The 201,190-nt window shown below is 60.2% G+C and carries 180 protein-coding genes and 2 pseudogenes (1 of these 182 cut by a window edge); 97 read left to right on the forward strand and 85 right to left on the reverse strand.

Features of this window, described 5'->3' with window-relative positions; all coding sequences use genetic code 11:
• From CAG25_RS15790 to CAG25_RS15810, 5 genes are all read left to right on the forward strand, one after another.
• Positions 1–137: the final stretch of a DUF2059 domain-containing protein gene (locus tag CAG25_RS15790; RefSeq protein WP_007950895.1), read on the forward strand. The gene continues 382 nt to the left of window position 1, outside the view; the window shows 137 of its 519 coding nt (coding positions 383–519); its start codon lies beyond the left edge, outside the window; it ends in the stop codon at positions 135–137.
• Between the two features lie 12 nt (positions 138–149).
• Complete coding sequence (locus tag CAG25_RS15795; protein ID WP_007950896.1) at positions 150–449, forward strand: BolA family transcriptional regulator; 300 nt, start codon at positions 150–152, stop codon at positions 447–449.
• Positions 450–566: 117 nt separating this feature from the next.
• A complete protein-coding gene (locus CAG25_RS15800) occupies positions 567–1,508 on the forward strand; it encodes a rhodanese-related sulfurtransferase (protein ID WP_064383409.1) in 942 nt (313 codons plus the stop codon).
• Between the two features lie 35 nt (positions 1,509–1,543).
• Complete coding sequence (locus CAG25_RS15805) at positions 1,544–2,146, forward strand: DsbA family protein (protein ID WP_176504858.1); 603 nt, start codon at positions 1,544–1,546, stop codon at positions 2,144–2,146.
• Complete coding sequence (locus tag CAG25_RS15810; RefSeq protein ID WP_085612161.1) at positions 2,139–3,956, forward strand: ABC transporter ATP-binding protein; 1,818 nt, start codon at positions 2,139–2,141, stop codon at positions 3,954–3,956. The genes CAG25_RS15805 and CAG25_RS15810 overlap by 8 nt, the downstream gene beginning before the upstream one ends.
• A gap of 1 nt (position 3,957) precedes the next feature.
• On the opposite strand, the gene CAG25_RS15815 is transcribed toward CAG25_RS15810, so the two are convergent.
• Complete coding sequence (locus CAG25_RS15815) at positions 3,958–8,430, reverse strand: hypothetical protein (protein ID WP_085612162.1); 4,473 nt, start codon at positions 8,428–8,430, stop codon at positions 3,958–3,960.
• A 219-nt stretch (positions 8,431–8,649) separates the two neighbouring features.
• Between CAG25_RS15815 and CAG25_RS15820 the strand changes: the two genes are divergently transcribed.
• The gene (locus CAG25_RS15820) at positions 8,650–11,112 is read left to right on the forward strand and encodes an EAL domain-containing protein (protein ID WP_085612163.1); all 2,463 of its coding nucleotides are present in this window, start codon (positions 8,650–8,652) and stop codon (positions 11,110–11,112) included.
• A 46-nt stretch (positions 11,113–11,158) separates the two neighbouring features.
• Positions 11,159–11,953 (forward strand): TenA family transcriptional regulator, encoded by a 795-nt coding sequence (locus CAG25_RS15825; protein ID WP_085612164.1) that lies wholly within the window; start codon positions 11,159–11,161, stop codon positions 11,951–11,953.
• Between the two features lie 62 nt (positions 11,954–12,015).
• Here CAG25_RS15825 and CAG25_RS15830 read toward each other — a convergent pair.
• The 5 genes and pseudogenes from CAG25_RS15830 to CAG25_RS15850 all read right to left on the reverse strand — a co-directional run bounded on the left by CAG25_RS15830 (position 12,016) and on the right by CAG25_RS15850 (position 16,886).
• Positions 12,016–12,941: pseudogene (locus CAG25_RS15830) on the reverse strand (GGDEF domain-containing protein).
• A gap of 362 nt (positions 12,942–13,303) precedes the next feature.
• Positions 13,304–14,044, reverse strand: a complete 741-nt coding sequence (locus tag CAG25_RS15835; RefSeq protein ID WP_039770568.1) for a YciK family oxidoreductase — start codon at positions 14,042–14,044, stop codon at positions 13,304–13,306.
• A gap of 75 nt (positions 14,045–14,119) precedes the next feature.
• Complete coding sequence (gene mupP / locus CAG25_RS15840) at positions 14,120–14,791, reverse strand: N-acetylmuramic acid 6-phosphate phosphatase MupP (RefSeq protein ID WP_074688036.1); 672 nt, start codon at positions 14,789–14,791, stop codon at positions 14,120–14,122.
• Between the two features lie 4 nt (positions 14,792–14,795).
• A complete protein-coding gene (gene ubiG / locus CAG25_RS15845) occupies positions 14,796–15,494 on the reverse strand; it encodes a bifunctional 2-polyprenyl-6-hydroxyphenol methylase/3-demethylubiquinol 3-O-methyltransferase UbiG (protein WP_039770564.1) in 699 nt (232 codons plus the stop codon).
• Between the two features lie 57 nt (positions 15,495–15,551).
• Positions 15,552–16,886 carry a TRZ/ATZ family hydrolase gene (locus CAG25_RS15850; RefSeq protein ID WP_085612165.1) on the reverse strand — a complete coding sequence of 445 codons (1,335 nt, stop codon included), beginning with the start codon at positions 16,884–16,886 and terminating at the stop codon, positions 15,552–15,554.
• 108 nt (positions 16,887–16,994) lie between these two features.
• Here CAG25_RS15850 and mtnA point away from each other — a divergent pair, with 108 nt between their 5' ends.
• From mtnA to CAG25_RS15960, 22 genes are all read left to right on the forward strand, one after another.
• A complete protein-coding gene (gene mtnA / locus CAG25_RS15855; RefSeq protein WP_039770560.1) occupies positions 16,995–18,071 on the forward strand; it encodes an S-methyl-5-thioribose-1-phosphate isomerase in 1,077 nt (358 codons plus the stop codon).
• Positions 18,072–18,495: 424 nt separating this feature from the next.
• Positions 18,496–21,159 carry a DNA gyrase subunit A gene (gene gyrA, locus CAG25_RS15860; protein WP_085612166.1) on the forward strand — a complete coding sequence of 888 codons (2,664 nt, stop codon included), beginning with the start codon at positions 18,496–18,498 and terminating at the stop codon, positions 21,157–21,159.
• A 64-nt stretch (positions 21,160–21,223) separates the two neighbouring features.
• Positions 21,224–22,309: a 3-phosphoserine/phosphohydroxythreonine transaminase gene (gene serC / locus CAG25_RS15865; RefSeq protein WP_085612167.1), complete on the forward strand. Its 1,086-nt coding sequence runs from the start codon at positions 21,224–21,226 to the stop codon at positions 22,307–22,309.
• Positions 22,309–23,403, forward strand: a complete 1,095-nt coding sequence (gene pheA, locus CAG25_RS15870) for a prephenate dehydratase (RefSeq protein WP_007950913.1) — start codon at positions 22,309–22,311, stop codon at positions 23,401–23,403. The genes serC and pheA overlap by 1 nt, the downstream gene beginning before the upstream one ends.
• Positions 23,404–23,415: 12 nt before the next feature.
• Positions 23,416–24,528, forward strand: a complete 1,113-nt coding sequence (hisC, locus tag CAG25_RS15875; RefSeq protein WP_007950914.1) for a histidinol-phosphate transaminase — start codon at positions 23,416–23,418, stop codon at positions 24,526–24,528.
• 28 nt (positions 24,529–24,556) lie between these two features.
• Positions 24,557–26,764 carry a bifunctional prephenate dehydrogenase/3-phosphoshikimate 1-carboxyvinyltransferase gene (locus CAG25_RS15880; RefSeq protein ID WP_256575372.1) on the forward strand — a complete coding sequence of 736 codons (2,208 nt, stop codon included), beginning with the start codon at positions 24,557–24,559 and terminating at the stop codon, positions 26,762–26,764.
• Positions 26,761–27,450: a (d)CMP kinase gene (gene cmk, locus CAG25_RS15885; protein WP_064598429.1), complete on the forward strand. Its 690-nt coding sequence runs from the start codon at positions 26,761–26,763 to the stop codon at positions 27,448–27,450. The genes CAG25_RS15880 and cmk overlap by 4 nt, the downstream gene beginning before the upstream one ends.
• Positions 27,451–27,569: 119 nt before the next feature.
• Positions 27,570–29,255: a 30S ribosomal protein S1 gene (gene rpsA / locus CAG25_RS15890; protein WP_039770554.1), complete on the forward strand. Its 1,686-nt coding sequence runs from the start codon at positions 27,570–27,572 to the stop codon at positions 29,253–29,255.
• A 203-nt stretch (positions 29,256–29,458) separates the two neighbouring features.
• Positions 29,459–29,737, forward strand: coding sequence for a hypothetical protein (locus CAG25_RS15895; protein WP_085612169.1), 279 nt, complete (start codon positions 29,459–29,461; stop codon positions 29,735–29,737).
• A 147-nt stretch (positions 29,738–29,884) separates the two neighbouring features.
• Complete coding sequence (ihfB, locus tag CAG25_RS15900) at positions 29,885–30,181, forward strand: integration host factor subunit beta (RefSeq protein ID WP_007950920.1); 297 nt, start codon at positions 29,885–29,887, stop codon at positions 30,179–30,181.
• Between the two features lie 27 nt (positions 30,182–30,208).
• Positions 30,209–30,448, forward strand: coding sequence for a LapA family protein (locus CAG25_RS15905; protein ID WP_085612170.1), 240 nt, complete (start codon positions 30,209–30,211; stop codon positions 30,446–30,448).
• Between the two features lie 231 nt (positions 30,449–30,679).
• A complete protein-coding gene (gene rfbB / locus CAG25_RS15910) occupies positions 30,680–31,756 on the forward strand; it encodes a dTDP-glucose 4,6-dehydratase (RefSeq protein WP_007950922.1) in 1,077 nt (358 codons plus the stop codon).
• Positions 31,753–32,646, forward strand: coding sequence for a dTDP-4-dehydrorhamnose reductase (rfbD, locus tag CAG25_RS15915; RefSeq protein ID WP_085612171.1), 894 nt, complete (start codon positions 31,753–31,755; stop codon positions 32,644–32,646). The genes rfbB and rfbD overlap by 4 nt, the downstream gene beginning before the upstream one ends.
• Positions 32,643–33,533 (forward strand): glucose-1-phosphate thymidylyltransferase RfbA, encoded by an 891-nt coding sequence (gene rfbA, locus CAG25_RS15920; protein WP_085612172.1) that lies wholly within the window; start codon positions 32,643–32,645, stop codon positions 33,531–33,533. Before rfbD ends, rfbA begins: the two co-directional genes overlap by 4 nt.
• Positions 33,534–33,591: 58 nt before the next feature.
• Positions 33,592–34,515, forward strand: a complete 924-nt coding sequence (locus CAG25_RS15925; RefSeq protein WP_085612173.1) for a glycosyltransferase — start codon at positions 33,592–33,594, stop codon at positions 34,513–34,515.
• Positions 34,512–35,474: an SDR family oxidoreductase gene (locus CAG25_RS15930; RefSeq protein WP_085612174.1), complete on the forward strand. Its 963-nt coding sequence runs from the start codon at positions 34,512–34,514 to the stop codon at positions 35,472–35,474. Before CAG25_RS15925 ends, CAG25_RS15930 begins: the two co-directional genes overlap by 4 nt.
• Positions 35,475–35,830: 356 nt before the next feature.
• Entirely contained in the window at positions 35,831–36,838 is a 1,008-nt protein-coding gene (locus CAG25_RS15935) for a glycosyltransferase family 2 protein (RefSeq protein ID WP_085612175.1), read from the forward strand.
• Between the two features lie 117 nt (positions 36,839–36,955).
• The gene (locus CAG25_RS15940; protein ID WP_085612176.1) at positions 36,956–37,774 is read left to right on the forward strand and encodes an ABC transporter permease; all 819 of its coding nucleotides are present in this window, start codon (positions 36,956–36,958) and stop codon (positions 37,772–37,774) included.
• On the forward strand, positions 37,764–39,131 hold the full coding sequence (locus CAG25_RS15945; protein WP_085612177.1) for an ABC transporter ATP-binding protein: 1,368 nt from the start codon (positions 37,764–37,766) through the stop codon (positions 39,129–39,131). Before CAG25_RS15940 ends, CAG25_RS15945 begins: the two co-directional genes overlap by 11 nt.
• A 4-nt stretch (positions 39,132–39,135) precedes the next feature.
• Entirely contained in the window at positions 39,136–44,013 is a 4,878-nt protein-coding gene (locus tag CAG25_RS15950) for a glycoside hydrolase family 99-like domain-containing protein (RefSeq protein ID WP_085612178.1), read from the forward strand.
• A 60-nt stretch (positions 44,014–44,073) separates the two neighbouring features.
• A complete protein-coding gene (cysC, locus tag CAG25_RS15955; protein WP_065257146.1) occupies positions 44,074–44,667 on the forward strand; it encodes an adenylyl-sulfate kinase in 594 nt (197 codons plus the stop codon).
• Positions 44,664–46,049, forward strand: coding sequence for an FAD/NAD(P)-binding protein (locus CAG25_RS15960; protein WP_085612179.1), 1,386 nt, complete (start codon positions 44,664–44,666; stop codon positions 46,047–46,049). Before cysC ends, CAG25_RS15960 begins: the two co-directional genes overlap by 4 nt.
• A gap of 118 nt (positions 46,050–46,167) precedes the next feature.
• On the opposite strand, the gene CAG25_RS15965 is transcribed toward CAG25_RS15960, so the two are convergent.
• From CAG25_RS15965 to CAG25_RS15990, 7 genes are read right to left on the reverse strand one after another with little or no spacing between them, the layout of a single operon-like run.
• Positions 46,168–47,427, reverse strand: a complete 1,260-nt coding sequence (locus CAG25_RS15965; RefSeq protein WP_085612180.1) for a hypothetical protein — start codon at positions 47,425–47,427, stop codon at positions 46,168–46,170.
• Positions 47,408–47,902, reverse strand: a complete 495-nt coding sequence (locus CAG25_RS28410; RefSeq protein WP_143492943.1) for a hypothetical protein — start codon at positions 47,900–47,902, stop codon at positions 47,408–47,410. The genes CAG25_RS15965 and CAG25_RS28410 overlap by 20 nt, the downstream gene beginning before the upstream one ends.
• 27 nt (positions 47,903–47,929) lie before the next feature.
• Positions 47,930–48,310: a GtrA family protein gene (locus CAG25_RS15970; RefSeq protein WP_085612181.1), complete on the reverse strand. Its 381-nt coding sequence runs from the start codon at positions 48,308–48,310 to the stop codon at positions 47,930–47,932.
• Positions 48,311–48,325: 15 nt separating this feature from the next.
• Positions 48,326–49,273, reverse strand: coding sequence for an aldo/keto reductase (locus tag CAG25_RS15975; protein ID WP_085612182.1), 948 nt, complete (start codon positions 49,271–49,273; stop codon positions 48,326–48,328).
• On the reverse strand, positions 49,270–50,007 hold the full coding sequence (locus CAG25_RS15980; protein ID WP_085612183.1) for a glycosyltransferase: 738 nt from the start codon (positions 50,005–50,007) through the stop codon (positions 49,270–49,272). Before CAG25_RS15980 ends, CAG25_RS15975 begins: the two co-directional genes overlap by 4 nt.
• Complete coding sequence (locus CAG25_RS15985; RefSeq protein ID WP_085612184.1) at positions 50,004–51,161, reverse strand: FAD-binding oxidoreductase; 1,158 nt, start codon at positions 51,159–51,161, stop codon at positions 50,004–50,006. The genes CAG25_RS15980 and CAG25_RS15985 overlap by 4 nt, the downstream gene beginning before the upstream one ends.
• Positions 51,161–52,180, reverse strand: coding sequence for a glycosyltransferase (locus CAG25_RS15990; RefSeq protein ID WP_085612185.1), 1,020 nt, complete (start codon positions 52,178–52,180; stop codon positions 51,161–51,163). The genes CAG25_RS15985 and CAG25_RS15990 overlap by 1 nt, the downstream gene beginning before the upstream one ends.
• A 321-nt stretch (positions 52,181–52,501) precedes the next feature.
• Between CAG25_RS15990 and CAG25_RS15995 the strand changes: the two genes are divergently transcribed.
• The 5 genes from CAG25_RS15995 (at position 52,502) to fabF (ending at position 58,370) form a co-directional block, all read left to right on the forward strand.
• Entirely contained in the window at positions 52,502–53,539 is a 1,038-nt protein-coding gene (locus CAG25_RS15995) for a glycosyltransferase family 4 protein (RefSeq protein WP_085612259.1), read from the forward strand.
• Positions 53,540–53,619: 80 nt separating this feature from the next.
• Positions 53,620–55,614, forward strand: a complete 1,995-nt coding sequence (locus tag CAG25_RS16000; RefSeq protein ID WP_085612186.1) for a nucleoside-diphosphate sugar epimerase/dehydratase — start codon at positions 53,620–53,622, stop codon at positions 55,612–55,614.
• 110 nt (positions 55,615–55,724) lie between these two features.
• Positions 55,725–56,060 (forward strand): ComEA family DNA-binding protein, encoded by a 336-nt coding sequence (locus tag CAG25_RS16005; protein ID WP_085612187.1) that lies wholly within the window; start codon positions 55,725–55,727, stop codon positions 56,058–56,060.
• A 214-nt stretch (positions 56,061–56,274) separates the two neighbouring features.
• A complete protein-coding gene (locus tag CAG25_RS16010) occupies positions 56,275–57,069 on the forward strand; it encodes an SDR family oxidoreductase (protein WP_085612188.1) in 795 nt (264 codons plus the stop codon).
• A gap of 26 nt (positions 57,070–57,095) precedes the next feature.
• On the forward strand, positions 57,096–58,370 hold the full coding sequence (gene fabF / locus CAG25_RS16015; protein WP_085612189.1) for a beta-ketoacyl-ACP synthase II: 1,275 nt from the start codon (positions 57,096–57,098) through the stop codon (positions 58,368–58,370).
• Here fabF and CAG25_RS16020 read toward each other — a convergent pair.
• Positions 58,367–58,924 (reverse strand): TetR/AcrR family transcriptional regulator, encoded by a 558-nt coding sequence (locus CAG25_RS16020; RefSeq protein ID WP_085612190.1) that lies wholly within the window; start codon positions 58,922–58,924, stop codon positions 58,367–58,369. The two genes, fabF and CAG25_RS16020, sit on opposite strands and share 4 nt — an antisense overlap.
• A 175-nt stretch (positions 58,925–59,099) precedes the next feature.
• On the opposite strand from CAG25_RS16020, the gene CAG25_RS16025 reads away from it, so the two are divergent.
• Positions 59,100–59,951, forward strand: a complete 852-nt coding sequence (locus tag CAG25_RS16025) for a DUF1989 domain-containing protein (RefSeq protein WP_085612191.1) — start codon at positions 59,100–59,102, stop codon at positions 59,949–59,951.
• A 44-nt stretch (positions 59,952–59,995) separates the two neighbouring features.
• Here the strand turns inward: CAG25_RS16025 and CAG25_RS16030 are convergent, their stop codons facing one another.
• Positions 59,996–60,163 (reverse strand): DUF2897 family protein, encoded by a 168-nt coding sequence (locus tag CAG25_RS16030; RefSeq protein WP_007950938.1) that lies wholly within the window; start codon positions 60,161–60,163, stop codon positions 59,996–59,998.
• 119 nt (positions 60,164–60,282) lie between these two features.
• Positions 60,283–61,647 carry an ethanolamine permease gene (gene eat, locus CAG25_RS16035; protein ID WP_039770512.1) on the reverse strand — a complete coding sequence of 455 codons (1,365 nt, stop codon included), beginning with the start codon at positions 61,645–61,647 and terminating at the stop codon, positions 60,283–60,285.
• Positions 61,648–62,078: 431 nt separating this feature from the next.
• Between eat and kdpF the strand changes: the two genes are divergently transcribed.
• The 6 genes from kdpF (at position 62,079) to CAG25_RS16065 (ending at position 70,069) form a co-directional block, all read left to right on the forward strand.
• Positions 62,079–62,168: a K(+)-transporting ATPase subunit F gene (gene kdpF, locus CAG25_RS16040; RefSeq protein ID WP_007950940.1), complete on the forward strand. Its 90-nt coding sequence runs from the start codon at positions 62,079–62,081 to the stop codon at positions 62,166–62,168.
• Positions 62,169–62,176: 8 nt separating this feature from the next.
• On the forward strand, positions 62,177–63,871 hold the full coding sequence (gene kdpA, locus CAG25_RS16045) for a potassium-transporting ATPase subunit KdpA (RefSeq protein WP_085612192.1): 1,695 nt from the start codon (positions 62,177–62,179) through the stop codon (positions 63,869–63,871).
• A gap of 10 nt (positions 63,872–63,881) precedes the next feature.
• Positions 63,882–65,939: a potassium-transporting ATPase subunit KdpB gene (gene kdpB / locus CAG25_RS16050; RefSeq protein WP_085612193.1), complete on the forward strand. Its 2,058-nt coding sequence runs from the start codon at positions 63,882–63,884 to the stop codon at positions 65,937–65,939.
• Positions 65,940–65,996: 57 nt separating this feature from the next.
• Positions 65,997–66,542 carry a potassium-transporting ATPase subunit KdpC gene (kdpC, locus tag CAG25_RS16055; RefSeq protein ID WP_085612260.1) on the forward strand — a complete coding sequence of 182 codons (546 nt, stop codon included), beginning with the start codon at positions 65,997–65,999 and terminating at the stop codon, positions 66,540–66,542.
• A gap of 128 nt (positions 66,543–66,670) precedes the next feature.
• A complete protein-coding gene (locus CAG25_RS16060; protein ID WP_085612194.1) occupies positions 66,671–69,322 on the forward strand; it encodes a sensor histidine kinase KdpD in 2,652 nt (883 codons plus the stop codon).
• Positions 69,323–69,370: 48 nt separating this feature from the next.
• The gene (locus CAG25_RS16065) at positions 69,371–70,069 is read left to right on the forward strand and encodes a response regulator (RefSeq protein WP_039770498.1); all 699 of its coding nucleotides are present in this window, start codon (positions 69,371–69,373) and stop codon (positions 70,067–70,069) included.
• Here CAG25_RS16065 and CAG25_RS16070 read toward each other — a convergent pair.
• Positions 70,066–71,103 carry a patatin-like phospholipase family protein gene (locus CAG25_RS16070; protein WP_085612195.1) on the reverse strand — a complete coding sequence of 346 codons (1,038 nt, stop codon included), beginning with the start codon at positions 71,101–71,103 and terminating at the stop codon, positions 70,066–70,068. The two genes, CAG25_RS16065 and CAG25_RS16070, sit on opposite strands and share 4 nt — an antisense overlap.
• Before the next feature lie 216 nt (positions 71,104–71,319).
• Here CAG25_RS16070 and CAG25_RS16075 point away from each other — a divergent pair, with 216 nt between their 5' ends.
• The 3 genes from CAG25_RS16075 to CAG25_RS16085 all read left to right on the forward strand — a co-directional run bounded on the left by CAG25_RS16075 (position 71,320) and on the right by CAG25_RS16085 (position 73,359).
• Positions 71,320–71,598 carry a hypothetical protein gene (locus CAG25_RS16075; RefSeq protein ID WP_007950948.1) on the forward strand — a complete coding sequence of 93 codons (279 nt, stop codon included), beginning with the start codon at positions 71,320–71,322 and terminating at the stop codon, positions 71,596–71,598.
• 77 nt (positions 71,599–71,675) lie between these two features.
• Positions 71,676–72,443: a CHAD domain-containing protein gene (locus CAG25_RS16080; RefSeq protein WP_085612196.1), complete on the forward strand. Its 768-nt coding sequence runs from the start codon at positions 71,676–71,678 to the stop codon at positions 72,441–72,443.
• 121 nt (positions 72,444–72,564) lie between these two features.
• Positions 72,565–73,359: an acyl-CoA thioesterase II gene (locus tag CAG25_RS16085; protein ID WP_085612197.1), complete on the forward strand. Its 795-nt coding sequence runs from the start codon at positions 72,565–72,567 to the stop codon at positions 73,357–73,359.
• Between the two features lies 1 nt (position 73,360).
• Here CAG25_RS16085 and CAG25_RS16090 read toward each other — a convergent pair whose 3' ends face one another.
• From CAG25_RS16090 to CAG25_RS16100, 3 genes are all read right to left on the reverse strand, one after another.
• Positions 73,361–73,726, reverse strand: coding sequence for an Mpo1-like protein (locus CAG25_RS16090; protein ID WP_085612198.1), 366 nt, complete (start codon positions 73,724–73,726; stop codon positions 73,361–73,363).
• Positions 73,727–73,939: 213 nt separating this feature from the next.
• Entirely contained in the window at positions 73,940–75,421 is a 1,482-nt protein-coding gene (locus CAG25_RS16095) for a methyl-accepting chemotaxis protein (protein WP_064598362.1), read from the reverse strand.
• 108 nt (positions 75,422–75,529) lie between these two features.
• Positions 75,530–76,336, reverse strand: a complete 807-nt coding sequence (locus CAG25_RS16100; RefSeq protein ID WP_064598360.1) for a TatD family hydrolase — start codon at positions 76,334–76,336, stop codon at positions 75,530–75,532.
• Between the two features lie 236 nt (positions 76,337–76,572).
• On the opposite strand from CAG25_RS16100, the gene CAG25_RS16105 reads away from it, so the two are divergent.
• From CAG25_RS16105 to CAG25_RS16115, 3 genes are all read left to right on the forward strand, one after another.
• The gene (locus CAG25_RS16105) at positions 76,573–77,994 is read left to right on the forward strand and encodes a transglycosylase SLT domain-containing protein (RefSeq protein WP_085612199.1); all 1,422 of its coding nucleotides are present in this window, start codon (positions 76,573–76,575) and stop codon (positions 77,992–77,994) included.
• A gap of 107 nt (positions 77,995–78,101) precedes the next feature.
• Positions 78,102–78,536 (forward strand): DoxX family protein, encoded by a 435-nt coding sequence (locus CAG25_RS16110; RefSeq protein WP_007950955.1) that lies wholly within the window; start codon positions 78,102–78,104, stop codon positions 78,534–78,536.
• Between the two features lie 250 nt (positions 78,537–78,786).
• Positions 78,787–79,095 carry a hypothetical protein gene (locus tag CAG25_RS16115; protein ID WP_011335317.1) on the forward strand — a complete coding sequence of 103 codons (309 nt, stop codon included), beginning with the start codon at positions 78,787–78,789 and terminating at the stop codon, positions 79,093–79,095.
• Between the two features lie 3 nt (positions 79,096–79,098).
• On the opposite strand, the gene greB is transcribed toward CAG25_RS16115, so the two are convergent.
• From greB to CAG25_RS16130, 3 genes are read right to left on the reverse strand one after another with little or no spacing between them, the layout of a single operon-like run.
• Entirely contained in the window at positions 79,099–79,596 is a 498-nt protein-coding gene (greB, locus tag CAG25_RS16120; protein ID WP_085612200.1) for a transcription elongation factor GreB, read from the reverse strand.
• A 34-nt stretch (positions 79,597–79,630) separates the two neighbouring features.
• Positions 79,631–82,135, reverse strand: a complete 2,505-nt coding sequence (locus CAG25_RS16125; RefSeq protein WP_085612201.1) for an ABC transporter permease — start codon at positions 82,133–82,135, stop codon at positions 79,631–79,633.
• A complete protein-coding gene (locus CAG25_RS16130) occupies positions 82,135–82,818 on the reverse strand; it encodes an ABC transporter ATP-binding protein (RefSeq protein ID WP_007955651.1) in 684 nt (227 codons plus the stop codon). The genes CAG25_RS16125 and CAG25_RS16130 overlap by 1 nt, the downstream gene beginning before the upstream one ends.
• Before the next feature lie 10 nt (positions 82,819–82,828).
• On the opposite strand from CAG25_RS16130, the gene CAG25_RS16135 reads away from it, so the two are divergent.
• From CAG25_RS16135 to CAG25_RS16145, 3 genes are all read left to right on the forward strand, one after another.
• Positions 82,829–83,434 (forward strand): arylesterase, encoded by a 606-nt coding sequence (locus tag CAG25_RS16135; protein WP_085612202.1) that lies wholly within the window; start codon positions 82,829–82,831, stop codon positions 83,432–83,434.
• 57 nt (positions 83,435–83,491) lie between these two features.
• Positions 83,492–83,785, forward strand: a complete 294-nt coding sequence (locus tag CAG25_RS16140; protein WP_003226812.1) for a hypothetical protein — start codon at positions 83,492–83,494, stop codon at positions 83,783–83,785.
• 109 nt (positions 83,786–83,894) lie between these two features.
• Positions 83,895–84,866 (forward strand): L,D-transpeptidase family protein, encoded by a 972-nt coding sequence (locus tag CAG25_RS16145; protein ID WP_039770479.1) that lies wholly within the window; start codon positions 83,895–83,897, stop codon positions 84,864–84,866.
• A gap of 123 nt (positions 84,867–84,989) precedes the next feature.
• Here the strand turns inward: CAG25_RS16145 and oprI are convergent, their stop codons facing one another.
• Positions 84,990–85,241: an outer membrane lipoprotei OprI gene (oprI, locus tag CAG25_RS16150; RefSeq protein ID WP_025113130.1), complete on the reverse strand. Its 252-nt coding sequence runs from the start codon at positions 85,239–85,241 to the stop codon at positions 84,990–84,992.
• Positions 85,242–85,878: 637 nt separating this feature from the next.
• Here oprI and CAG25_RS16155 point away from each other — a divergent pair.
• Positions 85,879–86,160, forward strand: a complete 282-nt coding sequence (locus tag CAG25_RS16155) for a GNAT family N-acetyltransferase (RefSeq protein ID WP_007955658.1) — start codon at positions 85,879–85,881, stop codon at positions 86,158–86,160.
• 68 nt (positions 86,161–86,228) lie between these two features.
• Here the strand turns inward: CAG25_RS16155 and CAG25_RS16160 are convergent, their stop codons facing one another.
• Both CAG25_RS16160 and CAG25_RS16165 read right to left on the reverse strand, forming a co-directional pair.
• Entirely contained in the window at positions 86,229–87,305 is a 1,077-nt protein-coding gene (locus CAG25_RS16160; RefSeq protein WP_007908583.1) for a 3-deoxy-7-phosphoheptulonate synthase, read from the reverse strand.
• A gap of 130 nt (positions 87,306–87,435) precedes the next feature.
• Positions 87,436–87,879 (reverse strand): PilZ domain-containing protein, encoded by a 444-nt coding sequence (locus CAG25_RS16165; RefSeq protein WP_011335308.1) that lies wholly within the window; start codon positions 87,877–87,879, stop codon positions 87,436–87,438.
• Here CAG25_RS16165 and CAG25_RS16170 point away from each other — a divergent pair.
• The 5 genes from CAG25_RS16170 (at position 87,878) to cysB (ending at position 91,836) form a co-directional block, all read left to right on the forward strand.
• Positions 87,878–88,264, forward strand: a complete 387-nt coding sequence (locus tag CAG25_RS16170) for a co-chaperone YbbN (RefSeq protein ID WP_085612203.1) — start codon at positions 87,878–87,880, stop codon at positions 88,262–88,264. The genes CAG25_RS16165 and CAG25_RS16170 overlap by 2 nt on opposite strands.
• Positions 88,261–89,217, forward strand: coding sequence for a putative 2-dehydropantoate 2-reductase (locus CAG25_RS16175; RefSeq protein ID WP_178076476.1), 957 nt, complete (start codon positions 88,261–88,263; stop codon positions 89,215–89,217). Before CAG25_RS16170 ends, CAG25_RS16175 begins: the two co-directional genes overlap by 4 nt.
• Before the next feature lie 23 nt (positions 89,218–89,240).
• Entirely contained in the window at positions 89,241–90,146 is a 906-nt protein-coding gene (locus CAG25_RS16180) for a 5'-nucleotidase (RefSeq protein ID WP_085612205.1), read from the forward strand.
• 98 nt (positions 90,147–90,244) lie between these two features.
• Positions 90,245–90,748, forward strand: a complete 504-nt coding sequence (locus CAG25_RS16185) for a universal stress protein (RefSeq protein ID WP_007955683.1) — start codon at positions 90,245–90,247, stop codon at positions 90,746–90,748.
• Between the two features lie 113 nt (positions 90,749–90,861).
• Complete coding sequence (cysB, locus tag CAG25_RS16190) at positions 90,862–91,836, forward strand: HTH-type transcriptional regulator CysB (RefSeq protein ID WP_003183769.1); 975 nt, start codon at positions 90,862–90,864, stop codon at positions 91,834–91,836.
• 22 nt (positions 91,837–91,858) lie between these two features.
• Here the strand turns inward: cysB and CAG25_RS16195 are convergent, their stop codons facing one another.
• Together CAG25_RS16195 and CAG25_RS16200 are read right to left on the reverse strand one after the other, a co-directional pair.
• Positions 91,859–92,341 (reverse strand): GreA/GreB family elongation factor, encoded by a 483-nt coding sequence (locus tag CAG25_RS16195; protein ID WP_085612206.1) that lies wholly within the window; start codon positions 92,339–92,341, stop codon positions 91,859–91,861.
• Positions 92,342–92,343: 2 nt separating this feature from the next.
• Positions 92,344–92,751, reverse strand: a complete 408-nt coding sequence (locus tag CAG25_RS16200) for a hypothetical protein (RefSeq protein WP_085612207.1) — start codon at positions 92,749–92,751, stop codon at positions 92,344–92,346.
• 124 nt (positions 92,752–92,875) lie between these two features.
• On the opposite strand from CAG25_RS16200, the gene earP reads away from it, so the two are divergent.
• Both earP and CAG25_RS16210 read left to right on the forward strand, forming a co-directional pair.
• Positions 92,876–94,018: an elongation factor P maturation arginine rhamnosyltransferase EarP gene (gene earP, locus CAG25_RS16205; protein WP_085612208.1), complete on the forward strand. Its 1,143-nt coding sequence runs from the start codon at positions 92,876–92,878 to the stop codon at positions 94,016–94,018.
• A 48-nt stretch (positions 94,019–94,066) separates the two neighbouring features.
• The gene (locus CAG25_RS16210) at positions 94,067–94,636 is read left to right on the forward strand and encodes an elongation factor P (RefSeq protein WP_007955690.1); all 570 of its coding nucleotides are present in this window, start codon (positions 94,067–94,069) and stop codon (positions 94,634–94,636) included.
• Positions 94,637–94,698: 62 nt separating this feature from the next.
• Here the strand turns inward: CAG25_RS16210 and CAG25_RS16215 are convergent, their stop codons facing one another.
• The 4 genes from CAG25_RS16215 to CAG25_RS16230 form a co-directional block, all read right to left on the reverse strand.
• Entirely contained in the window at positions 94,699–95,712 is a 1,014-nt protein-coding gene (locus CAG25_RS16215; RefSeq protein WP_085612209.1) for an alpha/beta hydrolase, read from the reverse strand.
• Between the two features lie 33 nt (positions 95,713–95,745).
• Positions 95,746–96,165, reverse strand: a complete 420-nt coding sequence (locus CAG25_RS16220) for an organic hydroperoxide resistance protein (protein WP_034155242.1) — start codon at positions 96,163–96,165, stop codon at positions 95,746–95,748.
• 274 nt (positions 96,166–96,439) lie between these two features.
• The gene (locus tag CAG25_RS16225; protein WP_085612210.1) at positions 96,440–96,904 is read right to left on the reverse strand and encodes a MarR family winged helix-turn-helix transcriptional regulator; all 465 of its coding nucleotides are present in this window, start codon (positions 96,902–96,904) and stop codon (positions 96,440–96,442) included.
• A gap of 83 nt (positions 96,905–96,987) precedes the next feature.
• Positions 96,988–97,944 (reverse strand): LysR family transcriptional regulator, encoded by a 957-nt coding sequence (locus CAG25_RS16230; RefSeq protein WP_085612211.1) that lies wholly within the window; start codon positions 97,942–97,944, stop codon positions 96,988–96,990.
• Positions 97,945–98,071: 127 nt separating this feature from the next.
• On the opposite strand from CAG25_RS16230, the gene CAG25_RS16235 reads away from it, so the two are divergent.
• Positions 98,072–98,806, forward strand: coding sequence for a sulfite exporter TauE/SafE family protein (locus CAG25_RS16235; RefSeq protein ID WP_085612261.1), 735 nt, complete (start codon positions 98,072–98,074; stop codon positions 98,804–98,806).
• Here the strand turns inward: CAG25_RS16235 and CAG25_RS16240 are convergent.
• A complete protein-coding gene (locus CAG25_RS16240) occupies positions 98,796–99,650 on the reverse strand; it encodes a LysR substrate-binding domain-containing protein (RefSeq protein ID WP_007908606.1) in 855 nt (284 codons plus the stop codon). The genes CAG25_RS16235 and CAG25_RS16240 overlap by 11 nt on opposite strands.
• A gap of 97 nt (positions 99,651–99,747) precedes the next feature.
• Here CAG25_RS16240 and CAG25_RS16245 point away from each other — a divergent pair, with 97 nt between their 5' ends.
• Positions 99,748–99,963: a DUF1127 domain-containing protein gene (locus tag CAG25_RS16245; protein WP_039770454.1), complete on the forward strand. Its 216-nt coding sequence runs from the start codon at positions 99,748–99,750 to the stop codon at positions 99,961–99,963.
• A gap of 64 nt (positions 99,964–100,027) precedes the next feature.
• Complete coding sequence (locus CAG25_RS16250) at positions 100,028–101,254, forward strand: winged helix-turn-helix domain-containing protein (protein WP_085612212.1); 1,227 nt, start codon at positions 100,028–100,030, stop codon at positions 101,252–101,254.
• Positions 101,255–101,385: 131 nt separating this feature from the next.
• Here CAG25_RS16250 and CAG25_RS16255 read toward each other — a convergent pair whose 3' ends face one another.
• Positions 101,386–102,732 carry a class II 3-deoxy-7-phosphoheptulonate synthase gene (locus tag CAG25_RS16255; protein ID WP_085612213.1) on the reverse strand — a complete coding sequence of 449 codons (1,347 nt, stop codon included), beginning with the start codon at positions 102,730–102,732 and terminating at the stop codon, positions 101,386–101,388.
• Positions 102,733–102,882: 150 nt separating this feature from the next.
• Here CAG25_RS16255 and CAG25_RS16260 point away from each other — a divergent pair, with 150 nt between their 5' ends.
• Positions 102,883–103,638, forward strand: a complete 756-nt coding sequence (locus CAG25_RS16260; protein ID WP_085612214.1) for a spermidine synthase — start codon at positions 102,883–102,885, stop codon at positions 103,636–103,638.
• 3 nt (positions 103,639–103,641) lie between these two features.
• Here CAG25_RS16260 and CAG25_RS16265 read toward each other — a convergent pair whose 3' ends face one another.
• Positions 103,642–104,433, reverse strand: a complete 792-nt coding sequence (locus CAG25_RS16265) for a crotonase/enoyl-CoA hydratase family protein (RefSeq protein ID WP_085612215.1) — start codon at positions 104,431–104,433, stop codon at positions 103,642–103,644.
• Between the two features lie 422 nt (positions 104,434–104,855).
• On the opposite strand from CAG25_RS16265, the gene CAG25_RS16275 reads away from it, so the two are divergent.
• Positions 104,856–106,529 (forward strand): DEAD/DEAH box helicase, encoded by a 1,674-nt coding sequence (locus CAG25_RS16275; RefSeq protein WP_007955707.1) that lies wholly within the window; start codon positions 104,856–104,858, stop codon positions 106,527–106,529.
• Positions 106,530–106,606: 77 nt separating this feature from the next.
• Here the strand turns inward: CAG25_RS16275 and CAG25_RS16280 are convergent, their stop codons facing one another.
• Positions 106,607–107,374 carry a class III extradiol ring-cleavage dioxygenase gene (locus CAG25_RS16280; RefSeq protein WP_085612216.1) on the reverse strand — a complete coding sequence of 256 codons (768 nt, stop codon included), beginning with the start codon at positions 107,372–107,374 and terminating at the stop codon, positions 106,607–106,609.
• A gap of 102 nt (positions 107,375–107,476) precedes the next feature.
• On the opposite strand from CAG25_RS16280, the gene CAG25_RS16285 reads away from it, so the two are divergent.
• Complete coding sequence (locus tag CAG25_RS16285) at positions 107,477–108,130, forward strand: thiopurine S-methyltransferase (protein ID WP_085612217.1); 654 nt, start codon at positions 107,477–107,479, stop codon at positions 108,128–108,130.
• Positions 108,131–108,189: 59 nt separating this feature from the next.
• Here CAG25_RS16285 and htpX read toward each other — a convergent pair whose 3' ends face one another.
• Together htpX and CAG25_RS16295 are read right to left on the reverse strand one after the other, a co-directional pair.
• Complete coding sequence (htpX, locus tag CAG25_RS16290) at positions 108,190–109,077, reverse strand: protease HtpX (RefSeq protein ID WP_064598312.1); 888 nt, start codon at positions 109,075–109,077, stop codon at positions 108,190–108,192.
• Positions 109,078–109,381: 304 nt separating this feature from the next.
• Positions 109,382–110,593 (reverse strand): pyridoxal phosphate-dependent aminotransferase, encoded by a 1,212-nt coding sequence (locus tag CAG25_RS16295; protein WP_007955711.1) that lies wholly within the window; start codon positions 110,591–110,593, stop codon positions 109,382–109,384.
• 225 nt (positions 110,594–110,818) lie between these two features.
• On the opposite strand from CAG25_RS16295, the gene msrB reads away from it, so the two are divergent.
• The 3 genes from msrB to CAG25_RS16310 all read left to right on the forward strand — a co-directional run bounded on the left by msrB (position 110,819) and on the right by CAG25_RS16310 (position 112,258).
• Entirely contained in the window at positions 110,819–111,214 is a 396-nt protein-coding gene (gene msrB, locus CAG25_RS16300) for a peptide-methionine (R)-S-oxide reductase MsrB (RefSeq protein WP_064598308.1), read from the forward strand.
• Positions 111,215–111,314: 100 nt separating this feature from the next.
• Entirely contained in the window at positions 111,315–111,800 is a 486-nt protein-coding gene (locus CAG25_RS16305; protein ID WP_011335290.1) for a glutathione peroxidase, read from the forward strand.
• Positions 111,797–112,258, forward strand: a complete 462-nt coding sequence (locus CAG25_RS16310) for a MarR family winged helix-turn-helix transcriptional regulator (protein WP_085612218.1) — start codon at positions 111,797–111,799, stop codon at positions 112,256–112,258. The genes CAG25_RS16305 and CAG25_RS16310 overlap by 4 nt, the downstream gene beginning before the upstream one ends.
• On the opposite strand, the gene CAG25_RS16315 is transcribed toward CAG25_RS16310, so the two are convergent.
• A complete protein-coding gene (locus CAG25_RS16315; RefSeq protein ID WP_371857727.1) occupies positions 112,242–114,605 on the reverse strand; it encodes a response regulator in 2,364 nt (787 codons plus the stop codon). The two genes, CAG25_RS16310 and CAG25_RS16315, sit on opposite strands and share 17 nt — an antisense overlap.
• Positions 114,606–114,729: 124 nt before the next feature.
• On the opposite strand from CAG25_RS16315, the gene CAG25_RS16320 reads away from it, so the two are divergent.
• Together CAG25_RS16320 and CAG25_RS16325 are read left to right on the forward strand one after the other, a co-directional pair.
• Positions 114,730–115,620, forward strand: coding sequence for an ATP-binding protein (locus tag CAG25_RS16320; protein WP_007955716.1), 891 nt, complete (start codon positions 114,730–114,732; stop codon positions 115,618–115,620).
• A complete protein-coding gene (locus CAG25_RS16325) occupies positions 115,617–116,099 on the forward strand; it encodes a GAF domain-containing protein (protein ID WP_039770434.1) in 483 nt (160 codons plus the stop codon). Before CAG25_RS16320 ends, CAG25_RS16325 begins: the two co-directional genes overlap by 4 nt.
• Here CAG25_RS16325 and CAG25_RS16330 read toward each other — a convergent pair whose 3' ends face one another.
• The 8 genes from CAG25_RS16330 to CAG25_RS16365 all read right to left on the reverse strand — a co-directional run bounded on the left by CAG25_RS16330 (position 116,100) and on the right by CAG25_RS16365 (position 127,442).
• Positions 116,100–119,042 carry an HD domain-containing phosphohydrolase gene (locus tag CAG25_RS16330; protein WP_085612220.1) on the reverse strand — a complete coding sequence of 981 codons (2,943 nt, stop codon included), beginning with the start codon at positions 119,040–119,042 and terminating at the stop codon, positions 116,100–116,102.
• A gap of 49 nt (positions 119,043–119,091) precedes the next feature.
• Complete coding sequence (locus tag CAG25_RS16335) at positions 119,092–122,736, reverse strand: transporter substrate-binding domain-containing protein (protein ID WP_085612221.1); 3,645 nt, start codon at positions 122,734–122,736, stop codon at positions 119,092–119,094.
• An 8-nt stretch (positions 122,737–122,744) separates the two neighbouring features.
• Entirely contained in the window at positions 122,745–123,371 is a 627-nt protein-coding gene (locus tag CAG25_RS16340; RefSeq protein ID WP_039770429.1) for a response regulator transcription factor, read from the reverse strand.
• A gap of 347 nt (positions 123,372–123,718) precedes the next feature.
• Complete coding sequence (locus CAG25_RS16345) at positions 123,719–125,047, reverse strand: deoxyguanosinetriphosphate triphosphohydrolase (RefSeq protein WP_085612222.1); 1,329 nt, start codon at positions 125,045–125,047, stop codon at positions 123,719–123,721.
• A gap of 68 nt (positions 125,048–125,115) precedes the next feature.
• Positions 125,116–126,279 carry an EAL domain-containing protein gene (locus CAG25_RS16350; RefSeq protein ID WP_039770425.1) on the reverse strand — a complete coding sequence of 388 codons (1,164 nt, stop codon included), beginning with the start codon at positions 126,277–126,279 and terminating at the stop codon, positions 125,116–125,118.
• A 124-nt stretch (positions 126,280–126,403) separates the two neighbouring features.
• Positions 126,404–126,742 carry a hypothetical protein gene (locus CAG25_RS16355; protein ID WP_064598290.1) on the reverse strand — a complete coding sequence of 113 codons (339 nt, stop codon included), beginning with the start codon at positions 126,740–126,742 and terminating at the stop codon, positions 126,404–126,406.
• A complete protein-coding gene (locus tag CAG25_RS16360) occupies positions 126,739–127,125 on the reverse strand; it encodes a phage holin family protein (protein ID WP_011335280.1) in 387 nt (128 codons plus the stop codon). The genes CAG25_RS16355 and CAG25_RS16360 overlap by 4 nt, the downstream gene beginning before the upstream one ends.
• A 2-nt stretch (positions 127,126–127,127) precedes the next feature.
• Positions 127,128–127,442, reverse strand: coding sequence for a YqjD family protein (locus CAG25_RS16365; RefSeq protein WP_007955729.1), 315 nt, complete (start codon positions 127,440–127,442; stop codon positions 127,128–127,130).
• Between the two features lie 318 nt (positions 127,443–127,760).
• Between CAG25_RS16365 and CAG25_RS16370 the strand changes: the two genes are divergently transcribed.
• Positions 127,761–128,969, forward strand: coding sequence for an ammonium transporter (locus CAG25_RS16370; RefSeq protein WP_085612223.1), 1,209 nt, complete (start codon positions 127,761–127,763; stop codon positions 128,967–128,969).
• Here the strand turns inward: CAG25_RS16370 and CAG25_RS16375 are convergent.
• Positions 128,966–130,678 (reverse strand): monovalent cation:proton antiporter-2 (CPA2) family protein, encoded by a 1,713-nt coding sequence (locus CAG25_RS16375; RefSeq protein WP_085612224.1) that lies wholly within the window; start codon positions 130,676–130,678, stop codon positions 128,966–128,968. The genes CAG25_RS16370 and CAG25_RS16375 overlap by 4 nt on opposite strands.
• Positions 130,679–130,868: 190 nt before the next feature.
• On the opposite strand from CAG25_RS16375, the gene CAG25_RS16380 reads away from it, so the two are divergent.
• The 3 genes from CAG25_RS16380 to CAG25_RS16390 all read left to right on the forward strand — a co-directional run bounded on the left by CAG25_RS16380 (position 130,869) and on the right by CAG25_RS16390 (position 132,551).
• The gene (locus tag CAG25_RS16380) at positions 130,869–131,105 is read left to right on the forward strand and encodes a glutaredoxin family protein (RefSeq protein ID WP_064598283.1); all 237 of its coding nucleotides are present in this window, start codon (positions 130,869–130,871) and stop codon (positions 131,103–131,105) included.
• Between the two features lie 165 nt (positions 131,106–131,270).
• Positions 131,271–131,588 carry a hypothetical protein gene (locus CAG25_RS16385; RefSeq protein ID WP_064598282.1) on the forward strand — a complete coding sequence of 106 codons (318 nt, stop codon included), beginning with the start codon at positions 131,271–131,273 and terminating at the stop codon, positions 131,586–131,588.
• 69 nt (positions 131,589–131,657) lie between these two features.
• Positions 131,658–132,551, forward strand: coding sequence for a pseudouridine synthase (locus tag CAG25_RS16390; protein WP_085612225.1), 894 nt, complete (start codon positions 131,658–131,660; stop codon positions 132,549–132,551).
• Positions 132,552–132,633: 82 nt separating this feature from the next.
• Here CAG25_RS16390 and CAG25_RS16395 read toward each other — a convergent pair whose 3' ends face one another.
• Both CAG25_RS16395 and mobA read right to left on the reverse strand, forming a co-directional pair.
• The gene (locus tag CAG25_RS16395) at positions 132,634–132,855 is read right to left on the reverse strand and encodes a YgdI/YgdR family lipoprotein (protein WP_039770418.1); all 222 of its coding nucleotides are present in this window, start codon (positions 132,853–132,855) and stop codon (positions 132,634–132,636) included.
• Positions 132,856–132,933: 78 nt separating this feature from the next.
• Entirely contained in the window at positions 132,934–133,536 is a 603-nt protein-coding gene (mobA, locus tag CAG25_RS16400) for a molybdenum cofactor guanylyltransferase MobA (protein ID WP_085612226.1), read from the reverse strand.
• Between the two features lie 81 nt (positions 133,537–133,617).
• Here mobA and moaB point away from each other — a divergent pair, with 81 nt between their 5' ends.
• A complete protein-coding gene (moaB, locus tag CAG25_RS16405) occupies positions 133,618–134,157 on the forward strand; it encodes a molybdenum cofactor biosynthesis protein B (protein ID WP_085612227.1) in 540 nt (179 codons plus the stop codon).
• A complete protein-coding gene (glp, locus tag CAG25_RS16410; RefSeq protein ID WP_085612228.1) occupies positions 134,141–135,367 on the forward strand; it encodes a gephyrin-like molybdotransferase Glp in 1,227 nt (408 codons plus the stop codon). The genes moaB and glp overlap by 17 nt, the downstream gene beginning before the upstream one ends.
• 56 nt (positions 135,368–135,423) lie before the next feature.
• Here the strand turns inward: glp and CAG25_RS28665 are convergent, their stop codons facing one another.
• Positions 135,424–135,732, reverse strand: coding sequence for a hypothetical protein (locus CAG25_RS28665; protein WP_172829499.1), 309 nt, complete (start codon positions 135,730–135,732; stop codon positions 135,424–135,426).
• Positions 135,733–136,046: 314 nt separating this feature from the next.
• Between CAG25_RS28665 and yegS the strand changes: the two genes are divergently transcribed.
• A complete protein-coding gene (gene yegS / locus CAG25_RS16420) occupies positions 136,047–136,964 on the forward strand; it encodes a lipid kinase YegS (RefSeq protein ID WP_064598268.1) in 918 nt (305 codons plus the stop codon).
• On the opposite strand, the gene CAG25_RS16425 is transcribed toward yegS, so the two are convergent.
• The 3 genes from CAG25_RS16425 to CAG25_RS16435 all read right to left on the reverse strand — a co-directional run bounded on the left by CAG25_RS16425 (position 136,948) and on the right by CAG25_RS16435 (position 139,447).
• On the reverse strand, positions 136,948–137,607 hold the full coding sequence (locus tag CAG25_RS16425; RefSeq protein ID WP_064598266.1) for a response regulator transcription factor: 660 nt from the start codon (positions 137,605–137,607) through the stop codon (positions 136,948–136,950). The genes yegS and CAG25_RS16425 overlap by 17 nt on opposite strands.
• Positions 137,604–138,497, reverse strand: coding sequence for a sensor histidine kinase (locus tag CAG25_RS16430; RefSeq protein ID WP_085612229.1), 894 nt, complete (start codon positions 138,495–138,497; stop codon positions 137,604–137,606). The genes CAG25_RS16425 and CAG25_RS16430 overlap by 4 nt, the downstream gene beginning before the upstream one ends.
• 479 nt (positions 138,498–138,976) lie before the next feature.
• Positions 138,977–139,447 (reverse strand): hypothetical protein, encoded by a 471-nt coding sequence (locus CAG25_RS16435; RefSeq protein WP_085612230.1) that lies wholly within the window; start codon positions 139,445–139,447, stop codon positions 138,977–138,979.
• A gap of 453 nt (positions 139,448–139,900) precedes the next feature.
• Here CAG25_RS16435 and CAG25_RS16440 point away from each other — a divergent pair, with 453 nt between their 5' ends.
• The gene (locus tag CAG25_RS16440) at positions 139,901–140,836 is read left to right on the forward strand and encodes a chemotaxis protein CheV (RefSeq protein ID WP_003226705.1); all 936 of its coding nucleotides are present in this window, start codon (positions 139,901–139,903) and stop codon (positions 140,834–140,836) included.
• A gap of 90 nt (positions 140,837–140,926) precedes the next feature.
• Positions 140,927–141,733 (forward strand): MOSC domain-containing protein, encoded by an 807-nt coding sequence (locus CAG25_RS16445; protein ID WP_085612231.1) that lies wholly within the window; start codon positions 140,927–140,929, stop codon positions 141,731–141,733.
• 70 nt (positions 141,734–141,803) lie between these two features.
• Here CAG25_RS16445 and CAG25_RS16450 read toward each other — a convergent pair whose 3' ends face one another.
• From CAG25_RS16450 to CAG25_RS16485, 8 genes are all read right to left on the reverse strand, one after another.
• Positions 141,804–142,088, reverse strand: a complete 285-nt coding sequence (locus CAG25_RS16450; RefSeq protein ID WP_007940055.1) for a pyrimidine/purine nucleoside phosphorylase — start codon at positions 142,086–142,088, stop codon at positions 141,804–141,806.
• Between the two features lie 82 nt (positions 142,089–142,170).
• Positions 142,171–142,713 (reverse strand): exonuclease domain-containing protein, encoded by a 543-nt coding sequence (locus CAG25_RS16455; RefSeq protein ID WP_039770400.1) that lies wholly within the window; start codon positions 142,711–142,713, stop codon positions 142,171–142,173.
• A 69-nt stretch (positions 142,714–142,782) separates the two neighbouring features.
• Entirely contained in the window at positions 142,783–144,744 is a 1,962-nt protein-coding gene (locus CAG25_RS16460; RefSeq protein WP_085612232.1) for an acetyl/propionyl/methylcrotonyl-CoA carboxylase subunit alpha, read from the reverse strand.
• Between the two features lie 116 nt (positions 144,745–144,860).
• On the reverse strand, positions 144,861–145,658 hold the full coding sequence (locus tag CAG25_RS16465; protein ID WP_085612233.1) for an enoyl-CoA hydratase/isomerase family protein: 798 nt from the start codon (positions 145,656–145,658) through the stop codon (positions 144,861–144,863).
• Positions 145,655–146,812 (reverse strand): citronellyl-CoA dehydrogenase, encoded by a 1,158-nt coding sequence (atuD, locus tag CAG25_RS16470; RefSeq protein WP_007908685.1) that lies wholly within the window; start codon positions 146,810–146,812, stop codon positions 145,655–145,657. The genes CAG25_RS16465 and atuD overlap by 4 nt, the downstream gene beginning before the upstream one ends.
• A gap of 29 nt (positions 146,813–146,841) precedes the next feature.
• Positions 146,842–148,458 (reverse strand): geranyl-CoA carboxylase subunit beta, encoded by a 1,617-nt coding sequence (gene atuC / locus CAG25_RS16475; protein WP_085612234.1) that lies wholly within the window; start codon positions 148,456–148,458, stop codon positions 146,842–146,844.
• Positions 148,459–148,461: 3 nt separating this feature from the next.
• On the reverse strand, positions 148,462–149,331 hold the full coding sequence (locus tag CAG25_RS16480; protein ID WP_085612235.1) for an SDR family oxidoreductase: 870 nt from the start codon (positions 149,329–149,331) through the stop codon (positions 148,462–148,464).
• Positions 149,332–149,343: 12 nt separating this feature from the next.
• Entirely contained in the window at positions 149,344–151,134 is a 1,791-nt protein-coding gene (locus CAG25_RS16485) for an acyclic terpene utilization AtuA family protein (RefSeq protein WP_085612236.1), read from the reverse strand.
• A gap of 194 nt (positions 151,135–151,328) precedes the next feature.
• Here CAG25_RS16485 and CAG25_RS16490 point away from each other — a divergent pair, with 194 nt between their 5' ends.
• From CAG25_RS16490 to CAG25_RS16500, 3 genes are all read left to right on the forward strand, one after another.
• A complete protein-coding gene (locus CAG25_RS16490) occupies positions 151,329–151,952 on the forward strand; it encodes a TetR/AcrR family transcriptional regulator (RefSeq protein WP_085612237.1) in 624 nt (207 codons plus the stop codon).
• Positions 151,953–152,043: 91 nt separating this feature from the next.
• Positions 152,044–152,841 (forward strand): ABC transporter substrate-binding protein, encoded by a 798-nt coding sequence (locus tag CAG25_RS16495; RefSeq protein WP_064598245.1) that lies wholly within the window; start codon positions 152,044–152,046, stop codon positions 152,839–152,841.
• A gap of 87 nt (positions 152,842–152,928) precedes the next feature.
• Positions 152,929–153,942: a GNAT family N-acetyltransferase gene (locus CAG25_RS16500; protein WP_064598244.1), complete on the forward strand. Its 1,014-nt coding sequence runs from the start codon at positions 152,929–152,931 to the stop codon at positions 153,940–153,942.
• 73 nt (positions 153,943–154,015) lie between these two features.
• Here the strand turns inward: CAG25_RS16500 and CAG25_RS16505 are convergent, their stop codons facing one another.
• Positions 154,016–154,570, reverse strand: coding sequence for an RNA polymerase factor sigma-70 (locus tag CAG25_RS16505; protein WP_011335256.1), 555 nt, complete (start codon positions 154,568–154,570; stop codon positions 154,016–154,018).
• A gap of 347 nt (positions 154,571–154,917) precedes the next feature.
• Between CAG25_RS16505 and CAG25_RS16510 the strand changes: the two genes are divergently transcribed.
• A complete protein-coding gene (locus CAG25_RS16510) occupies positions 154,918–167,919 on the forward strand; it encodes a non-ribosomal peptide synthetase (RefSeq protein WP_085612238.1) in 13,002 nt (4,333 codons plus the stop codon).
• Between the two features lie 148 nt (positions 167,920–168,067).
• The gene (locus CAG25_RS16515) at positions 168,068–168,880 is read left to right on the forward strand and encodes an alpha/beta fold hydrolase (protein WP_085612239.1); all 813 of its coding nucleotides are present in this window, start codon (positions 168,068–168,070) and stop codon (positions 168,878–168,880) included.
• A gap of 31 nt (positions 168,881–168,911) precedes the next feature.
• Here the strand turns inward: CAG25_RS16515 and dsbG are convergent, their stop codons facing one another.
• From dsbG to dsbD, 3 genes are read right to left on the reverse strand one after another with little or no spacing between them, the layout of a single operon-like run.
• Complete coding sequence (dsbG, locus tag CAG25_RS16520; protein ID WP_041475380.1) at positions 168,912–169,682, reverse strand: thiol:disulfide interchange protein DsbG; 771 nt, start codon at positions 169,680–169,682, stop codon at positions 168,912–168,914.
• Positions 169,658–170,530: a TlpA disulfide reductase family protein gene (locus CAG25_RS16525; protein ID WP_085612240.1), complete on the reverse strand. Its 873-nt coding sequence runs from the start codon at positions 170,528–170,530 to the stop codon at positions 169,658–169,660. Before CAG25_RS16525 ends, dsbG begins: the two co-directional genes overlap by 25 nt.
• Positions 170,530–172,263 (reverse strand): protein-disulfide reductase DsbD, encoded by a 1,734-nt coding sequence (gene dsbD / locus CAG25_RS16530; protein ID WP_064598231.1) that lies wholly within the window; start codon positions 172,261–172,263, stop codon positions 170,530–170,532. Before dsbD ends, CAG25_RS16525 begins: the two co-directional genes overlap by 1 nt.
• A 153-nt stretch (positions 172,264–172,416) precedes the next feature.
• On the opposite strand from dsbD, the gene CAG25_RS16535 reads away from it, so the two are divergent.
• The 5 genes from CAG25_RS16535 to CAG25_RS16555 all read left to right on the forward strand — a co-directional run bounded on the left by CAG25_RS16535 (position 172,417) and on the right by CAG25_RS16555 (position 176,874).
• Positions 172,417–173,097, forward strand: a complete 681-nt coding sequence (locus CAG25_RS16535; RefSeq protein WP_011335250.1) for a response regulator — start codon at positions 172,417–172,419, stop codon at positions 173,095–173,097.
• Positions 173,097–174,419, forward strand: a complete 1,323-nt coding sequence (locus CAG25_RS16540; protein ID WP_085612241.1) for an ATP-binding protein — start codon at positions 173,097–173,099, stop codon at positions 174,417–174,419. Before CAG25_RS16535 ends, CAG25_RS16540 begins: the two co-directional genes overlap by 1 nt.
• Before the next feature lie 107 nt (positions 174,420–174,526).
• Complete coding sequence (locus tag CAG25_RS16545) at positions 174,527–175,012, forward strand: GNAT family N-acetyltransferase (protein ID WP_085612242.1); 486 nt, start codon at positions 174,527–174,529, stop codon at positions 175,010–175,012.
• A gap of 142 nt (positions 175,013–175,154) precedes the next feature.
• Positions 175,155–176,567: an aspartate aminotransferase family protein gene (locus tag CAG25_RS16550; protein WP_085612243.1), complete on the forward strand. Its 1,413-nt coding sequence runs from the start codon at positions 175,155–175,157 to the stop codon at positions 176,565–176,567.
• Positions 176,568–176,649: 82 nt separating this feature from the next.
• Complete coding sequence (locus CAG25_RS16555) at positions 176,650–176,874, forward strand: MbtH family protein (RefSeq protein ID WP_007917715.1); 225 nt, start codon at positions 176,650–176,652, stop codon at positions 176,872–176,874.
• Between the two features lie 130 nt (positions 176,875–177,004).
• Here the strand turns inward: CAG25_RS16555 and CAG25_RS16560 are convergent, their stop codons facing one another.
• The 10 genes from CAG25_RS16560 to CAG25_RS16605 form a co-directional block, all read right to left on the reverse strand.
• Complete coding sequence (locus CAG25_RS16560) at positions 177,005–177,904, reverse strand: metal ABC transporter solute-binding protein, Zn/Mn family (RefSeq protein ID WP_085612244.1); 900 nt, start codon at positions 177,902–177,904, stop codon at positions 177,005–177,007.
• Positions 177,905–178,804 (reverse strand): metal ABC transporter permease, encoded by a 900-nt coding sequence (locus CAG25_RS16565; RefSeq protein WP_085612245.1) that lies wholly within the window; start codon positions 178,802–178,804, stop codon positions 177,905–177,907. It lies immediately after the preceding gene.
• A complete protein-coding gene (locus tag CAG25_RS16570) occupies positions 178,804–179,547 on the reverse strand; it encodes a metal ABC transporter ATP-binding protein (protein ID WP_064598222.1) in 744 nt (247 codons plus the stop codon). Before CAG25_RS16570 ends, CAG25_RS16565 begins: the two co-directional genes overlap by 1 nt.
• On the reverse strand, positions 179,544–180,473 hold the full coding sequence (locus CAG25_RS16575; RefSeq protein WP_085612246.1) for a metal ABC transporter substrate-binding protein: 930 nt from the start codon (positions 180,471–180,473) through the stop codon (positions 179,544–179,546). The genes CAG25_RS16570 and CAG25_RS16575 overlap by 4 nt, the downstream gene beginning before the upstream one ends.
• Before the next feature lie 35 nt (positions 180,474–180,508).
• The gene (locus CAG25_RS16580; protein ID WP_085612247.1) at positions 180,509–181,075 is read right to left on the reverse strand and encodes a DUF6162 family protein; all 567 of its coding nucleotides are present in this window, start codon (positions 181,073–181,075) and stop codon (positions 180,509–180,511) included.
• Positions 181,072–181,413 (reverse strand): hypothetical protein, encoded by a 342-nt coding sequence (locus tag CAG25_RS16585; RefSeq protein WP_085612248.1) that lies wholly within the window; start codon positions 181,411–181,413, stop codon positions 181,072–181,074. Before CAG25_RS16585 ends, CAG25_RS16580 begins: the two co-directional genes overlap by 4 nt.
• Entirely contained in the window at positions 181,410–181,952 is a 543-nt protein-coding gene (locus CAG25_RS16590; protein ID WP_064598215.1) for a hypothetical protein, read from the reverse strand. The genes CAG25_RS16585 and CAG25_RS16590 overlap by 4 nt, the downstream gene beginning before the upstream one ends.
• Positions 181,949–183,148, reverse strand: coding sequence for a PepSY domain-containing protein (locus CAG25_RS16595; RefSeq protein ID WP_064598213.1), 1,200 nt, complete (start codon positions 183,146–183,148; stop codon positions 181,949–181,951). Before CAG25_RS16595 ends, CAG25_RS16590 begins: the two co-directional genes overlap by 4 nt.
• 252 nt (positions 183,149–183,400) lie before the next feature.
• Entirely contained in the window at positions 183,401–184,276 is an 876-nt protein-coding gene (locus CAG25_RS16600; RefSeq protein ID WP_085612249.1) for an alpha/beta fold hydrolase, read from the reverse strand.
• 141 nt (positions 184,277–184,417) lie between these two features.
• On the reverse strand, positions 184,418–184,876 hold the full coding sequence (locus CAG25_RS16605) for a VOC family protein (protein ID WP_064598209.1): 459 nt from the start codon (positions 184,874–184,876) through the stop codon (positions 184,418–184,420).
• A 282-nt stretch (positions 184,877–185,158) separates the two neighbouring features.
• On the opposite strand from CAG25_RS16605, the pseudogene CAG25_RS16610 reads away from it, so the two are divergent.
• From CAG25_RS16610 to CAG25_RS16620, 3 genes and pseudogenes are all read left to right on the forward strand, one after another.
• Positions 185,159–186,386: pseudogene (locus tag CAG25_RS16610) on the forward strand (SfnB family sulfur acquisition oxidoreductase).
• Positions 186,387–186,388: 2 nt separating this feature from the next.
• Positions 186,389–187,054, forward strand: coding sequence for a methionine ABC transporter permease (locus tag CAG25_RS16615; protein WP_007955819.1), 666 nt, complete (start codon positions 186,389–186,391; stop codon positions 187,052–187,054).
• 73 nt (positions 187,055–187,127) lie between these two features.
• Positions 187,128–187,898: a MetQ/NlpA family ABC transporter substrate-binding protein gene (locus CAG25_RS16620; RefSeq protein WP_039770347.1), complete on the forward strand. Its 771-nt coding sequence runs from the start codon at positions 187,128–187,130 to the stop codon at positions 187,896–187,898.
• Between the two features lie 36 nt (positions 187,899–187,934).
• On the opposite strand, the gene soxR is transcribed toward CAG25_RS16620, so the two are convergent.
• Positions 187,935–188,393 carry a redox-sensitive transcriptional activator SoxR gene (soxR, locus tag CAG25_RS16625; RefSeq protein ID WP_007955822.1) on the reverse strand — a complete coding sequence of 153 codons (459 nt, stop codon included), beginning with the start codon at positions 188,391–188,393 and terminating at the stop codon, positions 187,935–187,937.
• A gap of 90 nt (positions 188,394–188,483) precedes the next feature.
• Between soxR and CAG25_RS16630 the strand changes: the two genes are divergently transcribed.
• Positions 188,484–188,849, forward strand: coding sequence for an antibiotic biosynthesis monooxygenase (locus tag CAG25_RS16630; protein ID WP_007955823.1), 366 nt, complete (start codon positions 188,484–188,486; stop codon positions 188,847–188,849).
• Here CAG25_RS16630 and CAG25_RS16635 read toward each other — a convergent pair.
• The 4 genes from CAG25_RS16635 to msuE are packed head-to-tail and all read right to left on the reverse strand — an operon-like array spanning position 188,846 to position 192,891.
• Positions 188,846–189,949, reverse strand: a complete 1,104-nt coding sequence (locus CAG25_RS16635; RefSeq protein WP_085612250.1) for a sigma-54-dependent Fis family transcriptional regulator — start codon at positions 189,947–189,949, stop codon at positions 188,846–188,848. The two genes, CAG25_RS16630 and CAG25_RS16635, sit on opposite strands and share 4 nt — an antisense overlap.
• Before the next feature lie 24 nt (positions 189,950–189,973).
• On the reverse strand, positions 189,974–191,161 hold the full coding sequence (locus CAG25_RS16640; protein WP_085612251.1) for an acyl-CoA dehydrogenase family protein: 1,188 nt from the start codon (positions 191,159–191,161) through the stop codon (positions 189,974–189,976).
• A gap of 10 nt (positions 191,162–191,171) precedes the next feature.
• Complete coding sequence (gene ssuD, locus CAG25_RS16645) at positions 191,172–192,317, reverse strand: FMNH2-dependent alkanesulfonate monooxygenase (protein ID WP_085612252.1); 1,146 nt, start codon at positions 192,315–192,317, stop codon at positions 191,172–191,174.
• Between the two features lie 10 nt (positions 192,318–192,327).
• The gene (gene msuE / locus CAG25_RS16650) at positions 192,328–192,891 is read right to left on the reverse strand and encodes an FMN reductase (protein ID WP_085612262.1); all 564 of its coding nucleotides are present in this window, start codon (positions 192,889–192,891) and stop codon (positions 192,328–192,330) included.
• 388 nt (positions 192,892–193,279) lie between these two features.
• On the opposite strand from msuE, the gene CAG25_RS16655 reads away from it, so the two are divergent.
• The 4 genes from CAG25_RS16655 to CAG25_RS16670 all read left to right on the forward strand — a co-directional run bounded on the left by CAG25_RS16655 (position 193,280) and on the right by CAG25_RS16670 (position 197,502).
• On the forward strand, positions 193,280–193,549 hold the full coding sequence (locus CAG25_RS16655; protein WP_064598197.1) for a hypothetical protein: 270 nt from the start codon (positions 193,280–193,282) through the stop codon (positions 193,547–193,549).
• Between the two features lie 101 nt (positions 193,550–193,650).
• Positions 193,651–194,265: a LysE family translocator gene (locus tag CAG25_RS16660; protein ID WP_039770336.1), complete on the forward strand. Its 615-nt coding sequence runs from the start codon at positions 193,651–193,653 to the stop codon at positions 194,263–194,265.
• A 206-nt stretch (positions 194,266–194,471) separates the two neighbouring features.
• The gene (locus CAG25_RS16665) at positions 194,472–195,638 is read left to right on the forward strand and encodes an aminotransferase class V-fold PLP-dependent enzyme (RefSeq protein WP_085612253.1); all 1,167 of its coding nucleotides are present in this window, start codon (positions 194,472–194,474) and stop codon (positions 195,636–195,638) included.
• Between the two features lie 55 nt (positions 195,639–195,693).
• A complete protein-coding gene (locus tag CAG25_RS16670) occupies positions 195,694–197,502 on the forward strand; it encodes an aminopeptidase P family protein (RefSeq protein WP_085612254.1) in 1,809 nt (602 codons plus the stop codon).
• Positions 197,503–197,591: 89 nt separating this feature from the next.
• Here the strand turns inward: CAG25_RS16670 and CAG25_RS16675 are convergent, their stop codons facing one another.
• Entirely contained in the window at positions 197,592–198,182 is a 591-nt protein-coding gene (locus CAG25_RS16675) for a 2-hydroxychromene-2-carboxylate isomerase (RefSeq protein ID WP_085612255.1), read from the reverse strand.
• 33 nt (positions 198,183–198,215) lie between these two features.
• On the reverse strand, positions 198,216–198,944 hold the full coding sequence (locus CAG25_RS16680; RefSeq protein WP_085612256.1) for an SDR family oxidoreductase: 729 nt from the start codon (positions 198,942–198,944) through the stop codon (positions 198,216–198,218).
• Positions 198,945–199,034: 90 nt separating this feature from the next.
• Between CAG25_RS16680 and CAG25_RS16685 the strand changes: the two genes are divergently transcribed.
• On the forward strand, positions 199,035–199,604 hold the full coding sequence (locus CAG25_RS16685) for a TetR/AcrR family transcriptional regulator (RefSeq protein ID WP_064598187.1): 570 nt from the start codon (positions 199,035–199,037) through the stop codon (positions 199,602–199,604).
• Positions 199,605–199,614: 10 nt separating this feature from the next.
• Here the strand turns inward: CAG25_RS16685 and CAG25_RS16690 are convergent, their stop codons facing one another.
• Both CAG25_RS16690 and rhtA read right to left on the reverse strand, forming a co-directional pair.
• On the reverse strand, positions 199,615–199,896 hold the full coding sequence (locus CAG25_RS16690) for a hypothetical protein (RefSeq protein ID WP_064598185.1): 282 nt from the start codon (positions 199,894–199,896) through the stop codon (positions 199,615–199,617).
• Positions 199,897–200,064: 168 nt separating this feature from the next.
• Complete coding sequence (gene rhtA / locus CAG25_RS16695) at positions 200,065–200,952, reverse strand: threonine/homoserine exporter RhtA (RefSeq protein WP_064598184.1); 888 nt, start codon at positions 200,950–200,952, stop codon at positions 200,065–200,067.
• Positions 200,953–201,190: the final 238 nt, after the last annotated feature.

Raw genomic sequence — 201,190 nt, forward strand, 5'->3', positions numbered from 1 at the left:
TGCCGCAGCTGACCCAGCAATCGGCCCAGATGACCCAGGCCAAACTGGAAAGCGCCGTACCGGTGGTCAACAAGCTGCTGGACGACATGACCAACGAGCTGGCACCGAAAGGCGCCGCTCCGGCCAAGAAGAAGTAAGCGGAGTTCGTGATGACCATGCAACAACGCATCGAATCGACGCTGGCGCTGCTTCAGCCTGAGCATCTGCAAGTGCTGGACGAAAGCCACATGCACAGTCGCGGGTTGCAGACCCACTTCAAGGCAGTGGTGGTCAGTGCGCAGTTCGAAGGCCTGAACCGGGTCAAGCGCCACCAGAAAGTCTACGGCACGCTCGGCGAGCTGATGGGCGAGTTCCATGCGTTGGCGCTGCACACCTACACCCCGCAGGAATGGGCAGAGACAGGCGTCGCTCCGGCGTCGCCGACCTGTGCCGGCGGCAGCAAGCATTGAGCCTTGCAGCAATGAACTGAGGTTTTTTGCTAGAATCCGCAACGCGCCGCTCACCCGGCGCGTTTTTTTTCGCATCCGGTTCACCCTTTACGAGGGTAGCCACCTGGAGAAATACCCATGACACAACCGATTGTCGTGGCGGCACTGTACAAGTTCGTCACCCTCGAAGATTACGTCAACCTGCGCGAGCCCCTGCTGCAAGCGATGGTCGACAACGGCATCAAAGGCACCCTGCTGATCGCCGAAGAAGGCATCAACGGCACGGTTTCCGGCAGCCGTGAAGGCATCGACGGCCTGCTGGCCTGGCTGCGCAACGATCCGCGCATGGTCGATATCGATCACAAGGAATCGTACTGCGACGAGCAGCCGTTCTATCGCACCAAGGTCAAGCTCAAGAAAGAGATCGTGACCCTGGGCGTCGAAGGCGTCGACCCGAACAAGAAGGTCGGCACCTACGTCGAGCCCAAGGACTGGAATGCGCTGATCAGCGACCCGGAAGTGCTGCTGATCGACACCCGCAACGATTACGAAGTCTCGATCGGCACCTTCGAAGGCGCCATCGATCCGAAGACCACCAGTTTTCGCGAATTCCCCGACTACATCAAAGAACACTTCGATCCGGCCGTGCACAAGAAGGTCGCGATGTTCTGCACCGGCGGCATTCGCTGCGAAAAAGCCTCGAGCTACATGCTCGGCGAAGGCTTCGAAGAGGTTTACCACCTCAAGGGCGGCATCCTGAAGTACCTCGAAGAGGTGCCGCAGGAAGAAACCAAATGGCAGGGCGACTGCTTCGTCTTCGACAACCGTGTGACCGTGCGCCATGACCTGAGCGAAGGCGACTACGATCAGTGCCACGCCTGCCGCACCCCGGTCAGCGTCGAGGATCGCGCCTCCGAGCATTACGTGGCCGGCATCAGCTGCCCGCACTGCTGGAACTCCCTGAGCGAGAAGACTCGCCGCAGCGCCATCGACCGCCAGAAACAGATCGAACTGGCCAAAGCGCGCAACATGCCGCACCCGATCGGCTACAACTATAAGCAAGCATCCACCGAGGCTTAATCATGTCTGCACGCCTGCTCTATGTGATGGATCCGATGTGTTCGTGGTGCTGGGGATTTGCCCCGGTAGCCAAGGCGTTGGTGGAGCAGGCGCAGGCAGCCGGGGTGGAATTGCACCTGGTGGTCGGCGGGTTACGCACCGGCAGCGGTGCGGCGCTGGAGCCGACCACTCGGCGCTACATTCTTGAACACTGGCAGGCGGTCACCGAGGCCACCGGCCAGCCGTTCAAGTTGGAAGGCGCGTTGCCGGACGGTTTTGTCTACGACACCGAACCTGCCTGCCGCGCCATCGTCACCGCGCGCAGCCTGGCGCCGGATTGCGCGTGGAAACTGGTCGGGTTGATCCAGCACGCGTTTTACGCCGAAGGTCGCGATGTCACTCAGGCCAGCGTTCTGGTGGAGCTGGCCGAGAAGGCCGGTGTCCCGCGCATTGAATTTGCTGCCCTGTTTGATCATGCCGATCAGCACAAGGCGACCCAGGCCGATTTCAGTTGGGTGCAGGATCTGGGCATCGCCGGATTCCCGACCCTGCTCGCCGAGCGCAACGGCCAACTGGCGTTGCTGACCAACGGCTACCAGCCGCTCAGTGAACTGTCACCGTTGCTCGGTCGATGGCTGGAGCGCGCGGCCTGTGTCTGACCCAGCCGATGACACGCCAGCCGTCAAGCGTGTCGACCGGCTGAGCTGGACTGAAGTCCGGCGACTGGCACTTCATCACAAAAAATCCCTGTGGATCGCCAACGGCGTGGCCGTACTGGCGACGCTGTGCAGCGTGCCGATTCCGTTGCTGCTGCCGTTGCTGGTGGACGAAGTCCTGCTCGGCCATGGCGATGCCGCATTGAAAGTCATGAACCATGTGCTGCCCTCGATGTGGCAGCAGGCGGCGGGTTACATCGGCCTGATGCTGGTGGTGACATTGACCCTGCGTTGCAGCGCTCTGTGTTTTGGCGTATTGCAGGCGCGATTGTTTGCGCGGTTGGCCAAGGACATCGTGTATCGCATCCGCGTGCGGCTGATCGAGCGTCTGAAGCGGATCTCCCTCGGCGAATACGAAAGCCTGGGCAGCGGCACCGTTACCACGCACCTGGTCACCGACCTCGACACCCTCGACAAGTTTGTCGGCGAAACCCTCAGCCGTTTTCTGGTGGCGATGCTGACCCTGGTCGGTACCGCCAGCATCCTGATGTGGATGCACTGGAAACTGGCGCTGCTGATCCTGCTGTTCAACCCGCTGGTGATCTACGCCACGGTGCAGTTGGGCAAACGGGTCAAGCACCTGAAGAAACTGGAGAACGACAGCACCTCGCGCTTCACTCAGGCGCTGAGCGAAACCCTCGATGCGATCCAGGAAGTGCGCGCCGGCAACCGCCAGGGCTTCTTCCTCGGGCGCCTCGGCCTGCGGGCTCAGGAAGTGCGCAACTACGCGGTGAATTCGCAGTGGAAGACTGACGCCTCCAACCGCGCCAGTGGCCTGCTGTTCCAGTTCGGTATCGACATCTTCCGCGCGGCGGCCATGTTGACGGTGCTGTTTTCCGACCTGTCGATCGGGCAGATGCTCGCGGTGTTCAGCTACCTGTGGTTCATGATCGGCCCGGTCGAACAACTGCTGAACCTGCAATACGCCTACTACGCGGCAGGCGGTGCGCTGTCGCGGATCAACGAACTGTTGGCCCGCGCCGACGAACCGCAATACCCCGGCGGCGTCGACCCGTTCAAGGGCCGCGATACCGTAGGGATTCAGGTGCAGGGTCTGAGCTTCGGTTACGGTGACGAACTGGTGCTGGATCAGTTGAACCTGTCCATCGCGCCGGGCGAGAAAGTGGCGATTGTCGGCGCCAGCGGCGGTGGCAAAAGCACCCTCGTGCAATTGCTGCTGGGTCTGTACACACCGCTGGCCGGCACCATTCGTTTTGGTGGATCGACCCAAGAGGAAATCGGCCTGGAAACGGTTCGGGAAAATGTCGCGGTGGTGCTGCAGCATCCGGCGCTGTTCAACGACACCGTACGCGCCAATTTGACCATGGGCCGCACACGCAGCGACGAAGCCTGCTGGCAGGCGCTGGAAGTTGCCCAGCTCGAACCCACCATCCGCGCCTTGCCGGACGGCCTGGACAGCATCGTCGGCCGCTCCGGCGTGCGGCTGTCCGGCGGCCAACGGCAACGTCTGGCCATCGCCCGGATGATCCTCGCCGAACCCAAAGTGGTGATTCTCGACGAGGCGACGTCAGCCCTCGACGCCGCCACCGAATACAACCTGCACCAGGCCATGGCGCGGTTCCTGAATGGCCGCACCACGCTGATCATCGCCCACCGCCTGTCAGCGGTGAAGCAGGCGGACCGGGTGCTGGTGTTCGACGGCGGGCAAGTGGCCGAGGATGGCGACCATCAGCAACTGATTGCCGATGGTGGTTTGTACGCCAAGCTGTATGGGCATTTGCAGCGGTTGTAGGTTATTTCCAGATGACGTTCAGCCAATCGTCAGCGCCTGTATGACCGAACGCCTTTACGATCACCGCGCAAGCTTCGCAGGGCGGCATGGTGGTTGCGATGTTGACTGAGCGGATGGCCTGTTTATCGGGATATTTCTGGTGGATGAAACTGATCAACTTGCTTTCACTGTCCAGTGAAGTGGGTACCTCTGGCAGTGCGGGATAGGTTTTCGGAATGGCCAGAAGATTCTCCTGGCTATCCATCAGAAGGCCACTTGGGGTGGGTGGACCGCTCAAGTCGACATTGAAGTAAGTCGCGTCGCCCCTCTGGACGTACTCGGCTCCCAGATAGGTTTTGAACAGAGGCAGTTTTCCTGTTATGTCCTGCGCCCCGGAAACACTGACATAGACCTCCCTGACTCCATCGGTCTTGATGACTTCTGCATACGCGATGTTTCTGGGGTTGGAACGTCGTTGTGATCTAGGCAACAGGTCATTGAGCTTTTTCATCGTGCGATCGATCCTGAACAGGCTTTCTGTGTTCTGAGGGATCGTCTGCTCCATGAACAATGTGTCGAAAATTTCGGCTGTTCGTTGGCGCAATGTTTCCGAAGCTTCATGGCTGCGTGACCATGTTGTTGCGCCTTCGGACGATTGTGTGACGATCATTCTCATCCTTTGATCGAACATCAGGGCTTCGCCGGGGCTGGTATCGAGTTTGATCCATTGCATATTGGCGGGTGGGTTTGGGGGGGTGCCCAAGGGGATGGCGATTCGCTTCATGGTTTTCATTGCACGCTCGACTGCATCTATACCGTAGACCGCCACGAGATTGTTGGCGGTCAGTGAGCCTTCATACGCTCGCAACAGCTCGGCACCCTGTTTGCCTTCCATGAGATCGGCTTGAAATAGTCGTTGCAGAGTGAGCGTCTGCAGCTCGCCCAGGTCTTTATCTGCAGGAAACGTCGCCAGGTAATATTTATCGGTATTTACGCGAGTAAAGAGGAGATTGTCGGAGGTAACGAGAGACGGTACGACAATCGCGCCTATTCGGTGCAGTTCATCACTGCCTTGATAGGTTCCCTGGATTTCTATTCGTACATAAATGCCCTTTTGAAACTGCAGGTCGGCCAGGATTGCGCTTTTGGGGACCGGCCATTTTTTGGGGAAGCCCAAGCGGGTGAAATCACCTGTCCACCTCTTCAGTTTGCCATTCAACAATTGATAGAGCAGGCCATCGCGCAGGAAGTACTCCCCCTCTGCTGAATGCCGCGCTTTTGGCGTGCACAACCGTTCACCAAACCAGGGGGCATAACCTTTGTCCGGGTCGAATGAGCGAAGCGGCGGGGTATCGGGATGGGGATCGCCAGTAATGAATTCATTAACGCAAATGTCGCTCCCTGGCGCGCGTTTGCTGCGGCAGGGAATACGTTTCATATTCGCGCTTTCATCAATCAGTTCGATACGCCGCAACCAGTCCCCATCCAGTCGATAGGGCACATCGTCGATATAAACGGTGATTCGGCCATCGATTTCCGGCAACTCGCGGATTCTGGCGTGTTCTGCTACTTCGACGACGACGTGCTGATCGGTTTTTTGAATCGGGCGATAGGCAGAGCGGCCCAGCGACAACCGGTAAAGCTTGTCGGCCAGAGGCGGTCCAAAGGGTTTGTCGGTCATCGGATCAAGCATTCGATAATCAAGCAGCGTCGCGCTGTCGACTCTGCGAACCGGAAGGTCATCGAACCCTCTGGTAGAGACCAGGTTGTCAGAAGCGGCAAGCAGCTTGTAGCTGCCCGGGCCCGTGACTTGCGGTAGTCCTTTTACGAAGTCGTATGAGCCAGTTCTCCCGGCCAGCCTGTTGATTTGCCTGATGGCGGCCCGCAGTGCCAGCCGGTTCACGGCATAAAGTCCATGCACCAGTACTTTCGCCAGAGTGGGCGCGCCATCCATTGGGTTGAAGTTGCGTAAGGATGTGATCAGTAGTTTTTGGGTCAGGCGGGAAAATTGTGGCAGTACTTGTTTGTAACCCAGGCGAACAGCGGTGGAGGCCAGTCTTGCAGAGCCGGAAACAAATTTTCCAAGGGGGAGGGCGAAGGAAAGTGTATCGGTCAACATGCCGAAGATTGCGTTAATGCTTTTTCGGGGATCATCGGAATGAAGATCGTCGAGGTTGCCAAAGAAAGGTACCCACTTCCCGATCTTGATAAGCAGGGTATGACGCTTATCTTCCGATTTCTCCAGTTCCGTCTGCTGCCGTGCGTTGGCGTAAAGCTTGTCTTCCTCTACATAAAAGTGGTCGCGTGCGATTAATATAGCGATCTCCGAGGCGCGACTGGAGGTGATGGCAGGGGGATAACCCGTCGGCGCCTGAGGGGAAAAGGCTTCGCCCAGTTGTTCGATGATAGCGACGCATGTGGCCTCTTTCTTGGGGGCTCGGCCGCTTTCGTAGGCATCCCAGTCCAGTGGTACGGGTTTGCCACGCCGCACCGTTACCCGCACCTTGCCGCGCATTCGCCATTCTTCGGTTGTAAGGCGACCGTTGAGCATGTCCGCGGTGAAGTCGGTACGCTGGCGAATGATTCCGGCGCGCGGCAGGCATTCATACCAGCAGGTCCGGTCGTTGTAGGTCATGGAAAGGATAAAGCCCATTCGCAGCCTCAACGGCATTGTGAGTGAGGGCTTCTCCTGGGAAGCTTCCAGGTCTTTGGTCGACGATCTCACGGTGTAGATTTTTGTCTCACCGTATTCGATGGCCAGACGATCATCATTGGGCAGATGGCTGAACAGGCTGATCAGTAATTGCCGGTAGGCACTTTTTGTCGTGTTGAGATAGCTGTTGTATTGACTCTCGAACAACACATTGACGTCTGGCAGTGTCCTGAGCCGGATGGCTTCCGGGATCCATTTGGCGGTCGTTTCAATGCTCCCGTCCGATCGAATGCTGAAACGGGCGGTGCTGACACTTTCGCCATCGTTTCCGGTAATGAGCCAGGTTTTGTCTTTATGTCCCTTCCACATATAGACATCGCGAAAGGACACGCTTTTCTGTCGTATATCCGGCACGAACCTTGACCCAGTGTCGGGCCCAAAATATCTGACCAGTTTTCGACCATCGCTGGTGAACACCTGTTGACCGAATACTTTCTTGATTTCCTGGTCTGCGATCTCCCAGCGTTTTGGCGGATCGATATCCAGTTGTTTCAAAGTGTTTTTCATCACCTCTGTATGCTGGTCGAGGGCCTCCATTACACGCTCCTTGGTGGACTCGCTGTACTCGGCGTATCTGTCTTCTTGCACGATGCCGTTGGCGACAGCCCAGTCCATCGCGGGAGCAATCCTGCTCCAGGCGACAATAGCCAGTTCCTGTTCAGTGGCTTCTGTGGATTCCTCCAGAGGAAAGTCAACCAGTTGCTGGAATGTCATGTGAGGCACACGGTCCGGTTCGATGGCGTCAGCCAGATGAAGTCCATGGACAAAGTTCACCCAGACCAGAGAGCTTCTATAAGGCAGGTCGACGGGAATGTCGGAGCGATGGAAGTCGATTGGAAATTCGCAGCGGTACAGGCAGGCCAGCAGGACCGCCTCGATCTCCGAAGTGACCCGGTTGCTGCTCAGAAGATGGTCTTCGAATTCGCTCCATATGGCCTGGTAGCTTTTCCCGTAGTTGGAGCGCTGATGCCAGGGATACCCTGCGATATCTCTCTCTGCATCAGTGTCACGTTGCTCCCACAAGCGGATTGCCCTGCTCAGCAGTTTGTTGCGAGCGAGCGGTGAATCGTCTTGTTCAGTGTCGCTGCCGTACCATCCCAGTTTTGTCAGCAGCGACTTCGCCAGCTGGCTGGCGTCGGCCGATTGAAGGATTTGCTCCAGGTACACTGTGGGGGTCTGGCGAACACGCGCTGCGGTGATATCGGAGGCGAGATTTTTCGCGAGATGGCCGATCAGCGATTTGACTGACGCCGGCAAGAACTGTCCGATGGCTTCACGGATTTTGCTCTCGGTCAGACGGCCCAGCAGGGTCGAGAGGGGCAAGCGTTCTTTGGGTGGTAATCTCGGGCTTTTCAGCAAAGCCTGGCGTTCCTCGAGGTTCGGAGTGCAGGCCAGCGAGTCGACGTCAATGCCGCGTTCCAATTGCAGCCCATGACGGGCGCGCTTTTCTTCCAGGGCGCGCAACGCGGCTTGGTGTTCCTCTTTATCGGCAGGATTCCAGGGGGAGATACCGTAATAAAGCGCCATCCGGGCGAGGCTGAACTGCCCGTCCGGGCGTAGAGTCAGTTTCAGTTTTCGGGCGATGGACGGGTTTTTTGCATCCAGGTCCAGAGGCGAGCCGGGATGTGGTTTGAGGTAGGTATTGGTCAAGGCACTAGCGGTTGAGGGCGTGTTTCGCAGTTTTTCCAGCAACCTGCTGTACTCTTCCAGTAAGGCCTGATGCCGCGCGGGATAAGAGGAGCCTGCGTCGAGCGGTGCGTTGGAAGTCGAAGGGGGCAGCATGTTTGATTGTCCTTTTGGTGTGGAGGGATCCGTAAGGCTTTAGCCCTCAGGGGGGGCGGTTTGCAGTAGATCGCTTCCAAAAGGCAGAAGGGCGGTACATATGTCTTGTCGCAAAGGAGTTGAAGCGCCTGTCGCTTGCCTAGATTCACAAGCCAACCTAGTCTCGTGATAGCGATTTCGTCCGGACGACGAACGGACTGTGCTCACGCAAGGAATCCCATGAAGCAAAAGCGGACTCTCGGAACGCCTCGGTTGCTGGGCATCGTCTGGCCATTTATCGCCGTCGTGTTGTTTCAAGCCTTGCTGGGAGGCGTGAGCCTCTATGTCCTGTCGGCCGTTCGTGGTTATGTGGCGGGCGAGAGTCTCTGGTCCAAGGGCCAGAAAGACGCCATCTATTACCTCAATTTGTATGCCGATAGTCGTGACGAGGCGATTTACCTCAAATATCAGAACGCAATCGCCGTGCCTCAGGGCGGTCATCAGTTGCGTCTGGCACTGGACAGACAACCGCCCGATCTGCAATCGGCGCGCGAGGGCATCCTCAAGGGCGGCAACCACCCGGACGATGTTTCCAGCCTGATCTGGCTGTACCTGAATTTTCGTCACTTCAGTTATCTGGAAATCGCCATCGACCGCTGGACGCTGGGTGACGCCTATCTGGTGGAACTCGATGATGTCGCCCGGGAGATGCATCGGTCCATCATTGCCAATGCTGCCACCGAGGCGGATATCCGGCGCTGGAAGGACCGGATCTTTGCGATCAACGACGGCGTGACGCCCGCCGCCAAGGCCTTCAGTGATGCCTTGGGTGAAGGGTCGCGGGTGATCCTGCGTCTGTTGCTGTTCACCAACCTCGCCACGGCGCTGGGCCTGATCGTGCTGGCATTGCTGCGTACCCGCAAACTGCTCAAGCAGCGACATGCCTTCGCCGAGGCCTTGCAGCTGGAAAAGGATCGGGCTCATATCACGTTGCAATCGATTGGCGACGGGGTGATCACCACCGACGTGAGCGGGGCCATCGAATACATGAACCCGGCCGCCGAAGCCCTGACCCACTGGAAAGCCGAGCAGGCGGCCGGGTTGCCACTCGCGGCACTGTTCAATCTGCTGGACGACAACGCCCAGACGGAAGGACTGACCCTGATCGAGCATATTCTCAGCGGCCAGCTCAGCGGAGGCAGTGAACACTCCAAGCTGATCCAGCGGCTCGATGGCAGTACCGTGTCGGTGACCCTGGTCGGGGCACCGATTCGCAATTCCGACAAGGTCAGCGGCACCGTGCTGGTGCTGCATGACATGACCCAGGAGCGGCAATACATCGCCAATCTGTCATGGCAGGCGACCCATGATGCACTGACCGGCCTGGCCAACCGCCGCGAGTTCGAATACCGCCTCGAACAGGCCCTGCATAACCTGACCCGGCAAGCTGGACGCCATGCGCTGATGTTCCTCGACCTCGACCAGTTCAAACTGGTCAATGACACCTGCGGGCACGCGGCCGGCGATGAATTGCTGCGGCATATCTGCGCGTTGCTGCAATCCGGCTTGCGCGAGGGCGACACCCTGGCGCGGCTGGGGGGGGACGAGTTCGGCATCCTGCTGGAGAACTGTGCCCCGGAGGCCGCCGAGAAGATCGCAGAGAGTTTGCGCCAGACCGTACAGAACCTGCATTTCGTCTGGAAGGGGCGACCGTTCCTGACCACGGTGAGCATTGGCCTGGTGCATGTGGCGCAGACGCCGACCACCCTCGAAGCCTCGCTGCGGGCTGCCGACATGGCCTGCTACATGGCCAAGGAAAAGGGCCGCAACCGGGTGCAGGTCTACCATGCCGACGACTCGGAACTGTCCCTGCGCTTCGGCGAGATGGCCTGGGTTCAACGTCTGCACATGGCCCTGGAAGAAAACCGCTTTTGTCTCTACGCCCAGGAAATCGCGCCATTGGGCTCGGTTGCCGGTGGTGCCCGCGGGCACATCGAAATTCTGCTGCGTCTGCATGACGAAGCGGGCCGGATGATTCTCCCGGACAGTTTCATACCGGCGGCCGAGCGTTACGGATTGATGACATCGCTGGATCGCTGGGTTGTGCAGAATGTATTTAAGGTTATTGCCCAATGTATTAACGATAAGTGTCAGGGGCCTCTGGCAATGTGTGCGATTAATCTTTCAGGCATTACTATCGGAGATGACGCGTTCTTGCACTTTCTGCGGGAACAGTTTGATAACTACGGCATACCGCCTGAAATGATTTGTTTTGAAATTACAGAAACCAGTGCCATTGCAAATCTGGGTAGTGCAATCAGATTTATCAATGAACTCAAAGGCTTGGGTTGTTACTTTTCTCTGGATGATTTTTGCGCCGGAATGTCTTCATTCGCTTATCTGAAACATTTGCCTGTAGACTTCCTGAAGATCGACGGGAGTTTCGTAAAGGATATGCTGGACGACCCGATTAACCGCGCTATGGTCGAAGTGATCAATCACATCGGGCATGTCATGGGTAAGCAGACAATTGCCGAGTTTGTCGAGACAGCGCAGATCGAGCAGGCATTGCTTGAAATCGGCGTGGATTACGCTCAGGGTTATGTTATTGAACGCCCGCAGTTGTTTACCTGTGACAGTTTGCAAAGTCGGCCCGCCAGACCGCAGCCGTTGTTGTTCAAGGCGCCTGGCACATTCCGTTGAAGTCTCTTGCCGATCCTTACAATCACAAATCAAAAGGAGCCGAACAGTGATCGACACATTCAACCGAACCGGACCACTCATGGAAGCTGCAAGTTATCCCGCCTGGGCGCAACAGTTGATCCAGGATTGCAGCGAGAGCAAACGCCGGGTTGTCGAACATGAACTTTATCTGCGCATGCGTGATAACAAGCTCAGCGCCAGAACCATGCGCCAGTACCTGATCGGGGGCTGGCCCGTCGTTGAGCAATTCGCGTTGTACATGGCGCAGAACCTGACCAAAACCAAATTCGCCCGCCACCCGGGCGAGGACATGGCGCGGCGCTGGCTGATGCGCAACATCCGCGTCGAACTCAACCACGCCGATTATTGGATGCATTGGAGCCGGGCCCATGGGGTGAGCCTGGAAGACCTGCAAGCGCAGCAAGTGCCACCGGAGTTGCATGCCTTGAGCCATTGGTGCTGGCACACCAGTTCGGCGGATTCGCTGATCGTGGCCATCGCGGCCACCAACTACGCCATCGAAGGCGCGACCGGGGAGTGGTCGGCGCTGGTGTGTTCGACGGGGGTCTATGCCGCCGCTTTCCCTGAAGAAGATCGCAAACGGGCCATGAAGTGGCTGAAGATGCACGCCCAGTACGATGACGCCCACCCGTGGGAAGCCCTGGAGATCATCTGCACTCTCGCCGGGCTAAACCCGAGCAAAGCCTTGCAGGCGGAACTGCGACAGGCCATCTGCAAGAGTTACGACTACATGTACCTGTTCCTTGAGCGCTGCATGCAGCTTGAGCTGTCGGAGCGGGTGTTGGTCGGGCGTGAGCGTCGGGCGCTGGTCGAGAGCTGATTTGGGCGACACCCATAAAAAAACGGGAGCCTTGGCTCCCGTTTTTTGTTGGCGGAGAAAATCTAGCCTGCCATGGTCAGGCGATTGCGGCCTTCGCGCTTGGCGACATAGAGCGCGCTGTCGGCGCGACGCAACAGGCTGTCGGCGGATTCGCCCGGCAACAGGGTCGAGCAGCCGAGGCTCACGGTCAGTTCGATCAATTGATTATTGGCGAAGTAATCCTGGGCCTGCGCCGCCTGACGCAGGCGCTCGCCGACCATGGCGGCCGCATCGCGACCGGTGTTGGACAGCAGAATCAGAAATTCTTCCCCGCCATAACGGAACACCATGTCGACATTGCGCAACTGGCCCTTGATTGACGCGGCCACGGCTTTGAGGACCTCATCGCCGGCGCTGTGACCATGAAGGTCGTTGACCTGTTTGAAGTGGTCGATATCCAGCATCAGCACCGACAGTGGTTGCAGGTGCCGGCGCGACATTTCGATTTCTCGCAGCAACGTCTGCTCCATCGCAATGCGGTTACCGGCTCCGGTCAACGGATCACGCAGGGCACTCTGAGTGGCGGCGCGGTAAAGCAATGCATTGCGCATCGGGTACAGCAGGGCCGACAGCAGTGACTCGAGATAACCCAGTTCCTGTTCGTTGAAGCGCTGGTTGCGGCGGAACACCAACTCACCCATATGCTCGCCTTCGTGGCTGAGACTATAGCTGGCCGAATGGTGCCCGCGAGCACCGAACTCCAGGCGCAAGTCGCTGCCGTCGTGCACGTAGGTCAGGGCGTCCAGCGGCACCAGGCGCTGAACTTCGCGGAAAAACAGACCGAGGATGCGTTGAGGCTCAAGGCTGGTTTGCAGTTGCAGGCTCATGTGCTGGCGCAATTGCGCCAGGCTGACAGGTCGCGCCAGCGGGGAGGCTGCTGACCAAAGCCCAGGCGTTGCAATTTGGCACTGTCGAAGTCAATTGCAGTGGTCTGGGAGGGTGATTTCATATGGCGTGAGCCCCTAAGCAGTAAGTCTGTCTTACAGGCTGGGTGAGAGCGGCTATGGGCTGCGCGTCATACTGATCCATCAGTCCCGTAGGACATTTGGGGTAAGTTTAGTCTGCCCGATGACGATTAGTCAGCTATCGCATCAGGCCCTGCCCGGCTGCCTTCACACGGCATGCTTTGAGGAGATGTAGAGCGAAAGTCATGCCATACGGTTCATATTTTTTGAAAACCGATGAGAATCAATAACTTGGATTTTTTAGAGCGGAGTAGGTGGTGGTTGTTTGACAGAGTTGGAGGTACTGAAGGCGGCAATTGCCTGCCGCGACGGGATTCCGCCACGGCAACAATTGCGACGTATGGCATTACTGGGCGTTGAAGGCCTGGCCATTGATACCCGTGCTATCCGGGCCCATCAGGTACAAATAGACCGGCATGATCTCTTCCGGTGTCGGGTTGTTCAGCGGGTTCTCACCGGGGTACGCCTGTGCGCGCATGCTCGTGCGGGTGCCGCCCGGATTGATGCTGTTTGAGCGTACCGGCGCCACGCCGTCGATTTCATCGGCCAGAGTCTGCATCAGCCCTTCAGTGGCGAACTTCGACACGCCATAGGCGCCCCAGTAAGCACGGCCCTTGCGCCCGACGCTGCTGGAGGTGAACACCACCGAAGCATCCTGTGAAAGCTTGAGCAGCGGCAGCAGGGTGCTGGTCAGCATGAACATCGCGTTGACGTTGACCTGCATGACACGCATGAAGTTTTCACCGGACAACTGCTCGATCGGCGTGCGCGGGCCAATGATCGAGGCGTTGTGCAGCAGGCCGTCGAGGTGGCCGAACTCGGTCTCGATCATCGCCGCCAGCTCATCGTATTGATGGGGCAGGGCGGTTTCGAGGTTGAACGGGATCACGGCGGGCTGTGGATGCCCGGCTGCTTCGATCTCGTCATAGACCTGGGTCAGATTGGCTTCGGTCTTGCCCAGCAGCAGCACGGTCGCGCCGTGGGCGGCGTATGTCCTGGCGGCCGCCGCACCGATGCCACGACCGGCACCGGTGACCAGAATGACCCGATCCTTGAGCAATTCGGGGCGAGCGGTGTAATCAAACATAAAAAACCTCATCAAGAGTCAGATCGTTCCCCTGCGCAGCAAAGGAATGCAGCCAACGACGCTCCGCGTCAGGTCTCAGCAGCTGCAGAGTGCGTTATCCAGCACCTTGCGCAATTCCAGCGGATGATCCACCACCACGTCCGCGCCCCAGTGCCGAGGGTTGTCGTCCGGGTGGATGTAGCCATAGGTCACGGCAGCGGTTTTGGTGCCGGCGTCACGGCCGGATTCGATATCGCGCAAATCATCGCCGATGAACAGGACGGTCGACGGATCCAGATCAAGCATCTTGCAGGCCAGGGTCAGCATCTCGGGATCCGGCTTGCTGTTCTTCACGTGATCCGGGCAGATCAGCAGGGCCGAGCGCTCGGCCAGCCCCAGCTGCTGCATGATCGGCTCGGCGAAGCGCAGCGGCTTGTTGGTGACCACGCCCCAGACCAGATTGGCTTTCTCGATGTCGGCCAGCAATTCGCCCATGCCGTCGAACAGCTTGCTGTGCACGGCGCAGCCCACCAGATAGCGCTCGAGGAACTCCAGGCGCAACTCCTCGAAGCCCGGCGACTCCGGATCCATCGAGAACGTCACCGCGACCATGGCCTTGGCGCCGCCGGAAATTTCGTCGCGGATGTGTTTGTCGTTCATAGGCGGCAAACCGCGATCCGCACGCATCGCCTGGCAAATGGCGATGAAGTCCGGCGCGGTGTCGAGCAGCGTGCCGTCCATGTCGAAAAGGACTGCTCTGATGGCCATCGGCTTATTCCTCGCGCAGGGTCTGGATCATGTAGTTGACGTCAACGTCCGCCGCCAGCTTGTAGTGCTTGGTCAGCGGGTTGTAGGTCAGACCGATGATGTCCTTGACGGTCAGGCCGGCCATGCGGCTCCAGGCGCCGAGCTCGGACGGGCGAATGAATTTCTTGAAATCGTGAGTGCCGCGCGGCAGCAGCTTCATGATGTATTCGGCACCGATGATGGCGAACAGGTAGGCCTTCGGGTTGCGGTTGATGGTGGAGAAGAACACCTGGCCGCCGGGCTTGACCATGCGGAAGCAGGCGCGGATCACCGAGGACGGGTCCGGTACGTGCTCGAGCATTTCCAGGCAGGTGACCACGTCGAACTGCTCGGGCATTTCTTCGGCCAGGGCTTCGGCGGTGATCTGCCGGTATTCGACGTTCACGCCGGATTCCAGCTGATGCAGTTGCGCGACCGCCAGCGGCGCTTCGCCCATGTCGATGCCGGTCACGGTCGCGCCGCGCTGAGCCATGGCTTCGCTGAGAATGCCGCCACCGCAACCGACGTCGAGGACCTTCTTGCCGGCCAGATTGACACGCTCGTCAATCCAGTTGACCCGCAGCGGGTTGATGTCGTGCAGCGGTTTGAACTCGCTTTCGCGGTCCCACCAGCGATGGGCCAGGGCTTCGAATTTGGCGATTTCGGCGTGGTCGACGTTGCTCATGTTTCAATCCTCTAAAACTTGAAAAAGGCTGTAGCCCCGGAGTGTGCCCCGAGGTGTTTACGATTCGGTGTGGCCGCTGATGCGTCGGCCCCAGGCCCGGGCGGTTTCGCCGAGCTGTTGTTCGTCCAGTCGGGTCAGACGCCGGTCGTCAAGCAACTGCTTGCCGGCGACCCACAGGTGTTTCACGCAGTCGCGACCGGTGGCGTATATCAGTTGCGAGACCGGGTCATAGACCGGTCGTTGCGCCAGGCCGGACAGATCGAAAGCGACGATGTCTGCGGCCTTGCCGAGCTCCAGCGAGCCGGTCTCGGCTTCGATTCCCAGGGCTCGCGCGCCGTTCAACGTGGCCATGCGCAGGGCCCGGTGGGCGTCCAGCGCGGTGGCCGAGCCGGCGACGGCTTTGGCCAGCAGGGCGGCGGTGCGGGTTTCACCCAGCAGGTCCAGGTCATTGTTGCTCGCCGCGCCATCGGTGCCGACCGCGACGTTGACCCCGGCCTGCCACAGACGCTCCACCGGGCAGAAGCCGCTGGCCAGTTTCAGGTTCGACTCCGGGCAGTGGATCACGCTGGTGTTGCTTTCTACCAGCAACGCCAGGTCGTCATCGCTGATCTGGGTCATGTGCACGGCCTGGAAGCGCGGGCCGAGCAGGCCGAGACGACCGAGGCGGGCCAGCGGGCGTTCGCCGTGCTGTTCGAGCGCTTGCTGCACTTCGAAAGCGGTTTCGTGGACGTGCATGTGGATCGAGGCGTCCAGTTCTTCGGCGATCACGCGGATTTTTTCCAGGTTCTCGTCGCCCACGGTGTAGGGGGCATGAGGGCCGAAGGTGATCTTGATGCGCTCGTGATGCTTCAGGTCGCCGAACAGTTCGACGCCTTGACGAATGGCTTCATCGGCGCTGGCGGCACCCGGAATCGGGAAGTCGAGGATCGGAATCGCGATCTGCGCACGGATTCCGCTGTTGTGCACGCGCTCGCTGGCAACCTTGGGGAAGAAGTACATGTCCGAGAAACAGGTGATGCCACCTTTTATCTGCTCGGCGATGGCCAGATCGGTGCCGTCACGCACAAAATCTTCATCGACCCATTTGCCCTCGGCCGGCCAGATGTGGTTTTCCAGCCAGGTCATCAGCGGCAAATCGTCGGCCAGACCACGGAACAGCGTCATCGCGGCGTGGCCGTGGGCGTTGATCAGGCCGGGGCTGAGCAGCACGTCCGGCAGATCGCGGACTTCGGCGGCGTTACACTTCAGCGCTTCGGCACGCGGGCCGATGAACACGATGCGGCCGTCGCGGATGCCCAGGCCGTGCTCCTTGAGCACAACGCCTGCGGGTTCGACGGGTACCAGCCAGGTCGGCAGCAATAATAAGTCGAGCGCAATGGCAGGTTTCGGCATCGAGGGTCGGTTCCAGTGCTTTTGTAAAGGATGGCGAAGTATACCCGAGCGTCTTCGCGGGGGGATCGCTATAATCGGCGGCTTTTGTTCATGAGTGCGGGGTGAGGGATGCGCGATCGACTGTTGGCTGCGGAGAAAGTAAAGGCCATCGATTGGCGTGATGGCGCGCTCCACCTGCTGGATCAGCGCGTTTTGCCGTTCGAGGAAAACTGGATCGCCTACACCAGCGCCGCCGGCGTGGCCGAAGCGATTCGTTCGATGGTGGTGCGCGGTGCGCCGGCCATCGGCATCAGTGCCGCCTACGGCATCGTACTGGCGGCCCGTGCCCGGATTGCCGAGGGGGGCGACTGGTACGCGGCGCTGGAAGAGGATTTCATGCTGCTGGCCGATTCCCGGCCGACAGCGGTCAACCTGTTCTGGGCGTTGAACCGCATGCATGACCGGCTGGACCGTTTGAAGGAAAACGCCGATCCACTGGTGGCGCTGGAAGCCGAGGCCATCGCCATTCATGAAAGCGATCGCGAGGCCAACCTGACCATGGCTCAGCTCGGCGTCGACCTGATCCGCAAGCATCAGGGCAATGCCCAGGCGATTCTGACGCACTGCAACACCGGCGCCCTGGCTACCGGCGGTTTCGGCACGGCGCTCGGGGTGATTCGCGCAGCGTTCATCGAGGGCATGGTCGAGCGCGTCTACGCCGACGAGACCCGGCCGTGGCTGCAAGGCTCGCGCCTGACCGCGTGGGAACTGGCCAACGAAGGCATTCCGGTGACCCTGAACGCCGACTCCGCCGCTGCGCACATCATGAAGACCAAAGGCGTGACCTGGGTGATCGTCGGCGCTGACCGGATCACCGCCAACGGCGACGTGGCGAACAAGATCGGCACCTATCAACTGGCGGTCAACGCCATGCACCACGGCGTGCGTTTCATGGTGGTGGCGCCGAGCTCGACCATCGACATGAATCTGGCGAGCGGTGATGACATTCCGATCGAAGAACGCGACGGCGCCGAGTTGCTGGAGGTTGGCGGCAAACGTGTCGGGGCTGACGTTGAGGCGTTCAACCCGGTGTTTGACGTCACCCCGGCGGACCTGATCGATGCGATCGTCACCGAAAAAGGCATCGTCGAGCGCCCGGACACCGCGAAAATGGCGCAGTTGATGTGCCGCAAGCGCTTGCATTGATTGGCTTGATGTCTGCGTTGTCCTCTTCGCGAGCAGGCTCGCTCCCACAGGTTTTGTGATCGCCACAGAACCTTGTGGGAGCGAGCCTGCTCGCGATGGGGCCTTGAAAGTCAATAAACATCCGCAATTTCGCCCCGAAATTTGCATTCAGGGAAGCTCTGAGCCTCTCTCGTCCCCGTTAAGCCTGTCATCGGTCATCTAACTATGCTCCATGCGCATCTGGGGGATAGGTGCGTGGCGGCTCTTGTGATAACATCCGGCGTTTTCCGAGGCGGCCCCACGGGGTTGTCTTCACTGCGCAAATCCAGGGTCAACTTGTCGATTTGTCGTAAGTCGGTGCATGGCACTCGGCCTGCATCGACGAGCTTCGTGCGTCCCCTATGGATATGGCGAAGTTTCACCAGAAAAAGGAATCAGGCTTCTCATGGGCGAACTGGCCAAAGAAATCCTCCCGGTCAATATCGAAGACGAGCTGAAACAGTCCTATCTCGACTACGCGATGAGCGTGATCGTCGGCCGTGCACTGCCGGATGCGCGCGATGGCTTGAAGCCCGTGCACCGTCGCGTGCTGTTCGCGATGAGCGAGCTGGGCAACGACTTCAACAAGCCGTACAAGAAATCTGCCCGTGTCGTCGGTGACGTGATCGGTAAGTATCACCCGCACGGTGATACCGCGGTGTACGACACCATCGTCCGCATGGCGCAGCCATTCTCCCTGCGTTACCTGCTGGTCGACGGCCAGGGCAACTTCGGTTCGGTGGACGGCGACAACGCCGCGGCCATGCGATACACCGAAGTGCGCATGACCAAGCTGGCGCACGAGCTGCTGGCCGACCTGCACAAGGAAACCGTGGACTGGGTGCCGAACTACGACGGCACCGAACTGATCCCGGCGGTCATGCCGACCCGCGTGCCGAACCTGCTGGTCAACGGTTCCAGCGGCATCGCCGTGGGCATGGCGACCAACATTCCGCCGCACAACCTCGGTGAAGTCATCGACGGTTGCCTGGCCCTCATCGACAACCCCGAGCTGACGGTCGATGAGCTGATGCAATACATCCCCGGCCCGGACTTCCCGACTGCCGCGATCATCAACGGCCGCGCCGGCATCATCGAAGCCTACCGCACCGGCCGTGGCCGCATTTACATGCGCGCCCGTTCGATCATCGAAGACATCGACAAGGTCGGTGGCCGTCAGCAGATCGTCATCACCGAACTCCCTTACCAGTTGAACAAGGCACGTCTGATCGAGAAGATCGCCGAGCTGGTAAAAGAGAAGAAACTCGAAGGCATCACTGAACTGCGCGACGAGTCCGACAAGGACGGTATGCGCGTCGTGATCGAACTGCGTCGCGGCGAAGTGCCAGAGGTGATCCTCAACAACCTCTACGCCCAGACCCAGCTGCAATCGGTATTCGGCATCAACATCGTTGCCCTGATCGACGGCCGTCCACGGATCCTCAACCTCAAGGACCTGCTGGAAGCCTTCGTCCGTCACCGCCGCGAAGTGGTTACCCGCCGTACCGTGTTCGAACTGCGCAAGGCGCGCGAGCGTGGTCACATCCTCGAAGGTCAGGCCGTTGCCCTGTCGAACATCGACCCGGTCATTGCCCTGATCAAGGCTTCGCCGACTCCGTCGGAAGCCAAGGAAGCGCTGGTCAGCACGCCGTGGGAATCCTCGGCTGTGGTCGCGATGGTTGAGCGTGCCGGTGCCGATTCGTGCCGTCCGGAAAACCTCGATCCGCAATACGGTCTGCGCGACGGCAAGTACTTCCTGTCGCCAGAGCAGGCGCAAGCCATTCTGGAACTGCGTCTGCACCGCCTGACCGGTCTGGAACACGAAAAGCTGCTGGCCGAGTATCAAGAGATCCTCAACCAGATCGGCGAGCTGATCCGCATCCTCAACAGCGCCGTGCGCCTGATGGAAGTGATCCGCGAAGAGCTGGAAGTTATCCGCGCCGAATACGGCGATGTGCGCCGCACCGAAATCCTCGATGCTCGTCTCGACCTGACCCTGGGCGACATGATCCCGGAAGAAGAGCGCGTCGTGACCATCTCCCACGGTGGCTATGCCAAGACCCAGCCGCTGGCTGCGTACCAGGCCCAGCGTCGTGGCGGTAAAGGCAAATCGGCGACCGGCGTGAAGGATGAGGACTACATCGCTCACCTGCTGGTCGCCAACAGCCACACCACGCTGCTGCTGTTCTCCAGCAAGGGCAAGGTGTACTGGCTGAAGACCTACGAAATTCCGGAAGCATCCCGCGCCGCCCGTGGTCGTCCGCTGGTCAACCTGCTGCCGCTGGATGACGGTGAATACATCACCACCATGCTGCCGGTCGAGGAATACACCGAGGGTCACTACATCTTCATGGCGACCGCCAACGGCACCGTGAAGAAGACCCCGCTGGAATCCTTCAGCCGTCAGCGCAGCGTCGGTCTGATCGCGCTGGAGCTGGATGAAGGCGACGTGCTGATCTCTGCAGCCATCACCGATGGCGAGCGAGAAGTGATGTTGTTCTCCGACGGCGGCAAGGTGACCCGCTTCAAGGAATCCGATGTTCGTGCCATGGGCCGTACCGCCCGCGGTGTGCGCGGCATGCGTCTGCCGGAAGGGCAGAAGCTGATTTCGATGCTGATCCCGGAAGAAGGCAGCCAGATCCTCACCGCTTCCGAGCGTGGCTACGGCAAGCGCACCGCGATCACCGAGTTCCCTGAGTACAAGCGTGGTGGCCAGGGCGTGATCGCCATGGTCAGCAACGAGCGTAACGGCCGTCTGGTCGGTGCGGTTCAGGTGCTCGACGGCGAGGAGATCATGCTGATTTCCGACCAGGGCACGCTGGTGCGTACCCGTGTCGATGAAGTCTCCAGTCTGGGTCGCAACACCCAGGGCGTGACCCTGATCAAGCTGGCCAAGGATGAAACCCTGGTCGGTCTGGAGCGGGTTCAGGAGCCTTCGGAAGTTGAAGGTGACGAGCTGGAAGGCGAAGAAGGTGTCGAGTTGGAAGATGGCGTGATCGGCGCCGAACCGGACGATGCGGTCGACAACCTGCAGGCGGACGCCGCAGACGAAGAAGAGTCGCAAGACTAACCAAATCGTAGCAGGGCAGAGTGTTTGCTCTGTCCGCTACCGTGATTGCATAGCGAGAGTGGATGTGAGCAAACGAGCCTATAACTTCTGCGCAGGTCCCGCTGCGCTGCCTGAAGCTGTCCTGTTGCGTGCCCAGTCCGAGATGCTCGACTGGCACGGCAAGGGTCTGTCGGTCATGGAAATGAGCCATCGCAGTGATGACTACGTAGCCATCGCCGAGAAGGCCGAACAAGACCTGCGCGACCTGCTGTCCATCCCCTCCAATTACAAAGTGCTGTTCCTGCAGGGCGGTGCGAGCCAACAGTTCGCCGAGATTCCGCTGAACCTGCTGCCCGAGAACGGCACTGCCGACTATGTCGAAACCGGCATCTGGTCGAAGAAAGCCATCGAGGAAGGGCGTCGCTTCGGCAATATCAACGTTGCTGCCAGCGCCAAGCCTTATGATTACCTGACCATCCCTGGCCAGAACGAGTGGAAGCTGACTCCGGGTGCGGCCTATCTGCACTACGCGTCCAACGAAACCATCGGCGGCCTGCAGTTCGACTGGGTTCCTGAGGCCGGTGACGTTCCGCTGGTGGTCGACATGTCCTCCGATATCCTCTCGCGTCCGATCGATGTGTCGCAGTACGGCCTGATCTACGCCGGCGCCCAGAAGAACATCGGCCCGAGCGGTCTGGTCGTGGTGATCGTCCGTGAAGACCTGCTGGGCCGCGCCCGCAGTTCGTGCCCGACCATGCTCGACTACAAGATCTCGGCCGATAACGGTTCGATGTACAACACCCCGGCCACCTATTCCTGGTACCTCTCGGGCCTGGTGTTCGAGTGGCTGAAGGAGCAGGGCGGCGTCGCCGCGATGGAGCAGCGCAACAAGGCGAAGAAAGATCGCCTGTACGGCTTCATCGACAACAGCGACTTCTATACCAACCCGATCAGCGTCAACGCCCGCTCGTGGATGAACGTGCCGTTTCGTTTGGCTGACGAGCGTCTGGACAAGGCCTTCCTGGCCGGCGCCGACGCCCGTGGCCTGCTCAACCTCAAGGGCCATCGTTCGGTTGGCGGCATGCGTGCCTCGATCTACAACGCTCTGGGTCTGGACGCCGTCGAAGCGCTGGTTGGCTACATGGCTGAATTCGAGAAGGAGCATTCCTGATGTCCGAGCAGGAGCTCAAGGCGCTGCGCGTTCGCATCGATAATCTGGACGAGAAGATCCTCCAGCTGATCAGTGATCGCGCGCGCTGCGCCGAAGAAGTTGCCCGGGTCAAGATGGCCAGTCTGGCCGAAGGCGAGCAGCCGGTGTTCTACCGTCCCGAGCGTGAGGCGCAGGTCCTCAAACGCGTGATGGAGCGCAACAAGGGCCCGCTGGGCAACGAAGAGATGGCGCGCTTGTTCCGCGAAATCATGTCTTCGTGCCTGGCCCTCGAGAATCCGCTGAAAGTGGCTTATCTCGGTCCGGAAGGCACCTTCACCCAAGCGGCGGCCATGAAACACTTTGGGCACGCAGTGATCAGCAAGCCGATGGCGGCGATCGACGAAGTGTTCCGTGAAGTGGCGGCCGGTGCGGTGAATTTTGGCGTGGTGCCGGTGGAAAACTCCACCGAAGGCGCGGTCAACCACACCCTCGACAGCTTCCTCGAGCACGACATGGTGATCTGCGGCGAAGTCGAGCTGCGGATTCACCACCACCTGCTGGTCGGTGAAAACACCAAGACCGACAGCATCAGCCGCATCTATTCCCATGCCCAGTCGTTGGCGCAGTGCCGCAAGTGGCTGGACGCCCATTACCCGAATGTCGAGCGCGTGGCGGTGTCCAGCAACGCCGAAGCGGCCAAGCGGGTCAAGGGTGAGTGGAACTCGGCAGCGATCGCCGGTGACATGGCGGCCGGGCTGTATGGGCTGACCCGTCTGGCCGAGAAGATCGAAGATCGTCCGGACAACTCCACGCGCTTCCTGATGATCGGTAACCAGGAAGTGCCGCCGACCGGCGACGACAAGACTTCGATCATCGTATCCATGAGCAACAAGCCCGGCGCGCTCCATGAGCTGCTGGTGCCGTTCCATGACAACGGGATCGACCTGACCCGGATCGAAACCCGTCCGTCGCGCAGCGGCAAATGGACCTACGTGTTCTTCATCGACTTCGTCGGTCATCACCGTGATCCGCTGATCAAAGGTGTACTGGAAAAGATCAGTCAGGAAGCAGTAGCACTCAAGGTGCTGGGTTCCTACCCGAAAGCAGTTCTTTAAGGGGTGGTAGCAATGAGTGGCAACTTCCTCGCTCTGGCACAGCCGGGCGTGCAACAACTTTCGCCATACGTACCGGGCAAACCCGTGGACGAGCTGGCTCGCGAACTGGACCTGGATCCGGCGAGCATTGTCAAACTGGCGAGCAACGAAAATCCGTTGGGCGCGAGTCCGAAAGCGCTGGCCGCAATCCGCGAAGCGCTGGACGAGCTGACCCGTTATCCGGACGGCAACGGTTTTGCCTTGAAATCCCTGCTGGCCGAGCAGTGCCGTGTCGAGCTGAACCAGGTGACTTTGGGCAATGGCTCCAACGACATTCTCGAGCTGGTGGCGCGCGCCTATCTGGCGCCGGGCCTGAATGCGGTGTTCAGCGAGCACGCGTTCGCGGTGTACCCGATCGCAACCCAGGCAGTCGGCGCTCAGGCCAAGGTCGTTCCGGCCAAGGATTGGGGGCATGATCTGCCGGCCATGCTGGCCGCGATCGACGCCAACACTCGCGTGGTGTTCATCGCCAACCCGAACAACCCGACCGGTACCTGGTTCGGCGCCGAAGCGCTGGACGAGTTCCTGCAGGATGTGCCGGAGCACGTGCTGGTGGTGCTGGATGAGGCCTACATCGAATACGCCGAAGGCAGCGATCTGCCGGACGGTCTGGATTTTCTCGCCGCTTACCCGAATCTGCTGGTCTCGCGCACGTTCTCCAAGGCTTACGGTCTGGCGGCGCTGCGCGTTGGCTATGGTCTGTCTACCCCGGTGGTGGCGGACGTGCTGAACCGGGTGCGTCAGCCATTCAACGTCAACAGCCTGGCCTTGGCGGCGGCGTGTGCGGCGCTGAAGGACGAGGAATATCTGGCGCAGAGCCGGCAGCTCAACGAGTCCGGCATGCAACAGCTGGAAGCAGGTTTTCGTGAGCTGGGTCTGAGCTGGATTCCGTCCAAGGGCAACTTTATCTGCGTCGACCTCGGTCAGGTGGCGGCTCCGGTGTTCCAGGGCCTGCTGCGCGAAGGTGTGATCGTGCGTCCGGTGGCCAACTACGGCATGCCGAACCATCTGCGGGTGACCATCGGTCTGCCGGCGGAAAACAGCCGCTTCCTCGAAGCGCTGCGCAAGGTTCTGGCTCGTGGGTGATGTCACTGCGCTGCAATCTGCTGCACCTATGATCGGGCGCCTGGTGGTGGTCGGTCTGGGGTTGATCGGTGGTTCATTTGCCAAAGGCTTGCGTGAAAGTGGCGTGTGCCGCGAAGTGGTCGGGGTCGACCTCGACCCGCAATCGCGCAAGCTGGCGGTCGAGTTGGGTGTGGTGGATCGCTGCGAAGACGACCTGGTGAAGGCTTGCCAGGGCGCGGACGTGATCCAGTTGGCGGTGCCGATCCTGGCCATGGAAAAAGTGCTGGCCCGTCTGGCCGGCATGGACCTGGGGCAGGCGATTCTCACGGATGTCGGCAGCGCCAAGGGCAATGTGGTGCGCGCGGCGACTGAGGCGTTCGGCGGCATGCCGGCGCGTTTCGTGCCGGGGCATCCGATTGCCGGCTCCGAGCAGAGCGGGGTGGAAGCCTCCAACTCAGAGCTGTTCCGCCGTCATAAAGTGATTCTGACCCCGCTGGAGCAGACCGATCCGGCTGCCCTGGCGGTGGTTGATCGTTTGTGGCGCGAGCTGGGCGCCGACGTCGAGCACATGCAGGTCGAGCGTCACGATGAAGTGCTGGCCGCAACCAGTCATCTGCCGCACCTGCTGGCCTTCGGTCTGGTCGATTCGCTGGCCAAGCGCAATGAAAACCTTGAGATCTTCCGTTACGCTGCGGGCGGTTTCCGTGATTTCACAAGAATCGCCGGAAGCGACCCGGTCATGTGGCATGACATCTTTCTCGCCAACCGCGAGGCTGTCCTGCGCACTCTCGATACATTTCGCAGCGACCTCGACGCCTTGCGCGACGCGGTCGATGCAGGGGATGGGCACCAATTGTTGGGCGTCTTCACGCGCGCCCGGGTTGCCCGCGAGCATTTCAGTAAAATCCTGGCCCGCAGGGCCTATGTGGACGCTATGAATTCCAACGATCTGATTTTCCTGGCTCAACCTGGTGGCCGCCTGTCCGGTCGGATTCGCGTACCAGGTGACAAATCGATTTCCCACCGTTCGATCATGCTCGGTTCCCTGGCTGAAGGCGTCACCGAAGTCGAAGGCTTCCTCGAGGGCGAAGATGCCCTGGCGACCTTGCAGGCGTTCCGCGACATGGGCGTGGTCATCGAAGGTCCGCATCACGGCCGCGTGACCATCCACGGTGTCGGCCTGCACGGCCTGAAGCCTGCGCCGGGCCCGATCTATCTGGGCAACTCCGGCACTTCGATGCGCCTGCTGTCCGGCCTGCTGGCCGCGCAGGACTTCGACAGCACTCTGACTGGTGATGCGTCGCTGTCCAAACGCCCGATGAACCGCGTCGCCAACCCGCTGCGGGAAATGGGCGCCGTGATCGAAACCGCTGCCGACGGTCGTCCGCCGATGACCATTCGTGGCGGTCACAAGCTTAAAGGCCTGACCTACACCATGCCGATGGCCAGTGCTCAGGTTAAATCCTGCCTGCTGCTGGCGGGTCTGTACGCCGAAGGCAAGACCACCGTGACCGAGCCGGCTCCGACTCGCGATCATACCGAGCGCATGTTGCGCGGTTTTGGTTATTCGGTGAGCGTTGACGGTGCCACGGCATCGGTTGAGTCCGGCGGCAAGCTGACCGCGACCCACATCGAAGTGCCTGGCGACATCTCGTCGTCGGCGTTCTTCCTGGTGGCCGCATCGATCGCTGAAGGCTCGGAGCTGGTGCTCGAGCACGTCGGCATCAACCCGACACGCACCGGCGTGATCGACATCCTGCGTCTGATGGGCGCCGACATCACTCTGGAAAACCAGCGTGAAGTGGGTGGCGAGCCGGTAGCTGATCTTCGCGTACGGGCAGCTAAACTCAAGGGTATCGAGATTCCGGAAGCACTGGTTCCGTTGGCCATTGACGAATTTCCGGTGCTGTTCGTGGCGGCGGCCTGTGCCGAAGGGCGCACCGTGCTGACCGGCGCCGAGGAGCTGCGGGTCAAGGAATCGGACCGTATCCAGGTCATGGCGGACGGTTTGCTGGCGCTGGGCGTCAAGTGCGAACCGACCCCGGACGGCATCATCATCGACGGCGGCCAGATCGGCGGCGGCGAAGTGCATGGTCATGGCGATCACCGCATCGCGATGGCATTTAGCGTGGCCTCACTGCGCGCCACTGCACCGATCCGCATCCATGACTGCGCCAACGTCGCGACATCGTTCCCGAACTTCCTGGCGCTGTGCGCGCAGGTCGGCATTCGTGTGGCGCAAGAGGCTCAGTCGTGAACAACATTGCACCGGTCATCACCATCGACGGGCCAAGCGGCTCGGGCAAAGGCACCGTAGCCGGGATTCTGGCCAAGCGTCTGGGCTGGAACCTGCTGGACTCCGGTGCGCTGTATCGCCTGCTGGCATTTGCTGCGCACAACCATGGTGTCGACCTGACCAATGAAGAGCTGCTGAAGAAACTGGCGGCTCATCTGGATGTGCAGTTCATCGCGGCGACCGACGGTCAGCTGCAACGCATCATTCTGGAAGGTGACGAAGTCAGCGATGTCATCCGCACTGAAAGCGTCGGATCCGGCGCTTCCCAGGTGGCAGCGTTACCCGCCGTGCGCGAGGCGCTGCTGCAGCGCCAGCGTGCTTTCCAGGAATTCCCGGGTCTGGTGGCTGACGGTCGCGACATGGGTACGGTGGTATTTCCGAACGCGCCATTGAAGATTTTCCTGACCGCCAGCGCCGAGGAGCGGGCGCGCCGCCGATATTTGCAGTTGAAGGGCAAAGTCGAGGGTGTTAGTCTGTCGAGTCTGCTAGATGAGATCCGTGCGCGCGACGAGCGTGATACCCAGCGAGCGGTGGCCCCGCTCAAGCCGGCGGCTGACGCCATACAGCTGGATTCCACGGAGTTGTCCATCGATCAGGTGCTTGAACGCATCATGAGCGAGATCGCCATTCGCGATATCGCCGGGTGACCAAGAAGGTTGCAGGGGACCAGTCATAGTCCTGTGGCGCTTCTTTTAAATGAAACTAACCCACATTGTCTGGGATGTGGAGATGGGCGTATTTTTCGCCCTAATCAACAGGAATTAAAATGAGCGAAAGCTTTGCGGAACTCTTTGAAGAAAGCCTAAAGACCCTGAACCTTCAGGCAGGCTCCATCATCACCGGTGTTATCGTTGATATCGATTACCAGGCTCGCTGGGTAACCGTTCACGCTGGCTTGAAGTCCGAAGCACTGATCCCGCTGGAGCAGTTCTACAACGACGCTGGCGAACTGAACATCAACGTCGGTGACGAAGTTCACGTTGCGCTGGACTCGGTTGAAGACGGTTTCGGTGAAACCAAGCTGTCCCGTGAAAAAGCCAAGCGCGCTGAATGCTGGATCGTTCTGGAAGCAGCCTTCGCAGCTGAGGAAGTGGTCAAGGGCGTTATCAACGGTAAGGTTAAAGGCGGCTTCACTGTCGACGTTAACGGCATCCGTGCGTTCCTGCCAGGTTCCCTGGTTGACGTCCGTCCAGTGCGCGACACCACGCACCTGGAAGGCAAAGAGCTGGAATTCAAGGTCATCAAGCTGGACCAGAAGCGCAACAACGTTGTCGTTTCCCGTCGCAGCGTCCTGGAAGCCGAGAACTCCGCCGAGCGTGAAGCTCTGCTGGAATCCCTGCAGGAAGGCCAGCAAGTCAAAGGTATCGTCAAAAACCTCACCGATTACGGCGCATTCGTCGATCTGGGTGGCGTGGACGGCCTGCTGCACATCACCGACATGGCCTGGAAGCGCATCAAGCATCCTTCCGAGATCGTCAACGTTGGTGACGAAATCGACGTCAAGGTTCTGAAATACGATCGCGAACGCAACCGTGTTTCCCTGGGCCTGAAACAACTGGGCGAAGATCCATGGGTTGCTATCAAAGCCCGTTACCCAGAAGGCACTCGCGTTACCGCTCGTGTAACCAACCTGACCGACTACGGCTGCTTCGCTGAGCTGGAAGAAGGCGTTGAAGGTCTGGTACACGTTTCGGAAATGGACTGGACCAACAAGAACATCCACCCTTCGAAAGTCGTACAAGTCGGCGACGAAGTGGAAGTCATGGTTCTGGACATCGACGAAGAGCGTCGTCGTATCTCCCTGGGCATCAAGCAGTGCAAGTCGAACCCATGGGAAGACTTCTCTGGCCAGTTCAACAAGGGCGACAAAATCTCCGGCACCATCAAGTCGATCACCGATTTCGGTATCTTCATTGGTCTGGACGGCGGCATCGACGGTCTGGTTCACCTGTCCGACATCTCCTGGAACGAAGTGGGCGAAGAAGCCGTACGTCGTTTCAAGAAGGGCGACGAGCTGGACACCGTTATCCTGTCGGTTGACCCGGAGCGTGAGCGTATCTCCCTGGGTATCAAACAACTGGAAAGCGATCCGTTCTCCGAGTACGTCTCGGTTAACGACAAAGGCGCAATTGTGACTGGCACCGTGAAAGAAGTTGACGCCAAAGGCGCCATCATCGTTCTGGCCGACGATATCGAAGCGACTCTGAAAGCCTCCGAAATCAGCCGTGACCGCGTTGAAGACGCGCGCAACGTTCTGAAAGAAGGCCAGCAAGTAGAAGCCAAGATCATCAGCGTTGATCGTAAGAGCCGCGTAATCCAGCTGTCGATCAAATCGAAAGACGATGCTGAAGAGAAAGAAGCCATCCAGAGCCTGAAAGCAGCTCCGGAAGGCGAAGCAGCTGACACCACTATGGCGGCACTGCTGCGTCAAGCAATGGCCAAACAGAACTGAGTTCTGTCTGATCATCAAAAAGGGCGACTTCGGTCGCCCTTTTTTGTGCCTGCGATTTAGTGGGGGACTGCTTTCCGGTCAATCGGTGAAACCATTCCCTTCGCCGGGAGGTCTGTTTCTTTAATCGGATCAATCGTCTATTCGCGTCTAGGCTTAGGCTGAAGATCGCAGTAGTCGGGCAGGCGCCTGGCATAAGGAAGTGAATGAACAAGCTTATAGTTCTGTTGGGTTTGCTGGTGTTGGCAGGCTGTACTACCAGCGCCAAGACCCATGCGGTGCGTGGAGTGAGTGGCATCGAGGTTGACTGCTCCGGCTTGGGTTCAGGCTGGGAAAGGTGTCAGAAGCGCGCTGCCAAGGAATGCAAGGGGGCAGGTTACAAGGTGATCACGCGTTCTGATGATGCTCGGGATGAAGATGGGTTTCCCTTCGGCTTCAATCCTGCCGGCTACGTCACTCGCACCATGTTGGTGATTTGTCGGTGAGTGTCGCTCAGGCTGCAATTCGATGCCCTGAAACCGGGCGTTGTAGCGAGTTGAAAGATATGTCAAGTCCTGGGCTGTTCAAAATCTTCCGGGCGTGCTAAAACCTTTCAAGCGCTGACCTAGCTGCTTGAAAAAGAAGGGAAAAATATGACGAAGTCGGAGTTGATCGAACGAATTGTCACCCATCAAGGGCTGCTCTCATCCAAAGATGTGGAGTTGGCCATCAAGACCATGCTTGAGCAAATGTCCCAATGCCTGGCTACTGGAGATCGTATCGAGATCCGTGGTTTTGGCAGCTTTTCCTTGCACTATCGTGCGCCGCGCGTCGGTCGTAATCCAAAGACCGGTCAGTCCGTCAGTCTGGACGGTAAATTCGTTCCGCATTTCAAGCCAGGCAAAGAGCTGCGCGATCGCGTGAATGAAGAAGAGGAGGAGGGGGCTTGACGGTCACCGTTACGCAAGGAGTTGCTCATGAGTAATCTCAAGCGCATTTTGTTTTCCGTTTTAATTCTATTGCTTGTATTGGCGATCCTTGCGTTCGTTCTCGAAAATCAGCAATCGGTTTCCCTGTTGTTTCTTGGCTGGGCGGGGCCGCAACTTCCGGTATCAGTGATCACGGTTGGTGCATTGCTGGCGGGTATGCTGATCGGGCCTGTTTTTGGCTGGTTCCTGGGACGTGCGTCCAGGGCTTCACGTAAGCGTCTTGTCTGATTGCGACATGGAACGAAAGGCGAACTAAAACTTTAGCCACAGCTTGTCTATATCCATTAGTAAAACGTTCATTAAGCTGTAAAATGCAGCGCCTGTCCGATAGTGGCATATTCCCACGTCGGTGCAGACTGGCTCTGTCAGAAGCCCCGGCTGAATTGATGGCTTTTGCATTTATGGATTAGACAGTGCTCGGTTGGCAGCCCTGTCAGCAACTCAAGGGTATGGTTTCGCGTGAAAATTCTAGTAACCGGCGGCGCCGGGTTTATCGGCTCAGCTGTTATCCGTCATATCATTTCCAACACTACCGACGCAGTGGTAAACGTCGACAAGCTGACGTATGCCGGTAACCTAGAGTCGTTGGCCGAAGTCAGCGGAAACTCGCGTTACACGTTCGAGCGCGTCGATATCTGCGATCGTGAGCAGATCGACCGTGTCCTGCGTGAGCATCAACCGGATGCGATCATGCATCTGGCCGCAGAGTCTCACGTCGATCGCTCCATCTCGGGTCCTTCCGAGTTCATTCAGACCAATATCATTGGTACTTACACGCTGTTGGAAGCGGCACGCCATTATTGGACTGCGCTGGATGATGCGCGCAAGGCCGCTTTCCGCTTTCACCATATCTCGACGGACGAAGTTTACGGCGACCTCGAAGGTCCGGAAGATCTCTTCACTGAAACGACTCCCTATCAGCCAAGTTCGCCGTATTCGGCAAGCAAGGCCAGCTCCGACCATCTGGTCCGTGCCTGGGCTCGTACTTATGGTTTGCCGACGCTTGTGACCAACTGCTCGAACAACTACGGTCCTTGCCACTTCCCTGAAAAGTTGATCCCGTTGATCATTCTCAATGCGCTGGAAGGCAAGCCGTTGCCGGTCTATGGCAAAGGAAACCAGGTACGTGACTGGCTTTATGTCGAAGATCACGCGCGTGCGCTTTACAAGGTCGTGACCGAAGGCGTCATTGGCGAGACGTATAACATTGGCGGTCACAACGAGAAGCAGAATATTGAAGTTGTGAACACTCTCTGTGCTCTTCTCGACGAATTACGTCCCGACTCTGCGCATCGTCCGCATGCGAGCTTAATCACTTACGTTCAGGATCGTCCAGGTCATGATCAGCGCTATGCCATCGATGCCAGTAAAATCCAGCGTGAACTGGGCTGGACACCGGAAGAAACCTTTGAAACCGGGATTCGCAAGACTGTCGAGTGGTACCTGAATAACACTGAATGGGTCGCTCACGTCAAAAGCGGAAGCTACCAGCAGTGGATCGATCAGAACTACGCAGATCGCTCGAACCAAGCATGAAAATTCTCTTACTGGGTAAAAATGGTCAGGTAGGGTGGGAGCTGCAACGCTCCCTCTCGCCGCTTGGTGAGTTGGTCGCGCTGGATCGTCATGCTGTCGATGGTCTGTGTGGTGACTTGTCGGATCTGGACACCTTGCGTGCGACAATCCGCACGCTCAAACCTGATGTCATTGTCAACGCAGCTGCCTACACCGCAGTCGACAAGGCCGAATCCGAAGTCGAGCTGGCTGATCGCGTCAACGGCCATGCCAGTCAAGTCATGGCTGAAGAGGCGGCTTTGCTGGATGCCTGGCTGATTCATTACTCAACCGATTACGTGTTCAGTGGTGAGGGTTCTGCGTCATGGCAGGAGACCGATGCGGTCGCACCGGTCAATCATTACGGTGCAAGCAAGCTCGCCGGTGAGCAGGCAATCGCTGCGTCGGGCTGCAAGCATCTGATCTTTCGAACCAGTTGGGTCTATGGTGCTCGCGGCAATAACTTCGCCAAGACCATGCTTCGACTGGCAAAAGATCGCGAAACACTCAGTGTGATTGCCGATCAGATAGGGGCTCCTACAGGGGCTGACCTGATCGCCGATGTCACGGCAATCGCGATTCACAAGGTGCTTCAGCAGCCGGAGCTGGCGGGTGTGTATCACCTCGCAGCGAGCGGCGAAGTATCGTGGTACGGCTATGCAAGCCATGTCATCGCGTTCGCTCGGGACAATGGCGAGCAGCTTGCAGTTACTGCGATCAATCCGATCGATACGACTGCATATCCGACACCCGCTCGTCGGCCTCTGAATTCACGTTTGAATACTCAGAAGCTGCGCGATAATTTTTCTCTACACTTGCCGGATTGGCAAAGTGGTGTAACCCGAATGCTTAGGGAAGTTCTTAATAAATGACCACGACAAATCGTAAAGGCATCATTCTCGCCGGTGGTTCGGGTACGCGCCTGCACCCGTTGACCCTTGGTGTTTCCAAGCAGATGCTGCCGATCTACGACAAGCCGATGATCTTTTATCCGCTGTCAGTGCTGATGCTTGCCGGGATGCGTGAAATTCTGATTATTTCAACCCCGGAAGATTTGCCTTGTTTCCGTAAACTATTGGGCGATGGGAGTCGTTACGGAATCAAGCTGACTTATGCCGAGCAGCCAAGTCCGGACGGTCTGGCGCAGGCCTTCATCATTGGTGAAGAATTCATCGGAAAGGATCCTTGCTGTCTGATCCTGGGCGATAACATCTTTTATGGTCAGCACTTCTCTGACAACTTGCGTTCGGCCAGCTCTCAACAGCACGGCGCGACTGTATTTGGTTATCACGTCTCTGATCCCGAGCGTTTTGGTGTTGTGGAATTTGATGCGTCCGGTCGCGCGTTGAGTATTGAAGAGAAGCCACTGAAGCCAAAATCCAGCTATGCGGTTACAGGTCTTTATTTCTATGACAATCAAGTCGTGGAGATCGCGAAGAACATCAAGCCTTCCGAGCGGGGAGAGCTGGAAATCACTGATGTGAACCGCGCCTACCTGGAGCAAAAATCCCTGAATGTCGAGATGCTCGGTCGCGGCTTTGCCTGGCTGGACACAGGTACTCACGACTCTTTGCTTGAAGCCAGTCACTTCGTTCATACCATTGAGCAGCGTCAGGGTTTGAAAGTGGCCTGCCTGGAAGAAATTGCGTACCACCATGGCTGGATCACCGCCGATCAGTTGGCTGAGCAAGCTGATGCATTGAAGAAGACGGGCTACGGTCAATACCTGCAGAAGTTGCTGGACTCGCCTTCTCACTGATTCGAATAACAAAGCGTTTTCGGGTGAGAAAGTTAAAATCGGTGCAAGCAGGAAGGCTATGCCAGTAAAACATCCCAAGGTTGCGGTTTTGCTGGCGGCCTTCAATGGAATGCAGTGGATCGAAGAGCAACTCGATTCGATTCTTCGACAGTCCGGTGTAGACCTGAGCGTCTATATCAGTGTTGATCCCTCGACTGATGGTACCGAGGCCTGGTGCCTAGCCTATGCGGCCAGGTGCCAGAGTGTTCATGTGCTCCCTGGCGTCGGTGCGTTCGGTGGTGCCGCACGCAACTTTTTCAGATTGATCCGTGATGTATCCCTCGAAGAATACGACTACATCGCGTTCTCCGATCAGGATGATGTCTGGTATCGGGACAAGCTCGAGAGGGCGATCGGCGAAATTCAGGCGCGAGGCGTGGATGCCTACTCCAGCAATGTTGTCGCGTTCTGGCCGGATGGCCGCACACAACTGCTGGACAAGGCTCAGCCCCAAACCTCTTGGGATTTCCTGTTCGAGGCCGCTGGGCCGGGATGTACATACGTCTTCACTCGTGAGCTGATGCATTCACTCAAGGCCGCCATGCTGGGCAGCTGGAGCGACTTGCAGAATGTCAGTCTCCACGATTGGTATTTTTACTCTTTCGCACGTAGCCGTGGATTTCTCTGGTTCATCGACGCGCGTCCCTCCATGGATTATCGCCAGCATGAAAGTAATCAGGTAGGCGCAAACGCCGGCATCGGTTCTCTGATCATGCGTTACAAGACCATTCATGACGGGTGGTGGTTTTCTCAGGTCAGGCAGATCGTTCGGCTGGTGGGGCTTGAGCGGAATTCATTTGTCGAGCCTTGGCTGCCTTTGGGACGCCGGCAGCTGATAAAGCTCTCGTTCAGTGCCAGAGACTGTCGGCGCAGGGCACGAGACAAGCTGTTTTTCTTTTGCATCTGTTGGGCTACAGCGCTGGTTGGAAGCAAGGCTAAATGATCGGTACTCAAGTTTTGGTGACCGGCGCGACCGGGTTTGTCGGAGAGGCACTCGTGTTTCGACTGCTGCGCGACAAGGTATTCAGCCCTGTTGCTGCTGTGCGCGGCGAAACCAGGTTGAGTGGTCTGTGCCGGGTTGTGGCATTTGACATGGGTGACAGGGCCCTGCTGCCTCCTCTGGCTGGCATTGACGTGGTTGTTCATTGTGCCGCGCGAGTGCATGTGATGAATGATTTGGCAGAGGGGGCTCTTGAGCGGTTTCGCAAAATCAATGTCGAAGGGACTGTTCGTCTGGCACGCAGTGCAGCTGAAGCTGGCGTTAAAAGATTCATTTTCGTCAGTTCGATCAAGGTCAACGGTGAAATGACCCTGCCGGGAGTTGTCTTCAAGGCGGACGATCTACCGGCGCCGCTCGATCCTTACGGCCTATCAAAACGCGAAGCAGAGGACGCCTTGCGAGCAATCAGCGTCGAAACGGGTATGGAGGTCGTCGTCATCCGGCCGCCATTGGTCTACGGCCCCGGTGTCGGGGCCAATTTCCTGAGCATGATGCGCTGGCTTGAACGAGGTACTCCGCTGCCGCTTGGGGCGATACATAACCATCGCAGCCTTGTTGCGCTTGAGAATCTGGTGGATTTGCTCAATGTCTGCATCAGTCATCCAGAGGCGGCGGGAAACACCTTTCTGGTCAGTGATGGAGAAGACTTGTCCACCACTCAATTGCTCAGACGCATGGCGAGTGCCCTGGGTGTAAAGCCTCGCTTGCTGTCGATTCCTTCCTGGGTATTGAAGACGGGCGCATCGCTGATCGGTCGTGCTGATCTCGCGCAGCGATTGTGTGGGTCATTGCAGGTCGATATCAGTAAAACCATCGATAGGCTGGGATGGTCGCCTGTCATTGGCGTCGACGATGCGTTGAAGCGAACGGCGTACCAGTATCAATCGCGGCAGCGTACTTGAGTGGAGACGTGTGACCGTTGATGGCCTTTGCCTGCTACATCGGCATTGGCAAACTGCCACCCTTTTTCTAACGATGGTGGCTTGATACCCTACGCGCCGCCACCGCGGCGCTCATCTGCAATATTCACGTTATCCATGTCTTGTCGGGGCTGACGGTCCTGCTTCCAGCGTTTGCAAAGCGATAATGTCACTGGGCTATCAAATGGCAATGTTTCGTCGTTATAATTGCAAATTTTGCGCAGCTGGAAGTGGCGCATGAGCCGTTCCGATGGCGCGCTCCTTGCCCGTCGAATGCTCGCTCGTGTTGAACGAATCGGCACAGGTGAAATTTTCTCCTTTAAGCAACGGAGTGCTCGGTGGTAGCCCCTCTTTTCCCGGATGTTCAAAACAGCAGTCCGGATCACCGCATTGTCGACCGGCTTCAGCAGGAACCAGGTGGTCCTTCCGGACGCGTCGCCGTTCTGTTGTGCACCTTCAATGGCGAGCGTTTTTTGGCACAGCAGCTGGAGTCCATTGCGCGACAAAGCTATCCCCACTGGTTTGTCGTGGTGTCAGATGATAGTTCTGACGACTCTACCCTGGAATTATTACGCGAATACGCCGAGCGCTGGGGAGAGGGCAAACTGTCGATTCGCCAGGGACCGGGACGTGGATACGCCGCCAACTTCCTTTCGCTGACCTGTGACCAATCCATCGAGTCCGATTTCTATGCCTGGGCCGATCAGGATGATATCTGGCAAGAAAACAAGCTGGAGCGTGCTCTGTGCGAGCTTCAGGGCACCTCCCCACAGGAGCCGGCTCTTTACTGTGGCAGGACCGAATTGATCGATGAGGAAGGGGCACCAATAGGTTTGTCTCCTCTGTTTGAGCGTCCCGTCGGATTTGCCAATGCGCTAGTGCAAAGCGTGGGAGGGGGCAACACAATGGTCTTCAATCAGGCTGCCCGTATGCTGTTCCTGCAGGCAGGCTCCAGTCTGGACATCGTTTCGCATGACTGGTGGGCGTATCTCCTCGTCTCAGGTGCTGGAGGGCGAGTCACTTACGACGTTTGTCCAACCATTCTCTACAGGCAGCACGGAGCAAACCTCATCGGCTCTACATCGGGCCTGATGGCGCAATTGAACAGAGTACGGATGCAGTTCCGCGGTCGTTTCCGTGGGTGGAATCAAAAGAATATTGCGGCGCTGGAGTCGACCAGATTCCAGTTGAATGAAGAAAGCCGGATGAGGCTGGATCTGTTTCAGCGGGCGCGAAATTCTCGCGGATTGGCGCGGATCATCTGGTTACGGCGATCTGGCGTCTACCGGCAATCCTTATGGGGCAACCTTGGGCTGCTTTTGGCGGCGGTATTCAATGGAATCTGATACGCAGTCGGACTTGGCCTTTTTCAGGAAGAGTGTTGTGGTAATTCAAGTGATGGCAGGACGAGAGAGTTTGCTGAGGAATTTAAACTCCCTCGGATTTATTGAGGTTTTGAGACAATGCTGAACTTTTCTGCTTCGCCAAAGGAGATGCTCAATAGCATCTGGCGCAACAAAGGTCTCATCCGGGCGCTGGTGCAGCGGGAGATCGTTGGGCGTTACCGCGGGTCGATCATGGGCATGCTGTGGTCACTGTTCAATCCGATTGTGATGCTGGTGATTTACACATTCGTATTCAGCGTCGTGTTCAAAGCCCGATGGAGCGTCGATAGCAGTTCGAAAACCGAGTTTGCGCTCATGTTGTTTGCGGGCCTGATCGTTTTCAATCTGTTTGCCGAGTGCATAAACAGAGCCCCGGGTCTGATTATCGGCAACGTCAACTACGTGAAGAAAGTGGTGTTTCCGCTGGAAATACTTCCATGGGTTACGCTGGGCGCGGCCATGTTTCACTTTCTCGTCAGCCTCAGTGTCTGGCTGATTGCTTATCTGATTTTCTTCGGAAAGCTTCAGTACACAATTCTGTTGCTCCCGGTATTTCTGGCTCCTCTGATCATTTTTGTTGTCGGCCTGGTCTGGTTTCTCGCCTCAATGGGCGTGTACCTGCGAGATGTCAGTCAGATCATCGGTGTCTGCACTTCCGTCCTGATGTTTCTTTCACCGATTTTTTATCCGATCACGGCGCTGCCTGAAGAATACCGGCATCTGCTCTTTTTGAACCCCCTGACCCCGGCAATTGAAGATACCCGGGCTCTGCTCTTCAGGGGTGAACTGCCGAGTCTGATTCACTTGGGTTTCTACTATATCGCTGCAGCTCTTGTCTTTTGGCTAGGATTTGCGTGGTTCCAAAAAACGCGTAAAGGGTTCGCCGATGTCCTCTAATACCGCCATTGCCGTCAACAACCTGAGTAAGTGTTTCCATATTTACGACAAGCCGAGAGATCGGCTGATGCAGATGTTCGCACGCGGACGCAAGCAATATTTTCGTGAATTCTGGGCCCTGCAGGATGTTTCGTTCACCATCAACCGAGGCGAGACGGTTGGTATCCTCGGGCGAAACGGTAGCGGTAAATCGACACTTTTGCAGATGATTTGCGGCACGCTCAATCAGACACACGGCGACATCATGACTCATGGTCGTGTTGCAGCCTTGCTGGAGCTGGGTTCCGGATTCAACCCTGAATTCAGTGGTCGCGAAAACGTGTACATGAATGCTGCCGTACTTGGCCTGACACGAGACGAGACTGAAGCCCGTTTTGCCGAGATCGAAGCCTTTGCGGAAATCGGCGAATTCATCGATCAGCCGGTCAAGACCTACTCCAGTGGCATGATGGTGCGCCTGGCTTTTGCCGTGGCGATCAATGTTGACCCGCAAATCCTGATTGTTGATGAAGCGCTGTCGGTCGGCGATGAATTGTTCCAGCGTAAATGCTTCGCGCGGATCGAGGCGATCAAGGCGAGTGGCGCGACCATCCTGTTTGTGTCGCATTCCGGGAGTGCCGTCATCGAACTGTGTACGCGGGCGATTCTGCTGGATAAGGGCGAGAAGCTCGCCGAAGGTGTGCCCAAGGTCATTGTCGGCCAGTACCAGAAGCTGCTGTACGCGCCTGCGGACAAAGTTGCGGAAATCCGCGAATCGATTAAGACCGGTGTGCTCGAGCGCCTTGAACTCCAGCGCGAGGCCAAGCGCACCGAGGTGGCAGTCGAGGCGTCACAGGCGAAGGACAACGGACTTGAGGAGTACTTCGATCCTCATATCGTTTCCAAAAGTGTGATGTCCTACGAATCTCACGGCGTGCTGATCAGCGAGCCGCGCATCCTCAATGCGGCCGGCAAACAGGTTAACTGTCTCAAGCGCGGTGACAGCTACCGTTATACCTATCGCGTAGCTTTTTCGACGGGGGCGGGGGCTGTTCGCTTTGGCATGATGATCAAAACGCTCGCCGGTATCGAGATCGGTGGCGCGGCGAGCGCGGCGAGCGCTCAGGACGCCATCGCCTACGTGGCAGCTGAAGCTGAAGTCGATGTTGAATTCGAGTTCGAGTGCAATTTGAACCCCGGAACGTATTTCCTCAACTCAGGAGTGGTCGGTGTCGTAGGGGAAGTGGAGACCTATCTGCATCGTTTGATCGATGCCTGCCTGTTTCGCGTTCTGCCGGAGACTGCGATCACAGCAACCGGGACAGTAGATTTCAAATGTATCCCAGCTTTTACCATTTCAAGTGTTGAGCATAATTAATCTTATGGATCATAAACAAATAGTCGTAGTTCTGGGCATGCACCGAAGCGGTACGAGTGCCATTACGCGTGGTTTGAAAGTCCTTGGTGTCGATCTGGGCGATAACCTGTTGCCTGCCGAGTCGGGCAATAACGAAAAAGGCTTTTTTGAAGACGCAACGATTACCGCTTACAACGAAGAGTTGCTGGCGGATCTGGGGCACGCCTGGGACAGTCTGCTTCCCATTCGCCGGGAAGAGCTGGACTCGCCGGTCGCGCAGAGCCACAAGGCGCGAGCAATCGAGCATCTGCGCGATAAGCTCAATGAGATCAAGTGTTTTGGTGTAAAAGACCCGCGGATGTCCCGACTGCTGCCATTTTGGCAGGAGATCTTTGCCGAACTGGGTCTGCAGGTCAGCTATGTCATTGCTTTCCGTAATCCGATAAACGTTGCGCATTCATTGGTCAAACGGAACGAGTTTGAAGTTGAGAAAGGCTACTTTCTCTGGCTTGAGCACATGCTGTTCAGCTTGAAATACAGCCAGGGAGCATCGCGCGTTTTTGTAAATTACGAGTTGATGCTTCAGGAACCCGAGAAGCAGCTGCGACGCATGTCTGAGTCGCTGGGGTTGCCGTTTGACCCGCAGGGCTCCGAGTTCCTGGAATATCAGAGCAACTTTCTCCAGCGGTCGCTGCAGCACAACAGCTTTACGCTGGACGAGCTCAAAAAGGATTCCGCAGTACCGGCCGATGTCTTGAACCTCAGCCTTCTGCTATTGGAACTCTCGCGTGATGAGCGTGCAGATGACCAGGCGGTCGTCAGCACTGTCAACAGCCTTTGCGAGGCGATGAACGAACGTTTGCCTGCCTATCGACTCATGCGTCGTTTCGATGAAAACAACGCTGATCTGAATGTGCAACTGAGGCTGAAAGAACAAAACATCACGACGCTTGCCGCCGACTACGGCGAACTTGATAAACGACACGAAGCGTTGAAGGCCGATTACTCAAACCTCGACGGACACCGTCGTTGGCTCGAGACTGAGTATGGTGTTTTCAAGACGTCTCTTTCAGACGCGGAGCTATCAATTGAGAGCCTTGAGGCTGACCTGCGTCGTTATTCTTCTGGACGCTTTTTGCTGAAATCCCTTGTCTCGCGCATTGCAGAGCGGTTCGGTCTTCGCTATCGAGATGATCATCCGGCTCAGAGCGAGCTGTTCGATGCCGCTTACTACCTCAGTACCTACAAAGATGTTCGGGCGGCGGGTGTCGACCCGTTGCAGCACTATCTTGAGCAGGGCTGGCGTGAGGGGCGTGACCCGTCGGCAGGATTTTCCACCAAGTCCTATCTCGACAACTATCCGGACGTGCGGTTACGCCGTATCAATCCGCTGATCCATTATTTGCGCCACGGGTACTACGAAGGCCGGTCGATCCACGACACCAAAGGTCGTAACTACCATCTATCCCGCAAGGTCGGCCGCCATCGCGTCGCCATACAACTGTTGAATCTGCTTGCGCAACAGCCGCAGCTGCTCAGCCGTTTTGTACGCGAAGCTCGCCGTGGCGGTTTGCGTCATGCACTGGCTATTGCAGTCCGCAAGCTCAAGCTCAGCCAGAAGCGACTGGCGTTGAATCAGGTTTCAAAACCGCTTGGCGACGCCGCATTGACTGAGTACGAAGTACTCAAAGTGGTGCCTTACTACCTGGATCCTTACCTGCCAGAGGCACCAACAACAGCGCCTGGAATGGTTGCCGTTCATCTTCATTTGAGCGGTGAGCAATTGTCGGGCCATTGGCTCAGCTACCTCAAAAATGTCCCGGTCGAATTCGATCTGTTCATTTCTCGCAGCAGCGGCGATAGCTCGAAGTTTGACGACAGAGCGTTACGTGCAGCAGTGCCTCTGTTGCGCAAGTTGGTCGTTGAGGTTGTCCCTGGGCAGGTTGGAGCGATTGCTGCGCTGATTGTCCAGTTCGGCAGTCGATTGAAAGCTTACGACGTAATAGCGCACTTCCATGACGAAGCCGGCAGCGCCGATAACGATGACGGTTCGGGGTTGAAAGAGCGCCTGGAGCTACTATGCGGTTCCCCTGCCAATGTCGGGCAGATTCTTCAATTGCTCGGTGGGGACGCGAAGGTTGTATATCCCGTCGACACCCGACCTGAGTCTGCCATCTACCACCAGGCTGGCTGGACTGATGCCGGAAACGTGATTGCCACGGCTCTGGAAAAGTACCGCGAGATCGATGCGACTACTTTCCCTAGTGCGCAATTCCCTCGAGTCGGGCTGTTCTGGGCACGGGTTGGCACTATCAGTGACCTGCTGCAGTTGCCATTGCAATTCGAGCACTTCGCGAGCAGCGAAGACGCCGTTGCCGGCGATCTGCTGAGCCGTTCGCTGGAACGCCTGATACTGGTCAATACGACCACCAGTGAGGGACGTAACTATCAGTTGGAAGCTCCGCAGATTTCGCATGAGCCTCGGGAATATTACGAGCCACAGGTTGATTACTCTGCGAGCATCACACACGACACCATCAAGGTGCTGGCGTACTACCTGCCGCAGTTTCATCCGACACCCGAGAATGATGAATGGCACGGCACCGGATTTACCGAGTGGTACAAAGTCCGTTCGGCCAATCCGTTGTTCTATGGTCATTATCAGCAACATGTCCCGCACGAGGACATCGGTTACTACCATCTTGACGGCCCGGCCAGGTTGGAACAGCAGGCTGAAATGATGAAGAAGTCAGGTGTTCACGGCCTGATTTTCTATCATTACTGGTTTACCGGCAGAATGATCCTCGAGAAGCCGGCACAGATGCTGCTGGATAATCAGCAGATCGATATGCCGTTCTGTTTCTGTTGGGCGAACGAGAACTGGACTCGCCGCTGGGATGGTAATGAGGCGGAAATTCTGCTGGGACAGGTCTATTCGAAAGAAGACGCCCGTGGTTTTATTCGCTATCTCATCCCGTTCTTCAAGGACGAGCGCTATATCAAAGTAGATGGGCGTCCGATGTTGCACGTGTATCGTCCATCCTCGATCGAGCATATCGACGAATACTTGGCTGTGTGGCGCGAAGAGTGCGAGCGCGAGGGCCTCAAGGCACCATACATGGTGGCGACGCTGACGCGCGGTGCGACAAATCCGCAAGACCATGGCATGGACTCTGCCGTCGAACGGGTACTGCATGACTGGACTGCCGACGCGGTTCAGGACACTCGCAGCCAGTTGCGCCCTTACTGGCCTCTGGAAGGTAACGTCATTAACTACAGCGAAGTTGCCGATCACTACATGGGGCAGGATCTGGGCAAGGATTTCACGCTGTTCCGGTCGCTGGTTCCAACCTGGGATAACACTGCTCGTTACGGTAACCGGGCGTACGTGCTTAACCACTTCACTACGGAAAAATTCCAGAGCTGGATGGAGTATCTGGTGGATTACTCCGAGCAGAACCTGCCGGAAGATCGCCGCTACGTAGTGGTAAACGCCTGGAACGAATGGGCTGAGGGGGCGCACCTTGAGCCCGATACCCGCTTTGGTTACGGCTACCTCAACTCCATCGGACGTGCATTGTCCGGCCAGTCGTTTTCGGCGACCACCAATTGTGTCCTGCCAGCAGAATTGAAGCTGAATGTCGTGCTGACACCTGAAGCCGTGGCACGCCTGGAGGCTGAACCTGAGTTGCGCCGCAAGTTCCTGACATGCCTTGCCAATTCAGGGGCGTTCAAGGCTTGCTCGGTTTCTGTCGAAAACGCAGAGCTTCACCAGGCGTTGCAGGGACAAGGTGTGAAAATCTCCGGTCATGTGCCTGCCGAATCTGACTTCACGCTGCGCTTCAGTGATATTTGCCTGTTCCCTGCAACGGCCGTCGAGTCGTTGCTGAAAATGGCGAAGCGGCACGAGGGTTATTCCGTGTCGGCCAGTTTGCGAAACGATCCGTCGTTCGTGCAGGGCGAAGGCACTGCCAACTTCAGTATCGAGGCTGATCAAGTTGCCTGCATGGAATTGCGCCCGAATGCTCCGGCGATCGGCTACAAGATATGCTGCGAAGCCTCATGTTTCCGACTGTTGCCGGAGGACGGTGTCCACGGTTCTGCGCTCGATACCGTATCGACAATTGTGCGCTACCACCGTCGTGGTGACCGGGCATCGCTGATCAATGCACTTTTTTCGTTGATCGCTCAGTCCGGTAGTCAGGTGTTGCCTGTTCTGGCTATCCAGGACATGGATGACGAGGAAATTGCAACACTTGAAACGCAACTCGCTCAATTGCCGTGGAGTGAACATTGTGCTCCGGTGATTCGTCGTTACTTCTCGACGGAGCAAACGCCGGACCTGCGTTCGTTGATGCTCAATGACGCGCTTAAAGCAGTCGGTAGTGGTTACGCAGCATTTCTTGATTATGACGACATGCTGTTTCCGTGGGCTTACAGCTCACAACTGGAACAGATCAAGTCGAGTGGCAAAAATGCAACCTTTGCACGTGTCTACTCCACCATGGTGGATTCGGCGACTGGTTGCATCGTCAAGCGTGAAAAGATTTTCGATTACGGCGATAACTACCGTGATTTCGTCGAACATAACCACGCGCCGCTGCACAGTTTCCTCCTCGATCTGAACAAGTGCGATCTGGAAGCCGTCACGTACTTTGATGATATGAAGTACATGGAAGACTATTATCTGACCCTGCAGTTGTTCACGCGCGACGGGACGGATTGGGCATCACTGCGTACCTGTGATTTTATCGGTGATTACATTCACCGGATCGGTTGCGATACCCATACGCTTGCGCTGACCGATGAGCAACAGCGTGCTGACTTGCTGGCTAGTGAGTCTTACCGGATCTGCGAGGCTCGCATCAAGGCCCTGCGTGATCGCCTGTTGCCCCACGCTTAGAGCAGAAGGCCCGCCAGTTGCTGGCGGGTCTTGTAGTCTGATTCGAATAAGGTTAATCGTATGAGCAAGGATCTGGTTTTTCACGCTACCGCCATCAGTGCGTCGGCAAGAGCTCAGGTAAAGGGGCAAAAACCGGCTGTTATCTGGCTGACGGGTTTGAGTGGCTCGGGCAAGTCGACGATCGCCAATGCTCTGGAGCAGGCACTCGTGGCCAAGGCCCGGCACACATTTCTGTTGGATGGCGACAACTTGCGCATGGGTTTGTGCAAGGATCTGGGTTTTACCGATGCTGATCGGGTCGAGAATATTCGACGTGTTGCAGAAGTGTCGAAGTTACTCATCGACGCCGGGTTGATCGTGATTACCGCGTTCATTTCCCCGTTTCATCGTGATCGCGCCATGGCGCGTGACGTCATCGGCAATGAAGCATTTGTCGAAGTCTTTATCGACACCTCGCTGGAAGAGTGTGAGCGACGCGATCCGAAAGGACTCTACAGCAAGGCAAGAGCGGGCCAGATCAAGAACTTCACCGGGATCGACTCTGCCTATGAGGCACCGGTCAATCCGGATATTCGCATCAACACTGTTGCCGAAGACCTGTCCGAATCCATCGCAAGAGTACTGGAATACCTGGATAAAAGGTTTGATCAATGAAAACCCTCGTCATCATTGGCGCTGGTTTCAGCGGTGCAGTAACGGCAGCACAATTCTTGCGTCGCAGCCTCTCCGATGTCCGAGTCGTACTCATCAACCGCTCCGGGACCATGGCGCGAGGATTGGCGTACGGCACCAACAGCCCGTTACACCTGCTCAATGTGCCTGCGGGGAATATGAGTGCGGACGTCGATGATCCTGAGCACTTTCTGCGCTTCTGCCAGGCGAGGGATCCTGCCTGCACGGCATCGTCATTCATTCCGCGCAAGATTTATGGAGAGTATCTGACGTCGGTTCTGGATGATGCCGAAAAGCATTGCTCGAAGAGCGTGCGGTTGGAACGACTAGTTTCCGAAGTGCATTCAATAAAGGCACAAGGTGCGCAAGGCGTTGTTGAGTTGGCCGGCGGTGAAAAAGTTATCGCGGATCGAGTGGTGCTCGCGTTTGGTAACTTTTCACCTGTTGATCTGGATTGTTTTACATCTCACGTTGAATCTGATCTTTATGAATCTGACCCTTGGGCGATCAGTAAAGCAGCCACTCCAGATGTCGACTTACCGATTCTGCTTGTGGGGGCCGGGCTAACCGCGCTCGACGTTGCGCTCGGACTGATACATGAAGGGCATCGGGGGCCAATTCATATGCTCTCGCGTCGCGGTTTGTGCCCTGCTCCTCATCGTGCAAGCCGTAACGCTGAGCTGCTGTCTACGGACATCGTTGCTAAGTTAATGAGCACTGCGTCAACCGTACGTAGTTACATGCGGGTAATTCGTACTGAAGTCGATTTGTGTGAGCAGCGGGGTGTTGACTGGCGAGATGTTCTGGGTGCATTGCGGCCCATTACTCCTACGTTGTGGAAACGTCTGCCCAACATCGAGCGTCAACGGTTTCTGCGGCACCTCCAGCCTTATTGGGATGTTCATCGCCATCGAGTGGCCCCGGAGGCGTACAGCCGCTTCGAGAGGGCTCAGTCGCGCGGGCAAATTCGCTCAATAGCGGGACGGATCAAGGCTGTAACAACTTGTGCAGAAGGCATGAATATTGATATTCAAGCAAGAGGCGAGCAATCCGTTACAAGCTTGAAAGTTGCCAAAGTCGTAAATTGTACAGGACCTAACACCAATCTTAGGCGGGTTGAGGATCGTTTGATCCGACAGCTGGAGCGCGATGGTCTTTTGAAGGTCGATGCGTTAAACCTTGGGTTGTGTGTTAGCAGTGAATTGGCCGTGCTAAGTCAGCAGGGAAAGGCGTCCGATTGGTTGTTCTATATAGGGCCTATGTTAAAGGCGGACTATTGGGAGGCTACCGCTGTACCAGAGTTGCGTCAGTATGGAAAAGTATTGGCGTTAAAACTGATTGTGGATTTTGAGCTGGGCTCTTGACTGGATGGTTTGCTTATAGATACCCATCGCCCCCTCCCCATCCCCTCCGTTTATCCCTTTATATGTACCGAACACCTGTTAATCAAGTGTTCGGTACATGAAACTCTTGATCAAGGGGTTATTTCGAAGGGGTAGGCAGCACGCAATGACTGCGCTGATCAATGAGTTCTTTAATGAGCAGGCAAATCAACATTAGGCTTATCATGTCACCTGCCAATAGAACCCTGTAGCCCGATTCATATGCTGTCGGAGAAAGACCTACCAGAGTCGTAACTGCGGTATGCAGGAGCAGGAAGAAAGTGGCGAGATAGAAGCTCGCGTCATTTTCTAACAGTTGTTTCATGATGTAGATCATGCTGACAAGGGAAAGAATACTAAGCGTGTAGGACAAAAAGTACTCCAGGCCGAGTCCTGTGCTTGCGTAGCGCAGGGAGTAATACTCATTTGTTCCTATGTTGAAGATGTTAGAAAAAATACTTCCTTGGAATACTCCGATCGCCATCAATACAAAGGCAATTTTTTTGAATTTGAATTGTTTTTGAAAGGCAAGCATCGTTATTAGTATTCCGATCGCTTTTGGGTATAGATTTCTTGTGTCGGTGTAGTGGGCGTTGAAAACATCAAAGCCAGTCGAGATTTTCTTTATTATATTGTAGTCATTGAATTCTGGCATGTAGCGCAATTCGGAGACGAGGCGCAGGTAGTTCCCTGGGGCGGTGATAAGAAACGCAAATCCAATGGCAACGATTACCAGTAGTGTGCTTCTATATGCTAATGAACTCTTTTTGTCCCATAATAAAGAAACGGTAAACAGTGCGAGTGTTGATATGCCGGCCTGCTCGGACTGTGATGCGATCAGTGCGAGAGGAATGGCGAGAAATTTCTCGGGGGTAGAGAATAACGAGGGGCGCATGAATGTTGCGCATACAAAAACTGCTGCTGAAATCGGCAGCAAGTAGTTATAAAATCCGGTCACGTAATATATGGTGGTGTCGAGGATGTTGTGGCCTGTTAACAGCATTAAAGCCATGCAGATCGGAATGCCATAGCGGAAGTCGATTGTCTTGGAAAAGAAAACTCTCCAGGTGGCGTAGATGCTAAGTAGCAATAAAGTAGGTATTGCCAGTTTCCAGAACGCAGAATAGGCGATCGTGGTGTACATGACTGCTTCAATAACGATCCTACCCGTCCAGACGTTGTAGCGCCTGGCTAAATAGTGGAGCGGTGATTCGCCTGATGTGGCAACTGATAGAAAAGTTACATCGTCGGAAAAAGGTTTAAGTTCCAGAGTTAGAAAGAAGTACAAGTAGAACAAGGCAATAAATAACACAAAGGCCAGTGTCTTTTGGGTGTTGGAATCAATTTGCTGTGCAGACATTTTCGCCTCCGTAGTGAATTAAGCCCTTCGAGTCTTCAATGAAGATTTTTACTTTTTCACCATACCGCTGGCTCAGGTTGCGCCCTATTGCTGATGCGTAAAAACCGTGCAAGTGGAAATCACTGTGAATTTTTAGAAAGTCACTGACATCTTTTCTTTGCAGGCGCCGTGTTGTCAGTTTTATAGAGCCGCCTGGCCCGGTGGCAAATAGGTGGATTTTTGTCGCGCTGTCAGGCCGGTCCAATAGTGCCCAGCCATTTACAGTTATCCAGTATTTTCCAGTTGTGCACTGATCAAAGTTAACCTTCAGAGCGGGAATATAATTTTCTTCTGGTGGGAGTGGTGCAGGGATAGTTGTGTTGTTGGCAATAAAAAAAATAACACCAACTGCCATGGAGAGCAGAAGAGCTAAGCCATAACTAAGCGGTGAGAACAAGGCGTTTGTGACGCGCTTGTTGATGGGGGTGGTCGGCACTTGTTGTGTCCTTGTGTAGTGTCTTTTTTAATCGATATCTGTTTTTTTGTTGAATACAAATTTTTTGTTCAGAGCGTAAAAGCTGATGGTGTAAGAAATCATGGCAAATACTTGCGCGATTTTCGGATCCAGGCCCGCCAGGCGATACCCGGAGATCAACACCAGCTGGTTGATTCCAAAAGCAATGCCGAAAGCAACAATGAACTTCGGTATCGTGCTTCGATCAGTGGTGGATTGGTTGAACACAAAAGTCTTGTTGAGGATGAACGCGGCTATCAAGGCAATGACATAGCCAATGGCGTTCGCATAGGAAGGGTTCATGTCCAGCAATGTGACAAGTAGCAGGAAAACGCCATAGCCGATGGCCGTATTGGCGACGCCTGCAAATATGAATTTGAGCGGTTGCATTGTCAGCGAGTCTTCCTAGTCGGACGGTAATTCTTCGAACAGTCGAGTGAAGACTTTCTGCCCTGTACTTGTGTCTGCTTGTGCTTGCAGCGATTTCCAATAGTTGAGGGTATTGTCCAATTGGTCGGTGTTTCTGGGGCCAATGACGATCCCGGACAGCGACGGGTTTACAAAGGAAGCGGCGAGGGCCAGTTCGTTGAGCGTTGTGGGTCTTGGTTCGAATGCGTGCGGCTCGTTGAGGAAGTCGACGAGCTTCTGTGTAAACGCCTGAGGAATATTGATGTTGCGCAATTCCATCGAACTGTTTGTCTTGGCCGCTTCGGTCTTCAGGCCGCCAAGATTGATACCGTAGGCCAGATACTTCGCATCGGGAAACCAGGCTTCGTAGGCTGCGCGAGCAGCATGGGTCTTGAGGTTCTCTTTGACCTGAATGGCCCACTTGCGAGAGAGCGACGGATCGGCCTTGTAATAAAGCTCGGGATGTCTGATACCCGAAAGACCGATACCGAGACCCTGCTGTTCAAGTCTGGACATGGCCTCGACGGTATCTGCAATGGTCGCGCCGTCGATGTCGTCCTCTGCGCGATTGTCCCAGTGGATCGAAACGCAGGAAAGTGCCGAACCAAATTGACTGTGCAGGGTACTCGATGCGCGATCTATATCATCCGGGCTCAGACTGACTTCAGGCGAGCCCATATTGTCCTTCGAGCCGATTTTGACAGTCAGTGCGAGTTTGGAGCTGGTGTTTTGCCTGACCCAGTCAGCAATCCAGCGAACAGCGAGACCGAAGTCCTCCTGACGCTTGTTGATAGGGTAGTTCGTCGCGGTGTCGACCATTGTTCCGCCGCTGAGCAAAAACTGCTCAAGCAACTCATATGCCTGGGCACGTTCAATACCCCAGCCCCAGAGGGCGGTACCCAATATCAACTGTTTATGGTCTGGCGAAAGACTCGAGTTCTTCATGCTTCACGCTTTGAGTTGTTCAGGCGTTGGCGCAGGGAAAACATCGCTTTGAGGTACTCGATGGTCAGTTTGAGCACTTTCACCTTCGAGTTCGGATCATCAGTCCAGGTGACCGGCAAGTCCATCACGCGGTATTTCAAGTGTTCCCCGGTGATCAGCAACTCGGTTGCAAAAAACCATCCGTCACTGTTGGCGCCTGTCTGCATCAAAGGGGCGAGAACACTGCGCTGGAGAAATTTGAACCCGCACATCCCATCGCTGAATGACGTTCGGAAAATCAGTTTGACGATGAGGTTAAAGCCAAAGCTGGTAACGTTTCTGAGGGGTTTGCGTCCGATGACCTTGGCGCCTTTGGCCAGGCGCGAGCCAGTCACAATATCTGCCTTGTTGGCTTTCAGCGCTTCGAGCGCCGGGCGCAGGTGGCTCAAGTCGGTGGCCAGGTCGAGATCCATGTAGCCGACGATGTCGGCGCTCGATTGTGTCCAGGACGCTTTTAGCGCACGACCGACTCCGCGCTGTTCAAGGCGCAGGTAGCGAACGTCGGACAGGCTTTTTTGCAGCTCCAGAGCAATTTCTTGAGTTCGGTCGGTGGATCCATTATCCGCGAGGACAATGCGGATGATGCCGATATCGCTCAGGTTGGTTTGAATATAATCGTGGGTTTTACGAACCTGTTCCGCGAGCGTTGACTCTTCGTTCAGGACCGGAATAGTAATTTCAATCAGCGAATTCATTGTGCTTGCTCGGAAGAGGTGGTTTGCGTGCCGGACAGGTTTTCAGTCTCGAGCTTTTCCAGCACGTCATAAATATTGTCAATCTTGCCACCCAGGATGGAATAACAGCCCGGGAGGGTTTCGTGTTTCTCGAACAAAATAGGTCGGCCGTCGTCGCCTTCATTTTTGCTGAGAATGGTTTTGACCTCGAAGAGTGAGTCGACGTATTCGGAGCCCAGTACTGAAGGCAAGTAGCGCCCAATATCGCGAATCATCCGATCCACGCGTGTATCCCTTTGATAGGTGTCCAGCTTTTGGTAGGGATTTGTATTAGGGTCGTCGGCCCAATGCAGGTGGGGCGTGTAGCGAACATGCGAAACCGTATGCAAGCCACGAGCTGGAAAGGGCATAACGGAAAAGAACGGTCCATCCATTACGGTGATACCCAGATCGCTGAGTGCTGGCGGCATTCGCATGAGCGCCATTTCGGTAATTTCCTGTTTCAACGCAGTGCGAGTGCCAGGAAAGTCGCCGCCAAACTGGTTCAGACCACTGTAGGTGCAGTTGAAGACGTATCGAGCGCTGATCTGTTCCCGATCTTTGCCGTCGGGGGCCAGGGTAATGTTCAGCGATTGGTTCGGGCTGTTGGCAATGGCCACGGCCTGGGTATTCAGGCGAATGCGCACACCGCTCTCCTGCAGTTCACGTATTGCCCATCTCGCCAGTTGAGTCGAGTCGAATGCGTACTCTTCAACCAGAAAAACCTCTTCGATCAGCCTTGGCTCGAATAGTGATCGAAGCGCAGGGCTGGCCAGCTCGATTTTTGCCCCAATTTCCCTGTAAAAGCGTTCGAACTGGTTGGCAGTAACCTTCGAATTGCGTCGTGCGATTGCATACAGCTTGGTGAAGTCCTGTTTTACGGCTTCAGGCCAGTCTTGAACGAATTTCGGAAGGTTGACCCGGCTGCGGTATGCCGTGGTGAAACTGCGCGGGTAGTGGTAGCCATTGTGTACGCGAGCCTGATTGTTATAAGAGGCCCGGCTCAACAGCGAAGATTCACGCTCGATAAGCATGACCTGTTTCATGCCGCGTTGTCTGGCAAGGTAAACCGCGATCGCTGCGCCGTAGAACCCCCCTCCTACAACGACCGCATCCTGCATATTAGTCGTCGACATCACGCCACTCGGCCTGAGGAGGATTGAGGCGTCTCGGGCGATGCGACCTCTTCGATATTCAGTTTTTCCCGGCGGGTTATGCGCGCGCTGGTGAACTCCTGGGCAATATGATAGAGCGGACCTTCATTGGTCAGGCTGGTCATGTGCAGGATGTATTCGCCCAGTACCAGGAGCACCAGCGAAATCAGGAAAAACATGCCGGATTGTTGTAAGGAGAGACTGATCCAGCCCGGTGCAATGTCTGTTTTGAGAAAGCCGCTGGCGACCACATAGAAGCTGTAAATGAGATTCGCGACTGCGCCAAACAGCGAAAGGGAAGTAACCAGCCGCATGGGCGCCCGAGTGGTCGACACCAACAGGAGCATGCCCCGATCAATACTTTCGCGCAGACGTTTCTTCTGTGTTACTCGAGGGCTGGAACTGTAGTTCAGATTGGCACGGGCAAAACCGCCTGTCGCCGGGAGGTGGCGATAGGTTACCGAAGGTTGAGGGTGCTGCAGGATGAAATTGATGACGCGCTTGCTGAGCACCCGATATTGCGGGGCCTCGGTGGCAAGATGTATGCCGTTGAACGATTTGTATACTTTGTTGAAGACCGAATAGGCGACTTCGTAAGCGAGACTTTGTGCGGGTTTCTGTTTGTTCTTGGCGAAAACCACGTCGGCGCCGCTGACTGCCTTGTCGAGCATCTCAGGCAAGAAAGCGATGTCATCGACTAGCGGATCGATCACTGCGACGAAATCGCCCAGAGCGTTTTCCAGGCCAGCCCACGATGCGGTATCGGCATCGACTTCTTTGGTCAGTGCATAGACTTGCAAGTTGGGCAGACCGTTTTCGCCGGTCAGGCTTTTTAGTATCGATATGCTGTCGTCATCCGAAGCGTTATCGACAACAATAAGTTCATAGTCGCTAACGAGCGTGGACATCCGTTCAACTGCGTCTGCCAGGATACTTCCAATATGGTTAGATTGGTTGCGCACTACAAAGACAACCGAAAGAAATACCGGAAAAAATACCATTTACAGTCCCTCGAGACGTCAGCCATCGGCTGTCGTCCATCATTTCGAAAAAAAGCCCGTAATCTTAATCTGCAAGGTAGGTCGCGTCATCCTTTTCATTCATGGCCTTTTGCACGAAAACTTGCAAAATACAGCCCATCCGCCACTCACGACGATTGCTGTCGGCCATCCGAGGTGCAATCCGTCGTGTATCCTTAGCCGTTTTGGTGCACCGGGCGCGGCCTGCCGCCGTCTCCCCTCATTTGCCAGCTCACTTGTTTTCTCAAAGAGAGCGTGGGGCATCACGTGTGACACGTTTTACCTTTTGGAGTGATGTACTCGATGATTTTCTGGTGGCTCATACCTGCTATCTGCGGCCTTTCGTTTGCATTGACTGCCGGCCTTCGCCGATATGCGTTGGCCCGCAGCATGCTCGACGTGCCGAATGATCGCAGCTCTCACGCCGTTCCCACTCCGCGTGGCGGTGGGGTATCGATCGTCGTGACCTTTTTGTCTGGCCTGGTGGCAATATGGTCAGCAGGGTTGATCGATTCCGGCTTTTTTCTGGGCGCTGCCGGTGCGGGCGCCTTGGTGGCTGTGATCGGATTCATGGATGATCATGGCCATATTGCGGCTCGCTGGCGTCTGCTCGGCCATTTTGCTGCGGCGACCTGGGTGTTGTGGTGGACCGGCGGACTGGCACCGGTGGAAGTGTTTGGTATGACCTTGGATCCGGGCTGGGTCAGCAATGTCTTCGCACTTTTTTATCTGGTATGGATGTTGAACCTTTACAATTTCATGGACGGAATCGACGGCCTGGCCAGCGTCGAGGCAATCAGTGTCTGTGGTTCAGCCTGCCTTCTCTATTGGATCACCGGTCATGAGGGCTTTATCTGGGCACCATTGCTGTTGGCAATGTCGGTCCTGGGGTTTCTGGTCTGGAATTTTCCACCGGCAAAAATTTTTATGGGTGATGCCGGAAGCGGATTTCTGGGAGTCATTTTGGGGGTCCTTGCATTACAGGCGGCATCGCTCAACCCGGATCTCTTGTGGGCATGGCTGATCCTGCCGGGCGTGTTTATCGTCGATGCGACGTTTACGTTGCTCAGGCGTTTGCTGCGAGGCGAGAAGGTGTATGAAGCTCATCGAAGTCATGCCTACCAGTACGCCTCGCGGGTTTATGGAAGGCATTTGCCGGTGACTATTGCCGTGGCGTTGATCAATGTGCTGTGGCTACTGCCGGTTGCCATCGCCGTGGTAGTGACGGGGCTGGATGGAGCGACAGGCCTGATAATTGCCTATGTGCCATTGCTGGTTCTGGCGGTGAAGTTTCATGCGGGTGAGTATGAAGTCAAAACTGTGCGGGGCAAGGATCGTTAGACAAAATCCGTCTGGCCTCTAATTATTACGTACAATGAAGGCGGATTAAGTAGGCCAACGTGCCTGGTCGGTTGAGGTTTATGGATAAATTACGCGCCTTTTTGTTAGGTTTGCCACGCAGGCAAAAACGACTGATTCAAGTTGCCACAGATGTGTTTCTGGTCTGGGGGTCTCTTTGGCTTGCGTTCATCGTCCGGCTCGGCATCGACGATATGTACAACCCGCTTAAAGTACATTTCTGGTTGTTCGTCAGTGCCCCGATCGTTGCAATCCCGCTTTTCATTCGCTTCGGAATGTACCGTGCAGTCATGCGTTACTTCGGTAACGATGCGCTGATCGCGATCGTCAAGGCCGTCAGTCTTTCATCGCTGATCCTGGCGCTGGTGGTTTATTGGTACAGCAACCACGAGGCCGTGGTTCCCCGCTCCATCATTTTCAACTATTGGTGGCTCAGTCTCGTCATCATAGGCGGTTTGCGCCTGTGCATGCGCCAATACTTCATGGGCGACTGGTTTACCGCAGCCCAGCACGTGCCCTTCACCAACCGCGACGACGGGCTGACCAAAGTGGCAGTGTACGGTGCCGGCGTGGCGGGCAATCAACTGGTTGCGGCACTGCGCATGGGCCGGGTGCTGCGTCCCGTGGCGTTCATCGATGATGATCCGGGTATCTCGGACCGCTCGATTTCCGGGCTGCAGGTCTACAAGCCCAAACATATCCAGCAAATGATCGACGTGACCGGTGCCCAGGAAATTCTTCTGGCACTGCCTTCCTCGACTCGTGCCCGTCGTCGGGAAATTCTCAACCTGCTGGAAGGTTTTCCGCTGCACGTTCGCAGCGTTCCCAACTTTACTGACCTGGCCAGTGGCCGGGTAAAAGTCGAAGACATTCAAGAAGTCGATATTGCCGACCTGCTGGGGCGTGACTCAGTGCCGGCTCAGCCGGATTTGCTCGAACGCTGCATCAAGGGCAAGACGGTGATGGTCACCGGCGCAGGGGGATCCATCGGTTCTGAACTGTGCCGGCAGATATTTTCGTTGCAGCCGACGACGCTTCTGCTGTTCGAACATAGCGAATTCAACCTCTACAGCATTCTCTCGGAGCTCGAGCAGCGTGGCAGTCGTGAGTCGACGCCCGTTCGTTTGCTGCCAATTCTCGGCTCGATCCGCCATCAGGACAAACTGCTGGATGTGATGAAAACCTGGAAGGTCGACACCGTTTACCACGCGGCGGCCTACAAGCATGTGCCGATGGTCGAGCACAATATCGCCGAAGGCGTGTTGAATAACGTGATCGGTACGCTCAATACGGCACAGGCGGCGTTGCAGTCGGGCGTTTCGAATTTCGTGCTGATCTCGACCGACAAGGCCGTTCGTCCGACCAACGTCATGGGCAGTACCAAGCGTCTGGCGGAGCTCACGCTTCAGGCATTGAGTCGAGAAGTTGCGCCAGTGTTGTTCGGCGACAAGGCCAACGTTTCACGCGTCAACAAAACCCGCTTCACCATGGTCCGCTTCGGCAACGTACTGGGCTCGTCCGGTTCGGTGATCCCACTGTTTCACAGTCAAATCAAGTCCGGCGGCCCTCTGACGGTCACCCACCCGAAAATCACCCGCTACTTCATGACGATCCCGGAAGCCGCCCAACTGGTGATTCAGGCGGGCTCCATGGGGCAGGGCGGCGATGTGTTCGTGCTGGATATGGGCGAGCCGGTAAGAATCGTGGAACTGGCCGAGAAAATGATTCATTTGTCCGGTTTGAGCATACGTTCCGAACGCAATCCGCAGGGCGATATTTCCATCGAGTTCACGGGGTTGCGTCCCGGTGAAAAGCTCTATGAAGAACTGCTGATTGGCGACAATGTTGCCGCGACGCCGCATCCGATGATCATGACGGCCAATGAGGACCACTTGCCTTGGGATGTTCTTAAATCCCGGTTGGGAGAGCTGCTCGCTGCTGTCGATGCAGATGATTACTCCCGAGTCCGCCAACTCCTGCGCGAAACCGTCAGTGGTTATACCCCCGACGGCGAGATCGTCGACTGGATTTATCAGCAGCGCCGTCTCGAACCCTGATTGTTTCACATCCTGTAACGGACGCATTTTTGACTTGTCCCGATCATCGCCTAAGTTTGGAGAGCAGCTTCGGAAAAGCTGCTTTCTCAATTGATGAAGGAGCGTCACTTATGCGTACCGGATATTTCTACTCCCTGATTTTTGCCCTGCTGACCAGCGCCTCTATTGCTGCCATTGCTGCGCCTCTGGGTTCTTCAGAAGCGAACAAGGCACCCGTGGTGATGGACGCGTCAGCCACTTCTGAAAATCAGAAGGTCGATCTGAACGGTGCCGACGCGGCCACTCTGCAAAAGGAATTGGCAGGCGTGGGCGAGGCCAAGGCGAAAGCGATTGTTGCTTATCGTGAAACAAACGGGCCGTTTGCGTCCGTGGATGAGCTGCTGGAAGTGAAGGGGATCGGCAAGGCGATCCTGGATCGCAATCGCGACAAGCTGGAAGTGAACTAAGCTGATTGTTCAACGCCAAGGGGCCGGTCATTGACCGGCCCTTTTTGCTTCCAGGTTGAGCACAGCACAGGAGGGCGACAGCCTTTCCGTCGGGAAATGGAAAATTATGGCTATCATATTGTCTTGAGATTATGCCTATAATAATTTCAGTCGCCACTGAAGCGTTCTGCTTTTTAGCGGTCGTTCATTCCTAACGCATCCCAGGAGTATCGTCATGAATTCACCGAAATCCCAAGGCACGGCGCTGGTCACGGGCGCTTCTTCCGGCATCGGTGCCGTGTATGCCGAGCGATTGGCGGCGCGTGGTTTCGATCTGCTGCTGGTCGCTCGTGACAAGGCGCGTCTGGAATCGGCTGCGAGCAAACTGCGAGACGTCCATGGCGTTCAGGTTGAAGTGCTCAAGGCCGATCTGACGCAGAAGGAGGAAGTGATCAAGCTTGAGCAGCGTCTGCGCAGCGATTCCAGTATCAGCCTGCTGGTCAACAATGCGGGAGTAGCGGTCAACGGATTGCTGGCCAACGCCGACCCGGACGAGCTGGAGAAACTGATTCAGTTGAACGTCACGACGCTCACCCGACTGGCCTCGGCCGCTGCCGCGGCATTCACCAACGCCGGGCGTGGCACGATCATCAACATTGCATCCGTGGTCGCCTTGTTCCCCGAGCGCTTCAACGCCACCTACAGCGCCAGCAAGGCTTACGTGTTGAGCCTCTCCCAAACGCTGAATGCGGAACTCGAAGGCACAGGTGTCAAGGTGCAAGCGGTTCTGCCTGGAGTGACGCGCACCGAAATCTGGGAGCGTTCGGGTCTGGATGCCACCAATATTCCGGCGGAAATGGTCATGGAAGCGGGCGAGATGGTCGATGCCGCGCTGTCCGGTCTGGATCAGGGCGAGCTCGTCACGATTCCTTCGCTGCCCTATGCCGGGGAATGGCAAGCCTTCGTCGCTGCCCGTCATGTGATGGCGCCCAACCTGTCCCACAGCTCGGCAGCCAGTCGTTACAAGTAAATCAAGTCGAGAGAGGTCAACCCGATATGGATCAGCGTCGAGTAGTTGTCACGGGTATGGGCCTGGTATCGCCCTTGGGAAGCGGCGTCGAAGTGGTCTGGCAGCGCTTGCTGGCCGGGCGTTCGGGATTGCGAAACTTGCCGGAAGCGGTGATTGCCGATCTACCGACCCGGGTTGGCGGTGCGGTGCCGACGATGGAGGAGGACGCCGAAGCGGGTTTCGATCCTGACCGTGCCACGCCGCCCAAAGAACAGAAGAAAATGGATCGTTTCATTCTGTTCGCGATGGAGGCTGCACGGCAGGCGCTTGAACAGGCCGGCTGGCACCCGACCGAATCCGGCGCTCAGGAACGCACCGCCACGATCATCGGCTCCGGTGTCGGCGGCTTCGGCGCTATCGCCGATGCGGTACGCACCACCGACAGCCGTGGTCCGCGACGGTTGTCGCCGTTCACCATTCCCTCGTTTCTGGTCAATCTCGCCGCAGGGCATGTCTCGATCCAGCACGGTCTCAAGGGCCCGCTCGGTGCGCCGGTCACCGCGTGTGCCGCCGGGGTGCAGGCGATCGGTGATGCGGCCCGGCTGATTCGTGCCGGTGAGGCCGACATCGCGGTGTGCGGCGGTGCGGAAGCCTGCATCGATCGCGTCAGTCTTGCCGGTTTTGCGGCAGCGCGGGCTTTGTCCAGTGGCTACAACGACACGCCTGAGCGCGCCTCGCGTCCGTTCGACAGCGGACGTGACGGTTTCGTGATGGGCGAGGGCGCCGGTCTGCTGGTGATCGAGTCGCTGGAGCACGCACTGGCGCGCGGCGCACAGCCGCTGGCCGAACTGGTCGGTTATGGCACCAGCGCCGACGCCTATCACCTGACCGCCGGGCCGGAAGACGGCAGCGGTGCACGGCGGGCGATGACAGTGGCGCTGGCCCAGGCCGGTATAGCGCCGGATCAGGTGCAGCATCTGAATGCGCATGCGACCTCGACACCGGTGGGCGACCTCGGTGAGCTGGCGGCGATCAAGTCGGTTTTTGGCGCACAAAACTCAATTGCCGTGACCTCGACCAAATCCGCGACGGGGCATTTGCTCGGTGCGGCGGGAGGTCTGGAAGCGATCTTCACGCTGTTGGCGATCCGCGATCAGATCGTTCCGCCCACCCTTAATCTGGAAAATCCCGATCCGGCAAGCGAAGGCGTAGACATCGTCCACGGTCAGGCGCGGTCGATGCCGATCGAGTATGCGTTGTCCAACGGGTTCGGTTTCGGCGGGGTCAATGCCAGCGTGCTGTTCAAGCGCTGGCAGGCTTAGTCTTCGGAGCGTTTGAGGTGTTCGCGGGTGACGTCGAGGATTTGCTGCGCAAATTCAGGATCCGCGACACTGCGTGACAGCAGGAGCGCCCCGGCCAGTGTCGCCATGATGACGATGCTGCGCTCGGCGGCGTTCTCGCCTTCAAGGGTGCCTTCGATCTGGTCCAGGCGAGCCTTGAGCACTTCATCGCTGGTCGGGCTCGGCTGGCCGCGCAATCCCAACTCCGATGAAATGGTCAGCAGCGGGCAGCCTTCATGCGGCGTGGTCTGGTGCCATTCGGACAGGTAGGTGTCGATGAACAGCTCAAGCGGGTTTTCCTGGGCGAAGATCTCCGCACACAAGCCAGCCACTTGATCTCCGGCCGCTTGCAGGGCTTTTTCAACGAGTTCGTCCTTGGACTTGAAGTGCGAGTAGAAACCGCCGTGCGTCAGGCCCAGCGCTTTCATCAATGGCTGCAGTCCGGTCGCACCGATGCCGTCCTTGCGAAAACGCTCGGAAGCTTCCTTGATAATGCGCTGATGGGTCTGGGCTTTATGATCCTGCGAGTAACGCATTTAAACTCTCCGCAACAAGATCGCCATCTTAACCAATGGGAATTGGATGGTGACTGTACTTCTACTTCTAAAAAAACGCCCGGTCACTCCGACATGTTCGTAACAGCCATCAACGGTTGGCACGGATAGTGGTTGCAGCTTGCAAAGTTGCCATCACTTGAGGAGCAGGAGAATCATGTACAAAGACTACCCGGCCGCCTATCAGGTCAGCAAAGGCTCGGCGTTGCAGGTCGATACACCTTTCTACGAACGGATTCGCGACCGCAAGGACGGGCGCACGCTGATCGAGCAATTCGAGGTGCCGATCCGCACCGGCCGCGCCTGGCACGTGCCGGCGGGGCATGTGTTTCGCGTCACCACACCGGTCGGGCCCCAGGTGGGCGATTTCAATGTGTGGAACGCACACGATCCGCGCGAACGGATGTGGGCGGCGCGCACCCGGCAATTGCAGGGCGCGCATGTCAGCACCCACGATCGCCTCTGGTCGAACCTGCCTTTCCTGCGACCTCTGGTGACCATCACCGATGACAGCCTGGCCGACTATGGCATCGACGAGCACGGCGGGCGCCTGCACGATTTGCTCGGCACGCGCTGCGATCCCTATGTGAACAAAATGCTCACCGGCGAGGATTTCCATCATCACTGCCATTCCAATCTGACTCGCGCCGTACTTCCGCATGGCCTGACCGAGTTCGATGTGCATGACGTGCTGAACATCTTCCAGTGCACCGGCCTGAATCACGATGACCTGTATTTCATGAAGGCCTGCCCGGCGCAGAAGGGCGATTACCTGGAGTTCTTCGCCGAAATCGACTTGCTGTGCGCGTTGTCGACCTGTCCGGGTGGTGACTTGTCTTTGGCGATGTGGGGGCCGGATGCGCAGGATCCGCTGACCGTGTGCCGCCCGCTCGGGGTGGAAATCTATCGTCTGGACGATGCGCTGCTCGAAGGCTGGAGCCAGCCGGAACGTGCGGCGTACAAAGGCCTGCATGGCTTGCACATCGCCAAGGCCGACTGGGAAAAATAATCGCGACAAAAAACAAACCCCGCCGATTCAGGCGGGGTTTTCGTTCAGCGGTCCTGCGCGTCCTTGATGTCCGCTTCGGCGTTGCGTTCAGCGACGCGCTTGCGTTGTTCATCGGTCAGTTCGACCTTGTTGGCGGTGTCACGCAACATCATCAGACCGCCGACGATCGAGCCGATTGCAACGACCAGAATCAACCAGGCATACCAGGGCATAACGGCTCTCCTTAAAGGCAGGTCGACGGGCGAGGGTTTCGCCGTGCAACGCTGCATACCACTTTGAGCGAAGTGCATTCGCAGTGGTTCCATTCTAGGCCGGTTATGCCCTTCGCGGTTTACAGTCCGGTGAGCATGGCGTCTGCCGGGGCGTTGGCGCGCAACTGGCCGGTCAACAGGAAGTAGCCGAAACCGACCGCCATGAAGCCGAGGAAGATCAGCCCGATCAGCGCATTGAACCAGGCCATCGCCACCAGGCACACCACGGCCAGCGCCAATGCAATCAGCGGAATCAGCGGATAGCACGGCGCACGGAAGGTGCGCTCCAGATTCGGTTCGGATTTACGCAGTTTGAACAGGCTGAGCATGCTCATGATGTACATCACGATCGCACCGAACACCGCCATGGTGATCATCGCGGCAGTGAGGGTCATGCCGCCGAGGTTGATCAGGCCGTCGCTGTAGATCGCCGCGATGCCAATCACGCCGCCGGCGATGATCGCCCGGTGCGGGGTCTGGAAGCGCGACAGTTTCGCCAGCGAGGCGGGCAGATAACCGGCGCGGGCGAGGGCGAAGAACTGCCGCGAGTAGCCAAGGATGATGCCGTGGAAACTCGCCACCAGCCCGAACAGACCGATCCACACCAGCATGTGCAGCCAGCCGGAGTTGTCGCCGACCACCGCTTTCATTGCCTGAGGCAGCGGGTCGTTGATGTTCGACAGGGTGCGCCAGTCGCCGACGCCGCCGGCAAAGAACATCACGCCCATCGCCAGCAACACCAACGTCAGAATGCCGCTGATGTAGGCCTTGGGAATCGTGCGTTTCGGGTCCTTGGCTTCTTCGGCCGCCATGGCTGCGCCTTCGATGGCGAGGAAAAACCAGATCGCAAACGGAATTGCCGCGAACATCCCGGCAATCGCCGGAGCACCGAAGATGTCCGAGCCGGCCCAGCCATTGAGCGCAAAGTTGCTGAAACTGAACGCCGGGGCGACCACGCCCATGAACACCAATAGCTCGGCGACGGCCAGGACGCAGACGATCAACTCGAAGGTCGCGGCCAGTTTCACCCCGAGAATATTCAGACCCATGAAGACGATGTACGCGCCGACCGCCGCGTGTTTCGGATCGAGCGCCGGAAACTGCACGTTCAGGTACGCGCCAATCGCCAAGGCAATCGCCGGCGGGGCGAAGACGAATTCGATCAGCGTCGCCAGTCCGGCGATCAATCCGCCTTTTTCACCGAAGGCGCGGCGACTGTAGGCAAACGGCCCGCCCGCGTGGGGGATCGCCGTGGTCAGTTCGGTGAAGCTGAAGATGAAACAGGTGTACATGGTCGCGACCATGAACGAAGTCACCAGGAAACCCAGGGTTCCCGCTACGCCCCAGCCATAACTCCAGCCGAAATACTCCCCGGAAATCACCAGCCCCACCGCAATGCCCCACAGGTGCAAGGTGCCCAGCGTGGGTTTGAGTTGTGTGTTCATGCGTTTGCTCCCTGAACGGTTTGGAAAGCTCGGGGAAGGGCGTGTGCAGTGGCCGTGCCATTTTGTATTGGCGGGTCGTAATAGGCTGAAAGCTGTCGTATCGGGGATGTTCGCGGCGCAATGCCCACAAAATTGTGCGCCAGTTGGGTGCGATGTTGTTTGTGCTGCCGTCTTCGCGGGCAAGCCCGCTCCCACATTCTGAAATGCGCTCGTCCAAACAACGCATACCCCTGTGAGAGCGGGCTTGGTCCGGGCGGCGATCCGACGAAGAGTCCCGCCCGCACGACGCAAAACTCTGTTGTAACGCCCGCGTAAACCCACTCTTTACGCTTTCTTTATGCCCCGCCCACACCCTCGCTCTCGTTCCTTTACAGCCTCCTTTCCGACAATGCCTCCACACGCGGCAATACGCCGTAACACGGAGATCTTCCATGAGCGTTCTGGACGGGGTGTCACTGCTGCTGGCAGTGGGGCTGTTCATTTATCTGTTGGTTGCGCTGTTGCGCGCGGATCGGACTTAGGAGTGGCTATGCACAGTTATGACTATTGGCTGATCCTCGCATTCTTCGCGGTGGTCTTGCTGCCGGCGCCGTTCCTCGGGCGCTTCTACTACAAGGTGATGGAGGGCCAGCGCACCTGGCTGACGCCGATTCTCGGCCCGGTCGAGCGCGGCTGTTATCGCATCGCCGGGGTCAATCCGCAGGACGAACAGAGCTGGCAGAAGTACACGCTGGCGCTGCTGGCGTTCAACCTTGCCGGTTTCCTGCTGCTGTTCGCGATCCTGCTGTTTCAGGATCACCTGCCGCTGAACCCGCAAAACCTGCCGGGCCAGGAGTGGACACTCGCGTTCAACACCGCCGTCAGTTTCATGACCAACACCAACTGGCAGGCCTACAGCGGCGAAGCGTCGCTCAGCTACCTGAGCCAGATGGTCGGCCTCACCGTGCAGAACTTCGTCAGCGCCGCCACCGGCCTCGCTGTACTGGTTGCGCTGTGCCGTGGCATCGGGCGCAAGTCCACCAAAACCCTCGGCAACTTCTGGGTAGACATGACCCGCGCCACCCTCTACGGCTTGCTGCCGCTGTGCCTGCTGCTGGCGCTGTACCTGGTGTGGCAGGGCGTGCCGCAAACCTTCGCCCAATATGTGAATGCAGTGACGATGCAGGGCGTTGATCAGGTGATCCCGCTCGGCCCGGCCGCCAGCCAGATTGCGATCAAGCAACTGGGCACCAATGGCGGTGGTTTCTTCGGCGTCAACTCGGCGCATCCGTTCGAGAACCCGACAGCGTGGAGCAACCTGTTCGAAGTCGCGTCGATCATTCTGATCCCGGTCGCGCTGGTGTTCACCTTCGGCCATTACGTGAAGGATCTGCGTCAGAGCCGCGCCATCATCGGCTGCATGCTCGCGCTGTTCATCATCGGCGGCGCCACTTCGCTGTGGGCCGAATATCAGCCGAACCCGGCGCTGAACAACGTCGCCGTCGAACAAGCCGCCCCGCTGGAAGGCAAGGAAGCGCGCTTCGGCACCACTGCCACTGTTCTTTGGTCGGTGACCACCACCGCGGCGTCGAACGGTTCGGTCAACGGCATGCATGACAGCCTCAACCCGCTCAGCGGCATGGTCGCGCTGGTGAACATGATGGTCGGCGAAGTGATCTTCGGCGGCGTCGGCGCGGGGCTCTACGGCATGTTGCTGAACGTGCTGATCGCGGTGTTCCTCGCCGGCCTGATGATCGGCCGCACCCCGGAATACCTCGGCAAGAAACTCCAGGCCCGTGAAGTGCAACTGCTGGTCGTCACCCTGCTGGTCATGCCGGTCGGCGTGCTGGTGCTGGGCGCGATTGCCGCAAGCCTGCCGGGCCCGGTGGCGGCGGTGAGCAACCCCGGCCCGCACGGTTTCAGTCAGTTGCTCTACGCCTACACCTCGGCCAGTGCCAACAACGGTTCGGCGTTCGGCGGCTTCGGCGCCAACACCGCGTTCCACAACCTGATGCTCGGCCTGGGCATGCTGATCGGCCGCTTCGGTTACATCCTCCCGGTACTGGCCCTGGCCGGCAGCCTGGCGATGAAGAAAACCGCACCGATCGGCCAGAACAGCTTCCCGACCCACGGCCCGCTGTTCGTGACCCTGTTGACCGTGACCATTTTGCTGGTGGGCGGCCTGACCTTTTTGCCGACCCTCGCACTGGGCCCAATCGCCGAACATCTGAGCATGGGCTTCTAAGGAGTCAATGATGAATATGCCCGCAATCAAACCCGCCGCCGTCAAGGCGCCGGAACAAGCGAAAACCGCGATCAGCGCCCTTTGGCGTCCGGCGCTGGTGCAAGCGTTCGTCAAGCTCGACCCGCGCCAGTTGCAGCGCTCGCCGGTGATGCTGGTGGTCGAACTGACGGCGATCCTGACCACCGTGCTGTGCTTCATTCCCGACAGCAGCGTGCCGACTTTCGTCGCCGCACAAATTGCGCTGTGGCTGTGGTTCACCGTGCTGTTCGCCAACTTCGCCGAAGCGCTCGCCGAAGGTCGCGGCAAGGCCCGCGCCGACAGCCTCAAGGCTGGCAGCGAAGGCCTCAGCGCCCGACGCAAACTGGCCAACGGCAGCTTCCAGGTCGTGCCGGCCACCAGCCTGCGCAAAGGTGATGTGGTGCGCGTCGAAGCCGGGGAAATGATCCCGGGTGACGGCGAGGTCATCGAAGGTATTGCGGCGGTCAACGAAGCCGCGATCACCGGTGAATCGGCTCCGGTGATCCGTGAGTCCGGCGGCGACCGTTCCGCCGTCACCGGCAACACCCGGCTGGTGTCCGACTGGCTGCTGGTGAAGATCACTGCCAACCCCGGTGAATCGACCCTCGACCGCATGATCGCGCTGGTCGAAGGCGCCAAACGCCAGAAGACCCCGAACGAAGTGGCGCTGGACATCCTGCTGATCGGCCTGACCCTGATCTTTCTGCTGGTGGTCGTGACCCTGCAACCGTTCGCCCACTTCGCCAACGGCAGCCTGCCGCTGGTGTTCCTGGTGGCGTTATTGGTCACGCTGATTCCGACCACCATCGGCGGTCTGCTGTCGGCCATCGGTATCGCCGGGATGGATCGTCTGGTGCGCCTGAACGTGATCGCCAAGTCCGGTCGTGCGGTGGAAGCGGCGGGTGACGTGCATGTGTTGCTGCTGGACAAGACCGGCACCATCACTTTCGGCAACCGTCGTTGCAGCGCGGTGTATGCGGCGCCGGGTGTGAATGCCCGTGAGCTGGCCGAAGGCGCGCTATTCGCCTCGCTGGCCGACGAAACTGCCGAAGGCAAGTCCATCGTCGAGTACCTGCGCGGCACCAATCCACAGCCGGAACCTTCGCCGGAAACCCTGACCGCCGTACCGTTCAGCGCGGAAACCCGCTTGTCCGGTGTTGACTACCAGGGCCGTGTATTCCGCAAGGGCGCGGTGGATTCGCTGCTGGCCTTCCTCGGTCAACAGCGCAAGGATCTGGCCCCGGCGCTGTCCCGGGAAATCGACAAGATCGCCCAGAGTGGCGGTACCCCGTTGCTGGTCTGCGCCGACGGCAAACTGCTCGGGGCGATCCACCTGAAAGACGTGGTCAAGCCGGGTATCCGCGAGCGTTTCGCCGAGCTGCGCAAGCTGGGAATTCGCACGGTGATGGTCACCGGCGACAACCCGCTGACTGCTGCCGCGATTGCTGCTGAAGCAGGCGTCGACGACGTGCTGGCCGAAGCGACACCTGAGAAGAAACTGGCGCGCATCCGTCACGAGCAGAACGACGGTCGGCTGGTCGCGATGTGCGGCGATGGCGCCAACGACGCACCGGCGCTGGCCCAGGCTGACGTCGGCATGGCGATGAACGACGGCACGCAAGCGGCGCGCGAAGCGGCCAACATGGTCGACCTCGACAGCGACCCGACCAAGCTGCTGGACGTGGTGCAGATCGGCAAGGAATTGCTGGTGACTCGCGGCGCGCTGACGACTTTTTCCATCGCCAACGACGTGGCCAAGTACTTCGCGATCCTGCCGGCGCTGTTTGCCGCGATCTACCCGCAATTGGGCGTGCTGAACATCATGCACTTGAGCAGTCCGCAGAGCGCGATTCTGTCGGCCATTGTGTTCAACGCCCTGATCATCGTTGTGCTGATTCCCTTGGCCCTGCGCGGTGTGCGGGTGCAGGCGGCGAGTGCGGCGGCGTTGCTGCGGCGCAATTTGCTGATCTATGGTCTGGGCGGGATTCTGGTGCCGTTCGTGGGGATCAAGGCGATCGACATGCTGTTGACGGCGTTGCATCTGGTTTGAACCTGAGCAGCGGTGTGCCGGGCACACCGCTTCAAGCACGAATTCGAGGATTTTGAAATGTCCACAATGATACGTCCGGCCCTGAGCCTGCTGGTGCTGATGACCCTGGTCACCGGCGTTGCCTATCCACTGGTGGTGACTGGCGTTGCCCAGGTCGCCTTCCCCGAGCAGGCCAACGGCAGCCTGGTGCACGACGCCGAGGGCAAGGTGCGCGGCTCGTCCCTGATCGCTCAGGATTTTGTCGGCGATGCCTGGTTCCATCCGCGTCCTTCGGCTGGTGCCTTTGCCACCGTGTCGAGCAGCGCGAGCAACCTGTCACCAAGCAATCCGGCACTGGCCACTCGGGTGATTGACGACGCCAACAAGCTGCAGGTGCCCGGCCAGGGCCCGGTGCCGCTGGCGCTGTTGACCACCTCCGGCAGCGGTCTCGATCCGCACTTGCCACCGCAGGCGATTGCCTATCAACTGACGCGTGTTGCGGCCGCGCGCAATGTGCCGGTGGCGACCTTGCAGCAACTGCTCGACGCGCACATCGAACAGCCGTTGGTGGGCCCGCCGGTAGTGAATGTGCTGGCGCTGAACATGGCGCTGGAAAAGCTCTGAATCGGTGGCGCGGCCAATCGCTGGCAAGCCAGCTCCCACAGGAGCACGCATTCCCCATGTGGGAGCTGGCTTGCCAGCGATGACGGCAGTCCAGGCAATACACAAACTTCAGGAAGAGAGCTTCAAGCATGAGTGACTCCGGCCGCGCCGACGCGCTGTTAGCAGACTTGCCCCGCGACGGACGCGGCCGGCTCAAGGTTTTCCTCGGCGCCGCGCCGGGCGTGGGCAAGACCTACGCGATGTTGCAGGCGGCCCACAGCCAATTGCGCCAGGGCGTGAAAGTCATCGCCGGGGTGGTCGAAACCCACGGCCGTGCCGAAACCGAAGCGCTGCTCGGGGGCTTGCCGCAACTGCCGCTGGTGCGCTCGGAATATCGCGGCGTGACGCTTGAAGAAATGGACCTCGACGGCCTGCTCGCCGCCAAACCGAAACTGGTGCTGGTCGACGAGCTCGCCCACAGCAACGCCCCCGGCAGTCGTCACGCCAAACGCTGGCAGGACATTCAGGAACTGCTCGCCGCCGGCATCGACGTCTACACCACGGTCAACGTCCAGCACCTGGAAAGTCTCAACGATCAGGTGCGCGGCATCACTGGTGTGCAGGTACGCGAAACCCTGCCGGACTGGGTGTTGCAGGAAGCCTACGAACTGCTGCTGATCGACCTGCCGCCCCGCGAACTGCTCGAGCGCTTGCGCGAAGGCAAGGTCTACGTGCCGGAGCAGGCACGCGCCGCGATCGATGCATTTTTTACCCAGACCAACCTCACCGCGCTGCGCGAACTGGCGATGCAGACCGCTGCCGCGCAAGTCGATAACGATCTCGCTCAGGGCTATCGTCAGCTTGGCCAGGCCGCGCCAGCGGTGCGCGGGCGCTTGCTGGTCGGCGTCGATGGCGATGCCCAGGCCGAACGGCTGGTGCGTCACGCCAGTCGCGTCGCCCAGCGTCGGCATTTGCCGTGGAGTCTGGTGCACGTCGACAACGGCAGCGTGCGTGACGAGCAATCGCGCCTGCGCCTGCAAAGCGCCCAGCAACTGGCCGAACGCCTCGGCGGCGACGTGGTGCTGCTGCGGGCCGGCGAGGTGGCGAAAACCCTGATCCAGCATGCGGCGGAACGGCGGGCGAGTCTGGTGCTGGTGGGCCAGTCGCGGCCGCGTCTGCGCAGGCGTTTGTTCGGTGGCGGGCTGGCGGCACGTTTGCTGCGTCAGGCCCATGGTCTGGAAATCAATGTGCTGGACAGTGATCAGGAGCAGCATCAGCCGCGCCCGCGTGTCGAGCCGACGCTGGTGTGGTTCGACTACGCGCTGGCGCTGGTCGCGACGCTGTTGGCCAGTGCACTGGCGTGGGCGGTGTCCAGCGTGCTGCCGTTGCCGAATATCTCGCTGGTGTTTCTTGCGGCAGTGCTTCTGGTGGCGGTGCGCAGCAGTCTCGGCCCGGCGCTGGCCTGTGCGGCGTTGTCGTTTCTGACGTATGACTTTCTGTTCATCCCGCCGAATTTCTCGTTCAGCATCCAGCGCGAAGAAGACGTGCTGACCTTGCTGTTCTTCCTGCTGATGGCGGCGCTCACCGGCAACCTGGCAGCCCGTCAGCGGCGGCAATTGCAGGCGCTGCGCGATACCCAGGAAGAAACCACTGAACTGCTCGACCTGTCGCGCAAACTCACCGCCGCCACCGACCGTCAGGCCGTGGTCAGCGCCGCTGCCCAGCACCTCAATGGCTGGAGCGATCTGCAGCTGTGCCTGCTTAATCGCGACGGGCAGGGCGGCTGGAAAGTCGAAACCGGCGGGCCGCTGCAATTCACTGAATCCGAGCGCGCCGCCGCCGACTGGGCCTGGCAACACGATCAACCGGCGGGTATGGGCACCGGCACCTTGCCGTTCGGGCGCTGGTGGTGGTGGCCGCTGTCGGTGGAAGACGGACCGCTGGCGCTGCTCGGTGTGTGTGCCAAAGAGGGCCAAACCCTGAGCGGTCAGCGTCGTCGTTTGTTGACCGCATTGAGTCAGCCGCTGGCGCAGGCACTGGCCCGGGCGCAACTGGCCGATGACCTGGAAGCCGCGCGCCTGCACGGCGAAACCGAACAACTGCGCAGCGCCTTGCTGGCCTCGGTGTCCCACGATCTGCGCACGCCGCTGACCTCGATGCGCGGCAGCATCGACAGCCTGCTGGCGCTCGGCGAAGCGATCCCGCTGGAGGATCGCCGCGAGCTGCTGGAAGGCACCCGCGATGAAGCCGAGCGCCTCGACCGCTACATCCAGAACCTGCTGGACATGACCCGTCTCGGCCACGGCGCCCTGAAGCTGGCGCGGGACTGGGTGTCGCCGGCGGACATCGTCGGCAGTGCGCTCAATCGTCTGCGGGCGGTGCTGTCGTCGTTGCAAGTGAGCACCGATGTACCGGCCGAGTTGCCGCTGCTGTACGTGCATGCCGCGTTGATCGAGCAGGCACTGGTGAACGTGCTGGAAAACGCCGCCCGATTCTCGCCGTCCCACGGTCGTCTGCAATTGCGCGCCGGTGCGGATGACAGCGAAGTGTTTTTCTCGGTCAGCGACGAAGGGCCGGGGATTCCGGTGGATGAGCGGGCGAAGATTTTCGACATGTTTTACACCGCTGCCCGAGGTGATCGTGGTGGTCAGGGCACCGGCCTTGGGTTGGCGATCTGTCAGGGCATGGTCGGCGCCCATGGCGGGCGGATCAGTGTCGGCGACGGCATCGACGGGCGCGGCACTTGCATCACCCTGCACCTGCCGTTGCAGACGCAACCGGGGATGGACGGTGAAGCCTGATCCGCGCTGCGCTACTCTCTTGCCACTCTTTTGTGTTGATGTGAATTCATGAGCCAGACCGCGACCATTTTGGTCATTGATGACGAACCGCAGATTCGCAAGTTCCTGCGCATCAGCCTCGCTTCCCAGGGCTACAAAGTGCTGGAGGCCGGCACCGGCGCCGAGGGCCTGGCCCAGGCGGCGCTGAACAAACCGGATCTGCTGGTGCTCGACCTCGGCCTGCCGGACATGGACGGCCAGCAAGTGCTGCGCGAGTTTCGCGAATGGGCCACGGCGCCGGTGCTGGTGCTGTCGGTGCGCGCCAGCGAAGGACAGAAGGTCCAGGCGCTGGATGGCGGGGCCAATGACTACGTGACCAAGCCGTTCGGCATTCAAGAGTTTCTCGCCCGGGTGCGCGCGTTGTTGCGTCAGGCACCGGCCGGGGAAGCGCAGCAGGCCGCGTTGAATTTCGGCCCGCTGACCGTGGACCTGGCGTATCGCCGGGTGCTGCTGGACGGCGTTGAAGTTGCCCTGACCCGCAAGGAATACGCAGTGCTGGCGCAACTGGCGCGGCATCCGGGGCGGGTAATCACCCAGCAGCAATTGCTCAAGGACATCTGGGGCCCGACTCACACCGAGGACAGCCACTACCTGCGGATCGTGGTCGGGCATTTGCGGCAGAAGCTGGCAGACGATCCGACCCGGCCACGCTTTATCGTGACCGAGGCGGGTGTCGGTTATCGGTTGTTGAGCGAGAGCAGTCTTTAGTTCTGCTCGCTCTCGTAGCGATCCAGCGTATCCCGGGCAATCTCCCGGCCCAGCGCGATCAACTCGGGCGCCTTGTAGAACTCGAAGAACCGGCATACCCGCTTCGGCACGTTGATCAGGATGTCCGGCGGATACCCGGCGATCTTGTACTGCGCCAGCGAGGTCTGCATCACCTCGAAACTCTGGTTGATCAGATCGAGCAAAGAAGCCGGCCCGACGTTATCGACGATGAACGATCCGGTGGCGGATTTCGGTGCGCCGTCGCGTTCAGGCGCGGCGGCCGGTTGCTGGGCTTCCGGCTCGGCGCTTTCGATCCACGGATTGATGTCCGCGGCTTCGGCACGCAATGCTTCCTGTTCCAGCAACAGCAATTGCTCGGCCTGTTTGCGGCGAAACGGCATCTTCGAGCCCAGTGAACTGATCAGACTGTCGAAGCGCGTGCGGAACGCGGCGGGCCGCTGGATCACCGGCAATTTGTAATGGCGCTGGTTGGTCGAGTTGAGGTTGACCGCGATGATCAGGTCGCAGTGGCTCGACACCACCGGCACGATCGGCAACGGGTTGAGAATGCCGCCGTCCACCAGCATCCGGTTGCCCTGCATCACCGGAGTGAACAGGCTGGGAATCGCCGCCGAGGCGCGCATGGCCTGATGCAGACAGCCTTCCTGAAACCAGATTTCCTGTTGGTTGGTGAGGTCGGCGGCCACCGCCGTGTAGGGGATGCGCAGGTCTTCGATGTTTATCTCGCCGACGATCTTGCGGATCTGGCCGAAGACTTTTTCGCCGCGGATCGCACCGAGGCGGAAGCTGACGTCCACGAGGCGCAGCACGTCGAGGTAATCCAGGCTTTCGATCCAGTTGCGGTACTCGTCGAGCTTGCCGGCGGCGTAGATTCCGCCGACCACGGCCCCCATGGAACAGCCGGCAATACAACTGATGTCATAGCCCCGTCGTTCGATCTCTTCAATGACCCCGATATGGGCATAGCCCCGGGCGCCACCGGAGCCCAGCACCAGTGCGACACGCTTTTTCATCAAACTTCCTCCCGACAAGGTTGCACAATGCACCCATCGAGGGCCGGGCTTCAATCGCCGGGGTCGCTCGGGGCGGCGATGGCGTCGTTTTTTCGATACTTCATGACCCGTCGGCGTTATCTTGGCCGTGCAGCGCAATGGCGGGGCACAAGGCACTTTTTCGCTGGCGCACCGTCTTACCTGCACGACTGTTGACCTATCTTTGAGGTGTGAGTGATGAAAGCCTGGATCTGTGTGCCGTTGATGGCTCTGGCATTGGCCGGTTGCGCCGGCAAGACCGCTTACCGCGACAGCTGCGGCAGCCAACTGGACGCGGCGTGGCATGAACTGGATCTGGCCAAGGCCGAAGGTTTCGCCGGTACGGTCAGTTACTCCAAGGCGTTGTCTTTGCTGACAGCCGCCAAAACCCAGCAGCAATTCGAGGGCTTCGAAGGCTGCACCAAGAAAGCCGAAAAAGCGCGTTTCTACATTCGCGAATCCCGCGCCGGGCGCTAAGCTGCTGACGTAGCGCAAGGGCAGGTCGCTTGCGCCGGCGCACACTCGTGCAAAGTCATTGAATTCAGGAGCAAGCGATGTCTGCGTTGGTTGATCGGCTGGTGGCCCATGTCCTGAGCCTCGAAGTGCGGCTGCTGGCCTGTCAGGCGCGTCTGACCGCGCGGACCGACCCTGAAGCGCTGCACGACCTGCGCACCACCGTACGGCGCTTGCGCAGTCTGTTGCGACCGTTGCGCGGCTTGCCCGGTGTCGAACAGCTGGAAAGCGCGGCGGCCTGCGTCGGGCAACTGACCACGCCGTGGCGCGACCGCGAGGTGCTGGCGGCCTGGCTGATCAAACATGATCAGCCGGAAGCTGCACAGCGCCGGATGGCGCAAATGACCGAGGCGTACCCGACGCTGGCGGCCAGCGCCGAAGTGGCGTCGCTGCTGATGATCCTCGATGCCTTTCCGCGTTTCCTGCGCGCGTCCCAGCGCCAGGGATTGCTCAAGCGCCTGGACAAGCGCATTGAAAAACGTCTGGGCAAACAATGGAAGAACCTCGACGTGGCGCTGCACGATCCGGCCCACGACCGTCATCGCCTGCGTCTGCTGATCAAGCGCGTGCGTTACGGCATCGAGGCCTACCCGGAACTGGATCGTCTGCCGGAAGCCGCATTGTCCCGTTTGAAATCCGCACAAGGTGCCCTCGGTGACTGGCACGATTGCTGGCAATGGCTGGCCCGCGCCGAGCTGGAGCCGGATCTGCAACCCTGCGTCGCCACCTGGCAGGCGACCATGGCCAAGGCCGAAATCAAGGCCGACCGGGTGCTGGAAAAACTCAGCGCGGCCTGCTTCAGGTCCTGAAACCCGCTGGCGCGCAGCACCGCTGTCTTATCTGTCAGTCTCTTTGACCGGAATGGATGCTGCGCCGCTCTGCCGTGCTGGTTAAGATCCGGTCATTCCCTTTTTCGTGTCCGAGGTTTCCATGCGCTTTTGCGATCTGATCGATGCTGTCCGTCGTCAACCGGAGGTCACGATTCCGGCGGAGTGGGGGCAGGGCCGGGCCAGTTTCGGCGGCTTGGTGGCCGCGCTGCAGTTTGAAGTGATGCGTACCAGGGTGCCTGCCGATCGGCCGGTGCGTTCGCTGGCGATCACCTTTGTCGGCCCGGTTGAGCCCGAAGTGCCGGTGAGCTTTGAAGTCGAGGTGCTGCGCGAAGGCAAGGCAGTCAGCCAGGTGCTGGGGCGCGCCGTGCAGAACGGTCAGGTAGTGACGATGGTGCAAGGCAGCTTCGGGGCCTCGCGTCCGTCGGAAGTGGCGGTTGAAGCGTATCCGGCACCCGAGATGAAACACTGGGACGACTGCCAGGAACTGCCGTACATCAAAGGCGTAACACCCGAGTTCATGCGTCATCTGGCGATGCGCTGGAGTGTCGGCGGCATGCCGTTCACCGGCAATCAATCGCGGCTGATGGGCGGCTGGGTGCGTTTGCGTGGGGATGTGAAGGAAGAGCCGGTCAACGAGGCGCATCTGCTGGCGCTGGTCGATGCCTGGCCACCCGCGCTGTTGCCGTACCTGAAGAAACCGGCACCGGGCAGCACCCTGACCTGGACCATCGAATTCGTTCAGCCGTTACGGGATTTGAGTACGCTGGATTTTTGCCAATACCTGGCGGACATCGAGTATGCGGCTGACGGTTACGGTCACGTCGCCGCCAAGCTGTGGAGCGCGAAGGGTGAACTGATTGCCATGAGTCGGCAGACGGTGACGATCTTCGCCTGACTCAATGGCGGCGATGGCGTTCACGCCAGGCGCGAAACCAGCCGCCACTGAGGAAGAACCGCGGAAACGTCAGGAACTGCTCGACCAGCAGCCGCGAAACGGCGTCCTTGCGATCACTGAACGGCTCGGAGGCTTGCGCCTCCAGGCTGTGACCATGGCGCTGCAGACCCAGCGCCGCGATGACGCCGATCACGCCGATCGCCACGCTGGCCAGACTCAGGCTGAACACACCCGAGACGATCAACAGAAACGCGACGATGAACAGCGGCACGGCAATCAGATGCAGCACCAGATTGGTCGGGTGCTGATGGTTGTTCGGGTACGCGCGCCATTGCCACGCGGGAAGGTTGGGGTGACGTTTGCCCATGTTGCTTCTCCTCGATCCATGTTCAGTACATGGTTGAAGAATAGGCCCGGGCAGCGAGGGCGGCGAATCAAGGTTGGCTATTGAAGTGATAGGGGACAATGGTCTTATTTGATGCTGTTTCTGCTGACGCCATCGCGGGCAAGCCCGCTCCCACACGGGATTGTGAACGCCGCTGAGTCTACTGTGGGAGCGGGCTTGCCCGCGATGAGGCCCTTAAAGTTTCAACTGCCCAATCGCCTTGTTCAGTTCCCCGGCCAGCGTCGCTAACTCGTTACTGGTGGTCGCCGAATCCACGGTCTGTTGCACGGTGTTTTCGGTCACGTCGCGAATGCTCACCACCGCGCGGTTCATCTCCTCGGCAACCTGACTTTGCTGTTCCGCCGCCACCGCAATCTGCGTGTTGCTCTCACGCATCTGCGCCACCGCACCGGTGATTTCCGCCAGTGCTTCTCCCGCCTCTTGCGCCTGCTGCACGCAGTCGTCGGCCTTGTACGAACTCTCCTGCATGAAGTCCACCGCATCGCGGGTGCCGGCCTGCAACGCCGAGACCATGGTGGTGATTTCATCGGTGGAAGTCTGCACGCGCTTGGCGAGGTTGCGCACTTCGTCGGCGACCACCGCGAACCCGCGACCCATTTCCCCGGCACGCGCCGCTTCGATCGCGGCGTTAAGTGCGAGCAGATTGGTCTGTTCGGCGATGCTGTGGATCACGCTGACCACGCCGTTGATCTTCTGGCTGTCCTCGGCCAGGCGCTGGATCATCTCGGCAGTCTGCTGCACGCCGCTGGACAGACCGGCTATCGAATGCTGGACGCGGGTCACCACTTGCTGGCCGCTGCCGGCCAGACCATCGGCGGTCTGCGACAGGTCGCGTGTGGCGCCGGCATGCTGGGCGATGTGGTAGACGGTGGCGGTCATTTCGTTGATCGCCGTGGCGGCCTGATCGGTTTCGCTCTGCTGGCCGAGCATGCCGTGACGCACCTCGTTCATGCTCGACGCCAGTCGCGCGGCACCGACGTCCAGTTGCCGCGCAGTGTTGGCCACGGTGGTCACCACGCGCTGATAACCGGCCTGCATCGCATTGAACGCATTGGCCATCTGCCCGACTTCGTCCTTGCAGGCCAGCGGCACCCGGGCGGCGAGGTCGCCGGTTTTCTCCACGTGCAGCATCACGTCCTTGAGGGTGTTGAGCTGGCTGAGCAGAAAGCGGATCAGCAACTGTGAAGCGCCGAGCATCGCCAGCATCAGGATGAACACTGCCACCGCGTAGTTGGCGAAACGCTCGCTGAACACCTGGCTGAGGCTGGGGGCGTAGGCGATCACGGCGACCTGCTGACCATCGGCACGGCTGAAGACCTCGGCGCCGAGCAGCGGGTTTTCACCGAACAACGGCAAGTGACTGATCTCGATCCAGCCGCTGCTGTCGGTGATCTCCAGCAGCGGTTGATCGTTGAGGCGCGGCGCTTCACCGCGTTTGAAGGTCAGTACCTGATCGGATTTGGGCAGCGCCTGCCCGGTCGGCCAGGCCTTGAGCAATTGCGCCTGGGCCTGGGCCGAGGTTTGCGCGGCGTGGCTGCGGGCCTGTTGTTCGAGCTGCACGGCGTACAGCACCAGCAACAGGGTGGTGACAAAGGCGACCGCGTTGACCGCCCAGAATTTGTATTTCAGCGAGATATTGCTAAGCCAGGCACCCATGGAGGTCTTCTCTGATAGCGGAAACAGTTTTGGCAAGGTGCCATTATTGTGCCGCTACCCAGGTGCCCGGTTCTTGATGTACATCAACAACCGATGCATCTGCCTCTTTCAGGGCAGAGTAGGTAAACCGTAGAACGCCCGCGCGCAGGCGGTGGTGTGGGCCGCCAGGTCTGCTTCGGTTTCGCCTCGATGCAACGCGACCTCACGTAACACTTCGGTCAGGTACGCCGGCTCGTTGCGCCCGTTCTTCGGCTTTGGCCGCAGTGTGCGTGGCAGCAGATACGGCGCATCGCTTTCCAGCATCAGGCGACCGCGCTTGATCTCCTTCACCAACGGATGCAAATGCGTGCCGCGACGCTCGTCACAGATCCAGCCGGTGATGCCGATGTGCAGGTCCAGATCGAGGTAGCTGAACAAGGCTTTCTGCTCGCCGGTGAAGCAATGCACCACGGCGGCAGGCAATCGGTCGCGGAAGTCACGGAGGATTTCCAGCAGGCGCTGGCTCGCATCACGCTCATGCAGAAACACAGGCAATTGCAGTTCGGCCGCCAGGGCCAGATGTTCTTCGAGGACTTTTTCCTGCTGCGGGCGCGGCGAGAAATCGCGGTTGAAATCCAGTCCGCATTCACCCACCGCCATTACGTTCGATTCCTGCAGCAGGCTGCGCAGACGCCGTGCGCTGTCGGCGTTCCAGTCGCTGGCCGAATGCGGGTGAATGCCGGCGGTGGCAAACAGTCGCTGGCCGTCCGGATCCAGTTGCTGGCAGAGCTCCAGCGCCTGTTCGCTGCCCTCGACACTGGTGCCGGTCAGCACCAGTTGGCAGACCCCGGCAGCGTAGGCGCGGTCGAGCACGGCCTGGTGTTTGTCGGCGAAACTGGGGTTGGTCAGGTTGACGCCGATATCGATGAGTTGCATGGTGCTACCTCGGGCCGAAGGCCGGAAAGCATATCAGAGCTGTAGATTTATAAGAAAAGCCAAGAACTACAACGGCTTATGGCTGTCTGTTGAGGCCGCGTAGCAGGCCGGGTTGGCAGGATTGCCATCACTGTGCCAGTCTCTCGCACTTTATCAGCGCTCCAGGCGCTCTGTTTTCGTCGGTGTTTTACGACCGCTCAGCGGTGAAAACGCCCCGTATTCTTTCCGGAGAGTGGATGGTTCGTCCCTCGGTTTTGCTCCTGCTGTGTGGTTCGCTGCTGTTGCCGATGACGGCGGTCGCGCGGCTGCCCGGACCACTGCAAGCCGTGCCGGCCGCCAAGGTTCGCGACCTGACCGAAATCCGCAGCAGCCGCGTCTTGCGGGTGCTGGTCAACCAGAGCCGCAACAGCTCCGGCGAAGTCCAGGGCCAGGCCATCGGCATCGAATACAACCGGCTGCGCGCCTTCGAGCAATACCTCAACGGCCACGCCCGCGACGGCCAGGAAATCACCCTCAAGATCATTCCCAAAGCCAAGGATCAATTGCTCGGCGCGTTGCAGCGTGGCGAAGGCGATCTCGTGGCGCCGGGCGAACTGCTCGAGCTGCAACCGGGCCACGCCGTCGCCAGCAGCGAGCCGATTGCCAGCAACGTACCGCTGGTGCTGGTCGGCATCAAAGGTGAAAAGCGCTACACCAAGGTCGAACAACTGGCCGGCAAAACCCTGGCGCTGCCCACCGGCAGTGCCGCGGGGGAGGCGGTCAGTCAGCTCAACCAGAAGCTGGCGCTGCACAAACTGGCGCCGATCAAGATCGAATGGGTCGATCCGACGCTGGCGGTCGAGGATGTGCTGGAAATGGTCCAGGGCGGGATCTTCCACCTGACCATCGTCGAACAACCGATTGCCGAGCGTTGGGGCAAGATCCTGCCCAAGTTGCGTTTCGACCGTCAGGTGATGATCAGCGAACCGGGCGAGGAATACTGGTTCGTGCGCCGTGATGCCTCGATGTTGCGGGCGAGCATCGACCGCTTCCTCACCGGCTACAAGAAGCCGGCGAACGAAGATGCGGCCTTCCTGCGGATCTACCGCCGTCTCTATCAAGTGCACTATCCGTTGGCCAAGGCCGATCGCCAGCGGCTGGAAAAACTGCGACCGACCCTGCAGAAGCACGCCGAAGCGCAAAACATGGACTGGCTCAACCTGGCGGCGCTGGCCTTCAAGGAATCGGCGCTGCAGCCCAACGCGCGCAGCGGCAGCGGGCCGACCGGGCTTATGCAGATCACCCCGTCGGCGGCACAGCGGGTTGGCGTCAACAACATCCAGAATCTCGATGCGAATGTGCAGGCCGGTGCCAAGTACCTGGCGATGATCCGCCGCAAGTTCTTCAACAGTCCGAAACTCAATGAGCGCGAGCGCATGGCGTTCACTCTTGCGGCTTACAACATCGGCCCGGAACGGGTGCAAGGCATGCGCGCCGAGGCGCGGCGTCGCGGCCTGAATCCCAACCAGTGGTTCTTTCAGGTCGAGCGCATCGCCATGGAGCAGGTGGGAATGGGCGCCGTCAGCTATGTTAATAGCGTGAACAAGTATTACTTGGCGTTCGACCGGGAGCGGGAGTCGTTGGAGCCCGGGGGGCAGAAAGTTGTCTCACGAAAATGATCAAATAAATTGATTGTTATGGCGGAATTTTTGCGCTTTTAACATGAAAATAACTGATTAATATAGCGGCCAACCAACAAGCACTTCTGACAACAAGGAAACGCAACATGAGCTCTCTGATCAACAAGGTTCTGTTCACCCGCGCCGGCTACGGTCTGACCATTCTGCGCATTGCCGTCGGCGTGATCTTCGCTGCCCACGGCTCGCAGAAACTCTTCGGTCTGTTCGGTGGCTACGGTCTGGCAGGCACCGCGCAATACATGGAAAGCATCGGCCTGACCCCGGGTTACCTGATGGCCACCCTGGCCGGCGGTACCGAGTTCTTCGCCGGTCTGGCGCTGATCATCGGCCTGCTGGTTCGCCCGGCGGCGCTGGGTCTGACCTTCCTGTCGCTGGTGGCGATCTTCACCGTACACATCAGCAACGGTCTGTTCATGGCCAACAACGGTTACGAGTTCGCTCTGGCCCTGCTCGGCGGTAGCCTCGCGGTGCTGATCGAAGGCGCCGGCAAGCTCTCGGTGGATCGCGCCATCGCCGGTTGACCGCTCTGGCTCAAGCAAAAGGCCCGCATTCTGCGGGCCTTTTTTGTTGCGGCTGATTCTTGACACTGGCCGGTCACGTTCTCTAGGATGCCGCCCATGCGCCGATTTAAACAGCTACTTGCGGGGCGCCAGGTGACTATTCTTCAGTTGCCATCAGAAGCCGGAACAGGGCTTCGAAATACCGCTAAAGCGCTGGTTCGGTGTTGCCTCTCACCTGCCATGCAGACTTTTGAGGCAGAGACACGACACGATGAATGCACTACGCCCTCCAGCACGTCCCGCGCCGATCACGGCACATATCACCCAGCGCAATCCGAAAATCCTGCTTGGCGGCAAACATCAGCCGACGCTGTTGCGTTATCTCGATGGCTGGCCACGTCGCAGCGGCGGTCCTGCCGCCTTCCTGATCCAGTTCGTTGAAGACGGTGAGTCGCTGGCGCGTTTTGCCGATGACAGTTTCGATCTGGCCGTCATTCAGGCCCCGAGCCGTGAAGAGGCGCCGGAAATGATTCGCCAACTGACCCGCGTCGCACGCCAGGGGCTGATCACCCGGCGCTGAGCGTCAGGGATATTCGATCGCCACGATGTAGACGAACTGTTCGCCGGTTGGCGTCTGTACCCGAACTTCGGCATCCAGCGCCTTGCCGATCAGGGCGCGGGCCAGCGGTGAGTCGATGCTGATCAGGCCGAGTTTCAGGTCCAGCTCGTCCGGGCCGACGATGCGATAGCGCGCCTGTTTGCCGTCTTCGTCTTCGATGGTCACCCACGCGCCGAAATAGACCTTGTTCGGATCACTGGGTTTTTCGCTGACCACTTTCAACGCCTCAAGGCGTTTGGTGAGAAAGCGCACGCGGCTGTCGATCTCGCGCAGCATTTTCTTGCCGTAGGTGTACTCGGCATTTTCCGAACGATCACCCTGAGCCGCCGCTTCGCTGACCGACTGCGTCACCTGCGGTCGGCGCACATGCCACAGCTCATGGAATTCGGCGCGCATCCGCGCTTCACCCTCGGGGGTGATCAGTGCGGTGCCGGCGGTGCGGGGAGGGCGATAACGGCTCATGGCAACTTCTTTTGATTAAGACGGCTGGAGTCTATCAACCCTCGCGCAACACTGTCAGCGGGCTGGCGTTGAGCGCACGTCGCGTGCCGAACACGCCGGCGCCACCGATCAGCGCCGCGCCGATCAATGGCAACAGCAGCAACCACGGATGGGGATGCCATGGCAGGTCGAAGGCGAAGCGATACAGCACCAGACTCACCACTTCCGAACCGATGGCCGCGAGCAATCCACTGACCGCGCCGAGCAAGCCGAACTCGATTCGTCGCGCCTTGATCAGCAACTGGCGCTCGGCACCCAGCGCACGCAGCAGTGCGCCCTGGCGAATGCGTTCGTCCAGCGTTGCCTGCAACCCGGAAAACAGCACCGCCATCCCCGCCGCCAACACAAACAACAACACATACTCCACCGCCAGGGTGACCTGGGCGAGGATGCTGCGCAGTTGTTCGAGCAAGGCTTCGACCTGCAGGATGGTCACTGCCGGGAATGCTCGCGACAGCTCGACAATCTGCTGATCGTGACCGGGCGCCAGATAGAAGCTGGTCAGGTAAGTCGCCGGCAGATCCTTCAGGGTGCCGGGCTGGAAGATCATGAAGAAGTTCGGCTGGAAGTTGTCCCAGTTGATCTCCCGCAGGCTGGTGACCTTCGCTTCGCGATTGACCCCGCCGACGCTGAATACCATGTGATCGCCCAGTTTGAGCTTGAGGCTTTCGGCCACCTTGCCTTCCACCGAGACGCCCGGAACATCGTCCGAAGGTTGGCCGGTCCACCACGAACCGGCGGTGATTTTGTTGCCCGCCGGCAGATCGGCCGCCCAGGTCAGGCTCAGGTCGCGCTGGATCGCGCGGTCGCCGGCCGAATCCTTGCTGACGATCTGCTGCACCGCTTCGCCGTTGATGCTGATCAGCCGTCCCGGCACCACCGGGTACAACGGCGCGGCCTGGGCCGAGACATTGATCAGGTGATCGGTGAAGGCCTGTTTGTCGGCCGGCAGGATGTTCAGGGCGAAGTAGTTGGGTGCATTTTTCGGCAACTGGTTCTGCCAGGTGTCGAGCAATTCGCCGCGCAGCAAGGCGATCAGCGCCATGGACAGCAGGATCAGCCCGAAGGCCAGTGACTGGCCGGCTGCCGCCAAAGGATGGCGCAACAACTGACCCAGCCCGAGACGCCACGGCAGGGACGCGCGTGCGAGCAGGCGACGCAGACTCTGCAGCAGCAAAAGCAGCAAGCCGCCGAGTACCAGAGCGGCGACCACGCCACCGCCGAGCAGGGCGAACGTCAGCAGCAGATCCAGGCTCAGGCGCCACATGATCAGCCCGAGTGCACCGAGTGCTGCGCCGTAGACCATCCAGGTACTGGAGGGAATCGGCAGCATGTCCCGGCGCAATACCCGCAGCGGCGGCACGCGGCCCAGCGCGGCGAGCGGTGGCAGGGCGAAACCGGCCAGCGCCACCAGTCCGGTGCCGATGCCGGCCAGTGCCGGCAACAAGCCACCCGGTGGAACGTCGGTCGGCAGCAGATCATGCAGCAACGCGAACAATCCCAATTGCGCGAGCCAGCCGAGCAGGGCGCCGCCGAGGCTGGCGAACAGGCCGAGCACCGTCAGTTGCAGACTGAACAGCACCAGGGTTTCCCGGCGTGACAGACCCAGACAACGCAGCAGGGCGCTGGCATCGAAGCGGCGACTGGCGAAGCGGTTGGCCGACAACGCCACCGCCACCCCGGCCAGAAGCACGGCGACCAGACTGGCCATGTTCAGATAGCGTTCGGCCTTGCCCAGTGCACCGCCGATCTGCCGGTTGCCATCGCGGGCATCCTGAATCCGCTGGTTGGCGGCGAGTCCCGGTTTGATCAGTTGGCGATAGGTTTCCAGCGCTTGCGGCTCACCGCGCCACAGTTCGCGGTAACTCACCCGGCTGCCGGGTTGCACCACGCCGGTGGCGGCGAGGTCGTCGAGGTTGATCAGCACCCGTGGCGTCAGGCTGTAGAAATTACCGGCGCGATCCGGTTCGTAGGTCAGCACTCGCGTCAGTTTCAGCGTCTTCATGCCGACGTCGATGCTGTCGCCGATCTTCAGGTCCAGCGCTGTCAGCAGGCGCGCTTCGACCCAGGCTTCACCGGGCTGCGGCTCGCCTCCGGCTTCTTCTGTCGCGTAAGGGGCGGGAGCGCTTTTCAGTTCGCCGCGCAGCGGATAGGCGCGGTCGACGGCTTTGATACTGGAGAGCTGAATACCGTTGTCCGTGGCGATGACGCTGGAAAATTCCACCACCTGCGCATGATCCAGACGCAGTTCGGTGCCGCTCCGGATCTGTTCCGGCCGAGCCGGCGAGCTGCCTTCGAGCGCCAGGTCGGCGCCAAGAAACTCGGTAGCGCGCAGCATCATTGCGCCGTTGAGGCGGGCGCCGAAATAGCCGATCGCGGTACTCGCCGCCACCGCCACCACCAAGGCGAAAAACAGCACCCGCAGTTCACCCGCGCGGGCATCGCGCATCAGTTGGCGCAGGGCGAGACTGAACAGACGCAACAGCGGCAGACGTGCCATCAAGGCTCCAGAGGGGCGACCAACAGGCCGGCTTCAAGACGGATCAGACGCCGGCAACGATGGGCCAGGCGTTCGTCGTGGGTCACCAGCACCAGGGTGGTGCCGCGTTCCTTGTTCAATTCGAACAGCAAGTCGCTGATGCGCTCGCCGGTGTGGCTGTCGAGATTACCGGTGGGTTCGTCGGCGAACAGCACGTCCGGCTCGGCGGCGAAGGCCCGGGCAATCGCCACGCGCTGTTGTTCGCCGCCGGAGAGCTGGCGCGGCGAGTGAGTCAGGCGCTGGCCGAGGCCGACCCGTTGCAGCAGTTCGGTGGCGCGGCTTCGGGCGTCTTTGCGGCCGTCGAGCTCCAGCGGCAACATGACGTTTTCCAGCGCGTTCAGACTGTCGAGCAATTGGAACGACTGAAAGACGAAGCCCACGTGCTCGGCCCGAATGCGCGCGCGCTGGTCCTCGTCGAGATTGCTCAGGCCTTGCCCGGCGAGGGTTACCTCGCCGCTGCTCGGCAGATCAAGGCCGGCGAGCAGGCCCAGCAGGGTGGATTTGCCGGAACCGGACGCGCCGACGATGGCAAGGCTGTCGCCCTTGTTCAGTTCCAGGCTGAGTTCGTGCAGGATGGTCAGTTCACCTTCCGCGCTGGGAACCACTTTGCTAAGGTTCTTCGCGGTGAGAATGCTTGCGCCCATGGAGAATCCGATGCGTGTGTGGTTTTTGAGTGCTGGCCTGGCCTTGATGTGCATGGCCCAGAACGCAGCGGCGGGTACAGTCCTGATCGTTGGCGATAGTATCAGCGCGGGTTTCGGACTGGATACCCGGCTGGGGTGGGTGTCGTTGCTCGAACAGCGGCTCAAGGCCGAAGGTTTTGACGATAAGGTGGTCAATGCGTCCATCAGTGGCGACACCAGCGCCGGAGGCCAGGCGCGGCTGCCGGCGCTGCTTGCAGAGCACAAGCCGGAACTGGTGATCCTCGAATTGGGCGGCAACGATGGCCTGCGCGGAATTCCGCCGACGCAATTGCAACAAAATCTTGCGTCGATGATCGACAGCTCCCGTCAAAGCGGTGCCAAGGTGCTGTTGCTCGGCATGCAATTGCCACCCAACTACGGCAAGCGCTATACCGATGCCTTTGCCGAGGTCTACGGCAAACTCGCCGAGGAGAAGAAAATCCCGCTGGTGCCGTTTTTCCTCGACGGCGTGGGCGGGCATCCGGACCTGATGCAGGCCGACGGTCTGCACCCGGCGGCCGGGGCTCAGGGCAAGTTGCTGGAAAATGTCTGGCCGACGCTAAAACCGCTGCTATGAGGCTTTTCTAGCGGCAGGCTTTCGGCTAATGTGGCGCCCCCTTATTTGGAGCCCCCGATGCCGCGTCCTGCCTGGTCCCTGTTCGCCTACCAACTGATCGAGCCTGACGAACAGCTGGATCTGTTCGCCTGCCAGGAAGTGCGGGTGCATCTGGTGACCCGTCAACTGGAGCTCGGTGGTTCGGCGGACCGCACCCTGTGCGGCAGTCTGCTGCCGGCGCAACCGCGCTGGTCGAGCGTGGATCGCCGGGTGTTCCAGGATCAGCGCCTGTGCTCGCTGTGCCGGGCAATCCTCGAATCGCAGAAGCGCGGCACCTCGCCGATCTGGCCTGAGCTGCGTTTCGAGCTCTGAGTCCTTTTTCGTCGATATCGCGGTCTATCGGCGCATCTCCCCGAATTCCCTGGGCGCGGTGTACAATCGCGCTCTTATACCCTTGTCGATCTTGCGAAGGATTCTCCGGATGTTGCCGCGTTTTCCTGCCGTCACCCGCTGCCTGTCTCTTGCCGCCCTGTGTGTGGCCGGTCCCGTTGCCGCACTGGAGTTTCCCCTGCCACCACCCGGTGAGGACATCATCGGCCAGGTGCAGGTGATCAAGGCCAAGTACGAAGACACTTTTGCCGATCTGGGCACCACCTACGATCTGGGTTATTCGGAGATGGTCGCGGCCAACCCGGGCGTCGATGCGTGGCTGCCGGGCGCCGGCACCGAAGTGGTCCTGCCGACGCGTTTCATCCTGCCGCCGGGGCCGCGTGAAGGCATCGTGATCAACCTCGCCGAATACCGTCTCTACTACTACCCGAAAGGCCGGAACGTGGTGTACACCTTCCCATTGGGAATTGGTCGTGAGGGCTGGGGTTCGCCGATTGCCCACACCTCAATCACTGCCAAGACTCCGAACCCGACCTGGACGCCGCCTGCCTCGATCAAGGCCGAGCACGCCGCCGATGGCGATCCGCTGCCGAACGTGGTGCCCGCCGGTCCCGACAACCCGCTGGGCCCGTTCAAGTTCACCCTGGGGACTCCAGGCTACCTGATCCACGGTTCGAACAAGAAGTTCGGCATCGGCATGCGCACCAGCCACGGTTGCTTCCGCATGTTCAACAACAACGTGCTGGAAATGGCCAGCATGGTGCCGGTGGGTACGTCGGTGCGGATCATCAACGATGCGTACAAGTTCGGTCGCAGTGGCGGCAAGGTCTATCTGGAAGCGCACACGCCGATTGACGACAAGGGCAACCCGTCGGTAGTCGACAAGCACACCGCTGTGATCAATGCGATGCTCAAGCGCGAAGACATCACCAACAATCTGCGCATGAACTGGGATGTGGTGCGTGATGTGGTGGCGGCCGAAGATGGCCTGCCAACTGAAATCGGCACGCCGAACACTTCGGCGCCGATGGTCTCCAGCGCACCGATCGACCTGCAGCAATAAGCTGTAAGACAGAACCCGCCGAGGCTATTGCATCGGCGGGTTTTTTGTCGCCCGTAGAAAACAGCGGGCACAAAAAAGCCGACCCAAAAAATGGGTCGGCTCGATAACAATCCCGGAGGATTATTACTTGCGGCTAGCTTTGTCCAGCATGCGCAGAGCACGCTCGTTAGCTTCGTCAGCAGTCTGTTGTGCTTTTTGAGCAGCAGCCAGAGCTTCATCAGCTTTACGGTAAGCTTCGTCTGCACGAGCCTGGGCGCGAGCAGCTGCGTCTTCAGTAGCGGTCAGACGTGCTTCGGTTTCTTTCGATGCGCTGCTGCAACCGGTAGCCAGAACTGCGGCCAGAGCCAGAGCAGAGAATTTCAGAACGTTGTTCATCGTGTTCCCCTTCAAGGACTTTCAATTAAGTGGCTGTCTCCTCCGATTGAGGAAATAGCCGGCGTACATACTACCCATTACTTGTAGTAAGTAAACTGACGTAAGGCAAGAAGCAAAAAAAATTGTAGGCGTTGATTCTTTTTCGAGCAACTTTTAACTGCGCTGTATAAAAAATATCCAGCTGTAAGCCGCGAGATGAGCGAGTTAATGAGAAAAAGTTCCCGGTGCCGTGCGCTGTTTTGCAGGTAGTGGCCAAAGTCTGTCTATATGGATTCGTCCACACTTTTGTTGCGAATTTGCGCAGCGCCTCGCATATCTTTGTCCATGTTGAGGTGACTTTAAAACAGGCGGCTCGTCTTAAGTCTCAACATCCGGCGATGTTCAGCCTTTCGGCTCGGGAAGATCGTCTCCCGAACCGGCCCTGAGTCCACCGGAACTGCCCCGTCAATCCGCACGATGACGAGCGTACCTTGAGCATTTTCGCCAATGGTGCCTACTATTTGATACGTGCTCGTGTTGCGCGAGATCGGTGCAGTTCTTCTCGATGCCCATCAGGCACGGGGTGGCGTAGATGTTCCTTCGCCGGGAAAACATCGGTAAGGTAGGGGTCAGAATTCGAGACCCGCGAGGAGTAGTGATGAGCGAGGCGTTGTCCATCCACCATGACCAGGCTGGTCATCAGTTCGAGACCAATGTGGACGGTCATCGTGCCTACCTGACCTACATGGATCTGGGGAAACAGACCCTGGATATCTACCGCACCTTCGTGCCCAACGCTTTGCGTGGCCGAGGCATTGCGGCAGCCCTGACCGAGCGGGCGCTGCAATACGCCGATGAAATGGGCTACACGGTCATTCCTTCGTGCTCCTACGTGGAGCGCTACATGGAGCGTCATCAGCGGCGCACCGCCAAGATCTGACTGACCTCACCGCATACACAAAAACGCCGGGCAATGCCCGGCGTTTTTTTATGCCTGCGAAACGGCTGTCAGCTGCGCTGACGTTTCGGCAGCACATCCTTGAGCTTGGCGTGCATGCTGCGCAAGGTGTTTTCGGTAGCGGACCAGTCGATGCAGGCGTCGGTGATCGACACGCCATATTGCAGGTCGGCGAGGTCTTTCGGGATCGCCTGGCAGCCCCAGTTCAGATGACTCTCGACCATCAGGCCGATGATCGACTGATTGCCTTCGAGGATCTGGTTGGCGACGTTCTCCATTACCAGCGGTTGCAGGGCCGGATCCTTGTTGGAGTTGGCGTGGCTGCAGTCGACCATGATGTTCGGTTTGATCTTCGCCTTGTTCAGCGCCTGCTCGCACAGGGCGACGCTGACCGAATCGTAGTTCGGCTTGCCGTTGCCGCCGCGCAGCACCACGTGGCCGTAGGCGTTGCCCTTGGTGGTGACGATCGACACGCCACCCTCCTGGTTGATGCCCAGGAAACGGTGCGGGCTGGAGACCGACTGCAACGCGTTGATCGCCACGGTCAGGCCGCCGTCGGTGCCGTTCTTGAAGCCGACCGCCGAGGACAGGCCGGAAGCCATCTCGCGGTGGGTCTGGGATTCGGTAGTCCGTGCGCCGATGGCCGACCAGCTGATCAGGTCCTGCAGATACTGCGGGGAGATCGGGTCGAGGGCTTCGGTCGCGGTCGGCAGGCCTTTCTCGGCCAGGTCCAGCAGCAGTTGGCGACCGATGTGCAGACCGTCCTGGATCTTGAACGAGTCATCCAGGTACGGGTCGTTGATCAGGCCTTTCCAGCCGACGGTGGTCCGTGGCTTTTCGAAATACACGCGCATGACCAGATACAGGGTGTCCGAGACTTCTGCCGCCAGCACCTTCAGGCGATCGGCATATTCATGGGCAGCCTTGATGTCGTGGATCGAGCAGGGGCCGATCACCACGAACAGACGATGGTCGGTGCCATCGAGAATGTTGCGGATGACTTCGCGACCCTTGGTGACAGTGCGCAAGGCAGCGTCGCTCAGAGGGATATCACGCTTGAGCTGATCGGGAGTGATCAGGGTCTCGTTGGAAGCGACGTTCAGGTCGTTGATCGGTAAATCAGCCATCGTTTACTCGTCAGGTCACGGGTGCCGGCCGCCAGCGATCCCCGCGCGGCGGAGCACAGCAGATTTAAGCGCGTCGGGGAGCCGAACCTTATCGCGTTAGGCGCCTGCTAGACAATGGGCAAGTCACTGTTCAGTCCAGCACGGGCTGCGCGAAAGCCTTGCGAACGGTGTCGTGGGAGAACTCGTCGGCGTGTTGTTCGACCCATTGCAGGGCCAGGGCCTGAATATCCTGGAGGTCGTCGTGGGCGTCGTTGAGTCGGCAATAGCGTTCGATCTGACACACCTGCTCACCCATTCGCGCGCTGAACAAGGTCTGTTCGTCGGTGAAGGCGATACCCACCAGATAGCCTTTTTTACGTCGCAGGCACCAGGCCACGTAGCCCGGATAACAGATGTCGGCGTTGAGTGTCGGCATGCGCACTTGCAACGCAGTGCCATGGCGCCAGGCACGGTGGTAATTGCAAGCGATGCCGCCGAGGCTGATAGTGTGCAGCCGTTGACGCGAAATACACTCCGGTGTGAGCAAGGTCAATTCAACGGGCACATCATCCGGATGAGGAATAAACCGTCCCATGAGCACAGACTCCCTGTGTCGGCCATTTGACATTGTTTCCCCCAGTATAGTGGTCGAATCGCAGCTGACCGATTTCGACGCCGACCAACGGCTGCTGGCGATGAGCGGCGTTTCGCTGGTGATTTTCACTAGCGTCGGCTGCGCCAGTTGCCGCTATGCCCGCGAAGTGTTGCCGGGGCTCGATCTGGTCGTCGATCGCGTGTGCTGGATCGATGCCGGTGACAACGGCGGACTGGTCGAGCGTTATCAGGTCTTTCATTTGCCGGCGCTGTTTGTGGTGCGCGACGGCGAGTTCTTTGGGGCGGTACACACGCGCCTGAATGCCGATGAGCTGAACGCAGCCGTGGCGCAGGCGCTGGGTCGAATTGCAGAGGAGTTGCCGTGATGGGAGCAGTGAACAAACCGGTGGTGGGGATCATTGGCACCGGTGCCATCGGCGGGTTTTATGGGGTGATGCTGGCCCGGGCCGGGTTCGATGTGCACTTTCTGTTGCGCAGTGAATTTTCCGCAGTCGCCGAGCGCGGCTTGCAGGTAGACAGTGCCGTGCATGGTGTGTTGACGCTGAACCCGGTGCAGGCCTATTCGTCGGCTGAAGACATGCCGCCCTGCGACTGGCTGCTGGTCGGCGCCAAGACCACCAGCAATGCCGGGTTGGCGCCGTCGATCATTCAGGCGGCGAAATCCGACGCGAAAGTGCTGGTATTGCAAAACGGCCTCGACGTCGAAGACAGCTTGCGGGCGTTGCTGCCCGATTCACTGCACTTGCTGGGCGGCTTGTGCCTGATCTGCGTCCACCGCGAAGGGCCGGGCCAGGTCACCCACCAGGCGCTGGGGGCGGTGAACGTTGGCTATCACAGCGGCCCGGCAGCGGATGACGCGGCGCGCATGGCAATTGTCGAGGAGGGCGCCGGTCTGTTTAGGGCCGCCGGTCTCGATTCCCAGGCGATGCCGAACCTGCATCAGGCGCGCTGGCAGAAACTGGTGTGGAACATTCCCTATAACGGACTTTCGGTGTTGCTCGGTGCCAGCACCACGCCGTTGATGGCCGATGCGGACAGCCGCGCATTGATTCAGGCGCTGATGGCCGAAGTGGTGCAGGGCGCCAAGGCCTGCGGTCACGACATGCCGCCCGGTTACGCCGAATACCTGTTCATGATGACCGAGAAAATGCCCGACTATTGGCCGAGCATGTACCACGATTTTTTGCACAAGCGACCGCTGGAGCTGGAGGCGATCTACGCTCGTCCTTTGGCGGCAGCAAAAGCGGCAGGCTGCGAGTTGCCGCGCATCGAATCGTTGTATCGCACATTGAGCTTTATCGACCGGCGTAACGTTTAAACCGGTCGCACTGGGGGAAAGGCATGGCCAAGAACATCGATGACAAACTGGTGCTGGCGATCTCGTCCCGTGCCCTGTTCGACCTGAGCGAAAGCCACAAGGTGTATGAGTCGAGTGGCGTCGAAGCCTATCGGCAATATCAGATCGAACACGAAGACGAAATCCTCGCGCCGGGTGATGCCTTTCCGCTGGTGGAAAAACTGCTCAATCTCAACAGTCGCCTCGGTCGCGCCCGGGTCGAGGTGATTCTGGTGTCGCGCAACAGCGCCGACACAGGCCTGCGCGTTTTCAACTCCATTGGTCATTACGGCCTGGCGATCTCCCGTGCGGCGTTCGTTGGCGGCCGCAGTCCTTATCCGTATCTGAAGGCTTTCGGTTGCGACCTGTTTCTCTCCACCCATGCCGAAGACGTACGCGCCGCGCTGGATGCCGGTTTCGCGGCGGCGACCATTCTGTCCGGGGGCGCCAGCCGTGCGGCCAGCGACGAATTGCGCATCGCCTTCGACGGTGATGCGGTGCTGTTTTCCGACGAGTCGGAGCGCGTCTATCAATCCGGTGGCCTCGAAGCCTTCCAGGCCAAGGAGCGTGAATCCGCTCGCGAACCGTTGCGCGGCGGGCCGTTCAAGGGCTTTCTCGCGGCGCTCAATCTGTTGCAGCGCGAGTTCTCCGATGAGGAGTGCCCGATCCGCACCGCACTGGTCACCGCGCGCTCGGCTCCGGCCCACGAGCGGGTGATCCGTACCTTGCGCGAGTGGGACATTCGTCTGGACGAGTCGCTGTTCCTCGGCGGCCTGACCAAATCGGCGTTCCTCGAAGCCTTCGCCGCCGACGTGTTTTTCGACGATCAGGCCGGCCACTGCGAGCTGGCCCGGGAAGTGGTGGCGACCGGTCACGTGCCTCATGGCATCAGCAACGAACCGGCGGTCTAAAGCCCTCGTGGTTCAAGACGTTGCGTCGCACGTCGTACTCGCCAAGGCACTGCTAAGCTGAATCAAATCTCCGCCATGTTGGCACGCGAGGAGGTCATATGATTCGTTCGATGCTGTATGCCACTGACCTCGGTCTGTACGCACCGTTAGTGATGCAGCATGCCCTGGCGATGGCGCGAACGTTCAATGCCGATCTGTACGTGGTGCACGCGGTGGAGCCCATGGGGCTGTTTGCCGAATCGGTGTTGCAGAGCTATCTCGACGAACAGGCATTGAACGAATTTCACAGTCAGGGTCTGAAAACGGTCATTGCCAATATCGAGCAGCGGGTGCTCGACAGTTTTCGCGAAGAACTGGGGGACGAGGGCGAGCAGGACCTGCAGCGGATACGCGCGGTACGGGTGCTGCAGGGCGATCCGTCACAGGTGATTCTCGATCAGGTGCAGAAACTCTCTGTCGATTTGCTGATCGTAGGAAGTCATAGCCACGGGGTCGGGGCGGAAACACCTTTGGGGCGAACGGCGGCCCGGCTGCTGCAATTGTCCAAGGTGCCGGTTTATCTGGTGCCGCTGGTGGAGCGTCGGCGTCGAGAGGATCGCTGAAGCAGGAATAATGGCACTTTGATAAAAAAGTTCTAGATTTATTCTTCAAACCATTAATATAGTTATATACCGTCGCTGATGCCCGTGGCGTCTACCTGCTTTGAGGGATTCATATGAAGCTTCAACAACTGCGCTACATCTGGGAAGTGGCGCACCACGACCTCAACGTTTCCGCTACAGCCCAAAGCCTCTACACCTCGCAACCGGGCATCAGTAAACAAATCCGTCTGCTGGAAGACGAACTGGGCGTCGAAGTGTTCGCCCGCAGCGGCAAGCACCTGACCCGTGTCACGCCGGCCGGCGAGCGCATCATCACCACTGCCGGTGAAATTCTGCGCAAGGTCGAAAGCATCAAGCAGATCGCCCAGGAATTCTCCAACGAGAAGAAGGGCACCCTGTCGATCGCCACCACCCACACCCAGGCACGCTATGCGCTGCCGCCGGTGATCAGCAATTTCATCAAGCAATACCCGGACGTGGCGCTGCACATGCACCAGGGCTCGCCGATGCAGATCGCCGAGATGGCCGCTGACGGCACCGTCGATTTCGCCATTGCCACCGAAGCGCTGGAGCTGTTCGGCGATCTGGTAATGATGCCGTGCTATCGCTGGAACCGTTGCGTGGTCGTGCCTCAGGGCCACCCGCTGACCAAACTGCCGAAGCTGACCCTTGAAGCGCTGGCCGAATACCCGATCGTGACTTACGTGTTCGGTTTCACCGGCCGTTCGAAACTCGACGAAGCCTTCAGCCATCGCGGCCTGACGCCGAAAGTGGTGTTCACCGCTGCCGACGCCGACGTGATCAAAACCTACGTACGTCTGGGCCTGGGTGTTGGCATCGTGGCGAAAATGGCGGTCGACACCAAACTGGATAACGATCTGGTGGTGCTCGATGCCAGCGAACTGTTCGAGTCCAGCGTGACCAAGATCGGTTTCCGTCGCGGTACCTTCCTGCGCGGCTTCATGTGCGACTTCATCGAGAAGTTCGCGCCGCACCTAACCCGCGAAGTCATGGCCAAGGCCATTCAGTGCCACAACAAGCAGGAACTGGAAGAGCTTTTCGATGGTGTCGAACTGCCGGTCCACTAAGCCCCTGTCACTAAGCCCCTGTCTACAGCACCTCGGTGACAGCAAACTGTTGCCGGGTGCCTGCTACCAGAATCTCCACCTCGTCACCCGCGAACTTGCCCAGCAGGCTTTTGCCCAGCGGCGAGCGCGGGGTGATGACGGTAATCGGCTGACCCACCACATCGACTTTCAGACCCGCCGCATCCGGCGCCAGAAACAGCCATTGCTCGCGACCCTTTTCGTCTTCCAGACCGAGCAGGGCGCCGATTTCAATCCCGCGTTGATCGTCATACGCGCGCAGCGTCAGGTTCTGGCACAGCGCCAGTGACTGACGAATTTCCTCGACCCGTTTCGCCTGGCCCGCCGCCAGATACGACGCCTCGAGGCCCAGAGTGTCGTACTTGTTTTCGGCGATGTTCTCTTCGTGGGTCGCGGTTTCGTAAGCGGTTTGCGCCGCGCGCTCGGCGATGTCGAGATCAACGCGCAGCTTGTCGAGAATCAGTTGGTGAACAATCTGTTTATTCATGATCAATCGCAGAATTGCAGGACGTTGGCGCGGCTTTTTTCGCTCGGGGCCGTCTGATCCTGTTGCAGCCAGAACTGGCATTTGGGGTTCGACAGATTGCGCGTGCTGCCACGGGCCTGGTCCAGGCGTGCCTGCTGTTCGTTCTTGCGCAGGTTTTCTTCGTACTGCTCGAACAGGCGGTTTTGTGGCTCAGGTTCTGGCTGCGGCTGGGCGGCTACCGGAGGCTTGCTCAGTTGTTGCACCGCTTCCGCCACCGGCTGCAATTGACGGCTGAACAGCAGCGAGGCGAGCCAGCAAGTCAGCGCAATGGCCAGGAAACCCAGCCACAGACCCAGGGCAATGCTGCCGGTCAATTGCAGCGCGCTAAACTGAACAGGCAAGGGGCGACGCGGGTTGGGACGATAGGGCATGGCTGCCTCCTGGCGGATGAATGCGGGCGAGTGGCGATTGTCGCACGAAGATTAATTGCCGTCGGCTCTTCTGCATGGAGACATTTATGCGGACAATCGGCGCTTTTGCCAACGGGAGCCTTGAATGCCGCCACTGAACACCCGCTGGGACATTTTTTGTACGGTCGTCGATAACTACGGCGACATCGGCGTGACCTGGCGTCTGGCCCGGCAACTGGTCAGCGAGCAGGCAATGACGGTGCGATTGTGGGTCGATGACCTGCGCGCTTTCGAACGCATTTGCCCGGAAATCGACATCGGCCTCGATCAGCAATGGCAGCAGGGCGTCGAAGTCCGGCATTGGCCGGCTGAGTGGCAGGAATCAGTAGCGGCCGACGTAGTGATCGCGGCTTTTGCCTGCCAGTTGCCGAGCATTTACATGGACGCCATGGCCGCACGGGAGAAGCCGCCGTTGTGGATGAACCTCGACTATCTCAGCGCTGAAGACTGGGTGACTGGCTGCCACGGTCTGCCGTCGGTGAAGTACAAGTCGGTGCAGAAGTACTTTTTCTTTCCGGGATTTCAGCCGGGGACCGGCGGCTTGCTGCGTGAGAGCGGTTTACTGGAGCGGCGTCAGCAGTTTCAACAGGACCCCGAGGCGCAGCGACAATTCCTGCATGGTCTGGGGATCGCTCCTGCATCCGGTGCGCAGCTGATTTCGCTGTTTGCCTACGAGAATGCCGGACTCGCCAGTTGGCTGGATGTGCTCGCGGCGGACGCTACGCCTACCCATCTGCTGGTGCCGGAAGGCCGGATTCTCGGCGATGTCGCCCGTTGGCTTGGAGTCGAGTCGCTGCCGGTCGGTGCAATGCACGTTCGTCAGTCGCTGACAGTGCAGGTGCTGCCGTTCGTCCGTCAGGATCAATACGATCAATTGCTCTGGTGCTGTGATTTCAACGCGGTGCGTGGTGAGGACTCGTTTGTCCGAGCGCAATGGGCGGGGCGGCCGATGCTGTGGCACATCTATCAGCAGGACGAAGACATCCATCTCGACAAGCTCGACGCCTTCCTTGCGCTCTACACAAAACGCCTTTCGCCCGCTGCCGCCGAGGCGATGAACGGTCTATGGCGTGCCTGGAGTGCCGGCCAGCCTATCGGCGACCACTGGCTTGAGGCCCGTAAATACTGGCCCGAACTGCAGGAAAATGCCAGCGCGTGGTGTCTGGAACAAGCCTTGCAGGCCGATCTTGCGACGGCGCTGGTACAGTTTTACCGAAATTGGATATGATACGCGGCCTAGATTTTTGTAAATCCCATCCAAATTCGGATATTCGCAATGAAAACTGGTAAAGAACTCAAACCCGGTACCGTGATCCGTATCGACAACGATCCTTGGCTGGTTCAGAAAGCTGAATTCACCAAGTCGGGCCGCAACAGCGCGATCATGAAGACCAAGCTGAAGAACCTGCTGACCGGTTACAAGACCGAAACCGTTTACGGTGCGGACGACAAGCTGGACGACGTGATTCTGGACCGCAAAGAAGCGACCCTGTCCTTCATCAGCGGTGACTCCTACACGTTCATGGACACCACCGACTACACCATGTACGAGCTGAACGCCGAAGACATCGAAAGCGTTCTGCCATTCGTGGAAGAAGGCATGACCGACGTTTGCGAAGCCGTATTCTTCGAAGGCCGTCTGGTTTCCGTAGAGCTGCCGACCACCATCGTGCGTCAGGTTGACTACACCGAAGGTTCCGCTCGCGGCGACACTTCCGGCAAGGTGATGAAGCCTGCCAAACTGAAGAACGGTACCGAGCTGTCGGTTGCTGACTTCATCGAAATCGGCGACATGATCGAGATCGATACCCGCGAAGGCGGTTCCTACAAAGGCCGTGCCAAATAAGCACTGCTTTTTGCGGAAAGAAAAAGCCCGACCATTGAGTCGGGCTTTTTTGCGCCTGAAAATTATTTCTTCAGGTGCTGTTTCAGTTCTTCCGAGGCCTGCAGCATCGCCGAACGCACTGCCGGCACCTGGCTGACCACGTTGAGCAAACCGTAGTCGTGGATCATGCCGTTGTAGCGCACCGAGGTCACTGGCACGCCGGCTTCGTCGAGTTTGCGGGCGTAGGCTTCACCTTCGTCACGCAGCACGTCAGCCCCCGCAGTCTGGACCAACGCAGGCGGCAGACCTTTCAACTGCGCAGTGGTTGCCCGCAACGGTGAGGCGTAGATCTCGTTCCGCTGGTTGGCGTCGGTGGTGTAGTTGTCCCAGAACCACTTCATCATGTTGCGAGTGAGGAAGTGCCCCTCGGCGTACTGGTTATACGAACCGGTATCGAAATTGGCATCGGTCACCGGCCACAGCAACACCTGGAATTTGATCGCCGGGGTGCCTTTGTCTTTGGCCATCAGGGCGACGACTGCCGCCATGTTGCCGCCGACGCTGTTGCCCGCCACCGCCAGACGCTTGCCGTCGACGTTGATCTCTTTGCCGTGTTCGGCTACCCATTTGGTTGCCGCGTAAGCCTGGTTGATCGCCACCGGGTAATGCGCTTCCGGCGAAGGGGTGTAATTGACGAACACTGCCGCCGCACCCGAGCCGACCACCAGATCCCGCACCAGACGTTCGTGGGTCGGGAAATCCCCCAGCACCCAGCCGCCGCCGTGGAAGAACATGAACACCGGCAGCTCGCCCTTGACCCCGGCCGGCCGGACGATGGTCAGGCTCAACGGTTGGCCATCGACCTGGATGGTTTTCTCGCTGACGTCCGCTTTGGGCAGCGTCAGTTTGACCCCGGACTGCGCGCCCGTCAGCACGGCGCGGGCATCCTTGGGCGTCATCTGTTCCATCGGTTTGCCGTTGCCGGCATTCAGCACATCAAGGAACGCCTGGGTGTTGTGTTCAACCTCCCCGGCGAATGCGCTGTGGATGGACAGGGCGAGAAGAGTACCGGTCAAGACTTTGCTGAAAGTGTTCATGTTCATTTCCTGTACGGGCCTGAGTGTCAGTGATTACACGGTGACGTGCAGACGCACATCGACGTTGCCGCGAGTGGCGTTGGAGTACGGGCAGACCTGGTGAGCCGCGTCAACCAGACTTTGTGCGTCAGCCTGTTCCAGGCCCGGCAGACTGATGTGCAGGTCGATGTCCAGACCGAAACCGCCAGGGATCTGGCCGATGCCGACGTGAGCGGTGATCGAGGCGTCGTCCGGGATTTTGCGTTTGGTCTGGCTGGCGACGAATTTCAGGGCGCCGATGAAGCAGGCCGAGTAGCCGGCGGCGAACAGTTGCTCAGGGTTGGTAGCTGCGCCGCCGGCACCGCCGAGTTCTTTCGGGGTGGCGAGTTTGACGTCGAGAATGTTGTCGCTGGAGATCGCACGACCGTCACGGCCGCCAGTGGAGGTTGCGATTGCGGTGTAGAGAGTTTGCATGGTGTGAGCCTCATTAAGTGTGGTTTGTTGCGCTAATTGTTTGCGCGCTAACTAGGTGCGAAGTAAATGTACTTCGCTAATATTTAGCGCGCAAGATAAATTTTTGAAGAAAGCAGGAATTAGCGCTTGGATTGGGAAGTGGCGTGATCTCAAGCTTTTGATATTGAAGGATTTTTTGAATGTAAAACGAGATGAAAAAATTTTTCTGTGATAAGCGGGGAAGGGGCGATGCGCCTGCAGGCGCAAGGCTGCGCCCACAGGAAAAGGGGGAGTTTTAAGTGAGGCTGTCCTGCAAATGACCACGCAAGGCCTGCAACTCGGCTTGCAGGTGTTGCAGGCGCTCCAGCGTGAAGCCACTGGCCCCCAGGATGCATTGTGGAACGGTCCGGGCCTTGTCTTTCAAGGCGCGTCCCTGGGCAGTCAGTTCAACGATCACCACACGCTCATCCTCACGGCTTCGCGTACGGCTGAGCAAACCTTCACCTTCCAGCCGCTTGAGCAACGGGGTCAGTGAACCCGGGTCGGTCAGCAGGCGCGTGCTGATTTCTCCGACGGTCAAACCATCCTTCTCCCACAGCACCATCATCGCCAGGTATTGCGGATACGTCAGGCCAAGCGCTTGCAGCAGTGGCTTGTAGACCTTGGTCATCATCAGCGAAGTGGAATGCAGGGCGAAGCAGGCCTGATTGTCGAGCAGCAGGTCTTCGCAGTGATCGGAGGTGTTGCGGTCGGTGGTCATGTCAGTGCCTTGAACGGTGATGCAGATGAATCTAGCGCTCGAATCTTTAATGCGCCAGACAATTGTGCCCGGTGGCGAATCGGTCAGTGCCGGCCCAGCTCCCGTTGCAATGCCAGATCCCAAGGCGGCACGGGGCTGAACCGGGTCTTCAGGTATTCCAACAGCAGACGGCTGCGGGAGCTGGCCTGTTGCTCCAGCCGCAGTGCATAGATGCCGGTGCTTTCCGGCTTTGGCAGACCGTGTTCGCAAAACAGCGGCAGCAACTCGCCACGCAACAGGTATTCGCTGGCCAACCAGGTTGGCAGATGCGCGATCCCGAGTCCCGCCAGCGCGCCGCACACCAGCGCCTCGGCGTTATTGGCGCTCATGCGCACCCGCGCCGGGCGGTGCAATTGCATTTGTCCATCCTGTTCGAAGCGCCAGGCGAAGGGCGGGGCGAGGCCGTCCCAATCGAGGCCGTCATGCTCGCTCAATTGCGCGGGTTCGCTCGGTACGCCGCGACGCTTGAGATAGTCGGGGCTGGCGCAGGCGATGCGGACCATGCTCGCCAGAGGGGTGGCCACCAGCCGGGTGTCAGCCATTTGCCCGGCGCGCAACACCAGATCGACTTTGCCCAGGTTTGAACCGTCCATGTCGACGAAGCTGTCGATCAAATGCAGTTGTACGTCCAGCCCCGGGTACAGCACCAGAAAATCGGCAATCACCGGCGCCAGATGCCGCCGTCCGAACGCCGCCGGCGCATCCACCCGAATCAGACCCTCCGGCGCACTGCTCAGGGATACCGCTTCAGCCCGGGCCAATTGCAACTCCGCCACAATCCGCCGCGCCCGTTCGGCAAATGCCAGACCCGCCGGTGTGGCACGCACCGCGTGGGTGCTGCGGATGAACAGCTGGCTGCCGACCGCGCTTTCCAGACTATCGATACGCCGGGCAACGGCGGAGGGCGTTAGCGGATGTCGGCGCGAGGCGGCGGAAAAACTGCCACTCTCCAGCACATCGAGAAACAGCCCGAGTTGGTCGGTCAATTGATTGGGATTCATGAATCAGTCCAGTGCCTATGCGGATTTGGCACAGCCATTGTGCGTTGCTGTGCGTTTCCGTGCCAGCGCCGACTGCGTAGGATGAATCGCCTGACGTTTGAGGAATTCTGCTGTGATCGAGTTTTCGATGTACCTGTTGTTCGGCGCCGCCCTTGGCACCCTGGGTGGGATCTTCGGCATTGGCGGCGGGCTGATCGCCATTCCCTTGCTCGGTGTCTGGTTCGGGCTCGATCAGCAGATCGCCCAAGGCACGGCGCTGGTGATGGTGGTGCCGAACGTAATGTTGGCGCTGTGGCGTTATCACCAGCGCAACCGCATCGAACTCCGCCATGCGTTGCCGCTGGCAGTGATGGGATTCTGCTTTGCGTGGATCGGCTCGATCTGGGCCGTGGGCATCGACGCGCAAACCATGCGCATCGGTTTTGTCGCGTTCCTCGTGGCTTTGTCGGCCTACAACCTGGTGCGCATGTTTGGTGCGCGCCCGGCGGCCACCTCCGAGATGCGTTATTCATGGCCGTGGCTGGGCGTGCTCGGCGCGGCGTCAGGCGCCATGGGTGGCTTGTTTGGTGTCGGCGGGGCGGTGGTGGCGACGCCGGTACTGACCAGTCTGTTCGGCACTACTCAAGTGGTCGCTCAGGGTCTTTCGCTGGCGCTGGCATTGCCGAGCACCGGCGTCACGCTGGTAACGTACGCGGTGCACCACGAAGTGGACTGGATGATCGGCCTGCCGCTGGCCATTGGCGGGCTGGCCAGCATCAGTTGGGGTGTGAAAGTCGCCCACGCGATGCCGGAAAAACTCCTGCGCGGGCTGTTCTGCGGGTTCCTGGTGCTGTGCGCGGTGATGCTCGCCTTTAAAGTTTGAAGCCTTCGACGATGTGCTCGGCCAGGCATTCGGTGATCGGCGAGGGGTTGTTGAGGTTGCGTATCAGCATGATGCTGGCTTCGGGCAGCAGCGGCAGATCCTCGGCGGCCCCGAGAATCCGCATGTCGGGAGTGATCAGGCTTTCCAGTTGCGCGGTGATCGCCAGACCCGCGCTCACCACCGCCATCAACGCCGACAGACTGGTGCTGTTGTAGGCGATCCGGTATTCGCGGCCCATCGCGTCCAGCGCATTGCAGGCCCACAGGCGACAGAAGCAATCACTGTTGAACATCGCCAGCGGCAACGGCGTCTGCTCGTGGGCGCTGAAATTCTGCGCCTCGGCCCACACGAAACGCTCCTTGCGCAGCAGTTGGCCGATTTCATTGCCCGGCTCGCGGGTGACGATCGACAGATCCAGATCCGTGCGCTGCAGCAGCTGTTTGGTGGACTCGCAGTGCACTTCGATCTGGATCAGCGGATAGAACTGCGCAAAACGCGACAGAATCCCCGGCAGAAAACGCATCACGTAATCGTCCGGCGTGCCGATCCTGACCGTGCCAACCATGTGTGGTTCGCGCAGGGTGTTGAACACTTCACTGTGCAGTTTAAGGATGCGCCGCGCATAGCCGAGCAACACTTGGCCTTCAGCGGTCAGGCGCACCTGACGCCCGTCGCGCTCGAACAACTGGCGCTGCAACACGTCCTCTTCCAGACGCTTCATTTGCATGCTCACCGCCGATTGGGTGCGGTTGACCATTTCGCCGGCACGGGTAAAACCGCCCTGATCGGCAATCGCGACAAAGGTGCGCAGGACATCGGTATCGATACTGGGATATGCCGACAATTGATGAATCTCCGTGATGCATGCCATCAGAAACATTCGTTGGATTGATCGTAGCTCTGGCGGGAGACTTGAGCCATCCCAAAAAGGAGGCAACACGATGAAAGGTCAAAGAGAGTACGCAGGCGAAGAAAAATTTTCCGGCCATATCGTTTCCGATCTGTTGCACAAGTTTAGCCGGTGGTACGAATTGCACCGTGAGCGCGAGCTGCTCGCCAGCCTGAGCGACGAAGCGCTCAAGGACATCGGGGTCAGCCGTGCCGATGTCGAACACGAGTCGGTGCGGCCGTTCTGGGACGATCCGATGCATAAATGATGAGGCCATCGCTACACAAACCCTCTTGCAGTGAGGTAGGTTGCGAGCAGACATGGAGGTACACATGCCCGCGACACTGTCCTTTTCCCTTAAACAGGCTCGACGTCTGGCACTGGCTGCCCAAGGGTTTCACGGGCGCCAGCCGCCGAATGTCAAGGCCATGCACCTCAACCGGCTGATCGAACGCCTCGGCCTGTTGCAGATCGACTCCGTCAACGCCGTTGTGCGCTCGCATTACCTGCCGCTGTTCTCCCGTCTCGGTTCCTATTCTTCCGATTTGCTCGACCAGGCTGCCTGGAGTTCGGGGCGACGTCGTTCGCTGTTCGAATACTGGGGCCATGAAGCGTCGCTGCTGCCGTTGTCGATGTACCCGTTGATGGGCTGGCGCATGCAGCGGGCCAGGCGCGGTGAAGACATCTATCAGCAATTGGCGCGCTTCGGTCACGAGCAACAGGACACCATCCGCCGCGTGCTGGCGTCGGTCCAAGAGCAGGGCGCATTGGGCGCCGGCAGCCTTTCGACCCGCGAAGAAAAGGCCGGGCCGTGGTGGGACTGGAGCGCGGAAAAGCACGCGTTGGAATGGCTGTTTGCTGCTGGCGAAGTCACCGTCGCCGGACGCCGTGGCTTCGAGCGGTTATATGACTTGCCGGAGCGCGTCATTCCGGCTTCCGTGCTGCACCAGCCATTGCCCGATGAGGCTGAGGCGCAGCGCGGTTTGCTGCTGCATGCAGCGCAAGCGCTTGGTGTCGGCACGGAAAGAGACCTGCGTGATTACTTCCGCCTGAAGCCTTCCGATGCCCGCCCGCGTCTGGCTGAACTGGTCGAGGACGGGCAGCTGCTGACTTGCGAAGTCGCCGGGTGGCGGCAGATCGCTTATTGCCTGCCCGAGCCGAAAATCCCTCGAAAAGTCGAAGCCAGCGCGCTGCTGTCACCTTTCGATTCACTGATCTGGGAGCGCAGCCGGACCGAGCGGCTGTTCGATTTTCGCTATCGTCTGGAGATATACACACCGCAGGACAAGCGGGTCTACGGTTATTACGTGCTGCCGTTCCTGCACAACGAACGGATTGCCGCGCGGGTTGATCTGCGCGCCGAACGGGTGGCGGGGCGGTTGGCGGTGCATGCGGTGCACGAGGAAGAAACGGGGCTGGACGAGGCGGGAATGCTGGCCCTGGCGCTGAACCTGCGGCGCATGGCGGACTGGTTGGGGCTCGCGCGGGTGCAGCTCAATTGTCAGCGGGAAAGTGCCGGTCGGCTCCGGATGGCTATGGTTCAGATCGGCTGCGACTGAACCGGCCTCATCGCTGGCAAGCCAGCTCCCACAGTGACCGAGTCGTTCACAAACCAAATGTACGACATCGATCCTGTGGGAGCCGGGCTTGCCCGCGAAGAGGCCAACTCAGACGCTAAAAATATCGAACCTTAGCGACGAACCTGCTTCAGGGTTTCAGCAATCAAGAACGCCAATTCCAGCGACTGATCGGCATTCATCCGTGGGTCGCAGTGAGTGTGATAGCGATCCGACAATCCATCTTCAGTGATCGGCCGCGCGCCACCGATGCACTCGGTGACGTTCTGCCCGGTCATCTCGATGTGGATGCCGCCGGCGTAGCTGCCTTCCGCTTCATTAACCTGGAAGAACTGCTTCACCTCACCAAGAATCTGCGCGAAGTCGCGAGTCTTGTAACCGCTGCTGGCCTTGATGGTGTTGCCGTGCATCGGGTCGGAGCTCCACAGCACCTGCTTGCCTTCACGCTGCACCGCACGGATCAGCGCCGGCAGGTGATCGCCGACCTTGTTCGCGCCCATCCGCGCGATCAGGTTCAGACGGCCCGGATCGTTGTCCGGATTGAGCACGTCGATCAGACGGATCAGGTCGTCGGGGTTCATGCTCGGGCCGACTTTCACCCCGATCGGGTTGTTCACCCCGCGCAGGAATTCGACGTGGGCACCGTCAAGCTGACGGGTGCGGTCACCGATCCACAGCATGTGCGCCGAGCAATCGTAGTAATCATTGGTCAGGCTGTCGCGGCGCACGAAGGCTTCTTCGTAGTTCAGCAGCAGCGCTTCGTGGGCGGTGAAGAAACTGGTTTCGCGCAGTTGCGGCGAGCTGTCCATGCCGCAGGCACGCATGAAGGCCAGGGTTTCATCGATGCGGTCGGCCAGATGGCTGTACTTTTCGGCCAGCGCCGAGTTGGCGATGAAGTCCAGGTTCCACTTGTGCACCTGATGCAGGTCGGCAAAACCGCCCTGGGCGAAGGCGCGCAGCAGGTTGAGGGTGGCGGTGGACTGGTGATACGACTGCAGCAGACGCTCCGGATCCGGTACGCGGCTGGCGGCGTCGAAACCGATGCCGTTGACGATGTCGCCACGGTAGGCCGGCAGAGTCACGCCGTCGATGGTCTCGTCGTTGGCCGAACGTGGCTTGGCGAACTGGCCGGCCATGCGCCCGACTTTGACCACCGGGCAACCGGCGGCGAAGGTCATGACGATTGCCATTTGCAGCAGCACTTTAAAGGTGTCGCGAATCTTCGCGGCTGAGAACTCGGCGAAGCTTTCCGCGCAGTCGCCGCCTTGCAGCAGGAACGCCCGGCCCTGGGTGACTTCGGCAAACTGACGGCGCAGCTCACGCGCTTCGCCGGCAAACACCAGCGGCGGATAGCTGGCCAGCGTCTGCTCGACCTGGCGCAGATGCGCGGCGTCGGGGTATTGGGGTTGTTGCTGGATCGGCAGGGCGCGCCAGCTGTCAGGGCTCCAGGGTTGGCTCATCACGGTCTCTATGGTTCTACGCACGGACGGCCATGTTAGCAGCAATTAGTGCGTGACCTGCTCCCGCCGCTTCGCCGACAATCGCCGCTTTGCCACGGCACCACAGCGGTGCCATCGCGTCACCGCGCCCGGTGACCACCAGGAGACGAAATGACTGAGGAGCGCGTCGAGCTGTTGCTCGCCGAGGTACAGGATGAGTTCGGCGTGATTCGCGTGCTGGAAGTGGCCGACTACCGCTTTCTGGAGTTCGGCGATGCCATTGAGCAAAGCTGCGTGTTTACCGCCGACCCGAGCTGGCTGGAGTACGACTACACCCGGGCGATGCTGATCGGCGCGTTGTGCCATGAGCAGCCAGAGAGCGCGCTGTTCCTCGGCCTGGGCGCGGGAACGCTGACCCAGGCCTGCCTCAAGTTCCTGCCGCTGGAAGATGTCGAAGCCATCGAGTTGCGCCCGGACGTGCCGCGTCTGGCCATCGAATACCTCGGGCTGGATGACGATCCACGGCTGTACATCCGCGTCGGTGATGCTCTCGAACTGCTGCCGACCGCTGAACCTGCGGATCTGATCTTCGTCGACCTGTACACCGATGTCGGTCCTGGCGCCGGGCACCTTGCGTGGAATTTCCTCGGTGACTGTCAGAAACGTCTGAATCCCGGTGGCTGGCTGGTGATCAACCAATGGGCCACCGACGACGGCAAACCGTTGGGCGCAGCGCTGCTGCGTGGGCTCTATCACCGGCATTACTGGGAATTGCCGGTGAAGGAGGGCAACGTGATTCTGATCGTGCCGGCGGATCTCGATCAGGTGCTGGACCTGCAGGCGCTGACTGCACGGGCTGAAGCGCTGGCGCCGAAGCTGGGCTACTCGTTGCAGTCGTTGATCAACTGCATCCGTCCGGCGACCTGATCTTCAAAGGCCTTTGAAAACCCCTGGTCTGCGCTCCACCAGCGAGCGCACACCTTCCTTGGCATCTTCAGTGGCCAGCAACTTCTTCACCAGCGGCGGCAAGCTCTGCGCCGCTGCGGTCTCACCTTCATAGCGTGCCTGCCGCGCCGACATCAGCGTCGCCTGCACGCCCAGCGGCGCCTGCCGGGCAATCCGTTCGGCCAGTTCGATGGCGCGCGGCAGCAGATCCTCGCTGGCCATAACCTCTTGCACCAGACCCAGGCGCAACGCATCGTGGGCATCGAATTCGTCGCCGGTCAGCAGCCAGCGCATCGCGTTGCCCCAACCGGCGATCTGATGAAAGCGTAGCGTCGCGCCGCCGAACGGAAAGATCCCGCGCTGCACTTCCATCTGCGCGAAGCGGGTGTTGCTCGCGCACAGGTTGATGTCGGCGGCGAGCATCAGCTCGATGCCGATGGTCAGGCAATAACCCTGCGCGGCAACAATCACCGGTTTGCTGACCCGCGGCCCGACGAACACGCCCCATGGGTCGCAACCGCCGGGAGGCACCTGCCAGCCCTGGGCGAGGGCGGAACTGGCATTCACCAGATCGAGCCCGGCGGTGAAATGCTCGCCATGCCCAAACACCACCGCCACCCGTGCGTCGCTGTCGGCCTCGAATTCACCGTAGGCCAGGGCCAGGTCGTTGAGCAGGTCGAGGTCGAAGGCATTGCGCTTGGCGACGCGGTCCAGGCCGATCAAATGCACGTGGCCGTGACGCGCACGGCTCACGCGGCCGGGGCAGGGCTGATTCATGGGTGTTTCCTCGCAGGGAAAGAAAGGGTGCAGCGACCAGATGCCGCACGTCGGTGAATCGTTTAAGCGCCATCGCCCGCAGGGCCGGGGTGTTTGAAAAATAGACCTTTGCCCGATTATCCGCAAAACCCCGTTACACAGCGGTGACAACTGCATTTCGCCGATAAAAAAAGCTCCCTTTTTGGGCAAATTCCGGTATAGTGCGCGCCGGCCTTTAACCGGGCCGCGTTTAGGTAGCGCAATTCCCCGAAGTCAGCTTCGGCTGCACGTCCGCACTGCGGGCTCTTCCTTGACGATTCTTTTTCATTCATTCGTTTTCGCAAATCCCCGCCGACAAAGCTGCCAGGGCGACTCTTGAGTCTCAACACGGCATGTGCAGCTTTGGAGCATGGGTCTTTGCGGATGCACTTAGAGGCAGACCCATGACCCAGGAAATCGGCGGCTTCGCCGCTCTTGAACTTCATCCCAATATTGTCGCTGCAGTAGTCGCTACCGGCTATGAAGAGCCTTCGGCCATTCAGCAGCAGTCGATCCCGATCATCCTCGCCGGTCACGATATGATTGGTCAGGCGCAAACCGGTACCGGTAAAACCGCTGCCTTTGCCCTGCCTATCCTGCACCGCATTGATCCGTCCAAGCGCGAGCCGCAAGCTCTGATCCTGGCCCCAACTCGTGAGTTGGCGCTACAAGTTGCAACCGCTTTCGAAACCTACGCCAAGCAAATGCCGGGCGTGACTGTTGTGGCTGTCTACGGCGGCGCGCCGATGGGCCCACAATTGAAAGCAATCCGTAATGGCGCACAGATCGTTGTCGCCACTCCGGGCCGTCTGTGCGACCACCTGCGTCGCGACGAAAAAGTACTGCAGACCGTGAACCACCTGGTTCTCGACGAAGCAGACGAAATGCTCAAACTGGGTTTCATGGACGACCTCGAAGTCATCTTCAAGGCCATGCCGGAAACCCGTCAGACCGTATTGTTCTCGGCGACCCTGCCGCAATCGATCCGTGCCATCGCCGAGCGTCACCTGCGCGATCCAAAGCACGTGAAGATCCAGAGCAAGACCCAGACCGTTACCGCGATCGAACAGGCTCACCTGTTGGTTCACGCTGACCAGAAGACTTCTGCCGTTCTCAGCTTGCTGGAAGTGGAAGACTTCGACGCTCTGATCATGTTCGTGCGCACCAAGCAAGCGACCTTGGATCTGGCCAGCGCCCTCGACGCCAAAGGCTACAAAGCCGCCGCGTTGAACGGCGACATCGCTCAGAACCAGCGTGAGCGCGTCATCGACTCGCTGAAAGATGGCCGTCTGGACATCGTTGTAGCGACCGACGTTGCCGCCCGTGGTCTGGACGTTCCGCGCATCACCCACGTGTTCAACGTGGACATGCCGTACGATCCGGAATCCTACGTGCACCGTATCGGCCGTACCGGCCGTGCCGGTCGCGAAGGCCGCGCGCTGCTGCTGGTGACGCCACGTGAGCGCCGCATGCTGCAGGTAATCGAGCGTGTGACCGGTCAGAAAGTTGCCGAAGTGCGTCTGCCGGATGCCCAGGCCGTTCTCGATGCCCGCATCAAGAAACTGACCAACAGCCTGTCGCCGCTGGTGGCTGACGCCGAATCGACCCACGGTGATCTGCTGGATCGCCTGACCGCCGACATCGGTTGCACCCCGCGTGCCCTGGCTGCCGCACTGCTGCGCAAGGCCACCAATGGTCAGGCGTTGAACCTGGCAGCGATCGAGAAGGAACGTCCACTGGTGCCGAACAGCGCGCCGCGTGGCGACCGTCCTGAGCGTTCCGGTGATCGTCCGGACCGTGGTGATCGTGAGCGTCGTGCGCCAATGCCGTTGGGCGAAGGCCGTGCTCGTTGCCGTACCGCGCTGGGCGCGCGTGACGGTATCGCGGCGAAAAACCTGCTGGGCGCCATCCTCAACGAAGGTGGTCTGGCACGTGAAGCCATCGGTCGCATTCAGGTGCGTGACAGCTTCAGCCTCGTCGAGCTGCCGGAAGATGGTCTGGACAAACTCCTGACCAAGCTGAAGGACACTCGCGTTGCCGGTAAGCAGTTGAAGCTGCGTCGCTACCGCGAAGATTGATCCGCCCTTGGGCTGATTGATCGAACATAAAAAATCCCCGACTGGTTCGGGGATTTTTTTTGCCTGCGATTTGGGCATCAGCCGAAGCGGTAGATGTCCATGCCCAGTGCGCCCATGGTGAAACCTTGATGGGCAATGCTGAAATCACCGCCAGCGCCGCGGGCGAAGTACAGCGGCAACAGGTGCTCGTCGCTTGGATGGTTGCGTACTGCGTTCGGTGCCTGCTGACGGTAATCGTGCAGGGCGGCTTCGTCGTTGGCGGCCAGTTTGTCGACTATCCAGTCGCGGAAATCCCGGGCCCACGGCTCGACGCTTTCCGGGCCGGCGTGCCAGTCCAGTTCCCGCAGGTTGTGGGTGATGCTGCCGGAGCCGATCAACAGAATGCCCTGTTCGCGCAGCCTGGCCAGCGCCTGGCCGACGCGGTTCTGTAGCGCCGGACCGCCACGACTCGGTAGGGAAACCTGTACCACCGGGATGTCAGCCTGCGGGTACATCAGCGACAGCGGCACCCACACACCGTGATCGAACGGTCGTTGTGGATCGAGGCGTGCCGGCAGGTCGTTGGCGGTCAGCAGATCGGCAACCTCACGGGCCAACTGCGGATCGCCCGGAGCCGGATACTGCACTTCAAACAGCGCGCGGGGGAAACCGCCGAAGTCGTGCCAGGTTTCCGGTTGCGGATGGCTGCTGACCAGCAGCTCATGGCTTTCCCAGTGGGCGGAAACGATGACGATGGCTTTCGGGCGTGGCAGTTCGGCCGCCAACCGGGCCAGGGCCGGGCCGCTGGCGCCGGGCTCCAGTGCCAGCATGGGCGAGCCGTGGGAGATAAACAGGCTGGGAAACATGGAAGGGTTCCTGAGCGTTAAGATGGTTCATCTTCAGTCAGTTTATTGATCTAATTCCAATATAAGTTTTAACGCCTTTTGATCGAATTCTTAGGAGGATGCATGCAGCCGGAGTTTTGGCACAAGAAGTGGGAATCGAACCAGATCGGCTTTCACCAGCCGGAGGTAAACCCGTATTTGCAGCGGCACTGGCCCGATCTGGCCATCCCGGCGCAGGCGCGTGTGTTGGTGCCGTTGTGCGGTAAAAGTCTGGATCTGCTGTGGCTTGCCGGGCGTGGGCATCGGGTGCTCGGCGTCGAGCTGTCGGAGAAGGCCGTGGAAGACTTCTTCCGTGAGCAGCAATTGCAGCCGCAGATCAGTGAAGAGGGCAGCTTCAAGGTTTATCGGGCCGGGGCGATCGAGTTGTGGTGCGGGGATTTTTTTTCGCTGACTGCGGCTGACGTGGCGGGTTGCACCGCGCTGTATGACCGTGCGGCAGTGATTGCCTTGCCGCAAGCGATGCGCGAGCGTTATGCGGCGCACTTGCAGGGTCTTTTGCCGACATGCCGAGGGCTGTTGGTGACGCTGGATTACGACCAGTCGCAGATGCCAGGGCCGCCATTTTCCGTAGACGATGCTGAAGTGCAGCGTTTGCTGGGCAGTGCCTGGCGTGTCGAGATGCTGGAAGAGCAGGATATACTCGGTGACAGCTGGAAGTTCGTACAAGCCGGCGTAACTCGGCTGGAAGAGCGGGTTTACCGGATTTGCGGGGAGTAATCGACAGGCAAAAAAAGGCCCGCATCACTGCGGGCCTTTTGGTTGGTGCGCCAGTTTGATCAGCCGCGACGACGCAGGGCGTCGATACGCTCTTCCAGCGGCGGGTGGCTCATGAACATGCGGGCGAACCCTTGTTTGATGCCGCCGTTGATGCCGAAGGCGTTCAGGGTATCAGGCATGTGCACCGGCAGGCCCTGTTCGGCGCGCAAGCGTTGCAAGGCGTTGATCATCGCCCCCGTACCGGCCAGGCGGGCGCCGGCATCGTCGGCACGGAACTCGCGTTTGCGCGAGAACCACATCACGATTGCGCTGGCCAGAATGCCCAGCACCAGCTCGGCGAAGATGGTCGCGATGTAGTAGGCCATGCCCTGGCCTTCTTCGTTCTTGAAAATCACCTTGTCGACGAAGTTGCCGATGATCCGCGCGAAGAACATCACGAAGGTGTTTACCACGCCCTGGATCAGCGCCAGGGTGACCATGTCGCCGTTGGCCACGTGGCCGATCTCGTGGGCCAGCACGGCCCGCACTTCATCTTCCTTGAAACGCTCGAGCAAGCCCTGGCTGACCGCGACCAGTGCGTCGTTCTTGTTCCAGCCGGTGGCGAAGGCGTTGGCTTCATAGGCCGGGAAAATCCCGACTTCGGGCATCTTGATCCCGGCTTCCCGGGACAGTTGCTCGACGGTTTGCAGCAGCCATTGTTCGTGGCGAGTACGTGGCTGGGTGATGATCTGGGTGCTGGTGCTCATCTTCGCCATCCACTTGGAGATGAACAGCGAGAACAGGGAACCGGCGAAACCAAAGACTGCACAGAAAACCAGCAGCTGATTGAGGTTGAGATCAACCCCGTTGGCCGCCATGAACCCGTTGAACCCGAAAAGGCTCAAGGTGATGCTGGCTATCAGCACGACCGCCAGGTTAGTGGCCAAAAACAGCAGAATGCGCATCATGGTTGTAGAAATCTCCTCAAGCTAAAGATGTAGCGTACTGCGGGGTATATAAGGTGCGGCACCTGGCGATTCAACCGAGTGACTATTTCAAACTGTGTCCTACACCGGATTCGTCCTGCCATGGGACATTTCCCACCGGTGAAATCGCTATGGATGACAGGCACGCACCACCCGCCCTGATTGCGTCAGGCACGCATGATTGATATGAATCGCAAGTGTAGAAGGTGCTGGAGGAGGGGCGCAGCAGAAGTGTTGCTGAATCAGACAGTGCGCAACGTTCGGGCCGTTGCGCACCGAGCGCCGGTTACTGGCGGTAGGACTTGAGGAAGTTGCCGATGCGACCGATGGCCATGTCCAGGTCATCGACCCGCGGCAGGGTCACCACACGGAAGTGGTCAGGCCACGGCCAATTGAACGCCGTACCTTGCACCACCAGCAGCTTCTCGGAGAGCAGCAGATCGAGCACGAATTTTTCGTCGTTATGGATCGGGCAGACTTTCGGGTCAATCTTCGGGAATGCGTACAGCGCGCCCATCGGCTTCACGCAGCTCACGCCGGGGATGTCGTTGAGCAACTCCCAGGTGCGGTTACGTTGCTCCAGCAAACGGCCTTGCGGCAGTACCAGATCGTTGATGCTCTGATAGCCGCCCAAGGCGGTCTGGATCGCATGCTGGCTTGGCACGTTGGCGCACAGGCGCATATTGGCCAGCATGTCGATGCCTTCGATGTAGCTGTGAGCGTTGTGTTTCGGCCCGGAGATGGCGATCCAGCCGGAGCGGAAACCGGCCACGCGATATGATTTGGACAGACCGTTGAAGGTCAGGCACAGCAGATCCGGGGCCAGGGATGCGGTGCAGATGTGCACGGCGTCGTCGTAGAGGATCTTGTCGTAGATCTCGTCGGAGAACACCACCAGGTTGTGCTGACGGGCCAGCTCGAGCATGCCCAGCAGCACTTCCTTCGAATACACCGCGCCAGTCGGGTTGTTCGGGTTGATGATCACCATCGCCTTGGTGTTCGGGGTGATTTTCGCCTTGATGTCGGCCAGGTCCGGGAACCAGTCGGCGCCTTCGTCGCACAGGTAATGCACCGCGTTACCACCGGCCAGGCTCACGGCAGCGGTCCACAGCGGGTAGTCCGGCGCCGGCACCAGCACTTCGTCACCGTTGTTGAGCAGCGCTTGCAACGACATTACGATCAGCTCGGACACGCCGTTGCCCAGGTAGATGTCTTCGATGCCGACACCTTCGACCTGCTTCTGCTGGTAGTACTGCATCACCGCCTTGCGCGCGCTGAACAGGCCTTTGGAATCGCTGTAGCCCTGGGCGGTCGGCAGGTTGCGGATCACATCCTGGAGAATTTCGTCCGGCGCCTCGAAACCAAAGGGTGCCGGGTTGCCGATGTTCAGCTTGAGGATGCGATGGCCTTCCTCTTCCAGGCGTTTGGCGTGCTTGAGCACCGGGCCGCGAATGTCGTAGCAGACGTTGGCGAGCTTGTTCGATTTGCTGAACTGCATGGCGATGTGATCCCGAAAATGAACGATCCAGGCGGCGGGTGGACAACCGTGCTGGGAATCCTGCGTCTTCACACAGGCAAGTGTCTCGAGCGGCGGTTTCCAACAATCCGTTTGAATGCGCAGGAACCCGCTGCCAGACTGGCGTGTGACGAGGCGCAATCATACGTGCCGCCCGATCCGTGGAAAAGGTACAGATCGGGCTTTTTCAGCCGCTGAGGTGTGATGATGGAAAAGATTGAAAAGACCCTGGAAGAATGGCGGGCGATGCTCGACCCCGAGCAGTTCAATGTGTGCCGCCTGAGCGCCACCGAGCGGCCGTTCTCCGGCAAGTACAACGCCACCAAGACCGATGGCGTCTACCACTGCATCTGCTGCAATGAGCCGCTGTTCGACTCCAGGACCAAATTCGACTCCGGTTGCGGCTGGCCAAGCTTCTACGCGCCGATCGGCGACAACGCGATGACCGAAATCCGTGACACCAGCCACGGCATGATCCGCACCGAAGTGAAATGCGCCAAGTGCGATGCACACCTTGGCCACGTGTTCCCGGACGGTCCGCCGCCGACCGGCCTGCGTTACTGCATCAACTCGGTGTGCCTGGACCTGGTGCCGCGCGAGTAACCGATACGGGCGATCCTCGGGTCGCCTTTCGGATAATTAAATTGCACGCAATTCAATTGCTCGCTATTTTTGCCGTCTACATTTCTCAAGAGTGCGCACCATGAGCGATAACCTGCTGAATATTCCGTGCACCACCATCAAGGGCGAGCAAAAGACCCTCGCCGATTTCGCCGGCAAGGCGGTGCTGGTGGTCAATACCGCCAGCAAATGCGGTTTCACGCCGCAGTACAAAGGCCTTGAGGAGCTGTGGCAGACCTACAAGGATCAGGGCCTGGTGGTGCTGGGCTTCCCGTGCAACCAGTTCGGCAAGCAGGAGCCGGGCAACGAGGGCGCCATCAGTGAGTTCTGCGAACTGAACTACGGCGTCAGCTTCCCGCTGTTCAAGAAGATCGAAGTCAATGGGACCGGTGCGCACCCGCTGTTTGTGCAATTGAAGAAACGCGCGCCGGGCGTGCTGGGCTCCCAGGGCATCAAGTGGAACTTCACCAAATTCCTGATCGGCAAGGACGGCCAGTTGGTCAAGCGCTTCGCCCCGGCCACCAAACCGCAGGATCTGAGCCGCGAGATCGAAGCCCTGCTCAAATGAACAACCTGTCCGCCGATTCGCTGAGGCTCGACAGCCAACTGTGCTTCAAGTTGTATGCCGCATCGCGGGCGGTGATCCGTGGCTACAAGCCGATGCTTGATCGGCTTGGCCTGACCTACCCGCAATACCTGGCGATGCTGGTGTTGTGGGAATGGCAGCAAACCGCGCCGGAGCAACCGACCGTCAAGGCGCTGGGTGAGCGGTTGGCACTGGACTCAGGAACGCTGACGCCGCTGCTCAAGCGTCTGGAGCAACTTGAACTGGTTCAGCGTCAACGCTCGGCCCGTGACGAGCGCGAGGTTCATCTGAGCCTTACTCCACAAGGGCAGGCGCTGCGTGAACAGGTCGGGCCATTGAAGGCGCAGCTGTTGTGCGAGAGCGGGGTGGATCTGGACCGGCTCAACGAGTTGCGTGAGGGACTCGATCACCTGCTGGGCCAGATCAAAGCGTTGTCGTAGTTGGTATCCACTGATCCAGCAGCGCCGCCAGCTCTTCACGGCGAAACGGCTTGGCCAGGTAGTCGCTCATGCCCGCCGCCCGGCAGCGCTCCCGTTCCTCGGACATCGCGTTGGCGGTCAGGGCGACAATCGGCAAGTGCGGCCAGCGACCGCTCTGGCGGATCTGGCGGCTGGCTTCGTAGCCGTCCATCACTGGCATGTTGCAGTCCATCAGCACCAGATCGAACTCGTCGTGTTCCAGCTGATCCAGTGCCTCCACTCCATGGGCGGCAACCACGACATCGCACCCCAGTTTGCCCAGCATGCCCTTGGCCACCAACTGGTTGACCGGGTTGTCTTCCACCAGCAGCACCCGACCGCGCCGCTGCGACGGCACGCTCTCAAGGCGTGCACGGTCGATGATGGTGAGGTCCGGCAACAGCGTCCGACGCAGATTCTGATACAGCGCGTTGCGAGCCAGCGGTCGGGCCTGCTGCTGCAACGGGGCGAGGGCCGCGGCTTCTTCACCCGGCAAGAAGCTGCCGTAGGCGGTCACCAGCAGAATCGGCGCCGTCATCACCGGGCGCAGGCCGAACAGGCATTCGGGGCAATCGGTGATGATGACGTCGGGGGACAGACCGAGCAGCGGATCGTCGAGGGTTCGCTGCTCGTAGGTCATCCCCCAGACCGGCAGCAGGCTTTCCAGCAGTTCCGCCAGCCCGCTGACCGCGTTGGTGATCGCCAGCACCTTGCCGTGCAACGGTGGCGGAATCACCGCGCGGGTGTGGCAGGGCAGTGGCAGTTCGGCGCAGAACTGGCTGCCGAAACCCACTTCGGAACTGATCGTCAGACGTCCCTGCATGGCTTCGCACAGGTTGTAGGTCAGCGCCAGACCGAGCCCGGTGCCGCCGTACTGACGAGTGATGCCGGCCCCCGCCTGGGTGAACGGCTGGAAAATCTTCACCTGGGCTTCCTGGGCGATACCGATGCCGGTGTCGCAGACTTCGATTCGAACGCCGTCCTTCCAGGTAGACAGACGCACATCGACCCGACCGAAGCGGGTGAATTTCAGCGCATTGGACAGCAGGTTGCTGACGATCTGCCTGACCCGGGTAGGATCGCCGAGCACCAGCGCCGGGAAGTAAGGATCGATCAGGCAGGTCAGCTCGACGCTCGGTGCCGCGTTCTGTGACAGCAGGTTGGCGGTGTCTTCGATCAGTGAGCCGAGATCGAAGGGAATGTGTTCCAGCTCAAGTTGCCCTGCATCGAATTTGGACAGGTCGAGAATGTCGTTGAGCAGCTCCACCAGCACTTTGCCCGAGTCGTGGGCGATGGACAGTTGCTGCTGCTGTTCGGCATTCAGCGGGCCGTCGAGCGAGAGGGCGATCATCCCCAGCAGGCCGTTGAGCGGAGTGCGGATCTCGTGGCTCATGTTGGCGAGAAATGCCGAGCGTGCCTCGGCCATGTCCAGCGCCGTACTGCGAGCCACTTCCAGCTCCTGGTTGGACTGGCTGAGTCGTGCATTGATCGCCTTGAGCTCTGCGGTACGCGCCGACACGATGTCTTCGAGTTGTGCGAGGTATTCAGTGAGGCGGTTTTCCGCATTGCGTCGCTGCTGGATTTCCGTGGCGATGTTCTCGAACTGCTGGTTGGCGACCTTGACCAGCACGCCGATCTCGTCATTGGCATGCCCGGCTGGACATTCCAGGGTGGTCGGCTCGGCGCTGCGCGGGTCGCGACCGCTGAGTTCGCGGATTACCCGTACCAGCGGTTTGGTCAGCATCACATAGAACAGCGCGAGCAGAATTCCGGTGAGGATCAGGCTGCGGGCGAAACCGTTCAGCAGCGTGACCTCGGCCCGGCGCAGGAAGCGGCTGCCGAACGCGTAGGTGTCGACTTCCAGTTTCAGGGTGCCTAGGGATTCGTTGGGCAAGTGATCGAGATAGAGGCGGTCTTCAAACTGACGTTTGGCGCCGAACAGGAAGTCGCTGATCATCCGGTAGCCGCTTTGCAGCTCCGGCCGTTTGACGTTGGCCAGCACCGTCTGATTGTTGTCGGTCAGTTGTGCGGAAATGATCGCCGGCGAGCGCAGCAGGCCCAGGGTCAGTTCCTGCGCCAGTTCGGCGTCGATGTTGTAGGCGATGCGCGAGGCCGGGTTATGGCTGATTTCCAGCAACGACAGGATTTCACGGTTGATGGACGCGTCTTCACTGGCATAATCGATGCCGATTTGCAGCAGGCTGAGCAGCGTGCCCAGAATGAACCCGACCAGCACGGTAAGCCGGGCCTGTTTGTACGACAGCCGGTGGGTGAATTTGATATCCATGGGGTGTTGAACCACTTCCGTTTCCCTTCGCTGCTCAAGCATAGTCGATCATGCACGGATTCCGGGGTTCCCGAAGCGCCTTGTAACAAGGCCTGGGGCAGGCTTCGAACGCTGTCTGTCGTCGCTGCACCGCCATCATTACTGTGAACGAGCCCGAGGAGAAGACGTGGATTCCCGATTGAATGCTTTTCTTGAGCGCGCCGAGTCGGTTCTGGCGCGGATCGAACCACTGCTGCCGGCGCCACGCCCGGTCATCGATTGGGGCACCTGCCTTGCCGCTCGCTGGCAACGTGACGGTCGCAGCGGTTATCTGCTGCCGCTGGAAGTCAGCCTCGACATGCGCCTGTCGGACCTGATCGGCGTCGACCGGCAGCTGGAGCAACTGGGCCGCAACACTCAGCAATTTCTCGACGGCATGCCGGCCAACCATGCGCTGCTGTGGGGGTCGCGCGGTACCGGTAAATCGTCGCTGGTGCGCGCGTTGCTGGCTGAACACGCCAAGGCCGGTTTGCGTCTGATCGAAATCGAGCGTGATCACCTGGCGGACCTGCCACGGGTGGTGGAGCAGATCGCCAAGCTGCCGCAACGTTTTGTGCTGTTCTGCGATGACCTGTCGTTCGAGTCCGGCGAAGGCGACTACCGCGTGCTGAAAAGTGTGCTGGACGGCTCGCTCGAACAGGCGCCGGACAACGTGTTGTTGTACGCCACCTCCAACCGTCGCCATCTGGTGCCGGAAAAGGAAAGCGACAACGAAAACTGGAAGCGCGTCGATGGCGAACTGCATCCGAGCGAAGCGGTGGAAGACAAGATCGCGCTGTCGGATCGCTTCGGCCTGTGGCTGTCGTTCTATCCGTTTACCCAGGAACATTTCCTCAACGTCGTCGAGCACTGGATCGGCCAGTTGGCCGCCAAGGCCGGCCTGAGCTGGGAACGCGACGAACAACTGGACATCCTCGCCGTGCGCTGGGCAACCGGCCGCGGCAACCGCAACGGACGTTGCGCCTACCAATTCGCCCGTTATTGGGTGGGACTGAAATTGTTGGAGCACAAGGCATGATTGATTTGCAGCAGAGCGGCCAGGGCCTCGAAGGCTATGGCATGTTGGCCGCGCAACTGGAGTCGCTGCTGGCGGACGAGCGCGATTTCATCGCCAACGCCGCGCAGTTTTCGGCGTTCCTGTTCAACCAGCTCGATGACCTGAACTGGGCCGGTTTCTACCTCAATCGCAATGAAGAGCTGGTGCTCGGCCCGTTCCAGGGCCAGATCGCCTGCGTGCGCATTCCGTTCGGTCGGGGCGTTTGCGGCGCGGCGGCTGCCAGCCTGCAGACGCAGCGGGTCGAAGACGTTCATGCGTTCCCCGGCCATATCGCCTGCGACAGCGCGTCGAACAGCGAACTGGTGGTCCCATTGGTCAAGGACGGTCGCCTGATCGGTGTGCTCGACCTCGACAGCCCGAAGCTCGCGCGTTTTGGTACGGACGATCAGGCCGGTATCGAACAACTGGCGGCGATCTTCCTGCGTCTGACCGATTGCTGATCACGTCGTCAGGCCTGCCTTGAGCAGCACGGCCGCCGGGTCCACGGCATCGATCTGCCGTGGATCGAGAAAACGCGTGGCGTATTGCAGATACACGCCATCGCGAATGAACAGCTCGAACAGCTCGGCATCGATGTGCGCGTCGCGGCACATGGTGGCCATGATCCCCAGTGCTTCGCTCAGGGACTTGGCCTTTTTGTACGGGCGATCGGCGGCGGTCAGGGCTTCGAAAATATCGGCAATCGCCATCATGCGCGCCGGCAGGCTCATGTCTTCGCGCTTCAGGCGCTTGGGATAACCGGTGCCATCCATCTTTTCGTGATGCCCACCGGCGATTTCCGCGACGCTGTTCAGGTGTCCGGGGAAGGGCAGGTGGCTGAGCATCAGGATCGTCTGCACCATGTGGTGGTTGATGATGTAGCGTTCTTCGCGGGTCAGGGTGCCCCGGGGGATGCTCAGGTTGTACAGCTCGCCGCGATTGTATTTGTACGGTGGCACGTCGAGCTTGAAGCCCCACGGATTGTCCTCTGGGATGAGCTCGCCTTCGGCGCGTTCCAGCAGATGCTCCGGCTTGTCTGCCAGCAACGGTTCGGTGACCGGCAGGGTCGGTGCCGGGGTGCGTGCCTGACGCCGGTTCTCCTCCCATGACAGGCCCAAGCGATCATCCAGCGTGCGCGTCCAGGTGCGTTGCGCGATGCCTTGCAGACGTTGCAGGTCAACCTCGAGCATGGTTTCACTGCCCAGATTGCAGCGGGCGACGAACGCAAAATCATCATCCAGTGCTTTCAGGGTGGCCTCGCGCAGACCGGCCAGTTGCTGTTCTTCACCGCCCAACGCCAGGGCTTGCCAATAGTTGATCCAGGCGTCGCGCTTGAGCACTTCGAAGCGGGTGCGGATTTCGTGAAGGCGATCGTTCAGGGTCTCCAGCTTGGTGGCTTTGTCGACCACGTATTCCGGGGTCGTGACCTTGCCGCAGTCGTGCAGCCATGCAGCGATGTGCAAGGCCTCCCATTCGTCTTCGCTCGGCTGGTAATCGCTGAAGGCCGGGGCCTGACTGGCTGCAGCGGCACGGGCGAGCATCAGGGTCAGTTCCGGCACGCGCTGGCAATGCCCGCCGGTATAAGGACTCTTGGCATCAATGGCGCCGGCCAGCAGTTGAATGAACGCATCCAGCAGTTGTTTCTGTCTGGCTTGCAGGCGTTGACTCTCGATACTCACCGCGGCCGCCCCGGACACCGCTTGCAGAAAGGCGATGCGATCTGGCCGGAGTTTTTCCAGGTCACTCGGCGTGCCGCCATCGTTGATCAACAGCACCAGCAGGCCGACGGTTTCGTTGTGCCGGTTATGCAGACGGATTCCAATCAAATGCACCCTCGGCGAACCCATGGCCAGCAGCACTTTCTGCAGGTCGGTGGCCTGTTCGAAACCCAGGTTGCTCACGACCGTGTCGGCGTTGGCCAGTTGCCGGAACCATTCGGGGCTTTGCGAGGCATCTAGACTGCGGCTTTGCAGATCGAATGTCGCCAACGGTTGAGACGAGTCTGCGACCACCAGGCCGTAGGGCTCCATGCGATTGCCATCGTTTTCACGCAGATAAATCAGCCCCGCCTGGGCCTGGGCGATCTGCACTGTCTCGAACAGTACCCGTTGCAGCAGCGGGTCGAAGCGGGTTTCGGCGGTCAGGCTGTCAGTGATGCGAAAGAAGCTGGCCAGGGTGTCTTTCATGCGAGCCATCGACAGGCTCAACTGGTCAATCTCCAGCACCAGCGATCGGCGGGTCACCGGGAAATTGAAGTCGAAGCTGCGAATTGCATCGGCTTCCTTGACCAAGGCATGCAAGGGCGTCACCAGCACCCGCGAGATCAGCCAGCCCAGCGGCAGACATAGCAGCAAGGTAGCCAGCGTGATGAGCGCTCCTTGCCAGCGCAGGCGATAGGCATCGACCAGCAGTTCGTCTTCGGGCACCAGTAAAGCCATCTGTAAACCTTTCGGTCCGCCTTCCTGAAGCTGGCTGCGGGCGACGATCCATTGTCGGCCGTCTACTTCGAGCCGATTGCCCTGGTGCCCGGACAACAAGGTGTGCAAGGCGGGGCTCAAATCGGCAGCCTTGGCCAGGCGCGCCGTGCGGTCATCGACGATCAGCCGGCGGCTGTCGGGGTAAGCCACGGCGTTGCCGTCGGCGTCGAACAGGACGATTTCCGTGGCCGGTGTCACCACGTGTTTGATCAGGGTCGCGGAGAGTGCATCAAGGGTCAGGTCGGCGCCGATCACGGCGTACTCGCCGCTGCGTCGGGCCAGCGTCGTGCCAACGTTGTGGGTGGAGAAAAAGACGTAGGGTTCGGTGGTGATCTGTTCGGCCTGCTGCCGTGCGTTGATGTACCACGCCCGGCTGCGAGGATCATAAGGATCATCGGGGTGGTCCTGTCGGCCGACCGGGGACAGTGCCTGGTCGAAGAACAGTGACTGTGAATGTGTCTGACCGCTGGCGTCATGTTCGATGCTCCAGACTTGAAACGCTGCTGCGTTCGGTGCCTTGAGCAGGGTTTTCAGCGCTGACGTGCGCAACGGACGAACCATGAAAAAATCGCCATTGCCATAACCCAGATACAGCGAGGCCAGATCCGGGTTGTTCGTCAGGGATTGACTGAACGGCTTGAGCAGCGCCATGCGCGATTCGAGGTTGAAAGATCCGGCGGCGGGGGTCTCTGCCAGCAGGCTCAGCAGGTGCCGGATCGGTGCATAAGTGGCCTGCAGGTCGAGACGTACATCCTGTTCGATCCGGCTGAACAGCTTTTCACTGCTCGACAGAATGATGTGTGTGGTCTGGTGGTAGTTGAACAAGCCCAGCACCACCCCGGTGAGCAACAGCAGAAAGGTGAACATGACGCTGATGTGTACATGCAGCGGAAACCGGCGTCTTTCCGGGCGCAGTGGGCTGGGCATTGCAGACTCTCCGTGTAGGTTAAGCACACTGCTCAGCCTTCAAGCATAGTTAAGCCCCGGCCATTTTGCTTTTGGCGATCCGCGCCAGTTGCTGTTCCAGTGCCTGCTCCAGTTCCAGGATAGCGAGGCGACTGGCCTGGCAATGACGCTCGATTTCTTCCCACGGCAGTGCTTGCAGACAAGCCTGCTCAAGCGCATCGCAGCAGTCGATCAGACGCGAGGCCTGGGCAATGCGTGCGGCACCTTTGATCTTGTGTGCGATGACGGCCAGCGCGGAGGGATCCCGGGTGAGGGACAGTGCTTGTAACTCCTGCCGATCGAGGCGACTGCTGTTGAGCAGTTCTGCCAGCAGTCGGTGGGTTTGCGAGGGGTTGTCACCGGTCAGCTGCGCCAGCCCCTGCAAGTTGAACGCCGGTGCGCGAAATAGCGGCTGAACACCGTTGACCCATTGGCTCAGGCTGTTGAGGCTCAGGGGTTTGAACAGGCATTCGTTCATGCCTGCCTGTTTGCAGCGCAGGATCTCTTCCGGCTGGGCATTGGCGGTGAATCCCAGCACTGTGCAGGCCGGGCGACTGGTAAGCTTTTCGTGCTGACGAATCGCCCGGGTCAGCTCATAACCGTTCATGACGGGCATGTTGCAATCGGCGATGACCAGATCGAATTCGCCGTTCTTCCATTGTTCCAGCCCGCGCTGGCCATCTTCGGCGATACAGAATCGATGGCCGAGGTATTCCAGTTGCTGGCACATCAGCAGTCGATTGGCCGGATGGTCATCGACCACCAGAACCGTCAACGGAATCAGGGATGTCTGAATCTGTGGTTCATCTTCAGCTCTCGCCACTTGTGCAGGCAGAATGGTCACCGGTAGCGATACCCGAACCTGGGTGCCAATTCCGGGCAGGCTGCTCAATCGCAGTTTTCCACCCATCATTTCGCACAGGTTGCGGCTGATGACCAGCCCGAGTCCTGCGCCGCTGACGGTTCGTTGCCCATCCTGGCCGGCCTGGGCAAAAGGTTCGAACAACCGCAACTGATCCTGCGTCGTGATCCCGATGCCACTGTCCTGTACGGTCAGCTGCACCATCGAGCCTTCGCTATCATCCGTGGGCAGAACATCCAGTGTGATTCTGACCTGTCCTGCCTCGGTGAACTTGATCGCATTGCTGATCAGGTTCGACAGCACCTGTTTGAAGCGCAGAGGATCGAGTTCCACATCGACATTCAGTTCAGGAGGCGAGACGGACACTGTCAGTGACAGCTGTTTCTGCCGGGCGAGCCCTTCGAAGATTCGCACCACCGAACCCACGGTGTCGATCAGGTTGATTCGCTCGGGATTCAGGCTCAGTCGCCCGGATTCGATGCGGGCAATGTCCAGAATGTCACCGATCAGGCCCAGCAGATCCCTGGCCGAATGGTAGGCCGTTTCGATGCCGGAGCGGTCCGGGTGGGTATGATCCATGCGTTTGAGCGTCAGCTCGAGCATGCCGATCACTGCGTTCATCGGCGTGCGGATCTCGTGACTCATGGTTGCCAGAAACGTACTCTTGGCCCGGTTGGCTTCGTCTGCCCGTTCCTTGGCTGCGCGAAGTTCATCGAGCAGTTCGCGGCGTTCGCTGATGTCGATCCAGCCGCCGATGATCCCCTGGACTTCGCCGCTGGAGTCCCGGTACGGCAGGATCCAGTGATAGATCGTCAGTCGTCGGTTGCCTATATGCAACGGCCGGTCGAGCACCAGTGGCTTGCCTTCGGTCACTACCCGCTGATAGTCGGCCTGATACGCCTGTGCCTCGAAAGCGTTGTTCAGTGCTCCCTGCATGACATCTTTGCCGATGACGTCTTCGCGCCGGGCATTGAAGGCCTGAAGATAACTGTCATTGCAGCTTTGCAGCAGGCCCTGTCGGTCACGCACGTAGATTGGGTGGGGCGTCCCGTTGACCAGTGAACCCATGAACTCCAGTTGGTCGTTCAAGGCCCGTTCGGCCGATTTGCGTTGTTTGATCTGGCGCCGCATGTAGGCATTCCAGAGCAACGACAGCAACAACAGCAGGCAGGCGCCGCCGATCAACTGAAAGAAGAAACGCTGGTATTGATGCCAGGTGCCTTGCGAAATGTTTGAGTAGCCCCGCCAGCGACCATTGATGATGCCCAGTTCTTCGGGTGTGATGCTCATCAGCGTCTTGTCGATGATCGAGCCCAGTTCCGTGTTGTCCCGGGCAGTCGCCAGAGAGAACGCTGCCTGCCGGGTGCCGATGGTGGTGGTGATCTGCAGGGGATGTTCGAAGGTTCGCGAGGCAATGAAGTAGTTTGCGATGACGAGGGAATTCACTGCGCCTTCGACCTGACCTGCGTCGAGCAGCGCCACTGCACTGAAGGTGTCCGGCGTTTCGATCAGATGGATGCGTGGAAACTCGCTGCGCAGGTATTCGATCATCGGATTGCCCTGAGCAATCGCCAGGCGCTTGCGTTTGAGTTGACCCAGGTGAGTAGGGCTGTCGGCGGCTTTTCGGGTCAGCAGTACGTATGAATTTTCCAGGTAGGGACGACTGAACTTCAGGGTTTCCTCGCGCTGGGCAGTAGGGAGCAAGGCTGCGATCAGGTCAGCCTGATGGTGTTCGACCTGCTTGACCATTTCGGCGTCGCTGCGGCTGCGACGGATTTCGAAGCGCAGTCCGGTGCGCAGACGGATGAGTTCCAGCAAGTCGGCGCTGATGCCGCGAAAGTTGCCGTCACTGTCAAAAAACGTCAGGGGCGCGAAAGCCTCGTTGACGACCACGCTCAGCACCGGATGTTTTTTCAGCCACTGCTCTTCACGTTTGGTCAGTTGCAGCCTCTGGTCGGTCAGAAGTACGTCGCTGCCCACGCTCCACCGTTTGGCGATATTTTCGCGCTCGCTGCCCGGCACGGCCTTTAGCGCAGTATTGATGATGGCGAGCAGCTGTGGATTGTTGCGATGTACGGCGAAGCTGAAACCGTGAGCCTCATGCTTGCCGAAACTGGCCATGCGGATGTTGTTCAGGTAACCCTTGTTGATCATGTAGTGGGTGGAAATGGTGTCGCCGAGAAACACGTCCGCCTGGTCGAACGCGACTGCGTTGATTGCGTTCTGGTAGGACGGATAAGAGGTGATGAGGGCCTTGGGATACATGGCCTTGACATCATCCAGCGGCAGGTAGTGATACAGCATGCTGAGTCGCAGGCCTGCCAGACCTTCGGTCAGCGTGCGGGTTTCGCCCTCACGTGTCACAAGGACCGGTTGATCGATGGCGTAAGGCCTGGACAGTACTATTTCGGCGTTTCCTGCCTCGAATCCGTTGGCAGTGCCGAGCATGTCGATCTGGCCGTCGATCAATGCCCGTATGGCGACCTCCCGCGTGGCGAAGCGTTTGACCCTGATCGGCAGACCGGTCGCCTGACCAATCAGTACTGCGTAATCCGCCGTGTAGCCTTCGTAGTCTTGTCCGCTGGCCGTCATGTCGAAGGGAGGATAGTCTGGCGCGGAAGTCCCCAGAACCAGCTCATTGCGAGTGTGCAGCCACGCCACTTGCGATGGATCGAACAAGGCCTGCACCGTCGGTTCGGTCGAGCGACCGAGCAGGGTGAAATCTTGCGAGGTGGGTGATGCGGCTGTTGCAGAGGTGCAGAAACCCAGGCATGCACTCAATGCAATCAGGAGACTCACTAAACGGCTGGGCATGTTGGCTCTCACACGAGTGCGTTACGTTTGGCCATTTCGATAAGTTCTACGAGAGACTTGGCCTTCAGTTTTTGCATCAGTCGTTTTTTATAAGTGCTTACTGTTTTGTTGCTGAGAAACATGCCTTTGGCAATTTCCTTGTTTGTGCGGCCTTGGGCGAAAAGTTGCAAAACCATGAGTTCCCGATCATTGACTGATTTGAAAAGTTCCAGCTCGGCATAACGCACGTCATCATGACGAACAGGGTTCAAAGCCTGGCTGGGAAAGTAGTTGTAACCGGAAAGGACCGCTTTGATCGCACTGACCAGTTCACTCAGGTCTTCCTGCTTGCACACATAACCCGATGCACCCGACTGCATACAGCGAATGCCGAACAGGGTCGGGCATTGCGCAGTCAGTACCAGTGTCTTGAATGGCGAGCTCATGGCGTTGAAGCGGGCCAGGACTTCCAGGCCATCGAGCTTGGGAATGCTGATGTCGAGAATGATCAGGTCGGGCATGCATTCGCGAATCATCTGCATGGCATCGACACCGTTATCGGTTTCTCCGACGACTTTATAACCTTCATGCTCCAGCAGCATTCGAACGGCGAGGCGGATGACCGGGTGATCGTCGACAATAAAAACGGAGTTCATAATCAAATCCCATACGAGCGCAAATAAAGGGCGAACCTTAGCTCAGTTGCATGAACACTCGCATGAACCGACAGGGTATTAGCAGCAATCTAGGATAAGTCCTACAAATAAAGAAGAATCAGACTACGTGTTAACTAGGTTTGGCGTAGGTAGGCCCGTGAGATGTTCGATGGCTGGACTTGATGAAGTTTACGGCGCACGGAAAAATTTATCGGGTAAAGGCTTTCAATGATTGTTGTTAGTTGATTTCAGGTTTTATTTTCAGCCCTGCCGACTGCACAGACTTTGGAAGAGGTTCAGTCGTCGGCGCCCGACCGATCCATTGCGGATCGGTCGGGCAGCAGACATCAATGGCTGGAACGTCCGGTCATTTCCAACGCCATGTCACTGGCGTAGCTGTCGGTCATGCCGGCGATGAAGTCGATCATGCGCAGGAACGACGCGTGCAAGGGGCCGTGCGGATCCGGTGCGTTGTTGCCCAACAGGTCGAGGATCCGGCGGCTCTTGAAGGACGGCGTGCGGCCGTTGTGCTGTTCCAGGGCGGCACCGCAGAAGGCGTTGAGCAGGATCTCCAGGGTCGTGTAGGCGCCGATCTCATGCAACGTCTTGCGCTTGTCCTGGAAAATTTTCTTGCGGGCGATGTCCTTGGCGTTCAACACGCAACGTTTGGCCGGACCGTGCATGTGTTCCACCAGATCCCCCGGCAGCGTACCGGCCAGCAGTGCGTCCTGTTGTTCGACGAAAGCCCGGGCGGCGGCGTTGGTCAGGTGCTCAATGGCTTTGCCGCGCAGGATCGCCAGTTTGCGCCGGCGCGAATCCTGCGGGCCGAGCTGGCGATAGGTTTCCGGCAGGTCATCGCCCACCAGACCGAGCAGCAGAGACTCGACTTCGGCGTAATCGAGCAGCTCCATTTCCAGGCCATCCTCCAGATCGATCAAGGCGTAACAGATGTCGTCCGCCGCCTCCATCAGATACACCAGCGGATGGCGCGCCCAGCGCTGTTCTTCGAGTTGCGGCAGACCCAGCTTGTGGGCGATCTGCTCCAGTAACGGCAGCTCGCTCTGGTAGCAGCCGAACTTGTGCTTCTTGTAACCGAGGGAGTCGGCGTGACGGGCTGTCCAAGGGTATTTCAGATAGGTCCCGAGTGTGGCGTAGGTCAGCCGGGTACCGCCGTCGAACTGGTGATACTCCAATTGCGTCAGCACCCGGAAACCCTGGGCATTGCCTTCGAAGTTCAGGAAGTCGCCGCGCTCGGCGTCGCTCATCGCGTCCAGCCAGCCACGCCCCGCAGCCTGCTGAAACCAGTGACGGATCGCGTCTTCGCCGGAGTGGCCGAACGGCGGGTTGCCGATGTCGTGCGCCAGACAGGCCGACTGGACCACCATGCCCAGATCGCTCGGCTCGCACCATTCGGGCAGGGCGGAGCGCAGGGTTTCGCCGACGCGCATGCCCAGCGAGCGGCCGACGCAACTGACTTCCAGCGAGTGGGTCAGGCGTGTGTGAATGTGGTCGTTGCTCGACACCGGATGCACCTGGGTCTTGCGCCCCAGACGGCGGAAGGCGCCGGAGAAGATGATACGGTCATGGTCTTTATGGAACGGGCTGCGGCCAAGTTCCTGCGGGCTGTGCAACGGTTTGCCGAGACGTTCGCGGTTGAGCAGGGTATGCCAATCCAAGGCTGATTCTCTCCGTCTGGTGACTGATTCCCTAGCTTCCCGGTTCAGGCTGGCATCTGCAAGCGCAACTACAGCCCCGCCGCATCGATGTCGATCAACAGCAGGCGCTCGCCGTTATCGAAAAACTGTCCGGCGGTCAGGCAATACTGGTTGCTGGTGGCGTCGCGGTAGGTGTTGGAAAGGGTCAGGCGCCGTTCCTCCCAGCCTTCGGCCAGCAGGTGATAGAAGTAGGGGCGCCACGACCAGTTGTGACCCAGATAGCGATTGTCGGCGACCCAGCCGCTGGGGCGCCACTCCAGGTTTGGCGTCAGTTGGGTGCCGTGGCGGTCACATTGATAAAAACGCAGCAGCCAGGGGAAGGCGTCGAGCTGTGGCAGGGCGCTGAGCGGAGCGCGGGCCTGGGCCCAGGTTTGGAGGATGGTCATGAGTTCGCTGAGCTGCTGGCGCATGAACATCAGCTTGCTGCGCTCGGCCAGCTTCTGACGCACGTAAGACTGGCGCAGCTCGGCAAAGCGCTCCACGAAGTCATTCGTACCGAAAAGCGCCTCCTGCGCCCGGGCGAACAGAAAACCCTGCACGTAGCGCGATCCGCATTCCAGCGCGAAATTCAGTTGCGCCGCAGTTTCCACACCTTCGGCAATGATCCAGCAGCCGGTTTTTTCGGCCATTTGCGCGAGGGCCTTGACCACGTCACTGCTCGGCCCGCCCAGTGCGGCGGCCTGGAACAGACGCATGTCGAGTTTGAGAATGTCCGGTTGCAGCGCCAGCACACGATCGAGCTGCGAATAACCGGCGCCGAAATCGTCGATAGCGATCCGGGCGCCGGCATCGCGGTAGCGCGCCACGACTTCGGTCAGGCGCTGGCTGTTACCGCCCAGTTCAGTGATCTCGAAAACAATCCGTTGCGGGTCGATACCGTGCCGCGCGAGTTGCTTCAGGCTGGGCAGTGCCTGATCGGCACGCAAGCGGCTGATCCAGCGCGGTGACATGTTCAGGCTGAGAAACCAGTCCGGCGGGGCTTCGTGCAGTCGACTCAGCGCGTTGTCGCGGATCTGCCGGTCCATTCGGCGCAGCGCGATGGCCGGGGTGCGCGGGTCGGCGAACAGCGGTCCGACCGACGCCAGTTGGCCATCGGCCTGGCGCAGACGGCCCAGTGCCTCGACCCCGGCAATGCGTCCGGTGGCGGTATCGATGAAAGGTTGAAAGCAGGCGAGCGGTTGCCCGTCGATCACGGGGCCTCCTTGTCGTTCTTGTTCTGGTCGAATTCTGCCGGCCGGACAGGCAAGCGGGATTGAACCTCCGGATAAGAGATTCAATCCCGCCGGTGTTGCAAGAATGCAGCCAGATGCGTGGGGATCAGCGCTTGCTCGAACTCTGCATGACCAGCTTGATCAGCGGAGCGAGGCTGGTGCCCAGGCGGATCAGTCGGGTCAAACCGCCGACGCCACCGCTCTTGGCCCCTTTACCCGTGATGAAACCCAGTAGCGTCACAGCCGCCACGCCCCACAACGGCGCGTGCTTGATGCCGAAACCACCCTGCAGGTTTTGCGTCATGCCACGCATGCGTTGCAGTGGTTGCAGGACCTGGCCGGTTTCATGGCGGATTTCCTGACGATGCATTTCCATGCGCAGGCGGATCAGTGCCTTGCGCATTTCCCGGCGTGAGCTGTTGTGCGGAAGTTCAGGCAGGCTCATGGCAGCAGGCGCTCCCGATCATTGGCCAGTTCTTCCAGCGTGCCGTGGAAGGGCGAGGATTCATCGAAGATCGCGGCTTTGAGACGCAGCGCGCAAAAAATTGCCGCCAGGGTGTAAAACACGCACAGACCAATTATTGCGGCGAGGCGATAGGTGTCCCAGAACACGATCAGTACGAGGGTCGACAGGCCGACCAGCAACAGCAGCGCAAACACCAGCGCCAGGCCGGCGAACAGCAACAGGCTGACGGTGCGTGCTTTCTGTTCCTGCAGTTCGATGCCGAACAGTTCGACGTGGCTGTGCAGCAGGCCGAGAACGGCAGCACCCAGACGACGCGTGGAGGAGGCGGTACCCGAGTTCGGGCCGGATTCACCGATCGACATGATCAGCGCCGCGTGGCCAGCAGGCCAATCAGAAAGCCGACGCCGGCGGCGATGCCCACCGATTGCCACGGGTTGGCCGACACATATTCCTCGGTGGCGGTGACCGCCGCCTGACCGCGCTCGCGCAGGGTGTCTTCGGTCAGCTTCAGGGTTTCCCGCGCGCGCAGCAGGCTTTCGTGGATCTGTTCGCGCAACTCATCGGCCTGATCACCGGCCAGCGTGGCGGTGTGCTCCAGCAAGCGTTCAGTGTCGCTGACCAGGGTCTGGAAGTCGTTCATCAGGATTTCTTGAGCAGTCTTTGCCTTGATGCTGGCCATGGGGGATCTCCGTAAGTGGCGTTCTGAAGCGGTGTTCTGAAGCGTTCGAGTATGAGTCAAGAGTGAAGGTTCAGTACAAATGACTGGTACAAACTTTGCTGTGTCGTGGTGCGTCGATCGGTGGCAGTGCGCTGTTGCCGGGCGTAAAACCGGGCAAACCTTGGCCCGGATGATGAAGGTTCATGTCAGCCCATCGACCTTGTGCGCCAAAGCGGTTCACCGACCTAGCGGATCAGTGACTGCGTGGTCGCAACTTGGTGCATGAAATGTGCGCATGAACCGCTTTGGTGCCTTTTTTAGCCTCGGGTCTGCCTCCTCATGGAAAATCTGCAAAGCGCTGTGGACACGCTGGTCCACAGTTCCAACACGTTGTTCATTCTGATCGGTGCGGTCATGGTGCTGGCCATGCACGCCGGTTTCGCGTTTCTGGAGGTCGGAACGGTTCGCCAGAAAAACCAGGTGAATGCCCTGTCGAAGATTCTCAGCGACTTCGCGGTGTCGACCCTGGCCTATTTCTTTATAGGCTATTGGCTTTCGTACGGAGTGACCTTCCTGCAACCGGCGGCGGTACTCAGTGCCGATCATGGTTATGGACTGGTGAAGTTTTTCTTCCTGCTGACCTTTGCGGCGGCGATCCCGGCGATCATTTCCGGCGGCATCGCCGAGCGAGCGCGGTTTGTGCCGCAACTGTGCGCCACGGCGCTGATCGTTGCGTTCATCTACCCGTTTTTCGAAGGCATGATCTGGAACGGCAACTACGGTGTGCAAGCCTGGCTGACCGCGCAATTCGGTGCAGCCTTCCATGACTTTGCAGGTTCGGTGGTGGTGCATGCCATGGGCGGCTGGCTGGCGTTGGCGGCAGTGCTGCTGCTCGGGCCGCGCAACGGACGCTATCGCGATGGCAATCTGGTGGCGTTTGCGCCGTCGAGCATTCCGTTTCTGGCATTGGGGTCGTGGATTCTGATCGTCGGCTGGTTTGGCTTCAACGTGATGAGCGCGCAAACCCTGCAAGGGGTCAGCGGGCTGGTGGCGGTCAACTCGCTGATGGCCATGGTGGGCGGAACGGTGGCGGCGCTGATCGTCGGTCGCAACGACCCTGGCTTCCTGCACAACGGCCCGTTGGCGGGGTTGGTGGCGGTGTGCGCCGGTTCCGACCTGATGCATCCGGTCGGTGCGCTGGTAACCGGCGCGGTTGCCGGTGCCCTGTTTGTCTGGTGCTTCACAGCGGCGCAGGTCAAATGGCGCATCGACGACGTGCTGGGTGTCTGGCCGTTGCACGGTCTGTGTGGCGTGTGGGGCGGCATTGCCTGCGGGATCTTCGGGTCGACCGCGTTGGGCGGGCTCGGTGGCGTCAGCCTGATCAGCCAGTTGATCGGCACTGCCCTCGGTGTGGCGGTGGCGCTGATCGGCGGTTTCGCCGTCTATGGCTCGATCAAGGCGCTGCATGGTCTGCGCCTGAGCCAGGAACAGGAGTACTACGGCGCCGACCTGTCGTTGCACAAGATCGGCGCGGTGAGCCAGGACTAGGTCTCCTCATCGTCAGCTCCGGGGTAAAAACCGTGAAGCAGGCGATAACGATCGATGCGCACCTGATCGACTTTCTCCTGCACCCGGTGTGCAGGAAATCCGAGCAGGATCAAGGCATGGGAACCGAGCATCAGGCTCGACTCCAGCAGTTCCGGCACCACTTCACTGGCGCCGGCTGCTTTCAGCTCGGCCGACTGGCTGTCGTCCCGGGTGCGCACCAGGATCGGCACTGTCGGGTTGAGGCGTCTTGCCTCCTTGAGAACCCGCAGAGCCACGTCGGCTTGATCCACAGCAATCACCAGCAACCTGGCGCGGAGCAAACCGACGGCGGTCAACAGATCGCCGCGGGTTGAATCGCCGTAGTGGACGTCGCGCTCGGCGGTGGCGGCTTCCTGGATCCGCACTGGATCGTTGTCCAGCGCGACGTAGGTTTGCCCGGCATTGCGCATGAAACGCCCGATCGACTGACCGACACGGCCGTAGCCACAAATCACCACATGTCCGTCGAACCCCGCATTGAGGGCGCTGATTTCCTCGATCTGCGCTTCCTGGTTGGGTTTGCGGTGCAGGGCGGCGGCGATGCGCGGTGCGGCGCGTAACAGCAGGGGCGTCAGCAGCATCGAGCAGAAGGTGGCGGCGAGCAGCAGCGCGCCGAGTTCGGCGGGGAGCAACCGGGTTTGCTGCATCTGTGCCATCAGGGCGAAGCAGAATTCACCGCCCTGGGCGAGGGCGAGGCCGCTGCGCCAGGCCGTTTCACTGTCGCTGCCGCGCCATTTCACCAGCAGCGCCACCACCAGGCCTTTGATCACCATTAAACCCAGGATCATCCCGATAATCAGCAGGCTGTGACTGGCGAACAGTTGCAGGTCGATCAGCATGCCGATGCTGACGAAAAACAATCCCAGCAGAATGTCGCGAAACGGCCGGATATCGGCCTCGATCTGATGTCGGTAATGGCTCTCGCCCAGCAGCATGCCCGCGAGGAACGCGCCGAGGGCCGGGGACAGGCCCAGCAGGTGGGTCAGCCAGGCCGTCAGCAGCACAATTACCAGTGCCAGCAGTACGAACAGCTCCGCCGAGCGGGACGCCGCGACTTCCTGAAACAGGCGGGGAAGCAGCCAGCGGCTGGCCAGCAACAAACCGAAAAACAGCAACACGGTCTTCAGCAAAGTCAGGGGCAACGCCCAGTACCAGGCCTGATCACTGCTGCCGGCGAACACCGGCACCAGCGTCAGCAGCAATACGGCCACCACGTCCTGGAACAACAGGACTCCTACCGCGTTCTGACCATGGCTGCTGAAGATTTCGCCGAGACTGCCCAGTTCCTTGGTCACAATTGCCGTGGATGACAACGACAGGCCGGCGCCCAGCAGCAAGGCCGGTGTGGCGGGCATGCCCAGGAGCATCAGCACGCTCCCAAGCAGCAGGGTGGTTATCAGCACCTGCTGGCTGCCCAAGCGGAAAACCACCTTGCGCAGGGCAATCATTTTCGACAGGGAGAATTCCAGCCCCAGGGAAAACAGCAGAAACACCACCCCCAGTTCGGCAAGATCCGGCAAGTGTTCGCTTTCATTGATCCAGTCGAACGCCTTCGGCCCGACCATCAATCCCACGCACAGGTAGCCCAGCACAGGTGGCAGGCGCAGGCGACGGAACAGGGCAATCATCACCAGGGACGACGCCAGAATGATCAGCAGATTGGCAAACACAAGACACTCCGGAACAGGTCAGGCTCTTCAAGCGTAGAGGTAAAAAACACCGGAGCATCGCGTAAATGGCGATTTTGTGGGCTGATTTACATCAGGGTTTTGCGAAGAGCGGATTTGTGCCCGGTGGGCAGGTCGACGGGCCTTGCGAGCAGGCCTAGAATGAGCACTCGTTTTCTGGGGTTGAGCGCACATGCTTCCTGAATGCCAGTTGTTCGGCACCCTGGGGTGCCATTTGTGTGCAGTCGCCGAGGCTGAACTGATGCCTTTTGTCGAGCATGGCCTGCTGGTGGAACTGGTGGATATTGCTGACGATGAGTCGTGGTTCGAGGCTTACAGCCTGCGGATCCCGGTCTTGCGCAGGGTCGATACCGGCGCGGAACTGGGGTGGCCGTTCAGTGCCGATCAGGTGGTGGCATTCCTGCTTTAATGGTCTTTTCCCTTCTGCGCTGATGGCGCTCGTCACCTTCGCTCAATCACGACTTGGCACTTTTCGGGTTATTCGGTTACTGTATGCGCATACAGTAATTGAGTTGGCCTGCCATGCCGTTTTCGGGCATTCGCCAGGGCAAGCCGGATGTCAGAGGGAGTCACCGTGGTCAATGTCGAACAGTTGAAAAGCAGCGTGAACGGGATGTCGGTTGACGTGGTGCGCGAGGCCGTCCACGAATTGCGCCTGGACGGTCTGGTCACGGAAGGCAAGACTCCCTTCAACAAGCTGCATTTCAATACGTGCTTTGCCGAGATCGAGGCCTTGTTTCAGCGCGCCGGTTATCACAAGCAACTGGATGTGGTCGGTTATCAGGGACTGTTGTACGCCTTGTACGACCCAGGCCGCTGGGAGGCCGTCGATGTTCTGCGCTGGCTCAAGGAATTCACCGAGGCGGCGGCGCTCAAATCGATCCCCGCCTGATTCTGCGCTAGGTCTGCTGCGCCCGGTGTTGGATAATGCCGCTCTGCTTTGAAGGTTCGAGTTCTCTGTATGTCCAGCACACCCACGTTTTCCGCCGCACTGAATCAGGCCAGCACGCTGTATCTGCCCCCCGGCAACTGGCGGACAGTGCTCGACTGCCTGTGTGAGCATTTCAGTGCCATCGGGCGCGATCAATGGCTGGATCGGATTGCCCGGGGCCGGGTGCTGGATGGTCAGGGGCGGCCGATCGCGCTGGATTTGCCCTACAGGGAAGGGCTGCGCATTCACTACTTTCGTGAAGTGCCGGATGAAAAACCGATTCCGGTAGTTGAGTCGATTCTGTATGCGGACGATCATCTGGTGGTGGCCGACAAGCCGCATTTCCTTCCGGTGACCCCGGCAGGCGAGTACGTCGAACAGACGCTGCTTCGCCGATTGATCCGGCGCCTGAACAATCCCCATCTGGTGCCGCTGCATCGGATTGACCGGCACACGGCCGGGCTGGTGATTTTTTCGGCCAACCCACAGACGCGTTCGGCGTATCAGTCACTGTTCCCCACCCGGCAGATCGAAAAACGCTATGAAGCCATTGCGGCCGCGTTACCTGGGCTGGACTTTCCGTTGGTACACAAAAGTCGTCTCGTCGATGGCGAACCTTTCTTCCGCATGAAGGAGGGGGCGGGTGCAAGTAACACCGAAACGGCGGTGGAGGTGCGTGAAAGGAATGGTGATCTCTGGCGCTACGGCCTGTATCCGGTGACCGGCAAGAAGCATCAGCTGCGAGTACACATGACGGCGCTGGGGGCGAGCATCTGCAATGATCCGTTTTATCCCGAAGTGCTCAAAGACGTTGAGGATGACTACGCCAATCCGCTGAAACTTCTGGCGCAAGGCCTTCGATTCATCGATCCGGTTACGGGGCAGCCCCGCGAGTTCGAGAGCCGCATCACGCTGGACTGGTGATCCCGCTATCGATTGTTTTCGGTCAGACACGAAAAAGCCCGCATATTGCGGGCTTTTCTGTATCGGGTGTCGAACTGAAGAATTAAAGCTCTTTGACAGTACGAACCTGATCCTTGTTGATGCGAGTGTGCTTGCCGTCCAGTTGTTCGAACTCGTAGAAGCCCGAATCTTCATCATATTTAGGGGCGTCGACAGCCTGGATTTCGCGACCGTCATTCAAGGTGATCACTGTTGGCGAGGCGCAACCGGCGAGGGTGGCGAGGCCCAGTGCGAGCATGAAAGTGGCGAGGGTCCGTTGAGTCATGAGTGTGTCTCCGAAGGGAAATTCTTTTGGTTACTGAGCTTGAGACGTATACAAGGCGTGCAAGTTCCTTGAGTGCTGTCAGTCTGACACAGTGTTGTGCGAACTCAACAGTTCAGGGGTGTTGAGATTGGCCAGGCGTGGGTCGTTGTCAGGGCAAACCAGGGCCTGGGCATCAAGATTGCGCATGACCCGGCCGGGGCTGCGTTCTCCAGCGTTCCAGGCGTTTTCGAAGGCGGGCAGGAGTGCCACGGGGATTACGCAAAGCAGCGGTTCCCAGTGATCGTCATGGCGCAACATTAAAGGTTTTTCAGAATTCAGATTGGCCGCTTCACGCATGCTGTGCAGCAACGCTAGGTCGATGCGCGGGACATCGCAGGGCAGTACCAGCAGGTGGGTATGGCGCGCGGCTTTCAAGCCGGCACGAATGCCGGCCAACGGACCGGGAAAATCTTCCTCGTCATCGCCTACCAACTGGTCGGCAAATGGCGCATAGCGTTCACGATTGCGGTTGCAGGAGATGATCAGATCATCGGTCAACGACCGAACTTTACGATGAAGATGCGCGATCAACGGTTCACCGTGCCATTCCACGAGCCCCTTGTCCTTGCCGTCCATGCGCTGGCCGCGCCCACCTGCCAGTAACAGAATGGAGCAAGGTGGTAATGGCGTGTTCGAGGTCATGGCAACTCTCCGCAGGGGCGGCGAAAAAAGGGGGCGCTGTGATATAACACCGGGCTGTTTCTCCTACAACTGGACGAGCCTATGAAAGCCAAGGCTGATGTACCTTTCGTGCCGCTCAATATCGCGGTACTGACGGTCAGCGACACCCGAACCCTGGAAACCGATACTTCCGGCCAGGTCTTCGTCGACCGTCTGACGGCCGCCGGCCACCATCTGGCGCAGCGAGTGCTGCTCAAAGATGACTTGTACAAGATTCGTGCGCAAGTCGCCCACTGGATTGCCGAAGACGTCGTGCAAGTCGTGCTGATTACCGGTGGTACCGGTTTTACCGGTCGCGACAGTACACCAGAAGCCGTTGCCTGCCTGCTGGACAAACAGGTCGATGGTTTTGGTGAGCTGTTTCGCCAGATATCGGTGGCCGACATCGGCACCTCCACCGTGCAATCCCGAGCTCTGGCGGGACTGGCCAATGGCACGCTGGTCTGCTGCCTGCCAGGTTCGACCAATGCAGTGCGCACCGGTTGGGATGGCATCCTGGCCGAGCAACTGGACTCACGTCACCGCCCTTGCAATTTCGTTACTCATTTGAAAAAGGCAGCGCCTTGTGAATCCCGTGGGTAAGCCGGGCAAGACCGGCAGCCTCATGCCTGTTGAAGAGGCATTGGTGCGTTTGCTGGAAATGGCCGAAACCTCGCGGATTGTCGAGTGCGAGTCTTTGCCACTGGCGCAGATTCACGGGCGGGTGCTGGCGCAGGATCTGATTTCGACGCTGGATCTGCCGCCATGGCCGAACAGCGCCATGGACGGATATGCCTTGAATCTGGTCGACTGGACCGGCGAGCCGTTGCCGGTCAGTCAGAAGATTTTCGCCGGTCAGGCACCGGAACCTTTGAAACCGGGCACCTGTGCCCGGATCTTTACCGGCGCGCCGGTGCCTGCGGGGGCCGACTGTGTCGAGATGCAGGAAAACGTCGAGATTCATGCCGATGAGCGCGTGAGTTTCATCGAAACGATGGTGGCCGGGCAGAACATTCGTCCACAAGGCCAGGAAACGACCGTCGGTGAATTGGTCTTGTCCGCAGGAACTCGGCTCGGTCCGATCGAGCTGGGGCTGGCTGCATCGCTGGGTTGTGCAGGGCTTGAGGTCGTTCGACAGGTTCGTGTGGCGGTTTTGTCCACCGGAGACGAGTTGGTCGAGCCGGGCACGACGTTGGGGCCGGGACAGATCTACAACAGCAACCGGGTGCTGTTGTGCAGCTGGTTGCAGCGCCTGGGATGTGAAGTGGTTGATGCCGGTATTCTGCCTGATGACCTGCCCACTACCCGTGCGAAACTCGGGGAGCTCCAGGATGTAGACCTGATTCTGTCGACCGGTGGGGTATCGGTCGGAGAGGCGGATTTCCTCGGAATCGCATTGAGGGAAGAAGGCGAGCTGACACTCTGGAAGCTGGCAATCAAACCTGGCAAGCCATTGACGGTCGGGCATTTTCGCGGTGTCCCGGTGATTGGATTGCCGGGTAATCCTGCCTCGACACTGGTGACTTTCGCCTTGTTGACCCGACCTTATCTGTTACGTCGCCAGGGCGTGCAGGATGTCGAGCCGCTGAAGTTTTCGGTACCCGCAGGATTTGTCTGGCCCCATGCCGGTAACCGCCGTGAATTTCTGCGAGGGCGCCTGGAGCAGGGGCAAGCGATTATCTACCGTAACCAGAGTTCGGGCGTTCTGCGCAGCGCTGCCTGGGCCGAGGGGCTGGTGGAGGTACGGGAGGGAGGAGTCCTGGTCGAAGGAGACCTGGTGCCATTCATTCCACTCAGCGAGCTTCTCGGTTGATCGCAGGTATTTGAAACGCAGGCACAGTGGTTACACGATGCCTGCCTTTCTGCCAGTCAACGACTGATCAGTGCAACGAGCTGGTCGAACCGGCTATTGGCAATCCAGCCCACCAGTCCGAGCACCATCGCTGTCGCACCTGCCGAGTAGGCAAGGCGGTGCTTGATGGCTTTGACGTCTCCTCTGACTTCGTCCATGTCGCGTCGAATGTACTTGAGGTGAGTTTCCAGCTCGGTGATACGCGGTTCCATATTGTTTTCTCCGGTATTTCTGGCGCTGCATTTGAATTCGTCTTTGAGGCTGGCGCGACTTTCGGAGAGAGAAGCAACCGGACTCACGGCTAGTCCTGCTTCATGGCTTTGCATGGAAACGTCCACCTGCTGCAGTGGGGGTCTCTTGGCAAATGCCGAAATGCAAAATATCGAAAGTCCTGAAACTGTTTCCACTCATTACATGCACATCCTTGTGTAATTGAATTGAAGATCACTAACGCCGACACACGTTGTACCAATGGCCGGGCCGGGTCAATTGAGCCGATTCCTTACGTTCTGTACGAAAAAGTACCGGTATGTAGGACAAGGAGGGCGAGCTTCAGGAATTAATCAGAAAGAGTGCGACTTTTTTATCCCTCTTGAGGGTCAAGATGTTCCGTACCGATTTAATTCCGGGAGTAACCGCAATGAGTGAACGCAAGGCATTGTTGATTCTGCATGGCAAGCAGGCGCTCAACGAGGCGGTTCGTGCCGCTGTCGAGAACAAGCGAGAGCAAGGCTGGGAGCTGGCTGTACGTCTGACCTGGGAGGCCGGCGATGCGCAGCGGTTGGTGGAGGAGGCGCTGGCGGCGGGATACCGCCAGATCATCGCCGGCGGTGGGGATGGCACCCTGCGTGATATCGCCGAAGCGCTGGCGGCGCATCCGGGCAAAGCCAGTCTGGTGCTTTTACCGCTGGGAACTGCCAACGACTTTTCCCACGCGGCGAGTATCCCGTTGGAGCCGACCGAGGCGCTTGAGTTGCTTGAAGCGCCCGCCCACGACATCGATCTGGGTGAAGTCGGTGGGCAGATCTTCCTGAACATGGCGACCGGAGGATTCGGCAGCCAGGTAACGGCCAACACGTCGGAAGATCTGAAAAAGGTATTGGGTGGCGCAGCTTATCTGTTCACCGGTTTGACGCGGTTCAGTGAACTGCATGCCGCGTACGGTGAGTTGCAGGGGCCGGATTTCCATTGGCAGGGCGAGTTGCTGGCCCTCGGGATCGGCAATGGCCGTCAGGCCGGCGGCGGACACGTGTTGTGCCCCGAAGCGCTGGTGGACGATGGTCTCTTGGATATCAGCATCCTGCCGGCGCCGCAGGAGTTGGTTGGCACCCTGAAAAATCTGCTCAGCGACGGCTTCGGCATTGACAACATGTTTGTGCGCGCCCGTTTGCCATGGGTTGAAATCAAGGTCGCCGAAGGGCTTTACATCAATCTCGACGGCGAGCCCCTGGAGGGCGAAAGTTTGCGGTTTGCGGCGCGCCCCGGGGCGTTGCGTGTGCATTTGCCGAAGGGCTCGCCGCTGTTGAGTGCAACTCGTCGGCTCAGTCGTCCAGACTGATGATCTGCTCCCGCACGGCAAACAGCACCAGGCCTGCCACATCGTAGATCTGCAGGCGCTTCATGATCTGCGAGCGGTGGGTTTCGACTGTTTTGATGCTCAGGCCCAGGCCGTTGGCGATTTCCCGTGTGGACTTGCCACGCACGATCAGGCGCAGGATTTCCAGCTGGCGTGCGGTCAGGTTGTGCGACTCGGCGACTTCCGGCTGCTGTTTCAGATTGCGGGTCAGCGCCTGATTGATCACGGTATGGGCGATGGCGGGGCTCAAGTAGCGCTCGTTGTTGCGCAGAGCTTCGAGCGCATGTTCGAGTTCGGTGGCTGTGGTGTCCTTGAGCAGATAACCGTGAGCACCGGACTCCAGCGCCTGCATGATCAGCGCGGGGTCGGTGTGCATCGAAAGAATCAGCACTTTGGCGTGCGGACGCACTCGTTTGAGTCGCTGCAGGGCTTCCAGGCCGCCGGTTTCTTTCATGGAAATGTCCAGCAATACGATATCGGGGGACAGCAGCTCGACCATCTCGAGCAGCTGCGAGCCATCATTGGCCTCGCCGATGACTGCATAGCCGGGAATATCCAGCACCAGGGCACGCACGCCGGCCCTGATCAGCGAGTGGTCATCCACCAGAAGTAAGTTACAAGTCAACGCATAACCTTATTCGTACTGGCCCGCTCGAGTGCCCGGGGCGCCCAGGGGAATAGTGCTTCGATTTGAGTGCCTTTGCCCGGCTCGCTGGTCACATTGAGTGTGCCGCCCAGTTGCTCAATGCGCTCGGCCATCCCGGCCATGCCCCGCTGTCCTTCGCGGCCGGGATTCGCCGCCGGGGAAAAGCCCAGGCCATCATCGCTGATAAGCAGGGTCAAGCCCTGTGGCAGGCGTTGCACGCGAATCAGCAGGTTTTTGGCCTGTGCGTGACGAAGGATGTTGGTCACGGCTTCCTGAGTGATGCGAAAGGCTGCGACGGCCATCTCTTCGGGGATTCCATTCAGGCGCTGCTGGCAGTCCAGACTCCAGTGCACCGAAGTATTGGCCAATACCTTGACCAGGTGTGCACGCAGGCTCGCTTCCAGACCCAGGCTGGTCAGTTGCCGCGGGTTGAGAATGGCCGAAACGTCGCGCACCTTGTTGAGGGTTTCTTCCAGCGTCTCGCAAAGTACCGAACAGTGTTCCTGCATATCCGCGGGCAAGCGACGCTTGAGCCATTCGCTTTGCAGCTTGGCGGCGGTCAGCAACTGGCCGATATCGTCATGCAGTTCGCGGCTCAGGCGATGGCGCTCGTTTTCCTGGACTTCCAGCAAACGGTCGGCCAGTTCCTGAGGCTGGAATTTGATGGATTTGCGCGACAGGCGATGTTGTGTCCAGACGCAGCCGGCAGCCGCCACGTTGATCAGCAACAGGCCGAGTGACAGCGGCGCGGAGACGCCATAGCTCAACAGACTGCCCAAGGCTGAAACCGTGCACAGCAGGAGTGTGAACCTGCGGGCATTTTCTCGGGAGGGAGGCCATGTGGTGATCGACTTGAGGCTGGCGTACATAGCGGATGGAGCCAATGGATGTTCGCTGCGGGCAGACCGTCAGAAGGGCTGGCGGTCTCTGTCTGGAAAACGTTTGCTCAGGTTGTTGATTTCAAAACGGTTCAGTGATCGATAATTGAGCGCCAACTTCGGTGGCAACCCATCATTGAAGTCACAATGCCATTAATTGAAGCAACTAACGGGCTGCATAATACCACTTAACATACCGTTGGTCGCGTTTGCCTATATGTCCAAAGAGTCAGGAAACAGGCCATGTTGGACGAGAGTTCCATAATGGAAAAGTTGAAATATCCGACTCGATATTATCGATGCGGCAGCAAGTTACTTTTGCACAGGAAAACCCTGACATCAGCAGAAGGCAGCCAGCATTCATCAAGCGTAATTATTTATTGGAGGATGTCGCAGGCAGGCATGAACTATTCAATTGCGACTTTCGTCTGTGAGAAATGACGGGCCCGAACAGCCCACGGTATGCCCGATTACGCTTGGCGCTCCGACCAGGTTACGAGGGACATCGGCTTGCCATTGAGCGGCAATTGGAAGTGAGTCTGCCCCACCTGGCAGGCAAAGGCTTCGATCAGCGTCACCTGTTCGCTTTCATCCAGGCCCAATTGGCCGGTGCTTGGGTCGATCAGTTCCAGTTGCCAGGCCATCAGGGTGAAGCAATCCTTCAGTGCTTCCAGGGCCTGTGCATGCAAATCCACGTGACCCTGCACCTGGTTGAGCAAGCCATGCAGGTGCAGGGAGAATTCGGATACCGCCTCCAGCCCCAGGGCATCGGCCTTGTTCGCCAGCTTGAGGAGGGTGCTGAGCATGCAGTCGATGGCGTCCTTGTCATTGCTGATCAGCTGCAGATGGCTTAGGCATTCTTCGGACTTGGCCAGGAGCGTTTCAGCCTCGACAAGGAATTCGGGGAAGCGCTGCGCCCAGTCACTACGGTCGTTCGGCATGCTTATCTCCACCACGTCATGTCTGATGAGGGAATGCCGTGTGTGTCGACGATCATGAACCGTCGCGAGACCGCGCCCCGGTGTGCATTGGCACAGACCTGGGGTTTCAAGAGGATGTGTTTCCACTGAACTGCGATCGCACACAATAGCCTGACTCCGTTCATGCAATGAGAATGGCGTCACATTAATGGCTATTGGATATCGCGAACATCAGGTTGGGCCTGATTGTTCCTAGGGGATTCCCTTAGGCACGGGAACCTGTGGCGCAAATCGGGGTCGCGCCGAGAAGAATGTAGCAGATGATTTCACCGGGCCAGTAAAGCATGATGTTAATGTGACATCAATGCCTGCCAATGGCATTTTTGTTGGTGATTTTGGACGGGATCAAGATCCGCCAGATTCAGCCGATAACCCCCAATAGTGAATTCATCAGAACAAGCCCAGGAGTCATTGATGGCCGGCATTCTCGACACGGTAGACCAACGCACGCAACTGGTGGGTGAGAATCGCCTGGAAATTCTCATGTTTCGACTGGCCGGGCGCCAATTGTTCGCGATCAACGTGTTCAAGGTGCAGGAAGTCCTGCAATTGCCGAAGCTGACTTTGATGCCCCAGCGTCACCCGTTTGTCTGCGGTGTGGTCAACCTGCGCGGCCAGACGCTGCCGGTGATCGACCTGTCCCAGGCGATCGGCATGCGACCGTTGGTGCCGGGCCCGAACAGCACGATCATCGTCACCGAGTACAACCGCTCGGTGCAGGCGTTCCTCGTCGGTGGCGTGGACCGCATCGTCAACATGAATTGGGAAGCCATTCTGCCGCCGCCGACCAGTGCCGGTCGCCAGCACTACCTGACTGCCATCAGCAAGGTCGACGATCAACTGGTGGAAATCATCGACGTCGAGAAAGTCCTCGCCGAAATCGTGCCGTACAACGCCAAGGTCTCCCGGGACAAACTGGACGACCCGGTGCTGGAACGTGCCCGTGGCCGCGAAGTGTTGCTGGTGGACGACTCCAACGTGGCGCTCTCGCAATTGCGCGACACCCTCGGCCAGTTGGGCGTGAAGATGCACATCGCCAGCGACGGCCTGAAAGCCCTGAACATGCTCAAGGCCTGGGCCGATACCGGGGTGAACATGACCGACAAACTGCTGATGGTGTTCACCGACGCCGAAATGCCGGAAATGGACGGCTATCGCCTGACCACCGAAATCCGCAACGACCCGCGCCTGCGTGGCCTGTACGTGGTGTTGCACACTTCTCTGTCCGGCAGTTTCAACGACTCGATGGTGAAAAAGGTCGGCTGCGACAATTTCCTCTCCAAGTTCCAGCCGGACAAACTGGTGGATGTGGTGCGCCAGCGTCTGATGCTTGACGAAGTGCCGGCCTGATCTACAGGTCGAGGCTGACCCTGCGTCAGCCTTTGATTCGCTGACAAAGCTCGTATAGGGTGGCGTTTTTGACCCACCAGGGAGCTGGCCATGCTGCGTCTGAGCGCGCTTTATCGTTACCCGTTGAAATCCGCCAAGGGTGAGGTCCTGCAAGGGATCGGCCTGGACAAACTGGGGCTTGAGGGTGACCGACGCTGGATGCTGGTGGATGGGGCCAGCGGGCGGTTCCTGACCCAGCGTGCCGAAGCGAAAATGAGCCAGCTCTCCGCGTTGTGGAATGCCAGCGGCGGGCTGACGCTCAGCGCGCCGGGGCATTCGGCAATGGATGTCGCCTTGCCCGGCAGCGACGACAACCTGCGTGGCGTGACCATCTGGCGTGACACCCTGCGTGTGCCGGATGCCGGTGAAGAGGCGGCCCGCTGGGTCAGCGATTTCATCGGCAAGCCAACCCGACTGGTGCAAGTGCCGCTGGATCGCGCCCGGACGACCCAGGCCGGGTACGGCAACGACGACGACCAAGTGGCATTCGCCGATGGTTTCCCGCTGTTGCTGATTGGTGAGGCCTCGCTGCAACACCTGTCGCAGGAAGTCGGGCGACCTTTGGAAATGCTGCGGTTCCGGCCGAATCTGGTGATCGAAGGCAGTGATGCTTACGCCGAGGATGGCTGGAAGCGGATTCGTATCGGCGATGTCGAGTTCCGCGTGGTCAAGTCCTGCTCGCGGTGCATTCTCACCACGATCGATCCGCAGACCGGTGAGCGCAGCGCTGACCGCGAACCCTTGGCGACCCTGCAGAAGACCCGTGCTCAGGCCGACGGTGCGATGTTCGGCCAGAACCTGGTCAACGACAGCAACGGTCGACTCGAAGTTGGCATGCCGGTGGAAGTCCTCGAATAACCCGCCCTGAAACGAAAAATGCCCGTGTCCTTGGACACGGGCATTTTTATGGCAGCAGGAAACCGGAGTTTCAGCCGCGGTATTCGCACAGGTAAGCGGTGTCGACGGCGACTTTCAGCTGGAACTTGCTGTTGGCGGGCACGTTGAACTGGCTGCCGGCGGCGAAGGTTTCCCAGTCGCTGCTGTCCGGCAGTTTGACGGTCAAGGCGCCCGAAACCACGTGCATGATTTCACGCTGGCTGGTGCCGAATTCGTATTCGCCCGGGGCCATGACGCCGATGGTCGCAGGGCCTTCAGCAGTGCCAAAAGCGATCGACTTGACGGTGCCGTCGAAGTACTCGTTGACTTTAAACATGGGCGATTCCTCTCGAAAAGGGCTTAAAAGGGTCAAAAAGGGTCGGCCAGTATGCACAAGGCTCATGGCGCCGTCACCTGCGCTAGAGCGGCAGCACCAACGGCAATAATCGGGCGGTATTGCGCGCATCCTCCAGCGCCCGGTGTTGTTGACCGCTGAATTGCATCCCCGCCAGTTGCAACGCGCCATTGAGGCCCAGAGGCCGTTCGAGGCGCCGGGCCTTGGCAAAGCGCTGTTTCAGGTTCATGTGCGGCACCCGGCTCAGGGCGCTGTCTAGTTGCAGGCGCTGCCATTCCTGAAGCAACTGCTTGCGGTCGTAATCGCCCCAGCTGGCCCAGCCTTCAAGGCGCGTCTGGTGCTGACCGAGCCAGCGCTCGAAGGCCGGCCAGACCTCGCTCAACGGCTGCGCCGCGTCGATGTTGGCCTGGGTGATGTGCGTGAGTTCGCGGCAAAAGGGCGTCAACAAGGGGCGCCGCGTCGGTTTGACGAAGCGCTGAAAGTGATCCTGCTCGCGACCCGCGCGATCCACCAGGGTCGCGCCGATCTCGATGATCTCCATTTCCGTAACCGGCCAGCCACCCTCATCGGTGGTGGCTTCCAGATCTATGACCAGCCAATGGGGCATCGCAGGGTTCCTGATTTCCGCGTCCTGATTATTCAGAGCGTAGTCAAACCTTGCGGATGCGCGCGGCGACTACTCGACCTGCAACAGAACCTGACGATTTTTTACCTGATCGCCGACCTTGACCTGCACCCGCTTGAGCACGCCGTCGATGCCGGCCTTGAGCGGGTGCTCCATTTTCATCGCTTCCAGCACCACCAGCAGCTGGCCCTTGCTGACCGGGCTGCCTTCGCTGACGAGCACATCGATGATGGCGCCATCCATCGGCGCTTTCAACGTGCCGGAACTGACGCTGGTCTGACTGTCGATCACCGCATGAGTTCGGTCCACCAGATGCAGGCTGCCGGGGTGGGTGAACAGCCAGAGCTGGTCGTTGTGCAGGCGACAGGCATGGCGCTGGCGCAGGCCGTCGATCTCCAGTGTCACGTCCCCGGCGGTGTGCTCGACCCATTTGAGTTCGATGACGTGCTCCGCAACCTGAACTTCAAAAGCGTTGTCAGGCTTGGTGCGCAGTTGCACATTCCAGTCGCGGGCGTCGAGGCCGATGCGATAAAGCAACGGTGCACCGACATTGTTGCGCCATCCGGACAACGGGGCGCGATGTTGCTGCGCGGCGGATTGGTAAAACAGCACCGCCGCGATGGCCAGCTCTTCGGCACTGGGCGAATAGGCGTGCAGGCAATCGTGATCGGCGAAATGTTGAGGGATGAAGCCAGTGCCGAACTCCCCGCTGATGAACTGCGGATGCTGCAACAGGCTGGCGAGCAAACGCTGATTGCTCTGCACGCCCAGCAACACGCTGTCCTGCACCGCACACAACAGTTTGCGCCGTGCCTCTTCGCGGGTCGCACCATGAGCGATCAGTTTGCCGAGCATCGGGTCGTAGAACGGTGAAATCGACTGTCCTTCGATCAGGCCGTGATCGACCCGCGCGCCGCGATCCAGTGCCGGCGCCCAGGCTTCGACACGCCCGGTCTGCGGCAGAAAACCCTGGGCCGGATCTTCGGCGTAGAGACGCACTTCCATCGCGTGGCCATCGAGTTTCACCTGCGCCTGGGTCAGCGGCAGTGGTTGGCCCTCGGCGACCGACAGTTGCCACGCCACAAGGTCCAGCCCGGTAATCAGTTCAGTCACCGGGTGCTCGACCTGCAACCGGGTGTTCATCTCCAGAAAGTAGAACTGGCCGCTGGCGTCGAGGAGAAATTCCACGGTGCCGGCACCCACGTAGTTCACCGCACGCCCTGCCTTGAGTGCCGCTTCGCCCATCGCCTGGCGCAGTTCTGCGGTCATCACCGGGCACGGCGCTTCTTCGATGACTTTCTGGTGGCGACGCTGTATCGAACAGTCGCGCTCGCCGAGGTAGATCAGGTTGCCGTGATGGTCGCCGAATAGCTGCACCTCGACATGGCGCGGCTCGATCAACGCCTGTTCGAGGATCAGTTCATCACTGCCGAAACCGTTCAAGGCTTCGGAGCGCGCCGTGCGCAATTGCGCCGGCAGTTCCTCGGCGCTGTGCACCAGACGCATGCCGCGCCCGCCACCGCCGGCGCTGGCCTTGATCATCAGCGGGTAACCGATGCGCTCGGCTTCTCGAGTCAGGGCCGCATCGTCCTGCTCGGCGCCTTGATAGCCGGCGATGCAGGGGACGCCGGCGGCGAGCATGGCGATTTTCGATTGGCGTTTGCTGCCCATCAGTTCGATGGCTTCGACGCTGGGGCCGATGAAGGTCAGGCCGGCCTGTTTGCAGGCGCGGGCGAAATCGGCATTTTCCGAGAGAAAACCGTAGCCCGGATGGATGGCGTCGGCGCCGCTGCGGCGGGCGGCGTCGAGAATGGCCGGGATGTTCAGGTAGGACTGTTGCACGGGTGCCGGACCGATGTTCACGGCCTCGTCCGCCATTTGGACATGCAGTGCGTCAGCGTCGGCATCGCTGAAAACGGCGACGGTGCGATAACCGAGGGGCTGGGCGGTGCGCTGGATGCGGCAGGCGATTTCACCGCGGTTGGCGATCAGGATTTTGTGGAGGGCGGGCATGGTGGTTTTCCTGAATGTTGGCGATGGATTGAAGGGCCTCATCGCGAGCAGGTTCGCTCCCACAGGATTCAGTGTTGCTCACAAAAACTGTGGGAGCGGGCTTGCCCGCGATGTTTTTAAGGGGCCCACCTCGGTTTGCGCTTTTGCACAAACGCCATCGTGCCTTCGATGCCTTCGGCACCGGTCACCGCGGCGTTGAACCACTGCGCGGCTTCGTCCAGCAATTCACTCGACGGTTGGCCGGCGCTGGCCAGCAGCAGTTTTTTCGTCACGGCATTCGCTTCCGGGGCGCAACACAAGACATGATCGAGCACTTCATCCAGCCGCTCGGCGAGCGCCTGCGGGTCCTGCTCGACAAAATGCACCAGCCCCAGACGCCGGGCCTGATGGCCGTCGAAACGGGCGGCGGTCAGGGCCAGGCGTCGGGTCTCGGTCAGGCCGATGCGCTGCACCACAAACGGCGCGATCTGCGCCGGCAGCAGGCCGAGGCTGGTTTCCGGCAAACCGAATTGCGCCTGGTGATCGGCTATCGCGATATCGCTGACACAGGCCAGCCCGAAGCCACCCCCGAGCACCGCGCCTTGCAGCACGGTGATCAGCACTTGCGGTGCGTGCTGCGCTTCTTCCAGCAACGATCCGAAGACTCGGTTCAATTCGCGATAGGCATCACTGCCCTTAGCGCGGGCGTTGGCCATGTCCTTGATGTCACCGCCGGCGCAGAAATGCCCGCCGGCACCGCTGAGCACCAGTGCGCGGACGCTGCGGTCATCGCACACGCTGGCCAGCACGGCGCGCAACTCGGCGACCATTTGCAGGCTCATGGCGTTGCGGCTGTTCGGGCGATTGAGGGTGATGTGCAACACGCCGTTGTGCCGCTCCAGCATCAGCGTCTGGCAATTGGGCAGGGCGCTCATTTCTTTTTCCCCGGCAGGATGCCCATCAGTTTGCAGATGATCCCCAGCATGATTTCGTCGGCGCCGCCGCCAATCGACACCAGCCGCACGTCGCGGTAGGCGCGGGCTACCGGGTTGTCCCACATGAAGCCCATGCCGCCCCAGTATTGCAGGCAACTGTCGCTGACTTCGCGGCCGAGGCGCCCGGCCTTGAGCTTGGCCATCGAGGCCAGTCGGGTGACGTCCTGGCCTTTCACGTATTGCTCGGTGGCCTGATAGACCAGCGCCCGCAGGCATTCGATTTCGGTCTGTAGTTCGGCGAGGCGGAAGTGGATCACCTGATTGTCGATCAGCGCATTGCCGAAGGTTTTGCGTTCCTTGCAGTACTCGATGGTGCTGTCGACGCAGTATTCCAGGCCCTTGATCATGTTGGCCGCGCCGAACAGACGTTCCTCCTGGAACTGCAGCATCTGCATCATGAACCCGGCGCCTTCATGGCCGATGCGATTGCGCTGGGGCACGCGCACGTTGTCGAAAAACACCTGGGCGGTTTCCGAACTGCGCATGCCGAGCTTGTCCAGGTGCGAACTGAGGCTGATGCCCGGCGTGTTCATCGGCACCATGATCAGCGATTTGTTGATGTGCGGTTTGTCGTCCGAGGTGTTGGCCAGCAGGCAGATGAAGTCGGCGCTCGGCGAGTTGGTGATCCACATTTTGCTGCCGTTGATCACATAGTCGTCGCCATCCTTGCGCGCTGTGGTCTTGAGCCCGGCGACATCGGAGCCGGCGCCGACTTCCGAGACGCCGATGCAGCCGACCTGCTCGCCGGTGATCGCCGGACGCAGGAATTCTTCGCGCAGTTCATCGGAGCCGAAACGGGCGAGGGCGGGAGTACACATGTCGGTTTGCACGCCGATCGACATTGGAATGCCGCCGCAGTGGATGGTGCCGAACTCTTCGGCGGCGACGATCGAATAGCTGTAATCCAGGCCCATGCCGCCGAATTTTTCCGGTTTGGAAATCCCCAGCAGACCGAGATCGCCGGCCTTGCGGAAAATCTCGTGGATCGGAAAGCGCCCGGCCTTTTCCCATTCATCGACGTGGGGGTTGATCTCGTGCTCGACGAACTGGCGGACGGTACGGCGCAGTGCTTCGTGTTCCGGGGTGAAGATCATTGTTATTGTTCTCCTTTAATCCGTGGCGATCAGAACCGGCTGACGCCGAAGCTGTTGGGTTGCAACGTGCGGATGTCGGCTTCGTGGCAGATGTCCAGCAGGTAACCGAGCAGGGTGCGGGTGTCGCGTGGATCGATCAGCCCGTCGTCCCACAGGTTGGCGCTGCCGTAGAGGGCGGTGGACTGGCTGTCGAGTTTCTGCGCGGTGACCTGCTCCAGCATGTCGAGCATTTTCGGATCGGGCACCAGACCGTCCTTGAGCTGCTTGGCTTCAGTGACGATGCGCAGCACCTTGCCGGCCTGGGCGCCGCCCATCACCGCCGTGCGGCTGTTGGGCCAGGCGAAGATGAAGCGCGGATCGAGCCCGCGTCCGCACATCGCATAGTTGCCCGCGCCGTAGGAGCCACCGACCACGATCGTCAGTTTCGGCACCCGCGCATTGGCCACGGCCTGGATCAGTTTCGAACCGTGCTTGATCACGCCGTGCTGTTCCGATTCGGTGCCGACCATGAACCCGGTGGTGTTGTGGAAAAACAGCAGCGGCGTTTGGCTCTGGTCGCAGAGCTGAATGAACTGCGCCGCCTTGCTCGCACCATTGGGCGTGATCGGGCCGTTGTTGCCGATGAAGCCGCAGGCGCGACCCTGAATCTTCAGGTGGCCACAGACGGTCTGCTGATCGAACTCGCCCTTGAACTCCAGAAAGCGCGACTCATCGGCGATCCGCGCAATGATTTCGCGCACGTCGTAGGGTTTTTTCGGGTCGTCCGGGATCAGCCCGAGCAGTTCGTCGATGGGGTACAACGGCTCCTTGAATGGCGGCTCAGGCAGCCACGGCAGTTGCTCGTTCCAGTTCAGCAGGCTGACGATTTCTCGCACCTGACGTATGCCGTCGGCATCGTTTTCGGCCAGGTATTCCGCGGTGCCGGCGACTTGCGCGTGCATCTCGGCGCCGCCCAGTTCTTCGTCGGTGGCGACTTCACCGGTCGCCGCTTTAAGCAATGGGGGACCGGCGAGAAACAGCTTGGCCTTGCCGCGCACCACCACCACATAATCCGACAGCCCCGGCTGATAGGCACCGCCAGCGGTGGCCGAACCGTGCACCACGGTGATCTGCGGCAAACCCATGGCCGACATCCGCGCCTGATTGGCAAAGCTGCGTGCGCCTTCGACGAAAATTTCCGCCGCGTAATTGAGGTTGGCGCCGCCGCTTTCGGCGAGGGTGATGACCGGCAGTTTGTTTTCCTGGGCGATCTGTTGCAGGCGCAGGGATTTTTTCAGGCCTGACGGGGAAATCGTTCCGCCCTTGATCGCGCTGTTGTTCGCCACGATCAAGGCGCGCACGCCGGACACGTAACCGATGCCGGCGATCAAGCCGCCACCGGCCGAACTGCCGTCCTTGTCGTCGTGCAGTTTGTAGCCGGCCAGGCTCGCCAGTTCGAGGAATGGCGCGCCGGGGTCGAGCAACAGATTCAGACGTTCACGGGGCAGCAATTGTCCGCGTTTGTCGAATTTCGGTTTGGCCTCGGCAGCCTTGTTCAGCAGGTTCTGTTCGAGCTGCTGGACTTGCTCGATGGCGGCGAGCATCGCTGCGCGGTTGCGGGCGAAGGCTTCGCTGTGCGAGTCGAGCTGGGACTGGATCTGCGGCATGGCTTACTCCTTGTCCTTCAAGACATCCGGCATATAGGCCCGGTGAAAACCGTTGAACGATTCGCTGTGGGCCGCCTTGTGCAAAGGCCAGGCGCGACTGCCCAGACTGGCCGCGCCGTCGATGCGCAAGGTGCTGCCGCTGATGAACGCGGCAGCCGGGCTGAGCAGAAACACGATCGCCGCGCTGACCTCCGATTCGGTGCCGATGCGCTTGAGCGGCACGTGTTCGCGCAAGGTCGGGATCACCGCTTTGAACGCGCCTTCATAGGTGTCCATGCCGCTGGAAGCGATCCACCCCGGGGCTACCGCATTCACTCGAACGCCGGCATAACCCCATTCGAACGCCGCCGTCTTGGTGAAGTTGTCCATGCCCGAGCGCGCGGCGCCGGAGTGGCCCATGCCGGGCATGCCGCCCCACATGTCGGCGAGCATGTTGACGATGCTGCCGCCGTGTTTGCTCATCGACTGGTTGAACACTTCGCGGGCCATCAGGAAACCGCCGACCAGATTGGTCCGCAGCACGGTTTCGAAACCTTTCTGATTGATCGAGGCCAGGGGCGAGGGGTACTGGCCGCCGGCATTGTTGACCAGCCCGTGGATCGGCCCGTGTTCACGGATCAGTTCGCTGACCAGCGCCTTCACCGCTTCTTCGTCACGGATATCGCAGGCCTTCCAGTGGGCGCGACCGCCATCCTCGGCGATTTCGGCGGCGACGGTCTGCAGCTTTTCCGGCTTGCGTCCGACCAGCACCACGTTGGCCCCGAGCGCCGCCAGTTCATGGGCGGTGCAACGCCCGATGCCACTGCCGCCCCCGGTGACGATGACGGTCCGGCCGCTGAACAGGTCAGCCCTGAAAATCGATTCGAACGCCATGCTGCCAATCCTCTAGTCGAACTGTTCGGCGATGCTCTGCGGCACCGGGATCTGGATTTCCAGTAGTTGTTGGGCGAAGGCCTTGCCTTGCGGGTCGATGCGCAGGCTCGCCACGCCGCCGCCACAAAGGGCGTTTTCCAGCAGGAAGTTGAGGCTGTGGGTGCCCGGCAGATACCAGCGTTCGACCCGGCCGTGAATCGGATCGAGGACATGGTTCATCCAGTCGACGACCACCGCCGGGGTCAGCGCCTCGGCGATCCACGGCAGGTATTCGGGACGGCGCGGCATGACGCCGATGTTGCTGTGATTGCCCTTGTCGCCGGAGCGCGCCACGGCCAGTTTCACCAATGGCACGCTCGCGTCGGCGCGGCCCTGGGGTTTGGGCGTTTCATGGGGCAGGGGCAGATCCTGACTGTCGAGGGCGGTGGGGGCGGGGAGGGCGAACGGGTGAGATTCGCCGGCGATGTCGATTTGCAATGTGCAGGCGCTTTTGTCGATCAGGAACGAGAACAGCCGGATCAGCGGATACACCGTCGGCCGCCCGCCGACGATACCGGTCAGGCCCGGCGCCATGCCGGTGGCGGCCTGTGCGATCTCCCGGGAGAACAGGATCAAGGCTTGTTTGTTCGGGTGACGCACGGCGAGTTTGATCACCACTTCACGACTGTCCCGGCGCTGACCGTGAGGGCCGTAGGTGGCTTCGCTGCCGAGCAGTTCGACGTGGGTTTCGGTGTAGGGCCCCAATCCTTTCTGGTCGAGCATTTCCGAGGTCTTGTCGAGGATCGCCTGGCTGACGCGCCGGGCTTTTTCCACGGCATCGATGCCGGCGATCAGGCAACTGGCGGTGCAACGGAAACCGTCCGGATATGTTGCGCTGACCTTGTATTGGTCGCTGGGCGGCAGGCCTTTGGCGCCGTGGACCCGGACGGCGTTCTTGCCTTGTTGCTGGAGTTTTACGTGGCTGAAATCGCAGACCACATCGGGTAGCAGATAAGCCTGCGGATCACCGATTTCGTAGAGCATCTGTTCGCCGACCGTCAGCGGCGTGACCAGTCCACCGGAGCCCTCGGGTTTGCTGACGATGAACTGGCCGTCGGCGCTGACCTCGACGATCGGGAAACCGATGTGTTCGTAGTCCGGCACGTCGCGCCAGTCGGTGAAATTACCGCCGGTGCACTGCGCGCCACATTCGATGATGTGCCCGGCCAGGGCGGCTTGCGCGAGTTTGTCGTAGTCGTGCCACGACCAGTCGAATTCATGCACCAGCGCGGCGCTGACCACTGCACTGTCGACCACCCGGCCGGTGATGACGATGTCGGCGCCCAGGCGCAGTGCTTCGACAATGCCCGGCGCGCCGAGGTAAGCGTTGGTCGACACGCACATCGGCGGCAGCGGGGCGCCGCTGAACATTTCCGTGATGCCTTGGGTGGCGAGTTGTTTGAACTGGGGTTGCAGGTCATCGCCTAGAAGCACGGCGATCTTCAGCACCACGCCAGCCTTGTCGCAGGCCGCTTGCAGCGCGGCGGCGCAGGCCTTTGGATTGACCCCGCCGGCATTGCTGATGACGCGAATGTTCTGTTCGGCCAGTTGCGGCAGCAGGGGCGCGAGGACTTCGATGAAATCGCCGGCGAACCCGGCCTGCGGATCCTTCATGCGGGCGCCGGCCATGATCGACATGGTGATTTCGGCGAGGTAGTCGAAGACCAGATAATCCAGCTGTCCTCCGGCCACGAGCTGCGCGGCAGCGGTGGAGGTGTCTCCCCAGAATGCGCTGGCGCATCCGATGCGAACCGTGGTGGGCATTTTGATCTCCGACTCAGGAACCTGTGACAGAAGTGCATCGAGACTACCAAGCAAGCGCTTGGTTTGTAAACGCTTGAAATTATCTTCTGCCCAAGCGCTTGCTTGGTCACCGCCGGCGGCTTAAATTGCCCGCGCAACCCCGCCGTTTCTGCGGCGTACGGCGCATTTGACTGAACGACTGTAGGAGAGAACGGGTGGACGAGCAAAAAGCCCTGAGGGTCATGCGTGAACTGGTCGATGCCGGCCAGTTGACCGATCCGGACAGCGCTCGCGGCAAACTGCTGCAAGTGGCGGCCCACCTGTTCCGCAACAAAGGCTACGAGCGCACGACGGTGCGCGATCTGGCCGGTGCCGTGGGAATTCAATCCGGCAGCATCTTTCATCACTTCAAGAGCAAGGATGAAATCCTGCGGGCGGTGATGGAAGAAACCATCCGCTACAACACTGCGCTGATGCGTGCGGCCCTTGCCGATGCCGTCGATGTGCGCGAGCGGGTGCTGGCGCTGATTCGCTGCGAATTGCAGTCGATCATGGGCGGCAGCGGCGAGGCGATGGCGGTGCTGGTGTATGAATGGCGCTCGCTGTCCGAAGACGGCCAGGCCAAAGTGCTGGCGCTGCGCGACATCTACGAAGACCTCTGGCTGCAAGTGCTGGGCGAGGCCAAGGAGGCGGGGTTCATCCGTGGTGACGTGTTCATTACCCGACGTTTTCTCACGGGTGCGCTGTCCTGGACCACCACCTGGTTCCGTGCCGGCGGCAGCCTGAGCCTGGATCAACTGGCCGAAGAAGCGCTGATTCTGGTGCTCGAAGAGCGCTAGGCGCTTTCTATCGGGCCGGGAAACTGGCTAACTTGGCGAAACCGCCTAGCTTGAATGCAATGATCGGTACTTTTTCGGGGAGTGGGGTGTTTTGAAGTCTTCGCCAATTCGGACGGCCGCCGGGCTGATGCTCGCAGCGCTGGCTGCACTATGGGTATTGCCCGCTCCGGCGGCGCAGGTGGTTCGAGTGGGCGCGGCGCATTTTCCGCCCTACACCATTCGCCCGGAAAATGGCGCCGACACCGGCCTGCTGCCCGAGTTGGTCGCGGCTTTGAACAGCGCCCAGAGCGACTATCGCTTCGAACTGGTGCCCACCTCGATTCCTCGCCGGTTCGGCGATTTCAAGGACAGCCGCACTGACATGGCGATCTTCGAAAACCCTGAGTGGGGCTGGAAAGACATTCCCCACATCACCGTCGACATGGGGCTTGAGGACGCAGAGATTTTCGTCGCGCAGAACAAGCCCGGTCGCCAGCAGAATTACTTCGCCGATCTCAAGGGCAAACGGCTGGCGCTGTACAGCGGCTATCACTACGAATTTGCCAACTTCAATGCCGATCCCAAGTACCTCGCCGAAACTTACAGCGCCACGCTGACCTATTCCCACGACAGCAACCTGCTGATGGTCTTGCGCGGGCGCGCAGACATTGCGCTGGTGACCCGCTCGTACCTGTTCGATTACCTGCTGCGCAACGAAAAGGTGCGCGACGAGTTGCTGGTGTCCCAGCGCATCGACCAGATCTACCACCATTACGCGATTCTCAGTCCGAAGGCTCCGATCACCGGTGAAGCCTTCGGCAAGCTGCTGCAAGGCCTGCGCGACAACGGGCAGATGCTGAAGATCTTCGATCCGTACAAGATTGCGGTGGTGCCGGTGCCGCATCAATGAGCTGCGGTTTTTCGCGTCCGGCCTAAATTTCCCGCCCCGGCTCACGTCCCATCGTTGAACTGTCGACGATTATCGTGAGCCCGACCCATGTCCAATCTGAATGACCTGACTGCCCTGGCCCTGCCTTCGGGCAGCCAACTGGTAGCCGATGCCACCGAAAGCCGTCTGAGCCTGAGCCTGGACGGGCAACCGCTGATTCGCCTGCGCCTCGATCGTGAAGGTCAGGGGCCGATCCAGATCGATGAACGCTACGCGCTGCCACCCGGCCAGGCGCTGTGGGCAGCCTGTTATTGGCTGTTTGCCCGGGAGCCGGCGCGTCAGCAATTGATCTGGCAACTGGACCAGGCGCCGACCGAAGCCTTGCTCAGCGGCTTGCTGGTGAGCACTGAAGTGGCGGGCGAATATCGCTGCGAGCGCACGCTGTTCTGGCAACTGCCGCAACCGTGGCTGGGGGCCTCGCTGACCGGCAGCTATCCGCAGCAGATGGTCATCAGCAACGGCAAGCGTCATCCGCTGCGACCGGTGAAACCGCGTGGTGAGGTTTATCGGCGTTTCGATGCGCGCCTCGGTGCCTGGATTTCCCTGCGAACGGTGGAGATCGAGCAGGATCTGGCGCGTTTCAATCGCTGGCAGAACAGCCCGCGAGTCGCCAGTTTCTGGCAGGAAGAGGGCAGCCTCGAACAGCATCGCGAGTACCTGAGCAAACTCGACGCCGATCCGCACACGCTGACCCTGATCGGTTGTTTCGATGATCAGCCGTTTGCCTATTTCGAAGCCTACTGGGCCAAGGAAGATCGCATCGCGCCGTTCTACGATGCCGACAATTACGATCGCGGCATTCACATGCTGGTCGGGGAAGAAGATCATCGCGGCCCGCACAAGGTGGCGAGCTGGCTGTCGGCGCTGGTGCACTACCTGTTCCTGGATGATCCGCGCACGCAGCGGGTGGTCGCCGAACCCCGTGCCGACAACGCGAAAATGATTGGCCACATGCACAACCAGTGCTTCCACTGCGAGAAGGAATTCGACTTCCCGCACAAACGCGCGGCGCTGATGATTCTTGGGCGCGAACGGTTCTTCGACCGGTGCACGCTGGTGTGACATTGCGCTGAAAACGAAAAAGATCGCAGCGCTTCGACGAAGGCTGCGATCTTTTTTTTGCGGCCGATTTTTATCAGCGACGGTTTGCGGTCACTGCATCAGCGCGACTGCTCGACACCTTGCGGCAATGCACCAGCGCATCGCGAATCATGAAGTTGACCAGGGTCGGCGAAACGCCGAGTTCCTTGGCAATGTCCTTCTGCGGCACGCCGTGCAGGCGGTACATCTCGAAGGCGTAGCGGGTGCGAACTGGCAGCTCGGTCAGCGCGTCGGCAATGTGTTCCAGGGTCGAAAAGTTGATGTGTGAGGTTTCCGGCGAAGCGCCCTGAATGACCACGTTCAACCCTTCCTCCTCGGGGCCGGCGTACTTCTGCTCCAGCGCCTGTTTGCGGTAGTGATCGATCGCCAGGTTGCGCACGATCTGGAACAGATAACTCAGCTGGGCCTTGATCGACGACGTGATCGGCGGTGCCGATTGCAGTCGGAAGAACGCATCCTGCACCACATCTTCGGCGCGTGACCGGCAGCCGGTAATGCGGGCTGCAATCTTGACCAGAATCAGTCGATTGTCGACGAATGCCTGAAGTAGCGGTGAATCGCACCTGCTTGTGGATACTTGTTCCGTCATGGAAATCACCTTGCTGCCAATAGGTTAGTGGGACGCCTGGGGGCGGGGCCGTCCTACACATCGAGCGACAAATTATGTTGAATGATAATGATTGTCAATTGAGAAAGAGAACTAATGATCCATCGCACTCGCCCAAGCGCCCAGCCCCGTTGGCGATCCAGCCTGCCGACTAATTATTTCAAGACGTCATCCGTTCTCATTGGTGAATGGATCCGGGTGCGCAGCCCCGGACCTACCGCATTCCAGTGCCTTGCACGGTCGGCGAAGACCGTGTCCCGCATGCCTTGCATGGGCATGCCGCAGCCAACCCGATTCCACCAGCAAGCCGAATTCAGGCAGGAAACCTCATGACCGACGCGTTCGAACTCCCCAGCACCCTGGTCCAAGCCCTTCAGCGCCGTTCGGCCCTGACGCCGGATCGGCTGGCCTTGCGCTTTCTCGCCGAAACCGAGGAGCAGGCTGTGGTGCTCAGTTATCGCGAACTCGATCAGCGTGCGCGCACCATCGCCGCCGCGTTGCAGGCCGAGGCCGGATTCGGTGATCGCGCGGTGTTGCTGTTTCCCAGCGGCCCGGATTACGTCGCGGCGTTCTTCGGTTGCCTGTATGCGGGGGTGATCGCGGTGCCAGCCTATCCGCCGGAATCGGCCAAGCGTCACCATCAGGAACGCCTGCTGTCGATCATCGCCGACGCCGAGCCGCGCCTGCTGCTGACCAGCGCCGACCTGCGCGACGCCCTGCAGCAAATCGAAGGCGCGCCGCCGCTGTTGTGCGTTGACACCCTCGATGCTTCGCTGGCCGAACGCTGGGTCGAGCCGGCCCTGCCGACAGACCATATCGCCTTCCTGCAATACACGTCCGGCTCCACCGCGCTGCCCAAAGGTGTGCAGGTCAGCCACGGCAATCTGGTGGCCAACGAACTGCTGATCCGCCACGGTTTCGGTATCGACGTAAACCCCGATGACGTGATCGTCAGCTGGCTGCCGCTGTACCACGACATGGGCCTGATCGGCGGTCTGCTGCAACCGATCTTCAGTGGCGTGCCGTGCATCCTGATGTCGCCGGCGTACTTCCTCGGCCGGCCGTTGCGCTGGCTTGAAGCGATCAGCCAGTATGGCGGCACCATCAGCGGCGGGCCGGACTTCGCCTACCGTTTGTGCAGCGAACGAGTCAGTGAATCGGCGCTGGAGCGTCTCGACCTGAGCCGTTGGCGCGTGGCCTATTCCGGCTCCGAGCCGATCCGTCTCGACACCCTCGAACGCTTCGCGGAGAAATTCACCGCATGCGGTTTCAGCGAAAGCAGCTTCATGGCGTCCTACGGTCTGGCCGAAGCGACCCTGTTCGTCGCCGGCACACCGCGTGGCAAAGGGATTCCTGCACTGCGCGTCGACGATCAAGCCCTCGCACAGAACCGCGCCGAAGCGGGCGAGGGCAGCCCGATCATGAGCTGCGGCATCAGTCAGCCGGAACATGCAGTGCTGATCGTCGAACCTAACACCCTCGAAGAACTGGCCGACAACGCAGTGGGTGAAGTCTGGGCCGCCGGCCCGAGCATCGCCCTCGGCTACTGGCGCAACCCCGAGGCCAGCGCCAAGACTTTCGTCCAGCACGCCGGCCAGACCTGGCTGCGCACCGGTGACCTGGGTTTCATCCGCGAAGGCGAACTGTTCATCACCGGTCGCCTGAAAGACATGCTGATCGTGCGCGGTCACAACCTCTATCCGCAGGATCTCGAAAAGACCGTCGAGAACGAAGTGGAAGTGGTGCGAAAGGGCCGCGTTGCGGCGTTTGCGGTCAATCAGAATGGCGAGGAGGGCATCGGCATCGCGGCGGAAATCAGCCGCAGCGTGCAGAAAATCCTGCCGCCCGAAGCGCTGATCAAAGCCATTCGCCAAGCGGTGGCCGAGGCGTATCAGGAAGCACCGAGCGTGGTGGTGCTGCTCAATCCGGGCGCATTGCCGAAGACTTCCAGCGGCAAGCTGCAACGTTCGGCCTGCCGCAATCGTCTGGCCGACGGCAGCCTCGACAGCTACGCGGTGTTCCCGTCGGCCACTGCGGAAATCGCTCTGGACTCGACGCCATCCGCCTCTGAACTGGAAGCGCTGATCGGCAAAGTCTGGGCCGAGCAACTCAACGTCAAACAGGTCAAGGCCGACGATCATTTCTTCCTGCTCGGCGGCAACTCGATCGCCGCCGCCCAGGTGATCGCCAAGATCCGCGAAGAACTGAGCCTGGAGCTGAACCTGCGCCTGCTGTTCGAAGCACCGACCCTGTCCGCATTCGCCGCTGTGGTGGCACAACAGCAACAGGACGGCGGCAGCACCCAAGGCGAAATCACCGCACTGTCGCGCAACGAAGCCTTGCCGCAATCCCTGGCGCAAAACCGACTGTGGATCACTTGGCAGCTCGATCCGCAGAGCAGCGCCTACAACATCCCCGGTGCCCTGCGCCTGCGCGGCGAACTGGACGAAGACGCCCTGCGCGCCAGTTTCCAGCAACTGATCGAACGCCACGAATCCCTGCGCACGCGCTTCTTCGAACGCGACGGCGTGGCCCTGCAACAGGTTGAAGCAGCGGGCGAATTCAACCTGCAACTGATCGACATCAGCGACCTGGCCGTCGCCGAACGTGAAGCCCGCGCACTACAGATCCGCGAGGACGAAGCCCGCACCCAATTCGACCTGGAGAAGGGCCCGCTGCTGTGGGTGACGCTGGTTCGCCTCGACGATGAAGATCACCAGTTGCTGGTGACCCTGCACCACATCATCGCCGACGGCTGGTCGCTGAACGTTTTCATCGACGAGTTTTCGCGCCTGTACGCCGCCGCTTCCCAAGGCCAGCGTGCCGAACTGGCGCCGCTGCCAACCCAGTACGCCGACTACGGCAGCTGGCAGCGCCAATGGCTGGCGCAGGGCGAGGGCGAACGGCAACTGGCGTACTGGAAAGCGCAGTTGGGCGATGAGCATCCGACCCTGGAACTGGCGACCGACCATCCGCGTTCTGCCAAACAAATTCACAGCGCCGCACGCCACAGCGTTCGTCTGGGGATCAGCCTCAGCGACGCCATTCGTCAGACAGCCCAGGCTTATCAGTCCACGCCATTCATGCTGCTGCTCTCGGCGTTCCAGAGCCTGTTGCATCGCTACAGCGGCCAGCGCGACATCCGCATCGGTGTGCCCAACGCCAACCGTCCGCGCCTGGAAACCCAGGGCCTGATCGGCTTCTTCATCAACACCCAGGTGCTGCGCGCCGACGTCGATTCGCGTCTGCCATTCACCGAACTGCTGGCGCAAACCCGTCAGGCGGCACTCGGTGCTCAGGCGAATCAGGACCTGCCGTTCGAACAACTGCTCGAAGCCTTCCCGCAGGCCCGCGAACAAGGCCTGTTCCAGGTCATGTTCAACCACCAGCAGCGCGACCTGAGTGCGCTCAAACGCCTGCCGGGCCTGCTCGCCGAAGAACTGCCGTGGCACAGCCGCGAGGCCAAGTTCGATCTGCAACTGCACAGTGAAGAAGACCGTAACGGTCGCCTGACGCTGTCCTTCGACTATGCCGATGAGCTGTTCGACGCCGCAACCATCGAGCGCCTCGCCGAGCATTTCAGCAACCTGTTGCGTGCAGTCTGCGAAGGTCCGGACCAAGCCATCGGCGACCTGCCATTGCTGACCGCCACTGAATACACTCAGCAAAACGCGTGGAGCATTGCCCCGTGCACCCCGGCGCAACAATGGCTGCCGGAACTGCTGAATGAACAGGCCCGTCAGACCCCGGATCGCACGGCATTGGTGTGGGACGGCGGCAGCCTGGACTTCGCCGAACTGCACGCGCAGGCCAACCGTCTGGCCCATTACCTGCGCGACAAGGGCGTCGGCCCGGACGTCTGCGTGGCCATCGCCGCCGAGCGTTCGCCGCAACTGTTGATCGGTCTGCTGGCGATCATCAAGGCTGGTGGCGCCTACGTGCCGCTGGACCCGGATTACCCGGCAGAACGCCTGGCCTACATGCTCAGCGACAGCGGCGCCGAACTGTTGCTGACCCAGACGGCATTGCTCGACCGCTTGCCGGCCAGCGAAGGCGTCAGCGTGATCGCCATGGACACCCTGCACCTGGAAAACTGGCCGAGCCAGGCACCGGGCCTGCACCTGCACGGCGACAATCTCGCCTACGTGATTTACACCTCCGGCTCCACCGGCCAGCCGAAAGGTGTGGGCAACACGCATGCGGCGTTGGCCGAGCGTCTGCAATGGATGCAGAACACTTATCGCCTGAATGAAACCGATGTGCTGATGCAAAAGGCGCCGATCAGTTTCGACGTGTCGGTGTGGGAGTGCTTTTGGCCGCTGATCACCGGCGCGCGCCTGCTGATCGCCGGCCCCGGTGAACACCGCGATCCGCATCGCATCGCGCAGTTGGTTCAGCAATACGGCGTGACCACGCTGCACTTCGTGCCGCCGCTGCTTTCGCTGTTTATCGATGAACCACTGAGCGGCGAATGCACCAGCCTGCGCCGGGTTTTCTCCGGCGGTGAAGCGCTGCCGGCGGAACTGCGCAACCGCGTGTTGGCGCAACTGCCGGCGGTGCAACTGCACAACCGTTACGGCCCGACCGAAACCGCGATCAATGTCACCCACTGGCATTGCAGCGTGGCGGATGGCGAGCGTTCGCCGATTGGTCGTCCGCTGGGCAACGTGGTCTGCCGGGTGCTCGATAGCGATCTCAATCCTGTGCCGGCCGGTGTGCCGGGTGAACTGTGCATCAGCGGCATCGGCCTGGCCCGGGGTTACCTCGGCCGTCCGGCGCTGACGGCGGAGCGTTTCGTGGTCGATCCGCTGGGCGAGCAGGGCGCGCGTCTGTACCGCACCGGTGACCGCGCACGCTGGACCCACGATGGCGTGATCGAATACCTCGGCCGTCTCGATCAGCAGGTCAAACTGCGTGGTTTCCGCGTCGAGCCGGAAGAAATCGAAGCCCGTCTGCTGGCTCAGGACGGCGTGGCGCAGGTCGCCGTGCTGGTGCGCGAAACCGTCGCCGGCCCGCAACTGATCGGCTACTTCACCGCCACCGACACCAGTGAAGATCAAGACGGGCAAATCGCTCGCCTGAAAACCGCACTGGCCGCCGAGCTGCCGGAATACATGGTCCCGGCGCAACTTATGCGCCTGGACGCCATGCCCCTGAGCCCGAGCGGCAAACTCGACCGCCGCGCCTTGCCCGAGCCGCAATGGCAGGTGCGCGAACACGTCGAGCCGGTCACCGAGCTGGAACAACAGATCGCCGCGATCTGGCGCGAAGTGCTGGGCCTGAAACAGGTCGGCCTGCGCGACGACTTCTTCGCCCTCGGCGGTCACTCGCTGCTGGCCACGCAAATCATTTCCCGCACCCGTCAGGCCTGTGACGTCGAGCTGCCGTTGCGTGCCTTGTTCGAACACAGCGAACTGGGTGATTTCGCCGAGCAGATCCTTCAGATCCAGGCCAGCGGCCGCACCAACAAGCAGCCGCCGATCGACAAGGTTGATCGCAGCAAACCGGTGCCGCTGTCCTATTCGCAGCAGCGCATGTGGTTCCTCTGGCAGATGGAGCCGGACAGCCCGGCGTACAACGTCGGCGGTATGGCGCGCCTGCGTGGCGTGCTGGATGTCGGGCGTTTCGAGGCCGCGCTGCAAGCGCTGATCCTGCGTCACGAAACCCTGCGTACCACGTTCCCGAGCGTCGACGGCGTGGCCCGTCAGCAGGTGCATGCCGAGACCGGCGTGCGTATGGACTGGAAGGATTTCTCGAAATTCGCCGCCGATGTGCGCGAGCAGAAGGTCCAGCAACTGGCCGACGATGAAGCGCACCTGCCGTTCGATCTCGAGACCGGCCCGCTGCTGCGCGCCTGCCTGGTCAAGACCGCCGAGCAGGAGCATTACTTCGTCCTGACCCTGCACCACATCGTCACCGAAGGCTGGGCGATGGACATCTTCGCCCGGGAACTCAGCGCGCTTTATGAAGCGTTCGTCGATGATCGCGAATCGCCGCTGGAACCGTTGCCGGTGCAGTACCTCGACTACAGCGTCTGGCAGCGCAACTGGCTGGAGTCCGGCGAGCGTCAGCGTCAGCTCGATTACTGGACCGAACAACTGGGCCGCGAACATCCACTGTTGGAATTGCCGGGTGACCGCCCGCGTCCGCCGGTGCAAAGTCATCAGGGCGAGCTGTTCCGTTTCGACCTCAGCGACGATCTCGCCGCGCGCGTTCGGGCGTTCAACGCGCAGAACGGTCTGACCCTGTTCATGACCATGACTGCTGCACTCGCGACCTTGCTTTACCGCTACAGCGGCCAGACCGATCTGCGGATCGGTGCGCCGGTGGCCAACCGGATCCGCCCGGAAAGCGAAGGCCTGATCGGTGCGTTCCTCAACACCCAGGTGCTGCGTTGCCAGCTCGACGGCCAGATGTCGGTCGGCGAATTGTTCGAGCAGGTGCGCCACACCGTGATCGAAGGTCAGTCCCATCAGGACCTGCCGTTCGATCATCTGGTTGAAGCGTTGCAGCCACCGCGCAGTGCCGCCTACAACCCGTTGTTCCAAGTGATGTGCAACGTGCAGCGCTGGGAATTCCAGCAGAGTCGCATGCTCGCCGGGATGACCGTCGAGTACCTGGCCAACGATGCGCGGGCGACCAAGTTCGACCTCAACCTGGAAGTCACCGACCTCGACCATCGCCTCGGTTGCTGCCTGACCTACAGCACCGATCTGTTCGACGAGCCGACGATTGCGCGCATGGCCAGGCACTGGCGCAACCTGCTGGAAGCGCTGATCGCCGACCCGCAGCAACGCCTCAGCGAATTGCCACTGCTCGATGCGCCTGAGCAACAGCAATTGCTCGACAGCCTTGGTGTCGAGCCGGGCGAGCGTCGTCTCGACCAGTGCATTCATCATCTGTTCGCCGAGCAGGCGCTGGCGCGCAAAGATGCGCCGGCCCTGACTTTCGCCGGGCAGACCCTCAGCTACGCCGAACTCGACGCTCGCGCCAATCGCCTGGCCTGGGCCCTGCGTGAGCGCGGTGTCGGCCCGCAAGTGCGGGTCGGTCTGGCGCTGGAGCGCTCGCTGGAAATGGTCGTCGGCCTGCTGGCGATCCTCAAGGCCGGCGGCGCCTATGTGCCGCTGGACCCGGAATACCCGCTCGACCGTTTGCATTACATGATCGAAGACAGCGGCGTCGGCCTGCTGCTCAGCGACCGCGCAATGTTCAAGGCCCTCGGCGAACTGCCGCCGAACGTGGCGCGCTGGTGCCTGGAAGACGACAGCGTCGCGCTGGCCGATTACCCGGCCTCTGAGCTGCCATTCATCAGCCTGCCGCAGCATCAGGCGTACCTGATTTACACCTCGGGTTCCACCGGCAAGCCGAAAGGCGTGGTGGTGTCCCACGGTGAAATCGCCATGCATTGCCAGGCGGTGATCGAACGCTTCGGCATGCGTCCGGACGACTGCGAACTGCATTTCTATTCGATCAACTTCGACGCCGCCACCGAGCGCCTGTTGGTGCCGCTGCTCAGCGGTGCGCAGGTGGTGCTGCGTGCGCAAGGTCAGTGGGACGCGGAACAAATCTGCGGCCTGATCCGTGAACACCGGATCAATATTCTCGGCTTCACCCCGAGCTACGGCAGCCAGTTGGCGCAGTTCCTCGCGACGCAAAACGAGGTTTTGCCGGTCCGGATGATCATCACCGGCGGCGAAGCACTGACCGGCGAACACCTGCAGCGGATTCGCGCGACATTCAAGCCGAGCCTGTTCTTCAACGCTTACGGCCCGACCGAAACCGTGGTCATGCCGCTGGCCAGCCTCGCGCCAGAAGTGCTGGAAGAGGGCGCCGGCAGTGTGCCGATCGGCAGCGTGATCGGTGATCGCGTGGCCTACATTCTCGACGCCGATCTGGCGCTGGTGCCGCAAGGCGCGACCGGTGAATTGTTCGTCGGCGGCGCCGGTCTGGCGGTGGGCTATCACGAGCGTGCGGGCATCACGGCCGAACGTTTCGTCGCCGACCCGTTTGCCGCCGCTGGCGGGCGCATGTACCGCACCGGCGACCTGGTGCGCCAGCGCGCCGACGGTCTGGTGGAATACCTGGGGCGGATCGACCATCAGGTGAAGATCCGTGGTTTCCGGATCGAACTGGGCGAGATCGAAACCCGCCTGCTTGATCACGACTCGATCCGCGAAGCCGTGGTGCTGGCGCTGGATGCGCCGAGCGGGAAGCAACTGGTCGGCTATCTCGTGACCGAGGTCGCTTCGCGAAGCGAAGCCGAGCAGGCCGAACTGCGCGACGCGCTGAAGGCGCACCTGAAGACGCAATTGCCGGATTACATGGTGCCGACCCATCTGATTCTGCTGGCGAGCATGCCGCTGACCGCCAACGGCAAGCTCGATCGCCGCGCCTTGCCGGCACCGGATCCGGAGCTCAATCGTCAGGATTACGTGGCGCCGAGCAACGAGCTTGAGCAAACCCTGGCGCAGATCTGGTGCGAAGTGCTCAACGTCGAGCAGGTCGGTCTGAACGACAACTTCTTCGAACTGGGCGGCGACTCGATCCTGTCGATTCAAGTGGTCAGCCGCGCGCGTCAGCAGGGCATTCACTTCAGCCCGCGTGATCTGTTCCAGCATCAGACCGTGCAGACCCTGGCGGCTGTCGCCAGTCGCAGTGAGACCGTGACCGCTGAGCAAGGTCTGGTAACGGGTGAATCGCGTCTGACACCGATCCAGCACTGGTTCTTCGACACCGAGACTCCCGAGCGTCAGCACTGGAACCAGGCGTTGCTGCTGGAGCCGACTGTGGCGCTGGAACCGCATCGTCTTGAGCAAGCGCTGTTGGCGGTGATCGAGCGGCATGACGCCCTGCGTCTGCGCTTCACCGAGGTCAACGGCGCATGGCAAGCAGCGCATCAACCGGTGTCCGATGCTGCCGTGCTGTGGCAGGTTCGCGTGCCGTCAATGGACAAGTGCGCGGCGCTGTTCGCCGACGCCCAGCGCAGTCTCGACCTTGCACAGGGGCCTCTGCTGCGTGCGGTGCTGGTCGATGGGCCGGACGCTCAGCAACGGCTGTTCGTCGCGATTCATCACCTGGTGGTCGACGGTGTGTCGTGGCGTGTTCTGCTCGATGATCTGCAAACCGTGTACCGCCAGCTCGATACCGATCAGTCGCTGAAACTGCCGGCGAAAACCAGCGCCTTCAAGGACTGGGCCGCGCGCTTGCAGGCTTACGCCGGCAGCGAATCCCTGCGTGAAGAACTGAGCTGGTGGCAAGCGCAACTGGCTGGCCCGAGCGCCGATTTGCCGTGCGAACGTCCTGAGGGCGGTCGCGAGAATCGTTACGCGCAAACCGTCAGCGTGCGACTGGATGCCGAGCGCACCAGGCAACTGCTGCAACAGGCACCGAGCGCCTATCGCACTCAGGTCAACGACCTGTTGCTGACCGCGCTGGCCCGCGTGCTGTGCCGCTGGAGCGGTCAGCCGTCAGCGCTGATTCAACTGGAAGGGCACGGCCGCGAAACCCTGTTCGACGAGATCGACCTGACCCGCACCGTCGGCTGGTTCACCAGCGCCTATCCGCTGCGCCTGACCCCGCACAATATCGAAGAGGCTGCGGGGCAGGGCGCTTCGATCAAGGCGATCAAGGAGCAACTGCGCGCCGTGCCGCACAAGGGGCTGGGCTATGGCGTGCTGCGTTATCTGGCCGATGACGCCAGCCGTCAGAGCATGGCGACGTTGCCGAGTGCGCCGATCACGTTTAACTACCTCGGCCAGTTCGACCAGAGCTTCGGCAGCGACGCGCTGTTCCGACCGCTGGATGAATCGGTCGGCGCCGCCCACGATCCGCACGCACCGCTGCCGAACGAGTTGAGTGTTGACAGTCAGGTGTACGGCGGTGAGTTGCTGCTGCGCTGGACCTTCAGCGCCGAACGCTACGACGCGCAGACCATCAACGACTTGGCCGATGCCTACGTCGGCGAGTTACAGAGCCTGATCGAACATTGCCTGCAGGACGAGGCCGGTGGCCTGACGCCATCGGACTTCCCGCTGGCAAATCTGACCCAAGCGCAGCTCGACGCACTGCCGGTGCCGGCGGCGCACATTGAGGACGTGTACCCGCTGACGCCGATGCAGGAAGGCATGCTGCTGCACACCTTGCTCGAACCGGGCACCGGTCTGTACTACATGCAGGATCGCTACCGCATCAACAGCGAACTCGATCCCGAGCGTTTCGCCCAGGCGTGGCAAGCGGTGGTCGCCCGTCACGAAGCGCTGCGTGCCTCGTTCTGCTGGAACGTCGGCGAAGACATGCTGCAAGTGATTCATACGCCGGGGCGCACGCCGATCGAGTACCTGGACTGGAGCGCCATCGCCGACGCCGAGCAGGAGCCGAAACTGCAAGCGCTGCTCAAGACCGAACGCGAGGCCGGGTTCGATCTGCTCAATCAGGCACCGTTTCACCTGCGCCTGATCAAGGTCGGCGCGGCGCGTTACTGGTTCATGATGAGCAACCACCACATCCTCATCGATGCCTGGTGCCGCTCGCTGCTGATGAACGATTTCTTCGAGATCTACACCGCCCTCGGCGAAGGTCGCGAAGCGCAACTGGCGGTGCCGCCGCGCTACCGCGATTACATCGGCTGGCTGCAACGCCAGAGCCTGGCCGAAGCGCGTCAGTGGTGGCAGCAGAACCTGCAAGGGTTCGAGCGCACCACGCCGATCCCGAGTGACCGTCCGTTCCTGCGTGAACACGCCGGCGAAAGCGGCGGCATGATCGTCGGCGACCGCTACACGCGACTGAGTGTCGAGGACGGCGCCCGTCTGCGTGAGCTGGCCCAGGCCCATCAACTGACCATCAACACCTTCGCCCAGGCGGCGTGGGCGCTGGTGCTGCGCCGCATGAGCGGTGATCGCGACGTGCTGTTCGGCGTGACCGTGGCCGGGCGCCCGGTGGAAATGCCAGAGATGCAACGCACCGTCGGCCTGTTCATCAACAGCATCGCGCTGCGGGTGCAGATCCCGGCGGACGATCAGCGTGTCAGCGTGCGCCAGTGGTTGAGCGGTCTGCTCGACAGCAACATGCAACTGCGCGAGTACGAATACCTGCCGCTGGTGAACATTCAGGAGCAGAGCGAACTGCCGAAAGGCCAACCACTGTTCGACAGCCTGTTCGTGTTCGAAAACGCCCCGGTGGAAGTGTCGGTACTGGACCGTGCGCAGAGCCTCAATGCGACCTCGGACTCGGGCCGTACCCACACCAACTTCCCGTTGACGGCGGTGTGCTACCCGGGTGATGACCTCGGTCTGCATCTGTCCTACGACCAGCGTTACTTCGACGAGTCGACCATCGAGCGCATGCTTGGCGAGTTCAAGCGTCTGCTGCTGGCACTGGTCGAGGGCTTCCATGGCGACATGGCCGACCTGCCGCTGCTGGGCTTTGATGAGCAGGAATTCCTGCTCCACGGCTGCAACCAGAGTGAGCACGACTATCCGCTGGAGCAGAGCTACGTCGAACTGTTCGAAGCGCAGGTCGCGCAACATCCGCAACGCATCGCCGCCAGTTGCCTCGATCAGCAACTGAGCTATGCCGAGCTGAACCGGAACGCCAACCGTCTCGGTCATGCACTGGTCGCGGCCGAAGTGCAGATGGATCAACCGGTGGCGTTGCTGGGTGAACGGAATCTGGATCTGCTGGGCATGATCATCGGCAGCTTCAAGGCCGGTGCCGGTTACCTGCCGCTGGATCCGGGCCTGCCGAGCCAGCGTCTGCAACGGATCATCGAGCTCAGCCGCACGCCGGTGCTGGTGTGCACCGAGGCTTGCCGTGAACAGGCGACGACCTTGCTGGATGAGTTCAGCTGCGCCAACCGCCCACGCTTGCTGGTGTGGGAGGAGGTTCAGGCCGGCGCGGTATCGTCGGCGAATCCGGGCATCTTCAGCGGCCCGGACAATCTGGCCTACGTGATCTACACCTCGGGCTCCACCGGGTTGCCGAAAGGCGTGATGGTCGAGCAGCGCGGCATGCTCAACAACCAGTTGAGCAAGGTGCCGTACCTGAACCTGAGCGACGCCGATGTGATCGCCCAGACCGCTTCGCAAAGTTTCGACATTTCGGTCTGGCAATTCCTCGCCGCGCCGCTGTTCGGGGCGCGGGTGGACATCGTGCCGAACACCATCGCCCACGATCCGCAAGGCTTGCTGGTGCATGTGCAACAGCAGGGCATCACCGTGCTGGAAAGTGTGCCGTCGCTGATCCAGGGCATGCTCGCTTCCGATCGCCTGAGCCTCGACGGTCTGCGCTGGATGTTGCCGACCGGTGAAGCAATGCCGCCGGAGCTGGCGCACCAATGGCTGCTGCGCTACCCGGACATCGGTCTGGTCAACGCCTATGGCCCGGCGGAGTGCTCGGACGACGTGGCGTTCTTCCGTGTCGATATGGCCTCGACTCGCGGCAGTTACCTGCCGATCGGTACGCCGACCGACAACAATTTGCTGTACCTGCTCGATGGCGCGCTGGAGCTGGTGCCGCTGGGTGCGGTGGGTGAGTTGTGTGTGGCGGGCACCGGGGTCGGTCGCGGTTATGTCAGCGATCCGCTGCGCACCGCGCCGGTGTTTGTGCCGAATCCGTTCGGTGCGCCGGGCGAGCGTCTGTACCGCACCGGCGACCTGGCGCGCCGCCGCAGTGACGGGGTGCTGGAGTACGTCGGCCGGGTCGACCATCAGGTGAAGATCCGCGGTTACCGGATCGAACTGGGTGAAATCGAGGCGCGTCTGCACGAGCAACCGGAAGTCCGTGACGGCGCGGTCGGCGTGCAGGAAGGCGTCAATGGCAAGCATCTGGTCGGCTATCTGGTCGCCTCCGATTCTGCACTGAACCAAAGCGAACGGCTGGAGCGAATCAAGCAGCGCCTGCGCGCGGAACTGCCGGAATACATGGTGCCGCTGCACTGGTTGTGGCTCGACCGGTTGCCGCTGAACGCCAACGGCAAACTCGATCGCAAGGCCTTGCCGGCGCTGGAGATCGGCCAGTTGCAAAGCCAGGATTACCTGGCGCCACGCAGCCATCTGGAACAGACCCTGGCCGATATCTGGGCCGAGGTGCTGAAGGTCGAGAAGGTCGGGGTACGCGACAACTTCTTCGAACTGGGCGGCCACTCGCTGCTCGCCACGCAGATTGCCTCGCGGGTGCAGAAAGCCCTGCAACGGGACGTGCCGCTGCGAGCGATGTTCGAATGCAGCACGGTGGAGGAACTGGCCGGGTACATCGAAGGACTGGCGGCCAGCGACATTACCGAGGAGAAGGTTGATCGGTTGAATGACCTGATGGCGGAACTGGAGGGGCTGTAAAGCACAGCCTGCGGCAATGGCTACCGAAACATGAGTTTTGCTGTGGCCGTTGTCGCAAATCGGGCTTTGTAATCCTTTCATATCATTGACGGCCGAGGCGCGCCCGCTCAGTCTTCGTGCTCCAGTTTCTTTGCCACGGGGGTTATCCATGCCTTTTTTCACGGTTGACGGACAGGCGCTTCACTACATTGATCAAGGCACGGGCCCGGCGGTGTTGTTGGCCGGCAGCTACCTGTGGGACCAGGCCATGTGGGCCCCGCAAATCGCAGCGCTGTCGGCGAACTACCGGGTGATTGCCCTGGATCTGTGGGGCCATGGCGAATCCGGGCGCTTGCCGCAAGGCACCGCTTCGCTGGACGACATCGCCCGTCAGGCACAGGCGTTGCTCGATCATCTGGACATCGACCGGGTGACCCTGGTCGGGTTGTCGGTCGGCGGCATGTGGGGCGTGCGCCTGGCACTGTCGGCGCCGCAGCGGCTCAACGGTCTGGTGCTGATGGACACTTACGTCGGCGTCGAGCCGGAGCCGACCCGCCAGTACTATTTCTCGCTGTTCAAACAGATCGAGGAAAACGGCGGGATCTCCGAGCAACTGCTGGATATCGTGGTGCCGATCTTCTTCCGGCCGGGCATCGATCGGGCGTCGGCGCTGTATCAGGATTTCCGCGCAAAACTCGCCGGCTATTCGGCCGAACGCCTGCGCGACAGCATCGTGCCGATGGGACGCATCACCTTTGGCCGTGACGACCTGTTGCCGCGTCTGGGCGAGCTGAACGCGGCGACCACGCTGGTGGTCTGCGGCGATCAGGACAAACCACGCCCGCCGTCGGAAGCACGGGAAATGGCCGAGTTGATTGGTTGCCCGTGTGTGCTGGTGCCGGAAGCGGGGCATATCTCCAATCTGGAGAATCCGTCGTTCGTGACCGACACGCTGCTGAAGTTTCTGACTGAGCTGAAGTAACGAAAACGCCCACGCATTGCGTGGGCGTTTTTTATTTCGGCCCGAGAATCTTCGCCAGCTTGTCCGGCGTCGGTGCACCTTGCTGTTGTTGCAGTTCGCCCTTGTCGTCCATGTAGAAGATCGCCGGGGTGGCCTGTAACTCCAGGTCTTCCATCAACTGCATGTTCGCCGCGAGTTTGGTCTGCACGGCGACCGGAATGTCCTTCAAGGCCTTGAGGGTGCTGGCCTTGCCGGCCTTCTCGTGATCTTCCAGGGCTTTGCTCGGGTCCTTGGCGGCGAGCAGGGCAGCGGCTTTGGCCGGGCTGTCTTCGCGGATGATGCCGACCATGATGTGTCGCAGCTGCACCTTGCCGGCCTTGACCCATGGACGGGCTTGTTCCCAGAACATGTTGCAATACGGGCAGTTCGGGTCGCTGAACAGGTACACAGTGCGTGGTGCATCCTTGTTGCCGTCCTGAATCCAGTTGCTGGCCTCGAACTTGGCCCAGACTTCCTTGGCCATCGGCGCGTAGACCAGTTTTTGCAGCGGTGCGCTGCTCAGGTCGTTGCCGTCGGCGTCGTACAGGTTGCCCAGCAGCACGTGCTTGCCGTCCGGCGTCAGGTACAGCGCCATGCCGCGGTTCTGGTATTGCGCGGCGTAACCGCGCAAGCCGTCCGGCGCGTCGAACTGACCGACGATCTTGGCGCCCTTGGCTTCAATTTTCTTGATCGCTTCAGGCAGTTCTTCAGCGGCCTGGACCGACGGCAAGTGCAGCAGGGCGGCGCCCAGGGTCAGCGTCAGCAGGTGGCGGAGGCGGGGCATGGCAGTTTCCTTGAAGAAGAGGTGGCCGGATTCGGGCTGGAGGCCGGGGTGTCGAAGCTTTCCAGGGCACGGGCCAGGCTGGCGTTGGACAATTCGCCCAAATGGCTGCTCAGCAGGCGACCGTCCGGGCTATAGAACAGGGTAGTCGGCAGGGCCATGGAGCCCACGGCCTGGCCGAGGCGTCCGCTGCGGTCGAACAGCACGTTGTTCAGGCTCAAACCCTGGGTTTCGAGAAACGTGGCGACGCTTTGCATGCTTTCGGCCTGGTTGACGAACAGGAACGTCAGGTCCGGGCGTTGTTGCTGGGCGTTTTCCAGCACCGGCATTTCCCGGCGGCACGGCGGACACCAGGTGGCCCACAGGTTGATCACCAGCGGCCCGCCCTGATAGTCGGTGAGTTTCACGGTTTCCCCGGCGGCGTTGCGCAGAGTGATGTCCGGCAGGCGCGTGCCTTGCTCGTAGATGTTCAGCGACAGGGTCGCCATCACCCAGAACACCACACCGCTGACCACACCGAAACCCAGCGGTCGACGCAGACCCGGCCGGCGCCAGCCGCGATACAGCGCCGCGAGCAACAGCACGATCACCCCCGGCCAGGCGAGAAAACCGCCGTCGCGCAGGTCGATGATCTGCCACAGGTCGTTGCGATAGTGCCCCCAATACACGGCGACGAACGCAATGCGCGCCGCCAGCATGCCGAGCAGAAACAGGCTGAACAGCGCCGACTCGGGATTGTCACCGCCGCGCTTGGCCACCCGCCAGCCGACGAAGGTCGCCAGTGCCAGCGCGCTGATCAGCAACAAGTGATTGAGTGCGATGGCAAAGGTGCCGAGGGTGAAGGTCAGCATTAACGGGCGTCTCGGATGGTGGTCCAGCGTTGCAGGAAAGTATCGGCATCGACCTCGCCGGTGATGCGCTGGCTGCGGCGCTCTTCACCGTCGGCGCCGATCCACACGAAACTCGGTGGCCCAGGCACTTTATAACGACCGAGCAGTTCGCGGCTGGCGGCATTGTCGGCGGTGACGTCGATTTGGAGCAAGCGCACATCACTCAGGGCCTGCATCACCCGCGCCTGGCCGAACACCTGTTTCTCCATGACTTTGCACGACACGCACCAATCGGCGTAGTAATCGAGCAGCACCCACTGGCCCTGGGCTTTGGCGGCGTCTAACTCGCGTTGCAGGGCGGCGGGATCCTTGATCGTCGTGAAGGCTTCGTGGCCGCTGGGCGCCGCAGATCCGACGCGTCCGGCGCTGTACACCTGCAACGGCTGATATGGATCGTCACTGCCACCCGCCGCCCCGACCACCAGCAGACTGCCCCACAGGCCCAGCAACAGCGAACCGGCACCGAACAGCTGCGCCACGCGACCAAAGCCATCGGACTGTTTCCAGGCGCTGTAAGCGGCGATCAACAGCAGCGCGCCGCACAGGCCCAACCACAGCGACGGCTCCAGCACCGGGCGCAGCATCAGCAGCGCGGTGGCGAGGAACAGGAAGCCGAACACGCCTTTGAGCAGATTCATCCACGCGCCGGGCTTGGGCAGGAAGCGATTGCCGACCGTTACCAGCAACAGCAGCGGGACGCCGATGCCGATGCCCAAAGCAAACAGGATCAGGCCGCCATGCAGCGCGTTGCCGCTTTGCGCGATGTAGAGCAGAGCGCCGGCCAGCGGCGCGGTCATGCACGGGCCGACCAGCAGACCGGACAGCGCGCCCAATACGCCGGCACCGATCAGGCTGCCGCCGCGTTGGCTGCGCGAGGCGTGTTCCAGTCGATCCCGCAGGGCCACCGGCAATTGCAGTTCGAAGAAGCCGAACATCGGCAACGCCAGAACCACAAATACGGCCGCGAATGTCCCGAGCAGCCACGGGTTCTGCAACCACGCCTGCAGGTTGGCCCCCAGCAGCGCGGCAATAACGCCCATCGCCGCATACACCAGGGCCATGCAAACCACATAACTGCCGGCCAGCGCGAAACCGCGACGCGGCGTAGCACCGCTGCCCACCACCATGCCCGCCAGAATCGGCAGCATCGGCAGCGAACACGGCGCAAACGCCAGCAGCAGACCCAGGCCGAAGAACACCAGCAGACTCCAGCCCAGCGAGTGCTGTTGCAGGCCGCTGGCCAGTGCCTGATCCGGCGCTTCATCTGTCGCCGCAGCGGCAGCTTTGCCGCCGAGGTCGATCACTCGGGTCTGCGGGGGATAGCAAAGACCGGCATCGGCACAGCCCTGATAACTGACCTTGATCTGGCCCGTGGCGGCCGCCGGAATCTTCAGTTCCAGACCCTGGCGATAAACCGGTTGTTCGCCGAAGTACTCGTCGCTGTGGGACTCGCCTTCGGGCAGGGCCGGGATGTTTTGTGTTGTCAGTCCGTCGAACTTCAGACGCTTCTGATACAGGTAATAGCCATCGGCGATTTGCCAGAACAGCTGGGTCTCACCGGAATCCAGACGTTGCGAGGTCAGCACGAATGCCTTGTCGACCGGCAAGAACTCCGGTTTTGACGCAAATGGATCATTCCCCGCCTGGGCCAGACTCGAAATCAGCAGTGCAAAAAACAGAAAAAAATGACGCATGGAGGAGCCTTGTCCCTGTGCAATTGAGGGGCACAATGGGCGGCGGCGATTAACCGATGATTAACCGCGACGCCCTTGTCGCGGTGGCGTTCGGGGCATAATGTCGGCTTAATCGGCCAGCGGCCTAATCAGCACTTTTCCACGGGACTCACCATGCACGTACTGGTTTGCGAAGACGATGAGTTGATCGCCAGCGGGATCGTCGCCGGGCTGACGGCGCAGGGCCTGACCGTCGAGCACGTCAACACCGCCTCCAAGGCGCGGGCGATTCTCAAGGTTGCCGAATTCGACGTGATGGTGCTCGATCTCGGCCTGCCGGACGAAGATGGCCTCAAGTTGCTGCAACAACTGCGTCAGCAAGGCCTGGAGATTCCGGTCCTGATCCTGACTGCGCGGGATTCGGTTACCGACCGTGTCGACGGTCTGCAGTCCGGTGCCGACGACTACCTGCTCAAGCCGTTCGACCTGCGCGAGTTGTTCGCCCGCCTGCAAACCCTGCTGCGCCGGGTGGCCGGACGCAGCGTCAATCTGATCGAACACGGCGCGCTGACTTACGATCCGAGCAGTCGCGAAACCACCCTGGCGGGGCGTCCGGTGGATCTGTCGCGGCGCGAGCAGTCGTTGTTGCAAGCCTTGCTGCACAACCGTGGCCGGGTGCTGTCCACCGAGCAGTTGAAGGACAGCGTCTACGGTTTCAACGATGAACTGGAAAGCAATGCGCTCAATGTGCACATCCATCACCTGCGCAGCAAACTCGGCAAAGGCATCGTCGAAACCGTGCGCGGTCTGGGTTATCGCCTGGGCCCGGCCGATGGCGGAGAACCCGACAAGTGATGAGCCTGCGCCTGCGCCTGAGCCTGACCCTCGGCGCCGCATTCGCGCTGATCTGGGCATTGGCGGCCGCCTGGATGCTCAGCGACCTGCGCAACCAGATGATGTTTTCCCTCGACCAGCGCCTGGTGGCGTCGGCGCGGATGGTCGCCGGGTTGCTGGAACAATTGCCGGCTGTCCCGAGCAAAGGCGAGGGCACTCATTTCAGCGCCGAGCAGTTGAACATTCCCGGCGGCATGGCCTGCCAGGTCAGCTCGCTGCGCGGGGAAATCCTCGCTCGCAGCCACAACAATCCGGAACAGGCGCTGGAAGCCCAGAAGATGGGCTTCCACGATCAAATGATCGACGGTGCGCCATGGCGCAGCTTCACCCTGGCCCGGGGCGATGTGCGTATTACCACCGCCGACCGGGTGATCGAGCGCGAAGCCCTGAACATGTCGATCCTGCTGGCGGCCTCGGTGCCGGTCGGCGTGGCGCTGCTTGGCTGCCTGTGCCTGTTGTGGCTGGGGATCGGCCAGGGGTTGGCGCCGCTCAACCGCTTGCGTGAAGCCTTGATGCGTCGCAACGCGGATTCGCTTGAGCCGTTGCAGTTGCAGTCATTCCCCAGCGAACTGAAACCGCTGCTCGAAACCCAGAACCAATTGTTTCAGCGCATCGGCAAGACCATCGAGCGCGAGCGTCGCCTGACCGGCGATGCCGCCCACGAACTGCGCAGCCCGCTGACGGCGATCAAGACCCACCTGCAAGTGGCGCGCATGACCGATGGCAGCGCCCGCGATCAGTCTCTGGCCCGAGCCGAGGAGGGTGCCGACCGCCTGCACCGGACCCTTGAGCAGTTGCTGTTGCTGGCCCGGGTCGAGGGCAGCCTGTCGTTCGATGACGGCGTGCAGTGCAGTGCCGAGCAGGTAGCGAAACTGGCGATTCAGGACTCGGCCAGCGACCAGCGTCAGCGCATCAGGCTGCATCTGCCTGAACACTTGTCCGCTGCGCCGCTGCAAATGCCGGCGGTGCTGTCGATCGCGGCCCTGCGCAATCTGTTGGACAACGCTCTGCGTCACACGCCGACGGACGGCGCGGTGGACCTGAGCCTGGAAACCAGTGCCAATCGCGTGCGTTTCGTGGTGCGCGACTATGGGCCGGGAATCGCCCCTGACGATCTGCAACACCTGACCCAGCGCTTCTGGCGCAACGGCCAGAGCACCGGCTGCGGACTGGGGCTGGCGATTGTCCAGGCGATCGTTCAGCGCTGCGCCTGCACCCTGCATTTCGACAGCCGTCCGGATGGTTTGCGGGTCGAGCTGACCATGCCGCTGCAACCGGTCTGACAGTTTGCCGGGCACATCAAATGTAACCTCTCTCCATTAGTCATCCGCCGGCCGTGACGTTATTGTCGCCCCAGCCTTTGACTCAATGGATTGAGGGAAACAGCGCCATGGAAGCACCCGTCTATATCTGTCCCGCCACCCCCGCCGACGCCGGCATCATCAGCAGGATCCTTGAGCGTTCGATCCGCGTCGGTTGCGCGCTCGATCATCGCAACGACCCACAACTGGTCGACCGCTGGGTCCGCCGACAATCGGCGGAGCACGTCGGCGCCTGGCTCGCCGATCCCCATCACTATCTGAACATCGCGCTGCTGCAGGACAAACCCGTCGGCGTCGGCATGGCCGCAGCCCATGGCGAGGTCATGTTCTGTCACGTGCAGCCGGAGTGGTTTCGCCGAGGTGCGGGCCGTGCGCTGATGGGCGATCTCGAGGGTTGGCTGAGGATTCGTGGCAGACCATGCATCACGCTTGCAAGCACGCGAACCGGCGCGGCGTTCTACCGGCGCCTGGGGTATCGCGAAACGGCGTCTCCCTTCATGCAACACGGCGTTTTGACCCTGCCGATGCACAAGCCGCTGGCATTGTCGGCCTGACATTCGATCAAGGGTGTAAATCCTCGACACGCTGGTGCGTTTCCAGAACAGGAAAACCTGCATGTGCGCCCCGCGACCGGAAAGCGCACCTGCCCGGTGTGCAGTTTTGGTCACTATCCATAGCGTATTGAGGGGTCGAGAGATGTCAGTCGCCACCAGCCTTATCGAAGAGTCGTCGGCCCGGATCGCCTCCGCGCCGGCGGAAACGCTGTATCAGTTCAATGAGTCGCCGTTGCTGGCCCGTCAGAGCCAGCAGGAGTCCAATGCCCGCAGCTACCCGCGGCGCATTCCCCTGGCGCTTAAACGCGCCAAGGGCCTGTACGTCGAGGACGTCGAAGGCCGCAGCTTCATCGATTGCCTGGCCGGCGCTGGCACCCTCGCGCTGGGGCATAACCATCCGGTAGTGATCGAGGCCATTCAGCAGGTGCTGGCCGATGAGTTGCCACTGCACACCCTGGACCTGACCACGCCGGTAAAGGATCAATTTGTTCAGGACCTGTTCGGCCTGCTGCCTCCGGCATTGGCCAAGGAAGCGAAAATCCAGTTCTGCGGCCCGACCGGCACCGACGCCGTGGAAGCCGCGCTGAAACTGGTGCGCACCGCCACCGGGCGCAGCACCGTGCTGTCGTTCTCCGGCGGTTACCACGGCATGAGCCAAGGCGCCTTGAGCCTGATGGGCAGCCTGGGGCCGAAAAAACCACTGGGCGCGTTGCTCAGCAACGGCGTGCAATTCATGCCGTTCCCTTACGACTACCGTTGCCCGTTCGGCCTCGGTGGCGCGGCGGGTGTGAAGGCCAATCTGAGCTACCTGGAAAACCTGCTCAATGATCCCGAGGCCGGCGTGCAATTGCCGGCCGCCGTCATCGTCGAAGCGGTGCAGGGCGAGGGCGGTGTGATCCCGGCGGACATCGAGTGGCTGCGCGGTCTGCGCCGCATCACCGAAAAGGCCGGTGTTGCACTGATCGTCGACGAAATCCAGAGCGGTTTCGCCCGCACCGGCAAGATGTTTGCCTTTGAGCACGCAGGCATCACCCCGGATGTGGTGGTGCTGTCCAAAGCCATCGGCGGCAGCCTGCCGCTGGCGGTGGTGGTCTATCGCGACTGGCTCGACACCTGGCAGCCGGGCGCTCACGCCGGTACGTTCCGTGGCAACCAGATGGCGATGGCCGCCGGTTCTGCCGTGATGCGGTACCTGGTCGAGCACAAGGTCTGCGAACACGCTGCCGCCATGGGCGATCGCCTGAGCGAACACCTGCGCATTCTGCAGCGCGATTTCCCGCAACTGGGCGATATTCGTGGTCGTGGCCTGATGCTCGGTGTCGAGCTGGTCGATCCGAACGGTGCACCGGATGCGCTGGGGCATCCACCGGCCTTCGCACGTCTGGCGCCGCTGGTTCAGCGCGAATGCCTCAAGCGCGGGCTGATTCTGGAGCTGGGCGGGCGTCACGGTGCGGTGGTGCGGTTCCTGCCGCCGCTGGTGATCACCGCCGCGGAAATCGACCGCGTCGCCGAGATCTTCGGCCGTGCGTTGAGCGCTGCGACTGCCGGCCTGTAAATTTTTCGCCGCGTCGAACGTTCTTTCTACATACCCGGCTGCACCGTCGTGCAGCCCACCCTTACAGCGATGGAGACACAGCATGACGTCAGTATTCGACCGCGAGGACATCCTCTTTCAAGTCGTGGTCAACCACGAAGAGCAGTACTCGATCTGGCCGGACTACAAGGCCGTGCCGGAAGGTTGGCGCACTGTGGGCAAGAGTGGCCTGAAAAAGGAATGCCTGGCCTACATCGAAGAAGTCTGGACCGACATGCGTCCGCTAAGCCTGCGCCAGAAGATGGAAGCGCAAGCGGCTGCCCAGTAAGTTATCAGCCAAAAGAAACCCGCTGGACTGGAAACAGTCAGCGGGTTTTTTCATGTCCGGGATTTTTGTTGCCTGTGAAGGCCTCATCGCTGGCAAGCCAGCGATGGACGATGACGCGGTCATAATGGCGTTACGCGCCGGTCAGGCCCTTGAGCAGCACATCCACATTCCCTTCCAGCTCTGCCACCGGATCCGCTGCATCGGTGCTCAGCACCAGCAGTTGACTGCCCGATTCGGCAATCGCCGCTTTCACCGCATCCGAAGGCTGGCGATGGTGCAGCACCACTGCTACGTCGTTGTCTTTCAAAGTCGCAGTCAGTTTTTTCAGCTCCTCCGACGTCCATTCGGCATCCGGTCGCGCATCCTGTCCAATCAACTCCAGATTCAGGCTGCCGATCAGGTAACCGAAGTGATCGCTCAGGCTCATCACGCTCAGGTTGTCGGCACTGGCCAGACGCGCTTCGCTGTCGGCACTGAGTTTCAGCAGACGCTGTTTCAGTGCGGCCAGATTGGCCTCGATCTTCGATTTGTCCTTCGGTGCCAGGCGCACCAGATCCGCCGCCATCACATCGGCCATGCGCCCCATGTTGTTGCTGGCCAGCCACGGCTGACTGTTCAGGCCGTCGACCTTGAGCCCCGGTTGCACGGCAATGCCGGGCAGGGCGCCGTCCACCGGGCGGGCCGCGTCGACTTCGACGATGCGGATGTTGCTGCGGCGGGCGATCGGGTACAGCGGATCATCGGCCCACAGCGAGCGCACGCCGATCACTGCATCGGCGCCCGTGGCCAGTTTGCTCAGCACGGGCGCGCCGCGACCGGTGAAGTAGGCGGTCTGGCGGCTGCCTGGCAGGTTGGCCGGTGCTGCGCGTTCGAGGCTGATGTCGGTGCCCTTGAGCAGGACTTCGCCCAGACCATAAGTGATCGGCAGCGAGGCCAGCACCCGCAACGGTTTCTCGGCCGCCAGCAGAGGGCTCGAAACCGCGCCGCTGAGGGCGATGGCCAGGGTCAGTTGTCGCAATGAAAAAGCCATTTATCCAAGGTTCCCTTTCAGACTGGGGACGACGCCCCGGGCAATCGCGGCGAGGGCGAAGGCGATACCGGCGACCAGGATGATCGCGGCACCGGACGGAATCGGCAGGTCGAACACGATCGGCGCGAGAATCCCGCACAGCGTACTGACCGTGGCAATCAGCACTGAACACCAGAAAAAGCCCTTGAGCGACTGGCTGAGCAGGCGCGCAGCCGCCGCCGGAATCACCAGCAGTGCACCGACCAGAATCGCGCCGATGACTTTCACCGCGGCAACCGTAATCAGTGTCACCAGAATCACGAACAGATAATCCAGGGTCTTCACCGCGACGCCACGCACCACCGCCAGTTGCGGGTTGAAGCTGGCGAGCATGATCCGGTTGTACAGCGGCAGGGCCAGCGCCATGACCAGCGAGCCGACAATCGCCAGCACCAGCAGGTCGTTGCCATTGACCGTCAGCACCGAGCCGAACAGCACGTTTTCCAGAATGTGCACGTTGATCTTGCCCGCCAGAATCAGCAGCAGGCTGGCGCCCAAAGCGAGGGACACCGACAGGAACACGCCGATCAATGTGTCCGGGGCCAGCCCGGTACGGTTGCGCAGGTAATTGAGCAGAATGCCAAACAGCAGGCAGTAACCGAACAGGCTGCCGTAAGGCCCGGTGTAGGGCTCGCCGAGCAGGATGCCGATGGCCACGCCGGTCAACGCCGCGTGGCCCACCGCTTCGGAGAAAAACGCGAAGCGCTTGACCACCACCAGCGTGCCGAGGCCACCCAGTACCGGGCCGATCAACAGACCGGCAAGCAAGGCATTGACCACAAACCCATAGGCCAGGGCTTCCGGCAGGTAACCGGAAGAGGCCCAGCCTTGCACCGTCAAACGAAAGGCTTCGTAACTCATCAGGCAGCGCTCCGTGGATGGGTCGAAAACAGGGTCAGCAGACGTTCCGGGGTCAGGGCCTGTTGCGGCGTGGCGTCGAACAGCACCCGGCGGTTAAGGCCGGTGACGCGATTGGCCAGACGCCCGACCGCTTCCAGGTCGTGCTCGATCCACAGCACGGTGATGCCCGCCGCGCGCCAGTCGCCCAGCAAACGCTCGAACACCTGGATCCCGGCTTCATCGAGGGCGGACATCGGCTCATCCAGCACCAGCAATTGCGGCGCCGGAATCAGGCCCTGGGCAAGCAATACCCGCTGGCGTTCGCCACCGGACAGCGCACCCATTCGGCGTTTGCGTTTGTCCTGCATGCCGACCCGCTCCAGCGCATCACCGATGGCGCCGGCGTAGCGTTTGCTCAAGCCGAGAAAGGCCGGGCGACGCTGACACATGGCGGCCATGAAGTCGTCGACGGTCATGGGCAGGCCGCGATCAAACTCCAGCGCCTGCGGCACGTAACCAATGGTGCCGGGTTCGCCGGGCCATTGCAGGCTGAGCCGGCCCTGATGGGGCATCTGCCCGAGCAGGGTCTTGATCAGCGAACTCTTGCCGCCGCCGTTGGGGCCGACCAGCGCATGCACGCTGCCGGGCTGCACCTGGAAGGTGACCTTGTCCAGAATCGTCGTGCGGCCGAGGGTCAGGCTGACGTCAGCGAAATCCAGGGTCGGGCCGCTGCTGGCTATCGACAGGTTTTCCTGAGCTGTCATGCGCCGGACTCCTGAATCGCTCGAACCACGGTGTTGAGGTTGCCGGTCATTTCCTTTTCGTATTTGTCGGCGGTGTATTCGCCGTAGGAAATGTGCGACAGCGGGTAAAGTTTCACGCCGGATTCACGCTGGATGGTTTCGACGTAGGTGGAGGGGAAATCCATCTCGGAGAAGATCACTTTCACGTCCAGTTCACGCAATTGGTCGATGGTTTTCTTCAACTGGCTCGGGCTCGGCTCGATACCGTGGGCCGGCTCGACCACCGCCGTCACTTCCAAGCCGAATTCACGCAGCAGGTAGTCATAAGCGGCGTGCACCGTGGCTACTCGCAGTTCGGCGTTCGGCGCCTGGGTCAGCCTGGCCAGGGCGTCGGCGCGCATCTGCCGCAGGCGTTTGCCGTAGGCGCGGGCGTTCTGGGTGTAGGTCTTGGCATTGTCCGGGTCGAGCTTGCCCAGCTCACGGGCGATGTTGTTGACCTGGGCAATCGAGGCGCTGATCGACAGGAAGGTGTGCGGGTTCACCACTTTGCCGGCACCGCGCGCGGCAACCCCGGTGGCGGCCAGCAACGGCACGTTTTCGTTGGCTTCGATGGTCTTGATGTTCGGCGTTTCGCTGGCGGCGATCATGCGGTCGGCGAAGTCGTCATGGCCAACGCCGTTGAGCACGATCACATCCAGCCCGCTGATGCGCTTGATGTCTTCGGCGCGCGGCTCGTAGGCATGCGGGTTGAAGCCGGCGGGAATCAGCGGCACGACCTCGGCCTTGTCGCCTACGATGTTCGCCACATAGCTGTAATACGGATGCAGGGTGATGCCGATGCGCAGGCGCTTGGCCTGATCGGCGCTGGCCAGCGGACTCAGCAGGCAGGCGCACAGACCGATCAGCAGCAGGCGCAGGAAAGGACGGCGTTGAGATGAACTAGGCATGGGCAAGCGGTCTTCTCTCGAATGAAGGCGAGGGTTCAATGACGATGTTCGCGGGTCACCCCGGCATCGAATTGCGCGACGATCTGTTTCCATCCGGCAGCGGTCAGCGCTGCGTCTGACAGGTCTTTCGGCGCTTGCAGGTCGGTGGCGCGGTTGAGCCAGATGTCCGGCGCGGCGTCGTTCAGGCGCATCAGAAACGAACCGGCCACGGCCGGTGCCTGACTGTGGCCGAAGTAGGCGCGGTCGGCCAGCAACTGCCAGGCATGGCCGCCACGACTGACCGAGCTGGCGTCCTGGGCGAACGGTGCAAAACCTTCATCGGCCAGGTTCTGCGGGCTTGGCAGCGTTTGCTGTTCTTCACGCAGCAGGCGGATCTCGTCGAGGGTCACGCGCAGATCGGCATAGATGCCCTGCTCGCTGGCGCCAAGGTCGCGACGGGCATCCAGTTGATGGCTGGAGACCGGCTCCGGTTCGTGGGAAACGCCGCGCCATGTCACTACCGAGCCGGCAACCGCGAGGATCAGCAGGCACATCAGCAGCACATTGAGGGTTTCGTGCCCGGCACCGGCGGGGCGGACAACCTGGGTAGTCGGCGTGGTCATGGGGCTTCGATATCCGCTTGGTCAATTTCGACCACGTGACCGGGGCCGGCGTCGAACAGCACGTAGAACTCGGCGCCGGGTTTCTTGAAGGTCAGGGTCGAGTCGGCGCCGAGCTTGCCCGGCACCAGGATGGTTTCGTCGTAGCCGATCACATCGAGGGTCACCCCCGGCGCGCCGCTGCCGTCCGAGAAACCGCCGGTGCACTTGATCTGCTCGGCATCGATGGCCTTGCACTCGCACATCGGGTTGTGGGCCAGGGCGCCTGTGCTGAAACCGGCAGACAGCACCACCAAGGCAGCGCTCAGGTGCAGGCGGAAGGGGCGTTGGGCATGACTCATGGTTTGGCTCCTTGTTTGTTCAGCCAGGCGAGGGTGGCAGGCGAGGCCTGGCTCAGCGGAATCGAGGCTTGGTGCATGCTGCCGTCCCAGCCTTCCATGGTGATCCACAGTTCGGCGTCGGCAGCGGTCTTTTCCGGAACCGGCAACTGGGTGCCCATGCGGTACGGCGTGCCGAAGAAAATCACCCCGGCCGCGCGCAGGCTGCGAGGTTTGCCGATGCGCAGATACGTCGCCTTGACGTGGTCGACGCAGGCGTCGCAGAGGGCGGCGCTGAAATCTTTCATGTAGCCGGCGGGGCCGGTCAGGATCGGTGCCTGATTACGCAGTTCGGCCAGTCGCAGGCTCCAGGGACCGACCTGGATTTCGCCGATCTCCCGTTCACCCAGTCCGCTGTCACCGCGAAACAGCGAGGCATCGGCGAAGTATTTGGGCATGAAGCCCAAGGGGATCAGCAGCAACAGCACGTTGATGTGGAAGCGCCATTTGTGCCAGATCACGCTCAGCCGTGAAGGCTGAGCCACGGTAGTGGATTTGCTCACAGATTGGCCTCCGAGGTTTCACGGCGCAGGGCCGGTTGTGCCTGCACGCGCTGTTTCTTGTGCTCGCGCTTGAGGGCGTTGGCGGTGGCCAGCGCGGTGCGCTTGGTCCAGATCAGCAGGCCACTGAGGACCATCATGCTCAGCAGCAGGCCGAAGAAGAACCAGATCAGCTTGATCCACAGACCGCCGAAGTCACCGGTGTGCAGCGGGCGCATGGATTCGGTGACGAACTCCAGCGACGTGCGATCGGACAACAGCCGCGAAGCCGCCACTTCACCGCTGTATGGGTTGAGCGTGGCGGTCTGGTACATCAGCGGGTACCAGCCGCGACCGCCGATATCCAGGTGCGCGTAGGCATTGCCCGGCAGGCTGATGAAGCTGGCTTCGAAGCCGGGGATTTTCGTCTGGGCGATTTCGATGGCGCGGTCGAGGCTGATACGCGGCGGTGGCGAACCATCGTTGGACTGTGGCACGGCTTCGCGGGACATGGCCGGGACGATCGGCTCGCTGGAAATGGAAATCTGGTTGTCAAACAGCAGCGCCTGAATCAGGAACCAGGTGCCGGTGATCGAAATCACCGCGATGAACCAGATCGACCAGATGCCGCTCAAGCGGTGGAAGTCGCCCCAGAAGATCCGTGCGCCGTGATTGAAGCGCAGGGTCGGGCGGAAAAAACCCTTCCAGAAGCGCTTGTACACCACCAGCCCGGTCACCAGCGAAGCCAGCATCGGCAGGCCGAGGAACGACACCAGATACCAGCCCCAGCTGAAGCCGTTGGTGAACGGCACCAGCCACCAGCCATGCAGTGCGCGGGTGAACGCCTTGAAGTTGAAGCTCGGTGCCGTGCCCTGAATCACGCCGGTGTACGGGTTGACGTAGACGGTCAGCGAGCGGCCGTCGGGATAGCTGACGTCGACGTCGAGAGCAAAGTGCGACTCGTCCGGACGGTTGATGCTTTGCACCACTGTCTGCGGTTCGGCTTTTTTGATTTCGGCGAGGATCTGGTCGTAGCTGAGCAATGGTGCGTCGTCGGACGGCGCGCTGGCGCGCATTTGCGGGTTGGCCAGCCAGACGATTTCCTGGCTGACCACTGCCAGGGTGCCGGTGACGCAGACGATCAGAACGAAAAACCAGATCGGCAATGCCAGCCAGCTGTGTACCAGGAACCACAGTTTCGAGCGGGATTTCTTCGACATGATGACGGGTCTTGATTCAGTGAGAGGGAGCGGTACTACGGGCTTCGCAGCACGGGAGTCCCCTGAAAGGCCGGTCGTGGCTTTTGCCTACGCGACCGGCCCGCATCTCTATAAGACGGATGACCGAAGCAATTCCCGATGAACGATATGAAAGTAAATGTTTCGCGATTACATCTTGATGCCGCGTGGGCGGATTTCTGCGGGGGAGGCGAAGCAGTCCGACGGCGCATGCCGCCGGATTGAAGGAAAGGATCAGCGTAGAAAGTCGAGCGCTTCGGTCAGCAACAGCTCAGGGACTTCTTCGGCAAGGTAATGCCCGGCCGGCAGGGCCTTGCCCCGTACGTCGGTAGCAATCTGTTGCCATTCCCTCAGCGGATCGAAGCAGCGACCGACGGTGCCCTCGGCGCCCCACAGCACCAGCAACGGCAGGGTCAGGTGACGACCGGCCGCGAGATCGGCGCGATCATGTTCCAGGTCGATGCCGGCACTGGCGCGGTAATCCTCGCAGATCCCCCGAGCACTTCCGGGACGTTCCAGGCAACGCCGGTACTCACTGAACGCCTCGTCGGTAAAGGGTGCAAGCCCGGCGCTGCGACTGCCCATGACGCTGCGCAGATAACCTTCGGGATCGGCTTCGATCAGGGTTTCCGGCAACGGTGCCGGGCGGATCAGGAAGAACCAGTGCCAGTAGGCCCGGGCGAAGGCTTCATTTGTCTGGCTGTACATCGCCAGCGTTGGCGCGATGTCGAGCAGGAGCATGCGCTGCACAACCTCGGGATGATCGAGCGCCAGGCGATGGGCAACCCGCGCGCCACGGTCGTGGGCAAGGATCGAGAAGTGCTCGAAACCCAACGCCTTCATCAATTCCACGCCGTCGCGGGCCATCTCGCGCTTGGAGTAATTGAGGTGAGCCTCATCGGCCGGCGGGCGACTGCTGTCGCCATAACCGCGCAGGTCGGCGGCGATCACCGTGAAGTGCTCCGCCAGTTGCTCGGCGATCTTGTGCCAGATGACGTGGGTCTGCGGGTGCCCGTGCAACAGCAGCAGGCCGGGGCCGCTGCCTTTGAGGCGGTAGCTGATGTCCACACCGTTGACGTGGCGCTGGTCTTTGACGAATCCGGCAAACATCGGGTGATCCTTTATTCAGGCGAGTGGCCTGCATCCTGAAATCGCCGGGCGTTCATGACAAGACGTGATGCGTGATTCGACGGTTCATGAATCGTGTTCGCCCATCCCCGCGCGCCGCGCGGGAATGGGCACTCGGCGTAGTTAGCTCTGCTGGAACATTTCCTTCGCCCGCTGCTCGATCTGCGCCTGGGTCAGGTCCTCCTTGCGCGAGGCCAGGAACCACAGATGCCCGTACGGATCTTTCAACGTGCCGCTGCGGTCGCCGTAGAACTGATCCTTGACCTCGGACACCGAGGTGGCGCCGGCCTCCAGTGCGCGTTGGAAGGACTTGTCCACATCGGTCACGTACAGATGCAGGCCGACCGACACTGCGTTGTCCGGATTGCTCAACGGCCCTTGATCGCACGGCGAGCCGAGCATGATCGCGCTGTCGCCGATGCGCAGTTCGGCGTGGCCGATGCCGCCGTCGGGCATGCTCAGGCGCATGACTTCGGTGGCACCGAACGCCTTTTTATAGAAATCGATGGCTTCGGCAGCTTTGTGAATGCCGAGGTACGGGGTAATGCTGTGATACCCCTCGGGAATGGGTTTGACGCTCATGGCGGTACTCCCTGTTATTTGTTGCCTGGTTTTTATTAGAGATTGAGGTGTGCCTTCGCCGGGATTGCCGGTCGCTCAACTATAGATCCGTGCCGCCGTCGTGACCGAGTAGCCGACGAGCAGGCCTCCCACTGTTCAGCCATCGACAGCGAAGCAACAGAGTGCGCGGGTTTTCATCGCCAGACGCCCTGAAGTTCCGCTGCAGCCCCCGTAAAACAAGGCCTTTGCGTCAGGCACAGAAGCTGCAATGACCCGGTACAACACCGATACCGAGAGTCATCCATGTCTGAATCTGCCGTTTATCCGATCAACCCGCCGGCCGCCCACCGGATCGCCGACGACGCCGAAGCCTTGCGCGTGGCTGTGCAGGTCGCCGCCGTCTTGCAGGAACACGCCGCCGAGCGTGACCGCAACCGCGAAGTGCCCGCCGAGGTCGTCGACCTGTTTTCCAACAGTGGCCTGTGGGGCATCACCGTGCCGAAGGAATACGGCGGCGCGCAGGTGTCCTTTGCGGTGCTGGCCCAAGTGATCGCGATCATTTCCGCCGCCGATCCGTCCCTCGGGCAGATCCCGCAAAACCATTACTGCCTGCTCGAAGACATCCGCCTGCAAGGTACCCCGGCCCAGCAGGCGCATTTCTTTGAGCTGGCGCTGCAAGGTCATCGTTTCGCCAATGCGCTGTCGGAAACCGGCGGCAAGAACGTGCAGGACATTCAGGCGACCCTCCGCCGTTATGGCGACGGCTTCGTGATCAACGGTCGCAAGGGCTACTGCACCGGTTCGCTCTACGCCCATTGGCTGGCGGTGCTGGCGCTGGATGAAGAGCAGAAGGGCCAGTTGGCCTTCGTCGAGCGCGGTACGAAAGGGCTGGTGATCGTCGACGACTGGGACAGCATCGGTCAGCGCACTACTTCCAGCGGCACGGTGCTGGCGGAAAATCTGCAAGTGGCGCCCTTCAATCTGTTTCCGACGTACCGTTCCTACGAGAGCCCGACCCTGGCCGGGCCTTTCGCCCAGTTGACCACCGCTGCCATCGACGCCGGCATTGCCCGGGCAGCGTTGCGCGATACCGTGGAGCGATACCGTGGAATTCGTCCGCCAGTTTGCGCGGCCATGGATCGATGCAGGTGTGGACAAGGCCAGTGAAGATCCGTTGACCATCATTCAGATCGGCGCACTGGAAATCCGTCTGGAAGCCGCCGAAGCCTTGCTTGAACGCGCCGGCTGGGCGCTCGACGCCGCACGTCCGGCGCCTGATGAAGACAACGTCGCGCTGGCCTCGCTGGCCGTGGCCAAGGCTAAAGTGCTGACCACCGAAATCGCCATCGAGGCCAGCAACAAGCTGTTCGAACTCGGCGGTACCCGCTCGACCCTGAAAAAGCACAACTTCGACCGCCACTGGCGCAACGCCCGGGTCCACACCCTGCATGACCCGGTGCGCTGGAAATACCACGTGGTCGGCAACTGGCTGCTCAACGGCGTCAAACCACCGCGCCACGACTGGTCCTGATCATGGCCGAGTGGTTCAAACACATTTACTGGGCCGACATCGCCCAGGCCTGTCTCGACACCCTCAGCATGCTCGGCGCGGCGCTGCTGTTTACGGTGCTGCTGGGATTGCCGCTGGGGCTGCTGCTGTTTCTCACCGGCAAGCGCCAGCTGCATGAAACCGTCGGCCTGTACCGGGTTCTGTCAGTGATCGTGAACATGCTGCGTTCGCTGCCGTTCATCATTTTGCTGATCGTGCTGATTCCGCTGACCACGTTGCTGGTGGGCACGTCACTGGGCGTGCCCGGAACCATTCCGCCGCTGGTCGTCGGTTGCACACCGTTCTTCGCGCGGCTGGTGGAAACCGCACTGCGCGAAGTCGATCGCGGGGTGGTCGAGGCGACTCAGGCCATGGGCGCCAACACCTGGCAGATCATCCGCCACACCCTGTTGCCGGAGGCCCGCGGCGGGTTGCTGGCGGCGGTGACGGTCACCGCCATCGTGCTGGTGGATTACACGGCGATGGCCGGCGTGATCGGTGGCGGCGGGCTCGGCGATCTGGCGATCCGCTACGGCTATCAACGCTTTCAGACCGACGTGATGGTGGTCACCGTGGTGTTGCTGCTGATTCTGGTGCAGGCCCTGCAAATGACCGGCGACCGCTTGGTGGCGCACTACAGCCGACGCTGAAAAAACAAGTTCAACCCATAAAGGCCCCACGTTCACCCCACGACGGCCACTCAAATCTGCCTTGGAGCACAGCATGAAAAAGACCCTGGCCGTTCTGGCTGCCGTTCTGTCGTTCGGCGCCCATGCCAACGAAAAACTGATCGTCGGTGCCACCCCGGTGCCGCACGCGGAAATCCTCGAGTTCGTCAAACCGACCCTGGCCAAGGAAGGCGTGGATCTGGACATCAAGGTCTTCACCGACTTCATCCAGCCCAACCAGCAACTGGCGCTGAAAAACCTCGACGCCAACTATTACCAGTACCGGCCGTTTCTCGATGATTTCAACAAGACCCGCCACACCGATCTGGTGCCGGTGGTCGGCGTGCACATCGAACCGTTCGGGGCTTACTCGACCAAGATCAAGAACATTTCGGAGCTGAAGGACGGCGCCAGTGTGTCGATCCCCAATGACCCGGTGAACACCGGTCGCGCCCTGGTGCTGTTACACGAGGCCGGGCTGATCAAACTCAAGGATCCGAGCAACACCCTGGCCACCCAGCGCGACATCGTCGAAAACCCCAAGCACCTGAAAATCCGTGAACTGGAGGGCGCGTTGTTGGCTCGTTCGGTGAGTCAGGTGGATCTGGCATTCGTGTTCGCCAACTACGCGCTGGAAGCCGGGATCGACACCAACAGCGCACTGATCGTCGAGAAGGGCAAGAGCCTGTACATCGAGTTTCTGGTCGCACGGCCCGACAACATCAACGACCCGGGCCTGCAGAAACTGGCCAAGGCGTTGAATTCCGATGAAGTGCGTCAGTTCATTCTGACTCGCTACAAAGGGCAGATTGCGCCGGGCTTCTGATGGATCGAATTGGGGGTTCCCATGGCATGGGAACCCTCACTTGGGTACGTCGAGAAAGTGCGCCCCCGGCCCTTGCTCGCCCAGCACATCGCCCTGATTGCGCAGCGGGCAGGCTTCCATCGACAGGCATCCGCAACCGATGCAACCGGTCAGCCGGTCACGCAGCAACATCAACTGATTGATCCGCTCGTCCAGCTCCCGCCGCCACTGCTCCGACAGCACTTTCCAGTCCGCCGCTGTTGGCGCGCGGTTGTCCGGTAGCTGCTTCAACGCCTCGCCAATTTCCGCCAGTGGAATGCCCAGGCGTTGCGCCACTTTGATCAACGCCACCCGCCGCAGTACTTCCCGTGGATAGCGCCGCTGGTTGCCGGCATTGCGCTGGCTCTTGATCAAGCCTTTCGATTCATAAAAGTGCAGGGCGGTGACGGCCACACCGCTGCGGGCCGCGACTTCGCCGACGGTCAATTGCTTGTGCACATTTTCCGCAGTGATCATTTGCAAATTGCCCCTTGACCTCTAGTTAACTCGAGGTTTTACCCTGCAGGCCTTCGAATCGCAAGATTCGCCTGACCGAGTGGGGATCTCATGCAAGCACCAGCGAAAAACCGCAGCTTTACCCAATTGATCGAATTTGAAATCGAACCCGGCCAGCAACCGGCGCTGGTCTCGGCGCTGGCGGTGCAGACCGAACGTCTGGCCCAGCGTTACGCCGGCTTCGTCAGCGCCAGCGTCCAGGCCAGCGACGATGGCCGGCGAGTGTTGAGCTTTCTGCAATGGCAGTCCCGCGAGGCGGGGGAGGCGGCGTTCCAGAGTTTCGAAACCGGCGAGCAGGACTTCTGGCAACTGATCCGCACCCATCAGGCGCGCACCGTGACCTTCGGTTCATTCCAGGTGCTGAGCAGTATCGCTCGCAGTCACGACGATGGCTTGCACTGTCAACTGGTTGGTTAGATCGACAGCTGGATCAAGCGCTCGCCTTGCAGGTTTTCCGTGGGCCGCCGCTTGTTCACCGCCAGTTCGCCGATTTTGATCAGTCGCGTGCGGGTGACATTACGGCTCAGGCCTAACAGGGCCGCGGTGTGCACCTGGTTGTAATGGCAGAAGCGATAGGCCGCGCGCAGCAATGCGTCCTCGACCTTCTCATGCAGGGCGCCGGCCTGTTGCTCGAACAGTTTCTGGAAGGCGCGTTCCAGCAGCGCTTCCGGTGAGTCGTCGGCGGTCGCGTGCTGATCGTCGGGACGATCGATGCGCAGGTTGGATAGACGTAGATCGTCGCGCTCGATCACGCCGTTACGGCAGATCAGCAGCGTGTGGTGGATGACGTTTTCCAGTTCGCGGATATTGCCCGGCCAACTGTAGCCGCGCAGTTTGTGTTCGGCGCCGGGACTGATGGTGACGCGCCCGTAACCCAGACGCTGACTGTAGGCCTCGATGAAATGCCGGGTCAGCGGCAGGATATCGCCGGGCCGCTCGCGCAACGGGCTCAGCTCCAGATTGACCACGTTCAGCCGGTAATACAGATCCTCGCGGAAATGTCCGGCGTTGATGGCTTTCTCCAGTTGCACGTTGGTCGCTGCCAACACTCGCACATCGATGGGAATGCTCTTGCGCGAACCCAGGCGCACCACTTCGCGCTCCTGCAACACCCGCAGCAATTTGACCTGAATGGCCATCGGCAGATCGCCGATTTCATCGAGGAACAGAGTGCCGCCATCCGCCTCTTCGAACCACCCGGCCTTGGCACTGAGGGCGCCGGTGAAGGCGCCTTTTTCATGGCCGAACAATTCGGCTTCCACCAGCGATTCGGAAAACGCCCCGCAGTTCACCGCAATGAACGGCCGGTTGCGCCGGTTGCTCAGGTTGTGGATGTGCCGCGCTACCAACTCTTTGCCGGTGCCCGTTTCGCCGATGATCAGCACGCTGGCTTCGCTCGGTGCGACCTGTTGCAGATGCGCGAGCAGGGCCTGGGATTTCGGGTCTTCGAACACCTGGGCGGTGGCGCGAATCGAAGTGGCCAGGGCGGGTGAGGGCGGCAGGGTCAGCAGTTGCATGGGGTCTCGCTCCACGAAAGAAAATCAGGAATAGAACGTCGGCACCGGCAGGGACTGGTTCAGCGCCCAGTCGCCCAGCTCGTGGAGCTTGTAATCCAGCGGGTCGTGCAGGGTTTGCGTGCGCAGGTTGCGCCAGTGTCGATCCAGACGCAGCGACGCGTGAGTCGAACGGGCGCCGGTGACTTCGAACAATCGGCTGCAGATATCCAGACCCTGACGACTGGCGGCGACCTTGGCCGTGGCAATTGCCGTGGCCAGGTGACCGCGTTCTTCGGCACTGAGGTTCGGGCCTTTGGCCCAGGCCTCGTCGAGCAGCGCAGCGGCGCGTTCCACCAACAGACGGATGCCTTCGAGGGCGACCCAGAACTCGCCGTAATGGGCCAGCACATAAGGATCTTCGCGCACCTCGCGCACCGAGGATTTGTGCCAGACACGGGTTTCGCTGAGGGTGTATTGCCGCGCCTCTTCAAAGGCCCCTTCGGCAATGCCGAGAAACATGTGGGTGAACGTCAGTTGCGCGATCAACGGGCGCAAGCAGGCGAACGGTGTGCTCAGCGGACCCGGATCCTGCAGCAGTTCCGACTCTTCGACCCGCACCCGTTCGAACGTCGCGCTGCCGCTGTCGGTCTGGCGCTGGCCGATATTGTTCCAGTCGTTGTGCAGGGTGATGCCGCTGCGCCCGCTGGGGATCGCCGCGATCAACAGTTTGCCGCCGTTGCTTTCGTCCACCGCCGAGGCGATCAGCATCTGCGAATCGCTGGCGCCGGAGCAGAAGCTCTTCTTGCCGGAAAACTCGCGCCAGCCACCGAGGTCCTTGACCACGGTGCGGGTGTCCAGCGGGTTGAGCGCGTTGCCCCAGAACCAGTTCTGTCGCGCGGTCTGTTCGAACCACGGTTGCCATTGTTCGGGGCGGGAAAACAGGAGCACGGTGGCAAGCATCAAATGATGAAAGCCGAAGACGTGGGCGATCGAGCTGTCGACCTTGGCGAACTCGCGCACGACTTCGAGGGTTTCGCTCCAGCGCGCGCCGAGGCCGCCGTAACGGGTGGGAATGCTCAGGGCCAGCAGACCGCTGTCGCGCAGGGCGTCACGTTCGGCTTTCGGTGTGCCACCACGCTCGTCGCGCTCGACGGCGGTCAGAGCAAATTCGGCGGCCAGTTGGCGGGCGGTCTGCAACGGGGAGAGCAGGGTGCTTTGCGGTTTGGCAGTCACTCGGTCTTCCTCAGGCGTTGGCTTTGGCGGGCAGTACATCGTTGGCGATCATTTCGCCGAACGGCCCGGTGAGGTTGGTGACACCGCGTCCAGCCAGGCTTGCATATGGCTCGGGCAACAACGGGAAGACCAGCTCGGCAAAGCGGTAGGCCTCTTCGAGATGCGGGTAGCCGGAGAAGATGAAACTCTCGATGCCGAGGTCTGCGTACTCCTTGATTCGCGCTGCCACTTGCTGCGGATCGCCGACCAATGCGGTACCGGCACCGCCGCGCACCAGTCCGACGCCGGCCCACAGGTTGGGGGCGATTTCCAGGTTGTCGCGGCGTCCGTCGTGCAGAGCGGCCATGCGCCGCTGGCCTTCGGAGTCGAAGCGCGAAAAGGATTTCTGCGCGGCTTCAATGGTTTCGTCGCTGATGTGCTCGATCAGTTTGTCGGCGGCTTTCCAGGCTTCTTCGGCGGTCTCGCGCACGATCACGTGCAGACGAATGCCGAACTTCACTTTGCGTCCGTGGCGAGCGGCGCGTTCGCGCACATCGGCGAGTTTTTCGGCGACGGCGGCCGGTGGTTCGCCCCAGGTCAGGTACACGTCGACCTGCTCGGCGGCCAGATCGTGGGCCGCGTCGGAGGACCCGCCGAAGTACAGCGGCGGATAGGGTTTCTGCACCGGCGGATACAGCGCCTTGGCGTTCTGTACCTTCAGGTGTTTACCTTCGAAATCTACCGCTTCGCCTTGCAGCACCCGGCGCCAGATCTTGAGGAATTCATCGGTGACTTCGTAGCGTTCGCTGTGGCTGAGGAAGCTGCCGTCGCCACGGTTTTCGTCCGGATCGCCACCGGTCACAACGTTGATCAGCAAGCGGCCGTTGGACAGTCGATCCAGGGTCGCGGCCATGCGCGCCGAGACGGTCGGCGAGATGATTCCCGGACGGATCGCCACCAGATAACGCAGGCGTTCGGTGAGCGGCACCAGCGCCGAGGCGATCACCCACGAATCCTCGCAGGAACGACCGGTGGGAATCAGTACGCCGTAGTAGCCGAGGCTGTCGGCGGCTTGCGCCACCTGCTTCAGGTAATTGAGGGTGACCGGGCGCGCGCCTTGGGTGGTGCCCAGATAGTGACCGTCGCCGTGGGTCGGCAGGAACCAGAAAACATCCATGAACAGCTCCTCAGGCGATTTTCAGCAACGGTTTGATGTGAGTGCCGAACAGCGGCGCGGCGCGTTCGGCGGCCAGACGGATGCGCGCCTTGAGCGGTTCGCTGGTGATCTGGTAGTCGGCGAAATCGGCTTCGGTGGCGTACACGCCAATCGGCAGGGTCACGGCCTGGAAGAAACTGAACAGTGGGCGCAACTGGTGATCGAGGACCAGCGCATGGCGATCGCTGCCACCGGTGGCGGCGAGCAGCACTGGTGTGTCGATCAGCGCATTCAGGTCGATCAGATCGAACAGATGCTTGAGCAATCCAGGATAGGAACCGCGATAGACCGGCGCGGCGACGATCAGCAGGTCAGCCTGTTCGATGGCTTGCAGCTCGGCTTCGATCTCGGCCGGCAACTCCTGACGCGACAGCGCGGCGCCAAGTGGGCGGGCGATGTCGCCGAGTTCGATCAGATGACTCTCGACCGGCAAGTGCCCGGACAATTCGGCCAGCAAGGCCTGGGTCAGCACCAGGGTGCGGGACGGACGCCAGGTTCCGCCGGACAGGGCGACGACTTTCAGTGGACGCGACATGGTCAGTTCCTTTTTCAACAGTTGCTCGACGAGCAGTGAGTAGTCACTGGAGCAGAGCAAGCGTTGTACCAATTCCTGTAAGGCCCGTATTCCGAGGCTTTGAGCGTTGTCGGCGGCTGTGTTTGTGTGACTTTCAGGCGGGTTTGTTGAACCGCTGTTGCCTGGGAAACAGTTGCTGGAGCAACAGTGCCGAACGCGATGAAGGATTTATAAAGGCTGACTGTTATTCCGTAAAAGACTGTTAATTGATATTGATAGATCCTCTGGAAATATGAAGGTAAATCCTGCTCGAATTCTGATAGCCACTATTGAGAGCGTTGATTTCTGCCAAAGCGTGCCCGGGCGTAGCCTTTCTCCATCGACCCACACTGCTCGCCAGGACGCTCCCATGAATCGTTTACTGACTGTTTCCCTGATGCTCGCTGTCTCCGTTCTCGCTGGTTGCGCGAGCCACGTTTCTCCGGAACTGCGCCCTTACACGGCGGAAGAAACCCGCGAACTGGCGCTGGAAAACTTGAACCGCAGCGGCTTGTCGTTCGAGGAATACCACGCGAAGAAAGCCCAACTGCTTGGCCAGCCACAGAAGACTTTCGGGTTTGATAACAAGGGTGAGATGAGCGCCGAGCGGGCCGTACAGCTGCACGGTCGTCCTAGCTGATCGCTAACTGTACTGCTCGAAGTTTTATCCAACTGTCCGTGGGTTTGCGCGGCGCCGTGGGATAGGGTCAACACCTGAATGACCCTGACGGACTGCCTGCCATGACCCTCTCGCTCGACCTGTTGCTGGGCTTCGCCCTGTTTGCCCTTGTCACCTCGATCACACCGGGGCCGAACAACACCATGTTGCTGGCATCGGGCGTGAACTTCGGTTTCAACCGCACCATCCCTCATATGCTTGGCATTACCTGCGGCTTCTTCGTGCTGGTGGTGGCGGTGGGTTTTGGCCTGGGCGCGGTATTCCAGACCTATCCGCTGCTTTATACGATCCTGCGTTATGTCGGCGCGGCGTACTTGCTGTACCTGGCATGGAAAATCGCTCACTCCGGCCCGGTCGGCGACAGCGAGCAGGGCGAGGCGAAACCGATCAGCTATCTCGGCGCGGCAGCCTTCCAGTGGGTCAACCCCAAGGCGTGGATCATGGCCATTGGTGCCATCAGCACCTACACGCCGATGCAGGGCTATTTCACCAACGTGATCGTGATTGCGGCGGTGTTCGCCATCATCAACCTGCCGAGCGTCGGCGTCTGGGCGGCGTGCGGGACCTTGCTGCGCAACGTGCTCAAGGATCGCCGCTGGTTGCGGCTGTTCAACTGGGGCATGGCGGCGCTGCTGGTGATTTCGCTGTATCCGTTACTCCTTGAAAGCTTTAGCTGACGCAGCGCTACAACCGCCGGCCCGATGCCTGTTAAAGTCGCGTTCAGGAGCGTTCCTACGCACTTTTAAATGAAGTTGTTCTTCTTTAACGGCCTCCGATCAGGTATTGATGACGCTCTCGAACCCGGACGCAGCTCACAAGGCTGCGTCGTGCCGTTTGCAGACACGAGCCTCCTGATCCCGGAACACGCTCTGCGAGTCTTTTTATGAACACACGTCCGCTGTATTTCGATTACGCCGCCACCACCCCGGTGGACGAGCGGGTCATCCAGGTGATGATCGAGTGTCTGGGTTTCAACGGTAATTTCGGCAACCCGGCTTCCAGTTCCCACGCCTTCGGCCAGCAGGCCCGGCAAACGGTCGAGAACGCTCGCCGGCAAGTCGCCGAACTGGTCGGCGCCCAGGCGCAGCAGATCGTCTGGACCTCCGGCGCCACTGAATCCAACAACCTTGCACTGAAAGGCGTGGCCCAGGCCCGTGGTATGTCCGGCGGGCACATCATCACCAGTCAGATCGAACACAAGGCCATCCTCGATACCGCCCGGCAATTGCAGGACGCCGGTGTCGCCGTGACCTATCTGGTGCCGGACGCCGAAGGCCTGATTACCGCGCAAGCGGTCAGCGAAGCGATGCGTGAAGACACCTTTCTGGTGTCGCTGATGCTGGTCAACAACGAACTTGGTACCGTCAACGACATCCCGGCCATCGGCGAAGTGGTGCGTGGGCGCGGGGCGTTGTTCCACGTCGATGCGGCCCAGGGCGCCGGCAAGGTCGCGATCGATCTGGCGCAATGGCCGGTCGATCTGATGTCGTTTTCGGCGCACAAACTCTACGGGCCCAAAGGCATCGGTGCGCTGTACGTCGGCCCGCGTGCGCAACAGCGTTTGCAGGCGCAGATTCACGGTGGCGGGCACGAGGGCGGCTTGCGTTCCGGTACGCTGGCGACTCACCAGATTGCTGCCATGGGCTCGGCGTTTGCCCTGGCCGCCGAGGCTTTCGATGACGAGAAAAAGACCATCGTCGCGCTGCGCGAGCGACTGCTCGAACAACTCTTGAACCTTCCGGGCGTGCGCCTCAACGGCAGCAGCACCCAACGTATCCCGCACACCTTGAGCCTGACCTTCAGCGAAGGCGAGTTCAACCCGGTGGCGCTGAGCCATTCGATTGCATTTTCCGCGACCTCGGCCTGCAATTCCGCCAGCAACGCGCCGTCCCACGTCTTGCTGGCATTGGGGCATGACGCGCACCTGGCCGGCCGTACCATTCGCCTGAGCCTCGGCCGTTTCACCACCGCCGAGGACATCGACAAGGCTGTAGAACTGATCAAGACCGCCTGCGCCAGTGCTCCGGCATTCTGGGCGACAGGACTTTAACCAGCCGACCTGACGGCTACGAACAATAACGATGCAGTGATTGGCAGGAGACATGATGAGTACCCAGACTTTGACCGAAGGAACGGTTCCCCAGCGCCTCGCGCACACCCGTGAATTGATGCGTCGCGAAGGTATCCATGCGTTGCTGGTGCCGTCCGCCGACCCGCACCTGTCGGAATACTTGCCGGGTTACTGGCAGGGCCGGCAATGGCTGTCGGGTTTCCATGGCTCGGTCGGCACGTTGATTGTCACCAACGATTTCGCCGGGGTCTGGGCTGACAGCCGTTACTGGGAACAGGCGACAAAGGAACTCAAGGGCAGCGGTATCGAACTGGTGAAACTGCAACCGGGTCAGCCGAGCCCGCTGGACTGGCTGGCCGAGCAGACCCCGAAAGGTGGCGTGGTCGCGGTCGATGGTGCGGTGATGGCCGTCGCGTCGGCACGTACGCTGGGCAGCAAGCTCGAAGCCCGGGGCGCCAGTCTGCGTACCGACATCGACTTGTTGAAGGAAGTCTGGAGTGATCGCCCGGCGCTGCCGAACGCGCCGATCTACCAGCACCTGCCACCGCAGGCGACTGTCAGCCGTGGCGAGAAACTCGGCAAACTGCGCGAGACTTTGCAGGAACGCGGTGCCGACTGGCACTTCATTGCCACCCTCGACGATATCGCCTGGCTGTTTAACCTGCGCGGCGGCGATGTGTCGTTCAACCCGGTATTCGTTTCCTTCGCGCTGATCAGCCAGCAACAAGCCACGCTGTTTGTCGCACTGAGCAAGGTCGATGCTGAGCTGCGCGCAGTGCTGGATAAAGACGGCGTGACCCTGCGCGATTACAGCGAAGTCGCTGACGCCTTGCGTGCGATCCCGAGTGGCGCGAGCCTGCTGGTGGATCCGGCGCGGGTCACGAGCGGTCTGCTGGATAATCTCGACACTGGCGTGAAACTGGTCGAAGGCCTGAACCCGACCACACTGGCCAAGTCGCAGAAGAGCCTGGCGGACGCCGCACACATCCGTCAGGCGATGGAGCAGGACGGCGCGGCGCTGTGCGAGTTTTTCACCTGGCTGGATTCGGCCTGGGGTCGTGAGCGCATTACCGAACTGACCATCGACGAAAAACTCACCGCCGCCCGGGAGCGTCGCCCGGATTATGTGTCGCTGAGTTTCAACACCATCGCTGCGTTCAACGCCAATGGTGCGATGCCGCACTACCACGCCACTCCGGAAGAACACGCGGTGATCGAGGGTGACGGCTTGCTGCTGATTGATTCCGGTGGCCAATACCTGGGCGGTACCACCGACATTACGCGGATGGTGGCGGTCGGTACGCCGAGTGAAGAGCAGAAACGTGACTGCACTCGGGTGTTGAAGGGCGTGATCGCCTTGTCCCGCGCGCATTTCCCGAAAGGCATTCTGTCGCCGTTACTGGATGCGATTGCCCGTGCGCCGATCTGGGCCGAAAACGTGGACTACGGTCACGGCACCGGTCACGGCGTGGGCTACTTCCTCAACGTGCATGAAGGTCCGCAGGTGATCGCCTATCAGGCGGCGCCGGCGCCACAAACCGCTATGCAGCCTGGAATGATCACCTCCATCGAGCCGGGCACTTATCGTCCGGGCCGCTGGGGTGTGCGGATCGAGAACCTGGCGATGAACGTTGAAGCGGGAAGCAGTGAGTTCGGCGAATTCCTCAAGTTCGAAACCCTGACCCTGTGCCCGATCGACACTCGCTGCCTGGAGCCCTCGTTGCTGACGCAGGAAGAGAAGCAGTGGTTCAACGCCTATCACGCCGAAGTGCGCGAGCGCCTGAGCCCGTTGCTTGATGGCGCGGCGCTGGATTGGTTGAACACCCGTACTGCCGCTATTTAACAGGTTGAAGCTCGGGCGCTGCGGCCAGCGCCTGGGTCATGAAGTCGACAAACGCGTTGACCCAGGCGGACTGGTGTGGTTGTGGAGATTTAACGCAGGGCTTCCACAACGAAGTCGAGCCGGTCCTGACCGAAGAACAACTGGTTGTCGATGAACATGCTCGGCGCACCGAAGACGCCACGCTTCACGGCGGTTTCGGTGTTGTCCTTGAGCGCAGCCTTGACCGCTTCATCGTTGGTCAACGCCAGTACTTCTTCAGGATTGAAGCCATGTTCGGTCAGCACGGCGGCAACTGTTGCCGGCTCATCGAGGGCGCGGCCTTCAACCCACAGCGCTTTGAACAGGCAATCGATGAATGCCGGGAAGCGATCCGGATAACGCAGTTGAATGCCGGTGACCGCGCGCATCAACATCAGGGTATTGATCGGGAAATGCGGGTTGAATTTCAGGGGCACGCCGTAGCGTTTGGCGTAGCGGTCCAGGTCCTGAAACATGTAACGACCCTTGGCCGGGATCATTGCCGGCGACGCGTTGCCGGTGGCTTTGAAGACGCCGCCCAGCAATATCGGAATGTAGATCAACTGGCTGCCGGTTTCAGCGCAGATTTTCGGCAGTTGGGTATACGCCAGGTAGGTGGCGGGGCTGCCGAGATCAAAATAGAACTCCACGGTTTTGCTCATGTTCGCTGCACTCTGTTTTTGTTCTTGGTGGGATTACCAGCGTTCGTTCCACGGGCGCAGATCCAGCTCGAACGTCCAGGCGTCCCGTGGCTGGCTATGCAGATACCAGTAGTTCTCGGCAATGTGTTCGGGGGCGAGGATACCGTCCTGATCTTTGGTGGCATATTTGTCAGGGAAGTTGTCGCGGATGAAATCGGTATCGATGGCACCGTCGACCACAACGTGGGCGACATGAATGTTCATCGGGCCAAGCTCTCTGGCCATGCTTTGTGCCAGAGCCCGGATACCGTGCTTGGCTCCCGCGAATGCGGCAAAGCCCGAGGCGCCCCGCAGACCAGCGGTGGCACCCGTAAACAGGATCGTGCCGCGACGGCGGGTCACCATCCGTTTGGCGACTTCCCGGGCATTGAGAAACCCGGAGAAACAGGCCATCTCCCAGATCTTGAAATACTTGCGAGCGGTTTCTTCAAGAATGCTGCAGGGCACGTTGGCGCCGATGTTGAAAACGAATGCTTCAATCGGTCCGAGGCGGGTTTCGATATCTTCAATCAGCGCAATTACGTCTTCTTCCTTGCGCGCATCGCAGGCAAAACCGTGGGCTTCACCGCCGTCCATCTGAATGGCTTCCACCAAGGGCTGTAATTTGTCGGCGCTGCGCCGCGTGACGCAAGCGATGAAACCCTCTTTGGCAAACCGCCTAGCAATGGCGCCGCCCGTGGCGTCACCTGCTCCGACAACCAACACGACCTTCTTGTTATTCATGGGTGGATCCCTTTAGTAAACGATCGTTAAGTGAACGAACGTTATGCTAGGATTTGCTCAGCGTCAAGGCACTCAATGTGAGGACAGAACATGCGGTATTCCGCCGGTCACAAGCTGGAAACCAAAGAAAAGCTCCTGCAAAGCAGCTCGTTGTCTGCGAAAAAAAATGGGTTTTCATCAATGGGCGTCGATGGTCTGATGAAGGCGATCGGCCTGAGTGGGGCGGCGTTTTACAGCCACTTCTCGTCCAAGGATGCTCTGTTCGCGGCTATCGTCGAGCGCGAGTTATGCCAGAGTCTGGAGCGGTTGGGCGGGCAGGGTGCGCAGGATCGCGAACGGCTGGAGCGGTGCCTGAAGCTGTATCTGAAAATGGCTCATGTCGAGCAGCCTGAACTGGGCTGTGCATTACCGGCTCTGGGCGCCGAGATTGCGCGGTCGGACGTCGTTGTGCGGGAACAGGCTGAGCTGTGGATTTGCAAGCTTCAGGAGAGTTGGGCGCAAATTCTGGAAAGTGACAGCCTGGCCTGGGCAATTCTGTCGCAATGCGTCGGGGCATTGGTGGTGGCGCGTATGCTGGCGTCGCCCAGGATTCAGCAGCGGGTGCTGGATTCCTGTCGTGAAGAGATCGGGATCCAGCTCGCCGCTTCGCGAACGCAGTAGGGGCGATGATTTATTTGCAGATGACGATCATGCTGCGGCTGGTATAGCCGGCGGGGTTGAGGCCAAAGGGATAATCACCTGGCTCTTCTACGGTGTCGCCAGATTTTGCAATGACCTTGTAGCCCTTCGGCGCGCAAGAGTTCGCGGCGCTGGCGTAGCACTTGTCCCAAGAGGAGGACAACCCCGAACAGTTGATGTGCAGCCCTTTCTTGCCGTGTTTTACGTGGGTCTTCGACGTCGCCGCGCAGCCCGCAACGGCGAGTATGGCGATCAGTATCAAAATTCGTTTCATTACCGTCCTTATGGCCGCCTCGAGTCTGACGCTCGGGTCTGCCTGTATGCGCTCTCGCTTGAAGCGTTCCGATATCCCTATCCGAAAAAATCCATGTCTGGCATTGGGTTGCGAGGCTAAACATGGCCTAAATGAACGCCAATTGCCAGACCTTCGTAAAATCCTCTTTCAATCTGCCGCGATGGCGGGTTTAGAGGTGCTACCCATCGTCATGGTTGCTCCTACGGAGGCCAGAATAATGCACAGGATCGCCATCCATTGTGACAAAGAGAGGTATTCCTGAAGGAAAAGCAGACCCGAGAGTGCGCCGAAGGCCGGTTCGATGCTCATAAGCGTGCCAAAGGTGCGGGCGGGCATGCGGGTGAGGGCGACCATTTCCAGTGTGTAGGGGAGAGCTGTGGAAAGGATCGCGACCCCGATAGCGATGGGGATCAATGCGGGTGTCAGCAGTGCGCTGCCGGCGTGGACGATGCCTATGGGGGCGACGAACAGGGCTGCGATCATCACACCAAGTGCCGCAGTGGTCACGCCGTTATCTGCGCCGGCCTTCTGGCCAAACAGGATATACAACGCCCAGCACGCGCCGGCTCCCAGCGCATAACCTGCACCGACCAGATCGATACCCGTTGCCGTGGCGCCGGTCGGTATCAACAGCAACAAGCCGATGGCAGCCAGGGCAATCCAGAGAAAGTCGATCGCGCGACGCGAGGCATAGATAGCGACTGCCAGCGGACCCGTGAACTCCAGCGCGACTGCGATGCCGAGCGGAACGGTGCGCAACGACATATAGAAAAGGAAGTTCATGCCGCCTAGTGCCATCCCGTAGATAATCACTGTGCGCAGTGATTTGGCTGTCAGCTTCGCTCTCCAGGGTTTGAGCAATAACAGCATGATCACGCTGGCGAAGATCAGGCGAAGGGTAGTAGTACCTTGGGCTCCAACGATAGGGAACATGCTTTTGGCCAGCGAAGCGCCTGACTGGATTGATGCCATGGCTATTAATAGCAAGCCAACCGGGAACAGAGTTGAGGCAAGGCTGCGAGGTTGATCGTTCATTGCGTGGCATCATCCGAAGAGTAGCTGTTGTATTGGGCAATATAGTGCGCACTCGCCAAGCCCCCGTCTATAAAGAAGCGGTCTTTTTCCTTCTCTTGATAGAAAACTCAAATTAATGGTTGACGGCAGATTCTGAGTCTCTATAATTCGCCCCACTTCCGGCGCAGTCGAAACGGAAAACTCCTTGAGATTCAATGAGTTAAGTAGGTTTCGATAGTAGATCGCTTCAGTTCATCGA

This window comes from Pseudomonas sp. B16(2017), from assembly GCF_002113205.1.
GTDB classification, from domain to species: domain Bacteria; phylum Pseudomonadota; class Gammaproteobacteria; order Pseudomonadales; family Pseudomonadaceae; genus Aquipseudomonas; species Aquipseudomonas pharyngis.

Excerpts from the sequence above, each read along its gene's own strand:
- CAG25_RS15795 (WP_007950896.1), top strand. The coding sequence starts at position 150 with ATGACCATGCAACAACGCATCGAATCGACGCTGGCGCTGCTTCAGCCT.
- CAG25_RS15800 (WP_064383409.1), top strand. The coding sequence starts at position 567 with ATGACACAACCGATTGTCGTGGCGGCACTGTACAAGTTCGTCACCCTC.
- CAG25_RS15805 (WP_176504858.1), top strand. The coding sequence starts at position 1,544 with ATGTGTTCGTGGTGCTGGGGATTTGCCCCGGTAGCCAAGGCGTTGGTG.
- CAG25_RS15815 (WP_085612162.1), bottom strand. The coding sequence starts at position 8,430 with ATGCTGCCCCCTTCGACTTCCAACGCACCGCTCGACGCAGGCTCCTCT.
- CAG25_RS15820 (WP_085612163.1), top strand. The coding sequence starts at position 8,650 with ATGAAGCAAAAGCGGACTCTCGGAACGCCTCGGTTGCTGGGCATCGTC.
- CAG25_RS15835 (WP_039770568.1), bottom strand. The coding sequence starts at position 14,044 with ATGTTTGATTACACCGCTCGCCCCGAATTGCTCAAGGATCGGGTCATT.
- mupP (WP_074688036.1), bottom strand. The coding sequence starts at position 14,791 with ATGGCCATCAGAGCAGTCCTTTTCGACATGGACGGCACGCTGCTCGAC.
- ubiG (WP_039770564.1), bottom strand. The coding sequence starts at position 15,494 with ATGAGCAACGTCGACCACGCCGAAATCGCCAAATTCGAAGCCCTGGCC.
- CAG25_RS15850 (WP_085612165.1), bottom strand. The coding sequence starts at position 16,886 with ATGCCGAAACCTGCCATTGCGCTCGACTTATTATTGCTGCCGACCTGG.
- mtnA (WP_039770560.1), top strand. The coding sequence starts at position 16,995 with ATGCGCGATCGACTGTTGGCTGCGGAGAAAGTAAAGGCCATCGATTGG.
- gyrA (WP_085612166.1), top strand. The coding sequence starts at position 18,496 with ATGGGCGAACTGGCCAAAGAAATCCTCCCGGTCAATATCGAAGACGAG.
- pheA (WP_007950913.1), top strand. The coding sequence starts at position 22,309 with ATGTCCGAGCAGGAGCTCAAGGCGCTGCGCGTTCGCATCGATAATCTG.
- hisC (WP_007950914.1), top strand. The coding sequence starts at position 23,416 with ATGAGTGGCAACTTCCTCGCTCTGGCACAGCCGGGCGTGCAACAACTT.
- CAG25_RS15880 (WP_256575372.1), top strand. The coding sequence starts at position 24,557 with ATGATCGGGCGCCTGGTGGTGGTCGGTCTGGGGTTGATCGGTGGTTCA.
- rpsA (WP_039770554.1), top strand. The coding sequence starts at position 27,570 with ATGAGCGAAAGCTTTGCGGAACTCTTTGAAGAAAGCCTAAAGACCCTG.
- CAG25_RS15895 (WP_085612169.1), top strand. The coding sequence starts at position 29,459 with ATGAACAAGCTTATAGTTCTGTTGGGTTTGCTGGTGTTGGCAGGCTGT.
- ihfB (WP_007950920.1), top strand. The coding sequence starts at position 29,885 with ATGACGAAGTCGGAGTTGATCGAACGAATTGTCACCCATCAAGGGCTG.
- CAG25_RS15905 (WP_085612170.1), top strand. The coding sequence starts at position 30,209 with ATGAGTAATCTCAAGCGCATTTTGTTTTCCGTTTTAATTCTATTGCTT.
- rfbD (WP_085612171.1), top strand. The coding sequence starts at position 31,753 with ATGAAAATTCTCTTACTGGGTAAAAATGGTCAGGTAGGGTGGGAGCTG.
- rfbA (WP_085612172.1), top strand. The coding sequence starts at position 32,643 with ATGACCACGACAAATCGTAAAGGCATCATTCTCGCCGGTGGTTCGGGT.
- CAG25_RS15925 (WP_085612173.1), top strand. The coding sequence starts at position 33,592 with ATGCCAGTAAAACATCCCAAGGTTGCGGTTTTGCTGGCGGCCTTCAAT.
- CAG25_RS15930 (WP_085612174.1), top strand. The coding sequence starts at position 34,512 with ATGATCGGTACTCAAGTTTTGGTGACCGGCGCGACCGGGTTTGTCGGA.
- CAG25_RS15940 (WP_085612176.1), top strand. The coding sequence starts at position 36,956 with ATGCTGAACTTTTCTGCTTCGCCAAAGGAGATGCTCAATAGCATCTGG.
- CAG25_RS15945 (WP_085612177.1), top strand. The coding sequence starts at position 37,764 with ATGTCCTCTAATACCGCCATTGCCGTCAACAACCTGAGTAAGTGTTTC.
- CAG25_RS15950 (WP_085612178.1), top strand. The coding sequence starts at position 39,136 with ATGGATCATAAACAAATAGTCGTAGTTCTGGGCATGCACCGAAGCGGT.
- cysC (WP_065257146.1), top strand. The coding sequence starts at position 44,074 with ATGAGCAAGGATCTGGTTTTTCACGCTACCGCCATCAGTGCGTCGGCA.
- CAG25_RS15960 (WP_085612179.1), top strand. The coding sequence starts at position 44,664 with ATGAAAACCCTCGTCATCATTGGCGCTGGTTTCAGCGGTGCAGTAACG.
- CAG25_RS15965 (WP_085612180.1), bottom strand. The coding sequence starts at position 47,427 with ATGTCTGCACAGCAAATTGATTCCAACACCCAAAAGACACTGGCCTTT.
- CAG25_RS15970 (WP_085612181.1), bottom strand. The coding sequence starts at position 48,310 with ATGCAACCGCTCAAATTCATATTTGCAGGCGTCGCCAATACGGCCATC.
- CAG25_RS15975 (WP_085612182.1), bottom strand. The coding sequence starts at position 49,273 with ATGAAGAACTCGAGTCTTTCGCCAGACCATAAACAGTTGATATTGGGT.
- CAG25_RS15980 (WP_085612183.1), bottom strand. The coding sequence starts at position 50,007 with ATGAATTCGCTGATTGAAATTACTATTCCGGTCCTGAACGAAGAGTCA.
- CAG25_RS15985 (WP_085612184.1), bottom strand. The coding sequence starts at position 51,161 with ATGTCGACGACTAATATGCAGGATGCGGTCGTTGTAGGAGGGGGGTTC.
- CAG25_RS15990 (WP_085612185.1), bottom strand. The coding sequence starts at position 52,180 with ATGGTATTTTTTCCGGTATTTCTTTCGGTTGTCTTTGTAGTGCGCAAC.
- CAG25_RS15995 (WP_085612259.1), top strand. The coding sequence starts at position 52,502 with ATGATTTTCTGGTGGCTCATACCTGCTATCTGCGGCCTTTCGTTTGCA.
- CAG25_RS16000 (WP_085612186.1), top strand. The coding sequence starts at position 53,620 with ATGGATAAATTACGCGCCTTTTTGTTAGGTTTGCCACGCAGGCAAAAA.
- CAG25_RS16005 (WP_085612187.1), top strand. The coding sequence starts at position 55,725 with ATGCGTACCGGATATTTCTACTCCCTGATTTTTGCCCTGCTGACCAGC.
- CAG25_RS16010 (WP_085612188.1), top strand. The coding sequence starts at position 56,275 with ATGAATTCACCGAAATCCCAAGGCACGGCGCTGGTCACGGGCGCTTCT.
- fabF (WP_085612189.1), top strand. The coding sequence starts at position 57,096 with ATGGATCAGCGTCGAGTAGTTGTCACGGGTATGGGCCTGGTATCGCCC.
- CAG25_RS16020 (WP_085612190.1), bottom strand. The coding sequence starts at position 58,924 with ATGCGTTACTCGCAGGATCATAAAGCCCAGACCCATCAGCGCATTATC.
- CAG25_RS16025 (WP_085612191.1), top strand. The coding sequence starts at position 59,100 with ATGTACAAAGACTACCCGGCCGCCTATCAGGTCAGCAAAGGCTCGGCG.
- CAG25_RS16030 (WP_007950938.1), bottom strand. The coding sequence starts at position 60,163 with ATGCCCTGGTATGCCTGGTTGATTCTGGTCGTTGCAATCGGCTCGATC.
- eat (WP_039770512.1), bottom strand. The coding sequence starts at position 61,647 with ATGAACACACAACTCAAACCCACGCTGGGCACCTTGCACCTGTGGGGC.
- kdpF (WP_007950940.1), top strand. The coding sequence starts at position 62,079 with ATGAGCGTTCTGGACGGGGTGTCACTGCTGCTGGCAGTGGGGCTGTTC.
- kdpA (WP_085612192.1), top strand. The coding sequence starts at position 62,177 with ATGCACAGTTATGACTATTGGCTGATCCTCGCATTCTTCGCGGTGGTC.
- kdpB (WP_085612193.1), top strand. The coding sequence starts at position 63,882 with ATGAATATGCCCGCAATCAAACCCGCCGCCGTCAAGGCGCCGGAACAA.
- kdpC (WP_085612260.1), top strand. The coding sequence starts at position 65,997 with ATGTCCACAATGATACGTCCGGCCCTGAGCCTGCTGGTGCTGATGACC.
- CAG25_RS16060 (WP_085612194.1), top strand. The coding sequence starts at position 66,671 with ATGAGTGACTCCGGCCGCGCCGACGCGCTGTTAGCAGACTTGCCCCGC.
- CAG25_RS16065 (WP_039770498.1), top strand. The coding sequence starts at position 69,371 with ATGAGCCAGACCGCGACCATTTTGGTCATTGATGACGAACCGCAGATT.
- CAG25_RS16070 (WP_085612195.1), bottom strand. The coding sequence starts at position 71,103 with ATGAAAAAGCGTGTCGCACTGGTGCTGGGCTCCGGTGGCGCCCGGGGC.
- CAG25_RS16075 (WP_007950948.1), top strand. The coding sequence starts at position 71,320 with ATGAAAGCCTGGATCTGTGTGCCGTTGATGGCTCTGGCATTGGCCGGT.
- CAG25_RS16080 (WP_085612196.1), top strand. The coding sequence starts at position 71,676 with ATGTCTGCGTTGGTTGATCGGCTGGTGGCCCATGTCCTGAGCCTCGAA.
- CAG25_RS16085 (WP_085612197.1), top strand. The coding sequence starts at position 72,565 with ATGCGCTTTTGCGATCTGATCGATGCTGTCCGTCGTCAACCGGAGGTC.
- CAG25_RS16090 (WP_085612198.1), bottom strand. The coding sequence starts at position 73,726 with ATGGGCAAACGTCACCCCAACCTTCCCGCGTGGCAATGGCGCGCGTAC.
- CAG25_RS16095 (WP_064598362.1), bottom strand. The coding sequence starts at position 75,421 with ATGGGTGCCTGGCTTAGCAATATCTCGCTGAAATACAAATTCTGGGCG.
- CAG25_RS16100 (WP_064598360.1), bottom strand. The coding sequence starts at position 76,336 with ATGCAACTCATCGATATCGGCGTCAACCTGACCAACCCCAGTTTCGCC.
- CAG25_RS16105 (WP_085612199.1), top strand. The coding sequence starts at position 76,573 with ATGGTTCGTCCCTCGGTTTTGCTCCTGCTGTGTGGTTCGCTGCTGTTG.
- CAG25_RS16110 (WP_007950955.1), top strand. The coding sequence starts at position 78,102 with ATGAGCTCTCTGATCAACAAGGTTCTGTTCACCCGCGCCGGCTACGGT.
- CAG25_RS16115 (WP_011335317.1), top strand. The coding sequence starts at position 78,787 with ATGAATGCACTACGCCCTCCAGCACGTCCCGCGCCGATCACGGCACAT.
- greB (WP_085612200.1), bottom strand. The coding sequence starts at position 79,596 with ATGAGCCGTTATCGCCCTCCCCGCACCGCCGGCACCGCACTGATCACC.
- CAG25_RS16125 (WP_085612201.1), bottom strand. The coding sequence starts at position 82,135 with ATGGCACGTCTGCCGCTGTTGCGTCTGTTCAGTCTCGCCCTGCGCCAA.
- CAG25_RS16130 (WP_007955651.1), bottom strand. The coding sequence starts at position 82,818 with ATGGGCGCAAGCATTCTCACCGCGAAGAACCTTAGCAAAGTGGTTCCC.
- CAG25_RS16135 (WP_085612202.1), top strand. The coding sequence starts at position 82,829 with ATGCGTGTGTGGTTTTTGAGTGCTGGCCTGGCCTTGATGTGCATGGCC.
- CAG25_RS16140 (WP_003226812.1), top strand. The coding sequence starts at position 83,492 with ATGCCGCGTCCTGCCTGGTCCCTGTTCGCCTACCAACTGATCGAGCCT.
- CAG25_RS16145 (WP_039770479.1), top strand. The coding sequence starts at position 83,895 with ATGTTGCCGCGTTTTCCTGCCGTCACCCGCTGCCTGTCTCTTGCCGCC.
- oprI (WP_025113130.1), bottom strand. The coding sequence starts at position 85,241 with ATGAACAACGTTCTGAAATTCTCTGCTCTGGCTCTGGCCGCAGTTCTG.
- CAG25_RS16155 (WP_007955658.1), top strand. The coding sequence starts at position 85,879 with ATGAGCGAGGCGTTGTCCATCCACCATGACCAGGCTGGTCATCAGTTC.
- CAG25_RS16160 (WP_007908583.1), bottom strand. The coding sequence starts at position 87,305 with ATGGCTGATTTACCGATCAACGACCTGAACGTCGCTTCCAACGAGACC.
- CAG25_RS16170 (WP_085612203.1), top strand. The coding sequence starts at position 87,878 with ATGAGCACAGACTCCCTGTGTCGGCCATTTGACATTGTTTCCCCCAGT.
- CAG25_RS16165 (WP_011335308.1), bottom strand. The coding sequence starts at position 87,879 with ATGGGACGGTTTATTCCTCATCCGGATGATGTGCCCGTTGAATTGACC.
- CAG25_RS16180 (WP_085612205.1), top strand. The coding sequence starts at position 89,241 with ATGGCCAAGAACATCGATGACAAACTGGTGCTGGCGATCTCGTCCCGT.
- CAG25_RS16185 (WP_007955683.1), top strand. The coding sequence starts at position 90,245 with ATGATTCGTTCGATGCTGTATGCCACTGACCTCGGTCTGTACGCACCG.
- cysB (WP_003183769.1), top strand. The coding sequence starts at position 90,862 with ATGAAGCTTCAACAACTGCGCTACATCTGGGAAGTGGCGCACCACGAC.
- CAG25_RS16195 (WP_085612206.1), bottom strand. The coding sequence starts at position 92,341 with ATGAATAAACAGATTGTTCACCAACTGATTCTCGACAAGCTGCGCGTT.
- CAG25_RS16200 (WP_085612207.1), bottom strand. The coding sequence starts at position 92,751 with ATGCCCTATCGTCCCAACCCGCGTCGCCCCTTGCCTGTTCAGTTTAGC.
- earP (WP_085612208.1), top strand. The coding sequence starts at position 92,876 with ATGCCGCCACTGAACACCCGCTGGGACATTTTTTGTACGGTCGTCGAT.
- CAG25_RS16210 (WP_007955690.1), top strand. The coding sequence starts at position 94,067 with ATGAAAACTGGTAAAGAACTCAAACCCGGTACCGTGATCCGTATCGAC.
- CAG25_RS16215 (WP_085612209.1), bottom strand. The coding sequence starts at position 95,712 with ATGAACACTTTCAGCAAAGTCTTGACCGGTACTCTTCTCGCCCTGTCC.
- CAG25_RS16220 (WP_034155242.1), bottom strand. The coding sequence starts at position 96,165 with ATGCAAACTCTCTACACCGCAATCGCAACCTCCACTGGCGGCCGTGAC.
- CAG25_RS16225 (WP_085612210.1), bottom strand. The coding sequence starts at position 96,904 with ATGACCACCGACCGCAACACCTCCGATCACTGCGAAGACCTGCTGCTC.
- CAG25_RS16230 (WP_085612211.1), bottom strand. The coding sequence starts at position 97,944 with ATGAATCCCAATCAATTGACCGACCAACTCGGGCTGTTTCTCGATGTG.
- CAG25_RS16235 (WP_085612261.1), top strand. The coding sequence starts at position 98,072 with ATGTACCTGTTGTTCGGCGCCGCCCTTGGCACCCTGGGTGGGATCTTC.
- CAG25_RS16245 (WP_039770454.1), top strand. The coding sequence starts at position 99,748 with ATGAAAGGTCAAAGAGAGTACGCAGGCGAAGAAAAATTTTCCGGCCAT.
- CAG25_RS16250 (WP_085612212.1), top strand. The coding sequence starts at position 100,028 with ATGCCCGCGACACTGTCCTTTTCCCTTAAACAGGCTCGACGTCTGGCA.
- CAG25_RS16255 (WP_085612213.1), bottom strand. The coding sequence starts at position 102,732 with ATGAGCCAACCCTGGAGCCCTGACAGCTGGCGCGCCCTGCCGATCCAG.
- CAG25_RS16260 (WP_085612214.1), top strand. The coding sequence starts at position 102,883 with ATGACTGAGGAGCGCGTCGAGCTGTTGCTCGCCGAGGTACAGGATGAG.
- CAG25_RS16265 (WP_085612215.1), bottom strand. The coding sequence starts at position 104,433 with ATGAATCAGCCCTGCCCCGGCCGCGTGAGCCGTGCGCGTCACGGCCAC.
- CAG25_RS16275 (WP_007955707.1), top strand. The coding sequence starts at position 104,856 with ATGACCCAGGAAATCGGCGGCTTCGCCGCTCTTGAACTTCATCCCAAT.
- CAG25_RS16280 (WP_085612216.1), bottom strand. The coding sequence starts at position 107,374 with ATGTTTCCCAGCCTGTTTATCTCCCACGGCTCGCCCATGCTGGCACTG.
- CAG25_RS16285 (WP_085612217.1), top strand. The coding sequence starts at position 107,477 with ATGCAGCCGGAGTTTTGGCACAAGAAGTGGGAATCGAACCAGATCGGC.
- htpX (WP_064598312.1), bottom strand. The coding sequence starts at position 109,077 with ATGATGCGCATTCTGCTGTTTTTGGCCACTAACCTGGCGGTCGTGCTG.
- CAG25_RS16295 (WP_007955711.1), bottom strand. The coding sequence starts at position 110,593 with ATGCAGTTCAGCAAATCGAACAAGCTCGCCAACGTCTGCTACGACATT.
- msrB (WP_064598308.1), top strand. The coding sequence starts at position 110,819 with ATGGAAAAGATTGAAAAGACCCTGGAAGAATGGCGGGCGATGCTCGAC.
- CAG25_RS16305 (WP_011335290.1), top strand. The coding sequence starts at position 111,315 with ATGAGCGATAACCTGCTGAATATTCCGTGCACCACCATCAAGGGCGAG.
- CAG25_RS16310 (WP_085612218.1), top strand. The coding sequence starts at position 111,797 with ATGAACAACCTGTCCGCCGATTCGCTGAGGCTCGACAGCCAACTGTGC.
- CAG25_RS16315 (WP_371857727.1), bottom strand. The coding sequence starts at position 114,605 with ATGCTTGAGCAGCGAAGGGAAACGGAAGTGGTTCAACACCCCATGGAT.
- CAG25_RS16325 (WP_039770434.1), top strand. The coding sequence starts at position 115,617 with ATGATTGATTTGCAGCAGAGCGGCCAGGGCCTCGAAGGCTATGGCATG.
- CAG25_RS16330 (WP_085612220.1), bottom strand. The coding sequence starts at position 119,042 with ATGCCCAGCCCACTGCGCCCGGAAAGACGCCGGTTTCCGCTGCATGTA.
- CAG25_RS16335 (WP_085612221.1), bottom strand. The coding sequence starts at position 122,736 with ATGCCCAGCCGTTTAGTGAGTCTCCTGATTGCATTGAGTGCATGCCTG.
- CAG25_RS16340 (WP_039770429.1), bottom strand. The coding sequence starts at position 123,371 with ATGAACTCCGTTTTTATTGTCGACGATCACCCGGTCATCCGCCTCGCC.
- CAG25_RS16355 (WP_064598290.1), bottom strand. The coding sequence starts at position 126,742 with ATGAGCCTGCCTGAACTTCCGCACAACAGCTCACGCCGGGAAATGCGC.
- CAG25_RS16360 (WP_011335280.1), bottom strand. The coding sequence starts at position 127,125 with ATGTCGATCGGTGAATCCGGCCCGAACTCGGGTACCGCCTCCTCCACG.
- CAG25_RS16365 (WP_007955729.1), bottom strand. The coding sequence starts at position 127,442 with ATGGCCAGCATCAAGGCAAAGACTGCTCAAGAAATCCTGATGAACGAC.
- CAG25_RS16370 (WP_085612223.1), top strand. The coding sequence starts at position 127,761 with ATGGAAAATCTGCAAAGCGCTGTGGACACGCTGGTCCACAGTTCCAAC.
- CAG25_RS16380 (WP_064598283.1), top strand. The coding sequence starts at position 130,869 with ATGCTTCCTGAATGCCAGTTGTTCGGCACCCTGGGGTGCCATTTGTGT.
- CAG25_RS16390 (WP_085612225.1), top strand. The coding sequence starts at position 131,658 with ATGTCCAGCACACCCACGTTTTCCGCCGCACTGAATCAGGCCAGCACG.
- CAG25_RS16395 (WP_039770418.1), bottom strand. The coding sequence starts at position 132,855 with ATGACTCAACGGACCCTCGCCACTTTCATGCTCGCACTGGGCCTCGCC.
- mobA (WP_085612226.1), bottom strand. The coding sequence starts at position 133,536 with ATGACCTCGAACACGCCATTACCACCTTGCTCCATTCTGTTACTGGCA.
- moaB (WP_085612227.1), top strand. The coding sequence starts at position 133,618 with ATGAAAGCCAAGGCTGATGTACCTTTCGTGCCGCTCAATATCGCGGTA.
- CAG25_RS28665 (WP_172829499.1), bottom strand. The coding sequence starts at position 135,732 with ATGCAAAGCCATGAAGCAGGACTAGCCGTGAGTCCGGTTGCTTCTCTC.
- yegS (WP_064598268.1), top strand. The coding sequence starts at position 136,047 with ATGAGTGAACGCAAGGCATTGTTGATTCTGCATGGCAAGCAGGCGCTC.
- CAG25_RS16430 (WP_085612229.1), bottom strand. The coding sequence starts at position 138,497 with ATGTACGCCAGCCTCAAGTCGATCACCACATGGCCTCCCTCCCGAGAA.
- CAG25_RS16435 (WP_085612230.1), bottom strand. The coding sequence starts at position 139,447 with ATGCCGAACGACCGTAGTGACTGGGCGCAGCGCTTCCCCGAATTCCTT.
- CAG25_RS16440 (WP_003226705.1), top strand. The coding sequence starts at position 139,901 with ATGGCCGGCATTCTCGACACGGTAGACCAACGCACGCAACTGGTGGGT.
- CAG25_RS16445 (WP_085612231.1), top strand. The coding sequence starts at position 140,927 with ATGCTGCGTCTGAGCGCGCTTTATCGTTACCCGTTGAAATCCGCCAAG.
- CAG25_RS16450 (WP_007940055.1), bottom strand. The coding sequence starts at position 142,088 with ATGTTTAAAGTCAACGAGTACTTCGACGGCACCGTCAAGTCGATCGCT.
- CAG25_RS16455 (WP_039770400.1), bottom strand. The coding sequence starts at position 142,713 with ATGCCCCATTGGCTGGTCATAGATCTGGAAGCCACCACCGATGAGGGT.
- CAG25_RS16460 (WP_085612232.1), bottom strand. The coding sequence starts at position 144,744 with ATGCCCGCCCTCCACAAAATCCTGATCGCCAACCGCGGTGAAATCGCC.
- CAG25_RS16465 (WP_085612233.1), bottom strand. The coding sequence starts at position 145,658 with ATGAGCGCCCTGCCCAATTGCCAGACGCTGATGCTGGAGCGGCACAAC.
- atuD (WP_007908685.1), bottom strand. The coding sequence starts at position 146,812 with ATGATCTTCACCCCGGAACACGAAGCACTGCGCCGTACCGTCCGCCAG.
- atuC (WP_085612234.1), bottom strand. The coding sequence starts at position 148,458 with ATGCCGCAGATCCAGTCCCAGCTCGACTCGCACAGCGAAGCCTTCGCC.
- CAG25_RS16480 (WP_085612235.1), bottom strand. The coding sequence starts at position 149,331 with ATGGCGTTCGAATCGATTTTCAGGGCTGACCTGTTCAGCGGCCGGACC.
- CAG25_RS16485 (WP_085612236.1), bottom strand. The coding sequence starts at position 151,134 with ATGCCCACCACGGTTCGCATCGGATGCGCCAGCGCATTCTGGGGAGAC.
- CAG25_RS16500 (WP_064598244.1), top strand. The coding sequence starts at position 152,929 with ATGTCCAATCTGAATGACCTGACTGCCCTGGCCCTGCCTTCGGGCAGC.
- CAG25_RS16505 (WP_011335256.1), bottom strand. The coding sequence starts at position 154,570 with ATGACGGAACAAGTATCCACAAGCAGGTGCGATTCACCGCTACTTCAG.
- CAG25_RS16510 (WP_085612238.1), top strand. The coding sequence starts at position 154,918 with ATGACCGACGCGTTCGAACTCCCCAGCACCCTGGTCCAAGCCCTTCAG.
- CAG25_RS16515 (WP_085612239.1), top strand. The coding sequence starts at position 168,068 with ATGCCTTTTTTCACGGTTGACGGACAGGCGCTTCACTACATTGATCAA.
- dsbG (WP_041475380.1), bottom strand. The coding sequence starts at position 169,682 with ATGCCCCGCCTCCGCCACCTGCTGACGCTGACCCTGGGCGCCGCCCTG.
- CAG25_RS16525 (WP_085612240.1), bottom strand. The coding sequence starts at position 170,530 with ATGCTGACCTTCACCCTCGGCACCTTTGCCATCGCACTCAATCACTTG.
- dsbD (WP_064598231.1), bottom strand. The coding sequence starts at position 172,263 with ATGCGTCATTTTTTTCTGTTTTTTGCACTGCTGATTTCGAGTCTGGCC.
- CAG25_RS16535 (WP_011335250.1), top strand. The coding sequence starts at position 172,417 with ATGCACGTACTGGTTTGCGAAGACGATGAGTTGATCGCCAGCGGGATC.
- CAG25_RS16540 (WP_085612241.1), top strand. The coding sequence starts at position 173,097 with ATGAGCCTGCGCCTGCGCCTGAGCCTGACCCTCGGCGCCGCATTCGCG.
- CAG25_RS16545 (WP_085612242.1), top strand. The coding sequence starts at position 174,527 with ATGGAAGCACCCGTCTATATCTGTCCCGCCACCCCCGCCGACGCCGGC.
- CAG25_RS16550 (WP_085612243.1), top strand. The coding sequence starts at position 175,155 with ATGTCAGTCGCCACCAGCCTTATCGAAGAGTCGTCGGCCCGGATCGCC.
- CAG25_RS16555 (WP_007917715.1), top strand. The coding sequence starts at position 176,650 with ATGACGTCAGTATTCGACCGCGAGGACATCCTCTTTCAAGTCGTGGTC.
- CAG25_RS16560 (WP_085612244.1), bottom strand. The coding sequence starts at position 177,904 with ATGGCTTTTTCATTGCGACAACTGACCCTGGCCATCGCCCTCAGCGGC.
- CAG25_RS16565 (WP_085612245.1), bottom strand. The coding sequence starts at position 178,804 with ATGAGTTACGAAGCCTTTCGTTTGACGGTGCAAGGCTGGGCCTCTTCC.
- CAG25_RS16570 (WP_064598222.1), bottom strand. The coding sequence starts at position 179,547 with ATGACAGCTCAGGAAAACCTGTCGATAGCCAGCAGCGGCCCGACCCTG.
- CAG25_RS16575 (WP_085612246.1), bottom strand. The coding sequence starts at position 180,473 with ATGCCTAGTTCATCTCAACGCCGTCCTTTCCTGCGCCTGCTGCTGATC.
- CAG25_RS16580 (WP_085612247.1), bottom strand. The coding sequence starts at position 181,075 with ATGACCACGCCGACTACCCAGGTTGTCCGCCCCGCCGGTGCCGGGCAC.
- CAG25_RS16585 (WP_085612248.1), bottom strand. The coding sequence starts at position 181,413 with ATGAGTCATGCCCAACGCCCCTTCCGCCTGCACCTGAGCGCTGCCTTG.
- CAG25_RS16595 (WP_064598213.1), bottom strand. The coding sequence starts at position 183,148 with ATGTCGAAGAAATCCCGCTCGAAACTGTGGTTCCTGGTACACAGCTGG.
- CAG25_RS16600 (WP_085612249.1), bottom strand. The coding sequence starts at position 184,276 with ATGTTTGCCGGATTCGTCAAAGACCAGCGCCACGTCAACGGTGTGGAC.
- CAG25_RS16605 (WP_064598209.1), bottom strand. The coding sequence starts at position 184,876 with ATGAGCGTCAAACCCATTCCCGAGGGGTATCACAGCATTACCCCGTAC.
- CAG25_RS16615 (WP_007955819.1), top strand. The coding sequence starts at position 186,389 with ATGGCCGAGTGGTTCAAACACATTTACTGGGCCGACATCGCCCAGGCC.
- CAG25_RS16620 (WP_039770347.1), top strand. The coding sequence starts at position 187,128 with ATGAAAAAGACCCTGGCCGTTCTGGCTGCCGTTCTGTCGTTCGGCGCC.
- soxR (WP_007955822.1), bottom strand. The coding sequence starts at position 188,393 with ATGATCACTGCGGAAAATGTGCACAAGCAATTGACCGTCGGCGAAGTC.
- CAG25_RS16630 (WP_007955823.1), top strand. The coding sequence starts at position 188,484 with ATGCAAGCACCAGCGAAAAACCGCAGCTTTACCCAATTGATCGAATTT.
- CAG25_RS16635 (WP_085612250.1), bottom strand. The coding sequence starts at position 189,949 with ATGCAACTGCTGACCCTGCCGCCCTCACCCGCCCTGGCCACTTCGATT.
- ssuD (WP_085612252.1), bottom strand. The coding sequence starts at position 192,317 with ATGGATGTTTTCTGGTTCCTGCCGACCCACGGCGACGGTCACTATCTG.
- msuE (WP_085612262.1), bottom strand. The coding sequence starts at position 192,891 with ATGTCGCGTCCACTGAAAGTCGTCGCCCTGTCCGGCGGAACCTGGCGT.
- CAG25_RS16655 (WP_064598197.1), top strand. The coding sequence starts at position 193,280 with ATGAATCGTTTACTGACTGTTTCCCTGATGCTCGCTGTCTCCGTTCTC.
- CAG25_RS16660 (WP_039770336.1), top strand. The coding sequence starts at position 193,651 with ATGACCCTCTCGCTCGACCTGTTGCTGGGCTTCGCCCTGTTTGCCCTT.
- CAG25_RS16665 (WP_085612253.1), top strand. The coding sequence starts at position 194,472 with ATGAACACACGTCCGCTGTATTTCGATTACGCCGCCACCACCCCGGTG.
- CAG25_RS16670 (WP_085612254.1), top strand. The coding sequence starts at position 195,694 with ATGAGTACCCAGACTTTGACCGAAGGAACGGTTCCCCAGCGCCTCGCG.
- CAG25_RS16675 (WP_085612255.1), bottom strand. The coding sequence starts at position 198,182 with ATGAGCAAAACCGTGGAGTTCTATTTTGATCTCGGCAGCCCCGCCACC.
- CAG25_RS16680 (WP_085612256.1), bottom strand. The coding sequence starts at position 198,944 with ATGAATAACAAGAAGGTCGTGTTGGTTGTCGGAGCAGGTGACGCCACG.
- CAG25_RS16685 (WP_064598187.1), top strand. The coding sequence starts at position 199,035 with ATGCGGTATTCCGCCGGTCACAAGCTGGAAACCAAAGAAAAGCTCCTG.
- CAG25_RS16690 (WP_064598185.1), bottom strand. The coding sequence starts at position 199,896 with ATGAAACGAATTTTGATACTGATCGCCATACTCGCCGTTGCGGGCTGC.
- rhtA (WP_064598184.1), bottom strand. The coding sequence starts at position 200,952 with ATGAACGATCAACCTCGCAGCCTTGCCTCAACTCTGTTCCCGGTTGGC.